The following is a 226855-nucleotide window of genomic DNA, read 5'->3' on the forward strand; positions in this document are numbered from 1 at the left end:
CCGTCATTGCATAGGCCTTGGACACGCCGTTCATCGTCAGCGTGCGCTCGTAGAGCTTGGGCTCGACTTCGACAGGTGTCGCAAACTTGAAGTCGCCATAGGTCAGATGTTCGTACATATCGTCCGTCAGAACCCAGACATGCGGGTGCTTCAGGAGGACGTCCGTCAGCGCCTTCAGCTCGTCATGCGAATAGGCGGCACCGGACGGGTTCGACGGCGAGTTGAAGATGAACCACTTCGTCTTCGCCGTGATCGCCTTGTCGAGATCGTCCGCCGTCAGCTTGAAATTGTTGGCCTGCGTCGCCTCGACGAAGACCGGCGTCCCGCCGCAGATCGAAACCATTTCCGGATAGGACACCCAGTAGGGCGCGGGAATGACAACCTCGTCGCCCGGGTTCATCGTGGCCATGAAGGCATTGAACAGGATCTGCTTGCCGCCCGTGCCGACGATCGTCTGCGCCGCGGTGTAATCGAGATTGTTTTCGCGCTTGAACTTCTTGGCGATCGCTTCGCGCAGTTCCGGAATGCCGGAGACGGGCGTGTATTTCGTCTCGCCACGGTTGATCGCGTCGATGGCGGCCTTTTTGATGTTGTCGGGCGTATCGAAATCCGGCTCACCGGCACCAAGCCCGATGACGTCCCGGCCCTTGGCCTTCAGTTCGCGCGCCTTTTGCGAGACGGCGATGGTGGCGGAGGGCTTCACACGGGAAAGAGCGTCGGTGAGAAAGGCCATGATGGGACGGTCCTGATGGTTACGACAAGGATGCTCGGCAGGAAAACGGCCCGGAGCGCTAGCTGTATGTCGAATATGGCCGGTCAATTCAAGCGGAAAGGCCGCAAGACCGGCTGGCATGACGAGGTTTGATGGATTCCATCTCGCACGCCGATGGATCGGCAGTGGCCTGCGAATCACGGCGCCGGCGCGCGTTTTCGCCACCACGAAAGCTTGCGCGGAGCCTGCGGCACCGGTTTATTTTTCCTTAATGAAAACAGTTATTTCCGCGTTATCCAAACGCCTTGTTTTTGCCATGACATTTGCCGGAGCATGCCGCAATTCGGTCGAGATGAGGCCGATATCGGAGCGCTTTTTACATTCTATCCGCTCACGCCCTTCCGCCGCCTGCCCTCGAGGTTCGTCATGTCCGTATCCGCACCACCTCCCCTGTCGTTCCTGCGTCGCGCGGGTTTCGGCCTGACGATCGCGGCCATCCTCGTTTCGGCCGGCAGTGCGATGGCCGGAAGCGCGACGGCCCGTGGGGCGGTCGAAATGAGCGGGCCGACAGGCGTCTCGCTCGAGCAGACGGGGCTCGCGCTGGAACAGACGGACGATGCCCTGTTTCCGCTCGGCAAGCCGCCGGCCTTGATCGAGGCAACGGGCTCGGCAGCCAACAGCCCGATGCTATGGCTCGACAATGCACCGCTCGGCGCGCCGGACCAGATGTCGACGGGTGCGATCCTGTCTGCTCGTCAGCTCGCCAGCCTCGGCGCCTTCGCCCTCCCCGGCCGCATTTTGCCGGCGGAACGGCACATCGCGATCGGGCTGATGCTGCTGGCCGGTGCGGCGATGGCGACGGTCAGTTTCGGCCTGTGGCGCTGGCAGGTCCGCGGCCTGTCGTGGGAAGCGTGATCGCCATGGCGTCCGAACCCGACCGCAAACAGAACCGCCTCGGCCTCTTCACGGGGCTCAACGCGTTGGAGACCATCGTGGTTGCCGCCATCGTCATCGTCGCGCTCGCCGGCATGATGCTGGTCGGCAAAGGCCTCTTCCTGCAGAGCCGCATCGTCGCCGGCCCCAACGCGGTTTTCGTCGCAGCACTGTAAGTCTCGCGCGACTGACGATCTTGTCATGCCCCCCTCTGGCTGCTAGCCGAAACGCTACCAAGCCGTGGAGGAGCAGCGGGTGACACGCATTCAGGCCAATCTTATTCTTCTTCTCGCTGGTGCTATCTGGGGCGCCGGCTTTGTGGCGCAGTCCACCGCCATGGAAACCATCGGCCCTCTCTGGTTCACGTGCCTGCGCTTTACGATTGCCGCCCTCGTGCTCGCCCCCTTCGCGGTGCGGGAGCGTCAGAAGGCGCCCGTTCCGCTGGCCGCCCGCGACCTGCGCGGGTTCGTTGCCATCGGCCTTTCCCTGTGCCTCGCCGTCCTCGCGCAGCAAATTGGCATCATGACGACCACCGTTGCCAATTCCGGTTTCCTCACCGGCCTCTATGTCGTGCTCGTTCCCATTCTCACGGTTCTCTTCCTGCGCCGGCGGCCGCACTGGATCATCTGGCCGGCAGCCGGCCTGTCGTTTCTCGGCATTTTCCTGCTTTCGGGCGGCGCGCTGTCGCAGCTGACACGCGGCGATCTCCTCACCCTCCTCGCCGCGCTCTTCTGCGCGGTCCAGGTCATTCTCATCACCGTCTTCGCGCACTCCAGCGGCCGGCCTTTCGCCCTCTCCCTGGTGCAGTTCGCGACATGCGCCGTTCTCGCCGGCGGGTTGGCGCTGGTGCTGGAGCCGCTGTCGTTCGATGCCATCAAGGCAACGATACCGGAGCTTCTCTATTCCGGCATCTTCTCGAGCGGGGTCGCCTTTACCCTGCAGGTGGTGGGACAGCGCTACACCACGGCGCCGCAGGCGGCGATCTTCCTTTCGAGTGAAGCATTGTTTGCAGCATTCTTCGGCGTGTTGCTTCTGGGCGAAACCATCGCACCCATCGGCTATCTCGGCGGACTCATCATTTTTGCCGCCATGTTGATGGTCGAGATCGTGCCTGAGCTTGGCCGCAAGCGGGCGGAGAGAACACTGTCGCATCAGTAGGTTAGCCTAGTCTTACGGCTTTTCCCGCTCCTGCCGCACGATCCGGATGCCGATGCTGCACACCCGCGATCACGACATCGAATGTCGTTCTCAGCCTAAATTTTCACCACGCCGTTCTCAAACTAAAATAGTTTCAATAGCTTGCAATCTCGGAGGTAAAAGCGAGGATTATCGGCAGGTGCGTTGAAATTAGACAAACGCAACCGCCTGACTTCTTTCAATAAACTTTCGCTTGCCAATTGAAAACAAACGCATCAAGTTTACTGTGTTCGGGCAATCTGCGAACACGGGAAGACCTTAAGAATAAGTGCGCACTGGAGACGCAAGAATTCTCCGGGTGGTCCGTGTCGGGGCGGTAGATCCGGCACGGGACATGAATGACAGGACCTTTCCTCACAGTCGAGACATGCCTGCAAATCGCCCACTTGGGCACAGTCGTAATGCTGCTCGCCGCATCCGGGCAGAGGAAAAAGGACCTGACGCATGGCCGAAACCGGCATTGTAAAATTCTTCAACACTGACAAGGGCTTTGGCTTCATCAAGCCCGATAATGGCGGCGCGGACATCTTCGTCCACATCTCCGCTGTCCAGGCCTCCGGTCTCAACGGACTGACCGAAAACCAGAAGGTCAGCTACGACACAGAGCCGGACCGCCGTGGCAAGGGCCCCAAGGCCGTCAACCTGAACGTCTCGGGCTGACCACAGCAACCCCTCCGACGACAGAGCGGAAACCTGGCGTCCGCGCCGGGTTTTCGTTGCTGCGCTCTACCGGGATAAGGCGTGGCGTGCGGTCGAGCGACAGCTTGCCGACGTGCGCGGTATGCGGCAAGCGGCGTGTTATCCCGGCCTGTCGTGGCGTCGGCCTGTTGTTCCGCACGGCCTGCATGCCGGGCGTCCGCCGGCGATGACACGCCCTTCGCGGTTGACGGACGGGACGGTGGCGCCGGGCTTTTAGAGGAAGCGTCCCCGAATGCATGTCGCCCGTAAATGTGCAGCGGTTTCGGGAAACGACATGCATCAAAACAAGCACGTAAAGCGAAGGTGCGGTATCGGCGACGTGCGCCTTGCACATCTGCAGATCCGGCGTGGCGACGGTCGGACGTCGTCTGCATCGCAGAACCGTCACCTCCCCCTTCGCCTGCGGTATGTCACCCCTGTCTGACAAAAAGGACGCCATCTCGGCCGCTGTCGCCACGAAAACGTACCGTTCACCCTGCATTCAGTTTAACTCACCTAATGTGGGTTCATCGTAAGGGGCGAGCCGTTTCGCCCCGGGAGACAGGATCAACGCTATGAAGACCTTGGTCAAAGCTGCAGTTCTTACCATCGCCTCCTTGTCTGCAGTGCTGCCGAGCATGACGCCGGCGCATGCGGACGATTGGCGGTATCGCCGTCATCACCATCGGGACAATGACGGTCTCGCTCTTGGCGCCGTTGGCCTCGCGACAGGGCTGATCGTCGGTGGCGCCATTGCCAGCCAGCCGCGTTACCGCAGTGAAGAGCGCGTCTATATCGACCCGCCTGCGGACGAATACTACGAACCGGCACCGGTTTATCGTCGCCCGCGTCCGGTCGTCGTCAACAATTACGGTTCGCTCGAGCCCTGGTCGCCGTCCTGGTACCGCTACTGCTCGAACCGCTACCGTTCGTTCGATTCGCGCACGGGCACCTTCATTGGCTATGACGGCCGCTCCTACTTCTGCAACGCCGGCTGACCAACCACGGTCGCCGTACAAGAAAAAGGCCACGCTTCTCGCGAAGCGTGGCCTTTTTCTTTGCCAGAGGATCGGGTCTCTGAGTCAGAGACCGCGCAGATACGGGTTCGTCCGGCGTTCCTCGCCGATCTGCCCGCCCGGGCCGTGACCGCAGATAAATCCGAAATCGTCGCCGAGCGGCAGGATCTTCGTCCGGATGGAATGAAGCAGTTGCTCGTGATTGCCGCCCGGCAGGTCCGTTCGGCCGATGGATCCGTGAAACAGAACGTCGCCGACATGGGCAAACCGCTGGGTCTGGTTGACGTAGACGACATGGCCGGGCGCGTGACCGGGACAGTGCAGGACGTCGAAGACATGGCTGCCGAACGAGACTGTGTCCCCATCCACCAGCCAGCGATCCGGCAGAACGTTTTCAACCTTCATGGTCAGGCCGAAGCGCTCGGCCTGCGCTTCGAGCTTCTCGAGAAGCGGGCGATCGTCTTCGTGCGGGCCGACAATCGTAAGACCGGTCGCTTCTTTCAGCTCCTTGGCGCCACCGGCATGGTCGATATGCCCATGGGTAAGCCAGATCGCCTGAAGCGCGATACCGTTCTCCCGCACCGTCTGCAGAATGACATCGACGTCTCCGCCCGGATCGACGACGACGCCTTCCTTGGTTTCGCTGTCGAAAAGGATGGTGCAGTTCTGCTGAAAATGCGTGACCGGAATGATGCCTGCCTGAAGCATGGGGACCCTCATCTGCGACCGCTCTGCCAGGAGCGGGCGAAACCTACATCTGACGCAGCGCTCGACGGAGCGTGCGACGTGATGCCGGTATAGGCGGAACGCCCGCCGAGGGAAACCGCCGATCCGGCGGCGGGGATTTCGCCGACGTCCGCCGGAACAGCGTCGCGCGCTGGCGAAGCACGGACGAGAGGGAAAAGCGTCGTGTGCCGACGCCTTGTCGCGCGGGGGTGATTAACGGACTGCGGCCATTTCCAGTGCGTCGCCGGCGCTCAGGCTCGGAAGCACAGGGTAGTTGAGCGTCGTCATCAACAGGGCGAAGACCGCAACCTTCGCAAGCACCACGGTGATCACGACCGGGCGGAGCTGTTCGGCGGTCGAGGAAACGGGAGAGAGTGTGTCGGTCTGCATGGTACGGGTCCTTGTATCTGAGCCCGGAATGCGTTTCTCCGGGAAAGGTTCCGCCGGGAGCCCCTGACGCGGGCCTATTTCGCCGCGGCCAAAACGGGCTGTTGCAAACCCGCAACAAACGCGCTTTCCTGCTGGTCGCGCGCTGCCGCAAACGGTAGAAAGAGGCAGGTATATGCGTGCGATGGCCCAGGACGGCAGGACGATACGCAACCCAGGGACACGAGATCCGCAGGACATAGGCATTGGCAGAACAGACCCCCTTGGCTGAACGAGATCTCCCCGCGGACAAGGTGTCGCCTGCACAGGCGAAAGCCTCGGCCGGCGATATCAGCGCGAAGCCGACCTCTTCCGAGCGCGCCGGGCTCGATTACGAACTGATCGAGCTCTTCTTCTTCGCGTATCGGGACTTCACCTCCGATCCCGACGTCATCCTGGAAAAGCGCGGTTTCGGGCGGGCGCATCATCGGGTTCTCCACTTCGTTGACCGTGAACCCGGAATGACCGTGGCCGACCTGCTGGAAACCCTGAAGATCACCAAGCAGAGCCTGGCCCGCGTCCTCAAGCAGCTGATCGACGGCGGCTACATCCATCAGGTTGCCGGCCCGGAAGATCGGCGCCAGCGCATGCTCTACACGACGCAGAACGGCAAAGCGCTGGCCAAGGCCTTGGCGCAGCCACAGTCGAAGCGCATCGCCGATGCTTTGGCAAAGCTCGGGCCCGAAGGACGCGACACCGTCCGCCAGTTCCTCGCCGGCATGAAGACCGGACCGGTCTAGCGTCATCGGGAGCGAGACCGGATCGGAACCGGTCCGGACGACATTCGAGACACGACAACGGCCACCTCTCCTTGAACCGGGGTGACCGGAACGACATCAGGGATCGACCACGATGACGAAACCCTTCTCTCTCCCCGACGATGCGCCGCATCTCCTGATCGTCGACGACGACCGGCGCATTCGCGACCTCCTCAATCGCTATCTGGTCGAACAGGGGTTCCGCGTGACGACAGCAGCCGATGCGGACGAGGCGCGCCGCCGTCTGACCGGCATTGATTACGACCTTCTCATCGTCGATGTCATGATGCCGGGCGAGACCGGAATTTCGCTGACCCAGAGTTTGCGCCGCCTGAAATCCGTGCCGATCATCATGCTCACGGCTTTGGCCGAAACGAATGCCCGGGTCGAAGGTCTGGAAGCGGGTGCCGACGACTACCTGCCAAAACCCTTCGATCCGCGCGAGCTCGTGCTGCGCATCAACAACATCCTGCGGCGCAACATGCCGGTGCAGGCGCCAAAGGTAGAGCAGGTCATTTTCGGGCCCTTCACCTTCTCCGTCGTCCGCCGCGAGCTGCGTCGCGGCGCCGACCATATCCGCCTGACGGATCGCGAACAGGAGATCATGATGCTGTTCTCCCAGCGCGCCGGAGAGACCATACCGCGCCACGAGCTGGTCAGCGACGATACCGAGGTCGGAGAACGCACGATCGACGTCCAGATCAACCGCCTGCGCCGAAAGATCGAGGATGATCCCTCCAACCCCGTCTGGCTGCAGACCGTTCGCGGGATCGGTTATAAGCTCGCCATCGACTAATGCATGTCGCCTGAAAGTTTCCAGCGGTTTCGAGAAACGACATGCATCAAAACAAGAACTCAGCGCGCGCCGACGGGCCGCCGAAGGCAGCGTTGGGCTGCGCCTGCACAGATGCCGCCGTTCCCGGCGACCGAAAGGACACTGATGATCGAGGCCATCCGCCAGACCAAGACGGAGCGCGGTGAGAAGCCGCGCAGTTCGCTGGCGCGCTGGCTCCGTCGGCACCTGCCCATGGGGCTCTATGCCCGCTCGCTGCTGATCGTCATCATTCCCATGGTGCTGCTGCAGTCCGTGGTCGCCTTCGTCTTCATGGAACGCCACTGGCAGCTCGTCACCCAGCGTCTGTCTGCGGCCGTGACCTCGGATATTGCGGCGGTCATCGACCTGATCAACACGATGCCGCCCACATCCTATCCGGCCATCGAGACGATCGCCCGACGCCAGCTCGGTCTCACCATATCGGTGGAAAACGGGGGCGAATTGCCGATGCCGGTCCGCCAGCCCTATTTCGACATTCTCAACCGCATTCTGTCCGACGAAATCCGTCAGGAAACCAAGCTGCCCTTCTGGCTCGACACCTCGAGCAGCGAGGACGAGGTCTACGTCCGGATCAAGCTCGATGGTGCCCGGATTCTTCGCGTCACCATGCGTCGCAACGCCGCCTATGCCTCCAACACGCATATCTTCATTGTCTGGATGGTCGGCGCGTCGCTGGTGCTTCTCCTCATCGCCATCCTGTTCCTGCGCGGCCAGATCCGACCCATCCTGCATCTCGCCCGTGCAGCCGAGAGCTTCGGCAAGGGCCAGAAGATCGATGATTTCTCGCCCCGCGGCGCCGAGGAGGTTCGCCGGGCCGGCCTTGCCTTCATCCAGATGCGCGAACGGATCGAGCGGCAGATCGAGCAGCGAACCACGATGCTGTCGGGCGTCAGCCACGACCTGCGCACCATTCTCACGCGCTTCAAGCTGCAACTGGCCATCGCCGGCGACAATCCCGATCTCCAGCCGCTCAACCAGGACGTCGAGGACATGCAGAGCATGCTCGAGGGATACCTCGCCTTCGTGCGCGGCGAGGCGGAAGAGGATGTCGGCACGCTGAAGCTGACGGATGTCATGACGCGCCTGTCGGCCGAAGCCGAACTGCACGGCAAGACGCTGACCACGCTGGTCGAAGGCGACGACGAGGTCCGCGTGCGTCCCAACGCCTTCACGCGCCTCATTCTCAATCTCGCTTCCAACGCCTACCGCTATGCCGACACGATCCATATCGAGGCAAGACACGGGCAGCGATGGCTGTCGATCACCATCGACGACAACGGTCCGGGCATTCCGGAGCGATCCCGCGAGGATGTCTTCAAGCCGTTCTTCCGGCTGGACGAAGCGCGCAATCTCGACAGCACGGGGACGGGGCTCGGCCTCGCCATCGCCCGCGACATCGCCCGAAGCCATGGCGGCAACGTGACGCTCTCCGACAGCCCGCTCGGAGGCCTCAGAGCCATCGCCCGCGTTCCCGCATGAAACCCGCGCTCATGCAGGTCGCCCGAACGTGCGCAGCGATTTCGGGAAACGACATGCAACAAAACAAGACCTTGAAGCGCGACGCGCTTTAGCGCGTCAACGTCGCCCTGACGCCGGATTCTCCCTTGCTCGCACAGGGACGCATGTCGAGAGACGCCTTCTGGAAGATGTCGATAGCGGCACCCGCCAGCTGAAGGCAGCCATCACTCGGCATCGTCACGGTCTGGCTGCCGTAGATCTCGATGAAGGATCGAGGCACGTAAATGATGCCGGAAAGAACATCGTCGACATCCCCCTGGTAGAGGTTGAGCGTGCCGCCATCGAGAAAGAACAAGACGTTCTTATAGCCGAAGGTGGGAGCATCGGCCGTCGGCGCCGTCATGTGCATGGCACCGATCCCCCGCAGACCGACGCTGCCCCCGTAAAACGCGAATGTTGTCCCGACGGCCGTCAGGCTCTGCGTCTGCATCGAGAACGAACCGCCATAGAAGAACAGCGAACTGGAGCCGACCTTCCCGTCGCGACGGGTCGTTCCGCCGATCTGTGTGCTCGCGCCGTGGAAATAGGCCGTTCCTCCGTAGAAGTTCATATTGCCCGCTCCGAAGACGGTATGCGAGCGCTCGCCCAGCGCCAGAGATCCGCCCCAGAACTCGAAAGGTCCGTCTCCGAACCGCAACATCCCCGCGACATTGGTGACCGTGCCGCCGAAGAAGATGAAGCCGCCATCGCCGAACGACAGCGTGCCCGTGCCGGCGTTCGCCATCGACCCGCCCCAGAGGTAGAACTTTCCGTTGCCGAAGGAGAGCGTCCCCGAACTGTTTATGATCGAGCCGCCGTTGACGTAGAAGGGACCGCTGCCGAACGTCAGCTTGCCGGTCCCGTTCACGATGCCGCCGCCAAACAGGAAGGGTCCGTTGCCGAAGGTCAAGCTTCCCTTGTCGCCGTTGACGACATCGCCCTCAAACGAAACCTTCATGTCCGCAAAGTGCAGGGTCGCTGCCTTGTTCTGGAGGTAACTCTTCGACGCAAGGGTGACGTCCGCGCCGGGAAGCAGATCGAAACGCGTGTCGGCGCCGTCCTCGTTGCTCATGACGCCGCCGATGGCGTAGCAGCCCGATCCGAGATGCACGCGATTGACGCCCGAAAAGACCATGTTACCGCTGATGATCGTAGGCTTCAGGCAGCCGGGGTCAGCAGAACCCGTGCCGGGGAACGTCACGTCCGAATCGGAAATGGACAATCTGCGATAGGCGCGCGACGACGGAAGCGTCACCGTCTGACGTGTATAGACCTCGTCGCTGCCGCCCGATGTCTCCGGATGGAGCGGTCGTTCCGGGATCTGCGTTCCGTATGCCCACCTCGTCATGCCGGCAAGCCGCTTGCGGATCGCCACGATGCGGTCATCCTCCGCCAGCGGATCGACGCTGGGCGTGTCGAAGCTGAAGCTCGCCAGCGGTGGCGTCAGCGTTACGCCCGGACAGATGTACATCGCCTGCCACGCTTTCGGGAGAGCGACCTCGACGGAGCGCACCTCTGCAACCGCGTTCATACAAACGGCGAACGCCCCTGCCGACGCGACCTGACAATCGGTTCCCTTCACACGGGCACTGTCGAAGATCTTGACGGGTCCGAACGTGGACCTCAGGCAGTCGCCCCCGGCTGTCGAAACTTGCGCGGACGACGATCCCCCGATCAGGACGAACGGGTCTGCCGTGAGAACCTGCCCGAAGATGAGCGGACTCTCGTGCGCGATGCGACTGGTCAGTTCGGGCGTCCCGCTCGAACCTGTCGTCACCGCCGTCCGAACCTCGCCCGCCGGATATCCATTGACGACCGCCATCTGTCGCGCGGTTGCCTCCGCCATGGCGCTCGGCGCGCCGCCGACGATCGGCGTTTTGGTGTTGACAGCGGCGAGGTTTGCAATATCGGCGGCACGTTGCGCCCGCAGCTTCTCGACATAGAGCTGGGAGCTCTCGAGCACCAGGGCGCAGATCATCAGGAACACGAGGATCGTGAACCCCGAGAGAACCGCAACCGACCCCTCGTCGTTCCGCCGGAAGGTCTTCATGGCCCTCGCCCCGCGCCGCTCGTCCACGTGCATGTCCGTCCCCTCGAGATCGTCAACTGTTCGGATAGGCCGCACGGCCGTGAAGCGTGAAGGCATAGCCGAGGAGATCGACGCTGAAGGTCAGGGAGACGTTCGTCATCACGGCGGCTCCCGCCGTGGACTGCCGGTCGATGAGAACGTCTCCCGGCGACAACCCGACCAGTCCCCTGTCATCGGCAAGGCTGATGACGAAGCATGTTTCCGCGTCGGCGGGGCACCCGGCCGGGGGCGTGTTGCAGGTGGACGCGTGCACGGCGATGCAGCGCGCGGACTCGGACGCGACGTCATTGAGCACCGCTGTGAACCAGATGGCGACGCCGAGAGCAATCGTGCCGAAGATCATGGCGAAAAACACCGGTGCGATCAGGGCGAATTCCACGGCCGTCGCGCCATCCCGCCGCACAATGAAGCCGCGCCTCATTGGACCCGAACCAGCGACGCGTCGGCGATCGCAAGGAAACCGCCGAACAGATTTGCGGACAGGAAGATCGGGGTGATGGTTCCGCTGACGCCGATCGAGACGAACTTGCCGGAGGTGAGATTGCCGCCACAGCTGCTGCTCGTCGCACCGGCCGCGGTAAAGATGGGGGGATAGCCCGCCACGCAGAATGTGGTCGATGCCTTCGCGCCCGAGGGGTCGTCATTGACGACCACGTGAACCGCGAGATCGCTGCCAAGATCGGCCAGAAGGCTGCTCGCAACGTCTGCCACATGCGTCGTGTAGGCTCCAGCCGACGCCGCGGTGAGTGCCTGCCCCGTCTGGAAGGCATAATAGGAGGCAGCCGAAATCGCCGCGTTGACCTTCAGTTTCGCATGGTAGGCAAGGCCGAGGTCGACGAGTCCCACCATGAGCAGGAGGAAAACGGGCGCAACGATCGCGAACTCGACGGCCGCAACGCCCGAGCTGTCGCGCACCAGCCGCCCGACCGGGGCCGGATCCGCGCGGAAGCGCGGCGACCGGAGCCGCAGGCCTCCCGCCGAACGACACGGTTTCACGGGGTTTCGCCAGTGTGCGGCGCCGTAACCGGAGCGTCCTCAACAGACATGAACGACACGCCGACGTCGAGCGACTTCCGCCAGGCCACGCTGCATGACCGCGTCGTGCCGTCCGAGAATGTCAGGCGAAAGCGATCCGGGATCGCCGGCACCACGTTGAACGACAGTTTCGCACCGTGATCCGAGATGTTTCTCAAGATGCAGTCAACGGTCGATCGCCCGTCGTTGAAGATGACACGGCCGAACTTGTAGGTTTTCATGCGCGGTTGACGACGAAGCTCTGTCATCCAAAACTCCCAAAAGGAACAGGAGCAGGAAGACCTTCATTCCTGCCAGGCGCCGGTCGCACGATCGTCCATGGGAAGGGGACAGCGTGGTGTAACCGGTTGTGCAGAAATGCTATCGCGAACTATTTAAGGAACACCTAAATAGAAAATATCAAAATTAGATTTTACTAAGATTATGGCTGGGGGAGTGGCGTGCCTGTCGAGACGACCCTTCGCGTGCCGACGATCAGGGTTTTTCGCAGCCACGATCAACAAGGCACGACGCGCCGCGTCCGCTCGAACGACGTCGCTTATCCTACAGAGACATGCCTCATTGTCATCAGCGGCGCGCGCTAAAGAAGTTTTCGGCCATTCGGCACCGGCTTGTCCGCTGCGGCGAGAACGATGGCGCCATCCGCGTCCTCGAAACCCAATGTCAGGACTTCGGACCGGAACGGGCCGATCTGCCGGGGCGGAAAGTTCACGACGCCGAGAACCTGTCGACCGACGAGGGTCTCGAGATCGTAGTGGACGGTGATCTGTGCGGAGGATGTCCTCCGTCCGATCTCGGGACCGAAATCGATGACGAGCTTGATCGCAGGTTTGCGTGCCTGCGGAAAAGCCGATGCCTCGACGATCGTGCCTGTGCGGATATCGACCCGTTCGAAGTCAGCGTAACTGATGGTATCGGTCATCGGAGTTTGCCCGTTTGAGACAATCTGGCTGGCCTGGCCTTCCAGCCGGGCCAAGGTCTTTTTTAATTCGCCAGGTCTTCGGCGCGTTGCCGCGCCGCGGCGACGGCAGCGGTCAGAAGCGGCTGCAGGCCATCGTCGGCCATCAGGACGGCAAGGGCTGCGGCCGTGGTGCCTCCCGGCGAGGTGACGTTCTGGCGTAGCCTGGAGGCGTCATCGGGGGACTGGTGAAGCAATTCTCCAGCCCCCGCGACGGTTTCCCGTGCGAGACGCATGGCAAGGTCCGCCCGAAGCCCGGCCTTGCGACCGGCTTCCGCCATGCATTCGACGAGATAGAAAACATAGGCAGGCCCACTGCCCGAAAGTGCGGTCACAGCATCGATATCCGCTTCGCTGTCGACCCATTCGACGGGGCCGGAAACCTTTAGAAGATCGTTGACGCGGGCACGCTGCTCGCTGTCGACCTGCCCATTGGCAAAGGCGCCGGTAATGCCGCGACCGATCATGGCCGGGGTGTTCGGCATGGCCCGTACCATGGCGGCTGTGCCGAGATGGGACTGGAGGAAGCCGAGCGTCTTGCCGGCGGCGACCGAAACGACGACCGTCTGCGGCCCGACGAGACCGGACAGCGCGGGAAGCACCGCTTCCATCACCTGCGGCTTGACGGCCAGAAACAGGACGGAGGCCGTGACGCCCTCCGGTGCGGCAGTCGCGTGACGCGCGCCATGTCCGGCAATCAGGGAGGCCATCGCGGGCGCAGGACCCGGGTCAAGCACCAGAAGGTCGGCACCCGAAATGCCGCTTTTCAGCCAGCCGGACAGCATAGCGCCGCCCATGTTGCCGGCCCCGACAAGGACGATCGGGCCCACGCCGCTCGCCGCCATCGTCAGGCCTCTCCGACCGTTTCGAACATCACGGCCTCGACCGCACGCTCCGCATCGACGCCAGACCAGACCACGAACTGGAAGGCCTGGAAATAGCTTTCGCAAGCGTCAAGCGCACTCGACAGGAGAACCTCGACCTGCCGGTTTGTCGGCTCGGCGCCGCCGGACAGCAGCAGCGACTGACGGAAGATCACGACGTCTTCCTGCCGCCACAGATCGAAATGCCCCATCAGCACCTGACCATTGATATGGGAGAGAAGCCGAATGACCTCGTTGACGCGGCTCTCGGGAACCTTGATGTCGAAGGCGCAGGCGAGATGGAGCGCTTCGAACTCCTCCATCCAGGAGAAGGAGACATGATAGTCGGACCACTTGCCTTCGACCGTCATCGCGATTTCATCTTCGCCAGAGCGCTCGAAGCTCCAGTCGTTGTTGGCCGCGACGAACTCGATCATGTCGACCGGATTGGATTGACGCTGCAGTTCCAGTTCTACGAGGCTCATGCTTCACCTTCAAAGTTCCAGCGCGGCATGCGCCGTCGCGTCTTCACGCGAAGCCCCGCAGGCCCGACAACACCGGAAACAACATGGAATGATCGACGAACGCACGACGAAGCCGAACCGATGACCCTGCCCGTATCTCGTGTGACCCGTTTCGAATCATCTTGTAAAATCAGTGTATAACGCCGGAGTCTGCAGACCAGCCCCGACCACCCAAAAAAGGCATCGCAGCTGTGGATAGAGCTTTGGAAACTGATTCAGCCTGAGTCAGTAAAGGATTCAGCGGATTGCGTTTTTTAGGGATGTCCACAGGGCCGATTTTTTTCTCGATTTCGGCGCGTGTCGACCCCTCTTCCGGCCGAAGAACGGTTCCTGCGGCAGCGGGGCGACCGGACAGACAAAAAAAGCGGGGAAGTCCTCCCCGCTTTGCCGTGTTCGTTCCGGAAACGCGCCGGGTCGATCAGTCTTTTTCGGCGAGCCGTGCCTCGAGCAGCGCAACACGCGCCAGCAGTGCATCGTTCTCTTCGCGGGCCCGGAGCGCCATCTCCCGCACCACGTCGAACTCTTCGCGCTTGACCACATCCATCGTGTTGAGGATGCGCTCGCCCTGCGTCCGGAACATTGTCTCCGCCTCGCGTCGCACGCCCTGTGCCGCACCGGCTGCATCCGTCATCAGCTTGGCAAGATCGTCGAGGATGCGGCTTCCACCTGTCGTCGTCATCATGTCCCTCCGGGATCGCGGTTGAAGCGCCGCACGGCGCCCATGACATGGAGGTAGGAGAGGCGAGACCCGGTTGCAAGGAAAAACCAGTGAATCATGAGGCTTGCCGCTCCGCCGTCGCTTGACCCCATGCATGCCGCCCGCCATGGTTCGGGGCAGCGGATGCGGCCAAGGTCGCTTCGCAGTGAACGACCCGCCGCGGGTCCTGATCCATCGTCGGGTCGCCAAGGACCGGCCGGGTAAACCGAGGCTGAAGCACGTCGTTTGGAACCCATCGCAAGCCTTCTTTCGATTCTGCCGTTTCCGGAGATCGATCCTGTCCTGATCGCCATCGGGCCGCTGCAGATCCACTGGTACGGGCTCGCCTATGTCGCGGGCATTCTGCTCGGCTGGTTCTACGCGCGCCGGATCGTTCGCAACGAGACGCTTTGGGGTGGCACGGCGCCGATCACAGAGGTCGATCTTGACGATTTCCTGCTCTGGGTCGCGGTCGGGATCGTGGGCGGCGGACGGATCGGCTACATCCTGTTTTACGACCTTCCTTCGGTCGTCGCCAATCCGCTGCGCGCCTTCGAAATCTGGAACGGCGGCATGTCGTTCCACGGCGGCCTCATCGGCACGATCCTGGCCATGCTGATCTTTGCGCGCAAGCGGTCTATTCCGATCTGGAGCCTGTTCGACGTTGTTGCGGCCGTCGTGCCGATCGGCCTGCTCTTCGGGCGTCTGGCCAACTTCATCAACGGCGAACTCTGGGGTCGCCTGTCCTCGATGCCCTGGGCGATCGTATTTCCGACCGGCGGTCCGTTTGCTCGCCATCCGAGCCAGCTTTATGAGGCCGGGCTCGAGGGCATTCTCCTGCTCACCGTGCTCGCCCTCCTGATCTACAAGCGCCATGCCCTGCGGACGCCGGGCCTCGTCGCCGGCGTCTTCATCACCGGTTACGGCCTTGCCCGCATCTTCGTGGAGTTCTTCCGCGAGCCCGATGCGCAGATCGGTTACCTCGCCGGGGGCTGGCTGACGATGGGCATGCTCCTGTCGCTGCCGATGGTCGGCCTGGGTCTCTGGGCCATTTTGCGCGCCCGCCGGGCCGGCGCAATGCAGAGAGGCCGCCTATGACGACGCCGCTCAGCGACAAGATCAAGGCGATCATCCTCGCAACAGGGCCGATCAGCGTGACCGACTACTTCGCGCTTTGTCTTGCAGATCCCGAACACGGCTACTACCGGACGCGAGAACCTTTCGGACAGGGCGGCGACTTCATCACCGCCCCCGAGATCAGCCAGCTGTTCGGCGAGCTCATCGGGATGTTCCTCTTCGAGGCCTGGCGCCGGCACGGACAGCCGGATGCCGTCGTCATCGCGGAAATCGGGCCCGGCCGCGGCACGATGATGGCGGACATCCTGCGCGTTCTCTCGCGCCTTTCGCCGGACCTCTACGAGAAAGCCAAGGTCCATCTGGTTGAGACCAGCGAGCGGCTGCAGAAGGTCCAGAGCCAGACCCTGGTTGCCCACAAGTTCAAGATCGCCTGGCACGAGAGCTTCGAGGAGATCCCCGACGGCTTCCTGCTCCTCGTCGCAAACGAGCTCTTCGACGCCATTCCCATTCGCCAGTTCGTCAAGACCGAGCAGGGCTTTCGAGAACGCATGGTCGGCCTCGATGCGAACGACAATCTCTGCTTCACCGCCGGCGTTGCCACGATTGATCCCGATCTGCTTCCGCCCGGAGACCGGATCCCCCTCGGCACGATCTTCGAGGTCGCCCCGGCCCGCGACGCCGTGATGGCCGCAATCTCGGCACGGCTGAAGCGCAGCGACGGCTCGGCCCTCATCATCGACTACGGGCATATGGCCACCAATTATGGCGATACGCTCCAGGCCGTGCGCGACCATCAGTTCGATCCTCCGCTCGCCCATCCGGGTGAAGCCGATATCACCAGCCATGTCGATTTCGAGCAGCTCGCCCGCCGTGCCGTCGCCGAGGGTCTCCGCATCAACGGGCTCACCTATCAGGGCGACTTTCTCGTCGCCATGGGCATACGCGAGCGTGCCGAGGCGCTTGCACGCGGCAAGGACATCATCGTCCAGGAGGGCGTGCGGCAGGATGCCGAGCGCCTTTCGGGCTCGGGCGAAGGCAAGATGGGCGAACTTTTCAAGGTGCTCGCCGTCAGCCATCCCGCTGTCGCGCTGGTGCCGTTCCAGGCCTGAAAACATCGACCTGGTGGTCGATCTCGAGGCTCGAGCGAAGCCGTCTTTTGGATCCCAAGGCGCCCGGGTGTTTTGCCGGTGCGATTGACAGGACGGGCGGCAAAAGGCCAACATCCCGCGCAAATCAGAGGCGAGCGGTTCGGGCATCGCCCGGCTTCCACGCAAACACCCACAGTTGAAAAGGGCGAAAGACCAATGCCGGACGACGCCTTGCCATCCCCTATCCAGAGCCCCCTCCTCGCTTCCGAACCGGCGGCAATCGCGCATGGATTCTTCACCCGCGCGGGCGGCGTCTCGCAGGGCCTCTATGCGGGTCTCAATGTCGGATTGGGATCGAAAGACGACCGTGCGCATGTGGCGGAAAATCGTTCGCGTGTCGCGGCCTGGTTCGGCCAGCCCGTCGAGCGGCTTGCCACCGTCCACCAGGTTCACTCGCCCGACGTCGTGACCATCGGGACGGACTATAACGGCTCACGCGCCGAGGCGGACGCGCTGGTCACGGCAACGCCCGGCCTCGTGCTCGGCGTTCTCTCGGCCGATTGCGGCCCGATCCTCTTCGCCGACACGCAAGCTGCCGTCATCGGTGCAGCCCATGCCGGCTGGAAAGGCGCCTTAACGGGCGTTCTGGAAAACACCGTCGCCGCCATGGTGGCGCTGGGCGCGGCGCGCGAGGACATCCGAGCCTGCCTCGGCCCCTCCATCGGGCCTGATAATTACGAGGTCGGCCCCGAATTCGTGGAACGCTTCTGCGGGCACGACGCCGCCTATCAGCGCTTCTTCACGCCCTCCGGGCGCGCAGACCACGCCATGTTCGACCTTCCTGCCTTTACGCTCGCGCGCCTGTCGGCCGCCGGCGTGAGGGCGGAAAAGCTCGGCCTCTGCACCTATGAGGACGAGGCGCGCTTCTTTTCCTACCGCCGCACCACCCATCGCGGCGAGCCGGATTACGGCCGGCAGATCTCCGCCATCAGCATCAGGGAGGCATGACATGGCCCTTCACTTCACCCAGGACGAGTATGCCGCACGCCTCGCGAGCCTCACGGCGAAGATGCGCGAAGACAAGCTCGATGCGCTGCTGCTGTTCGCCCAGGAAAGCATGTACTGGCTGACCGGCTACGATACGTTCGGCTACTGCTTCTTCCAGACGCTGGTGGTGACCTCGGACGGTTCGATGGTGCTGCTCACCCGCTCCGCCGATCTTCGACAGGCCCGTCATACCTCCAACATCGAGCGCATCGAGGTCTGGGTCGACAGGGTCAATGCCGACCCGACGATGGATCTCAAGAACCTTCTGAGCGAACTCGATCTTCTCGGCGCCCGCATCGGCATCGAATATGACACCCATGGCATGACGGGGCGCATCGCGAGACTGCTCGATCATCAGATGGCAAGCTTCGGCCAGATCGTCGATGCTTCCATGCTCGTCGGGCGGTTGCGGCTGATCAAGAGCCCCGCGGAAATCGCCCATGTGGAAAAGGCCGCGAGCCTTGCCGACGATGCCTTGGATGCCGCCCTGCCCCTCATCGGCCCCGGTGGTGACGAGGCGAAGATTCTCGCCGCCATGCAGGGTGCGGTCTTTGCGGGTGGCGGCGACTATCCGGCCAACGAATTCATCATCGGCTCCGGTGCCGATGCCCTCCTCTGCCGCTACAAGGCCGGCCGTCGCAAACTCGACGCACAAGACCAGCTAACGCTCGAATGGGCCGGTGTCAGCGCACATTATCACGCAGCGATGATGCGCACGATCGTCGTGGGGGAGCCGACCAATCGCCACCGCGAGCTCTACAGTGCCTGCCGCGAGACCATCCAGTCCATCGAGATGGTGCTTCGGCCGGGCAACACCTTCGGCACCGTCTTCGACGTGCACGCCAAGATCATGGACGAGCGCGGCCTTGCCAAGCATCGGCTGAATGCCTGCGGCTACTCGCTCGGCGCACGATTCTCGCCCTCCTGGATGGAGCAACAGATGTTCCATGCGGGCAATCCGCAGGAGATCCTGCCCAATATGTCGCTCTTCGTGCACATGATTATCATGGACAGCGACAGCGGGACCGCCATGACGCTCGGGCAGACCTACCTGACCACCGACGGCGCACCGCGGGCGCTCTCGCGCTACGGTCTCGACGTCATCGACCTGTAACGCCTCCCGCCGTTGTAGGGGTGAGAGCTCGACAACCCAAAAGCAGAGGCCGGATCAATACGGCTTCTTAGGATTATCGCCGTAATCTGCATGCCTGACGTTCGCGACCGAGGGGATCCGCCCCTCGGGTGGCGTCACAATGTGCCAGCGTATCGGCGTGCCATCCTGCAGCGGTTCCGACATGTCGAAAGGCATGCGGCTTGCTGAAGACAAGCGGCGGACGCGGCATCTCTCCAGGATGGAGGTCGACCGTGCGCATCCTCTTTGCAACGACGACGAACATCGTGCGCAGCCGCGCCAGGACATCCCTGCGCGTCCTGCCTTTCCTTTTTGCGCTGTCTGCCTGCAACAGCATCGACGCGCTGACGCCGCCGGAAAACGTCGGCGACGGCAGCTATCAGTCGTCACCTGTCAATCAGGCCGATCTCGACACCATGTCCGCGCAACAGCCGGTCGTCGGCAGCGCCCCTGCGGCTGCGACGGCCGTGCAGGAGATGCGCGTTCAACGATCCGCAAGCCTCTCCGAACCCGGCGAGCAGGCTCAGCCCGACATCACCGGCACGGCCTATGCGCGCGGCAATGAGGACTACCGCAATCCGGCCGGCTCCCTCGAGGCGCAGGCCCAGGCCCTTGTCAGCAATCCGCCGCCGCAGATCTCCGGTTCCGACAGCGCCGTCGGCTTTCCGGCAGGCGGCAATCAGGTCAGCGAGACCGAGGCCGCCGCGCGGGCGCAGACGCCCGAAGCCCCGCACGCCCGCCTCTCGGAAGAACCGCAGGCCGAACAGGCGGAACAGGTGGAAACGGCGCAAGACGATGTCCCGGCGGAGGCCGGCACCTCCCCGCAGGAAGAGGCTGCGATCGCGCCTGACACCAAGGCGGGCCCGGCCGGCAGCATCCGCTTTCTTCCCATCATGGGTGCGCCCGTGGAAGCCATTCGTCCGCTCTCCGAGCAGCTCGGTTCCGAAGCGCGCGCGCACGGTCTCGTCATCAAGACGGCGGCCGACCCCGGCAGCCAGCACATCCTCAAGGGCTATTTCTCTGCGTTCAAGGACGGACGAAAGACGACCATCGTCTATGTCTGGGACGTGCTCGATCAGGCTGGAAACCGCCTGCACCGGATCCAGGGGCAGGACAGCGTCGACACCAACGGCGCCGATCTCTGGTCGGGCGTTCCGCCGCAGACCATGCGCGACATCGCCACGAAGAGCGTCGGTCAGTACCTGACATGGCGCGACTCCTCGGCCGGTTGAGGCCGTCGAACCCTGTCTTCCGCCGCGCCGCGAAATCTTTTTCGGATAAACCGCCTCGATTCCGGCCTTCCTCTTGCATTCAGGGACAAGGCCGCTATGAAGCGCCCATCGGCATCGACGGGCACACGCCCTCCGGCGCCGCTGCGCATTGGGATGCGGGTTTACGGAATCTTGCGGATTACGGCAAACGGACCGTCCGGTTCGGGCCTATCCCGGACAGCACGACAGGCGGACCATCGATGAAGGTTTTCGCAGGCAATTCGAACCGGCTTCTGGCCGAAGCGATCTGCAACTATCTCAATCTTCCGCTCGGACGGGCGACTGTCCGGCGCTTTGCCGACCAGGAAATCTTTGTCGAGGTGCAGGAAAACGTCCGCGGCGAGGACGTCTTCCTCGTGCAGTCTACGTCCTTCCCGACGAACGACCACCTGATGGAACTGCTGATCATGATCGACGCCATGCGTCGCTCGTCGGCCCGGCGCATCACGGCCGTCATTCCATACTTCGGTTATGCCCGCCAGGACCGCAAACCCGGGCCACGCACGCCAATTTCCGCCAAGCTGGTTGCCAATCTCATCACAGAGGCCGGTGCCGACCGCGTGTTGACGCTCGACCTGCATGCCGGCCAGATCCAGGGCTTCTTCGACATTCCGACGGACAACCTCTACTCGGTTCCGATCTTGACGCGCGACGTGAAAGAGCACTATGCGCTCAGCAACGTCATGGTGGTCTCCCCCGACGTGGGGGGCGTGGTGCGCGCCCGTGCGCTCGCCAAGCGTCTCGACTGTCAGCTGGCCATCGTCGACAAGCGGCGCGAACGGGCCGGCGAATCCGAGGTCATGAACGTGATCGGCGACGTGACGGGCAAGGACTGCCTGCTGATCGACGATATCGTGGACAGCGGCGGCACGCTCTGCAACGCGGCCGAGGCGCTTCTCAAGAACGGCGCGACGAGCGTTACGGCCTATATTACCCACGGCGTGCTTTCGGGCGGCGCGGTCGCCCGTGTCACCTCGTCGAAGCTCAAGGAGCTTGTCATTACCGACAGCATCCAGCCGACGACCGCCGTGCAGTCGGCCCACAATATCCGCGTGATCTCGACGGCCAGCCTCATCGGTGAGGCCATCAACCGCACGAGCCAGGAAGAGTCCGTCTCCAGCCTCTTCGATTGAGATCGGCCCTTCGGCCGACCTTTGATGTCAGCTGTTGATGACGATCATGCCGCCGATGAGCAGCATGGCGCCGATCGCTGTTTTCAGCGTCAGCGTTTCCCCGAGGAAGATGCTGGCGAGCAGCGGCACGAAGCAGAACGTCAGGGCCATGAACGAGTAGGCCATCGTCAGCGGCACGCTCTTCAGCACGAAGATCCAGACAAGCGTGCCGACGCCGTAGACGGCAAGGGCGGCGATCATCAGCGGATTGAGCAGAAGCGACAGGATGCCGGCCACGCCGAAGTCGCCGGTCGTTCGGCTCGACAGCTTGAACAGCACCTGGCCCATCGCGATCATCAGCGGCGTCCCGGTCAGCCCCAGCCACAGGGCCGGGCTGTAGGTTCCCCCGCTCATGCCGCGGCCGCCGCGAGGCTATCCACACGCGCACCCTCTTTTTCCACCGTTTCGCAGTAGAAGATGTCGCGGCCGATGTCCTCGCAGACATGGATTGCGGGAACCGGATGGACGGCCCGCAGGAAGGAGTGGGTGTAGGGGAAGAAGTTGAAATGCGGGTTGAAGCTGTAGCGATACTCCCGCTCGCGCGGCACGACGATGATCAGGCGACGGCGCGCGATCCGGCGCAGCTCGGCGATGGCCTGCCGGTAATCGAGGACATGCTCGATGACATGCGTGCAGACGACCGTATCGAACGCGCCATCCGCAAACGGCAGGTCCTCGATGCGAGCCGCGATATATTCGACACCCGGAAGGCTCCCTGCATCGTCGACGACGAAATCCACGCCGGTCACACGGGTGAGATCGGGACGGGAAGCCTGGATATGTTTCAACAGCGCGCCGGTACCGCAGCCGACGTCGCAGACGCTATCACCCTCGATCGCACCGGCTATGCGGCGGATGCAGGCCGATGAATTGTCCGTCCCTGCATGCACGCGCGGATGCTTGCGGTAGAGCGCCTCATACTCAGCTTCCGACAGGAACGGCGCGCGGGCACGAAACTCCGCGAGGTGCACGATATGCTCGCCCCACACCAGCTTGGCGGCCGCGCGGAACAGCCGCGAATCCCGGACGACCGGCGGCAGCAGGTCTTCCAGCACGAAGCGGATGCGGTTTGTCGTCTCGCGGTTCATCGATCGCTCTCCAGGGTCTAAGCGGCGGCGCTGCGCGCAACGCTTGCTTCATGCGGCATCGGCTCGACCGCAACGGTGCCGGGTTCGGCCAGGAAGGGGCTCGACGGCAGCGCCATGTAGTGGAGCCGCAACTGCTCGGCTCTGGCGCGAGCAAGCGAATCGAGGATGAGCCCGGCGGTGAACATCATGAACGAGATCATCATCAGCGCCACCGAAAGCACCCAGGTCGGCATGCGCCGGACGAGTCCGGTCTCGAAATATTCGAGCAAAACCGGCGCCATGAAAATCAGGCTCGCAGCCATGAAGGCCCCGCTGAACGCCCCGAAGAAGGTAAAGGGCCGGGTTTCCTTCATCAGCATGGCGAACATCCACAGGATCCGCCCGCCGTCGCGGAAGGTAGAGAGCTTGGAATGAGATCCGGCAGGCCGCCGGCCGTAATCAAGCGGCAGTTCGCAGACCGGCAGCTTCAGCCGCGACGCATGCACCGACATCTCGGTCTCGATTTCGAATCCGCCGGACACGGCAGGAAAGCTCTTGGCAAAACGGCGTGAGAACACGCGGTAGCCGGAGAAGATGTCGGTAAAGTCGTTGCCGAACAGGGCCCGGTAGAGCCGGTTGAACAGCCGGTTGCCAAACGCATGCCCCTGCCGTCCCGCATCGGCTGTCACACCCCGTCTCGTGCCGACGACCATGTCGGCCCGCTCCGCGATCAGTGTCGCGATGAGCGCAGGTGCGTCGGCTGCCGCATAGGTGCCGTCGCCGTCCGCCATCACGTAGAGATCCGCATCGACATCGGCAAACATCCGGCGGACGACGTGTCCCTTTCCCTGGCGCGTTTCCCGCGTGACCAGGGCCCCGGCAAGGGTTGCCCGCAAGGCCGTCTCGTCGGTCGAATTGTTGTCGTAGACATGAATGCGCGCCGAAGGCAGCGCGGTGCGGAAGGCATGGACGACGGAGATGATCGTCGCCGCCTCATTGTAGCAGGGAAGAAGTACGGCAATCCTGAGGTCTGTCGGAAGCGTCTGCATCGATGTCATCCGTGGCGATCGCATGACAATGCCGATGAAACATTAAAGCCCGGTTGAAGAGGCCCGCCACGCCTCCGGGATCGCCGCGCGGGCCGGCCATGCCGCGCGCTCCGCGTCGCCCGGCAAAGGCTTTTTTCACCTTCCTGCCCTAGGCTGCCGGCTCCCCCGGATATTCCGGAGCTGCTTGCGAGACCGATTCCGTGATCCTTCCCCAGACCAGCTTTCGCAGTGCCCAACCAACGACGCGAGCGGCGACGACGCGTTGGCTGGCAACGCTCCGGGCATCGGGAGACAGGCCGTGGGTCGCCGTCCTCCTTGCCATCATCGTCGTCGTCGTCGCATCCGTCATCGCCGGCATCAGGGCCACCGACTATGTCGGCGGCGACAACGACGACGCGATGCGCCTTGTCGAGGTGCGCGACTTTCTCGCCGGACAGGGCTGGTTCGATATGATGCAATATCGCCTCGGCCTTGCAGGCGGCACGCTCATGCACTGGTCACGCCTCGTGGATCTGCCGATCGCCGGCCTGATCGCCGTCTTCGGTCTCGTCCTGCCGCCGGAGAGAAGCGAGGCCGCGGCTCTGTTCGTCTGGCCCATCCTGCTGATCGTCCCCGTGGTCATCGGCGTGGCCCGAGCCTGCAACAACATCGGCGGGCGGCAGACGATGCTGATCGGCCTCGGTCTCATCGTCCTCTCGCTGATCAGCAATGTGCGGTTCCAGCCGGGGGACATCGATCATCACAATGTGCAGCTCGCCCTGATCGCCCTGCTCGTAGCCGGTCTCACGGACCCTCTCGGCCGGACGGGTGGCCACGTCCTTGCCGGGATCGCAGCGGGGATCGCCATCGCCGTCGGCGTGGAAACCACGCCGCTGGTCGCCACCGCCGGAACCATCGTGGCCCTGAGGTGGGCGTGGCACGGGAGCAGAATGGAAGGGGCCGCGAAGGCCTTTGGCCTCTCGCTCGCCGTCACCGTCGCTGCGGCCTTTCTTGCGACCACGCCGCCGCATCTCTATGGGATGGTGACCTGCGACAACCTCTCCCTCGGCTTCTTCGCCATAGCGACATCCGGCGGAACCACGCTTTACCTGTCGGCGCTGACCGCCAGCAAGGGTTCTCCCCGGGTCCGCGCGCTCGCACTGGCCGTTTCGGCCGCGGCCGTCGTCATCGTCACCATGGTGGTGGCACCGCAGTGCCTGGCAAATCCCCTCGCCTCCCTCGACCCCCTGCTGAAGACCCTCTGGCTCGATCGGGTGGAGGAAGCCCAGTCGATCGTCCAGCTGTCGCAGACCATGCCGTCCTACCTCGGTTTCGGCTTTGCGGCCGGTATCCTGGCAGTCCTGACCTGCCTGATCCGGATCTGGCGAAACGACAAACGGGAGATACACGTCATCTTCCTGGCGCTCTGCCTGCCGACGCTGGCCATCAGCCTGTTTCAGATCCGCGGCACGACCTTCCTCAATTTTCTGTCGATCTTCCCGCTCGCGCTCGCCGTGTCCGATCTGCGCCATCGCGCACAGCGGGAACCAAGGAGCACCCGCGCGGAGCTCGCCTTTGCCGGGCTGATGCTGGCCTCGGTCCCGAGCGTCTGGGCCTTGGCGGCCGCCGCGATCGCGAGCATGGCCGGGACGGACGATACGGTCATGACGGGTGTCAAGACGAGCGCCTGCGTCACCCGGGAGGCGCTTCTGCCACTCGTGGGCGAGCCATCGGGCCTTGTCGCTGCGCCGTCCAACCTCGGCGCAGCCATCCTGCGCTTCACGCCGCATCATGTGCTCGCGGCACCCTATCATCGGAACACGGCCGGGATGCTGGCGGAACTGAACATCGGTCTTGCCTCGCCAACGGCGGCAGGAGATCTCCTCCGGCGCGATGGCGTCACCCTTCTTGCCTATTGCACCGAGGACGGCCAGACCGAACTCGTTGCGCAGCGCGCGCCGGACGGGCTCTATGCCACGCTCGGAAAGGGCATCGTTCCCGACTATCTCGCACCGGTTCAAACGCCGGGCGAAGCGGCGCTGAAGATCTTTCGCGTCCGTGATTGAAGCTCCGGCATCTCAGCTGCGGGTGGGGACCGCGCAGGCCTCGCCACCGGAAAAGAGCCGGGAGCGCGTGAGGAAGCGCTTCTCGCGGCCGTTGTCGAGCGAGAACATGCCACCCCGTCCGGGGACGACATCGATGATCAATTGGGTGTGTTTCCAGACCGCAAACTGGCTGCCGCTGATATAGACGGGCACGCCGCCGATCTCGCCAAGCCGAACATCGTGATCACCGACGATATAATCGTCCGCAGGATAACACATCGGCGAGGAACCATCACAGCAGCCGCCGGACTGGTGGAACAGGATGTCGGGATGATCCTGTCGGATCTCCTCGATCAGGTCGAGTGCCGCCTGTGTTGCAAGCACGCGCTTCTGCCCGTCCGGCATATCGCCGACCTCAACACCCTGCATGACAAGTCCGTCCTTCCATGAGATCCTACTAAATCTAGCGAGTGACGACTCGTGGATGAATGTGACATATTCTCACCCTGGATTTGGGAGGATCACGGTATGTCGTATCGCGCGGAGTGCTATCTGAGTTGCATCAGCCTGTCGTTGCTCATCTGGAGCGCGCTGGCCCTGGTCGCCCGGCACGGCTGAACGACGGCAGCTGCTCGGACAGCAAAGTCTCCCGGAAGGTCCGGGAGACTGTCTTTTCTCGGAGCCACATGTGTGGCGCGCATTTGTCTGGATCAGAAGAAACCGAGCGCCTTCGGGCTGTAGCTGACCAGCATGTTCTTGGTCTGCTGATAGTGATCCAGCATCATCTTGTGCGTCTCGCGACCGATGCCGGACTGCTTGTAGCCGCCGAAGGCCGCGTGGGCGGGATAGGCGTGGTAGCAGTTGGTCCAGACGCGGCCGGCCTGGATGTTGCGACCGAAGTTGTAGCAGCGGTTGGCATCGCGACTCCAGACGCCGGCGCCAAGGCCATAGAGCGTGTCGTTGGCGATCTCGAGCGCTTCCGCATCGTCCTTGAAAGTCGTGACGGAAACGACGGGGCCGAAGATTTCCTCCTGGAAAACCCGCATCTTGTTGTGCCCCTTGAGCACGGTCGGCTTGACGTAGTAGCCGCCGGCCAGATCACCGTCGAGCATGTTGCGCTCGCCGCCGATCAGGACTTCCGCACCTTCCTGCTTGCCGATGTCCATGTAGGACAGGATCTTGTCCAGTTGCTCGGACGACGCCTGCGCACCGATCATCGTGCTCATGTCGAGCGGGTTGCCCTGCTTGATGGCCGCGACGCGCTTCAGCGCCTTTTCCATGAACCGGTCGTAGATCTTTTCGCTGACCAGCGCCCGGCTGGGGCAGGTGCAGACTTCGCCCTGGTTGAGCGCGAACATGGCAAAGCCTTCAAGCGCCTTGTCGAGATAGTCGTCGTCCTCCGCCATCACGTCCGCGAAGAAGATGTTCGGCGATTTGCCGCCCAGTTCCAGCGTCACCGGGATCAGGTTCTGGCTGGCATACTGCATGATGAGCCGGCCCGTGGAGGTTTCCCCGGTAAAGGCCACCTTGTTGATGCGCGGATTGGTCGCCAGAGGCTTGCCCGCTTCGAGGCCAAAGCCGTTGACGATGTTGAGGACGCCCGGCGGCAGCAGGTCGGCGATCAGTTCGGCCCAGACGAGGATCGAGGCAGGCGTCTGCTCGGCCGGCTTGAGGATCACGCAGTTGCCGGCAGCCAGTGCCGGCGCAAGCTTCCACGCGGCCATGAGGATCGGGAAGTTCCATGGAATGATCTGCCCGACGACGCCGAGCGGTTCATGGAAATGATAGGCGATCGTGTCGCGATCGACTTCGCCGATCGTGCCTTCCTGCGCCCGCACGCAGGAGGCGAAATAGCGGAAGTGATCGATGGCGAGCGGCATGTCGGCCGCCATGGTTTCGCGCAGCGGCTTGCCGTTGTCCCAGGTCTCGGCGCGCGCCAGAAGCTCCATGTTGTCTTCCATGCGCTGCGCGATCTTCATCAGGATGTTGGCGCGTTCCGTGGTCGAGGTCCGGCCCCACTTGTCCTTGGCCGCATGGGCGGCATCCAGCGCCGCCTCGACATCAGCCGCTTCCGAGCGCGCGATCTGGCAGAGCACGCCACCGGTGACAGGTGTCGTGTTGTCGAACGTGCGGCCGCTCGCGGCGTCGCGCCAGGCGCCTCCGATGAAGTTGCCGTATTTCTGCCGGAACGGGTTCTCGACGATTTTCTGGTGCAGCATGTGGTTCTCCTCCAAAGGACAGTTCCCTCTGTCTGGCGATACCCTGCGCTGGAAAAGACCGGGACAAAAGGCGCGATGAACCGATCGAGACGACGTTTGTCTCACATCTGCGACAGGCGTGCGCTGCAACCTTCGCTGCATTGCGAAAGCAGGAGACGGTTCAGTCGATCGCGAGCTTCTTGATCTTGCGATAGAGCGTCGCGCGGCTGATTCCGAGGCTTTCGGCAGCGGCAGACACGTTGCCGCCGGCCCGCGACAAAACCCGGCGCAGTGCCGCGCGCTCCGCATCGTCAAGGTTTTCCTGCTCGCCCGCGGGACGATCGTGCAGCAGGTCGGAGGCGGGAATGCCGGCGGCGATCCGCGCATCGTCGATCCGCAGGGTCAGCCGCGCCGCCCGCGTTGCACCGAGCACGAGGTCGTCGCGATCGATTGCGAGCAGCGCCGGCGCCGTCTTGCCTTCGGCCGGCACCAGCAGGATGCGATGGCCGCGAAAGGCCCGGTGGAAAAGGTTCGCTTCGATCCGCGCGGCGGCATCCCGGACGGCCTGCGACAGGATGGACATCGCCATTTCGCCGGCATCCTCCCGGCAGGTGGAGATGTCGATCGCCGCGGTCACCCGTCCGCAATGATCGCGGATCGGCGCGGTCGCACAGGAAAGACCCGTGTTACGGCTGAGAAAATGCTGGTCGCGGAAGATGACGATCGGCCGCTCGTCCGCGATCGACGTGCCGATCCCGTTGGTGCCGACGCTTGCCTCGCTCCACACGGTGCCGGACCAGAGGCCGATGCCGCGGAAGTCCTCGTCGTCGCCGGCAGCCCCCCGGCGATCGAGCGCCACGCCGTTGCCGTCGGTCAGAAGCAGGCAGCATCCCGCCTTCCCCACGGTGGCAAACAGCCTGTCGATCTCGCCGCGCGCTTCTTCGAGCAAGGGTTCGCTTTGTTCGCGCGCGAGACGAAAGGCCTGTTCATCGAGCCGTACGGGAAGCCGTGCTTCCTCGGGCGAAAGCCCGTGCACGGTCACGCAGCGCCGCCACGAAGCGGCAACGGGCGAACTGGCTGCCGCAGACACATGATGCGCCACGGCCTGAACGTGATCCGAATGGTTCATCCGCTCTCCTCCCCGAAAGCTGACAGTATGGCACTATACCGGGATTTGCTCAAACGTCCATGGCAAGGGCGAGAGACTCCGCCGCGATCGGAAACACCGCCCGGGAAAAATCACCCCTGCCTGTGTCCTCGAAGCCTCCGGCTTGCTACAGCGGGACAAGAGTCGACCGATGACGGTCGGCGTCCCCCGCATTCCATTCGACGGACCATCATGCTGCGCGACATTTCCTTCCAGAGCCTCTTCATGGGGTTCCTCACGGCCTTTGTCGGCTTTGCCAGTTCGTTCGCCGTCATCCTGCACGGCCTGTCGGCGGTCGGCGCGACCGAAGCCGAAGCGGCGTCCGGGCTCATGGCCCTCTCGGTCTCCATGGGCGTTCTTGCCATCCTGCTGAGCGTGTGGACACGCCTTCCGATCAGCATCGCCTGGTCGACGCCGGGCGCCGCGCTCATCGCCAGTTCGGGCGCGATCGCCGGCGGTTTTCCGGCCGCAGCCGGCGGCTTCGCGCTCTGCGGCGTCATGATCGTTATCGCCGGCCTCTGGCGTCCCCTCGGCCGGCTCGTCGCCATGATCCCTGCCCCCCTGGCAAATGCCATGCTCGCGGGCGTATTGGTGTCGCTGTGCTTTGCGCCGGTCAAGGCCGTGGGCGCCGATCCTGCCCTCGGCCTGCCGATCGTGCTGGCCTGGGCCCTTGCCGGAGCGATCAATCGTCTGCTGGCCGTGCCCGCCGCCCTCCTGGCCTTCACGCTCGTCATCATCTTCGGCATCGACATCCCGCCCGGCGCACTGGACGGACTTGCTGCGACGCTCGTTCCCGAGCCGGTCTTCGTGATGCCGGTGTTCACGGTGGCGGGCCTTGTCTCCATCGCCCTGCCCCTCTTCGTCGTCACCATGGCCTCGCAGAACATTCCCGGCATCGCGGTGCTGAAAGTCCATGGTTATGCGCCGGAGCCAGGGCCGCTCTTTGCCGCAACCGGGCTCTTTTCGCTCTTTGCGGTGCCCTTCGGCGGCCATGCCGTCAACCTTGCGGCCATCACGGCGGCCATGTGCGCCGGACCGGATTCGCACGCCGATCCCGCGCGGCGCTACTGGTCGGCCATCCTCGCCGGCATCTTCTACATCGTCTTCGGACTTCTGGCGGCCACCGTGACCCTGCTCGTCGGCCTTGCCCCGCCGGTGCTCATCCAGGCCGTGGCGGGCCTCGCGCTGATCGGCGCGTTTGCGACGTCGGCCGCCGCTGCCTTCAAGGATGCCGAAAGCCGCGACGGTGCGGCCATCACCTTCCTCGTGACGGCCTCCGGCGTCAGCTTCGCCGGCATTTCCGGCGCTTTCTGGGGCATCGTCGCGGGTGGCCTCATGCTGTCTCTCGCCCATCTGAGGGCGAGACGCGCCGCCGCGCGCCGACTGTCCTGACCCGGCCTCAGGCCGCCACGGCCGGCGTCGGCGCGACGATCTCGGCAGAGGCCGGCGGATCGATCTCGGCAGACGTCATGAGGGCCGTCATGACCGCCGTCTTAATATCGGAGAGCGGCTGCGGCTTCCCGAAGAGATAGCCCTGAACCTGAAGGCAGCCCTCTCCCTGCAGAAACGTCATGTGCTCCTCCGTCTCCACCCCTTCGGCCAGCACCGGAATATCGAGGCTGCGCGCCAGGATGATCGTCGAACGGACGATCGCTTCGGCCGGCCGGCTGCGGCCGATCCCGTCGACGAAGCTCCGGTCGATCTTGATCTTGTCGAACGGAAAGTTCTGCAGCGTGGACAGCGAGGAATAGCCGGTGCCGTAGTCGTCCATGGCGATCTTCACGCCCATGGCCTTCAACTGGCGGATGATGTGCAGGGCGTGCTGCTGATCGCCGATGATGCCGGACTCCGTGATCTCGAGTTCCAGGCGCTCGGCGGCAAGCCCGGTCTGCAGCAGGATGTCGCGCACCCGGTGCGGCAGAAGCCTGTCGGCCAGCTGCGCCGAGGCGACGTTGACCGCGATGCGGACCGGCTGGGTCCAGGACGATGCCTCGCGGCAGGCGGTTTCCAGCACCCAGTCGCCCAGGGTCTGGATGAAGCCGGTGCGCTCGGCCAGGGGAATGAATTCGGCAGGTGACACCATGCCGCGCGTCGGATGCCGCCAGCGCAGCAGGACCTCGTAGCCGATGATCTCCCGGCTGAGAACGTCGTTCTGCGGCTGGTAGAAAAGCTCGAGTTCGCCGCGATCGATGGCGTGATGCAGGTCGATCGACAGGAGGCTGCGATCGCGGGTGGCGGCGTCCATGCTCGGCTTGTAGAACCGAACGACCGTCGGACCTGTCATCTTTGCGCGCTGCATCGCAAGATCCGCCTGTGCCAGAATGTCGGTCGCGGTCTGCCCCGAGCCGGGAAACAGCGCGATGCCGGCACTCGCCGTCACGCGAAAAGCCTGTCCCTCGAGGTCCATCGGCAGGTTGACGGCACTGAGGATCCGCTCGGCGAAATCCTTCGCATCGGCCTTCATGAAGAACTGATCCCGAACCGCCACGAATTCGTCGCCGCCGTTGCGGGCCAGAAATTCGCCGGGCTGCAAGACGCCGGACACGTTCTCGGCGATTTCCCGCAGGACGCGGTCGCCGACCGCCTGCCCATGCGCGTCGTTCACATCCTTGAACCGGTTGACGCCGATCGCCACCACCGCCATGCGAGCCGTATCGTCGCGCGGCTGGCGCATCGTTTCGCCGACATGCTCGTAGAGCGCGTTCCGGTTCGGCAGCCCCGTCAGCGCGTCGTGCAGCGACAGATGCCGATAGCGTTCGGCGGCCATCTGGTTGGAGTTCAGGTCGATGATGTAGGCCGACGCGCCGAGCGCCAGCATGACCCCCATGATCAGGAGGACCATGGCCGCAAGCCCGCTTTCCGAGACGCCCATGGCCGGGATCGATATCGTCGGATCCGGCACGACGGTCATGCCGGCCATCGCCGTGAAATGCAGCGAGGCGATCGCCAGGATGAGGCTGACAGCCCCGCCATACTTGCAGAAACGCGTGACCGGCCGCGCGATGCGGTTTGTGGCCACGGCCCCGAAACCCACCGAGCAGACGACGGCGGCAACGGTCAGCACCGGATCCCACGTCTTGATGCCTGCGACGAGGAAAGCGGCCATGCCGACATAATGCATCGCGACAATGCCGAGACCGACGATCCCGCCGCCCAGCTCGATGGTCGCGCCCGTCTGCCGCCCGGCGGTGACGGCAAAACCGAACAGGGTGAAGCCGACGGCGATGGCCAGAGACAGGAGACTCATGAGCGGGTCATAGGCGTGGTCGAGCGGCATGCGGTAGCTGATCATCGCGATGAAGTGCGTCGACCAGATGGTCGAGCCGCCGATGGAGCCCGACAGGAACAGCCAGTGCAGCTTCTGGACCCCTCGGGTGCGCCGCACCCGGGCGTAAAGCCGCATCGTCAGGACGGAGCCGAGAATACACATGACGAAGGCTGCCGCCAGCAGCGGGTAGGAATGGTCGAGCGCCACGCAGGAGAGGATTGTGAGCATGAAACACCTATGAGAGACAGCGCAGATGTCGCATGCGCGGTCCCATCAGGCCATTAACGCCGCCTGATGTTCTTTGCGCACGGTTACCGACCTCTGAACGGCCGGAGGCGCGCAAGCATTGCATTTCCGGGTATTCTCCGTTATGGACGCGCGTCCGCGCAGACACCCTTGGAGGCAAACGCGGATGAGGCCTCAAAACCTCGATCCGCACGGCGGCATCGCCAGCGGATGCTTCACAACAAGAAAGGTACTGCCATGAGCAACGCAACTTACGAGCTCAAGGCCGAAACGCGCGAACGGGTTGGTAAGGGGTCCTCCCGCGAACTGCGACGTAACGGTCTTATCCCTGCTGTCATCTACGGTGACAAGCAGACACCGATTTCCATCGCCCTCCCCACGAAGGAAGTCACGCAGCGCATTCACGCCGGCGGTTTCATGACCACGGTTGCCACGATCGACGTCGACGGCCAGAAGATCCAGGTTCTGCCGAAGGACTACCAGCTCGATCCGGTGCGCGACTTCACCATGCATGTCGACTTCCTGCGCGTGTCCAAGAACAGCGTCGTGACCGTCGAAGTGCCGGTTCACTTCGAAAACGAAGACAAGTCTGCTGCCATCAAGAACGGCGGCGTTCTCAACGTCGTTCGCCACACGATCGAACTGGTCGTCCCGGCGAACGCGATCCCGGACGCCATCACCGTCGACCTCAGCAGCCTGGCCAAGATCGGCGACGGCATCCACATTTCTGACATCACGCTGCCCGAGAACGCGACGCTGACGATCACCGACCGTGACTTCACGGTTGCGACAATCGCTGCTCCGGACGTTCTGACGGCGGAAGAAGAAGAAGGTGCATCGGCTGCTGACGCTGCCGGCGAAACCGAGAACGAAGGCGACGCCGAGTAATCCCGACTTCGGGGTAAGCTGACGTCACTGTTCTACGAAAGGCCCGCTTGGCCCGCGCAGGCGGGCCTTTTTGCGTCTCGCCCGGCGACTGTCGCTTCAACAACATTTAATGCTTTTGTGGTCTTGTTGCCGGAGGTTGTGCGGTGTTCCAGCATGCGGAACGATGCGCGATCGGTGCGGGGACGGGCCATGACAGACGCGAATGCCGAGGCGAAACAATGATGCACTCCGTGGAACATCGTTTCATCGCGATCGTGTGCGGCGCCATGCTGATCTTCGTCGCGCCGCTGATCGTGCTCTTCCTCTACCTCTCCTCCGGCCGCATCGAACGCGAGCAGATGGCCACGGCCGAGATCATGCTGGACGCCGGCGCCAAGGCGTTGGCCAAGCCGCTCTGGGATTTCGACGCGGAGGCCCTCAACCGCATCGCCCGCGCGCTGACGGCCGACGGCAACATCGCCTTCGTCAAGGTGACCGGCGCGCCCGGCGGTCTTTCCACCATCTATCCGGCCGTGGACGACGAAGCGGCTGGCTCACATGCGGTCCTGTCCCGCGACATCGTCTACGACGCCGAAAACGGACGGAAATCCCTCGGAACGGTCGAGCTGCACGTGCGCAACGGCGGCCTGTTCTCGCGGTTCGGCACCGACGAGCTCATCATCTTCTCCATTCTGATCGTTGCCATTGCCGTCGTCTTCCTGGCAGCCATCGTCGGAAATCGCGTCACCGTCATCCGCCCGCTCCTGCGCCTGACCGCCGCGATCGAGATGAGCCGCCTGTTTGGATCGCGCCAGCGGGTCGAATGGGAATCGGACGACGAGATGGGCGCACTCGTGCTCAAGTTCAACGAGATGCAGAGCCGTCTCGAAAACGAGCAGAACGCGCTCCGCCGCGCCCATGCGCGCTCGACCGAAATCTACAATCTGACACCGGCCATGTTGTTTTCGATCGATCTCGAAGACAGGATCGTTGCCGTCAGCAACTTCTGGCTAAGCAAGACCGGCTATGCGCGCGAAGTCGTCATCGACCGGCTGTTTTCGGAATTCATCCATCCCTCGGCGCACGAAGCCTATCGCGATCGCCGCATCGCCGCCGGACTTCAGAACACCTGCGAGGTCACGGTGCCTTTCGTCAAGGCGAACGGCGAGACCATGACCGTTCTGATCCAGGAGACCATGACGCTCGAGCATGGGCAGACGGAAGATGCCGCCCTCGCCGTCATGACCGACATCACGGCCCTGAAGCAGGCCGAAAGCCGCAACCAGATGCAGGCGATGACCGACCATCTCACCGGTCTCCTCAACCGCCAGGGCTTCGAGGCGGCCCTCAACGCCGGCATCCGCAAGGCCGACGAGCGCTCCGGAGAACTCGCCTGCGTCTTTATCGATCTCGACCGGTTCAAGTGGATCAACGACAATTTTGGCCATGCGGTCGGGGACGAGGTTTTGCGGCACGTGGTTTCCCGCGTTCGCGCCAACCTCCGGCCCGAAGACACCATGTCGCGCATCGGCGGTGATGAATTCGCGATCCTTATCAATGGCGAAAACGTCGAGATGCTCGCCAGCGACATCGGCGACAGCATTTGTGCGAGCCTCGCCGAGCCGATTGTCGTTCGCGGTACGGAGCTTTCGGTCAGTTGCAGCGTGGGGATCGCTCTTTATCCCGTCCATGCCGAGAACGCCTCGGATCTGCTTCTGAAGTCCGACATCGCCATGTATGCGCGCAAGCACGGCGGAAAGAACGGCAAGCAGATGTTCGATACCTCGATGCTCGACGCCGCCCGGGAGCGCCACGAGATCGCCCAGCATATCGAGACGGGCCTGCGGGAGGACTGGTTCGAGGCCTATCTGCAGCCAATCGTCGGCATGAGTGATGGCCGCATCGTCGGCTTCGAAGCTCTGATGCGCCTGAACCATCCGGAAAAGGGCGTCCTGTCTCCCGCCCGCATCATCGGCATCGCGGAGGAAACCGGCACGATCGGCCGTGTCGGCGAACGCATCCTGGAACGCGCCATCGGCCATCTCGCCGCGATCTCCCGCCTGGAAGGAACCGGCGAGACCTACCTCGCAGTAAACTTCTCGCCGATGCAGTTCGAGACCACCTTGCCCCACAAGCTTGCGGCACTGCTTCTGAAGAATCATATCGCGCCGAGCCGCATCGTCATCGAGATCACGGAAGCCGTGCTGATGCTCGACAGTCCTGAGGTTCATGCCGTGCTGAAGCAACTCGGCGAATTCGGCTGCCGCATCGCGCTCGACGACTTCGGCACCGGCTATTCGTCCCTGAGCTATCTCAACCGCTTCCCGGTGGATATCGTCAAGGTGGACCAGTCCTTCACCCGCTCCCTGACGGCGGAAGAGGTGGACGTCCGGCGCAAGAGCCGCATGCTGATCAAAGGCATTCGCACGATCTCCAACCAGATGGGCTATGATACGGTCGCCGAAGGCATCGAAACGCTCGAAGACTGGGAGCTCCTGAAGAAGCTCGGCATCGATTACGGCCAGGGCTATTTCTTCAGCAAGCCGATGGCGATCTGCGACATGCTGAAGATGCTGGAGAGCCACTCGGAAGCCAAGGCCACGACGGCCTGAGCGACACGTGCGGGCCTGCAGGCCTCTCGAGAGACGGACAGACGACAGGGAGCAGAAGGCCGGCATGCAGCAAACGGGACCACGGGAGGCGCGACGCGCGACGGCAGTCGGAACAGCCGCCCTGTGCGCGCTGCTTGCGGCGACGCCCGCCGCGGCGCAACCGGCCGTCGCCCCGGAGACACCGGAGACACCGAAGACATTGACGTTCCTCACGGAGGAATATCCGCCTTTCGGCTTTATGAAGGGCCAAGTGATATCCGGCTCGTCCGTCGAGCAGGTTCGTCGGATTCTGGCGGATGTCGATCTCGACTACACGCTGAATATCGTCCCTTGGGCCCGCGCTTTTGCAACGGCGCAGTCCGATCCGGCGACCTGCATTTTCTCGACAGCGCTTCTTCCCGAGCGCGCCGCGACATTCAAATGGGTGGTTCCCCTCAATGTCGATACGATGCTGCTCGTCGGTCGCACCGGCGGCACCGCCCTCCCCCGGACGATCGAGGACGCCACGGGCTTCACGGTCGCGGTGCACAAGGGCGACCTCGGCGAACGCATCGCCCTGGCGAGGGGGTTCAAGCATCTGGATTCGGCACCAAGCGTCGAGCTTTCCTTGAAGAAGCTGCTGGCAGGCCGCGTCGATCTTGCCCTGCTCACGGGCAAGACCTTCACCGAGCTGAAGGGCCAGGGCCAGCCTCTGGAGGAGATCCTCAAGGTCGAGACCACGCGATCCGGGATCGCCTGCAATCGCGCCGTCCCGGACGAAACCATCGCCGCGATGCAAAAATCGCTCGACCGGATGATCGCGGACGGGACCCAGGCCGAGATCGAACATCGCTACAGCAAACGCGACAACTGACGCCGTCGAACGCCTCACCTGCACGAACCGGCTTGACAGACACGCCCTCGACAGGTGCAGAAGCCTTCCTGCAGCATGCGCGCACGGCGATCCTGCACCCGAACCGGCAACAAACCGAGACGAGACAATGTTGATCTTTGCAGGACTGGGAAATCCGGGCCCGAAATATGCGGGCAACCGCCACAATATCGGTTTCATGGCCCTCGACGCGATCCATCGCCGCCATGCCTTTTCGCCCTGGTCGAAAAAGTTCAAGGCCGAGATTGCGGAAGGCGATCTCGGCGGCGAGCGGGTGCTTCTTCTGAAGCCGCAGACCTTCATGAATCTCTCGGGCGAAGCTGTCGGCGAGGCCATGCGCTTCTACAAGGTTCCGGTCGGCAGCGTGGTCGCGATCTATGACGAGCTTGACCTTGTTGCCGGAAAGGCGCGGCTGAAGACCGGCGGCGGCCATGGCGGGCACAATGGCATCAAGTCGATGGACGCCCATTGCGGCCGCGACTATCGCCGCCTGCGCCTCGGCATCGGCCATCCCGGCTCCAAGGAATTGGTGGAACGGCACGTCCTCGGCGATTTTTCCAAAGCCGACCGGCTCTGGCTGGAGCCGCTGCTCGACGCCCTGGCCGACAATGCCGACATGCTTGCCCGCGCCGAGGATTCGCAACTGATGAACAAGCTGGCGCTCGCCACCGGCAGCCCGCCGCCGGCGGAAGCGGCCGCAAAGCCGAAGCCGGCCGGCCAGTCGCACATCAGGGCCGCCCGCAATCATGCCCAGCCGAAAATCCTGCCGACGACCGGACCGATGGCGGACATGCTGAAGAAGATGTTCGGCAACAAGGACGACTAGGCAACCCGCATGGGAAACCCTTGGGCCCGGACGGGAAAACCCGTGGACGACGTGCTCAGTTTTCCGGCTCGGTGGTCAGCATCATGGGGAAGCCCGCCTCCTTGGCGAGATCGGTCGCCTCCTTCGCCTTCGTTTCGGCGATGTCGCGGGCGCAGACCAGGAGAACGCAGGACCCCATCTTGTGGGCCGTCAACATCATCCGGTAACCGGTCTCCTCGCTCATCCGGAACACGATCTTCAGGACCATGATGACAAAGTCGCGCGGCGTATAGTCGTCGTTCAGGAGAATGACCTTGTAGAGTTTCGGCCGATCGAGCTTCGGCTTGGTCACCGTCTTCGGCGTGGTGGTGGTACTATCGCTCATGAGCAAGCGCCTTCCGACGAAAAGGCCCGGGTGCAGGCATGCCGCTATATCACATCGGACAGGCCGCGTTTCAAGCACGGCCACACAATTTCCCGGGCTCGCCGAGCCGACGACAACCGGTTGCGGCACGCCCCTTGCCCGCGCCTCTGCCGCCCCCACCCCTTGACCCCTCTGCCGCTTTCGCCCATAGGCACCGCATTGCAAAACTACGAGAGACGGGTCGTCACGCCATGGGTTTCAAATGCGGTATCGTCGGTCTGCCGAACGTCGGCAAGTCCACGCTGTTCAACGCGCTGACGAAGACGGCGCAGGCACAGGCGGCGAACTATCCCTTCTGCACCATCGAGCCGAACACCGGTGAAGTTGCCGTGCCCGATCCGCGGATGCGCAAGCTGGCCGATATCGCCAAGTCCAAGGAACTCATTCCGACCCGCATCGCCTTCGTCGACATTGCCGGCCTCGTGCGCGGCGCGTCGAAAGGCGAAGGCCTCGGCAACCAGTTTCTCGCCAACATCCGCGAAGTCGATGCCGTGGTCCACGTGCTGCGCTGCTTCGAAGACGATGACATCACCCATGTCGAAGGCAAGATCGATCCCGTTGCCGATGCCGACACGATCGAGACCGAGCTGATGCTGGCCGATCTCGAAAGCCTCGAGCGCCGGACCGAGCAGACGCGCAAGCGGGCGAGCTCGAAGGACAAGGAATCGGTTGCGGCCCTTCCGATCATGGATGCGTCGCTGAAGCTGCTCAACGAAGGCAAGCCCGTCCGCACGCTCCTGTCCACCCTCAACGCCGAGGAGCTCCTGATCCTCAAGGGCCTCAATCTCCTGACGTCGCACCCCGTCCTGTATGTCTGCAATGTCTCCGAAGCCGATGCGGTCGAGGGCAATGCGCATACGCGTGCCGTCGAGGCGATGGCCAAGGCGCAGGGCGCGGAAACCGTGGTCATCTCGGCGGCCATCGAGTCCGAAGTGGCCCAGCTTCCCGAAGACGAGTCCCGCGAGTTCCTCGAAGCGCTGGGCCTCAGCGAAGCCGGCCTCGACCGTCTCATCCGCGCCGGTTACAAGCTGCTCGACCTCATCACCTATTTCACGGTGGGTCCGAAGGAGACCCGCGCCTGGACCATCGAGCGCGGCACCAAGGCACCGGCCGCAGCCGGCGTCATCCATTCGGACTTCGAACGCGGCTTCATTCGCGCCAACACCATCGCCTATGACGATTATATCCAGTTCGGCGGCGAAAGCGGTGCCAAGGAAGCCGGCAAGGCCCGGGACGAAGGCAAGGAATACGTCGTCCAGGACGGCGACGTCATCCACTTCCGCTTCAACACGTAAAGCTGCGGATCGGCGGGCAAAACAGCCATCGGCAAGAAGACGCACCCCCCGCATTCCGCACCGGAGATGCCGGGGGCGCTCTCTCAAGCGCGTTGCGTGAAAAGGATTCATGCAACGCGCTTTAAGGTCTTGTTTTGCTGCGTGTCGTTTCCCGAAACCGCTGCACACGTTCGGGCGAGATGCCTTAGTGGCCGGAAAACGCGACCAGCGTCCGCACCTCGACACCCAGTGCTTCGAGCTTCGCGCGTCCGCCGAGGTCGGGAAGATCGATCACGAAGCAGGCGGCAACAATATCGGCGCCCATCTGCCGCAGCAGTTTGCAGGCCCCTTCCGCCGTACCGCCGGTCGCGATCAGATCGTCGATGACGATCACCTTCTCGCCGGGCGTGATGGCGTCGCGATGCATCTCCATCTCGTCCACGCCATATTCGAGGCTATAGGCGATCCGCACCGTATCATGGGGCAACTTGCCCTTTTTGCGGATCGGCACGAAGCCGGACGACAGCTGGTGCGCCACGGCACCGCCCAGGATGAAACCGCGTGCCTCTATCCCGGCGACCTTGTCGATCTTCGTCCCGGCGTAGGGATGCACGAGCTCGTCGATCGCACGGCGGAACGCCCGCGGATTGCCGAGGAGCGTGGTGATATCGCGAAAGAGAATGCCCGGTTTCGGGTAATCCTCAATGGTGCGGATGGCGGCAGCAAGCTCGCTCTGTAGAGAAGACGTCATGAAAACGATAGGCCTCGCAAAGGTCTGTTACCCCCGAGTCTTAGCACCGGAAAAGGTCCGACCCTACAGCCTTTTTCACGCACTCGGGATTTCGCTGGAAACGGCCCGGCCTGCCGCCGAGCCGTTTCCCTGCAGGTCGTCAATCGGCAGGAGTGGGGCTTTTCTGCAGGTTTTCCTGCACCTTGCGCGCCACGGTCGGGTCGGATTGGGCCGCCGTGATGATTGTCTTGTAGTCGTTCAGCGACATGCCGGGAGAGGTCTCGACGGCCTTGATCATCTGCTGGTTGGCTTCGTTCTGCAGCTTCTGCTTCGCCGCCGCGTCGGTCGTCGTGCCGATCTTGCGGGTGTAGTCCTGCCGTACCTTGTCGACCTGGAGATAGGCGACGGCAAACGCCTTCAGTTTCTCATCCGTGATGGACGCTTGCGGCGCCGGGATTTGCGAGGCTCCCGCGGACGGCGTCTGTGGCTGCGTGGCCTGCGGCTCCGCCGCACCCTGTGCGAAAGCCGGCGACTGGACGACAAGAACGCCGAGGAGCGCGGCCGTCAGCGAGGCGACGGGCGTGGAGGCGACCCTGGTGCGGAACGTTGTCGTGGGGCGGTTGATCATTCATTGTCCTTCCGTGTTTCCGGGAAGCTGTCCGCTTCCTTTGCGTTTCTCAGCCCGCGCCCTTCTCGCCAATGCACCTGGCGAGAATGTGACGCCGAGGCGTTTTCCGGAACCATCCGTCCGTCTGGTGTGTTTGACAAAGGCTCTCTGCCGCCGCGGCGGAGAACGGGAGGAAACACAGGAGGAAGACATGCGACTGTTTGAATGTGGTGCGCTGGTCCCCGGATGTGACTGGCATACAAGGGCCGACAACGACGCGGAGATCGTGCGGCGGACGGTGGAACACCTGCGGCAGGCCCATGGTGAAAGCCTCATCCGCGAAACCATGATCGACAACATCAAGTCGCGGATCGCCGAAGAGACGAAGGCGGCCTGACGGCTCAGGGCATCGGCGCCGCAGGCGTTCGGCCTGCGGCCCATCGCAATCACGCAGGCGATATCAGCTAGTCGGCGGCCAGCTGCGCCAGGAGACTGTCCCGGCTCTCGCGAAAGCCCGAGGCAATCCAGCTCTCTTCAAGTTCCCCGAGCTTCGCCCCCATCGCAGGTCCGGGCGACATGCCGCTCGCGATCAGATCGCCACCGCTGACGGGAAAGACCGGCTTCTGCCAGGCAAGCGCACGATCGAGCAGGCGCCCGAGCCGCGCATTGGCCGCCATCGCGTCACCATCGGCTTCCACCTTTTGACGCACCGAGGCAAGCGCCAGTTTGAGCCGGAATACGACGCCGTTCCTGCCCTCACGATACAACAGCCGGTCCAGAGCCGTCTCCGCGATGGTGTCCTTGATCGCACCGGCCTTCGCAAAAGCCTGCATCACGGCGCTTTCCGCCTTGGAGAGGCGCAGGCGCGACGCCATCGCGTCCAGCCGGTCCGGATCCGGCGGGACCATGGCGGCCAGACGCAGCAGAGGATCGGCCGACCATCCGAGCGCTTGCTCGGCTGCGACGAGCCCCGGGATGGCATCGATGCCCCATTTCTCGCTTTCCGGCAGGATCTCGGTCAGAACGCCGGAGGTTCGCATCCACAGCAGCGCCCGGCCGGGATCTCTTGCGGAGAGCAGCTTCTTCAGTTCCGCCCAGATCCGTTCGGCCGACAGCGTCGAGATCTTTCCCTTCGCCTGGGCAGAGGCGCGCAGGCCGTCGGCATCCGGACGGAAGGCGCCGTACCAGGCAAAGAAGCGGAAGAAGCGGAGAATGCGCAGATAGTCTTCCGCAACTCTGTCGGCCGCGGGACCGATAAAGCGGACCATGCCCTTTTCAATATCGGCGATCCCTCCGACGAGGTCGATCACCTCGCCGGATTCGGTGGCGTAGAGCGCGTTCATCGTCAGGTCCCGCCGGGCCGCGTCCACCGCCCAGTCGGTTCCGAAGGCGACTTCGGCATGCCGGCCATCCGTGGCGACATCCCGACGCAGTGTGGTCACCTCGAACGGCACACCGTCGACAACCAGCGTTACCGTGCCATGGGCGATGCCGGTCGGCACTGCCTTGATGCCGGCTGCCTCGGCCCGCGCGGTCACGGCGTCCGGCGTCAGCGTCGTCGCCAGATCGACCTCGTCGACGTCGGCGCCCATCAGCGCATTGCGAACTGCGCCGCCCACCACGCGAACCTCGCCGCCCTCCGCATTCAGCAGCGCGAAGACGCGGCGAAGCGCCGGCGCCTGGAACCAGGGCTGGTCTGCAACGGACGGTGTGGCGACGGTCATGCGTAAAGCCTTTCGTAAAGCATCCGGACGATGCCCGCCGTGATGCCCCAGATGCGATGCCCCTCATAGGGCATGGAGTAGTAATGACGCTCGGCGCCCTTCCACAGGCCGCTGTCGACGGCGTGATTGTCGGGATTCATCAGAAACGACAAGGGCACGACAAAGGAGCCGGCAACCTCGTCCGGGTTCAGAGACAGCGTGTAACCGGGGCGCACGATGCCGAGCACCGGCGTGATGCGAAAACCTGACAGCGCCATGTAATGCGGCAACCGGGCGACCGGCTCCACGAAGTCGCGGGCAAGGCCGATCTCTTCCTCGGTTTCCCGCAGGGCCGCGTCTTCCATCGAGCCATCGCCCGGGTCGACGGATCCGCCCGGAAAGGCGATCTGACCGGAATGCTTGCGCAGCGTCGTCGTCCGCTCGGTGAAAATGACACCGGCATCCGCACCGGCATCCACCACCGGCACAAGGACGGCTGCATCCCGCAGCGGCAGCGTCTCGAGATAGGGGACGACATCGGGATTGAGCAGGATGTCGGCGTGATCCCGCCAGGCAAGATCGATCGGTCGTCCACGCTGAGACGCCGCACGGCTGCGGAAGGCCGCCGCGGAGAAGTCGGTCAGAGGTGAAGTCGCATCCGTCATGACAGCGTCATCGTCCAGCCGCGATCATTCCGCAAGCGCCGTGAGGGCTTCCAGCGTTTCCGCCGGCATCATCGGAAAGATCGCGTCACCGGAGCGGACCGCAAAGGTTCGCACGCCGTCGATCTCGAGCTCTTCGCCAAGCGCTGCAAGATCGTACATGACGGCCCGCGACACCAGCGCCTCCAGCCGTCCGCGGATATGCAGATAGGGCTTCATCTCGGCATGGTCCCCCGTGATCTCGAAGCGCAAGGGATGCTCCGGGCCGGCCTCGACGACATCGCCGACATTGGTGCGAAAGGCGAGGACGGGCGTTCCGTCGCGTGGCGTCACCGTCATCTCGACGGCGAGGAACGGCGCATCCACGACCTGGATGCCGACCTTCTCGGCGGGCGTCACCAGATAGGTCTTGCCGTCCTCGTCCTTGCGCAGAACGGTGGAAAACAGACGGACGAGCGCCGGGCGGCCGATCGGCGTTCCCATGTAAAACCAGGTGCCGTCGGGGCGGATCTCCATGTCCAGATCGCCGCAGAACGGCGGATTCCAGCGCTCCACGGGGGGCACGCCGCGGGGTGCCGCACCCTCGATGGTGACAGCCTGCCCCGCCGCCCGCGCGATCATCGCCGCGAGACCGGCTGCGTCGCTCGTGTCGTCCGTTTTCGCTGCTGCCATCGTTCCGTCCCGTTTGCCCGTGATCTTGCATTTTATCAGACTGAGCCTCACGAGATAGTGCGCCGCACATGGCTTGTCAGCCTGAAGGTGATAGCTAGTTTGAAACGAAAGACGGAACAGGCGCGGGCACGATTCGAAACTTCTGTTCGGATCAGGGTCATGGCGAGCGCCGGGCGAACGGAGAGTTGAGCGATGGGACTGATGAACACGGCGGATGCCGCGCTCGACGAAAAGGCGATCGTTGCCGCTGCTGAAAGAGCGCTGGCCGACATTGCCGTCATCCGCACGGAGGTGGGCAAGGTCATTTTCGGGCAGGAAAGCGTGGTCGAGCAGACCCTGCTTGCGGTCCTGTCCGGCGGTCATGCCCTGCTCGTCGGCGTGCCCGGGCTCGCAAAGACCAAGCTCGTCACCACGCTCGGCACGGTTCTCGGTCTCGACAGCAACCGCGTGCAGTTCACGCCCGACCTGATGCCGTCTGACATTCTCGGCTCCGAAGTCATGGACCAGGACGAAACCGGACGCCGGTCGTTCCGCTTCGTGCCGGGTCCGATCTTCACCCAGCTGCTGATGGCCGACGAGATCAACCGCGCGAGCCCGCGCACGCAATCGGCCCTGCTGCAGGCCATGCAGGAATATCACGTGACCGTTGCCGGCCAGCGCAACGACCTGCCGCGCCCGTTCCATGTGCTCGCAACCCAGAACCCGCTGGAGCAGGAAGGCACATACCCGCTGCCGGAAGCCCAGCTCGACCGCTTTCTGATGCAGGTCGATGTGGATTACCCCGAGCTCGCTGCCGAGCGGCGCATCCTGCTGGAAACCACCGGCACCCAGGAGCAGAGCGTCAAGGCCGTGCTGGATGCACCGCAGCTGATCGGCATCCAGAACCTCATCCGCCAGATGCCCGTCAGCGAAACCGTCGTCGACGCCATTCTGACGCTCGTGCGCTCCGCCCGTCCGGGCCACGGAAATGCCGATACCGACCGGCATGTCGCCTGGGGCCCCGGCCCGCGCGCCGGCCAGTCGCTGATGTTGACGGCCCGTGCCCGTGCTCTCTATGACGGTCGCCTGGCCCCCTCCGTCGACGACATCGTCGCCCTGGCCGAGCCTGTGCTTCAACACCGCATGGCGCTGACATTTGCCGCCCGCGCCGAAGGCATGTCGGTGCGCGACGTCATCGGCGGTCTCGTCAAGACTCTCAAGGCCTGACCGGATGGTGAACGCCGTCGGGCACATCGTCGATCGCACCCCCTCCGGTGAGCTTCTTTCGCGTGCGCAGAGCCGCGCCGCGCTCGTGCCGGACTGCATGGTCGAAGCCCGTCGCATCGCCAATACCGTCATTTCCGGCTGGCATGGCCGCCGGCGGCGCGGCATCGGTGAAAACTTCTGGCAATTCCGGCCCTATTCCGATGGCGAGAGCCTGTCGCGCATCGATTGGCGGCGCTCCGCCCGCGACGACCATACCTATGTCCGGGACCGGGAATGGGAAGCCGCCCACACCATCTGGCTCTGGGCCGACCTGTCGCCATCGATGATGTACAAGTCGCGCTTCGGGGCCGTGTCGAAGGAAAGCCGGGCGCTGGTCTTGATGCTGGCGCTCGCCGAGATTCTCGCCCGCTCGGGTGAGCGCATCGGTTGCCCCGGCGTGATGGAGCCCGTTTCCGCGCGCAATGCAGCCGAGCGACTGGCCACCGCACTGATCCACAGCAACCTGTCGTCCGGCCTGCCCGAAACCGGCATGATCCGCGGCTGGAGCGATCTCGTGCTGATCGGCGATTTCCTCGATCCCGCGCCTGCGATCATGGAGCGCCTCGGGCCGCTCGGGCGACGCGGCCTGCGCGGCCATGTCGTCGAGGTCGCCGATCCGGCGGAGGAAACCTTCCCCTATGCCGGACGCACCGAGTTCACCGACCCCGAGACGGGGGAAAAACTCACGGCCGGCCGGGCCGAGATCCTGGCGGACGACTATCGTCGCGCCTATCTCGCGCGCCGCGACAGCCTCGGTCAGGGTCTTCGCCACATGGGCTGGACCTTCATTCCGCACCGCACGGATCATCTGGCCTCCGAAGCCCTCGTCGCCGTGCACATGCATCTTTCGGGCATGCCCGGACGAGCCACGCACGGAGGCCAGCTATGAGCGTCCTGCCTCTGGTTTTCTCGAGCCCGCTGATGCTCGCCGCTTTGGTCGCGCTGCCCGCCATCTGGTGGCTGTTACGGCTGACGCCGCCGAAACCCGTGACCGAAGCCTTTCCGCCGCTGCGCATTCTCGCCAGTGTGTTGAAGCGCGAGGAGACGCCGTCCAAAAGCCCCTGGTGGCTGACGGCACTGCGCATGCTGATGGCCGCGTTGGTCATCCTCGCCATCGCCGATCCCGTCGTCAATCCCAAGGTGGGAACCCTGTCGGCCGCCGGCCCCCTCGCCCTGATCATCGACAATGGCTGGGCCACCGCGAACGACTGGGAGCGCCGCGTGCGCACTGCCGACGCGTTGATCACGGAGGCCGAATCCGCCGACCTGCCCGTTTCCCTCGTGCTGACGGCGGACGCCGAAAATGATGGCGTGCCGGGGACGGCGGCCGCTGCGCGAACCCGTCTCGCCGCTGCCGCCCCGCGCCCGCTGCGCCCTGACCGCATTAAGGCCGTCACGGCCCTGCGAACCGGGCTCGGCGACACCCGCCCCGGCACGCTTGCCTTCATCAGCGACGGCATCGCATCCGGTGACGACACGGTCATGCGCGATCTCGCGGGTCTGTCGCCCCAGAGTCTGCGCCGGATCGAGGGCTCTGGCAGCGATGCGATCGCGCTGACCGGTGCCGTCAACGAGGCCGACGCCATGCGCATCACCGCAACGCGCCTCGACAAAGCCGCACCCCGGACGATCGCCCTGACAGCCTTCGATACGCGCGGCCGCGCCCTTTCGAATGGCCGCATCACCTTTGCCGCCGGCGAGACGACAGCGTCCGGCACCCTGACCGCGCCGTTCGAGCTCCGCAACGATTTCGCCCGCATCGGCATCGACGGCCTCGCGACCGCCGGCAGCACCTATCTCCTGGACGACGGGTTCCGCCGCCGGCGCGTGGCGCTTCTTTCCGGCGAGGCCCGCGACCAGTCGCAGCCGCTTCTCTCACCGCTCTACTACATCAACCGTGCCTTAGCGCCCTATGCCGACCTCGTGCAGCCGACGGAAACCGATCTTGCCGTGGCGCTGCCGCAGCTCCTCGAGCAGAAGCCTTCCATGGTCATCATGGCCGACATCGGCCGCCTGCCGGAAGATACGACACCGGCCATGACGCGCTGGATCCAGAATGGCGGCACGCTGGTGCGTTTTGCCGGTCCCCGCCTTGCCGCGGCGCCGGCCGACGATCCGCTGGTGCCGGTGCGCCTCCGTCAGGGGGAACGCGCACTGGGCGGCACGCTGTCCTGGTCGGAGCCCCAGCCTCTCGCGCCCTACCCGGCCACCAGCCCCTTTGCCGGCATGCCGCGACCGCAGGGTATCACCGTCAACCGGCAGGTGCTGGCCGAACCCACGGCCGATCTCTCGCAACGCACCTGGGCGAGCCTGGCCGACGGCACGCCGCTGGTGACGGTTCGCACGCTGGGCGCCGGACGCATCGTGCTGTTCCACGTCAGCGCGGAAGCGACCTGGTCGAACCTTCCGATCTCGGGTGATTTCGTGGAGATGCTGCGCCGCGTCGTGCAACTGTCGCGCAGCGGCGGCGTGACGAGCGAAGGCGGGGCCGCCGCACAGGCAGCCCTCCCGCCCTATCGCCTGATGAATGCCGACGGCACGCTGGTGACGGAAACCCGGGGCGCGCGTCCGCTGGAAACCGTAGCCGGCAGCACGCCGGTGTCCGACAGCGAGCATCCGCCCGGTCTTTACGGTTCCGAAGAAGGCTTCGTCGCCCTCAACCTCCTGCCCCGCGACGCAACGCTCCGTCCGATCGAGAGCACCAATCTGCCGATGCCCTACACGAGCGAAGCGCTGATCGGCAGCGAGGCCTGGTCGCTGAAGCCGGCCTTGTTCACTGCCGCGCTCATTCTCCTGCTGGTGGACACGGTGGTCGTGCTCGCCATGGCCGGGACATTCGCCCGGCCGAACCGGCTGAGGACGGCACACGCCCTGCTGGCGATCGCAATGATCGGCGCGGCTGCAGTGGCGATCTCGCCGCGACCCGCGAGTGCGCAGGAGGCGCCGCAGACACCGATACAGGCCCAGGTACAGGCAGAGGCACAGGCACAGGCACCGTCCACGCAAGGGCCGTTTAACGATACGCGTCCCGGCGACACGGAGATTCTCAGCCATCTCGACAACACGCATCTGGCCTATGTCGTCACCGGCGAGAGCGAGGTGGACCGCATTTCCGAGCGCGGCCTCGCGGGCCTGACCGAATTCCTGACATATCGGACGACCTTGGAGCCGGGCGCACCCGTCGGCCTCGATATCGCCAAGGACGAGTTGTCGTTCTATTCGCTGATCTACTGGCCGATCTCCGCCAATGCCGAAATGCCGAGCGCCGCCGCGATCAGCCGGATCGATGCCTATATGCGTGCGGGCGGAACCGTGCTGTTCGACACGCGCGACCAGCTGTCCTCCCTGTCATCTGCGTCGGGCACGAGCCCGAACGCCGAACGCCTGCAGGCCATCCTGGCCGATCTGGATATCCCCCCGCTCGAGCCCGTGCCGACGGACAACGTGCTGACGAAGTCCTTCTACCTGCTCTCGTCCTTCCCCGGCCGCTATTCCGGCAGCCCGCTCTGGATCGAGGCGCAGCCGCACAATGACGGGGAACGGTCCGAACGGCCGGCCCGCTCGGGCGACGGCGTCTCGCCGATCATGATCACCGGCAACGACCTGGCCGGCGCCTGGGCGACGGACGAGAATGGTGCGCCTCTCCTGCCGACGGTTCCACCGGACGAGATGCAGCGCGAATACGCCTTCCGCTCGGGCGTCAACATCATGATGTATATGCTCACCGGCAACTACAAGGCCGATCAGGTCCATATACCGGCCCTGCTCGAACGGCTCGGCCAGTGAAGGCCGACCAGTGAAGGCCCCGCGATGACCCTCGACTTTTCGCCTCTCGTTCCGCAGACGGCCCTGATCGCCCTGTCGATTCTCGCCGCCCTTCTCGTCGGGTTGTCGCTATGGCGCGGCATGCGTGGCTCCGTGCTGCGGGCGCTGGCGCTGGCGGCCCTCTGCCTCGCGCTCGCAAATCCCGTTTTCTTCCAGGAGGAACGCGAACCGCTGTCCACGATCGTGGCCGTCGTCGTCGACCGCAGTCAAAGTCAGGATGTGGGCCAGGGCGCGGCCAATCGACGTGCGATGACGGACCGGGCGCTGACGACGCTCAAGGAGCGCCTCGCCCGCTTTCCGCAGATCGAACCGCGGATCGTCGAGGCCGCCGATGATGCCGACACGGAGACACCGTCGACGCGCCTGTTCTCCGCCCTGTCGACCGCGCTCTCGGACGTGCCCCCCGCCCGGGTCGGCGGCGCGATCTTCATCACGGACGGGCAGATCCACGACGTGCCCGACATCAATCAGCCGCTCGGTTTCGATGCGCCGATCCACGGCCTCATCACCGGCCAGCGCGACGAGTTCGACCGGCGCATCGAGGTCATCAGTGGCCCGCGCTTCGGCATTGTCGGCGAAGAACAGACCGTGACCTTCCGCGTCATCGACGATGGACGCACGCCCGCCGGCACGGCCGAGGTCACCGTCAGTCTCAACGGCCAGCAGATCGCCACGCAGCGGGCAGAGCCGGGCACGGACATTCCCTTCCGGTTCACCGTGCCGCGCGGGGGCAACAACATCCTGGAATTCGCCGTCGCGCCGCTGCCCAACGAGGTGACCGAGGCGAACAACCGCGCCGTCCACGTGCTCGACGGCATTCGCGAAAATCTTCGGGTGCTCCTCGTCTCGGGCGAGCCGCACTCGGGCGAACGTGCCTGGCGCAACCTTCTGAAGTCGGACGCCTCGGTCGATCTCGTCCATTTCACCATCCTGCGTCCGCCGGAGAAGCAGGATGGCACGCCGATCAACGAACTCTCGCTGATCGCCTTCCCGACCCGTGAACTGTTCATCGAGAAGATCAACGAATTCGATCTGATCATCTTCGACCGCTACCAGCATCGCGGCGTGCTGCCGATCATCTATTACGACAATATCGCCCAGTATGTCGAAAACGGCGGCGCCTTGCTGATCGCCGCGGGCCCGGAACATGCGGGTGCCGACTCCATCGCCACGACACCCCTGTCTGCCGTCCTGCCCGCCAGCCCGACCGGGCAGATGAACGACAAGGCCTTCTTCCCGAGACTGACCGACGAGGGCCGCAAGCATCCCGTCACCCGGGGCCTCGAAGGGGCCGACAGCGAGCCGCCCCGCTGGGGCCGCTGGTTCCGCACGGTCGATGTGGACCCGCCCGAAGGGCAGACGATCATGCAGGGGGCCGACAACAAGCCGCTCCTGGTGCTCAATCGTGTGGGCAAGGGCCGCGTCGCCATGCTGCTGTCCGACCAGGGTTGGCTCTGGGCGCGCGGTTTCGAAGGCGGCGGCCCGAGCGTGTCGCTCTATCGCCGCACGGCCCATTGGCTGATGCAGGAACCGGCGCTCGAAGAGGAAGCGCTGACGGCCCGCACGAGCGGCCGGACCCTTGAGATCACCCGCCAGACCATCGCGGGCGACCCCGGCAGCGCTCGCCTCACACTGCCTTCCGGCGGCACGCAGGAGGTCGCCCTGAGCGAACGCGAGCCTGGCCTCTATCGCGCCGACGTCCGCACCGCCGAGACGGGCCTGTTCGAGATTGCCAACGGAGACCTGACGACGCTCGTTCACGTCGGCAGCGTCGACGCCCCGGAATTCAAGGCGACCGTTTCGACGGAGGACCTGCTTGCGCCCTGGGCAGAGAAGACCAAGGGCCTGGTCCACCGCGTGGCGGATGCCGGAGGCGCCATCGATATCCCGGCCCTGTTGCCGGTGCGCGGTCAGGTCCGCGTCGCCGATCCCGATCGCATGTCGCTGCGCATGACGGACGAGACGGTGCTGAAGGGGGTCAACTCGTTGCCGCTTTTTGCGGGTTTCCTCGGTCTCGCCGCGCTGCTTCTCGTTCTCTCCAGCACCTGGTATCGCGAGGGTCGCTAGGTCTTCGGGCCGGTCCCGTCGATGAAGGCAAGGACAGCGGCGGCATAGCCCGCCGGATCCTGGTAGAGGGCCTTGTGGCCGACATCCTTGAGCAGGAGGAAGCGGGCGCCGGGGATGGTGCGGGCGATGTATTCGGAATGCGCGCGGCTGACCGCCTCGTCGTGATCTCCGAGCGCGATCATCGTCGGCACCCGGATGCTCTTCAGATCGGCCTGGGAATAGCGGGGTTCTGTCGCCCACAGTGTCTCGATGGCGGCCCGGAACGCCGGATACGCGTCCGGCGTCGACGAGAGCCGCCGGTAATCCGTCTCGTCCCGATTGCCGTCCGGTTGCTGGAGCGAAAAGGCCGGCTGCGGCAGAAGCCCGTCCGGCGAGACGTTGGCCGCCTGCGCAAACAGCTTCGTCAGGCGATCCGGATGATGGAGGGCAATGTCGAGACCGATGATACCGCCATCGCTCCAGCCGACCAGAGCCGTCCGCTCGATCTTCAGCGTATCGAGCAGCGCCACGTAGTCCTCGGCCATGAGATGGTAGGTAAAGGGCGCCTCGGTGCGGGTGGAATGGCCGTGCCCGCGGCTGTCGGCCACAATCACCTCGTGGGTTTTCGCCAGGATCGGCACCTGGAAGCCCCAGACATCGGCGCTCCCCATGCCGCCATGAATGAGCAGGATCGGCGATCCCCGACCCTTGCCATAGACCGCATAGAACATGCGGATCCCGTTGACCGCGGCAAAGCCACTCGCATCGGCTTTCGGCAACGGTGGCGGCGGGTTGAAGCGGTACCAGCGTTCATCGCCCGCCACGCCGAGATAGCCGAGCGCGAAGACAAGAAACGCGAGAACGAGACTTTTCAGACCGGACATGAACGCGCGCCTTGGCTCCGCCCGGCACGATGTCCGGGCACGCCCTAAAGCTAGACGCATTCTATTGAGGAACGCTTACGCAGAACCCGAAAATTGACGCGCCCGCCTCGTCGGGACGGCGACATCGGCACACGCCGCTGCCGCGCGTTCCCTGCGACCTCTCAGGGCCGCCAGCGGATCTCGCCCGCAAGCCGCGCGTGAACATCGGCACCGAGCGGCGCCACGAGAACCCGCGCCATGTCGACGGGGCCAGGAAAGACCAGCGCCCCACGCGCGACGGGCTGGAAGCCGAGGGGCTGATAATAAGCGGCGTCGCCGACGAGAATGACCGCATCCGATCCCTTGCGCCGGGCAGCCTCCACCGCGATGCGAACGAGCTCCCGCCCGATCCCCCGGTTCTTGTGGGAGGGACGGACCGCAAGGGGCCCGAGCAGGTGCGCCGCGACGGGACCGGCAGAGACAGGCGTCATCCGGACCGATCCGATCGTCTCGCCGTCATCGGCGCAGATGAAGGACAGCGCGCGATCGTGCGGTCCCTGCTCGCGGATGCGCGCAGCAGCACGCGCAAACCGGCCGGGGCCGAAGGCTTCCTCGTTGATCAGTTCGATGGCGGCGTCGTGAGAGGCATCTTCCGTCAGATAGACGAGGTCGTGCTTGTGCATGAACATGAGGGAACCCGATTGGCAAACGAAACATGAAGGAACGGCAGCATGCGGCGGCATGCCCGATAACATGGTCGTCAGCGTCGTCGCGGGTTTCCAGCAGAATACATGGTCACGTCTTTCCAGAAAAAGCTGGAGCGCCGATAGCAGAAAAAAAACGCATCACCAAGTGAAAACGCAGCGTTCACCGCGGCATGCCTGTGCCGAGGTTGCCGGTCTCCTATCTTGTGTGGCATCGAGAACACCGCAACAAGCGAGGGAACGGATCCATGGGCATGCTGGTCGAAGGTATCTGGCACGATGTCTGGTACGACACGGCGTCGACCAAGGGGCACTTCAAGCGCTCCGAATCGCAGTTTCGCAACTGGGTGACCGCTGATGGCGAAGCCGGGCCGACGGGTGAAGGCGGCTTCAAGGCGGAAGCCGGGCGATACCACCTCTACGTTTCGCTCGCCTGTCCCTGGGCGCACCGCACCCTGATCTTCCGCGCCTTGATGGGGCTCGAAGACATCATCTCGGTTTCCGTGGTCGATTATCTCATGCTGTCCAAGGGCTGGGAATTCAAGGATGGTCCCGGCGATACGGAGGATCACCTCTTCGGCGCCAAGACTCTATCGGAAATTTACGTGCGCGCCGATCCCCACTATTCCGGCCGCGTCACGGTTCCCGTCCTCTGGGACAAGGTTCAGAACAAGCTCGTCTCAAATGAGTCTGCCGACATCATCCGGATGTTTAACACCGCCTTTGACGGATTGACCGGTTCGACGCTCGACTTCTATCCGGCCGAACGGCGCAGCGAGATCGATACGCTGAATGCCCGCATCTACGACACCGTCAACAACGGCGTCTACAAGGCCGGTTTCGCCACCACGCAGGAAGCCTATGCAGAAAGCGTCGAGGCGCTCTTCAACACGCTCGACGATCTCGAGGAGCGGCTATCGACCCGGCGCTACCTGACCGGCGCACGGGTGACGGAGGCCGACTGGCGGTTGTTCACGACACTGGTGCGCTTCGACCCTGTCTATGTCGGCCACTTCAAATGCAACATCCGCCGTGTCGCGGACTATCCGAACCTCCAGGGATACCTGAAAGAGCTCTACCAGACACCCGGCGTCGCCGGCACCGTGGATATGCGCCACATCAAGCACCACTATTACGAGAGCCACAAGACCATCAATCCGACCGGCATCGTGCCCGAAGGGCCGCAGCTCGATCTGGAGAGCCCGCACGGGAGGGAACGGCTGGACACCCTGTAACGCCTCCGGCTTGCAGGAATGTGGCGAAAGCGTGCCGCGGCGGTTAGCTTTTCCCGGGATATGCGCTAGGTAGAACCCATGTTCAAACTTGCGCATATCTCCGACATCCATCTCGGGCCGCTGCCCAGCCTGTCCATTCGCGAACTCGCCTCCAAGCGCATCACCGGCTTCATCAACTGGCATCGCAACAGGCGCAGCCACATGGTGGGCGATACGCTGAACACGCTCATGGATGCGATCGACGGGATCGACCCGGATCATCTCGCCATCACCGGCGATCTGGTCAATCTCGCCTCTTCGCGCGAAATCGAGACGGTGACGGCCTGGCTGAAGGATGCCGGCGAGCCGCGCAACATCTCGGTCATCCCCGGCAATCACGACGCCTATGTCCCCGGCGCCTACGAAAAGGCGACGAAAGCCTGGTATCCGTTCATGCGCGGTGAAGGCGCGCCGGCGGAATGGGACGAGGATTTTCACTGCTATCCCTATATGCGCGTCCGCGGCAATGTCGCGATCATCGGATGCTCCACGGCGCTTGCAACGCCGCCGTTTGCCGCCAGCGGCTATTTCGGTCGGCGTCAGGCCCGCGAGACGGTGAACCTGTTGCGCGCCGCCGGCGAGGCCGGCCTGTTCCGCGTCGTCATGATTCACCATCCGCCCATTCGGGGGGCGACTCCGACCCACAAGCGCATGATCGGCATTCGCCGCTTCGGCGCCACGATCTCCGCCGGCGGCGCAGAGCTCGTGCTGCATGGTCACACCCACCTCAACACGGTCTATTCCCTTCGCGGGCAGAGACTGCCGGTGCCCGTCGTCGGCATTGCCTCGGCATCGCAGGGACCGGGCGGCTCCAAGCCGCCTGCCGGCTTCAACCTGTTTTCAATCTCCGGAACTCCCGGGAACTGGAAGCTTCTGCGGGAGCGTTTCGAGTTGAACGAGGTCGGCCGCGGGGTCCATCTCGCGGAAACGACGCGCTTTTTCGACTGATCCTTCCCGGACGGATATCCACGACGTCGCGATTGGCAAAAAACCGTGATAGACCATCGGCTCGTCTTGCGAAGCAGCGCCCGATGGTTTCATATCCGTCTGGTGAGATCGCGGGAGCCCGTGGTCTGGCGCCGACGAGACGCGCAGACAGGCGAGACCCCGAACAAACCTCCGCAGGTGAAAGCATGCGTCCAGCCCAGGAATCGATCGACATCAGCCGCGATCTCGTCAGTCTGCTGCCGAGACTGAGACGCTTCGCCTTGACGCTGACGCGCGACGGCCTGCAGGCGGACGATCTCGTGCAGGCCATCTGCGAACGGGCGACCGGACGTCATCCCGTCTGGAACGGCCATGGACGGCTGGACGATGCCTTGTATATCCTCGCGCGCACGCTTCAGGACGAAGCCGGTGGCCGCAAACGCGTGGCGGCGGCAGATCCGCGCGGTGGTACGGCTTCATCGGGCGGAGCCGCCGGCGGCGATGCCGTTCAGCAGATGATGATCACGATGTCCGAGGGCCTTGCCAGCGCCTTTCTGCTGGTGGCCGTCGAGCAGAGAAACTACCGGGACGCGGGCCAGATCCTCGGTCTCGCGCCGGATGTCGTTGCCCAGAAACTTGTCGCCGCCCGACTGCGGCTGGCGACGATGGCAGCCGACACGACGGAAAGAAGGGCCTGACCTTGCAGCACACGAAAAGTCCCTCCATCGAGGCGCGGCTATCAGCCTATCTCGATGGCGAAGCGGACGAGAACGAGCGTCGGGAGATCGACCAGCTTCTGGCACGGGACGCCGAGGCCCGACGCCTGCTCGAGCGCCTGAAGCAGGGAAGCGCCTTCGGCGCATCCGGCTTCGAGGCTATCCTGCATGATCCGGTTCCCCTGTCGCTTGCCCGCCGCATTCGCCAGGGCACGGATATCAACCCGAAGCAGGAGCGCGTTGTCGGCGCACCCCGGCGGCAGCGGCGCAAGCTGTGGCGCGGTGCCGTGGCGGCGTCCTGCGGCATGCTTCTCATCGGTGGGTCTACCGGCTATCTCATCGGCCGTACCGTGGACGACAATGCGCCGCAGGCGCCGATCGTCAAGGCCCGCACATGGCTCGACGACGTGACCGACGCCCACCGGGTCTATGCGCGCCAGCCGCGCCATCTGGTCGAGGTCACCGCCGAAAACGACGAGGAAATCCGCAACTGGCTGACCGCCAGCACCGGCGTTTCCTTCACCGTTCCCGATCTGACGGCGAACAAGCTCGTGTTTCAGGGCGCGCGCCTGCTGGTTGCAGCCGGTAAGCCCACGGCGCAGCTGCTGTTCAAGGACGAGGACGGAGAGGTCTATGCCGTCTGCTTCCAGCGCTCCGCGACCACCGACGACAGCGGCCGCATGACCGAGAGCATGCGCGACGACCTCGCACTGGTCTCCTGGAACGAGCCCGGGGCCGCCTATGTGGTCGTCGGACCTTCGGCCACGGCCAACTTCAAGGATCTTGCCGACGCTATCGCCGACGTGATGTAAAGGGCGCCGACGTCATGTAGAGGCCGCCGACGTCATGTAGAGGCCGCCGACGTCATGTAGAGGCCGCCGACGTCACGTAGCGGGCGCCGACGTCATGGTTCGCGTGGCGACGTCAGGATGAAGACGAAACCCCCGGACGTTGCCGGCCGAGGGTTGGTTTTTCCTTAGGATCGGGCGCAGGCGATCAGATCGCCTGCTCCTCGATCACCCGATTGGCCGCGGAGACGATCGCTTCGAGCGATGCTGTGACGATATTGGTATTGATCCCTGCCCCGAAAAGTCGCCCGCCCTGATGCTGCACCTCGACATAGGCAATGGCGGCCGCGTTCGAGCCCTGTTGCAGCGAATGCTCCGAATAATCGGCAACGGAGATGTCGACACCGAGATAGAGCGACAAGGCGTTGATGAAGCCGTCGATCGGCCCGGTGCCGCGACCCTCGATCATCTTCGTCTCGCCGCGATCGGTGATCTCGGCCTGCACGATGCGCGCCCCGCGATGCTCGCCGAGCGGCAGTGTCGTGTGATCAACGTAGCGGATGCGGGCACCCGGCTGCTCGATATAGCGCTCCAGGAAACGCGCATAGATCGCCTTCGAGGGCATCTCCCGGCCCTGCTCGTCGGTGATCCGCTGGATGTCTTCGCGGAACTCGACCTGCAGCGGCCGCGGCAGGTTGATGCCGTAATCCTCCTGCAGGATATAGGCGATGCCGCCTTTGCCCGACTGCGAATTGATCCGGATGATCGCTTCGTAGGACCGTCCGACATCGCGCGGGTCGATCGGCAGGTAGGGCACCTCCCACTGCGGCTTGTTGGCGACCTTGATGGCCTTCATGCCCTTGTTGATGGCATCCTGGTGCGAACCGGAGAACGCCGTGTAGACCAGTTCGCCCACATAGGGGTGACGCTCGGAAATCGCCATCTGGTTGGAATATTCGTAGACGTCCTTGATCCGCTCGATATCGGAGCAATCGATCTGCGGGTCCACGCCCTGCGTGAACATGTTCAAGGCCAGCGTGACGATGTCCACGTTTCCGGTTCGCTCGCCATTGCCGAACAGCGTGCCTTCCACCCGGTCCGCACCGGCCATCAAACCGAGCTCTGCAGCCGCGATACCGGTCCCGCGATCATTGTGCGGATGCAACGAGATGATGAGGTTTTCGCGATTGTCGAGGTTGCGGCACATCCATTCGATCTGGTCGGCATAGATGTTCGGGGTCGACATCTCCACCGTGGAGGGCAGGTTCAGGATCAGCTTGTTCTCGGCTGTCGGCTTGATGATCTCGGCCACGGCGTTGCAGATCTCCAGCGAGACCTCCAGTTCCGTTCCCGTAAAGCTTTCCGGCGAGTATTCGAACCGGAAGTCGCCGCCGGCCTTTGCCGCCATGTCGGCGATCATCTTGGCCGCGTCGGTCGCAATCTGCTTGATGCCGGCAACATCCTTGGCAAACACCACCCGGCGCTGCAGCTCGCTCGTCGAATTGTAGAAATGCACGATCGGCCTGTTGGCGCCTTCCAGCGCCTCGAAGGTCCGCGTGATCAGTTCCGGCCGGCACTGCACCAGGACCTGCAGGGACAGGTCCGCCGGGATCTTGCCCTCTTCGATACACCAACGGGCGAAATCGAAGTCGGTCTGCGACGCGGACGGAAACCCGATCTCGATTTCCTTGAAACCCATGTCGACCAGAAGCTGGAACATCCGCGCCTTGCGGTCATGCCCCATGGGATCGACGAGCGACTGGTTGCCGTCGCGCAGGTCGACGGAACACCAGATGGGTGGGCTCGAAATCGTCTTGGATGGCCACGTACGGTCGGTGATCGGCACCTGCGGATAGGGCTGGTACTTCTCGGCCGCCGCGGGCATGCCCTGTTTGACGGTATGGGATTTCAGGATCATTTCGGTTCTCTTCGACTTCACAGCGTCCGGCATCGGGAGAATGCGGGCCAGATCGCTGTCACGGTGAAACGTCGCGCGTGCTGCCATAACCGATCAAAGGCCGGTTGACGATGGCAATGCAGAGCCAATTCTGGAAAAGGCTTCGGAGACGTCGGATTCTAGCGGAGGCTAAGGAGCTGTGCCGGTTGGCTTGTCGGCCACCGGGCGCTCCTTAAAGAACCCGGCAACCGCGCGTAAGGCCGAGAAGAAGAAGCGAGGTGAAGGCGCGCGAGCGATCGCGAACGACGGTCCGTCCACGGGAAAACTGCTCGATGATTTTGGCGCTGTTCTTCGACATGGGACGCTCTATAGCCAAAGCTGAAAGAAACGGCAAGGGCAGGCCAAGAAAAAGGCATTTGCGCCTGTGGAATGCATATTCCGACGCGGGGCTATTCCTGTCTGGCGGCGGCACGTCGCTCGCCTGCAACGCGCAGCTTGCTGTCTGCAGCACCGAGCGCTTCGGGGCGCGATCCAGACGTTTCAGAACCGCCGACCCACCATCCCGGCACGCACGGCCGCATAACAAAAAACCCCGCCGGCAAGCGGCGGGGTCCAGAAAGGCTTCAGGAGAGACGAGGCTCAGATGTCGGCAACGTTCGTAACGATCCGCGAGACGAGACCATAGCTCTTGGCGTCTTCTGCAGAGAGCCAGTAGTCGCGATCCGTGTCCTTGGCGATCTTTTCGATCGGCTGGCCGGTTGCTTCCGAAAAGATCCGGTTCAGGCGCTCGTTCATCTTGATGATCTCGCGTGCCTGGATCTCGATGTCGGATGCCATGCCGCGCGTGCCGCCCGAGGGTTGGTGCAGCAGGAAGCGGGTGTTGGGCAGGCAGAGGCGCTGTTCCTTCGGCACCGAGACATAGATCAGGGCGCCGGCAGAGGCGACCCAGCCTGTGCCGATGATCCAGACCTTCGGCTTCACGAACTTGATCATGTCATGAATGCTGTCGCCGGACTCGACGTGACCGCCCGGAGAATTCACGAAGATGCGGATGTCTTCGTCGCTGGCCGATGAGAGCGCCACGAGCTGCGAGCAGACCTTCTGCGCCAGTTCCTGGTTGATCGGGCCATAGATGAAAATCGAGCGCGACTTGAAAAGGTTCGCCTCTGTTTCCTTGCCCAAGGGCAGTTCCGTCTTCTTGTCGTCCTCGTCTTCGTTCATCCGCTGTCTCCCGCGAGATTTCAGTGTCTACCCGCTCAGATAAGGCGACTCGACCGCGATGACAATGCAACAAACACAAGGGCCGCGGCAACAGAGACAGGCCCGCGCTACGGCATCGCCGCGCGCCATGGTTAAAAGCCGGCCTTCCCGCCGTCGCTAAGGCATTTGCCGTATGGACAGGGCGTCGCCGCCGATTAGGATGCGCCGAGAACCAGAACGGCGGCGCGCCTCCCAAGCAGATCCAATCGCCGCCCTTGATCAAGGGGACCATCATGACACGCCGCTTTCTTGCCGCCGCCGCTGCCGCCTTCGCCCTGTCCGCCGCCCCGGCCTTCGCGCATCTCGACCCGACGGCCCATGGCTCGGTGATGGCGGGTATCGTCCATCCCCTCTCGGGCCTCGATCACGTGCTGGTCATGGTCGCCGTCGGTCTCTGGGCGGCACAGCTTGGGGGCCGTGCGCGCCTCGCGGTTCCCCTGGCCTTCGTCGCCATGATGGCCATCGGCTTCGCCCTCGCGCTCTCCGGCATGCATCTCGCCTATGTCGAGCCCGCCATTCTCGCCTCCATCGTCGCCCTCGGCCTGCTGGTTGCGATGGCGGTCCGCATGCCGGCTGCGGCGGGCGCCGGGGTGGTCGGCATCTTCGCCCTCTTCCACGGCTATGCCCATGGCGGCGAGCTCGGCACCGCGACGGCGCTGGCGTTCGGTTTCGGCTTTGCGCTGTCCACCGCCGCGCTTCATACGGTCGGCATCGCGCTCGGCATGCTCGTCGGTCGCCTGGAAAAGAGCGGGGCGATCGCGCGGGGGCTGGGCGTGGTGACCGCCGCTGCAGGGGCTGCCCTCTTCATCGCGGGCTGACCGCAGCGCGCCGTCAGCCGCTCATAGCTAAAATACTTTCTCCCGGCCGCAATTCGGCCCTGAAAAGCCGGATTTGCGGACTGTAGTCGACGGCATGGCAATCCTGCCAGCATGGATCGGGCGGTACCCTGCCGTGAGACCGATCCATGAGGAACCCACAAGCTTCAACGTCATTTCGTGATGACACCATGCTTGGGAGACGACCATGTCACCGGAAGAACAATCCCTTCTCAGCGGCCTCTTCGAACGGGTCCGCTCCGCATCCACGACGCCACGCGATCGGGAGGCGGAGACCCTCATCGAGCAGGCGGTCCGTGCACAGCCTTCGGCGCCCTACTACCTCGCCCAGGCCGTCATCGTTCAGGAAAAAGGGCTGGAGGCCGCCGCACAGCGGATCGAAGCGCTGGAAGCCCAGCTTCGACGCAGCGAGGACCGGCTCCACGAACTGGAAGCCGGACGCGACCGGGAGCCGCGCGACAGCGCGGCTGGCGGGTTCCTCGGATCGCTCTTCGGCTCGTCCGAAAAGCCGCAGCGGAGAGCCGATGCCGAGCGCGGCGGCGAGGCCTACCCGGCGGATCGTCCGGTCACCGGGGGTCCGTGGGGAAGCGCGCCGCGCGCGGCGTATCCTTCATCCCCGCAGCCCTACCAACCCCCGTATCAGCCCTCCTATCAGCCGCCGCAACAAGCCTCGTCCGGCGGCGGCTTCCTGCGCGGTGCGATGGGCACGGCGGCGGGCGTCGCCGGCGGCATGCTGCTTGCCAACTCGCTCAGCGGCATCTTCGGCAATCACATGTCGTCGCTCGGCCTGGGAGGTGCCACGGAGACGGTTGCGCCGATCGAAGAGACAACGATCAACAACTATTACGGCGACGATGCGGTGACGCAGGCGTCGGACGGCGCGCCGAACACGATCGCAGAGGAAAACGACGCGGCCGATCAGGACGGCTGGCAGCAGGCTGACCTCGACACGTCGCCCAACGACGACTTCGACGCCGGCTTCGGCGGCGACGACACGATGGACGTCTGAGCGATCCTTGTCAGGGGCGCGGGAAACCGACGTCCCTGACAAGGCCAAACCGGGCAGGTCTCATCCCCGGCCGCGATAGGGCTGAACGCCCTGGTCCGGCAGCCAGACACCCTCGGGCGGGTTGCCCGTCTGCCAGAACACGTCGATCGGAATGCCGCCGCGCGGGTACCAGTAGGCGCCGATGCGAAGCCATTTCGGCGACAGGAGATCGACGAGGCGCTTGGCGATATCGAGCGTGCAATCCTCGTGGAACGCCCCGTGATTGCGGAAGGCGTGAAGGAAGAGCTTGAGCGACTTCGATTCGACGAGCCAGCCCTCGGGCACGTAGTCGATGACGATATGCGCGAAATCCGGCTGTCCCGTCATGGGGCACAGCGAGGTAAACTCGGGAGCCGTGAAGCGCACGACGAAGTTCGTCCCCGCATGGTTGCTCGGAACGCGCTCCAGGACGGCGTCGTCCGGATGGGTTGCGCCGGAGACGGCCTGCCCCAGCATGGACAGTCCGGAAACGTCGGTCGTGCTCATTCGTCTGTTCCTTCTGTTTTCCGTGCTCCGCCGGCGAGATCATGATCCTCGCGGCTCGGCGGCACCTTGACACGGATGCCGTGGGCTTTCTCGCTCTCGGGCTCGATGTGGATGGCGATCTTCGCCGAAGCGTTGACGGCGCGGATCGCATCCTCGATCCGGTCGCAGATGTCATGCGCGGCGCCGACCGCCATGTCCGCCGGCACCACCATATGGAAATCGACGAAGATGACCGAGGCCGCCTGCCGCGTCTTCAGGTCGTGTACGCCGAGGGAGCCTGCGGCATGGGCGGCGATGGCAGCGCGGATCTCCGCCTCCTCTTCGGTCGTCACGGCCCGGTCCATCAAGCCGCTGACGGAACCCGCGATGACCTTCCAGCCCTGGAACAGGATGTTGCAGGCAACGACGACGGCGAGAAGCGGGTCGAGAATGGTGTAGCCGGTGACGATCGCAAGAATGAGGCCGACCAGAACGCCGCCCGACGTGACGACATCCGACATGATGTGGTGTCCGTCCGCCGACAGGGCCGGCGAACGCAATGCCTTGCCGGCGCGCAGGAGGACCGTCGCCCAGATCGCATTGACGAGACCGGCGGCAAGGTTGATTCCCAGTCCGAGAACCGGCGCCTCGATGGGCTGCGGCGAGAGCACGGCCGGCACGGCTTCATAGACGATCAGCAGTGCGGCAACGACGATGAGGACCCCCTCGATGACGGCGGAGAAGTACTCGGCCTTGTGGTGCCCGAACGGGTGGTCGTCGTCGGCGGGCTTTGCCGCATAGCCGATGACCACAAAGGCGACGACGGCGGCAACGACGTTGACGATCGATTCCAGGCCGTCGGACAAAAGCGCCACGGACCCCGTGAACCACCATGCCGCCAGTTTCATGCCGAGCACGAGAAGCGACAGAGGAATGGTCCAGAAGGCCAGCCGCTGGGCGCGGTTGATGGTGCTCGTCGTCGTCATGGGAAAACCTCCGGTCGGCACCGCTGCCGACCCTTCAGACCGGAGACGCAGGTCAACACGCCTTGGATAAGGGCGATACGCCTTCATCGTCAGATGATGTGGGATGCCTGATCTGTGCGGATCGCCGCGCGTCCATCCTGCGGGATCACGCGCCGCAAACAGCCTTGAACATGAATGCCCGCACCCTTTCGCGGAAAAGGCGCAGGCATGCAAGACCCAAAGGGGGTGACCCGCCGAATTGTTGGCCGGACACGCGCCGCTGTCAGGCCGCCTTCACCTTCGCGCGTTTGGCGAGGTTGGCCACGACGTTCTCGATCATCCGCATCCCGGCGTCTCCGCCGAGCGTCATGATGGATTCCGGATGGAACTGCACGGCGGCGATCGGCTCCTTGGTGTGCTCGATCCCCATGATCGTGCCATCCTCGCTCTCGGCCGTGATCATGAAATCGCGCGGCAGGGTCGAGGCATCGGCGAAGATCGAGTGATAGCGCCCGACCGTCACCTCCTTGCCAAGGCCCGAGAACACGAGGCCCGGCTCCAGCACGCGTATCCGCGACGGCTTGCCGTGCATGGGCACGGCGAGTTGCCGGAGATCGCCGCCATAGGCCTCGGCCAGTGCCTGAAGCCCGAGGCAGACGCCGAAGATCGGCAGGTCTCGCGCCCGCGCCTTCTTGATCGTCGCCTTGCAATCGAAATCCTTCGGCCGGCCCGGGCCGGGCGACAGCACCACGAGGTCCGGCTTGAGCCGGTCGAGTAGCTCCTCCGCGACGGGCGAGCGGACCGTGTTGACCGTTGCGCCCGTCTGGCGGAAGTAGTTGGCAAGGGTGTGGACGAAACTGTCCTCGTGATCGACCAGCAGAATATTGACGCCGGCGCCGACAGGCGCAACGTCGCGGGCCTGCTTGCCCTTGGCGGCGGACTTTGCATCACGAATGGCGGAAATCATGGCGGAGGCCTTCAGTTCGGTTTCGGCTTCTTCCTCATGCGGATCGCTGTCGTTCAGCAGCGTCGCGCCGGCCCGCACTTCGGCGATGCCGTCCTTGATGCGAATGGTTCGCAGCGTCAGCCCGGTGTTCATGTCTCCATTGAAACCGACCATGCCGATCGCACCGCCATACCAGGCGCGCGGGCTCTTTTCATGGCTCTCGATGAAGCGCATCGCCCACAGTTTCGGCGCACCGGTCACCGTGACCGCCCAGGCATGGCTGAGAAAGCCGTCGAACGCATCCATGTCGTCCCGAAGACGGCCCTCGATATGGTCGACCGTGTGGATGAGCCGCGAATACATCTCGATCTGGCGGCGACCGATGACCTTGACCGAACCGGGCACGCAGACGCGGCTCTTGTCGTTCCGGTCCACATCCGAGCACATGGTGAGTTCGGACTCGTCCTTCTTGGAATTCAGCAGCTTCAGGATCTGCTCGCTATCGGCAATCGGATCGTCGCCGCGCTTGATCGTGCCCGAAATCGGGCAGGTCTCGATACGACGGCCGGACACGCGGACGAACATTTCCGGTGAGGCGCCGACCAGGTATTCCTGATGGCCGAGATTGATGAAGAAGGAATAGGGCGACGGGTTGATCGCCTTCAGGCGATTGGAGATCTCGGAGGGGCGGCTCTCGCAGCGCTCGTAGAATTTCTGCCCCGGAACGACCTCGAACAGGTCGCCGCGCCGGAAACTCTCCTTGGCCTTCGTGACCAGCTCGGCATATTCGCCCGGCCGATGGTCGCCATGCGGCGGAATGCTGTCCACGACCCGGAAGGGCTCCGCCGGGATGTCGCCTGCCTTGCCGAATGTCGAGCGGTCGCCGAGAGCAAAGTCATAGCGGTCGATCCAGGCCTTGGCGGCATAGTGGTCGACGACCAGGATTTCGTCAGGGAGGAACAGCACCATGTCCCGCTGGTCGTCCGGTCGCTTCAGCGTGAAGTCGATGGCATCGAACTGGAAGGCAAGGTCGTATCCAAAGGCGCCGTAAAGCCCGAGACTTGCATCTTCGGCCGAAAAGAACAGCGCGGTGACGGCGCGAAGCACCGTGAAGACGGTCGGCATCTTGGACCGCTCTTCTTCCGTGAAGACATGGTCGGGCGTGTCGATCGTCAGATCGAGCCGACGTGCCGTCAGCGACCCCAGCGTGATGTCCTTCACGCTCCTCAGATGGTCGGCGATGATCGTCAGCAGCGCCTCGCCGCGCGCGTTATGGGCTTCGATCCAGAGCGAACGGCCGAACGAGGAGATGCCAAGCGGCGGATCGACGATCGCCGTGTCCCACCGCGTATAGCGACCGGGATATTCGTAGTTGGACGAGAACACGGCGCCCCGGCGCTCGTCAAGCTGGTCGACATAGGTCGAGATCGCATCGCCATAGGACGCCTCGCGGCGGCGGCGCGTGACCGTGATTCCGCCCTGCGTGACGTAGGATTCGGCACCGTCTTCAAGCTTGGTCGTCGACATTCATTCGCTCCGTTTCGGCCCGGAAAACGAGCGCGGCCAGAATGCAAAAAAGCCGCCTCGTAACTCCGGGCGGCTTATCGTCAAAATCCATCACGCAGGACTGATCGAGGCCGCTTTAGCGAGCCCACCACCAGACAGAAAGGATGCGTGCGTTGATCATGGAAAACTGTTAGCGCGCAGTGGGGCATCTGGCAAGCGGCAAGCGCTGCAAAAGCGGGCCTGGCGTCGGTGGCATCGTGGCGAAAGCGCGACACCTGACGGCAAACGCGTCGGCCTACCCTCGCCGCCGGCCGTGCGACACCTAGTTCTGAAGGATCGGCCGAAGCGCCGCCAGAAACTGGATGGGTCCCCATGCGTCGACGTCTTCCGCTGCTTTTTCCCCTGATGCTCCTCCCGGCCGTTTTGATCCTTTCCGGCGCCGGCATGCCGCAAGCGGGCCCGGTACCCGAGACCAAGCCCGCACGTGCCGAATCGCCTGCGAAAGAGAACGACCAGACAAGCACGGACGGACAGCCGGTCGAGCCGGCGGCGACCGACCCGGTGCCAACGCCCGAAGCCAAACCCGCCCCGCCCGCCGAGACGACCACGTCCGGCGAGGTTGCCAAACCGGCTGCTCCGGACGACAAGACGGAAAAGCCGGCGGACCCCGATACGGCCACGCCGCCCAAGACACCGGCCAACGCCCCGGCCAAGGCGCCGGAAGTACCGGCATCCGGTGATGCAAAACCAAAAGACAAGCCGGCCGAGGAAAAGTCGTCCGCGGACAAACCGGCCGAGCCGAAGACCACGACGCCTGTCGCCGAACTCGTCATCACGCCGGAAGAACCGGCCGCCTATGCGCAATGCCTGACCGACCTCAAGGCGCTCGGCGTGCGTTTTTCGGAAAAGCCGCGGATCGACGACGGCAAGGGATGCGGTATCGGCAAGCCAATTTCCGTGACCGAGATCCTGCCCGGCATCAAGCTCGCGCCGGAAGCGACACTGCGCTGCGAAGCGGCTCTGGAACTGGCGCGCTGGACGAAGGAAGCGGTGTTGCCGGCGGCCCGGGTGGCGATGTCGGAGGACGGCGCGCTGAAGACGATCAATCAGGCCTCGAGCTATATCTGCCGTCTGCGCAACAATGCCTCGACCGGCAAGATCTCCGAGCATGCGCGCGGAAACGCGATCGATATCGCGTCCTTCACCTTCAAGAATGGCGAGTCCATCGCCATCCAGCCGCGGGACGAAGACGGAACCCTCTCCGGCGCCTTCCAGCGCGCGGTGACGGCCACTGGCTGCCTCTATTTCGAGACGGTGCTCGATCCGGGCAGCGACGAGGCGCACGAGAACCACCTGCATTTCGACGTGCTGCAGCGGCGCGGCAACTACCGATACTGCCGCTGACACCGCGCCTCAGCGGGCAAGAATGTCGCGCATCTCGACGAGGTTGGACCGGACCCGCAGGATGTAGAATCCCATGGTCGCCAAATGCGTCGGCATGATCCAGCCGTCCTCGCGACCATTGGAAATGATGGCCGGCTGGATGCGCAGGGCCGCGCGCAGCTGCTTCAGGCTTTCCGCCCAGATGGGCGCCAGCCCGCGCTGGGCAATGACGCCGTCGAAATCGGCGCCGGCCGCCGCCATCACGCCGTAATAGCCGTAGAGCTGGCCGTAGGCGAACCAGAACCGGTCGTCGGCCCGCGTATCGAACCAGCCGCCATTGTGATTTTCGGAGCGCTCGCGGATCATGGCCGAGGTGTTGCCGATGTCGTTGGAGATGCGGTCGATGAACTCCATCAGATTGTCGGAACGACCGTCGAAGGTCGCCTCACATTTCACGAGGCTATCGTTGAACGCCTGCAGGTCGCGTTTCGCCGAACGGTAAAAGCTCGGCGTCGGCGTCTTCGGGCCGAACGGGTCAAGGCCGAAATACCAGGCCCCCTCGTCGAACTGCATGTTGCTGCGCGCCTTCTGCAGATTCTCATTGATGCCGGAGGTGCCGCGCACGCGTCCCAGCGAATCCACCAGCTCGACGGTCGTGCGGCGAACCGCCTGGTTCACGCCACGCTGGAAGGACGCCTTGTTGTCGAGAAACGGCGTGTGGTCCCAGTCGACGCCGAAGAAGCCGACCTTGTAGAGCAGCATGGAGGAAATCCAGGCATTCTGATCGACGTTGAAATCGATGAGGTCCGAGGCGACGTCAACGATGGCCGAGCGTTCGCAGGTGGCGATCGCCGGAGCCGCTGCACCCGGCGCAAGCTTGACCGGCAGCCCGGCATCGGTCTTTCGCTCTCCGAAATTGTATCGGTTGACGTAGTCGGGATCGAAGTTGGTCCAGGTCTGCGTGGTCAGGACGAAATAGCCGTAAAGCCCCACAAACAGAACGACGATGGCGGCCACAGGGCCCTTGACGATCCAGCCGCCGCTCGACCGGAACCAGCCCGCGAAGGTTACGAAGGGAAAGAGAAGCCAGGAGACGGCAATGCCCAACCCCCGACCGATCGCTGAGAAGATGCGCTGGAAGAACGCGACGACCGGTTCGAGCATGGAGGCGTGTTCCTTATGATGATGGCCGGGACCGTGGCTTTCGCCCTGACCCAACCTGCTGCCTTCCTCACATAGGCGTCATCATCTGCCGCCACAACGGCTACCCGCACGCCTCACGGCTTATTGCGCCGCCGTACTCTTGAGATAGGCGATCACATCGGTGATATCCCGGTCGGATTTCAGCCCGGCAAAGCTCATGCGCGTTCCCGGCACCATGGCGCGGGGCGCCAGAAGATAGGTCGCAAGCCGGGCCTCGTCCCAGGCCTTGCCGTCGCTGCCGAAGGCACGCATGGCGTCCGAGTAGCTATAGCTCTCGACATGGGCGACCGGGCGACCGACGACACCCTGAAGGCTCGGCCCGACCCGGTTTTCCGGCGCGGTCGCCGTGTGGCAGGTGCCGCACTTGCGAAACACACGCTCACCAGCCGCGATATCGCCGCCGACAGGCCCCCCTGCCGTGGCGGCTCCTGCCGCCATGGAAAGACAGATCGAGAAAAAGAAGACAGGCGTGACGCGCATTGCAGGCTCCTTTGGCAGGCTCCGGTGGCAGGCTCCGTTGGCATGCTTCCGTTCAGAGAAGGGAGAACGGGTCTAGTCTTCCCGCATGCGATCGTCCCAGTGTCGGCGGCAGTAGGACACATATTTCTCGTTGCCGCCGATCTCGACCTGCGCGCCCTCGTGCACGACACGGCCCTGCCCGTCGAGACGAACCACCATCGTCGCCTTGCGACCGCAATGGCAGATGGTGCGCACCTCGCGCAGCTCGTCCGCGATCGCAAGCAGGGCCGCGGATCCCGGAAACAACTGTCCGCGAAAATCGGTGCGCAGGCCATAGGTCATCACGGGAATGCCCAGCCGATCGGCGACCCGGGCAAGCTGCCACACCTGCGCCTCGCTGAGAAATTGCGCCTCGTCGACGAAAACGCATGCGGCATCCGTCTCGGAAACGGCGTGCTTGACCGGGGCATAGAGATCGTCCGTGACGCGGAAGGTGATGGCATCCGACGTCAGACCGATGCGCGAGGACACGCGGCCCTCCCCGGCGCGATCGTCGAAGGCTGCGATCAGAACCACGGTCCGCATCCCGCGTTCTTCGTAATTGTAGGAGGATTGCAGCAGAAGCGTCGATTTTCCCGCGTTCATCGTGGCGTAGTGGAAATAGAGCTTTGCCATATCGACGATCCTTTCGGGCTTTCGGCGTGTGTCGTCCGTCTCGATGCGTTTCGCCGTCGGAACCCAGCTTGCGCGGCACGGGCGGCTTCATGCCTGAGCCAACGGGATTTGACCAGTGAGTTACCGTCATTCTTCCCTGTTGCACCTATGACTCGGAAGACGGATGGCTTATGTTCGTCATCGTAGACGCTCGACCGACAGAGGGCGGCCCGACAGCAGTCCGATCCATTGCCCGACGAAGTTCGGCCGCGATCCTGGAATGCGACTTTGCGACATTGGCTGTCGCATTAGGGGCCGCGTAAGTTCCCGAGCGAAATACACTGACCGAACTGTCGGTCCTGAGCACGCCGCCGATCCGACAGGCTTCTGACGTCATAACAGGGGAACAAAAAACCAATGACCAGAAACTTCGCCCGCCTCCTCACGCTGTCCGCAGCCGTTTCCTTGAGTGCGCTGAGCGCCGGAAGTGCGTTTGCCGCCGACCCGGCAAGCTGTGCCACCGTCCGCTTCTCGGATGTGGGCTGGACGGACATCACCGCGACGACCGCGACCGTCGCCGCCGTCGTCGAGGCTCTCGGTTATACGCCGGACATCAAGGTTCTGTCGGTCCCCGTCACCTACCAGTCGCTGAAGAACAAGGACATCGACGTTTTCCTCGGCAACTGGATGCCGGCGCAGGAAAAGGACGTGAAGCCGTATCTGGACGACAAGTCGGTCGACTCGCTCGGGGCCAACCTCGAAGGTGCGAAGTACACGCTGGCCACCAACGCCAAGGGCGCCGGTCTCGGCATCAAGGACTTCTCCGACATCGGCAAGCACAAGGACGAGCTCGACGGCAAGATCTACGGGATCGAGCCCGGCAATGATGGCAACCGGCTCGTCATGACGCTGATCGAGAAGAACGAAATGGGCATGGGCGGCATGGAGATCGTCGAGAGCTCCGAGCAGGGCATGCTGTCGCAGGTCGCGCGGGCGGAAAAGGACGGCAAGCCGGTCGTCTGGCTCGGCTGGGCGCCGCACCCGATGAACTCGACATTCGAGATGACCTACCTCACCGGTGGCGATTCCACCTTCGGCCCGAACTTCGGCGGCGCGACGGTCTACACCAACACGCGCGCCGGTTATGTTTCGGAATGCCCGAACATCGGCAAGCTGATCTCCAACGTGAAGTTCAACCTCGATATGGAAAACCATATCATGGGCAAGATTCTGAACGACAGCGAAGAGCCGGGCACCGCAGCGAAGGCGTGGCTGAAGGCCAACCCGACCGTCGTCGAACCCTGGCTCGCCGGCGTCACGACGCTGGACGGCAAGGAAGGCCTGCCTGCCGTCAAGACGGCGCTCGGTCTCTGATTGCAGGACGCTTGAAAGGCGGGGGAGACCCCGCCTTTTTCGTGCTGACATCGGGATCGGGGCCAGCGGACGCGTCCTTTAAGATGCGTTCGTGATCCGCGCTTCGCGGTCTCTGAGCTCTCCGCGATCGATGTCCTCTCATCCGTCACTCTTTCAGGAGAGGATCCCGCATGGATTTTCTGACAGGACACCGCGTGCCCATCGGCCAGGGCGCGAAAGCTTTCGTCGACTGGTTGACGACGAATTTCAGTCTGTTTTTCGACCAGCTTTCACGATTCCTGTCGAGCGTCGTCTCCGCGATCCTCTTCGTGCTGCAATATCCCCACCCTCTCGTCGTCGTCGGCCTGGTCACCGTTTTGGCCTGGTGGCTGCGCCGATCGATCGGCGTCACGCTCTTTACCGGCCTCGGCCTGCTGCTGATCATCAATCAGGGCTACTGGAAGGAGACCACGGAGACCCTGGCGCTCGTGCTCGCGGCGAGCGTGGTTTCCATGGCCATCGGCATTCCGCTCGGCATTGCGGCTGCGCGGCGCGCCTGGGTTTACGCCTTCATGCGTCCCGTGCTCGACCTCATGCAGACCATCCCGACCTTCGTCTATCTCATTCCGGCGCTCATCCTCTTTGGCCTCGGCATGGTTCCCGGACTGATCGCCACCGTCATCTTCGCAATCCCGGCCCCCATTCGCCTCACCCGGCTCGGGATCATCTCCACCCCGCCGTCTCTGACGGAGGCCGCCGTGTCCTTCGGGGCCACGCCCGGTCAGGTCCTGCGCAAGATCGAGCTTCCCTTCGCCATGCCGCAGATCATGGCGGGGCTGACGCAGACCATCATGCTGTCGCTGTCGATGGTGGTCATCTCGGCCCTTGTTGGGGCCAACGGCCTCGGCGTCCCGGTTCTGCGCGCGCTGAACACCGTCAACGTGGCAAAGGGCTTCGAAGCCGGCCTCTGCATCGTCATCCTTGCGATCATTCTTGATCGCCTCTTCCGCTCTTCGGATGAAGGAGAAGGCGCATGAGCGATGCCGTAATCTTCGACAATGTCGATATCGTCTTCGGCGATCGCCCCGAGCGGGCCCTGCAGATGGTCGACGCCGGAAAGACACGTGACGAGATCGGCAGTGCCACCGGCCTCGTTCTCGGCGTTGCCGGCGCATCGCTGACGGTGCGCGAAGGCGAGATTCTCGTCTTGATGGGTCTGTCCGGCTCGGGCAAATCGACGCTTCTGCGCGCGGTCAACGGGCTTGCGCCCGTCGTGCGCGGCAATGTCAGCGTGAAGACGGGCAGCGGCACGATCGATCCCTATCGCACCACATCGAAAGCCCTGCGCGACTTCCGCAAGCACACCGTTTCCATGGTGTTCCAACAGTTCGCGCTTCTGCCCTGGCGAACGGTCGAGGACAATGTCGGCTTTGGCCTGGAACTGGCGGGGGTTCCGGATGGCGAGCGCCGCCGCCGGGTCGGGGAGCAGCTGGAACTGGTCAACCTGACGCAGTGGGCGGGGCGAAAGGTGCAGGAACTCTCCGGCGGCATGCAGCAGCGCGTCGGCCTTGCCCGCGCCTTTGCCACCGGCGCGCCCATCCTTCTCATGGACGAGCCGTTTTCCGCGCTCGACCCGTTGATCCGTACGCGGCTGCAGGACGAGTTGCTCGAGTTTCAGCGTCGCCTGAAGAAGACCATCCTCTTTGTCAGCCATGACCTGGACGAAGCCTTCCGCATCGGCAATCGCATCGCCATTATGGAAGGCGGGCATATCATCCAGTGCGGCACGCCGCAGGAGATCGTCAAGAATCCCGCCAATCAGTATGTCGCCGATTTCGTCCAGCACATGAACCCGATCACCATGCTGACCGCAACCGATGTCATGCAGCAGGGTCTCGGGCAAAGGCCCTCGGCCCTGGGCGTCAGCGCGACGGCCGCACCCGACACGCCGCTGATCGACATCCTCGACGCCATGACCCGGCAGCCGGGCGCCATTGGCGTGGTGGAAAACGGTGCGGTCATCGGCACGATCGACGCCCAGGACGTCATCGAGGGCCTGACCCGGCATCGACAGCGTCCCTGAGGCATCCGCAGCTGCACAAGCAGGGTTTCCGCGCTAGTCTCGGCCGAATCGATGGCGCGCGCGCCGAGCCCGACGGCCTGGATGGACAGCAAGCATGGCAGAGAAACCACAGGTTCTGCGGGAGACGGACGATGCGGCACGAAAGCTTGCCCGTCTGGTCTTCCGCGAACAGCGCAGCGCAGCGATCGGCGTTCTCGAGCCGGTCAGCGACGGCTTTCCGTTCGTGAGTCGTGCCCTTCTTGGTTTCGATATTGATGCCGTACCGATCATTCTGGCGTCGCAGCTCGCGACGCATACGCAGGCGCTCCTCGCCGATGCCAGATGCTCCGTACTGGCGGGCCGAAGCGGAAAGGGCGACCCGCTTGCCCATGCGAGAATCACGGTGCAGTGCCGCGCCGAACCGATCGCCCGGACGGACCTGCGGCATGCCCGCCTCAGGGAACGTTTCCTGCGGCGCCACCCCAAGGCACAACTCTACATCGACTTTCCGGATTTTCTCTTCTTCCGCCTGAATCCGCTCCGTGCGAGCTTGAATGCCGGTTTCGGGCGGGCTTATGCCCTGACGGGCGATGACCTTCTCATCTCCTCCGCAGCTATGGAAGCAATCGCTGCCGCCGAGCATGCTCTTCTTGCCGAACTCAACAGCAACAAGGATGCCCTGTCGTATTTTCTCGGAGAGGAGCGAAGCGACGTTACTCCGGCCTGGCAAGTGACCGCGGTCGATGCCGAGGGAATCGATCTTGTGCAGGGAGACGCGTTTCGTCGGGCGGACTTTCCCCGAGAGGTTGAAAACCCCGACGACGTCCGTGCAATGTTCGTAAAACTTTACCGTTAACTCCCCAGAAGTACCCCGAAATCTCGCATAGGGCTGTTGTTCCCTTTATGCGTCATGCCTAATTGTCTCATTCTAGCCGCACCAAAATGGGTGGGGCCAAGACGTCGCATGGAGTATGGCATGGAAACAATTCCTCCCCACCAGCATGAAAAAGCCGAGGTTGCTGCGGATTTTCTCTCCGCTATGGCCAACCCGAAGCGGCTGCTGATCCTGAACGAACTGGTCAAGGGCGAGATGGCTGTCGGAGCGCTTGCCGCTCAAGTCGGTCTCAGTCAGTCCGCACTGTCGCAGCACCTGTCGAAGCTGAGGGCACAGAGCCTTGTCACGACGCGCCGCGACGCGCAGACGATCTATTACTCGTCTTCGTCCGAGTCCGTTCTGAAGGTTTTGTCGATGCTGTCGGAAATCTACGGCGCACCGGAAGCCAAGGACGAAGCTCAGCCGCGTCGGCGCTCGGCCTGATCATCGCCAAGGGCGGCGTGGACCGGCAGACGCCGCGACCTGTTGCCGCCCGCAGCGTACGGGTTGATACCAAACGATCCCCATCCCAGTCGTCTCCGGGATGGCACATTCAGCCAGATGAAAGCCAGGAATCAGGGAGGTTCCTGGCTTTTTTCGTTCGTCACGAACAACCGCGTCGCGCAGGAACGATGCCGCATGCGCCGTCGCGGGCCGCGGCCGCGCAGGCACGCGGAAGCCGGAGCAAGCCCGACGCAACACATGCGCCATGCCTTGACGCCCTCTGGCCCGCTGATAGTTTGACCATCGGATAAAAATCGCCGATCAGCTCAAACGCCAGATGGCCGTCTTGGCCATGGAGACCGTCATGTCGAACCGCCTGAACACCACACCCAACGATCTGCGCGCCTTCTGGATGCCCTTCACGTCGAACCGGCAGTTCAAGAAAGAACCGCGCATGTTCGTCTCGGCGAAAGACATGCACTACAAGACGCATGACGGACGCACCGTTCTCGACGGCACCGCCGGACTCTGGTGTGTCAATGCCGGCCACTGCCGCCCCCTGATCACCGAAGCCATCCGCGAACAGGCCGGAGAGCTCGACTATGCCCCCGCTTTCCAGCTTGGCCATCCCAAGGCCTTCGAGCTCGCAAACCGTCTGGTGGACATCGCGCCTGACGGTTTCAACCATGTGCTCTACACGAATTCCGGATCGGAATCGGTGGATACGGCCCTGAAAGTGGCGCTGGCCTATCACCGCGTGAAGGGCGATGGTGCGCGTTCGCGCCTGATCGGCCGCGAGCGCGGCTATCACGGCGTCAACTTCGGCGGAATCTCGGTCGGCGGCATCGTTTCCAACCGTAAGATGTTCGGCACTCTCCTGAGCGGCGTCGATCATATGCCGCACACGCACATGCCCGACAAGAATGCCTTCACCAAGGGCGAACCCGAGCACGGCGGCGACATTGCATCCGAACTGGAGCGCATTGTCACCCTGCATGATCCCTCGACGATCGCCGCCGTGATCGTCGAGCCCGTTGCCGGTTCGACCGGCGTCCTCGTTCCGCCGAAGGGCTACCTTCAGAAGCTGCGCGAGATCTGCACCAAGCATGGCATCCTGCTCATCTTCGACGAGGTCATCACCGGCTACGGCCGTCTCGGTACGCCCTTTGCGGCCCAGTATTTCGACGTCATGCCCGACATGATCGTGACCGCCAAGGGTCTCACCAACGGCGTCATCCCGATGGGAGCCGTGTTCGTCACCTCGCAGATCCATGACGCGTTCATGCAGGGGCCGGAGCACATGATCGAGTTCTTCCACGGATACACCTACTCCGGCAATCCGATCGCTTCGGCTGCGGCCATCGCCACGCTCGATACCTACCGTGACGAAGGGCTTCTCACCCGTGCGGCAACGCTCGCGCCCTATTGGGAGAAGGCCCTTCATTCGCTGCGCGATTGCCCGCATGTCATCGACATCCGCAACATCGGCCTCATCGGCGCGATCGAGCTTGCGCCGATCGCCGGAGAGCCGACGAAGCGCGCCTTCTCGGCCTTCCTCAAGGCCTATGAAAACGGCCTGCTGATCCGGACCACGGGGGACACGATCGCCCTTTCGCCGCCGCTCATCATCACCGAAGCGCAGATCGACGAGCTGATCGGCGGCATCCGGACGGTGCTCGAAACCGGCATCTGACATTGCCTCATCCTCGTCCCGCGGATGTCGATGGCACGGGACGAGGACGCGGGGAGAAACACCCGAACGGTGCGGGATCGCCGCGCGATCTGCAGGGCTGTGGTCGTCCTGCTCCCGCGGTGTGTCCTTTCTTTTGAGCATAGGGTCCGCGAGGCATGAGCATTCCCAAGGACCACCCCTATGATTTCGATCCCACATACGGGCTCGCGCTCGATGACCTCCGCGCCATCCGGCCACCGCCGGAGGTGCCAGGGTTCGACGCCTTCTGGCAGGCACGCTACCGGAAGGCGCTGGCGGTCGACCCGAACCCGAGCCTGACTCGGTCGGCGCAACAGCACGGCAAATGGATCGTTCACGATCTCTCCTACACTTCGACAGACGGGTTCCGGATCGGCGGATGGCTGCTTGTCCCGCATCATGGCACGGTTGAGCGCGGCCTTGTCGTCGGCCACGGGTATGGCGGATGCGACCAGCCGGATCTCGACCTTCCCGTCGAGAATACCGCCATCCTCTTCCCGTGCTTTCGCGGCCTCTCGCGCAGCAGCCGGGCACCGATCTCTCCCGATCCGGCCTGGCATGTCCTCCACGACATCGACAAGTCCGCCCGTTACATCATCGGAGGCTGCGTCGAGGACGTCTGGACCGCCGTCACAGTTCTCAATCTGCTCTTCCCCGGCACGAAAGACCGGGTCGGCTATAGCGGCGCCAGTCTCGGCGGCGGGATCGGCGCGCTCGCCATTCCGTTCGATCGTCGTATCGACAGGGGCCACCTCACCGTCCCGACCTTCGGAAACCGGCCGCTCTGGCTCGCTTTGCCCACCATCGGCAGCGCCCGTGCCGTGCAGGCCTATGGTCGCACCCATCCCGAGGTGGGCGAAACGCTTCGCCTGTTCGACGCGGCGACGGCCGCCGCGCGCATCGCGGTTCCCCTTCTCTGCGCTGTCGCCCGCTTCGACCCCGCCGTCGCGCCACCGTGTCAGTTCACGATCGCCAATGCGCTTCCGGCGGAAAATCATCATGAAACATTCATCCTCGACGCCGGACATTTCGATTATCCTGGTCAGGCTGCACAGGCGTCGGCGCTGAGAGCAAAAGTCGGGAAACTCTTCAGGACACCATGAACCGCGAATATCTGCGCTGGTACAGTCCGCGGCTCCATCGCGACATGGAGTTGCTGGTGTTCGGGCATCGCGGTGCCAAGGTCCTGATGTTTCCGACACGCGAGGGGCGCTTCTGGGAATACGAGGCGCTCGGACTGGTCGACGTGCTGGCCGACAAGGTCCGTGCCGGTCAGCTCCAGCTCTTCTGCGTCGAGGGTTTGGCCAGCGAAAGCTTTTACGCCCGCAACCTTCCTCCCGCTGACCGCCTTCGTCGCCACAGGGCCCTGGAAGAATACGTCCTGAACGAGGTGCTGCCGCTGATGGCGCAGTGGAACCCGGAGGGCGCCACGATCGTGCACGGTTGCAGCCTCGGCGCCTACCAGGCCGCCAGTCTCGTCTTCCGCCACCCGCACCTCTTCTCCAAGCTCGTGGCGTTTTCCGGCCGCTATGACCTGACGCTTCAAATCGAGAGCTTCGACGACCTGCTCGATGGCCATTATGACGACGAGGTCTATTTTCACACGCCAACGCATTTTCTGCCCGGCCTGTCGCAGACCTGGCGTCTCGATCGCCTGCGGTCCGTCGATATCGTTCTGACCATCGGCAATGCCGACCCGTTTCTCGACAACAACCGGCATCTGAGCCGGTTGCTCCACGAGATGGGCGTCCACCATCAGCTTCATGTGTGGGACGGCCGTGCCCATCGCGGGCGCTCCTGGCGCAAGATGGCGGCGCTCTACATCTGACGATGGCGGGTGAAGGGACGGCCGCGTGGGCAGCCCCCGCCGGCGGGTCTCCCTGCGTGACGTGCCCGCCATGTCGCGCGTCGCCCTTCCCCTGCGCGCACCACGCTCTATGATGCGCTTCAACGTCTCGTCCACACCTGACCCGCAGTCCTCGCCAGAACCGGAGCCCTCATGTCCGCCACTCTCACCGACCGTATCGATCAGGGCACGGGTCGCGTCGCCGCCGACATCGTCCTCAAGAACGGTCGCTTCTTCGACCTCGTGACCGGCGACTACGTCGAAGGCGATATTGCCCTGTGTGGCGACCGGATCGTCGGCACATGCGGCAGCTATCAGGGTGTCGAGGAGATCGACATATCGGGTTGCATCGTCGTTCCCGGTTTCATCGATACGCACCTGCACATCGAATCCTCCCTGGTGACGCCGCATGAATTCGACCGATGTGTCCTGCCCTACGGCGTGACGACGGCCATTTGCGATCCGCACGAGATCGCGAATGTGCTGGGCACGGACGGCATAGACTTCTTTCTGGCCAGCGCCCGCGAGACGATCATGGATATCCGGGTGCAGCTTTCGAGCTGTGTACCGGCAACGCATCTCGAGACCTCCGGCGCCAGCCTGCCGATCGAGGCGCTGCTGCCGTATCGCGACCATGAGAAGGTCATCGGCCTCGCCGAGTTCATGAACTTCCCCGGGGTCATCCACAAGGATCCCATCTGCATGGCCAAGCTCGAAGCATTCCAGGACGGCCATATAGACGGTCACGCGCCGCTGCTGCGCGGCCTTGATCTCAACGGTTATCTCTCAGCCGGCATCCGCACCGATCACGAGTGCACGACGGCCGACGAAGCCTTGGAGAAGATCCGCAAGGGAATGCATATCCTCGTCCGCGAAGGTTCGGTCTCCAAGGATCTTCATGCCCTGATGCCGATCCTGACCGAGCGGCTCTCGCCCTTCCTCGCGCTCTGCACCGACGATCGCAATCCGCTCGACATCGCAGAGGAAGGCCATCTCGACTACATGATCCGCGAAGCCATCGCCCACGGTGTCGACCCGCTCGCCGTGTATCGGGCCGCGTCGATTTCGGCTGCCCGCGCCTTCGGCCTGCGCGACCGCGGCCTCGTGGCACCCGGCTGGCGCGCCGACCTCGTGGTGGTGGACAGTCTGGAAAGTTGCAGGGCGCAGATGGTCTTCTCGGCCGGCCGGCGCGTCGACGATGCTCTCTTTGCCACGCGCCGTGCCGTCGCACCCGTCGGTCTCGACAGCGTCAAGGCCGGACACATTCACGCCGCTGCCTTCGCCGTGCCCTACACCGAAGGCGAAACCTCGGTGATCGGGGTCCTTCCCGGAAAGATCATCACCGAACATCGCCGCTTCCAGCTGCCGGCCGACGGCAACCAGACCGGCGCCGATCTCATGCGGGATATCATCAAGGTGGCCGTTATCGAGCGGCATGGCATCAATGGCAACCATGCCAACGGTTTCGTGCAGGGCTTCGGCCTGAAGAAAGGCGCCATCGCCTCGACGGTCGGTCATGACAGCCACAACATCTGCGTCGTCGGCGTCGATTCCGACGACATGGCACTCGCCGCCAACCGCCTCGGCGAGATCAAGGGCGGCTTCGTCGTGGTGCAGGACGGCCGAGTCACCGCGGAGATCGCTCTGCCCGTTGCGGGTCTCATGAGCCTTGAGCCCTATGAACGTGTCCGCGACACGCTGCATCACCTCCGACAGGCCGCCTTCGCGCTCGGCGCCACCCTGCAGGAACCCTTCCTGCAACTTGCCTTCCTGCCCCTCCCCGTCATCCCGCATCTAAAGATTTCGGACAGGGGACTGGTGGACGTCGACCGGTTCATGCTGATCGGGTGACGGCGATCCCGGCAACAACAGGCGCCGGCCCCTTGAAGCTTCCCGTGACCAACCCGGTGCTTAAAAATACCCGGATGCGCTCCCCCGCATGCGGGCAGCGGTTGCCGATCGAACCATGTTTATGTTGAAGGGCAGTCCTTCCCTGCCCCTCATGCATGTCGCCCGAACGCGCGCAGCGGTTTCGGGAAACGACCTGCTCCGTTCCTGTCGGATGATCACGGAGGGCCCCCGCCGTTCGAAACGGCGAAGACCTGATCCGGGCTATCGGCTCGGACATGGACGACGGCAAGCGTCTAGCCAGACACACGCCCGCAGAACGCATCCAGGGCCTCCAGCGCGATCTCGTCTTTCTCGATCCTCGCGGTGTCGAACCCCGGCAGAGGCAGCGTCGCGGCGATGGTCATGCCCTTCGGCAGGGTCACCGTCTGTGGGCCGCGCCGCAGATTGAAGACGAAGAGCAGCTTCTCGCCGGCCTTCTCGCGGGTGAAGATCAGGATGTCCTGGTTCGTGTCGAGGAAGGTCATGCCGCCGTCGAAAAGCTCGGGATAGGTTCGGCGGAAGGCAAGCGTCTGCCGATAATGCGCAAGAACGGAGTCCGGAGCCGCATCCTGCACGTCGACCGCCATGGCCTTGTGCACGTCCGGCACCGGCAGCCAGGGCTGCCCCGTCGAGAACCCGCCGCTCTGTCCGGCATTCTCCCACGGCATGGGCGTCCGGCATCCGTCGCGCCCCTTGAAGGCCGGCCAGAAGCGAATGCCGTAGGGGTCGCGCAATTCATGCAGCTCGAGCTCTGCCTCGGGCAGCGCCAGCTCCTCGCCCTGATAGAGGCAGATGGAACCGCGCAGCGTCGCAAGCACGGAAATGGCAAGTTTTCCGATCCGCTCCCGCTCGATCTCGTTCTGGATGAAGCGGGAGACATGGCGCTGGACGTCATGGTTGGAAAAGGCCCAGCAGACCCATCCGTCCGCGACCGAGTCCTGAAACGAGGAGACGCAGTGCTTGATGTGGCTGGCCGTGAAGTCCGGGCCGAGAAGATCGAACGTGTAGCACATATGCAGCTTGTCGCCGCCACTGACATAGGCCGCCAGCGTCTTCAGCGAACGCCCGCCGTCGCCCACTTCGCCGACCGCTGTCCGATCGTCGTATTCCTCGAGCAGCGCCCGGAAGCGCTGCAGGAAACCGATGTTTTCGGGCTGCGTCTTGTCGTAGAGATGGCTCTGCATGCCATAGGGATTGACGTCGGGCGCATCGAGCCCGGGGCCGTCGTCATTGTGGCCGAGCGGCGGATTGTCACGCAGCTCCTTGTCGTGGAAGTAATAATTGACCGTATCCAGCCGGAAGCCGTCGACGCCGCGCTCCAGCCAGAAGCGGACGGTTTCGAGGACGGCCTCCTGAACCTCGGGATTGTGAAAATTGAGGTCCGGCTGCGAGCCGAGGAAGTTGTGCAGATAGTACTGCCGGCGAACACCGTCCCACTCCCATGCCGGACCGCCGAAAATCGACAGCCAGTTGTTGGGTGCCGTCCCGTCGGGCTTCGCATCCGCCCAGACATACCAGTCTGCGCGCGCATTGGACCGGCTCGTCCGGCTTTCCTTGAACCACGGATGCTGGTCGGAGGTGTGGGAAATCACCTGGTCGATGATGATCTTGAGGCCGAGGCGGTGCGCCTCTTCCAGCATTACGTCGAAATCGGCAAGCGTCCCGAACATCGGGTCGACATCGCAATAGTCGGAGACGTCATATCCCATGTCCGCCATGGGCGAGGTGAAGAACGGCGAGAGCCAGATGGCATCCACGCCGAGGCTGGCAATGTGCGGCAGCCGCGCGGTAATGCCTGGCAGGTCCCCGATCCCATCGCCGTTCGTGTCCTGGAACGACCGCGGATAGACCTGGTAGATCACCGCGCCGCGCCACCAGTCCGGGTTGGTCTTCGGGGAAGAGGCCATGGACGATTCCTTCTGCATGATGGGGACCTTCGATCTTCTAGCGTTCGGGCCGCGACGAGGCAATGACAGGGCAACGCCTTTCGGGCCGGGTCGCCGCGTCCGGACGTTGGGCAACGTCACGCAGGACGCCCTTCCGAAACGAACACCCTGCCTTGCCATCGGCGTCCGCAGGCTTTATCGGGCAAACGCAACGAGGAGGACATCGATGGCACGGCTTCTGGCAATCGGCGAATGCATGGTGGAACTCGGCGATGCCGGCAGCGGCTTGCTCCGCAAGGGCTTTGCCGGCGACACGTTGAATGCCGCCTACTACGCCCGCACCTATCTCCCGGCCGCGTTCGACGTTGCCTATCTCAGCGCCGTCGGTACCGATCTTCTCTCCGCAGAGATGCTCGCCTTCATCGGCGACAAGGGCATCCTCACCGAGGATGTCCTTGAGATCGAGGGTGCGGCCCCTGGCCTCTACATGATCCATCTCAAAGAAGGAGAGCGGAGCTTCTCCTATTGGCGCTCGGCGTCGGCTGCGCGAAGACTTGCCGAGGACCCCGCACATCTCCGGCGCGCCATCGAAAAGGCCGACACCATCGTCTTCTCCGGCATCACGCTTGCCATCCTCTCGCCGGAAGCCCGCGAGACGCTGATCCTTGAATTGCGGCGTGCAAAGGCCGCGGGACGGCGCGTCGTCTTTGACCCGAATATCCGCCCGCGTCTCTGGGAAGACGCCGCAACACTGCGTGCCTTCGTCGAAGCGGGCGCCCGGGCATCGACCATCCTCGTGCCGAGCTTCGATGACGAGCAGGCGCATTTCGCCGACGCTGACCCCGAGGCGACGATCGCGCGATACCGGCAGTGGGGCGCAGACACGGTTCTGGTCAAGAACGGCAGCGGCGCGGCGTGCCTTTCGAACGGCACTGATGCCATCGTCCGCATCACGCCGCCGAGGGTTCAGACCGTGGTCGATACGACCAGCGCCGGCGACAGCTTCAACGGAGCGTTCTTGGCAAGGCTGCTGACCGGCGTCGCACCCGCCGAGGCCGCAGCCTTCGCCGCCCGCGTCGCTGCTGCCGTCATCGGCCACCACGGAGCGCTCGTGCCGCCCGAGCATCTGCCGCAGGCGCTCGACCTCGCGTAAAAGCTTAGGCGAGAAACGACGGGTAAACCGCGGGATCGACTCGACAAACCCGCGCTAAAGACCGCCGGAATCTAGCGGCGCTTCTTGCCTTCGAACGGATTTTCCGACGCGCGAAGATGGATGCGGATCGGCACGCCCGGCATCTGGAAATCGGCGCGCAGACCGTTCGTCAGATAGCGGATGTAGCTTTCCGGCACGGAGTCCGGACGCGTGCAGGAGATCATGAAGCCCGGCGGACGGGCTTTCACCTGCGTCATGTACTTCAGTTTCAGGCGACGCCCGGAGACGGCCGGTGGCGGATGCTGGGTCTGCTGCGCGTCGAGCCACTTGTTCAACCGCGCGGTGGAGATGCGGCGGTTCCAGACCTTGTCGGTATCGACGATCGACTGCATCAGCTTGTCGAGCCCATAGCCGGTCTGTCCGGATAGCGGAACGGCCCGGATGCCCCGCGCCTGCGGCAGCAACCGCTCGGTCTTTTCACGCAGATCGGCGAGCAGCGCCTGCGGGTCCTCGACCAGATCCCACTTGTTGAAGGCGAGCACGGCCGCGCGGCCCTCGCGGATCACGAGGTCGACCAGCTGCAGATCCTGTTTTTCGAACGGGATGGTCGCGTCGAACACGATGACGACGGACTCGGCGAAGCGGATCGAACGCAGGCTGTCGGCAACCGACAGCTTTTCGAGCTTTTCCTGCACCCGGGCCTTCTTCCGCATGCCGGCCGTGTCGAACATCTTGATCGTACGACCACGCCAGTCCCACTCCACCGAGATCGAGTCGCGCGTGATGCCGGCTTCCGGACCGGTCAACAGGCGATCCTCGCCGAGGAAGCGATTGATCAGCGTCGATTTGCCGGCATTCGGTCGCCCGATGATGGCGACGCGGAGCGGCTTCGTCTCGTCATAGGCGGGCTCCTCGTCATCCTCGCCCTCGCCCGCTGCCTTGCGCAGATCGATGTCCGTCTCGGCTTCGTCCACGACGGGCGGAAACGCCCGCTCTTCGCCGATCGCCTCGACGATCGCGTCGCGCAGATCGATCATCCCCTGTCCATGCTCGGCCGAGATGGGGCACGGGTCGCCGAGGCCGAGCGTGAAGGCATCGTAGAAGCCGCCATCCGACCCCTTGGCCTCGGACTTGTTGGCGACCAGCACGACGGGCTTGCCGCGCCGACGCAGAAGATCGGCCAGCGTCTGATCGGCCGGTGTCAGCCCGGCCTTAGCATCGACCACGAACAGGGTGATGTCCGCTTCGTCGATCGCGGCTTCCGTCTGCGCCCACATCCGACCCTGCAGCGTCTCGGGGCCGGACTGCTCGAGGCCGGCCGTGTCGATGATGGTGAACCGCAGATCGACCAGTTTCGCATCGCCGGGCCGTCGATCCCGCGTGACGCCCGGGGTGTCGTCCACCAGCGCCAGCTTCTTGCCGACGAGGCGGTTGAAGAGCGTGGACTTGCCGACATTGGGGCGGCCGACGATGGCGACGGTGAAGTTCATCTCAAAATCCTGTCGCGGCGCTCATGCCGCTGTGCCGGCCGCCGCGCAGCCCGTCATCATGACCGGCAATGCGTTGCGACCTCTCGGTTCTTTCCGCCGCTGCAAAGCAGGGCAACGGATGGCATCAAAGCCTGTCGCCCGAAAGCCTCAAGGCTTCGAGCGACGGTGAGGTATTAAAGACGGTCGCCCGAAGGTCTCAAAGGGCTCCGGGCGGCGGTACGTATGAAAGACGATCGCCCAAAAGCTTCAAGGGCTTCGGGCGACAGGAAATAGAACCACGCATCTGAAGCCTCCTGCGCAGATCGGTGATCCCGCAGTCCACCTGAAGGCTACGGCGCGGAGGCCATCACGTCCAGGACCATGCGGGCCCGGTCGGCAAGGCCGCGCGGCGCCTGGCTGTCATCGACAACCTGCTGAAACCACTCCTTGGCCTTGGTCTTGTCGCCGGCCTTGTAGGCCGCAAGACCCAGCACCTCGCGTGCGGAGTTGCGCAGGCCGTTCCCATCTACCGCCAGCTGCTCGACCTCCGCCGAAACCTGTTCGTATGTGCCGGTGTCGACCAGCAGATAGGCCGCGCGGATCCGGGCGGCATCCCGCATCGGCTGCACGATCGCCTCGTTCTTGGAAATCGCGGAAAAATCGGCGATGGCGGCGGCGGTGTCGCCCTTCTGCGCCTTCAGCGTAGCGGCCCGCATCTGCGCAAGAACGGGATAGGCGCCGTAGCCGTCGGCCTCCAGTCTGTCGAAGGCGGCAAGCGCCTCGTCGGTCTTGTTGTCCTTGGCAAGCGTCAGGGCCGCGAGGAACTCGTCGCCCGAGGCGGCGGCCGAGGTCTCATGCCAGTAATCATAGGCGACCTTGCCGATCGTGCCGATGACGATGAGAACCGCCAGCATGGCCAGGATGCCGCCGAAGCGGAGCCAGACGGCCTTGACCTGCTCGGAGCGAAGCTCGTCATTGACCTCGCGGATGAAACTGTCGTTCTGATGCGCCATTCGAGTTCCGGCGGACCGGCCTTCTCTGCCATTTCTCTCAAAGCCGCGCTTCTAGCCTATTTCGCGCATATTGTAAGGGGGCACGGCAAAATCGGGGCAAGGTGACGATGCGCATCGGGCCAGACGACCCGCACCACGTTCGGCGACTCCGGCCACGGACATCTCCGCCTTGGATGTTTGACGTCATGAGGCGGATTTATCGGCACCTTTGCGGCATGGCTCCCAAGGATCGCCGTATTCCTGCCGCATGGGGCAAGCGCGCCCCCTTTTTACACCCGACGGGGCCACGTCTTCCTTGTCTGCTGCAGGCGCGCGCCGCGTCCCGCCTGGAGCAGACGCATCACGTCAGGTTTCCGCATGCACGTTTTCCCCGCCCCCTTGGCTGCCCTCCTGATGCTGTCGCCACTGGCGCTGGCACCCACGATCGCGCGGGCGGATCCGCCGCCGTCGATGCGGGGAACCCTGCAGCCGGGACCGACGGCCGCTGCAGCTTCGAAATTCCAGCAGCTCGTCATCATCTCCTTCGACGGCGCGCATGACAACAAGCTCTGGGAGCGCAGCCTCGCCACGGGCCGGAAGGTCGGTGCGCATTTCACCTATTTTCTCTCCTGTACCTTCCTGATGACCAAGGCCGAGGGCGGCCGGTCCTACCGGGCCAGCGGCCACAAGCAGGGTGCCTCGAATGTCGGTTATGCCCAGAGCCGGGAAGAGATCGCCACCCGGGTGCGCCATATCTGGCAGGCCCACCAGGACGGCCACGACATCGGCAGCCATGGTTGCGGGCATTTCGACGGCAAGGACTGGAGCGAAAAGGACTGGAGCGACGAATTTGCGGCCTTCGATGCGGCGCTCGACAATGGCTGGAAGGCGGGCGGCATCGAAACCGAAGAACCCGACGGATGGCGCGCGATGGTCGACGGCATCAAGGGCTTCCGCGCGCCCTATCTCTCGACCAGCACCGGCCTTGTTCCGGCAGAGCGAAAAGCGGGCCTGTCCTACGATGCCAGCCTCGTCACCAAAGGTCCGGCCTGGCCGACGCGCGAAGGCGGCATGGAGCGCTTCGGTCTGCCGCTGATCCCCGAGGGCCCGAGCGGACGCCGGGTCATCGGCATGGACTACAATCTCTTCGTCCGCCACTCCATGGGCGTCGAGAACCGCAAGGACAGCGCCACCTTCGAGGCCCGCGCCCTCAAGGCCTATCGCGATGCCTTCGCCGCTGAGTACGACGGCGCCCGCATCCCCCTTCAGCTCGGCTTCCACTTCGTCGAGATGAACGGCGGCGCCTACTGGCGGGCGCTCGAAACATTCCTTGCCGAAACCTGCAGCAAACAGGACGTCGCCTGCGTCAGCTATGCGCAGGCCCTGCCGCTGATCGCGGCACGAAAAAAGGCGGATCCCTCCGCCTTTTGATGTCTCCACTGTCTTCCTCGGCGCGTTACGGCTTGTCGGCCGCCAGTTCGCCGTCGGCATCTTCGCGTGCCAGGTAGCGCTGATCGATCTCCGGCAGGGGCAGATCGTCGATGGCCGCTTCGAAGGCTTTCAGGCGCTTGTGGATGGACAGGAGTTCGATGATCGTCGTCCAGGAGTTGACGAGATACTGGAACGAATTCGACACCTGCCCGAAGGCCGTGGCGATCTGCTGGTAGATACCGTAGGTAATCTTGCCTGCGACGATGGTCGGCACGAGCATGAAGGTAACGAACAGGGCGTCGGCCTGAATATAGAAATACCGTGCGACGTTGAAGTACAGGTAGTGCCAGTACATCCGGAAGTAGTTCCGGCGGACATTGGCAAACAATTCAATGACGGTAACCGGCTGCGCACGCTCGGCGTGATCCTCACCATAGACGAGTTCCTTGCGATACGCTGCCTCGACGCGCTGGTTGCGGAAATGCAGGCCCGGCAACTTGATACCAGCAAAGGCCAACAGCAACGTGCCGAATGCCGACCAGCCAATTGCCAGCCAGAAAAGGGAGTGCGCAATCGGCCCGATGATCGGCAATTCTGTAACGTAGCTCGAAAGGGCAAACAGGATGGGCAGAAACGCGATGAGCGTCATCACAGAATTGATCAGGCTGACGCCCAACCCTTCAAGAATGTTGGCAAAACGCATCGTATCTTCTTGCACACGCTGCGAGGCGCCTTCGATGTGCCGAACTCGCTCCCACTTTGACATGTAGTAGTCGTTCATCGCCGTGCGCCACCGAAACACGTAATGGCTGACGAAAAAGTCCGTCAGGATCGATACGAACATGCTGAGAAAGACGATCTGGCAGAAGATGAGCTGCAGCGAGTAGAAATCCCACACAGTCACGCCCGGCTTGCCAGTCAGCGCATTCTGGAGGAGATCGCCAAAGGGGCGGCGCCAGTTGTTGATGGCGACATAGACCTGCACGCCGAAATAGGTACAGAACAGGATGAGCGCCGATCCCCAGATGGACCAGTCGACCCATGGATGATCCCGAGCGATATAATTCCAGACCCCACCGAAGAGAACGGTGCAGACAAAGAAGTAGGCATAGAAGAATCGATTGTCCGGCGTGAGGAAGAAACGCAGGTCGATCGGCATCTTGTCTTCAGGGATTGGAGCGAAGCCGATAGATGCACCCCAGTCGGCGAAAAAGCCGAACCAGAGGAGGACGCAGACAAGCGCCCAAACCATCATGGACGTAAAAAACAGCTTTGGCTTGGGAAAGAACGAATGAAACAAGGCGGGAACCTTCTGGCTGGCGGGCGAACCGCCCGCGGTCATGGCGGCGAACCTAGGCCAATTGGGATGGCTTCACAATCACGCCATTGAAAGGTTACGTCTTTTTAATGGGAGGCGACCGTCTCATAGCCCCGAGGCGAGACGAATCCCGCGACGCTCGACCAGGATGATACCGGCGCAGAGGATCAGAACGGCGCTTGCGATCAGCGTCGGCAGCGTAAAGCTGCCGGTGGATCCGGCGAGCCAGCCCGCGACGAGCGGACCGATGATCTGTCCGATGCCAAAGGCGGCGGTCATGATCGCGAGCGCGCGCCGCTGGCTTGCCGGCGCCAGCGCCCGGCCGATCTGGAGGCCGAAGGCGGTGATCATGATGAAGGTGGCGCCAAGCAGCAGACCGCCGGCCAGGGGCGCTGCCGGGAACGGGAGGACGACGGTCAGGACGAGGCCCGCCGCCTCGACCACAAGCCCGATGAGATAGACGCCGACGATGCCAAAGCGCGGCACCAGCTGCCGCCAGGCCGCAACCGAGACCGCAGCGCTGAGCCCTGTGACCAGCCAGCAGAGAAACTCGATCGTGTGGTCGACCGCGCCTGCCCGGGCCATGGCGACGAGGAACGTCGCCGTGATGACATAACCGAAGCCGAACAACCCGTAGGTCAGCGTCAGCGCCGCGAAAGGTCGCGTCCAGACGAGGCGCGGCTCGGCCGCCGGCGCGGTCCCGGCGGTCACCGGTCCTTCGGGCAGAAGCAGCGCCACGCAGGCGGTGCCGAGCAGGGAAAGAAAGGCGCCGGCAAACCACGCCTCCCGCCAGTTCGCAAGCGCCTCACCCTGACCGGCCGGCAGCAGCCAGACCATCAGCGACGAGGCAGCGATCCCCAGGCCGACGCCTGCAAAATGCAGCGACTGCACGGCGGTGCTGCCCGCCGCCGCACCCCGTGTCAGCACGATCTGGGAGATCATGATCATGGTGAAGGCGCTCGCCATGCCGGCCAGAAATCGGATAACGGCGAACACCACCACGGCGTTCGCCAAGCCCATGGCGCACAGCAGCAGCGTCGTGGCGACCAGCATGCCGAGCCCGATCACCCGTTCGCGTCCTTGCGCAAAGGACAGGCCGGCAAGCACGGCACCGAGCAGGTATCCGACGAAATTGGCGGCCGCGATCACCCCGGCTTCCCCCGGGCTCAGCGGGACATCGAGCATCATGCCGGGCAGGATCGGCGTATAGGAGAAACGGCCGAACCCCATGGCGACGGCCATCGCGATCGCACCGGACAAGGCCGTCGCGAGAAGCCGCACAGTCGATCTGCGCCATGTGAGCATCAGCCGGGCAGCGTGACGACGAGAGGACCGTTGCGGGTGACGACCACCGTGTGCTCGTACTGGACCGTCGGGGCGCGCGGCTCGCTGTAGAGCGTCCACGCATCGTCGCCGCCTTCGGCAAACTGACCGCCCATCGACAGGAAGGGCTCGATGGTAAAGACCATCCCGTCCTCCATCCGCCGCTTTTCGTGCTTGTCGGGCCATGTCGAGATCTCGGTCGGCTCCTCGTGCAGGGAGCGACCGACACCGTGGCTCGCAAGGTTGGAGATGAGGGTATAGCGGTTCTTGCGGGCAAAGGCGCCGATTGCATTGCCGATCGACGCCAGCGGCTTACCGGCCTTGACCTCGTTCAGCCCCACCCACATGGCGCGCTTGCCGTCACGGCACAGCCGCTCGGTTGCCCGCGAGACAGGCGGCACGGCAAAGGACGCGCCGGTGTCGGCAAAAAGCCCGCCTTTTTCGGCAGAGACGTCGATATTGACCAGATCCCCGGCTGCGATCACCCGCGCACCGGGAATGCCGTGCGCAACTTCCTCGTTGACGCTGATGCAGGTGGCGCCGGGAAAACGGTAGGACAGCTCCGGCGCCGATTGCGCACCTTCGGCCTCCAGCGCCTTCCGGCCGATCAGGTCCAGCTCGGCCGTCGTCATTCCCGGCTCGAGGGCCGCACCCATGATCTGCAGCGTGTTGGCGCAGATCCGGCCAATTTCCTTCAGACGTTCGAGATCGTCGGCATTTTCCAGGGTCATGATCGTTCATATCCGGAGGCTGGCACGGCGCAGCGCGGCACAGGGCCGCAAAGCGCGGGTGGAAAAGCGAACCTATCTACTCCGCTTCCCGCCCGCAGGGAAGGCAGGTTGCACGCGATGCGCAAGGGCTGAGGGTGCGCGGGATGCGCAAGGTTGAGGTTGCACACCGCACATGTCAAAGACGGCTCACACGGCGCTCGCCGCGCGGGCAGCATCTTCGGCGATCCCTTCGCGCACGCGCGGTGCGACCTTCGTACCGTAGAGCTCGATCCCGCGCATGATCTGATCATGCGGCATCGGGCCGATCGCCATCTGCAGGAGAAAGCGGTCGTTGCGGAAGATTCGATGGTGCCGGATGATTTTGTCCGCAACCGTTTCGGGGTCGCCGAGAAACAGATTGCCGCGCGGGCCGATCGCCTGGTTGAAGTGCTGGCGATTGGTCGGGCCCCAGCCGCGCTCGCGGCCGATCCGGTCCATCACTTCGGCCTGCGGCCCGTAGAACTGGTCGGCGGCGGACTCCGTCGTATCGGCAATGAACCCGTGCACGTTGATGCTCGTCTTCAGGCCGGCAGCCGGTTGCCCCGCCCGGCGGGCGGCTTCGCGGTAGAGATCGAACAGCGGCGCATAGCGCGCGGGCTCGCCGCCGATGATGGCGAGCGCGACCGGCAGGCCAAGCGCGCCGGCACGCGCAACCGACTGCGGCGTCCCGCCAACGGCCACCCAGAGCGGCAACGGTGCCTGCAAAGGCCGGGGATAGACACCGCGATCGTGAAGCGCGGCCCGCTTCTCGCCTTCCCAGTTCACGATTTCGCCGCTGCGCAGCGCCATCAGCAGGTCGAGCTTTTCGGAAAACAGGTCGTCGTAGTCCTCCAAGGGATAGCCGAACAGCGGAAACGATTCGATGAAGGATCCGCGGCCCGCCATGATCTCGGCGCGCCCGCCCGAGAGAAGATCGAGCGTTGCAAACTGCTGGAACACGCGAACAGGGTCGTCCGACGAAAGAACCGTTACTGCGCTGCTCAGCCGGATGCGGCGTGTCCGTGCGGCGGCGGCGGCCAGCACCACGGCCGGCGACGACACCACGTAATCTGCACGATGATGTTCCCCGAGCCCGAAGACATCGAGCCCCACCTGATCGGCAAGTTCGATTTCTTCCAGCAGGTTTTTCAGGCGACGCTCGCCCTCGCGGCCTTTGTCGGCGGCTTTGGGATCGACATCGCCGAAGGTGTAGAGACCGAGTTCCATGATATGCGGGTCCTCATGATGGGGTTTCCCCACACATAACCATCGCACGCGCCTTTTCCCACCGTCCAAGACGTAGACGCAGCGTTGCCGCCCCGTTTACAGCCATCAGCAGACATCCCGACCGCCAGCCTCGGGCATGCGGAGCATGCGTTCTGCCGAAGGCACCTTCGGCATGCGGAGCATGCGTTCTGCCAAAAGCAATTGTCAGTCGACGGTGTTTGCGCTTAGTCTTGCCCGTCAAGACAAGGGGTCCGAATGACCAGCACCACCCGAACCGCCCAGGCGCCTTCCGGCAGCATCCGTTTCCTGCTCAACGAGCGCGAGATCGACCTGACGACAGTGGCGCCAACCGCGACGCTGCTCGACTTCCTTCGGCTGGAACGTCGGCTGACCGGCACCAAGGAAGGCTGTGCCGAGGGCGATTGCGGCGCCTGCACGGTTCTTGTGGGCCGGCTGGTGGCGGGCAAGCTCGTCTACGAAGGCGTCAATGCCTGCATCCGCTTCGTCGGTTCGCTGAACGCCACGCATGTCGTTACCGTCGAGCATCTCGCTGCGCGCGACGGCACGCTGCATCCGGTCCAGCAGGCAATGGTGGATTACCATGGTTCGCAATGCGGCTTCTGCACGCCGGGCTTCGTGATGTCGCTTTACGGCCTGTGGCTGTCGAAGGACAATCCCGGGCGCGCCGATATCGAAAAGGCCCTGCAGGGCAATCTCTGTCGATGCACCGGCTACGAGCCGATCGTGCGCGCGGCCGAAGCGGTCGCCCGCGCCCGGCCGGATGCCGTTTTTGACCCCATCCTCAGGATGCGCGATCGCGTTCACACCTTTTTGTCCGAGCGACCGGAGGGCGAGACCATCGTCCTCGGCGCGCCCGAGGCCCGCATCGTGGTGCCCGGCTCGGCGCAGGCGCTGGCCGAGACGCTCGCGGAATATCCGGATGCCACCGTGGTCGCCGGCTCGACCGATGTCGGTCTCTGGGTGACGAAGCAGATGCGTCCCATCAACCCCGTCGTCTTCATCAACGGCCTGTCCGACCTGCAGGTGATCACCGAGACGCCGGAGGGAATGACCATCGGCGCCGGCGTCACGTATTCCCGCGCCTTCGCCACCCTCGCGCGTCGCCTGCCACCGCTCGGAAAGCTGCTCGATAGGCTGGGTGGCGATCAGGTGCGCAATATGGGCACCATCGGCGGCAATATCGCGAATGGATCGCCCATCGGGGATATGCCGCCGCCGCTGATCGCGCTCGACGCGACCGTGACGCTGCGTTCCGTTTCGGGCACGCGAACCCTGCTCCTGCAGGACTATTTCATCGCCTACGGCCGGCAGGACCGCCATCCCGGAGAGTTCGTGGAGAGCGTGTTCGTTCCGGCGCTCCCTGCGGACGAGCACGTCGCCGTCTACAAGATTTCCAAGCGCCGCGACGAGGACATCTCGGCTCTCTGCGCCGCCTTTCGTCTCGCCGTGTCCAGCGAAGGCCTCGTCATCTCCGCCCGTATCGCCTTCGGCGGCATGGCCGGGACGCCGAAGCGCGCCACGGCCGTCGAGGATGCCCTGATCGGCAAGCCGTGGACGGAAGAGACGGTGATCGCCGCGCGCCCGGCGTTCGACGTGGATTACCAGCCCCTGAGCGATTGGCGCGCCACAAGCGCGTATCGCGCGCTGACCGCCAAGAACCTGCTGCTCCGCTTCTACCTGGAGACCTCGGGATCGCCGTCGGAGCTGGTTCGCTTCGAGGCGGCGGAATGAGACGCAACGCGTCGGGTTGGCGGAGACCCTCGCCCTGAACCTTCCCACAACGGGGAAGAAGCTGCCGGCAGGCGGACGCGAGGCGCGCTGCAAAAGACAGAAGGCCGCAAGGCCAAGGAGACGCATCATGGACAGCTCGACCTTCGAGGAGCGCAAGATCATTCACGGCGGCATGCACAAGAGCCTGCGCCATGAAAGCGCTCACAAGCATGTGGCGGGCAGCGCCGACTATATCGACGACATGCCCGAGCCCGCGGGAACGCTGCATGCGGCTCTCGGACTGACAGACCGGGCCCATGCGGAGATCGTCGCCATGGACCTGAGCGCCGTGGAGACCTATCCGGGCGTCGTCTGCGTTTTGACCGCGCGCGACATGCCGCACGTCAACGACATCAGCCCGAGCCACCTCGATGACGAGCCGGTGCTCGCGGACGGACGTGTCGAGTTCCACGGACAGGCCGCCTTTGCGGTCATCGCCGAAACGCGCGACGCCGCCCGACGCGCCGCGCGCCTCGCCAGGATCACCTATGCCGACCTGCCCCACGTCATCGACGTCAAGGAAGCGCGGGAGGCCGGGGGCAAGCTGGTCACCAAGCCGCTGACCCTGTCGCGCGGCGATGCCGTCAACGAGATGCAGCACGCGCCCCGCCGCGTAAAGGCGGCGATGCAGATCGGCGGGCAAGAGCATTTCTATCTCGAAAGCCACATCGCGTTTGCCATTCCGGGCGAAGACGACGACATCACCGTCTGGTCCTCCACCCAGCATCCGAGCGAAATCCAGCACATGGTCGCCCATGTTCTCGGCGTGCCGTCCAATGCCGTCACCGTTCAGGTGCGCCGCATGGGCGGGGGCTTCGGCGGGAAGGAAACACAGGGCAACCAGTTCGCAGTCATCGCCGCCGTCGCCGCGAAAAAGCTCAACCGCCCGGTCAAGTTTCGGCCCGACCGCGACGAGGACATGGTCTGCACCGGCAAGCGCCATGACTTCCTCGTCGACTACGAGGTCGGCTTCGACGACGACGGCCGCATCCATGCCGTGGACGCCACCTTCGCCGCGCGTTGCGGCTATTCCTCCGACCTCTCGGGGCCGGTGACCGATCGCGCCCTGTTCCACGCGGATGGCGCCTATTTCTATCCGCATGTGCGGCTGACCTCGGAACCGCTGAAAACCAACACGGTGTCCAATACGGCCTATCGCGGTTTCGGCGGGCCGCAGGGCATTCTTGGGGCCGAACGCATCATCGAGGAGATTGCCTACGCCCTCGGCAAGGACACGCTCGACATCCGCAAACAGAATTTTTACGGCGAAAAGGGGTCCGGCCGCGATCTCACGCCCTATCACCAGCAGGTCGAGGACAATGTCATCGGCAGGCTGGTCGCGGCACTCGAGGAAAGTGCCGACTACCAGAAACGCCGCGCCGACATTCTCGCCTTCAACGCGCAAAGCCGCATCATCCGCAAGGGCATTGCGCTGACGCCGGTCAAGTTCGGCATCTCCTTCACCATGACCGCCTTCAACCAGGCCGGTGCTCTGGTCCATGTCTATCAGGACGGGTCGATCCACCTGAACCATGGCGGCACCGAAATGGGACAGGGGCTCTACACCAAGATCGCGCAGGTGCTGGCAGACAGTTTCCAGGTCGACATCGAACGGGTGAAGATCACAGCGACCACGACCGGCAAGGTACCGAACACCTCTGCCACCGCCGCCTCCTCCGGCACCGACCTCAACGGCATGGCGGCAGCCGACGCTGCCCGACAGATCAAGGAACGCCTCGTCGCCTTCGCCGCCGAGCGGTGGCAGACGACGCCGGACAAAATTTCCTTCGTACCGAACCACGTCCGCATCGGCGACGAGCGCGTGCCCTTCGCCGATCTCGTCAAGCAGGCCTATTTTGCCCGCGTCCAGCTGTCGGCTGCCGGTTTCTACAAGACGCCGAAGATCCACTGGGACCGCAACACCGGGCGCGGGACGCCCTTCTATTATTACGCCTACGGCGCCGCCGTTTCCGAAGTCTCGATCGACACGCTGACCGGCGAATACATGGTGGATCGCGTGGATGTGCTTCACGACGTCGGGCGCTCGCTCAACCCGGCGATTGACATCGGACAGATCGAAGGCGGCTTTGTGCAGGGCATGGGCTGGCTGACGACCGAAGAGCTCTGGTGGGACGCCAAGGGGCGGCTTCGCACCCATGCGCCCTCGACCTACAAGATCCCGCTTGCCTCCGATCGGCCGAAGATCTTCAACGTCAAGCTCGCGGACTGGAGCGAGAACGGCGAGGAAACCATCGGCCGCTCCAAGGCCGTGGGCGAGCCGCCTTTCAACCTGCCGATATCCGTGTTCGAGGCGATCTCCATGGCGGTCGCAAGCGTCGGCGACTACCGTCGATGCCCGCGCCTCGATGCGCCGGCCACGCCGGAACGCGTGTTGATGGCGGTCGAGCGCATGCGCGTTCCTTCATGAAATACGTCGTCGGCAGCCTGCAGGCGTTTCTCGCCCGCGAGGCGCAGATCGTTCTGATCGAAGTGGCGGAAGCGCTTGGCTCGACCCCGCGCGAGACCGGAGCCTTCATGCTGGTCTCGCCGCAGGACAGCCATGGCACCATCGGCGGCGGCCAGATGGAGCACATGGCGATCGACCATGCCCGCAACCTCATGGCCGGCATGGCGACGGATCTCCGTCTCGACATTCCTCTGGGGCCGGAGATCGGCCAATGCTGTGGCGGTCGCGTGGCGCTGTCCTTCCGGGTGCTCGATGCGGCCGCCCGCGACGACCTCGACGCGATGCTCAAAGCCCGCGTGAGCGGTTTTCCGGAAGTCTGGCTGTTCGGGGCCGGCCATGTCGGCCGGGCGCTGGCCGATGCGCTTGTGCTCCTGCCGGTGCGCATCTTCGCCGTGGAAACGCGCCGGAACGAACTCGACCTGATGTCGTCAGGCGCAAGCCCGCGGCTGACCGCGATGCCCGAGGCCCTCGTCAAGGACATTGCGCCCGGCAGTGCGGTGATCATCCTCACCCATGATCATGCATTGGATTTCCTGATCGCGCGGGAAGCGCTTTCGCGTGCCGATCTCGCCTATACCGGCATGATCGGTTCCAAGACCAAGCGTGCGACCTTCGCCAGCTGGGCGCGCGACGAAGGGCTCGATGCCGCCGCCATATCCAGGCTCGTTCTGCCCATCGGCGGCAAGACAGTAAGTGACAAACGCCCGGCCGTCATCGCCGCGATGACGGCGGCCGAGGTGCTGATAGCACTCGACGCCTACCGGCGCTCTGCCACCTCTTTCGGTTCGTAGCGCGGGTCTCGTCCATCGAGAAAGCCGAGATCGCGCTGGAGATGCGCCGGCATGCTCTCAACGTCGAGCCGCGGATAGCGTGCCGGATTAAACCGGGCGAGGACGGCCCGCGTTCGGCGCAGGACCAGACGAACGATAGTGTCTTTCGGTGTCCGCAGGGGGAGTTGCTGTGTCGTCGGCAGGCTCATGGCATCACCATTGTCTCAGGGAACGGCTTGCATCTTCCGCCTCCCCATGGTCGAAATCCAATCGAACATCCGCCTGCCGCCATCAAGAGACCTGATCCATGAAGATGTCCCGACAGTTCCCGCTCAATGCGCTCCGGGTGTTCGAGGCGGTTGCGCGGCTGTCGAGCTTCACCCGGGCCGGCGAGGAACTCGGCCTTACCCAGACCGCGGTCAGCTACCAGATCAAACTGCTCGAGGAGAACATCGGCGAACCCCTCTTCCTGCGCCGCCCCCGGCAGATTGCGCTGACGGAAACCGGCGAACGGCTTCTGCCGAAGGTCAGCCAGGGGTTCGATCTGTTGGGAGAGGCGGTCGTGGCGGCGCGACGTTCATCGAGCGAGGTCTTGCTTCTCCACTCCACGCCCACCTTCGCCCAGCAATGGTTGACGCGAAGCCTTGGCGCATTCCAGTTCCGACACCCGCAGATTGCCGTGCGGCTCATCACCGGTGCCCGCGTCGTCGATTTTCACACCGAAGCAGCTGATATCGCCATTCGCTGGGGCACGGGCGACTGGCCCGGCCTCGTCAGCCACCATCTGATGCGTCTCGATTTCGCGCCGATGCTCAGCCCTGCGCTGGCGGACGCGCATGGCGGACTTCGGGAGCCCGCCGATTTGCTGGAGCTTCCGCTCATCAGCCCCGCCGACCCGTGGTGGAAGCACTGGTTCACCGCCGCTGGCGTTCCTGACGCCAAGCTCGACACCCGCACACCGAACGATTTCGGCGTGCAGACCTTCGACGCGGCCGCCGCTATGGCCGGACAGGGCGTCGCGATCGTCAATCCCGCCCATTACGCCGACGACATCGCCGCCGGGCGCCTCCTTCTCCCTTTCGACCTCCTGTGCAACGACGGCCGGGACTACTGGCTCGCCTATGCCGAAAGCCGCCGCAACGTCCCGAAGATCCGGGCGTTCCGGGACTGGATCCTGGAAGAGTTTGCTCGCACGCAGGGAGAATGATGGCGGGCTCGGTGTTCCCACGACACCGTCTGCGTCCTTGGAGAAGGACAACGACCGTCGTTCGCGGCCTGCGGTTGATGGTGACCGGCTTTGGGTTCGTCGGACGCAGATCGACCGCATCGGATCGCGAACGCGCGTAAAATCTCGGTCATTCCGGGGGACCGACAGTCCATCCGGATGTCGCGGTGCGCGCGGGCTCATCCCCGTTGGTTTCCGGCCACATTCCTTGCGCCGGCAAATATCTTGTCGAGCACGCGCATCTTTCGGAAGCCGCCCCTTCCCTCGCCTTGAAAATTTTCGCAATGTCCCCGACGGGGGCATGAAAGGGGACCGACATGTATGAATACGCCATCGTCTGGGAATGGCTGACCTTTGCCGTGCGCTGGCTGCACGTCATCACCGCCATTGCCTGGATCGGCTCCTCCTTCTATTTCATCGCGCTCGACCTCGGGCTGGTCAAGCGACCGCACCTGCCGGTCGGGGCCTATGGCGAAGAATGGCAGGTGCACGGCGGCGGTTTCTACCACATCCAGAAATATCTCGTCGCACCCGCCATGATGCCGGAACACCTGACCTGGTTCAAATGGGAAGCGTACACGACCTGGCTCTCCGGCTTTGCGCTCCTCTGTCTGGTCTATTACGGCGGTGCCGACCTGTTTCTGGTCGATCGCCATGTGCTCGACGTTTCTTCCACGACAGCCATTCTCCTGTCGCTCGCCTCGCTCGGCATCGGCTGGCTCATCTACGACCTTCTCTGCAAATCGCCAATCGGAAAGAACACCTGGACGCTGATGGCGCTGCTCTATGTCGTGCTGGTTGCCATGGCTTGGGGCTATACGCAGGTCTTCACCGGCCGTGCGGCCTTTCTGCACCTGGGCGCCTTCACGGCGACCATCATGTCGGCCAACGTCTTCTTCATCATCATGCCCAACCAGCGCATCGTCGTGGCGGACCTGATCGCCGGTCGCACGCCGGATCCGAAATATGGCGCGATTGCCAAGCAGCGCTCGCTGCACAACAACTACCTGACGCTGCCCGTCATCTTCTTCATGCTGTCGAACCATTATCCGCTGGCCTTCGCGACGGCCTATAGCTGGATCATCGCGGCGCTGGTGTTCCTCATGGGCGTCACCATCCGCCACTGGTTCAACACCACCCACGCCCGCAAGGGTCGCCCGACGTGGACATGGCTTGTCACCGTCCTTCTCTTCATCCTCATCATGTGGCTGTCCACGGCACCGAGGCTGCCCGGTGCAGCGGAGGACACCGCCGCCATCGCACCTGCCTTTGCCCGCTTTGCCGAAAATGCGCATTTTCCCGCGGTGCGCGATACGGTTTCGACCCGCTGCTCCATGTGCCACGCGGCCGAACCGGCCTATGAAGGCCTGGCGCGCCCGCCCAAGGGCGTGATGCTCGAAAACGACGGCGAGATCGCTGCGCATGCGCGCGAGATCTACCTTCAGGCCGGCCGCAGCCATGCCATGCCACCCGGCAATCTGACCGACATGACGGCTGACGAACGCGCGCTGATCGCCGCGTGGTTCGAGAGCGCCGCAGGAACCGCGACACGATGACATCGATGCTTCTCCGAGGCCGCACCCTGACGTTTCGCCGTCGTCCCGTGTCGATGGACGATGCCGAAGCCTATCTCTATGACACCGACGGCGCTCTGCTCCTCATCGACGGCCGCATCGCGGCCAGCGGATCCTACGCGACCGTGCGCGACCAGGCGCCCGACGATGTCGTCGAGATCGATCACCGGCCCCATCTCATCCTGCCGGGCTTCATCGACACGCATGTCCACTTTCCGCAGATGCAGGTCATCGGCTCGTACGCAGCAAATCTGCTGGAATGGTTGAACACCTACACGTTTCCCGAGGAGTGCCGCTTCGTGGAGAGGGCGCATGCCGCGCGCATCGCCGTGCATTTTTTCGACGAGATGATCCGTCACGGCACGACGACGGCGGTGGCCTATTGCTCCGTCCACAAGGCTTCGGCCGATGCCTTCTTCACGGAGGCCACGGCGCGCGACATGCGCATGATCGCCGGCAAGGTGATGATGGACCGCAACGCGCCGCAAGGCCTGCTCGACACGCCGGAGGTGGGCTATGACGAGACCCGCGCGGTCATCGCCGAATGGCACGGCAAGGGCCGCAACCATGTCGCCATCACACCCCGTTTCGCCATCACCTCGACGCCCGAACAGATGTCGGCCGCGCAGGCGCTTGCCGCCGAATTCCCCGACCTGCACATCCAGACCCACCTCTCGGAAAACCGCGAGGAGATCGACTACACACTCTCGCTCTATCCCGATGCGGCAGACTATACGGACGTCTATGCCCGCTACGGGCTGATGGGCCCGAACTCCCTCTTCGGCCACGCCATCCATCTTTCGGAGCGCGAGCGGGACGCGATGAGCGAGACAGGCTCGGTGGCGGTCCATTGCCCCACCTCCAATCTCTTCCTCGGCTCCGGACTGTTTCCGCTGAAGGAACTGGCGCGGCGGCAAAAGCCGGTGCGCATTTCCGTCGCCTCCGACATCGGCGGTGGATCGAGCTATTCCATGCTGCGCACGATGGACGAGGCCTACAAGATCCAGCAATTGCTGGGCGAACGGCTGAACCCGTTCGAGAGCTACTTCTACCTGACGCGCGGCAATGCCGAAGCGCTTTCCCTGTCCGACAGGATCGGAACGCTGGAGCCGGGAACGGACGCCGATCTCATCGTGCTCGACATGACGGCGACGCCTGCGATGGCGCTGAAGGCGGAGGTCGTCGCATCGCTCGCGGACGAACTCTTCCTTCTGCAGACCATGGGCGACGACCGGGCCGTGGTCGAGACATATGTCGCGGGACGCCCAGCCAAGACCACGCTGGCGTAACTGGTAAATTTAATTGACCAGTTGCACGACGGGCGCTTAACGCTCGTCATTGCGCGTGCTAGACGAGAGCAGCCATCCCCGCGGAGCCCACCATGCCACCTCTCGAAATCGCCGATCTCAAAGCTCTTGCCAAGCGCCGCGTCCCGAAAATGTTCTTCGACTATGCCGATAGCGGTGCCTGGACGGAGGGCACCTATCGCGCCAACGAGACGGATTACCACGAGATCAAGCTGCGCCAGCGGGTGCTGGTCGACATGACCAACCGGTCGCTGGCCACCACCATGATCGGCCAGGATGTCGCGATGCCGGTGGCCCTCTCGCCCACCGGGCTCACGGGCATGCAGCACGCCGATGGCGAGATGCTGGCGGCCCAGGCGGCGGAAGAGTTCGGCGTTCCCTTCACCCTGTCGACCATGAGCATCTGCTCCATCGAGGACGTGGCCTCCGTCACGACGAAACCCTTCTGGTTCCAGCTGTACGTCATGAAGGATCGCGATTTCGTCCGCAATCTGATCGAACGCGCCAAGGCCGCCAGGTGCTCGGCGCTGGTGCTGACGCTCGATCTGCAGATCCTCGGGCAGCGCCACAAGGATCTGCGCAACGGCCTCTCCGCGCCGCCGAAGTTCACGCCCAAGCATATCTGGCAGATGGCAACGCGCCCCGGCTGGTGTCTGAAGATGCTGCAGACGCGGCGGCGCGGCTTCGGCAACATCGTCGGTCACGCCAAGAACGTCTCGGACCTGTCGTCCCTGTCCGCATGGACGGCAGAGCAGTTCGACCCGAAACTTTCCTGGGATGATGTCGCCTGGATCAAGGCGCTCTGGGGCGGACCGCTGATCCTGAAGGGCATCCTTGATCCGGAAGATGCGCGCATGGCGGCGAAAACCGGCGCGGATGCAATCATCGTCTCCAATCACGGCGGCCGTCAGCTGGACGGCGCGTCATCGTCGATCGCCATGCTGCCCCGCATCGTCGATGCCGTCGGTGGCGACATCGAGATCCATGTCGACGGCGGCATCCGCTCGGGCCAGGACATCCTGAAGGCCGTGGCGCTGGGTGCCCGCGGCACCTATATCGGCCGCCCGTTCCTCTATGGCCTCGGCGCCGGCGGCAAGACCGGCGTGCGCCTCGCGCTCGACATCCTGCGCAAGGAACTCGACATCACCATGGCCCTTTGCGGCAAACGCGACATTCTCAACGTCGACAGAGACATCCTGGATCTCGGAGCCGCTCAGCTTCCCCGGTAGGTCGAATAGCTGTAGGGCGAGAGCAGAAGCGGCACGTGATAATGGGCCGAGGGATCGGCAATTCCGAAGCGCAGCGGGATCATGTCGAGAAACGGCGGGTCCGAAAGCGCCGTGCCCAGTGACGCGAGGTAATCGCCAGCGTGAAAGACAAGTTCGTAACGTCCGCGTGCCAGCGCATCGCCTTCGAGAAGCGGTGCATCCACCCGGCCGTCGCTGTTCGTCGTGACGATCTTCAGAAGCGTGCGCGCCTCCCCTTCGATGTGGAACAGCGCAATCTGCAGGCCGGCTGCAGGCCGGCCGAGCGCGGTATCGAGAACATGCGTGGTCAGGCGGCCGGTGGCAGTCATGATGACCTCTTTTCGATGGGTGGCCGGAGCGATGCCGCCGGCCGTGCGGTGAACAGGAAGGTGGTCGTCGGACGGACGTGCCCCTAACACATATCGCCCGAAAGTTCGCGGCGGTTTCGGGAAACGACAGACATCAAAACAAGACCTTACAGCGACGACGCCGCAATGATGAAGGGCGTCTCGAAGAAGATCTCCTCGAGATTATGCTCGCTCCCCGCGCGATCGACCACGAGGAAATCGCTGACGGCACCGACCGCGACCAGCGGATGATGCCAGACGTTGCGGGCATACTGCACACCCTGGCGGCCGGAACAGGCGAAAACGCGGGGACGACCGGGCCGGCCATCCTCGTCCTCGGCGACGACCGCAAGCCACGACCGGCTGTCGAGCGGGATGAAACTCTGCGAGCCCCACGGATGCCGCTCCATCATGTCCACGGCATAGGGGAACAGCCGGGGCTGCCCGCGAAAGATGCTGAGAATGACGCGGGCGTCCTCGCCGGCCGCCTCGGCCGTACTCAGCGCATGAAACCGCTCCGTCGTTCCGCCATTGATCAGGCGCATCGTTGCCGGGTCCGCTTCGATGACACTGCCGAAGGGAGCGAAGGCCGCGGCCGTCAGCGGCTCGATCGGCAGGACCTGCCCGGTCATGTGGCCGATCCGGGCCCAGCGCCCCGTTCGGATTCGACCTTGGATTCCGAAAGAAGTGCGTCCAGCCGAAGCCGCGCGATGGTTTCGACCTCGGCCGTGGCCGTCGCGAATTCTTCCTCGGGCGTGTTGTCCAGCCGAGCCTCGAAAGCCGCGAGGATATCCTCCTTCGTCTTGCCGCGCACGGCGATGATGAAGGGGAAGCCGAACTTGTCGGTGTAGATCGCGTTGCAGGTGGTAAAGCGCGCGTGCTCCTCCGGTGTCAGACGATCGAGCCCCGCCGAGGCCTGTTCAGCCTTGCTGTCGGCCGTCAGCTCTCCGGCGATTGCCAGGCGTCCCGCCAGATCGGGATGGGCACGCAACACCTGCAGCCGTTGCTCCGGCGAGGCGGCCCGGAAGGCCTGGACCATGGCCGCATGCACGGCCGGTGCCGTCATCGGCCCGCTGCCCAAAGTGCCGAACGCCTCTTCGGCAACCCATGCGGAATGCTCGAAGATGCCGCCGAACCTCGCGACGAAGGCCGCCTTGTCCGTGCTGTCCATGGTGTTGGTCATAGGTCACCCTTAGGCTTGTGGTGCGCATGCCAGTGGCGCGCGATGTCGATTCGCCTGGCGATCCAGACCTTCTCCTTCGAAAGCACATAGTCCACGAACCGCGCCAGTGCCGCTGCCCGTCCCGGGCGGCCGACGAGGCGGCAGTGAAGGCCGATATTCATCATCTTCGGGCTGCCCTCGGCGCCTTCCTCGTAGAGCACGTCGAACGTGTCCTTGAGGTAGGTGAAGAACTGATCGCCGGAATTGAACCCCTGCGGCGTGGCAAAGCGCATGTCATTGGCATCGAGCGTGTAGGGGATAATGAGATGCGGGGTCTGTGGCGTCCTGCCCGACACCCAGTACGGCAACTCGTCCGCGTAGCTGTCCGAGGAATAAAGGAAGCCGCCGTCCTCGATGACGAGCTTCAGCGTATTGTCCGAAGGCTTGCCCTGATAGAGCCCGAGCGGATGCGATCCTGTCAGTTCCGTGTGCAGCCGCACGGCTTCCTGGATGTGGCGGCGCTCCTCCTCCTCCGTGAAATCCTTGTATTCGAGCCATCGATAGCCGTGGCTGGCAATTTCCCAATCGGCCTCCTTCATGGCGGCGACGGCGTCGGGATTGCGGGCCATGGCCAGTGTCACGCCGTAGACCGTGACAGGAACGTTGCGGCGTGTGAACAGGCGCCACAATCGCCAGAAGCCGGCGCGCGAGCCGTACTCGTAGATCGACTCCATGTTGAGATTGCGCTGGCCCGGCCAGGGCTGCGCTCCGACGATCTCCGACAGCAGCGATTCGGAGGCCTTCTCGCCATCCATGATCGTGCTCTCGCCGCCTTCCTCATAATTGACCACGAACTGAACGGCGATCCGGGCCTCACCGGGCCAGTGCACCTCCGGCGGATTTCGGCCATAGCCGACGAGATCGCGCGGTGTCGAAAAAGTCATGTCGAACCCTCTTTGTCGCCGAACGGTACCATCCGAAGCCGGAAAGTCGAGGCATAAAGATCGATATCGACAGCCGAAACCGGTCAGCCGGCAGGAGGCTCGTCAGATCCGGCGCGACCGGGCGAATGTGGCCCCTGTCTCGCGCCCCTGCCTCACGCCCCTGTCGTCAACCGGCGCATGGCCCGGGCCATCTGCACTTCGCGCGCAGGTGTCGCAGCCGAGGTCGCGGACGCGGACGGCGGGGCAAAACGCCCCGTCGGCTTGTGGGGGGAAAGCTTGCCGAGCGGATGCTGGGAATGAACGCGCAAGGGTGCGCCGGCGCCGGGTTCGATGAACAGGGCGAGGCTTGCGACTTTCACGGGCTGCGCGAGCACGGCCTCGAACTGCGTCCGCACCGGGCCTTCCATCTTTTTGCGCATGCCGGCCGTCATGGGCCCGGTCAGCATCATGTGGAACCGGTACTCCTCCATCACGAACGGATCTCCCCAGCGATGCAGGTTCGAAAACTGCGTTGCCGTCAGTTTGTCGGCATCGAGCCGCGCAATATCCTGTTCGGTGAACGGCGCCCGGAATTCGTCGAAGCTTTGGACGACCTGTGCCGCCAAATGCGTCATGGGCTCGCAGGGAACGCGCGGGCTGAGCCCGAAGGCGCCGCCGAGCCAGGAGACTTCGAGATCGGGAATTTCAAACGGGCTGATCTCACCAGCAAACCGCATCATGGCTTTCAGCAGCGCCGACTCGGTCTTGTCCTCCGCCAGATGGAAGGGTGCCTTGATCGAACCGTGAAAACCGTAGCGGCGCGGAACGGCGGTGTAGTAGGCCATGTCCTGCGCCGAGCATCCGGCGACCGAAAGTTGCTCGCAGAGGTCGCCCGAATAGACGTTGCGTCCCAGCCAGTCGGCGGCAGCCACGGAAAGCGGATCATGGATCGGCGGTGTGAAGCAGATGGCGTAGCGCATGGGAAACCTCGTTCTGTCCCTGCGCTACGTGATTTGCATGACAGGCTGACGAAGCCGGCCTGTTTCCCCGCGCAAAAGCCGCGGAACCCGCTCCCCTGCCCAGACGTTCACCAACGGACAGACCCAGAAAAGGAGACGGAACGTGACCGATCACAACCCCAATCTGAACGACGTCAGCCCCCGCATGCAGGGCGGCAGCTCAAAACTGCAGGATGCAAGCATCGTCGAAACCCAGGATCTGATCGCAAGCGACAAGGTTGAGGGAACACGCGTCTACGGCGCGGACGGCGAGCGGATCGGTTCGATCGAGCGCCTGATCATCGGGAAACGATCCGGCCAGGTTGCCTATGCCGTCCTGGGCTTTGGCGGCTTCCTCGGCATCGGCGAGGATCATTATCCGATTCCGTGGGCAAAGCTCAGCTACGACGAGGACCTCGGCGGCTACCGGACCGAACTGACCCGCGAGCAGGTCGAGAAGGCACCCAAATACCGCAGCGACGACGAATACGCCTGGAACAGGGAGAACGGGCGGCAGGTCTTCGACTATTACGGCGTGCCCCCCTACTGGATGTAGGCGCGATCTCCCTGCCACGGCGAAGGAAAAGGGTGCACCTCCTCGGATCGGCGCCCTTTTCATCCTGGCCATCAGCGTCGGATCGATGACCCCTGATCATGATGCGCTCATCATCCCCGGCCAGTCGAGGCTTAGGTGCGCAACGGCGCCGTCAGGTGGTGTTCGCAGCGGAATGATGCGGGTAGCGCGACGGCGCCCGCATCATCCGCCGAGCGGCCGCAGATGCCCTCCACCACGGCGTGCGCCAGGAGATGGGCAATGCCGAAACTGATCTTGAAGCCGCCGGTCATCAGATGCAGGCGCGGATGGTCGGGATGCGGGCCTGCCATCGGATCGCGTCCAACGGCACGCGGGCGAAGCCCCGCCCAGCGCTCGAGGACCGGCGCCCCCGCCAGCGCGGGAACCAGTCTTTCCGCCTTTGCAAGGAGTTCGTCGAGCCGGTGGTCGGTCGAGAGCGGATCGGCAAAGTCCATTTCACTCGTGCTGCCGATCGCCACGCCGCCGGCATCATGTGCGATGACATAGACTCCGTCCGAATAAAGGATTGGAAGGGCCGGATCGAGATCGACCCCGAGCCGCGCCGCCTGCCCCTTGACGCCTTTGCCGCTCGGCGGCCGCGGGCCGCCGCCTGCCGCTTGCGGCAGAGCATCGATCATCCGGAAACTGTCGACGCCTGCGGCCAGCACGATATGCTCGGCGTCGACGACGCTTCCGTCGAACAAGACTACCTGCCCGCGCTGCGGATCCATGCTGCGCACGGCGCACTGCTCCTGGATCGTCACGCCACGAAACGGCCTGAGCGTTGCAACCAGAAGCCGCAGCAGACCCCGCGGTGAAACCCGCGCCGCAAGCCCGTCGAAAACAGCCCCTTCAACGACGACATCGGGAGAGAACAGGCCTTCCGGTGTGGTATCGAGAACCTTCCACGCAAACGCGGCATGCAAAGCGGCAGGCCCCGTCCGCCAGTTGGCGTCGGCATCGGCAACCTGCCCGAGCGCGATACCTCGCAGATGTGGCTTTGCCAGTGGAATGAGACGGCCCGTGCGCCTGTAGCCTGCAGACAGGCCCGTCTCCGCCTCCATCCTGCGGATCTCGCTCTCCAGCGAAACCAGCGCGTCGAACTGGAACTGCTTCTTGGCGTTCCAGCGATCCGGCGTGTGCGGCATCAAGGCGCCGAGCAGGCCGCCGCTTGCGCCTGCCCCGATCGCGGCGCGCTCCACCACCAGCACGTCAAGCCCGGCACGCGCGGCATGAAGCGCCGTCCAGAGGCCCATGATGCCCCCGCCGATGACGACCAGATCCGTCTTCCTGTCCGCCATCGATTGACCTTGCTCGCCGGGCTGATTATCGCATGTCCATGACCGCGCGCCACACGACCACGCCTGCCGATCTCGAAACGCCCAGCCATCAGACCCTCGACTGGCACAGCGGCGATATGCCGTATTCCGTGGAGTTTGACGATCATTTTTATTGTCGCACGGACGGTCGTCTCGAATGTGGCCATGTCTTTCTGCACGGCAACGATCTGCCCGGACGTTGGCAGAACGCGCCAAATTTTTCGATCGGCGAACTCGGTTTCGGCACCGGGCTCAATTTCTGCGAGACGTGGCGCCAATGGAACCTGGCTACGAAACCCGCCGGCGCGCGTCTTGCCTTTACCTCCTTCGAGCGTTTTCCGATGACCGCGGCAGACATCGCCCGCGCCCTCTCCGCATGGCCCGAAATCCGGGACGAGCGCGAGGCACTGATCGCCGCATGGCCGCAGACGCTGGCCGGCACGATCCGCCTCGATCTCTCGGGCGACGTCACGCTCACCATCGTCTGCGGCCCTGCGCTGGAGACGGTCAGCGCCGCACCCACGCTGTTCGACGCCTGGTACCTTGATGGCTTTGCGCCTTCGCGCAATCCAGACATGTGGTCCGCGGAGCTGATGGCGGCCGTCCACGCCCACACGGCCGACGGCGGGACCTTCGCCACTTACGCCGCAGCCGGTTTCGTGCGACGCAATCTGCAGGCCGCAGGCTTCCAGGTGGAGCGCCGTCAGGGCTTTGCCGGCAAGCGGGAAATGCTGCGCGGTGTTCGGCCCGACCCGAGCACCGACACGCCCTGAAAACCGGCGCATATCTCGCACCTGCGAAAAGACAGCTTGACTTTTCGGCCGCAAACAACGACATGAGGGCCAGCGTCACCTTCCGGCCGCCGCGTGAGCGAGCCAAGCGGATTCTGTCAATCCGTCGTGAAGGCTAAGCGCACCTATGAGACCGTGCCAGATTCGGCACCCGCAGCGCAGACAGCTTTTTCAACCCACCAAGATCCCATTTCACGCGGGGTTCTTGAAACCAGATGACCCGGAACCGCAGGACGCGGTGTTCCGGCCCCTGTCGTTTGGCGCCCCGAAAGGCATGATTTTGACCGATTTTACTTCCCTTGGCCTCTCTGAGCAGATGGTAGCGAACCTCACACTGGAAGGTTTCACCAAGCCGACGCCGATTCAGGCCGAAGCCATTCCGCTCGTCATGGCAGGCCATGACCTCATCGGCCTTGCACAGACCGGCACCGGCAAGACCGCCGCCTTTGGTCTTCCGATGATCGAACGCATGCTGGCCGACGGCAAGCGTGCCGACCCGCGCAACGTGCGCGCCCTGATCCTTGCTCCGACGCGCGAACTGGTGAACCAGATCGCTGCCAACCTGAAGGTCTTCGTCAAGAAGAGCCCGCTGCGCATCGGCCTCGTCGTCGGCGGCGCTTCCATCAACAAGCAGACCCAGCAGCTGGAACGCGGCGTCGAAATTCTCGTCGCCACCCCCGGCCGCCTCCTCGATCTTCTTAACCGCAAGGCCGTGACGCTGACGACGGCGCGCTATCTCGTGCTCGACGAAGCGGACCAGATGCTGGACCTCGGCTTCATCCATGACCTGCGCAAGATCTCCAAGCTCGTCCCGAAGAACCGCCAGACCCTGCTGTTCTCGGCCACCATGCCGAAGGCGATCGCCGATCTGGCTGGCGACTATCTGACCGATCCGAAGCGCGTCGAAGTCGCAACGGCCGGCAAGGCCGCCGACAAGATCGAGCAGTTCGTGCACTTCGTGAGCGGCAAGGACGGCAAGGTTACGCTTCTCAAGCAGTCGCTGACCGCAAACCCCGATGGCCGCGCCATCGTCTTCTCGCGCACCAAGCATGGGGCCGAAAAGCTGATGAAGCACCTGGAGTCGGTCGGCTACTCCGCAGCCTCCATTCACGGCAACAAGAGCCAGGGCCAGCGCGAGCGCGCCCTCAAGGCCTTCCGTGACGGCGAGATCAAGGTTCTGGTTGCCACCGACGTCGCTGCGCGTGGCATCGATATTCCGGGTATCACGCACGTCTACAACTACGATCTCCCCGAGGTCGCCGAAGCCTATGTTCACCGCATCGGCCGTACCGCCCGTGCTGGCCGCGACGGCATCGCCATCGCGTTCTGCGCGCCCGACGAGGCTCGCCTGCTGCGTGACATCGAAAAGCTGATGGGCATGAGCATCACCGTCGCGAGCGGCGAAGCACCTGCGAACATTTCGCGCGCCCCCGCACCCCGCAATGCGCGTGGCAATGGCGGCCGCGGCAGCAACAATGAAGGTCGCAACGGCCAGGGCCGCGGCGAAGGCCGTGGAGGCCAGGGTCGCGGCGAAAACCGCGGCGGCGAGAACAACCGTCCGGCCCGCGTGGCACAGGCGCCGAGCCCCTTTGCGGGCGACGACCTCCTGGCCGGTGACGAAGGGTCGCAGCGCCGCGAGCACCGCAAGGGCCAGGGCCCGGCCGCACAGGCCGCCCACCAGGCAGCACTTGCCAAGCGGAACGGCAACCGCAATGGCCGTCCGGGCGGTGCACCGCGCGCCAATCGCGGTCCCCGCCCTGCTGCCGGCAGCCCGGGGGCTCAGGCCGCCCAGCGCCGCGAAGGTTCGCGCCGCGAAGAAGCGTAAGACAGTCTGAATTCCAAGACGAGAAAACGGCGGGACGCGAGTCCCGCCGTTTTCGTTTGGGACGCGTGCATGGCGCGAAGCAGTCCGCCCAATGAATAAGCAGGTGCGACGGCACCGGGCGCGAACTCCGCCTCATGGCCCTGCAGCCGCCTTGCCATTCCGCCTGAAAAAGCCATCTTCTCTTTGGAGGGGACAGCCGGAACGAGTGAAAATTTCTTTCCGGCGGAAACGAGCATGCTTCTTGCATTGCCGAAGCGCTTGTAATCAAATGGCTTAAAAAGGGGACCAAGCCGTTGGCATTCGATGAAATGATGAATGCGGACAACACTCCGCGACCGCCTTACGCAACTTACAACGAATGGTATGCCAACCAGGACCGAGCCCGCCTGATCGCCAAGTCGAAAGAGGCCGAGAACATTTTCCGCAAGACCGGCATCACCTTTGCCGTCTACGGCCATGCGGACAGCGCCGAAAAACTCATTCCCTTCGATCTCATCCCGCGCATCATCTCCGCGCGGGAATGGCGCCGCCTCGCGCAGGGCATCGAGCAGCGCGTGCTCGCGCTCAATGCGTTCCTGGACGATATCTATCACAAGCAGGAGATCATCAAGGCGGGACGAATCCCGCGTGAACTGATCGAGAAAAACGATGCCTTCCTGCCGCAGATGGTCGGCATGCGACCACCGGGCGGCGTCTACACCCACATCGTCGGCACCGACATCGTACGCACAGGCGAGGATCAGTTCTACGTTCTCGAGGACAATGCCCGGACACCCTCCGGCGTGAGCTACATGCTCGAGAACCGCGAGACGATGATGCAGATGTTCCCGGAGCTGTTCTATCAGAACCGCGTCCAGCCGGTGGAGAACTACCCCTATCTGCTGCGCCATTCTCTGGCGGCCGTGGCCCCTCCGGGATGCGAGGGCAAGCCGCGCGTGGCCGTTCTCACACCCGGTATCTACAATTCCGCCTATTACGAGCATGCCTTCCTGGCCGACATGATGGGTGTCGAACTCGTGGAGGGCTCCGACCTGCGCGTCATCGACGGCAAGGTCCGCATGCGCACGACGCGCGGCTACGAGGCCATCGACGTCCTCTACCGGCGTGTCGACGACGACTATCTCGATCCGCTGACGTTCAAGCCGGAGTCGGCGCTCGGCATTCCCGGCATCATGGATGTCTACCGTGCGGGCAACATCACCATCGCCAACGCGCCGGGCACCGGCATTTGCGACGACAAGGCGATCTACTCCTACATGCCGGAGATCGTCGAGTTCTACACCGGCCGCAAGGCGCTGCTGGAGAACGTGCCGACATGGCGCTGCTCCGAGGCGTCGAGCCTGCAATATGTGCTCGACAATCTCGCCGACCTGGTCGTCAAGGAAGTTCACGGCTCCGGCGGCTACGGCATGCTCGTCGGCCCGACGGCCTCCAAGAAGGAACGGGCACTGTTTGCCGAAAAACTCAAGGCGCGCCCGAGCAACTACATTGCCCAGCCGACCCTTTCCCTCTCGACCGTCCCGATCATGGTCAACAAGGGCATTGCACCGCGCCATGTCGACCTGCGTCCCTATGTGCTCGTATCCGACAAGGTACAGATCATTCCCGGCGGTTTGACCCGCGTGGCTCTGAAGGCCGGCTCCCTGGTGGTGAATTCCAGCCAGGGCGGCGGCACGAAGGACACCTGGGTACTGGAGGACTGATCGGCATGCTCGGAAGAACAGCAAACGGCCTATACTGGATGTTCCGCTATATCGAGCGGGCCGAAAACAGCGCCCGCCTTGTCGACGCCGGACTGCGCATGTCCCTGACCCGCTCGCATCTCGGTGAAGACAACTGGGAAAGCGTGCTGCAGAGCTCGGGTGTGATGGACATCTACGAGCAACGCTACGAGAGCGCAACCAGCGCTGATGCCGTCGATTTCCTGCTGCGCGAAACCACCAATCCGTCGAGCGTGCTCTCCTGCATCGAGACCGCCCGCAGCAATGCACGCATGGTGCGCACGGCGCTCACGCGCGAGACGTGGGAAGCGGTTAACGAGTGTTACCTCGACCTGAAGTCCATGCTCGCCCGAAGGGTCAAAGCTGCGGACCTGCCGGAGGTGATCGATGCGATCAAGCGCAAGACCGGCTTGATCCGCGGTGCCTTCCACGGCACGATGCTGCGCAACGACCTCTTCAACTTCTCCCGCATCGGCACCTTCATCGAGCGCGCGGACAATACGGCCCGTATTCTCGATGTAAAATACTACGTCCTTCTGCCGGCCGTGTCGCAGGTCGGCACCGCCATCGACAATGTCCAGTGGGAATCGATCCTGCGCTCGGTGTCCGCGCATCGCAGCTATGGTTGGGTCTACGAGGCCGAGTACAAGGCCGCCAACATCGCGGACTTTCTCATTCTGAACGGTCGCATGCCGCGCTCGCTCGCCTATTGCTACGAAAAGATCAACAGCAATCTCTTTTATCTCGAACGGGAGTATGGTGAGCGGCACAGCGCGCACGATACGTCCGAGATCACGCTGAAATCGCTGCGCAACTGCTCGATCAAGGATGTGATGGACCAGGGCCTTCACGAATATATCGAGACGTTCATCACCCAGAACAACCGTCTGAGCCAAGAAATCTCCGACGGCTACAGGTTCTATTGAGCAAGGACAGAGCAGGCGCATGCGACTGAAGATCACGCACACGACCGAATACAGCTATGCGGAGCCGGTGAGCTATTCGCTGCAGCGGCTCCGTCTCACGCCCTTCTCCCAGCCGGGACAGACCGTGCTGAACTGGGAGACCTCGGTCGAAGGCGCGAAGGTGGAGGTCGGCTACGAGGATCATTTCGCCAACCGCGTCACCCTTGTCAGCGTCATGGGCGATCAGATCCGCATGCGCATCGTCGCGAGCGGCGAGGTCGAGACGCAGGACCGCGCCGGCGTGTTCGGGCCGCATCAGTCCTATATTCCGCTCTGGCTCTTCCAGCGCGACACGCCGCTGACCAAGCGGACGAAGCAGATTCGCGATCTCGCCAAGTCGCAGAGCGGTGATGGCGTTCTGGCGCAGATGCACAATCTGATGGGCGCGATCCACCAGGCGGTGACCTTCGAACCGGGATCGACGGGAACGGACACTTCGGCGGACGAAGCGCTGACCCGCGGCATCGGCGTCTGCCAGGATCATGCGCATATCTTCCTCGCCTGCGCCCGCGCGCTCGGCCTGCCGGCCCGCTACGTCTCCGGATATCTGATGATGGACGACCGGATCGAGCAGACGGCGACGCATGCCTGGGCCGAAGCCCATCTTCCCGGCCTCGGCTGGGTCGGTTTCGACGCCGCCAACGACGTCTGCCCCGACGACCGCTATGTCCGCATCGCCACCGGTCTCGACTATCGCGACGCCGCCCCGATCTCCGGACTGGTCCACGGCGCCGCGAACGAAACGCTGACGGTGGCGCTGACGGTCGAACAACAAGGGCAAAGCCAAAGCCAGAGCCAGAGCTGAGCCAAGCAAGGCTCGAAAATGCCCACGCCCGATGCCATGCAACGGCAGCCGTAACGCCGGACGGAACGTCACGCGCGCATTGAGAACCGGCAGCGGAACAGCCGCCCCCTTACCGCCAGCCTGCTGACCGGGCCGACCGGATCGCGTCTACAGCACCCCGACGGTCACCACCTCCGCAGCCGCGACCACCAGCCGGTTGCGTAGCGGCAATCCGAACCCTGCAGCCTCCATTTCGAACACATCGCCCGGCTCGGTGCGCACACCATCACCGAAGGAGAGCGTCGCCGTGCCGAACATGTGCACGTGGACATCGCCGGGCGCACGGAAGAGGCCGTATTTGAAGTGGTGGTATTCGAGATTGGCGAAGCTGTGAGACATGTTGGCCTCGCCCGACAGAAACGGCTTCTCCCAGAGGATGGCGCCATTGCGCAGGATGCGCGAGGTGCCGCGGATATCGGGCGGGGCGTTGCCGATCCGGATCTCCGGGCCGAAACTGGCCGGCCGGAGTTTCGAATGCGCGAGGAAGAGATAGTTGACGCGCTCGGTCACATGGTCTGAAAATTCGTTGGCGACGGCAAAGCCGAGGCGGAAAGGCTGGCCGTTGTCGGCGATGACGTAGATGCCGGCCATCTCCGGCTCCTCGCCCCCGTCCGAGGCGAAGGCCGGAGAAGCGAGATCGCCCCCGGGTGCTGCAAGCTGCAGGCCGTTGCCCTTGTAGAACCATTCCGGCTGAACCCCGGTTTCTCCCGGCTTCGGCTTGCCGCCTTCAAGACCCATGCGGAACATCTTCATCGAATCCGTCATTGCAGCCTCGTCCTTGGCCGAGGCATGCATCGCGTCGCGGGTCGCGGCCGAGCCGAGATGGGTGAGGCCCGTCCCGGTCAGGTGGAGATGCGCCGGATCGGGATGGGTGATCGGCGGCAGGAAGCGTCCTTCTGCAGAGGCTGCCTGCAGGTCGACGACACCGCTCACACCGCGCGTCGTGACCACATCGGCCAGCATGCGCCCGGAATTGGCAGCCTCGAGCGCCAGCTCGTAAAGGCTCGACGCGCCGCGGACGGCACGCCCCGGCTCCCCCTCCTCGCGCATGACGACCGTGATCGAACCGTCGTCATTGCGGATCTGCGACATCAGCATGGTGTGTTTCCCTTCCTCGAATGCAAACGCCGCCATCTGAGCGTGTCAGACGGCGGCGTGATCGTGAACGACGTGAGCGGACCCTCTCGGGAAACGATCAGCCCTTGTTCTTGTTGTAGACGTCGAAGAACACGGCGGCGAGCAGGACCAGGCCCTTGACGAGCTGCTGGTAGTCGATGCCGAGACCCATGATCGACATGCCGTTGTTCATGACGCCCATGATGAACGCGCCGATGACCGCGCCGGTGATCTTGCCGACGCCGCCGGAAGCGGATGCGCCGCCGATGAAGCAGGCTGCGATGACGTCGAGTTCGAACCCGACGCCAGCCTTCGGTGTTGCCGAGTTCAGGCGGGCTGCGATGATCATCCCGGCGAGGGCCGCGAGAACACCCATGTTGACGAAGGTCAGGAAGGTCAGGCGCTCGGTATTGATGCCCGAAAGCTTGGCGGCCTTCTCGTTACCGCCCATGGCGTAGATGCGACGGCCGATGGTCGAGCGCGTGGTGATGAAGGTGTAGAGCGCGATCAGGAGCGCCATGACGATCAGGACGTTCGGGAAACCGCGATAGGTCGACAGCTGAAAGCCGAGAAAGATCGCGACGACGCCGATGATGGCCATCTGGATGGCGAAGAACACGAAGGGTTCGTTTTCCGTGCCATGCTTGTCGTTCGTGCGACGCTCTTTCAGGCCGAAATACACCGCGAGACCCACGAGCACGATGACGGCGACCAACGCGAAGAGATTGGTGACGACAGCCGGGTTCGGATTGGCAAACCAGAGTAGATCCGGAACGAAGCCGGTGGAGAGAACCTGGAACTCCTTGGGGAACGGGCCGATCGGACGGTTCTGCAGGATCAGGTAGGTCAGGCCGCGGAAGACGAGCATGCCGGCCAGCGTCACGATGAAGGACGGGATCTTCTGGTAGGCGACCCAATAGCCCTGCGCTGCACCGACGAGACCGCCGAGAACGAGGCAGAGCGGCACAACGATGGAGAAGTGAATGCCCCACCGCACGAGCATGATGGCGGACAGGCCGCCGGTGAAGGCGACGATGGACCCGACCGAAAGGTCGATATGGCCGGCGACAATGATCAGCAGCATCCCCAGCGCCATGATGACGATGAAAGAGTTCTGCAGGATCAGGTTGGTGATGTTGACGGGGCGGAACAGAACGCCGCCCGTGACGAACTGAAAGAACAGCATGATCACGACGAGTGCGACCAGAAGGCCGTATTCGCGGATATTGGCCTTCAGATAGGCGCCGACGGACGGCTTTGCTGCTGGTGCGCTGGTTTCAAGGACCATTATTGCTTCTCCCCGGAGCGCATGATGGCTCGCATGATGGATTCCTGGCTTGCTTCACCCTTGGGGAGTTCCGCGACGAGGCGACCTTCGTTCATGACGTAGATCCGGTCGCAGGTTCCCAAGAGCTCGGGCATCTCCGACGAGATCATGAGAATGCCTTTGCCCTCGGCAGCCAGCTGGTTGATGATGGAATAGATTTCGTATTTCGCACCGACGTCGATGCCACGTGTCGGCTCGTCGAGGATGAGGATTTCCGGATTGGTGAACAGCCACTTGGACAGGACGACCTTCTGCTGGTTGCCGCCCGAGAGGTTGACCGCTTCCTGGTAGATCGAGTGCGACCGGATGCGCAGACGCTTGCGGTAGTCGGTGGCCACCTCGCGCTCGCGATGCCCGTCGATCACGCCGCCATTGGCCACGGCCGGCAGGTTGGCGAGCGTCGTGTTGTGCATGATATTGTTGTTGAGCACGAGGCCGAGATGCTTGCGGTCCTCGGTCACATAGGCGAGCCCGGCTTCGATCGCCTTCTGGATCGTGCTGACATCGACCGGCTTGCCGTGCATCATTACGTCGCCGGTGATCTTGTGACCCCAGGAGCGGCCGAAGATGCTCATGGCTGTCTCGGTGCGCCCTGCCCCCATCAGCCCGGCGATGCCGACGACCTCGCCGGCGCGAACCGTGAAGTTCACGTCATGCAGGAACTGCCGGTCGCGGTGATGCTGGTGGTAGACATTCCAGTTCTTCACTTCCAGCAGCGTGTTGCCGATCTTTGGCTCGCGCGGCGGGTAGCGATCGTCCATGTCGCGCCCGACCATGCCTTTGATGATCCGGTCTTCACCGATATCTTCGTTGTGGCAGTCGAGCGTTTCGACCGTACCGCCGTCGCGCAGGATCGTGATCTTGTCGGCGACCGTCTTGATCTCGTTCAGCTTGTGCGAAATGATGATCGAGGTCATGCCCTGCTTGCGGAATTCCATCAGGAGATGGAGGAGGGCCGCCGAATCCGTTTCGTTGAGCGACGCCGTCGGCTCGTCGAGGATCAAGAGGCGCACCTTCTTCGAAAGCGCCTTGGCGATTTCCACCAGCTGCTGCTTGCCCACGCCGATATCGGTGATCAGGGTCGCGGGCGACTCCTTCAGGCCGACCTTGGCAAGAAGCTCGCGGGTCCGGGCGAAGGTTTCCTTCCAGTCGATGACGCCCTTGGACGCCACCTCGTTGCCGAGGAAGATGTTTTCCCCGATCGAGAGCAGCGGAACGAGCGCCAGTTCCTGGTGAATGATGATGATGCCGAGGTGTTCGCTGTCGGAAATGTCCTTGAACTGCCGAACCGAGCCGTCGAAAACAATGTCTCCGTCGTAGCTCCCGGCAGGATAGACGCCGCTCAGAACCTTCATAAGGGTCGATTTGCCAGCACCGTTCTCACCCACGAGCGCGTGGATTTCGCCCTCACGAACCTTGAGATTGACGTTGTCGAGCGCTTTCACGCCGGGAAACGTCTTGGTGATGCCCCGCATTTCGAGAATGTAATTGTCCATGTCAGGCGTTCCAGTGGCCGTCCGTCGTGCGATGAGGTGGGACCGGCCGAGGTCAAGCTCCTCATATGCCAAAAGGGTCCGCGACTGGTATCGCGGACCCCATGATAGCGTGATCGCTTAGTTGTCGATCTGCTCGGCCGTGTAGTAGCCGGCGCCGACCAGAACGTCCTTGACGTTGGTCTTGTCGACAGCAACCGGCTTCAGCAGGTAGGCCGGAACGACCTTGACACCGTTGTCGTAGGTCTTGGTGTCGTTGATCTGGGGCTCCTTGCCGCTGATCACGGCATCGACCATGCCAACGGTAACCTTGGCCAGTTCACGCGTGTCCTTGAAGATCGTCGAGTACTGTTCGCCAGCCATGATCGACTTGACCGAAGGCAGCTCGGCATCCTGGCCGGTGACGATCGGCATCGGCATGTCGCCCGAGCCGTAGCCAACGCCCTTCAGGGCCGAGATGATGCCGATCGAGAGACCGTCATAGGGGGAGAGAACGCCGTCGACCTTGGCGTCGGTGTAGGTCGAGGACAGCAGGTTTTCCATGCGGGCCTGTGCAACGGCACCGTCCCAACGCAGCGTGCCGACCTGTTCCATGCCCATCTGGCCGGACTTGATGACGATCTTCTTGGCGTCGATCAGCGGCTGGAGAACCGACATTGCGCCGTCGTAGAAGAAGAAGGCGTTGTTGTCGTCCGGCGAACCGCCGAACAGCTCAACGTTCTTCGGCTCGGTTGCGCTGTCGAGCTTGAGGCCGTTGACGAGCGTCGTTGCCTGGAGAACACCAACCTGGAAGTTGTCGAACGTCGCGTAGTAGTCGACGTTGCCGCTGTCGCGGATCAGGCGGTCATAGGCAATGACCTTCACGCCGGCTTCGTGCGCCTTGGCAAGAATGTCGGAGAGCGTCGTGCCGTCGATGGCGCCGATGACGAGAACCTTGGCACCCTTGGTGACCATGTTTTCGATCTGGGCGAGCTGGTTCGGAATGTCGTCGTCAGCAAACTGCAGGTCGGCGGTGTAGCCGGCTTCCTTGAACAGCTTTTCCATGGTCTCGCCGTCCGAGATCCAGCGCGTCGACGTCTTCGTCGGCATGGAAATGCCAACCGTGCCCTTGTCCTGCGCGAACGCCGGGAATGCGAAGGACGCGACGCCGATGGCGGCAGCGGCCAGAAGTGATGTAACCAGTTTCATACGGTCTCTCCCTGGAGTGTTGACCGCGCCGGCCTGGAACCGTCGCGATATGTGCAGCGCTAGACGCACCCGAGCTTTTTATCCCGGGTCGGGAGGGAAAATGGATGAAGAAATCCCCCCGGCTTAACCTCCGCAAGCGCCGGCGCACATGGCGGCAAACTGGAATCAAACTCCATAACTGTCAAATACAATATTCGATCAGTCCCATATTTAATTTGGTATAAATAATGAAAAGAATGTGATTTTTATCCACCCGGGGAGCCGGGAGAGTCACGTCACATGGAAGATACGGAAAATCAAGGGCTTGTACCTGTCGGCGCATCTGCGCGCAATGTTTTCAAGTCCGGTCTGAAGCTTGTGCACCTGCATCTGATCCTGGCGATCGAGGACAGGGGCCAGATCAGCGGCGCTGCCGACGCTCTCGGGATCTCGCAACCGGCCGCGTCGCGCATGCTCGGCGATATCGAATCGATCTTGCGTGCGCCGCTTTGCGAGCGTGTGGCGCGCGGTGTGGAACTGACCCCCTACGGCAAGGCGCTCGCCCGGCGTGCACGCACCATTTTCCTCGAGCTGCGAGAAACTGCCCGCGAAATCGGCGAGCTGAAGACGGGCCGCGGCGGGTCGGTCTCCCTGGGATCGGTGACCGGCCCTGCCCTGCATCTCGCCGTGCCGGCCATGCATCAGGTGACGACGGCCTATCCCGGCATCGAGATCAGCATCCAGATCGAGAACAGCAACGTTCTCATTCGCGAACTCATGGCTGCCCGGCACGACTTCGTCATCGGCAGGATCCCCGACGATATCGATCCGCGAAAGTTCGACCTTGTGGAGATCGGATCGGAGGATGTGTGCCTGATCGTCCGCGAAGGACATCCCCTCCTCGAAAGGCCGGTCATCGTGCACGAGGATCTGCCAGGCTATGATTGGGTCTTCCAGCCGGCGGGCACGCTGCTGCGCCGTGCCGTCGAGGACAGCTTTCTGGCAAGCGGCGTACCGCTCCCGAGCACGACCATCAACACGTCCTCGATCATCCTCACGCTCTCCATCGTTCGCAACACCAATGCGATCGCGCCGGTCGCGAAGGACGTGGCCGAACTGGTGGCCGGCCGGGGCAGTTCCATCGGCGAGATCCGCGTCCTGCCGATCGATTTCGCCATCACCATCCGTCCCTACAGCCTCATCACGCCGCGCGGCCGCGAGCTTCCGCCCAGCGCAAAGCTGCTGCACGACCTGATCCTGCAGGAAGCGAAGGCCTGACAGACCGCACTGGACGCGCGTGGACAGGCCAGCGCAACCTTCTCGTGCTTGGCTGGCGGCATGAGGACAGCCGTGCCCTGCGGCAACCAAAGCCTTTCCGGAAACGGCCATGTTCGGCAAATCGCTCTTCCAGTCCGTGCTCGAACGGCTCGACGCGGAAAACCCGCCCGACGCCCTCGCCACGCCACGGCATGCAGGCATCAGCGGCATCCCTGCGGGCCTTGCGTTCGATACCGAGCCGACGACGGCCGGAGATGCCGTGCGGCAGGCCTATGCCGATATGGTGGAGGTTCAGCACCCTGCTCCGATGCCGTCGCCCCAGCCCCAGATCCAAAAATCCAAGAGCCCTCCGCCACAACCAAGACAGCGACCCGCATATCTCGACCGGCTGTCGCCGGCCGACGTGGCCGAGGATCTGGACATCTCGAGCGTCGATACGCTGGCGACGCTCGCCGAGAAACGCCGCGCCTTTGCCACCCGCAATCATCCCGATCGCCATGCGCCGGAAGACCTGCAGGCGGCGACCACGCGCATGACGATCGCCAACATGTTGGTGGACGAGGCCATGCGCCGCACGAAGCGCGGACGGCCGATGGGCACGCCGGCGCGCCGGCCGCGATAAAAGCGTCTGGACGTCCGACGATCAGGCGGACGGTTCGTCGCGGGCCGATCTCTCTGACGTAGCCGACAGAGGCTTCTCCGCGTCTGTCGCCGTCTCCTGTGCGACCACCTCGGTCGTCGCCTTCGGCTTGAAGAACACGATCAGCGTTGCCGAGGTGTAGGCCGTCACCGCCAGAAAGATCATGCCCCAGGTCGTGGCGCCGTTCCAGAACTCGACGGCGGTCCAGAGCGCGCAGCTTCCCACGATCAGCAACCGCCTCCAGAGAGGGCGGTAGAAAGGGTGATCCGGATCGATGAACTTCTGCATGCAGCCTCTTGGAGCGGTCGCGCGCGCTGAAGGTGGGTGGGGTTGGCGCAGCCTGCCCACAGCACATGCGCAAAAAACCTTCAAAGCGCAAGACCGCCCGCTTGACGCGCCCAAGGTCGACGGAATAAAAATTCCAAACGGCGGGAGAGATCAACCTTTCGTTCCGGTGACGGCGTCGGCCCGCGGGGACGTCTGGCAAGACCGCGACATTGCCGATACCGTCCCGTCTCGACATCCTGCGGCCTGCCACGGGCGGATCGCCTGGCGCTTGTGCGGAGTGAGCGTAACATTCCGCGTCCCCCGGCTTTCGGGCCGCTCTATCGAAAGTGGTAACATGACTGTGAGATTTGGTCTCCTCGGTGCCGGCCGTATCGGCAAGGTCCATGCGAAGGCCGTGAGCGCCGACGCGCATGCGCGCCTCGTCGCCGTTGCCGACGCCTTTCCTGCGGCCGCCCAGGCCATTGCCGATGGCTATGGCTGCGAGGTCCGCACGATCGAGGCGATCGAAGCTGCGGACGATATCGATGCCGTCGTCATCTGCACCCCCACCGACACCCATGCCGACCTGATCGAGCGTTTTGCCCGCGCCGGCAAGGCGATCTTCTGCGAGAAGCCGATCGATCTCGACGTCGGCCGCGTTCGCGACTGCCTGAAGACAGTCGCAGCCACCGGCGGCAAGCTGATGGTCGGCTTCAATCGCCGGTTCGACCCGCACTTCATGGCCGTGCGCCAGGCGATCGAGGACGGCCGCATCGGCGATGTGGAAATGGTCACGATCACCTCGCGCGATCCCGGCGCGCCGCCCGTGGACTACATCAAACGCTCGGGCGGCATCTTCCGCGACATGACGATCCACGACTTCGACATGGCCCGCTTTCTGCTCGGCGAAGAGCCGACCATCGTCACGGCCCACGCCGCCGTGCTGGTCGATCCAGAAATCGGCACGGCCGGCGATTACGACAGCGTGTCGGTGATCCTGGAAACCGCGACCGGGAAGCAGGCGATGATCTCCAATTCGCGCCGCGCGACTTATGGCTATGACCAGCGGATCGAAGTGCACGGCTCCAAGGGCGTCGTCTCTGCCGAAAACCAGCGCGCCGTCTCGATCGAGATCGCCAATGGCGACGGCTACACCCGTCCGCCGCTGCACGACTTCTTCATGACGCGCTACACCCAGGCCTATGCCAACGAGATCGCTAGCTTCATCTCGGCCATCGAGACCGGCAAGGCGATCACGCCGTCGGGTGCCGACGGTCTCGCGGCACTGGCGCTGGCCGAAGCCGCGATGAGGTCCGTCAAGGAAAAGCGCCAGGTCGCCGTCGAGATCTGAACGTCGACGTTCCTGCCGACGGGATAACCGTCAATAGGTTTTCGGCAGGGCGTCCAGTTCCGCTAGGAACGTCTGGGCGCTCTGCCGGGTCTCCGCCTTCTGCTTCGGGCTCATGCGGCCCCACGCGGCATAGACCGGCCCCAGCCGGTGATTGCCCTTCAGCTTGTCCTCGTTTCTCGCCAGAAAATCCCAGTAGAGCGCATTGAACGGACACGCGTCCTTTCCGGTCTTCTTGCGCACGTCGTAGGCGCAGCCTTCGCAATAGTCCGACATGCGGTTGATATAGTTGCCGCCGGCAGCATAGGGTTTCGAGCCGAGGAAACCGCCATCGGCAAACTGGCTCATGCCGATGACGTTCGGCAGTTCCACCCACTCATAGGCATCGGCATACACCTCCAGGTACCACTGGTGGATCTCGAGCGGTCGCACGCCGGCGAGCATCGCGAAGTTTCCGGTGATCATCAGCCGCTGGATATGGTGGGCATAGGCATTGTCGCGGGTCTCCGAGATCACCTGCCGCAGGCAGGCCATCCGCGTCTCGGCCGTCCAGTAGAAATCCGGAAGGGCACGATCCGCCTCCAGAAAATTCATCTCCCGGTAATGCGGCATCTTCAGCCAGTAGACGCCGCGGATATATTCGCGCCAGCCGATGATCTGGCGCACGAAGCCTTCGACCGCATTCAGCGGCGCATGGCCTGCAAGATAGACTGCCTCCGCCCGACGACAGAGATCGAGCGGATCGAGCAGGCCGGCATTGAGGTAGAACGACAGCAGCGAATGGCTGAGAACGGGATCTCCGGACAGCATCGCATCCTGCCGCTCCCCGAATCTCGGCAGGTGATCGACCATGAACCGATCGCGCAGCGTCTCCGCCTGACGACGGGTCACCGCGAAGTCGAACCCCTCGAGCCGTCCGAAATGCGCCGCAAAACGCCGACCCACCAGATCCAGCACCTCCTGCGTGATCGCATCCGGCTCGAAACCCTTTCGCGGCTGAGAAAACAGATCGAGCGTCGCGGGCTTGCGGTTGTCGGCGTCGAAGTTCCAGCGCCCGCCCGCCGGTGCATCCCCCTCCATCAGGAGGCCGGTCTTGACGCGCATCTCCCGGTAGAAGGTTTCCATCCGCAGCTGTCGGCGCCCACCGGCAAAGGCCGCAAATGCGGCTCGGGAGCAGAGAAATCTCCGATCGTCGAGGATCTCGACCGGAAGATTGAACGCCCGCTGCCAGCCCGTCATCATGTCGAGGACCCGGAACTCGCCCGGCTCGGTGACCCGGACGCTGTCCGGCCGCAACGCCGACACCGCACGCCCGACCTCTCCGGTGAACGAACCGGTGTTGCCCTCGTCCTCCAGACGGACATAGCGCACCGTCAATCCCTTCGCCCGGAGCTCCTCTGCGAAGTGGCGCATGGCCGAAAACAGGAATGCGATCTTCTTGGGATGATGCCGCACATACTGCGCCTCCTCCATGATCTCGCACATCAGCACCACGTCGTCTTCGGATGCGTCTGCAAGGCTCGTCATGTCCGGCGAGAGCTGGTCTCCGAGAAGGACGATGAGATGGCGGACCTTCTCCGCATTCATCGGCGCCATGGCATGCTCCCGCAAAGCAAGACGCCCCCCGCCTGCCCCCGTCCCGCGCCGACGAGCGCCGCTACCACAGGATTGCCGTCCCGTCATAAGCGAGGAACTGCCCGGTCTGCGCGGGTGAAAGATCGGACAGAACCGCGAGAAGCGCGGCGGCCGCCTCTGCCGGCGACATCTTGTCCGCGTGCTTGCCATGGGTGGAGGTCAGCCCGGTGTCCACGGTACCAGGATGCAGGGCAACGACGACACTCTGGGGCGCGGTTCGCGCGATCTCGATCGCGGCGGTGCGCACGATCTGGTTGAGTGCGGCCTTTGCCGAACGATAGGAAATCCAGCCGCCGAGCCTGTTGTCGCCGATGGACCCGACACGCGCGGACAGGGTTGCAAACAGGCAACGCCGATCCCGCGGCAGCAAGGGCGCAAAATGCTTGATCAGCAGCGCCGGCCCGATCGCATTGACCGCAAACTGCCGCGCCATCACCGCCGGGTCGATGGCCCGGATCGTCTTCTCCGGACCGTGTCCGTCGATTTCGAGCGCGCCCGTCGCATCAAAGACGAGGTCGACCGTTCCCATCGCGTCGCCGATGCGCCGGGCCGCAGCCGCGACCGACGCCTCGTCCGTCACATCCATCCCGTCATCCCGCCGCGAGAGCCCGACCGCCGCGCTGCATTGCGGATCCGCATCGAGGGCAGACAGGACAGCAGAGCCGATCCCGCCGCTCGCCCCGAGAACCACCGCCCGGTATCCTGCCTCAAATCCCCGCATCCGCCCTCTCCGCCCCGACGCCCGGCCGATCATCCGATCAGCCCCAACCGGTCCACCCCGTGAAACCGCGATCTCTACGCCCCGAACGCCAGACCGGATCTCTCTTGTGCTTCACGCCGGACGCTGCGGATTTTCCACCAATCCCTCTCTTGCCCATTGATGCCGGCCCGAACCTGGGCTATGAACCCCTCATCCACCCGGCAAGCGCCGGTTGCTGCACCCGTAGCTCAGCTGGATAGAGTGTTGGATTCCGATTCCAAAGGTCACAGGTTCGAATCCTGTCGGGTGCGCCATTTAATCTCCCTAAAGCATTAATTTTATTACTTCTTTCAGATTATTAGCTCACACTTTTCCTCATTTCTTCCCCCAATCGATACTGGAATGTGAAGCACTCACCAGCACGCTTTTGGATATCTCTGGCGCGTCTCGCAGTTTGCCCAGCGAGCCCACGGATTTCTAGGACCTGCAGCGTTTCGCCTTCCGCGCTGTTAACGCTGCCCCAGGAAGACGGTAGAGCGTTCGGATGAAACGGGAACGAAGGTGGCACGTGCTGAGAGCGCGGCGGCTCAGCAGGCTTCTTGACCTTTTAACGTTCGGGGTTAGCGGCAGCTTGGTTTCTTCGGCTTGATGTCGGCGGCCGCAGGAGCAACGATTGCGTCGCTCTTCGGCGCCGTCTTCACGCCTTTTTTCGTGACCAGCCGGGGCTTGCTCTTCGACGATGGGCATATCAGCGATAAAGCTCGCTGCGAGTGTTTTTCAGCGTCTTCAACTTACTCTCTATGTTTTGCCCTTCTCCATCGCCGCCCCTCACGGGGTGGTTGCGTTCGTGTAAGTTTACGAATCCTTAAAGTTAGCGCCCTAAAAATGGAGTCGGCCCTGGAGAGAAGCTTTTACGTTTTCATGCTCCGGGCTGTCGTGCCGTATCCTCCTTTTTATGGTCAATCCCCGATGTCGTCAGATCACCCCTACGATCGGCCACTTGAGCTGAAAGAGCTGGAGACGCTCATGGCCGTGCGCGACATCTGGTGCCAGGGCCAGGGCATTGCGGAAACGGACGGCGCCTATCTTCAGGTCCTGATGGATCTCATCGACGGCTATCAGTCGGGGATCCGGGAGGCCGACCAGATGTTCGTCCGGCTCCAGCTTCTGGCCATCGGCACCGGCAGGCCATGACGCACGGCCCTGGCCCGACGTGCCGGGCCGGATGCGTGCGCCGAGATGCAGACCCGGCGACCGACAGTCCCGGTCGCCCGCTCTCCTGCCCCAATCGCCGATAGCTGATCGCCGATGTTCGCGCTATCGGGTCGCATCGGGCGCGGGCATCAGAAATCCTCCCATGTCTCCTGAAGCGCCGTTGCGCCGACGGCACCGCGCGTGTTGGCACGGACCGCTGCACGGGCGGCTTTGGCATGCCACACCGGTAGCGGCGCGGCGTGGTGAGGTTTCCCCCGTTCGTCGACCTTGAACTGCCGGATCAGGGCGAACAGGGCATCCGCCTCGCCCGCAAGCGCGTGGCTGGCAGCCGTCGACTCTTCGACCAGCGCGGCGTTGCGCTGCGTTCCCTGATCCATGGTGTTGACCGCCGTGTTGATCTCCGCAAGCCCGGTCGCCTGCTCCCGCGAGCCCTCGACGATGGCGGAGACGTTCATGTTGATCTCGTGAACCTGCCCGACAATGACCTCCAGCGCCTTGCCGGTCTGGCCGACGAGCACCACGCCCGTCTTGACCTGCTCGCTCGATGTGTTGATGAGCGACTTGATTTCCTTGGCAGCCTTGGCGGAGCGCTGGGCGAGCTCGCGAACCTCCTGGGCGACGACGGCAAATCCCTTGCCGGCTTCCCCAGCCCGCGCCGCCTCGACGCCGGCGTTCAGCGCCAACAGGTTCGTCTGGAAGGCAATGTCGTCGATGACCCCGATGATATTCGAGATCTCGCGCGACGAACTCTCGATCTGCCCCATGGCAACGATCGCCGTCTTCACCACCTCCCCCGACTGCTCCGCGTTGGCCCGCGTATCCGCCACCAGCTTGCCCGCCTCGGCCGCTCTGCGGCTGGAGTCGGCGACCGTCTGCGTGATCTCTTCGAGAGCGGCTGCCGTCTCCTCGACGGAGGCCGCCTGCTGCTCCGTGCGCTTGGCGAGATCGTCGGCGGCCGACCGCATCTCGTTCGCGCCGGAGGCGATGGCTTCCGCATTGGCCCCGACGGAGGCCATGGCCGACTTCAGACGGCCGGCCGCACTGTTAAAATCGGACCGCAGCTGATCGAGCGAAACGATGAAGGCCGTATCGATCGTATGGCAGAGATCACCGGACGCGAGCAGTTGCAGTCCCTTGGCCAGCCGCTGGACGTTCTCGACGCGCCCGGTAATGTCGGTGGCAAATTTGACGACCTTGAAGACGTGGCCGTCCTCGGCGAAGATCGGATTGTAGGACGCCTGGATATAGACCTCCCTGCCCCCCTTACCGATCCGCTTGAACTCCTCGGCGACGAATTCGCCGGCCCGAAGCCGGTCCCAGAAGGCGCGGTAATCGGCGCTGCCGGCATAGGTGGCATCGCAGAACATGGCATGGTGACGCCCCTGGATCTCAGGCAGCGTGTAGCCGAGCGTCGTCAGGAAATTTTCGTTCGCGGTGATGACGTTGCCTTGCGGCGTGAATTCGATGACGGCCTGGGCGCGCGAGACCGCCGCAAGCTTGCTGGCATCCTCCACGGCTTTCAGCCGGATTGCCGTGATGTCGGTCGCGAACTTGACCACCTTGTAGGGCTTGGAACCGCGGAAAACCGGATTGTAGGAGGCCTCGATCCAGACATCCCGCCCACCCTTTGCGATCCGCTTGTACTGGCGCTGATCGAAATCGCCGGCCCTCAGCGAGGCCCAGAAGGCGCTGTAGGCTGGCGATGCGGCCTCTGCGGGATCAACGAACATGCGGTGGTTCTTGCCGATGATTTCGGGCAGGGTATAGCCGAGGGTCTTACAGAAGTTTGCATTCGCATCCAGAATCGTGCCCATCATATCGAATTCGATAATTGCCTGCGATCTGTTCATAGCCGCCATTGTCGCAGCCGCGTTCTGACGTCTGGAAAATGAAAATCTCATGCCGAAGTCCTTTGCATCTGAGGATCACGTCGATCTTCGAGCCGCCGCCGGACCGGATGAAAAAGCCACCACGACAATCCGGCATGTCTCGGGACGGGCAAAGCTCCGCCCTCGAAAAGCCTGGATGAGATAGAATGATCGATCCACTGCAGCCTGAAGTGCAGTCACCGACAACATCAGATCGTGCATGCGCCTAAATTAGGATAAAATACATAAAAGTCTCTTAATGTAGGTAAGATTTGAATGTATTTTGGCCTAAATGCGCAAGATGACGCCATCGCTTTTCGGCGCCTGCCGGGTGTGGGAACCGGATGCCGTCACTGCGCGATGGGACCCGTCCCGGACGCGGGTCGGCGTGATGGTCAGGCGATCAGACGCCGGCGCAAGGCCTCGACGATCGCCTGCGTCCGATTGGTTGCGCCGAGCTTCTTGACGGACGACTTGATGTAGCTGTTGACCGTGTCGTTCTGGAATCCGGTCTCGACGGCGATCGCCTCGCTCGTCAGGCCTCGGCTGGCGGCTTCCAGGCATGTGAGCTCACCTTTGGTCAACCCGATCTGATCGGCGGCGAAGCGGTCCATCAGCGGTTTCGTGACCGCGGTATGGATCAGCTCCGAAACGAGCGCCAGAAACCGGATTTCCGCCGCCGTGAAAGGCGTCGACCGCGTGTAGCAGATCGCGCCATAGACCACGTCATTGCGGAAGATGGGAACCAGCGTCCGATTGTGGACGCCGAAGGTCCGCTGGAGATAGAGCAGGCGTTGCGGCGGCTCGTGGCGTGCGTAGACGTCCTGCTCGACGACCACCGTTCGCGCGTTCCGGCTGGCCTGTATGAACGGATCGCTGCAGCGAAGATTGTCCGCGACATAGGTTTCCAACAGGGCCGGCGGAAGATCCGTGTCGATGGAGAAGCCGGCCCCGAACCGGTAGTGGTCCACGTCGAGGCCGCTGATGACGATGTAATCGAATGGCACAGCCAGCCGGAACCTGTCGACAAGGTCGTTCCGGCCGAAGAACCGATGCTTGGGCACGGATCTCAGGTCGGCATAATCGTCGAGCGCGTTCGGCTCGATAATCGACAGTGGGCTTACAGGCATTTGCCTCTCGCAACTCCAGGATAAACACACTTTTGGTGGTAGAATATGAACAAAACCTTAACCGCATTCGCTGTCATCGTCCATCGCGGCGTTTCCGTCCTGCGCCGCCGGCGGTCTGGGCCGGCTCTGGCGAGACGGCAGGAGAAAAACGGGAGGGAAAAAGGTTTCCTTGAACGACAAAACCGGCCGAACATGTTCGGCCGGTTCTGGTCTGCTCTCGCGGATAGCGGTCAGGCAGCGTAACGCTGATGGGCGTGTGAAGAGTTGCCAGCCAGCGTGAAGTGGGAGATGAGTTCGCGCAGACGTGCGCTTTCTGTGGCCAGCGTGCTGCCGGCGGCACTGGTCTCTTCGACCATGGCCGCGTTCTGCTGCGTCACCTGGTCCATCTGGTTGACGGCGATGTTGACTTCGGCAAGGCCGGTCGACTGTTCGCGCGCCGAGGTGGCGATGGCTTCCATGTGGCCGTTGATCTCGACGACATGCGCCTCGATGGTCTTCAGCACCTCGCCCGTATCGCGAACCAGCTTCACGCCGTTCTCGACTTCGGCCGTCGAATTCCGGATCAGATCCTTGATTTCCTTGGCGGCCTTGGCCGATCGCTGCGCCAGTTCGCGCACTTCCTGTGCGACCACCGCAAAACCGCGACCTGCCTCCCCTGCCCGGGCCGCTTCCACGCCGGCATTGAGCGCCAGCAGGTTCGTCTGGAACGCGATCTCGTCGATCACGCCGATGATCGAGGAGATCTGGCTGGACGAATGCTCGATGCGGCCCATGGCCGTGACGGCTTCGGCCACGACTTCGCCCGAACGCGACGCACTCTTGTTGGCGTGCACGGCAACTTCGCGCGCCTCGTTGGTGCGCATGGAGGACTGGCCGACATTCGCCGTGATCTCGTCGAGCGCCGCTGCGGTTTCCTCCAGCGAGGCGGCTTGCTGCTCGGTGCGACGCGACAGGTCGTTGGCGCTTTCGCTGACTTCGCGGGCCCCGTTGTCGATCTGGTCGGCAGCAACGGCAACGGCTGCCAGCGTTTCGTTGAGCTGGGACACCGCCGCATTCAGATCGTGGCGCAGGGCTTCGAAATCGGGTGCGAAGGGAACATCGAGCCGGAAGGAGAGATCGCCGGCCGCCAGACGCCGCAGACCGTCTGCAAGGCTGGAGGTCGCCTGATCGAGCCGGGCCTGGGCGGCACGTTCGGCGTCCGCTGCGAGACGCTCACGGTCGGCCTCCGCCGCACGGCGCAGGGTTTCTGCCTGGCTCTGCAGATCCTTGTTCGAAACGGCCGCGGCACGGAAGACCTCGACGGCGCCCGCCATCTGGCCGATTTCGTCGGTGCGCTGCGAATACGGAATGGCGCTGTCGGTATCGCCTTTCGCCAGACCGGTCATCGCCGTGGTGATCGAGCGGATAGGACTTGCAATGCCCCGCAGCACGTAAAGCGTGGACACGATCAGGAGCGTCGAGACGACACCGATGAGGATGAAGGTGATCATCCGCGCTTCGGCAGACGTGTCATGCATCCGCTTCGTTGCGTCGGTGACCTGCGCCGTGTTCTCGGCAATCAGTTCGTCGAGGCCGGTCTGGGCGGGAACGATGATCTCCCCCATCGACTCCAGCATGTTGTTGGCCTGCTGGTAATTGCCGACCTTGGCCAGCGTGATCATGTTGTCGCCAGCCTTGCCGTAGGCGTCCAGGCTGTCGGTCACCTTTTTCAAGAGCGCCCGCTCGATGTCGGAGCCGACATAGGGCGTGTAGACCTCGACGGAATGGGCGATGCGGAGCCGCGCCTCGCCGAGCAGCGTCTCGGCCTTCTTCGTTGCTTCCGGCGTCAGAGCTGCAAGATACTGGAAGTAGCCCAGCCGCATGGACACGAGTTCGATGCGAATATCCTTGACGGCGGAAACGGCAGGAAAGACTTCCGTCACGACATTGTCGGAAATCGTGCGCGTCTTGGACAGCGACTGCAGCGTGACGGCGGAGAACACCGCCGTGAGGGCGGCAATAGCGGCAAAGATCGCGATAAGCGATGTGCGAATAGATGGCCTCGTCACGAAACACCTGTGCTGAACAAGCGCCTCCGCCCCGCCATCATGACGCGGGAAGCGCAACGGAACCGCCCCACATCGCGGCCATTCCATGTTATCGGACGAAAGCATTAAGGTCACGTAAACAATGAATTACTAATATAATGCAATCAGGCGGTTGCATCCGTTTGTTGCTGTGTTGGTCCCGGTAGAACAAGCCGCGAGGGCAGCAGAGACCCCGACCCGGAACTGTCCTGCGGCCAGAGCCCCTAACCCCGCGCGTCGGCAAACCACCGCAGGTCTGATGGCTGAAGATCGCGACAAGCAATCACCAAGATATTCATACTTTCTAAGCAATTAATGTCTAATTCTTAAATCAGGCAGCGGCATGTGGCGGCCATGCCTGATCTACGGGTCGGGCCGTCAATCATTGGAGATATGAATGTTGAGCTTTCCTTCCGGGGCAAATGCTAAAGCTATTCTTGAAGCCATGAGCAAATCCCAGGCCATCATCGAATTCAAGCTCGACGGCACCATTCTGACGGCAAACGAGAACTTCTGCCAGCTGGTCGGCTATGCACATGCCGAACTTGTCGGCAAGCATCACAGCCTGTTCATCAGCCCCGACGAAGCCTCCGGCAACGCCTACCACGCCTTCTGGGCAAAGCTGGCACGCGGCGAGAACGAGCGCGGCCAGTACCGCCGTCTCGGAAAAGGCGGCAAGGAAGTCTGGCTCGAGGCGTCCTACAATCCCGTCTTCCGCCGTGGAAAACCCGTCAAGGTCGTCAAGTTCGCCGTCGATATCTCCGAGCAACGATTGAAGAGCGCGGAAGACGCCGGACGGCTGGAGGCCCTGTCTCACGTACAGGCGGTCATCGAATTCACCGTGACGGGCGACATCATCACCGCCAACGAAAATTTCCTGAAGACGCTCGGCTACCAGCTGTCGGAAATCCAGGGCAAACATCACGCGATGTTCTGCGAACCGGCCTTTACGGCAAGCGACGCCTATCGGCAGTTTTGGGCGCAGCTTGGAGACGGCAAGCCCCGGAGCGGCGAATTCCTGCGCCTCGGCAAAGGCGGCAAGAAGATCTATATCCAGGCGTCCTACAATCCGATCTTCGACCTGAACGGCAAGCTGCACAAGATCGTGAAATACGCAACCGATGTCACCGCGCGTGTCGAGAATGTCGATCGACTGGGGGTCTCGCTGCAGCATCTGTCGGAGGGAGACCTGACGAAGGCGATCGAAACGCCCTTCCTGCCGGAACTGGATCGGCTGCGGACCGACTTCAATGGCGCCTGCACCAAGTTGCGCACGACCATGGCATCGATCGCGGGAAATGCGGCTGCCATCGCCGCGGCCTCTCAGGAGATCCAGTCGGCGTCGAACGACCTGTCGCGTCGCACCGAACAACAGGCGGCGTCCGTCGAGGAAACGGCAGCCGCGCTCGAGGAGATCACGACCACCGTCAGCGATTCCAGCCAGCGCGCCGAGGAAGCCGGCGACCTTGTCCGTCGGACGAAAGAGAGCGCGGAGCATTCGGGTCACGTCGTCGAGGAAGCCGTCCGTGCCATGGGCAAGATCGAGCAATCGGCCGGCGAGATCGGCAGCATCATCGGGGTGATCGACGAGATCGCCTTTCAGACCAATCTGCTGGCGCTGAATGCTGGCGTCGAGGCGGCCCGCGCCGGGGATGCCGGCAAGGGCTTTGCCGTCGTGGCGCAAGAAGTGCGCGAACTGGCCCAGCGCTCGGCAAAGGCGGCACGGGAAATCAAGAGCCTGATCGCCACATCGAACGGCCACGTGCAGAACGGCGTGGCCCTCATCGGCGAAACCGGCAAAGCTCTGAAACAGATCGTGGACGAGGTGGTTCACGTCGATACGAATGTCATCGCGATCGTCGAAGCATCGCGTGAACAGGCCGTCGGTCTCAAGGAGATCAACACGGCGGTCAATGCCATGGACCAGGGAACGCAACAGAATGCCGCGATGGTCGAGCAGACCACGGCTGCAGCGCACGGGCTTGCCCGGGAAGCACAGCAACTCTTCCAGCAACTCTCGCATTTCAACATCGGATCCGCGACGCCGGACCGCCGTGCCCATCCCGCACCGGCCGTGTCATCGCCGACCACGAAGCCCGTCACGCTCGTTCCGCATGCCAAGCCCGTCAGAAGCGCGCCTGCCCCGGCATTTGACGGCAACGCCGCCCTCAAGACGGAGAGCTGGGAGGAATTCTGATCCGCGCCCATCCCCGGCCAAAGCACCATTTCCGCCGCAACCGGAATGTGTCCTCGCACCGCCGAGCAAACCTCCTGAAAACGCAGATCGGGGCCGAACGATCATCCCAAAAATAGGGTAAGCCGTTGCGGAATCGATATTTCCGCTTCATCACGTGCTTGCATCCGCACCCAACCTTTGGTTAAGTGAGGTTTAAGCTCTTACACGCCGGGACCGCTCATGCCAGCCTGGATCTTTTCGTGCGAATTCTCTTTCCTCGGATGGGCGGCGCGTCGCCCGGAGGAAGTCTCTCGTTTCGCTCCGACATTGCGCATCATTGCTCTTTTCCTGGCGTTTGTTCTTTCCCTGGCCCTCTGGGCCCTGATCATCGCCGGTATCCTGTGGCTGCTGCCCTGAGGGACAACCTGCGAGCAGAGTTCGCATCGTGCGGCGAAAGACGCATTGGCAGCACGCCACGGGACATGGCATGACGGGCACTGGAAGGCGCTGGACGGACGCTGGACGGACGGGGCGCCAACGGACCGGAGAACGACATGACCGACACATTCAGGGCCATGATGATCGACACCGTCGATGGTCGCCCGCAGGCTGACATCCGCGAGATCTCCCAGGCCGACCTGCCCGATCACGATGTTCTCGTCGAGATTGCCTATTCCACGCTCAACTACAAGGATGGTCTGGCGATCACCGGCAAGGGCAGGATCGCACGGCGAACGCCCATGGTCGCCGGCATCGATCTGTCGGGCACGGTGGTCTCTTCGCGCGCGCCGCAATGGAAGCCCGGCGATCAGGTGATCCTCAATGGCTGGGGCCTGTCAGAGACCGAGTGGGGCGCGTTCACCCGCTTCCAGCGCGTCAAGCCGGAGTGGCTCATTCCCCTGCCCGCCGCATTTTCCTTGCAGCAGGCGATGGCCATCGGCACCGCCGGCTATACCGCGGCCCTGTGCGTCGATGCTCTGGAGAAATGGGGCACGATAACCCCCGGTGGCGGCGATGTTCTGGTCACCGGTGCCGCGGGCGGCGTGGGTTCTGTTGCGGTCTCGCTTCTCGCCGCACGCGGATACCGGGTCGTTGCCTCGACGGGCCGCCCCGAAACAGCAGACTACCTGACATCGCTCGGCGCCCACGACATCATCGACCGGGCCGCGCTTGCCGAAAAGGCAGGCCCGCTCCAGAAGGAGCGCTGGGCCGGAGGGGTCGACTCCGTCGGATCGACCACGCTCGTCAATGCTCTCGCCCAGACCGTTCGCGGCGGCGCCATCGCTGCCTGCGGCCTTGCCGGTGGCGCGGATCTGCCGGGCACGGTCATGCCGCATATCCTGCGGGCGGTCACGCTCATCGGGGTCGACTCGGTCTATGCGAGCCGCGATCAGCGCCTCGCCGCCTGGGATCGGCTTTCCCGCGATCTCGACCCCGCCCGGCTTGACAGCATGACGACGGTTGCGCCCATGTCCGATCTCCCGGCGCTTGCCGAGGCCATCGTCGCAGGCCGCATTCGCGGACGCGTGGTCATCGACGTCAGCGCCTGAGGCGCGCATCGACCCTTGCGCTATCTCTGCTTCAGGCGGAGGTGCGGACGAACCCTTTGCTCGCAACCATGAGGTTGCGGGTATACTCCGCGTCGATCCGGCCCGCGACCAGATCCGCCGCACTCAGCCGCTCCACAACCTTGCCGCTGCGCATGACGGCGAGCTGGTCGCACATGTGCGTCACGACACCGAGATCGTGGCTGACCATCAGGAAGGTGAGCCCGCGGTCGCGCTGGATCTGCTCCAGAAGATTGAGCACCTCGGCCTGCACCGAAGCGTCGAGCGCCGATGTCGGCTCGTCGAGGAGCAGGATGGACGGCTCGACGATCAGCGCCCGGGCGATCGCCACGCGCTGCCGCTGCCCGCCGGAAAGCTGGTGCGAGTAGCGGAACCGGAAGCCGGTCCCCAGGCCCACCTCGTCCAGCGCACGGGCAATCCGCGCTTCGGCATCGGACAGGCCGTGGATCGCGAGCGGCTCCTGCAGCAGGCGATCGATCGTCTGGCGCGGGTGCAGCGAGCCGTAGGGATCCTGGAACACCATCTGGACGTCCCGATAGAACGCCTTGTCGCGCCGGCGCGGCGCCAACGTGCGGCCATTGACCTCCAGCCGACCGGAGGCAACCGGTGCAAGGCCGGCGATCGCGCGCAAGAGCGTGGATTTGCCGGATCCGGACTCGCCGACGAGACCGTAGGATTTTCCCCTGTCGACCGCGATGCTGACGCCGTCGAGCGCCTTGAAATCCTCATAGATGACGGTGACGTCATGCGCAGATACGGCAGTGCTCATCGGGCCCACTCCGGCTTGCGGTCGAGGACGGGCAGCGGATGCCGGTCGCCGCCAATTTCCGGCATGCAGGACAGCAGCCCCTGCGTATAGGGGTGGCGCGCATTGCGCAGGTCGGCCGCAGCGATCTCCTCCACGATACGGCCTGCATACATGACGATCACCCGGTCACAGAAAGAGGAGACGAGCCGCAGGTCGTGGCTGATGAAGATCAGGCCCATGCCCCGCTCGGCCACCAGCCGGTCGAGAATGGCGAGCACCTCGAGCTGCACCGTGACGTCGAGCGCCGAGGTCGGCTCGTCGGCAATCAGCAGTTCCGGCTCGGCGATCAGCATCATCGCGATCATGGCCCGCTGCCCCATGCCGCCGGATACCTCATGTGGATGCAGGTCGAAGACGCGGGCCGCATCCCGGATCTGCACGGCCTCGAGCATGGCGATCGCGCGCGCCTTCGCCTCGGAGGCGCTGATCTTGCGATGGGTCCGCAGCGTTTCCACGATCTGGCGGCCGATGGTCATCACCGGGTTCAGCGAATATTTCGGGTCCTGCAGGATCATCGCCACGCGGTTTCCGCGCAGTTCCCGCCGCTCACGCGGCGACGCCTCCAGCAGATCGATCCCGTCGAAGGAGAGCGTTTTCGCCGTGATCCGTGCCTGCGGTGGCGTCAGCCCCATGATGGCACGGCCGGTCTGGGATTTTCCCGAGCCGCTCTCGCCGACGATCCCCAGGCGCTCGCGGCCAAGCGAGAACGACACGCCGCGCACGGCCTCCACCAGGCCGGCACGCGTGGGAAAGCTGACGCGCAGGTCGTCGACGGTCAACAGCGGGCTCATTGTCCGGCCTCGCGCGGGTCGAGCGCGTCGCGCAATCCATCGCCCAGAAGGTTGAAAGCGAGGCTGACGAGCAGGATCGCGATGCCCGGCATGGTGGCGACCCACCACTGATCGAGAATGAATCGTCGGCCGGACGCGATCATCGCGCCCCATTCCGGCAGCGGCGGCTGGGCGCCGAGACCGAGAAAGCCGAGGCCGGCCGCCGTGAGAATGACCCCCGCCATGTCGAGCGTGATGCGCACGATCAGCGATGACAGGCACATGGGCATCACGTGCAGAAGCACGATGCGCAGCGGCGACGCGCCCATTAGCCGGACCGCAGCGATGTAATCCGCATTGCGCACGGTCATGGTTTCCGCCCGGGCGATGCGCGCATAGGGCGGCCAGGACGTGACGGCGATGGCAAGAACCGCGTTTTCGATTCCCGGCCCGAGCGCGGCGACGAGCGCAAGCGCGAGGACAAGTTTCGGGAAGGCAAGGAAGATGTCCGTGATCCGCATCAGCACGGCGTCGATCCAGCCGCCCGCATAGCCGGCGACGGCCCCGACGATAAGGCCGATCGGCGCGGCGATGACGGCCACGAGAATGATGACGAACAGCGTCAGACGAGAGCCGTGCAGCAGCCGCGACAGGATATCGCGCCCCTGCTCGTCCGTGCCGAGCAGGTAGCCCGGCGAGCCCGGCGGAAGCAGACGCGCGCCTGCAAGATCGCCCGTGACCGGCGAGTGCGGCGACAGAACGCCGGCGAAGATCGCCATGAGAATGAGAACAACGAGAATGCCGAGGCCGAGCAGCGCCAGCCGGTTGGCCGAAAACCGTCGCCAGGTCATGTAAGCCCGGCCAAGCCGCGCCTGCATCCGCGATTGCGGCCGATCGGACAGAAGCCAGTCGCGCCGGCTGAGGGGGGCGGAAGGTACAGCCGTCATCGCGCGCGTGTCCTCGGGTCGAGCGTCCGATAAAGGATATCGGACAGGATGTTGATGGCGATGAAGATCGAGCCGATCACGATGGTGCCGCCGAGCACGGCGTTCATGTCGGCATTCTGCAGGGAATTGGTAATATAGAGCCCGATGCCCGGCCAGGCGAACACGGTCTCGGTCAGCACGGAGCCCTCCAGCAGGCTTGCATAGGACAGCGCGATCACCGTCACCAGGGGTACGGCCGCGTTGCGCAGCGCATGAAACCAGATGATCCGCGTCTCCGAGAGCCCCTTCGCCCGTGCCGCAACGACATATTCCTGCGACAGTTCGTTCAGCATGAAGTTGCGCGTCATGCGGCTGATGTAGGCGAGCGAGACATAACCAAGCAGGCTTGCCGGCAGGATGATGTGGCGGAAAACGTCGCGGAAGACGTCCCACTGCCCCTGCCAGAGCGAGTCCAGCAGAAAAAGCCCCGTCGTCGGCGTAAACGTGTACTCGTAGACGACATCGATGCGCCCGGGAAAGGCGACCCACCGAAGCTGCGCGTAGAACAGGAGCAGCGACAGGAGCGCCAGCCAGAAGATGGGCACGGAATAGCCGATCAGACCGACGATCCGCACCGCCTGGTCGACCAGGCTGCCGCGCTTGACGGCAGCGAGAACGCCGAGCGGCACGCCGATAAGGCTCCCGATCAGCGTTCCCAGGGTTGCCAGCTCGAACGTTGCCGGCAGGACCCGGCGGATATCGGTCATGACGGGATTGGTGGTAAGCACCGACGTCCCGAAATTGCCCTGCAGCGCATCACCGAGATACCGGAAAAACTGCTGGTAGAGCGGCAGGTTCAGCCCCATCTCCTCGCGCACCCGCTCGACCACGTGAGCCGGGGCCCGATCGCCGAGAACGGCAAGCACCGGGTCGATCGGAATGACCCGGCCGATGAAGAACGTGACCGCGAGAAGGCCGAGATAGGTGGTGACGATGACCACGAGGAAGCGAGCGACGATGGCCGCCCGCCCCCGCGCCCGGGCGCCTCGCGAGCGCCCGGCCACCATCTGCGACGTTTCGGGAAGAGTCATGCGGACGGCCTATTCCTTGGTGACGCCACCGAGGAACGTGGTGTCGAAGCTCGGCCCGAGCTTGAAGTTCTGCACGTTCTTGCGCGCGCCGGCCACTTCGATCTGCTGGTAGATCACCACAAACGGGCCGCGCTCGAGAACGGCCTTCTGCAGGCCCTTGTAGATGTCGGCGCGCTTGGTCGGATCCTTTTCCAGGAGAGCGGCCTTGGTCTGCTCCGTCAGGTCCGGAACGTCCCAGGCATTGCGCCAGGCCAGCGTCTTGTTCTTGCCCTCGTCGGAATTGTCGTAGTTGATCGTGAAGGTTTCCGCGTTCGAATTCGGATCGAAGTAATCCTGTCCCCAGACACCGATATAGATGTCGTGGGTGCGGGCGCGGAATTTTGTGAGCGTCTGCTTGCCGTCACCCGGGATGATATCGATCTTGATGCCCGCCTGCGCAGCCGTCTGCTGGATCGACTCCGCGATACCCGTGGTCGGCTGGTTGCTGCGCACATCCATGGTCACGGTAAAGCCGTCGGGCAAGCCAGCCTTCGCCAGCAGTTCCTTGGCCTTTGCGACGTCGAACGTGAAGGGTTTCTCATCCAGTTCGCCAAGGACCCCCTTCGGCAGGAAGGTCTGGTGCACCTCGCCCACGCCCTTGATCAGGGTGGAACCGATGGCGTTGTAGTCGACCAGATACTTGAAGGCCTCGATCACTTCGGGCTTGGCAAGGTTGGGATTCTTCTGGTTCAGGCTGAAATAGAACACCGTGCCCTTCGGCGCGCTGGTCTGGACGATGTCCTCCTTGCCGGCCGTGGATTCCAGGTCGTTCGGTTCGAGGTTGCGGGCGATGTCGATATCGCCGTTTTCCAGCGCCAGTCGCTGACCCGAGCTCTCCTTGAGGTGGCGATAGATGACGCGGGCCAGCTTGGGCTTCTCGCCGAAATACGTGTCGTTGCGCTCCAGCACGACGACCTCGTTGGCACGCCATTCCCGCAGCTTGAACGGACCGGAGCCCGCGAAATTGGTCTTCAGCCAGGCATTGCCGAAATCGTTGTCATACTTGTTTTCAGCCGTCTTCTCGACAGGCGCGACATGCTCCATCACGAGCTTCTTGTCGACGATCGAGCCCACGGTGGCCGTCAGGCAGTTCAGCACGAAGCTCGGTGCGTAAGGCTTGTCGACCGTCAGCGTGAAGGTGGTCGGATCGACGGCCTTGGCCTTCTCGGTCACGTTGTCGCCGTTCAGGCCGAACTGCGTCAGGATGAAGGCCGGGCTCTTGTCCATCTTGATGACGCGCTCGATCGACCAGGCCACGTCTTCGGCGGTGATCGGGTTCCCGGAGGCAAAGGTCATGCCGGGCTTCAGCTTGAACGTAAAGGTAAGACCGTCGTCGGACACCGTCCAGCTTTCGGCCAGGTCCCCCTTGACCTTGGAGGTGTCGGCCAGATCGAGCCGGACGAGAAGGCTATAGGTGTTGGCGGTGATTTCCGCCGTCGAGATTTCGAACGCCTCGCCCGGATCCATGGAGATGATGTCGTCGATTGCCCAGGCCTGGACCAGCGTATCCGCCGGCGTTGCGGCATAGGCCGGCGCCGCTGCCGCCATGATCAGGGCGATCGCCGCCCCTGCCGTCAACCGTCGCATCGTCGTGCCGAAAGAATGCATCATCGCTCTGTTCCCTTTTCTTCTGGCCTTTGCGGCCGTTGATCGTCAGCCTTGGTCGGTCTCGTGCCAGACCTTGGCAAGAACCCGCAGCCAGTTTTCCCGGCACATCTTGGTAAGATCGTCCTCACCATAACCGGCGCTCCGCAGAGCGGCAATCAGGTTCTGGTTTCCACTGGCATCCGCGATTTCGGCCGGAATGGTCGCACCATCGAAGTCCGATCCGAGCGCGACGCAGTCGATCCCCATGCGGTCGACCATGTAATCGATATGGCGCACCATGTCGGACAGCGGCGTGGCCGCGTTTTCCTGCCCGTCCGGGCGCAGCATGGTCGTCGCGTAGTTGACGCCGGCCAGCCCGCCGCTTTCACGGATCGCATCCATCTGCCGGTCGGTCAGGTTGCGGGCGACAGGCGTCAGGGCATGGGCGTTGGAATGGCTGGCGATCAGCGGCGCCGAACTCGTCTTGGCCACATCCCAGAAACCCTTTTCGGTAATATGGGCGAGATCGATCGCGATCCCGAGCCGGTCGCAGGCCCGGACCAGCGCGAAACCGGCATCCGTCAGCCCCGGCCCCGTGTCCGGATCCATCGGATAGGCGAAGGGCACGCCGTGGGCAAAAATGTTGTGACGGCTCCAGACAGGGCCGAGCGATCGCAGACCGGCGGCGTAGAAGGTTTCGAGCGCGGCGAGATCGGCGTCGATCGCCTCGCATCCTTCCATGTGCAGGACAGCCGCGAAAATGCCGTCCGCCATCGCCTTGCGGATGTCCGCCGTCGTGCGGCAGAGCCGCCAGGCCTTCGCCTGATCGAGACGCAACGCAATGGCCGCAAACTGCAGGGCAATCTCCAGCGAGGGCCCACGCTCCAAAGGCGCCGACATCGGTGTCACATAATGCCCCTCGGCATCCGGCTGCTTCAGGACGAGGTCGCCCGAGGGAATATAGATGGCGCAGAGCCCACCCGCGAGCCCTCCCTTGGCAGCACGCGGGGCGTCGATGTGCCCGGACGTCGTGCCATCCCGGAATTCCGCAACGGGATCATGCCCGGCCCGTGCATGGCTCCAGAGCCGCAAGAGCACGTCGTTATGCCCGTCGAAAACTGCCTGCATGACCAAAAGACCTTCCAAAACATGACAGTAGCCGGGACATTAGGCGGCAAATATCTGTCGGCAAAATGCATGCTAGACAATGGCAGATGGGCTGGCAACACTGCGCATGCAAACAAATTGGGCAGTGCACAACGCTGAGCGACCGTGTCATTCCGGTGACGGTATCTGCGCAATTACCGATTTGCGGAGAAACGGTTTTCCGTCGCTCGGGAAATCTGCCAAGTCTCGGACGAACAGATGAAGGTTTCCGTCATGATGACAGAGCAGCGGACAGGATGTCCGGTACCGTCCGCCCCCCGCGGCCCAAGCGCGGCGCGCCGATCCTTGCGGATCGCGGCCTGTCTTGCTCTCGCACTCGGGCTTTCGGCCTGCGCAGGCCGCCCCGTCGGCGTCCTCATCCCCTCCGGCACGGCGCCGGGCGCCACGCAAGTCGACATGCTCGTTGCGACCACGCGTGCGCCCTCTGAGCAGGCCGGCGTTCTCTACGGCGGCGAGCGTGGGACCGAGCTGACGGCGGCCGAGATCGTCGTGTCCATTCCGCCCGACAAGAACCGCAAGATCGGCCAGGTCCAGTGGCCGAAGCGCCTGCCGGCCAATCCTGCGAAGGAATTTTCGACCGTCTCGGTAACGCCGCTCGCCGAGCGCGCCGAGGTGGAGACCTGGACGCGCGATTCGCTGCCCAAGAGCCGCCGCGTGCTCATCTTCGTCCACGGTTTCAACAACCGGTACGAGGACGCGGTCTATCGCTTCGCGCAGATCGTCCATGACAGCCGCGCCGACGTGGCGCCGATCATCTTCACCTGGCCGTCGCGCGCCAGCATCTTCGACTACAACTACGACAAGGAAAGCACCAACTACTCCCGCGACGCGCTGGAAGACTTGCTGCGCCGGACCGCCAAGGACCCGCGCGTGTCCGACGTCACGGTGATGGCGCACTCGATGGGCTCGTGGGTCACGGTCGAGGCCCTGCGCCAGATGGCGATCCGAGACGGCCGCGTGGCGCCGAAGATCAACAACGTGATCCTTGCTTCACCGGATCTCGACGTCGACGTTTTCGGAAAGCAGTGGGAGGCGATGGGGCCGGACAAGCCGAAGTTCACCCTGTTCGTCTCGCGCGACGATCGCGCGCTTTCGATCTCGCGGCGGATTTCCGGCAATGTCGAACGGCTCGGCCAGATCGATCCGACGCAGGAGCCCTATCGCACCAACCTGGAAAAGGCCGGCATCACCGTCCTCGACCTGACAGCCCTGCAAACCGGCGATCGCCTCAACCATGGCAAGTTCGCCGAAAGCCCGGAAGTGGTAAAACTGCTCGGCAACCGGCTGATCGCCGGCCAGACCGTGACCGACAGCGATGTCGGCCTCGGCGAACGCGTCGGTGCCGTCGCGCTCGGCACCGCGCAGACCGTCGGCAGCGCTGCCAGCATCGCGGTGAGCACCCCGATCCTCATCTTCGACCCGAAGACCCGCGAAAACTATCGCGGCCAAGTGGATCGTCTCGGACGCTCGGTCGGCAACACGCTGGAGACGGCAACGGGGCAGTGATGTGCGGCTGGCCGTTTCGGGATGCGGAGTTCGCCGTCCGGCGGCCTCAGGTGCCTGAAACCGCCATCTCCCGGCGTTCCCGCTCCGTCTCCAAAGCGAGGTCCAGCACCTTCTGCAGGTCGGCGGCATGGCGGAAGCCGGGCTCCGCCGTCTTGCCGATCTTGATGGCGTCGATGAAGCGCTGATAGTTGGTGAACACGGTGCCGGGGTCGATGGTCTGCCAGACGCCTTTCTCCACGTCGGCGCCAAGGCAGGCGCGCAGCGTCGACCCATCCGGCATGTGCACCACCTCCAACGCGCCCTTGTCGCCATGCACCCGAAGGCGCAATTCGTTGAGGTGGCCGACGGCCCAGCGGCTGGCATGGATGACGCCCATGGCCCCGTTCGTAAATTCGGCGGTCATCGTGAAGCTGTCATTCGCATCGAGATCATACTCGCCGATCCGGTTTCCCGGCGCCTTGTCGAAGGTCTTCAGCCGCGCGAACACATGGTCGATCTCGGTGGCCGCGCCATAGCCGACAAAATCGAGAATATGGATGCCGACATCGCCGAGCACGCCGTTCGAGCCGTGCTTGGTCGACAGCCGCCACAACCACTGCGACTCGGTCGCCCAGTCGCCCCAGGCCTTCGACACCAGCCAGCTCTGCAGATACGAGGCCTCGATATGGCGCACCTGTCCGATCTCTCCGGAGATCACCAGCTGCCGCGCCTTCTGCACGGCGGCGACGTTGCGATAGGTGAGGTTCACCATCGTCACCAGACCGGATTTTTCGGCAGCCGTCGCCATCTCGTCCGCCTTGGCAAAATCTTCCGCGAGCGGCTTTTCGCAGAGCACGTGCTTGCCGGCCGCCAGCAGTTGCAGCGTCGTCGCATGGTGCACCCTGTCCGGCGTCACATTGGCGACGGCATCGAAAGCGCCCCAGGCGATGGCCTCGTCTAGCGAGGTGAAGGTCGTGGGGATGTCGTGGCGAAGCGCAAACGAGCGCACGCGGGCAAGATCCACGTCGACAGCGGCCACCAGTACGGCGTCCGCGATCGTCGCGAAATTCATCGCATGGGTGTTCGCCATCCCACCCGTGCCGAGAATGAGGATACGGATGGGGGCCATCACTTGTATCCCTCTTCCCCGGCCTTGTGCAGGCGCGGACCGCGCTCGGTGATCGGCTCGAGCGCCTGCTCGACGGGAACGTTCGGCGCATCATGGATCGACGTCAGCGCCCCTTGCGGGTTGTAAGCCCAGCGCACCGCGTTCTTCAGCACCGTTTTCACATTCTCATCGTAATAGGTCGGATAGGTCTCGTGACCCGGACGGAAATAGAAGATGTTGCCGGCTCCACGACGCCAGGTGAGGCCAGAGCGGAACACTTCGCCGCCGGCAAACCACGAGATGAACACCGTCTCCAGCGGCTCCGGCACCGAAAACTGCTCGCCATACATTTCTTCATTCTCGAGCACGAAATGGTCGTCGAGCCCTTCGGCGATCGGGTGACGCGGATTGACGACCCAGACGCGTTCGCGCTCGCCCGCCTCGCGCCATTTCAGCGCACAGGGTGTGCCCATCAAGCGCTTGAACGGCTTTGCAAAATGCCCGGAGTGAAGGACGATCAACCCCATGCCTTCCCAGACACGCCTGGCCACACGCTCGACGATCTCGTCCGCGACCTCGCCATGCGCCTTGTGGCCCCACCAGAGAAGCACGTCGGTCGCGGCAAGGCGTTGTTCGGAAAGGCCATGCTCCGGCTCCTGCAGCGTTGCGGTCGTCGCCTCGATGTTCGGATGCTCGTTGAGGGCGGCGGCGATGGCCGTGTGCATCCCGTTCGGGTAGACGCTGCCGACGATCGCATTCGTCTGCTCATGGATATTCTCGCCCCAGACGACGGCACGGATGGACATGATGATCTCCTGGAAAAATTCTGAAACGACCCCGAAGCCAGCAAGGCCCGACGGCTGAAAAGGTTCCGCGAACGCCGATTGGCCGCGATCCAAAGCGCTTGCAGGACCAGCGATAAACCGGAAGTCGACCAAGGGCAAGACAGGGAGCGTGCCGCGGGCGACCCTTGCCGATGCTTCGTTCAGTGAACGACCGATTTCGAAAAAACGTTGATGACGATGACGCCCGAGATGATCAGTCCAAGCCCGAGCACGGCCGGCAGGTCCAGTCTCTGCCCGAAGGCAACGACGCCGACGAGGGAAATGAGGACGATCCCGAGGCCGCTCCAGATCGCATAGGCAATGCCGACCGGAATGGCGCGCAGTGTGTAGGACAGACAAAAGAACGCAACGGCATAGCAGCCGATCATGACCAGCGTCGGCCCAAGCTTGGAGAAGTGCTGGGCCGCCTGCATGGCCGAGGTGCCGAGCACTTCAAAGACGATGGCAACCACCAGCAGGGCGTACAGCATCAAGGGGTTCACGGCAGCCTCCGCGCATCGGGAAGAAACGATCTTCGGTCCGGCCGGAGCCCGGGTCAAGGGCCGATCGCGACGACGCCGCCACGGCGCAGGCGAGCCTGATTCACCGTCTGCGTTGACGCCGGCGAGCAATTGAATCCGCTAAGGAATCTTCTCTTGCCTGCCAATCGGGTTTAAGAGCTTCACCGGAGCCGTGAAGATGTGCCTCCCCTACCAACCCGCCAGAGTGCCCGCCATGGACGACGCCCGCAGCACCACCCTCTACGACGCGATCGGCGGCGACACCACCGTCCGACTGCTGACGCGCCGTTTCTATGAGATCATGGACAGTGCGCCCGAAGCCGCCGCCTGCCGGGCGGTCCATCCGCCGTCGCTCGCCGGCAGCGAGGCAAAGCTCTATGACTATCTGACGGGATGGCTCGGCGGGCCTCCGCTCTACACCGACAAGCATGGCCACCCGATGCTGCGCCGCCGCCATTTCGGCGCATCCATCGGTGCACAGGAGGTCGAAGGCTGGCTCTTCTGTTTCAACACGGCGCTGGATGAAACGGTCGTTCACCCGGAGCTTCGCCGGATCATCCTGGAGCCCGTGACGCGGCTCGCCCATCACATGCAGAACCAGGAAGGTTAGCCATGGCCGATCGCACCCAATCCCTGTTTCTGGCGGCGTCGGGCCTTCTCGGCCTTTGCGGCGTCGCTCTGGCGGCTGCGGCCTCGCATGGCGGCGATCCCCGGCTCCTCGGCGGGGCCTCGGCCATGTGTCTTGCCCATGCCCCAGCACTTCTCGCGCTGTCGGGTTCCGCCCGTCACATCCGGCTCGGGGCGGCGGCCGGGACGAGCATGGCCGTGGGCACCGCGATCTTTGCAGGCGATCTCGCGCTGCGCCATATCACCGACCACGGGCTCTTCCCCATGTCGGCGCCTCTCGGCGGTGTGATCATGATGGCCGGATGGGCCTTGCTCGTCGTCGGCGCGCTCCTGCCGAAAAAGTCCTGACCCCAAGGGCTTTGCCAACCGACGACAATCTCCTGATGTGTCAGTCCCTTGGCGACATTTGCGGAATCAACCAGGCAGCGACTTCAAGCGCCGTCTACAACAGCAAAGCCTTCAAAGACCGGCGGACCGAGATACAGCGCGCGATTGTCGCCGGCATTGCGATGGGCTGCGCGAAAATTCTCGGATCTGGTCCAGGCGACGAAATCCTCGTGGCTGTTCCAGCTCGAGGACGAGACGAACAGGGTATAACCTTCGTCCGTATGGGTCTGGCCGCGCAACAGCTGAAACGTCTTGAAGCCCGGATTCTCGGCGAGACTCGAGTCTCTGTTCTTCCAGATCGCCTCGAAAGCCTCTTCATGGCCGAGTGCAATCCGGAACCGGTTCATGGCAACATACATCGCTTCACATCTCCTTCGATCGGCGCTTCGGGGCAATCCCTTGGTCCCTTTGCGGAACGAGAGAGATAACGGCGCGCTCGCCGCACGCAAGTCCCGCGTGGCAGGAACGCGCCCGCCGCGGCAGAAGCGGCACGACCTTCGCATCCGGCCCCGGTGCTGCGCACAGGCTCCGCAACGTATCGAGCGACGCCGTCGGGTGAAGCCCCAGAGGTGAAAAACGCATCGGGTTTGGCATCGGCCGCTGCTTCAGTTTGTCTGCGACCGCGCGGCCTTCAGATCGTGCAGGGCACGTTCGAGGCTGGACTTGCTGCCGTTGCGCAAGGGCACGAAGGCCTTGCCGAACTTCTTGCACCCGGTCTTCACGCGCAGGCAGGCATCGTGGCTGATGCAATCGATCGGGCAGAAAACGCAGTCGACGGAGGGCAGCACGTTGTCGATCCGAGAAACCGCCTCGCGCAGGCCGCCATCATGATGGATCAGTTCCGCCCCGAAATTGCTGGCGATCTGGCGAAGGTGGGCCACCTGACAATCCCGTCCGCCGACATAAAGAAAACTGCGGACGTCCAGCGCCTGCGCCTCCCCGCGTGCCTCCGGTCCCGCGGGCGCGGCAGGCGTTGGTCCGGCGCCACGCTTCTGCTTGGTCCGCTGTTGCTGACGCTTGTCGCCCATGGGGAATCTCCGGGTTTCCTCTGCCGGCACGTCGTGCGCGGCTCCTTCTGCCCGGACCCTAATAAACTTGATAAACCGAGTAAAGATAAAACATGATCAATTTTGTCATATTTTAAACGGTGGTGGGAACCCGTGGCGAACGGGGTCGCGCACTCACCGGGTAAAGGTGATGGGAATGGTGAAGAGCCATGAGGAGCGCCCGGACTCTTCCGGGATTTTCGGAGACCGCATCCGCCGGGCTGCATCCAGGGCTGCCTTGTCCAACACCGGCGAACCGCTGCTTCGGGTGACCTTCGGACCGCTTACGCTGCCATTGGCGGCCACGAGGAACTGCACCTGGACCACGCCTTTCACACCCTTGCTCTCGGCACGCGAAGGATACCGGACGGCCCGCTGGAGGGCGCTGCGGACCTTGCCTTCGAAGTTCGAGAACGATGCGTTCCCCGCCGCACGCGCTTGCGCGCCCTTGCCCGAACTGGCCGCGGACGCAACCTCCGAGCCGTCGACCCGACCCTTGGTGCTGCGGGTCTCTGCCTGGCCGTCCTTGCCCGCCTTGATCGGCTGCGGCTTTTTCTTCGGCGTTTCGAGGTCCGCCTTCTTTTCCTTTTCGGGCGTCGCCTTGCGAGCCGACGGCGTCTTGGCTGCCTCGGGCGGAGTCTCGGGCCGCGTCTGGGGAACGACGGTCGCTACCGGCGGCAGCGCGGCCACCACGTCGGGTTCCGCGGTCGTGACCGGCGGCAGGGAGTCTGCGGGTAAAAGAACATCGGCGTCTGACGGCAGGGTCTCCGGCACCGGTTCGGACACCGTTTCCGCAGGCGTCGTCGGCGCCACCGCCTCCGTCCTCACCTCCGTCATGGGCTCCGTCATGGGCTCCGCCGTCTCGGGCTGAAGCGGTGCGACGTCCTCCGGCGGTGTTTCCACCGGCGTGATCGTATCGGTGATGACGCCCGACTCGACGGTGTCTTCGAACGCATTTCCAAGAAGCGCGATCTCCATCTCCGCCCCGCCCTGCGTGGCGGCGAGCGGCGGCGGCGCGGCATCCGGCAGGAAGGCGATCGCGGCACCGGCATGGGCTGCGACCGAGAGGGAAAGAGCCAGGGCCCATTTCACGGCTTTCTTCATCCTACGTTCCTGTCCTTTCAGGCCTGTCTGCCGTATCCGCTCAGCCCTTCAGTCCCACGGGTGACTTCGAGCCTGTCCGGAGGCCCTGCATGCAGGCGCCCTTGTCGATGCCTTCGCCTGCGCAGACGGGCGCATCGTTGATCAGGAGGCTGTCCAGCGCATCGCATTTCGTCCCCGCGAGATCGAATTGCCGGACCTTCGTCTTTCCTGCCGGAAGATCGCGAAAATCGAGAACCGCCATCCGCTCGACACGCCCCTTCTGGTCGAACAGCACGAATTCGAACGACACCTTGGACAGAGGCTGAGCCAGATCATTGCCCGCCACGAAGGTGAGTTTGCAGCCGCGCTCGGAGGCCGCGACATCATTGAGTTCCACCGACAATCCGGCAGCGGGCGCGGCGACCGCTGCCTGGGGGTTCTGCGCTGCCGCCGGAAAGGCTGGCGTCGTCAGCAGGAGAGCCGACAACGCGAGAGGGGCAAGGGCGGCGACGTGCGCAAGCGGGCGACGGATCATGATGCAGGACTCCGGAACGATGGTCTGGCCAGCGTGGCCTCCGCGACGGAAGCATGCCGGCATATTGCGTCCATATTAAAAGATGAGTTATAAAGTCAAGATAGAAGGCCGACGAACGATCCTTGGACACCGGGTCCTCGTCTGACCGAATCCGCCGCGAACCAGCCCAGCACCCGCTCCAGAACCCGCCCCAGAACCAGCCCTAGAACCAGGCAGCCAAACATGACCGAACCGACCTCCCCTTCTCCCGCAGAGATCCGCACCTACAGGGCCGAGCACCCGAAGATGCGCGAGCGCGACATTGCCGCGCAGCTCGGCATTTCCGAAGCGGCACTCGTGGCGGCCGAATGCGGGCTGACCGTCGTCCGGATCGACCCGGACGCCAACCGGCTCCTGGAGTTTGCCCCGCAGCTCGGGGAGGTCATGGCGCTGACGCGCAATGAGAGCGCGGTCCACGAAAAGATCGGGGTGTTCGAAACGCCGAAGACCGCGCGGGCGGCCTCCATCGTGCTCGGTGAGGACATCGACCTGCGCGTGTTTCCCGGCGCTTGGGCGCATGCATTCGCCGTCACGAAGACGGATGGCGACGATATCCGCCGCAGCCTGCAGTATTTCGACCGGCAGGGCATGGCCGTCCACAAGGTTCACCTGCGCCCTGCCTCCGATCTCGATGCCTATCGCCGTCTCGTCCGGGACTTCGCACACGAGGATCAGTCGCAGGTCTTCACGGCCGAAGCGCCCGCGGCCGTTGCTGCCGTGGAGGACCATGCGGTCGATACCGACGGCCTTCGCGACGGATGGAGCCGGATGACCGACACGCACCAGTTCCATGGCCTCCTGCGGAAACTGAAGATCGAACGACGCGCCGCCCTGCACGCAATCGGCGACGACTACGCCTGGCGCCTCGACGCCAGCGCCGTCGAGGCGATGATGCGTCGCTCGGCAGCCATCGCCCTGCCCCTGATGTGCTTCGTCGGCAATCAGGGCATCATCCAGATCCATTCCGGCCCGGTCGAGGCGATCGGGACCATGGGTCCCTGGCTCAACGTCATGGATCCGACCTTTCATCTGCATCTGCGCACCGATCAACTCGCCGAGATCTGGGCCGTCCGAAAGCCGACGGCCGATGGGCATGTGACGTCGCTCGAAGCGCTGGACGCGCGTGGCGAGATGGTCATCCAGTTCTTCGGCAAGCGCAAGGAAGGCGTCGCCGAGCGCGAGGACTGGCGCGCGATCATCGAAGCCCTGCCGCGTCTCGATCTGACCGTTGCTGCCTGAGGAGCCGAGCGATGACCTTGCGATCCGAACGCGGCCGAAGCGCCACTCTTTTCCGTCTGGTTCTCGCCGCATCGCTCACGATCGGCGGAGCGGCCTTCGGGCAGGACGCCGGTTCGATCGACACGTCCCGTCTCGTGTCCGTCGGCGGCGACGTGACGGAGATCATCTACGCGCTCGGCGAGGAGGGACGGTTGGTCGGACGTGATTCCACCAGCCTCTACCCAGCGGCAGCGCTCAAGGTTCCGGATGTCGGCTATATGCGCCAGCTTTCGCCGGAGGGCATCATGGCCACCAACCCGACCGCCATCCTTGCCGTCGAGGGCAGCGGTCCGCCGGAAACGCTCACCCTGCTCAAGAATGCGGCGATCCCGATGGAAACCGTACCGGAACGCTATGACGGTGCCGGCATCGTCGAAAAGATCATCCGCGTCGGCGCGCTGCTCGGGGTCGATGAGAAGGCCGGCGCGCTGGCCGCGCGGGTCAGGGCGGATCTCGATGCCGCTTTGGCCGATGCCGAAACCCGACCGGAAACGGAGCAAAAGCGCGTGCTCTTCATCCTCAGCATGCAGGGTGGAAAGATCATGGCAGCGGGCAAGGGCACGGCGGCAGATGCCATCGTGCGGATGTCCGGCGCCATCAATGCCACGGCGACGTTTCAGGGATACAAGCCCGTCACCGACGAGGCGGTGATCGCGGCGAAGCCGGATGTGGTGCTGATGATGACGCGGGGCGGCTCGCATGGCGCCTCGGACGAAGAACTTTTCAGGCACCCTGCCCTTGCCCTCACGCCCGCAGCCGAAACCGGAAGCGTCATCCGCATGGACGGCCTGCATCTCCTCGGCTTCGGCCCGCGCACGGCAAGTGCGGTGCGGGACCTGAACGGCGCCATCTACGGAGACGCGCATGCAGCCCGGTAATACGGCGGCAGGCGAGACCCTGCATCCCATGCCCTCTGCGTCACCGCGACGGCGCAGCCCCTCGCCCCTCGCCGCGATCCGGGCAGACCGGGATGCCGGCGATCGCTCCGGCCTGGCGCGCCTGCTGATCCTGTTTCTCGCGGCGGTGACCCTTTTCGCCTTCGGCGCGTCGGTCATGACCGGTGCTGCCGATGCCTCTGTCGGCAATCTCCTGCGCTGGCTCACGGGCACGGAAACCACGGACGCCGCGCTCAGCCTGCGCGATCGCATCATCATTCTCGACATCCGCCTGCCCCGGGCCGTGCTCGGCCTTCTGGTCGGCGCGGCGCTCGCCGTCTCCGGCGCCGTGATGCAGGGCCTGTTCCGCAACCCGCTGGCCGATCCCGGCCTCGTCGGCGTCTCCGCCGGCGCGGGCCTCGGTGCGGTCGTGACGATTGTTCTCGGCACCTCCGTGTTCTCGGGACTGTTCACGCTGGTCGGGATCTACGCCCTGCCGGTCGCCGCCTTTTTCGGCGCTCTGATCACGACCTTCCTGCTTTATCGGATCGCCACCCGCGGCGGACAGACGTCGGTCGCCACCATGCTGCTTGCCGGCGTGGCCCTCGCCGCTCTCGCCGGCGCGGTGACGGGCGTGCTCATCTTCCTTGCCGACGACAAACAGTTGCGCGACCTAACGTTCTGGGGGCTCGGCTCGCTCGCCGGCGCCAGCTGGACGAAGATCGCAGCCGCCGCGCCCATCATCCTCGCGTCGCTGGCCGTCGTTCCGTTTCTCGCCCGCGGCCTCAACGCGCTGACACTGGGCGAAGCCGCGGCCTTTCATATGGGGGTTCCGGTGCAACGCCTGAAAACGGTCGCCGTCGTCACTGTCGCCGCCTCGACAGGTGCGGCCGTTGCCGTCAGCGGTGGTATCGGCTTCGTCGGCATCGTCGTGCCACATGTCCTGCGCCTCCTCATCGGCCCGGACAATCGCTATCTCCTGCCGGCCTCCGCCCTTCTTGGCGGCACCCTGCTGATTGCCGCCGACATGGTGGCCCGCACCGTCGTGCCGCCGGCGGAACTGCCGATCGGCATCATCACCGCCTTCGCCGGCGCACCCTTTTTCCTGTGGATCCTCTTGCGTGGTCGCGCGCAGATGGGCTTGTGAACGCGATGATCGAAGCACTCGACGTGACCGTCCGGATGGGCAGCAAGACGGTTCTCCATAACGTCAGCCTCACGGCCCAAGCGGGCGAGATGACCGCCATCGTCGGACCCAATGGCTCCGGCAAGACGACGACGCTGAAGGCGATCGCCGGCGAGCTTGCCTGCGATGGCCGGGTGCTGATCGGCGGCGACGACATCGGCAGCCTGCAACCCTGGCAGCTGGCCACCCGGCGCGCGGTTCTCCCGCAGGCGAGCGTCATCGCCTTCCCCTTCACGGTGCGCGAGATCGTCCGCATGGGCCTCACCGTCGGCGCATCCTCGTCCCGCGGGACGGCGGCGCGGGCCGGGCACGGCTCTGCAGACCGCATTGCCGAGGAAGCGCTGGAGGCGGTCGACCTCGGCGGATTTGCCGGGCGGCTCTACCAGGAGCTTTCGGGCGGCGAGCAGCAGCGGGTCCAGCTCGCCCGCGCGCTGAGCCAGATCTGGGAGCCGGTGCGCGATGGATGCCCGGCCTTCCTTCTCCTCGACGAGCCTGTCTCGAGCCTCGACATCCGCCACCAGCTGACCGTCATGCGCCTGGCTGCCGATTATTGCCGGCGCGGCGGCGGTGTCGTCGCCGTCATGCACGATCTCAACCTGACGGCCATGTTCGCCGATCACGTGGTGATGATGAAAGAGGGGCGCGTCGTGGCGGCGGGCGCGCCGCGGGCGGTCATGACGGACGAGATGATGGAAACCGTCTTCGGCTGCGCGATGCGGGTCAGCGCCGTGCCGCCATCCGGCATGCCGTTTGTCCTGCCGCAAACGACCATGTCCTAGCCGCTCTCCCGCGCCGCGTTCCCATGCTGCAGCGGGCCGCTGGCGCCTGCACCGGGAACAAATCGATGCCATCCGCGTTTGCGCTGCACACGGTCGGAGTGTCCCGGCCACCTGTTCCAGCCAACCCGTCTGGGCCAACGTCGTGAACCCGCGGCATCAAGGAGTAAAGCATGTCACTCGGTCTGTTTTCCAGCTCGTCCAGCCGCAAGCGTCATCATCTGATGGGTAGCGCCATCGAAGATCAGCTGAGCGATCTGCGCAGCGACATCGCGTCGCTTGCAAACCTCGTTTCCAAGCGCGGCAGCAAGGCCGGCAACCTCCTGTCGTCGCGCGCAAGCGATGTGCGCGGCCAGGCCGAAACCGGCCTCGCCGACATGGTGGACGGTGCGGAACAGCTCCTGTCGGATCTTCGTCATCGCTATGCGTCGACGGAGCGCCAGGTTCGTCACACCGTGCGCGAACACCCTCTCGCGACCGTCGGCGCCATTGCAGCGCTTGGTATCGCCTTCATCGCGCTGTCGCGCCGTTAAGCCACCCTTGCGGGTTTGAATGCCGTCCCTGAGGAAAGGGGCGGCTTTTTTCGAGGATTTGAGGGAGAATTTGCATGGGGACTTTGGCGGCCTTACTGTCAGGCGTTGTACTCAGCGACATTTCAACGATTGTCGCACGGACAAAGCGAAATGCGATCTTTATGTCGATCGCGGGCGTCTTTTTCCTGACCGCCTATGTTTTCCTGCTCGTCGCGGGCACCATCGCGCTGTCAAATGCCTATGGCATGATCCCGGCGACTCTCATCATGGGCGGCGTGTTCATTGCCATCGCGGTCGTTCTCTTCATCATCATGTCGGCCATGGCGTCTGCCGAGAAGCGCCGCGCTGCGGAACGTCGCCGCCAGTCGCAGTTGAAGACCAATGTCGCCATGACGACGGCCCTGACCGTCTTTCGCCGCAAGCCGCTTGTGGCTGCCGGCGTCGCGATGGCGGTCGGCGCTCTTCTCGGGGTCACGCGCGGCCGCAGCGACGACTGAGCACGAGACCGCAACATGTCGCGTTTCAAAAGGCCTTTCGGGGCCTTTTTTCGTGTCTGCAGCTGAAAAACCGAAAGCGCGTTGCGTGAAAAAGCACTCACGCAACGCGCGTTAAGGTCTTGTCTTGATGCATGTCGTTTCCCGAAACCGCTGCACACGTTCGGGCGACATGCGTTAGAGCGGCAACCGCACAAGCGCCGTGACACCGGCTGCGAGATATTCCACCTTCACGGAGCTGCCCATCACCTTGTCGAGGCTCCGCTCGATCAGGATCGAACCGAAGCCGCGCCGGCCCGGTTCCTTGACCGGCGGTCCGCCGACCTCCGTCCAGGTCAGATTGAGGACGCGCCCGATCTCCTCCTGATGCCCTCGCGCCGTGATGACGATGCGCCCTCGGGGCACGGAGAGCGCTCCGTATTTGTAGGCATTGGTTGCCAGCTCGTGGAGAACCAGGCCGAGCCCGACAGCCTGGTCGGGTCCGAGCAGGATCTCGTCCTTGTGAATTTCGATCTGTGCCTCGTAATCGCGCACATGCGGCGAGAGCTGCTTCTTCAGCAGAGCCGACAGCCGGATCTCGCCCCATTCATGGTCCGAGAGCAGGCCATGGGCTTCCGAGATTGCCTGCAGACGTCCGGCAAAGGCCGTCATGAACTCCTGCGGATCACTGGTCTGCCGCAGGGTCTGCCGGGCCAGGGACTGCAGCATGGCGAGCGTGTTCTTGACCCGGTGGTTCAGTTCGCGCAGCAAGAGGCGCGTGCGTTGCGTGGTGGATTGCTCGGCGGTTACGTCGATATTGACGCCGAGGAAGCTTCTGGGCTTGCCCGAGGCATCGCGCTCGTGCACCCGCCCCCGCCCGAGCACCCATCGCCCCGTGGTCTCGACCCGGAACGTGCTTGCATATTCCGCATCTTCCGTCATCGCGGCCCGCAGGCTGTCCAGCATGCCGGGACGATCTTCCGGGTGAATGAAGCTGATGATGTCGCGTGGACTCATGGTGGTCGCGGTCACGCCGAACATGCGCGACATCGCGGCGTTGCAGGTCACCTGCCCGGTCTCCGCATCCCAGAGCCAACTGCCGACATTGGCAGCCTCAAGCGCCTGGGCATGACGCTTCTCGTCCCGCGAGAGCACTTCGGCCCGCGCGGCCCGGACGCGCGCGTCCTCCTTGAAGCTCATCAGGCGCGAAGCGATGCGGGCGAGCCGCTGCAATTGCCGCGTCAGCGCCTCCGGCACGTCGAGGCGCGCCACGCGGTCGATGACGCAGACCATGCCCACTGCATGGCCGTCGACCAGCAAGGGCGCTCCCGCATAGAAGCGGATGCCGTCCACAACGCAGGGCTGGGCGGCAAAACGGGGATCCTTTGCGGCATCGCGCACGACGAAGGGTGCCAGAGGCTGCGTGGCCACCGCATGCGCACCGAAACAGGTAAAGGCATCGACGTCGGAAAGATCGGTGCCGACACGCGCCACCACCCATTCGCGCCGGTCGTCGATCAGGGTCAGCAGCGCCACCGGCGCCTCGAAGATGCCGGCCGCAACCTCGACGATCTCCTGGAATTCCGCAGACATTCCGGGGCGGCCGGGCTCAAGCGACCGCAAGGCGGCGAGCCTCTGTTTGTCCATGATGACCGCGGGGACATCTGGCAGCAAATCCGGTCTGGTGTCAGTCATCAGCACTCGCCTGCGGCATCGCCCGGATCGGATGAGCGGCCCAAGGGATGAATCGTTTCGACCGGAATCTGCATGATCCTGCGCATGACGGCAATGGCGAAAGGCACAGGGTCAACAATCGGCGCATGTCCTTTTGCGCCGATTGTGCAATCACAATGCCCCTGCGTCAGGAGACGAAGGCGCGCGATGTCAGCGGCGCCGAGGTCGCATCGGGGCCGTATTCGTTCTCGCCCGTCACCTGCAGAATATCGGACAGCCGCTGCCGGGCGCGGTTAACCCGGCTCTTGATGGTGCCGAGCGCGCAGCCGCAGATTTCCGCCGCTTCCTCGTAGGAAAAACCCGAGGCGCCGACGAGAATGATCGCTTCCCGCTGGTCCGGCGGCAACATGTTCAGCGCGCGCTTGAAATCCTGCAGATCGAGCGACCCGTATTGCGAGGGATGCTGGGCGAGCGATTCCGTGAAGAAGCCGTCGCTGTCCTGCACCTCGCGACCGCGCTTGCGCATCTGGCTGTACAGCTCGTTGCGTAGGATCGTGAAAAGCCACGCCTTCATGTTGGTGCCCATCTCGAAGTGATCCTGCTTTGCCCAGGCCTTCATGATGGTGTCCTGCACCAGATCGTCCGCCCGGTCGTGGCGACCGATCAGCGACATTGCGAAAGCGCGCAGGCTCGGCAGGGCCGCCAGCATCTCGCGCTTGAAACTGGGTTCTTCAGCCGTCATTTTGGTGCTCATTTCGCAACGTCCGGAACGTGGCGACGCTCGACGGCGTCCAGCTGTTCGAGGAGATCGAGGAAACGATCGGGAATGGCTTCCTCCTGGACGGAGACATAGAGAGCGCGCAGCTTCGTGGCGATCTGCGCATGTGGATGATCGGCCCGGACCGGCTCGCCGGCTCCAGAACTTGCCCCAGTTTTGTCGGTCATGAAAACGAAGTACCTCGCGTGGTGATCGGAGCCTAAATGCGCGGCACAAAAATTTGTTCCCGCGACGGAACCTTTTTTTTGGATCAACGTTCCCATAACTGTCATGGCCATAACCTCGGCCGGATTGAGGGAGTTTTTGTATGTCACTGTCTACCCGGATCGCTCCGTTCCTGCCCTACCTGCGCCGGTATTCCCGCGCACTGACTGGGTCCCAGACATCGGGCGATGCCTATGTCGCCGCCGTTTTGGAGGCGCTGATCTCGGATATGTCGATCTTCCCCGAAGCAAGCAGCGACCGTGTCGCCCTCTTCCAGCTGTATACGAAGCTGTTCGGATCGTCCTCCGTCCTCATTCCCGAGCCGGTCTCGCCCTTCGCCTGGGAGAAGCGGGCCTCCATCAATCTGGCGTCGGTCTCTCCACTTGCCCGCCAGGCCTTCCTTCTCGTGTCCGTCGAGGGTTTCCGCACCAGTGAAGCGGCCGAGGTTCTGGGAACGTCGGAAAGCGGCATGGCGCAGTTGATCGAGCGCGCATCCGAAGAAATTTCGCGTCAGGTCGCCACCGATATCATGATCATCGAGGACGAGCCGCTGATCGCGATCGACATCGAGCAGATGGTCGAAAGCCTCGGTCATCGGGTGACGGGCATCGCCCGCACGCGTGACGAGGCCGTGGCGCTCTTCAATGCGACACAGCCGAGCATGGTTCTTGCCGACATCCAGCTTGCCGACGGCAGCTCGGGCATCGACGCCGTGAACGAAATCCTGCGCACGTCGGCCGTACCGGTCATCTTCATCACGGCTTTCCCGGAACGTCTGCTGACCGGCGAGCGTCCCGAGCCGACCTTCCTCGTGACGAAGCCCTTCAATCCGGACATGGTCAAGGCGCTGATCAGCCAGGCGCTGTTCTTCAACGAATCGACCAAGGCTGCGGCCTGATCCGATCCTGCCACTCCCTCGCATGAACTCTTCGAGCCGCGCTCTCCGGGCGCGGCTTCTCTCATCGGATAACGATGGATCGGCCATCTTCGCATCATCGTCACGGATGATGGAACGGACCCGGCCTTGTCTCGTTAACGCGTCAGCCGCCCCGTATTGTAGTGAATGAAGAGGCATCCCCGCGTGACCAGCGCAAGCAGTTCAACATCTCCAGGCGGCATGACCAGAGCCGTCCACGCTGGAGAGAGTATCGGACTGCTGGACCGCGTCGTCAGGAAAACCGGCGCCGGGTACATTTTCCAGTCAGGCTCTCTCGATGTTCTGCTGTCCGGCAATCTGCCCAACAGGCTGAGCGGTCTTCTGCAGGAAAACGGCGACCGGGATGTCCTCGGCGAGGACGACGGCAAGCGGCTGCTTGCGTTGAAAAAAGCGGTCTTCGAAACCGCGGAAGCCGACTGCATGGAGGTCGAGCTCCCCTCCTCGGCCGGCCTGATGACCTTTCGCATCGACTTGGAACGCTTCACGGCACAGGACACCGACGGCATCCTGTCCGTCATCACCGATATCTCCGAGACCCGGCATCGGGAGCGCGTGCTGAAGACGCTCCTGCGCGAGCTGAGCCACCGCTCGAAGAACCTGCTTGCCATCATCCAGGGTATCGCCACGCAGACGGCGCGTCAGGCGCTGTCGCTCGACAGTTTCCTGGTGAAGTTCCGGGGGCGGATCCAGTCGCTGGCCTATTCCCAGGATCTCGTGACGGATTCCAGCTGGCGGGGCGCCTTCCTCTTTGCGCTCGCCGCAAAGCAGTTTGCTGCCTACTGGTCGGAACCCCGGATGCCGATCGTGGCGACCGGTATCGATGCGCACCTGTCGCCGAATGCCGCGCTCCATATCGGTCTCGCGCTGCACGAACTGATCGTCAACTCGGCGTCCCACGGGGCCATCGCCGCCGGCATGAATTCGTTGACGCTCGATTGTTTCGAAACCGTCTTCGACGACAAGCCGGCGCTGGAGCTCGCCTGGATCGAACATCTGCCCGACGCAGACGACGCGCATGACCATGACGAGCCCAGTTTTGCCCGGACCGTGCTGGAGCGCGTCGTGCCGATCGCGATCGCGGGGAAAGCCGTCTACATCACCCGGGCCGACCGCATCGAATATCACCTGACCATCCCGGCCCACGAATACGAGATTCTCGCGCCCATCGAGGGTTGACGGAGAGATCTGACATCCTCAGCCGATGAGCATCAAAACGCCGTCCGGCCGTCATGGCATCACGATGTCATTCGGTCGTCTTGGTGGGCATATCGCGATGATGAGGATCTGAAAAAGAAACAGCCAGTGCCGGGGGGAGGCACTGGCTGTATTCGACAACTCACCGAGGGGGCATGTGAGTTGGAAGCCGGATATTCTTGGGTGGTCCTCATTGGGGGCGATGGGAACCATGGTCCGGACATCCGATAAACACGCAGTCCAAAGTTTGGTTCCGCCCCTCGCATCTTTTTTCGATTTTTTTTTCCGCATCGCGAAAACGCAACGGAGCAAGCGAGCCTTGAAGGGTATCAGTCCGCCTCGAGCTCGGCGCGGTGGCGGTACAGGCTCAGGAATTTCTCGTAGTCGCGGTCGTAGACGGCCATCATATCCGGGTCCGGCTGACGTTCGAAGCCGCCGGGACTCATAGCCGCTCCGGCGGCGGCGAGATCCCCGTGAAGGCCGCCTGCTACGGACGCGATCATGGCGGTTCCCAGAAGCACGGCATCCGTCGTCTCCGGAACAACGACGCGGCATCCTGTGGCGTCGCTGTAGAGATCCATGAGCAAGGGATTGCGGACATGGCCCCCTGTCACATGGAGCGTATCCACGTGATATCCGGCTTCCTTCATCATCGCGAGGATATGCCGAACGCCGAGCGCGATCGCAACGCAGGTGCGCCAGTAGAGCCGGCAAAGCGCATCGAACGAGCTGTCGAGCGTCAGGCCCGAGACCACCCCGCGCGCATGCGGATCGGCAAAGGGCGAACGGTTGCCGTGAAAGTCGGGCAGAACATGCAGCCGCGCGGCGAAGTCCTTGCCTGCGGCCGCCCGCAGTTCCTGAATGCGCAGGACGATCCGGGCATGGGTTTCCATGTCCGGCTCTCCGCCGGCGCTGTGACTGCGCACCACGTGATCGAGCAGAGCGCCTGTCGCTGACTGCCCGCCCTCGATCAGCCATTGTTCCGGAAAGGCCGCTTCAAAATAGGGGCCCCACATGCCAAATCCGGGCCGCATCTCGCGTGAGAAGGCCACGATGCAGCTCGACGTTCCCGCAATCAGCGCCAGTTGACGCTCGAGGACGTCGGGCTGCCCGGCAAACCGGCCGAGAACGCCGATAGCGCCGGCATAGGCATCGATCACCCCCGTCGCCACCTGGCAGGCCTCGTGCAGGCCAAGGTCTGCAGCAGCCTCGGCGGTCAACAGGCCGAGTGCGGAGCCGACGGGCGCGGGCGTGCCGTCGAGACGGCCGCGCTCCAGAAGGTCACCCAGCCCGATCGCTTCGAGAAAATCCCGCTGCCAGCCGTCCGCATGGCCCAGATAGTTCCATTTTGCGCTCAGCGTGCAGCGCGACCGAACCGTGCTGCCCGTCGCCCGCCACGACATGAAATCGGCAAGGTCGAAGAGGTAGCCGATCCGCTCCCATTGCTCCGGCAGGGTCTGCTTCAACCAGAGGAGCTTGGGCATCTGCATTTCCGGCGACATGACGCGGCCGGAATGCACAAGAACGGGATGCCGCGTCGCGGTACAGGCATCCGCCTGCGCCAGGGCGCGATGGTCGAGCCAGACGATCGTGTCCCAGCGCGGATCGCCCTTGCGATTGACGGAAAGCGGTGCACCATCCTGGTCCCGCACGACGAGCGAGCATGTCGCGTCGAAACCGATGGCGGCGATCGCCTCGGCGGGAACCCCCGCCTTGGCGCGCGCCGTCTTCACCGCGATGCAGACGGCCGACCAGATGTTTTCGGAGTCATGTTCGGCATGGTTTTCTTCCGGCCGGTTCATGAGAATCGGGTAATCCGCGCGCGCGAGCAGCGAGCCGGCAGCATCGAAGATCCCGGCGCGCGCGCTGCCGGTCCCGATATCGACCGCGACGATCAGGTCGCCCATGCCGCGTCCGTTATGTCACGCGTCCGAAGCGGTGCAGCAGGCGTCGGACCGTGTTCCGGCGCCCGCCATGGGCGCGCCGGTCTCAAAGGCTCCGAACGTGAAGCGATCCGATCCGTCAGCCTGGGTATCCATCCCGTTTTTGTTCTTGCGCCACAAGATGGAGGAGTTCGCGCATGTCGTCAAACACGGCATTCGGCGCGAGCTCGCGAATGGCGCCGAGGTGTCGCTCGGTACGGGCGTGCGATGCGCCGGTAAAGGCAAAGACGCGCATGCCGGCCGCCTTCGCCGCGACGATACCGGCGGGGCTGTCCTCAATGACGATGCAGTTTTCGGGCGCGACATCCATCGCCTCCGCCGCATGCAGGAAGAGATCCGGTGCCGGCTTTCCATTCGTCACCATCGTCGCGCTGAAGATATGCGGCTCCAGCCGGTCGATCAGCCCGGTAATGGTAAGGGACAGGCGGATCCGCTCCATCTGGCTCGACGACGCGACGCAGCGCCGCACGTCGAGCGCATCCAGCACACCGGAGATCCCGGCGATCGGCTGCAACTCGGCTTCGAACCGTTGATAGAGGTCGCGGCGCATCTCTTCGAGAAATGCCTCATCGACCTGAAGCCCGAAATCGTCATGCAGGATCTTCGTCATCGTCATCAGACTCTTGCCGAGGAACCGCTCGGTCGCCTCCTCGGCATCCATCTCGACGCCGGCCGTGCGCAGCACCCGCACCAGCACGTCGATCGACAAGGGCTCGCTGTCGACCAGCACGCCGTCGCAATCGAAGATGACAAGTTCGGGTGCGGCCATGATGATCTTACTCCGTCAGTTTTCCGTCGAGATACAGTTGCAGCGTCTGGCGCGTGCCCTGTTCCCATAGCGTCTTCAGGCCATGTGCGAAACGCTTGCGGAAGATGTCAGACTGCGCCACGTCTCCGAAAATGTCGGAAAGCGCCAGAAACGCCATCGGATCGTCCTTCGCCTTGACGGCCGCCGCGTGCAGACGGTCGGCGCTCGCGTCATTGAACGTGATCTTGGCGCCGCTGTCGGTCGTCCCGGCGAAGTAGCGGCACCAGAGAGCCGAGACCAGTGCCAGTCCGACGACATCGAGGCCTTGGCGCAAGCGATCTGCCGTCGAGGGAAGGATGAACTTCGGCTGGCGGTTCGACCCGTCCTGCGCCAGACGGGGAATGGTGTCGCCGATCTTCGGGTTGAAAAGGCGCGTCTCCACCTGCTTGTAGTAGGCCTTGAGATCCGTATCCGGCACGGGGGGAACGATCGGGATGATCTCGTCGTGCTCGAGTTTCTCGAGAAACGCCTGGATGATCGGCTCTTCCATGGCGTCATGCACGAAATGGATGTCGAGCAGCGCCGCGGGATAGGCAATGGCGGCGTGGCCGCCATTCAGGATGCGGATCTTCATCAACTCATAGGGTGCGACGTCGGGAACGAACTGGACCCCAACCGTTTCGAGGGCGGGCCGGCCGGCCGGAAAATGGTCCTCCAGCACCCACTGCTTGAATTCCTCGCAAAACACCGGCCAGGCATCGTCGATGCCATACTGGTCGGCAGCAATACCGATCTCGCGCGGGCCGGTCGCGGGCGTAATCCGGTCGACCATGCCGTTCGGAAAGGCCACGTTGGCGTCGATCCAGTCGGCAAGCGCCGCGTCCGACAGGCGGGCGAGACCCGACACTGCGGCATGGGTGACTTCGCCATTGCCCGGAATATTGTCGCAGGACATCACCGTGAAGGGAACGAGCCCTTTCTCCCGACGCGCCTTGAGACCGGCGATGATGAGACCGAACACGGTCTTCGGTGCGTCCGGATTTTCCGCATCGGCAACGATCGCAGGATGTTTCGGGTTGAAGTGGCCGGAAGCCGGATCGATGAAGTAGCCCCCTTCGGTGATCGTCAGCGAGACGATGCGGATCGCCGGATCGGCAAGACGGGCGATGGTCCCGGCCGGATTTCCCGGCGCGAGATAATCGATCATCGGGCCGGTCACGCGAGCGGCCGACCGGTTGTTGTCCTGCTCGACCACGGTGGTGAGGAAATCCTGTCCGGCCAGCTTCTCGCGCATGGCGGCGTCCGACGGCAGCACGCCGGCCCCGACGATTGCCCAGTCGTGATCGCGGCCCGTGTTGAACAGGTCGTCAAGGTAGACGGCCTGATGGGCGCGATGGAAATTGCCGACCCCGAAGTGAACGATTCCGGCCGTCAGCGCAGAGCGCTCGAAAGCGGGGACGGTCGCTGTCGCCTTGATGGCGTCCAGGTTTGCAAGCGAGAGCTTGGTGGTCATGATGTTACCCTTTCGGAAAGCGGCTTGGAGGTCGAGCGGGCATCAGCCTCAGCTCATCCAGTTTCCGCCGTCGACATTGTAGGTCTGGGAGACGATGTAGTCGCTGTCCGACGAGGCGAGGAAGACGGCCATGCCGGTGAGGTCCTGTGCCGTGCCCATGCGACCGAACGGCACTTCCGCGCCGACAAGCTTCTTCTTCTCGCCGAGCGGCCGGTTCTCGTATTTCGCAAACATCGCGTCCACGCCGTCCCAGTGCTCGCCGTCCACGACGCCGGGGGCGATCGCGTTGACGTTGATGCCGTGTGGAATGAGGTTGAGCCCTGCGGACTGGGTCAGGCTGATGACGGCCGCCTTCGTTGCGCAGTAGACCGCAACCAGCGCTTCGCCCCGCCGACCGGCCTGGCTTGCCATGTTGATGATCTTGCCGCCGTGCCCCTGCGCGATCATCTGCTTGGCAGCCGCCTGCAGTGTGAACAGCGTGCCGGACACATTGATGGCAAACAGCCGGTCATAGCTTTCGCGGGTGATCTCGACGATCGGCGCCAGGTCGAACAGGGCCGCATTGTTGACGAGGATGTCGAGCCGGCCGGCATGCGCGACGACGGTCGCAATCGCCGCGTCGATCGATGCTTGTTGCGTCACGTCCATTTCGACCGGATAGGCCTTGGGTCCGAGTTCGGACGCGGTCTCGGTCGCCCGCGCAAGGTTGATGTCGGCGATCGCCACCGTCGCGCCCTCGGCGATGTAGGCTTCCGCGAACGCGCGACCGATCCCTCGAGCCGATCCTGTGATCAGCGCGCTTTTTCCTTCAAGACGTTTCATCGGATCGCCATGCCCTTCTCATTGAACTTGTGAATGCGCGCCTCGTCGGGCGTCAGATAGACCGTGTCACCGTGCTGGACGGGGACGTCGCCCGCGATGCGCGCCGTCACCTGGCCGATGCCGTCGACCAGAATATGCAGGAACGTGTCGGCACCAAGATGTTCGGCGACACTGACCCGGCCGGTCCATGTCCCGCTCTCGCGCGAGAGCTTCAGATGCTCGGGGCGCACGCCGATCGTGTGGGCGCCGTAGCCGCTCGCAAAGGCACCGGTCGCGAAATTCATGCGCGGCGAACCGATGAAGCCGGCAACGAAGAGGTTGTTCGGCTTGTGGTAGAGATCGAGCGGCGAGCCCACCTGCTCGATGTTGCCGGCGTTCAGCACCACGATCTTGTCGGCCATGGTCATGGCCTCCACTTGGTCGTGGGTGACGTAGATCATCGTGGTCTTCAGCTGGTTGTGCAGCTCGCTGATTTCGAGCCGCATCGTGCCGCGCAGCGCCGCATCGAGGTTGGACAGCGGCTCGTCGAACAGGAAGGCCGAGGGTTCGCGAACGATGGCGCGACCGATGGCGACGCGCTGGCGCTGGCCACCCGAAAGCTGCCCCGGCCGACGATCGAGATAGTTGGTGAGGTTCAGGACGCGCGCGGCTTCCGTCACCTTCTTCTCGACGGCGCCCTCGTCCATCTTCGCCATCTTCAACGGGAAGGCGATGTTGTTGCGCACCGTCATGTGCGGATAGAGCGCATAGGACTGGAAGACCATGGCGAGGCCACGCTTGGCAGGCGCCTCGTTGGTGACGTCGCGTCCGTCGATCTCGATGTGCCCGGAGGTCGCATCCTCGAGCCCCGCGATGATCCTGAGCAGCGTGGACTTGCCGCAGCCGGACGGCCCGACGAAGACCACGAACTCGCCGTCCTTGATTTCGAGATCGATGCCCGGAATGACCGTCGTGGCCGCGAAACTCTTCGAGACGTTCTTCAGACGTATATTGCCCATGGTGTGCGCTCCCGCTCGTCTTGTCGTTATCGTGTTTTTCGAACTTACTTCACGGCGCCGAAGGTCAGGCCGCGCACCAGTTGCTTCTGGCTGAACCAGCCCATGATCAGGATCGGCGCGATGGCAAGCGTCGACGCTGCCGAAAGCTTCGCCCAGAACAGGCCTTGCGGGCTGGAGAACGAGGCGATGAAGGCCGTCAGAGGTGCTGCGTTGGTGGTGGTGAGTCGGATTGTCCAGAACGCTTCGTTCCAGGCGAGGATGATGTTGAGAAGCATGGTGGAGGCAATGCCCGGCACCGCCATCGGCGTCAGCACGTAGGCGATCTCGCCCCAGAGCGACGCTCCGTCCATGCGGGCGGCTTCGAGGATTTCGCCCGGGATTTCCCGGAAGTAGGTGTAGAGCATCCAGACGACGATCGGCAGGTTGATCATGGTCAGCATGATGGTCAGGCCGAAGCGGCTGTCGAGCAGGCCGAAATCGCGGAACAGAAGGTAGATCGGCACCATGACGGCGGCGGCCGGCATCATCTTGGTGGAGAGCATCCACATCAGGACGTCCTTGGTGCGCGGCGTTGGCGAGAACGCCATCGCCCAGGCGGCCGGCACCGAGATCAGCAGCGCCAGCAGCGTCGAACCGACCGAAATGATGACCGAATTCATGAAGAACTTGAAGTAGTTGCTCTGCGCCTGCACGGCGGCATAGCTCTCGACCGTGCCCGAGGGAATGAGGTTGAAGCCCTGGATCGCTTCCGTCTCGGATTTGAACGAGGTGATGATCGTGTAGAGGATCGGAAAGAAGATCACCAGGGCCACGATCCAGGCGAGCACGGTGAAGAAGACGGTCCTGCGGGTCGAAACGGCGCGTGCCATGAGAGTGTTCCCTACTTGTCGAGGTTCTTGCCGACGGCGCGCATCAGGAAGAAGGCGACGATGTTGGCGAGGATGACGGCGATGATGCCCCCGGCGGAAGCACCGCCGACGTCGTAGCCGAGAAGGGCCGTGCGGTAGATCAGGAACGGCAGGTTGGTCGAGGCGTAGCCCGGGCCGCCATTGGTGGTGACCAGGATTTCCGCATAGACGCCCAGCAGGAAGATCGTCTGGATCAGGATGACCACCGTGATCGAGCGGGCGAGATGCGGGACGGTCAGGTAGATGAACCGGTTGACAAAATTCGCCCCGTCCATCTCGGCCGCTTCCTTCTGCTCGCCGTCGAGCGACTGCAGGGCGGTGAGGAGAATGAGCGTCGCGAAGGGCAGCCACTGCCAGGCCACGATGATGATGATGGAGAACAGCGGATACTGACCGAACCAGTCGACCGGCTGAAGGCCGAAGAATCGGGAAATATCGGCGAACACCCCGTATTGCGGGTGCATGATCATGTTCTTCCAGACCAGCGCCGCGACCGGCGGCATGACGAAGAACGGGGAAATGACGAGGATGCGCACGATCCCCTGCCCCCAGACCGGCTGGTCGAGCATCAGCGCGATCGCGATCCCGCCGATAACCGTGATCGCAAGGACGCCGACGACGATGATCAGCGTGTTGAAGATCGACTGGAAGAAAGCAGGATCGGAATAGAAGAACTGATAGTTGAACAGTCCAGCGAAGCTGACATTGGCCGGGTTCAGGAGGTTGTAGTTCTGGAACGAGAACCAGAGCGTCATCGCCAGCGGCACGATCATCCAGATCAGCAGCAGGCCGACGGACGGCGCCATCATGATCCGGGCAAGGCCTCGGGTGTTCTGCGTTGCCATGGTTGGACCCTCCCTCTGGTACTGCCGGCTCTACCCTCCGCAACGACGGAAGGGGCGGCATTTTGTTGTGTGGGTTGTTTTTTCGTCTGGGGCGGCGTGCGGGTCGAACCCGTGCCCGCCTGCCGGCACCTTCCCCGCTTTGGCGGGGCGAAGCAACACGCAGCACCTGCGTCATTCGGAAGACTGAAAGCCCGGCAGGTTGCCTCTCCCCGCGAACGGGGAGAGGCAAGGCCCGGCATATCCCCTCTCCCCGCAGACGGGAAGAGGGCGAGGGTGAGGAGCGATCTTACCCGTCGAGGGTGGAAAACGCCCCGCGCATGACGTGGGCTTACTTGATGTAGCCGCCGCGCGTCATTTCGCGTGTCGCTGCCGTCTGGGCCTGAGCGAGGGCATCATCGACGGACATCTGGCCGGCAAGAGCTGCCGAGAACAGCTGGCCGACGGTCGTTCCAAGGCTCTGGAACTCGGGGATGGCCACGAACTGGACGCCGACATAGGGAACCGGCTTCGTCGACGGGTTCTTCGGGTCGGCGGCGTTGATGCTGTCAAGCGTCATCTTGGCGAACGGGGCGGCCTTCTGGTACTCCGCATTCTGGTAGAGCGAGGTGCGCGTGCCCGGAGGAACGTTGGCCCAGCCTTCCTTCTGCGCGACGAGGTCGAGGTAGTGTTTGCTGGTTGCCCAGGACACGAACTTCTCGGCCGCTGCAGCCTTCTGGGTACCAGCCGGGATGGCGAGGTTCCAGGCCCAGAGCCAGTTGCCGCGCTTGCCGAGACCGGTGTCCGGCGCCAGAGCGAAGCCGACCTTGTCGGCAACCGTCGAGTCCTTCGGGTTGGTCACGAAGGATGCCGCCACCGTGGCGTCGATCCACATGCCGCACTTGCCCTGCTGGAAGAGCGCCAGGTTTTCGTTGAAGCCGTTGGAGGATGCACCCTGCGGGCCGGCATCGTTCATCAGCTTGACGTACATGTCGAGCGTGTTCTTCCACTCGGGCTGGTCGAACTGCGGCTTCCAGTTCTCGTCGAACCAGCGTGCGCCGAAGGCGTTGGACGTCGCCGTGAGGAACGCCATGTTCTCGCCCCAGCCGGCCTTGCCGCGAAGGCAGATGCCGTTGATACCGTTGGCACGATCGGTCATCTTGCGGGCTGCTTCGTTGATGAAGTCCCACGTCGGCGCGTCGGGCATCTTCAGCCCGGCCTTCTCGATCAGGTCCTTGCGGTACATGACCATGGAGCTTTCGCCGTAGAACGGGGCAGCGTACAGCTTGCCATCGGCCGTCAGGCCCGAGCGGATGGCCGGCAGCAGGTCGTCGACGTCGTAGTCGGCGCCCAGGTTGTCGAGCGGCAGAAGCCAGTTCTGCTTGGCCCAGATCGGAACTTCATAGGTGCCGATCGTTAGGACGTCGTACTGGCCGCCCTTTGTCGCGATGTCGGTGGTAACGCGCTCACGCAGGACGTTTTCTTCCAGAGTCACCCATTCGAGCTGGATGTCGGGATTGGCCTTGGTGAAGTCGTCGGTCAGTGTCTGCATCCGGACCATGTCGCCATTGTTCACCGTTGCAATGGTGAGGGTCTCGGCCTGGGCCAGACCGCCGGAAACGGCAGCAATGACGAATGCTGAGCATGCGCCCAGCAGAGATGTCTTCAAATTCATGATCTTCCTCCCAGAAGAGTAATGAGCATTTGCCTCGCTCACGGGCAATTACTCATTTTCAGGGTGGATTTGTCAATCGCATTCGTTGCTGCATCGCCGAACACAAAGCTAAGTCATCGCAACGACTGACAATTTTTTGACATATTTGCTCAATCAGCGAGCAGAAATTCGGCCGTGTCCTCGTCCGTGATGACGCCGTTGATGAGTCCGCCCCGCAAGGCCGCCCGCAAGGCGACGTGCTTGCGGCGGCCCTTGGCCATGCCGATCAGGGTCGTTGCATCGCGGGACGGCAAGGGAACGCTCGCCACTCGTTTATTGATTTCGCCCGAGATGAGCTGTCCGTCGCCATCAAACATCCAGCCGCAGATTTCACCGGCGGCGCCCTGCTCCACGAGCCGCGCCATCTCGTCATGGGCCAGAAACCCGTCCTGGCAGAGCGGCGCGTCGGTGCCCACCTCGCCGATGCCGACGAAGGCGATATCGGCCTGCGTGCCGAGGCTGAGCGCCGACTGCACGAGGATCTGCTTGTGCAGCACTTCCCGCTCCTCGGCCGACGACACGATGACCGGCAGGGGCATGGGAAAATGCCGCGCCTTGACGGCATCGGCCATGGAAAAGATGACGTTGTAATAGGCGGCCGAACCATCGACGCCGATATTGCCTGTCAGCGAGACGATGCGATGCTGCGGACAATCCATGGCCGGCAGCTGGTCGATGGCGGCCTTCAGCGTCCGCCCGGTCCCGATCGCCATGATGATCGGGTCGCTCGACTTCAGCCAGCGCTCGATCTCGGCCGCCCCTGCCTCGGCAATGCCGACCGTGGTGGATGACGACGTCGGGTCACTCGGCACCACCTCCGCCTGCCGCAGGCCATAGCGTTCCTTCAGCCGCAGGCCGAGTTCCATGCAGGCGGCGATCGGGTGATCGAGGCGCACCTTGATCAGGCGCTCCGCCATGGCAAGCGACACGAGCCGCTGCGCCGACTGCCGCGAGATCCCCATCTGTCCGGCAATCTCGTCCTGCGTCCGGCCCGCGACATAGTAGAGCCAGCCGGCGCGTGCCGCGTCGTCGAGCCGTGCATTCGCTTCCGGTCTGCGTGCCATTCCATGCCTCTCCCAAGGTCCAGCGGGAAGACGAAGTGCTGACACCTTTTGCCGGGGCCTGTCAATTGACCCCGGGACGGGGAAAACACCGGAAACCCGCTCTGAAATTTTACCGTTTGATCAAGAAATTTTCCATGTTAGCCTTCGCTGATCGTGCGGTTGCCATCGGGAGGAAAACATGGGAACGACGGACTCCGGAATGATCGGCGGGCGACTGACGCCCGGCCAGTACGAAGCGAACTTCGCGGATCTGCATCCGCGCCTCGACGAGCACGAGGCGCTCGTCGCAGCGGATCGCTGCTATTTCTGCTATGATGCGCCGTGCATGACGGCCTGCCCGACATCCATCGACATCCCCCTTTTCATCCGCCAGATCGCGACGGGCAATCCGATCGGCTCGGCCAACACCATCTTCGACCAGAACATTCTCGGCGGCATGTGCGCCCGGGTCTGTCCCACCGAAACGCTCTGCGAGGAAGCCTGCGTCCGCATGGAGGCCGAGGGCCGTCCGGTCGCGATCGGCCGGCTGCAGCGCTATGCCACCGACATTGCCATGGCGGAAGAGCGCCAGTTCTACACGCGTGCACCCTCGACCGGAAAGACCGTGGCCGTCGTCGGCGCCGGGCCGGCGGGCCTTGCCTGCGCCCATCGTCTCGCCGTCAACGGCCACGATGTCATCGTCTATGACGCGCGCGAAAAAGCCGGAGGGTTGAACGAATACGGGATCGCCACCTACAAGGCGACGGACGATTTTGCGCAGAAGGAGGTGGATTACATCCTCGCCATCGGCGGCATCGAGATTCGCAACCGCCAGCAGCTCGGCCGCGACATCAAGCTGGCGGATCTGCTTGCCCGCCATGATGCCGTCTTCCTCGGCATGGGCCTCACCGGCGTCAATGCGCTGCGCACGGACGGCGAAGCGGCCGAAGGTGTCGAGGATGCGATCGATTTCATCGCGGCCCTGCGGCAATCGCCGGGAAAGACCGACATCCCCGTTGGCCGCCGCGTCGTGGTGATCGGCGGCGGCATGACCGCGATCGACGCCGCGGTCCAGGCAAAGCTGCTCGGCGCGGAAGAAGTGACCATCTGCTACCGGCGCGGACGCGAACACATGAACGCCTCGGCCTATGAGCAGGATCTCGCAACGTCGCGCGGCGTCACCATCCGTCACTGGCTGCAGCCCAAACGCATCCTCGTCGGCGACGACGGCAAGGTCGCGGGCATCGAACTCGACTACACCGAAGAGAGGGAGGGTCGCCTGGCCACGACCGGCGAGACCGGCGTGCTGGTCGCCGATCATATCCTGAAGGCGATCGGGCAGACGCTCGAACCCGCGGCGCTTGGCGTCGTCGCGCTTCAGTCCGGCCGTATTCTCGTGGATTCGGACGGACGCACGTCGCTCGACCGTGTGTGGGCCGGCGGCGACTGTCGTCTCGGCGGCGAAGACCTTACCGTGTCGGCCGTCGCCCAGGGGCGCGATGCCGCAGAACAGATCCACCGCACGCTGATGGCCGAACGCCATCCGTCCGCTGCCGTCGCTTGAGGGAGATGAACCATGGCTGATCTGCGCAACACTTTCGTCGGCATCAAATCCCCCAACCCGTTTTGGCTCGCCTCGGCACCACCGACCGACAAGGCCTACAACGTCGAGCGTGCCTTCAAGGCCGGCTGGGGCGGTGTGGTCTGGAAGACGCTCGGTGAGGACGGCCCGCCGGTCGTGAACGTCAACGGTCCGCGCTACGGCGCCATCTGGGGCGCCGACCGCCGGCTCCTCGGCCTGAACAATATCGAGCTGATCACCGATCGGGATCTCTATACCAACCTGCGGGAGATGAAGCAGGTCAAGATGAACTGGCCGGACCGTGCGCTGATCGCGTCCATCATGGTTCCCTGCGAGGAGGAAAGCTGGAAGGCGATCCTGCCGCTGGTCGAGGAGACGGGGGCCGACGGCATCGAGCTCAATTTCGGCTGTCCGCACGGCATGTCGGAGCGCGGCATGGGCGCCGCCGTCGGCCAGGTGCCGGCCTATATCGAAATGGTGGTGCGCTGGTGCAAGCAGTATACCCGCATGCCGGTCATCACCAAGCTGACGCCGAACATCACCGACATCCGCCATCCCGCCCGCGCCGCCAAAGCCGGCGGCACCGACGCCGTGTCGCTGATCAACACCATCAACTCGATCACCTCGGTCAATCTCGACACCTTCGCCCCGGAACCCTCGATCGACGGCAAGGGCAGCCATGGCGGTTATTGCGGCCCGGCGGTCAAGCCGATCGCGCTCAACATGGTGGCCGAGATCGCGCGTGATCCTGAAACGCAGGGCATGCCCATCTCCGGCATCGGAGGCATTACCACCTGGCGCGATGCGGCCGAATTCCTTGTGCTCGGCGCCGGCAACGTCCAGGTCTGCACCGCGGCCATGACCTACGGCTTCAAGATCGTGCAGGAGATGATCACCGGGCTCTCGACCTGGATGGATTCCAAGGGTCACCGGACGCTCGACGACATCACCGGCCGCGCCGTTCCGAACGTGTCGGACTGGCAGTATCTGAACCTCAACTATGTCGCAAAGGCCAGGATCGACCAGGATGCCTGCATCAAATGCGGCCGCTGCCACATCGCGTGCGAGGACACGTCTCACCAGGCGATCACCCAGTATGTCGATGGCGTCAGGCACTTCGAGGTGATGGAAGACGAATGCGTCGGCTGCAATCTCTGCGTCAACGTCTGCCCCGTCCAGGACTGCATCACCATGGTCGCCCTGCCCCCGGGCACGCTCGACGAGCGGACCGGCAAGGTGGTCGAGCCCACCTATGCGAACTGGACCACCCACCCGAACAATCCGATGTCGCGCCAGGCGGCGGAGTAATATCGCGCCTCGCCGCGCGGCGATCGATCGTCGCGCGGCAAGACGGATCGGGCGTTCAGGCGTCAAAAGGTGACGACGACTTTGCCGAAGGGACCACGCTCCAGATGCGCGAATGCCGCCTGTACCGCATCGAAGCCATAACGCCCGTCGATCACCGGCTTCAGACCGGTGACGTCGATGGCCCTGACGAAATCCTCGAGAGCCCGGCGATGACCGACGAAGATGCCCTGCACCAGCGGTGATTTCAGCATCAGCGGTCCGGCTGGCCCCGAAAGGTCAAAGCCTTCGAAAACGCCGATGACCGAGACCCGGCCACCGACGGCCTGGCCGCCGAGCTTCCGCTTGCGATGGGCTGACGCCCTCACCTCTTGCGCTGCGGGTCGTTCGGGCAGCGCGTCACAATTCCTGCGTTGCCCCGCGTTCCAAACTGGCCGATAAGCATCGGGTGATCAACCGAACGAACCGGAGCCTGCTTGAAACGCGATCGTTCGAAGCTGCGCAAGCGCCTGCATATCTGGACCGGCGTCTGTCTGGGCCTGTTCCTGCTCACGCATTTTCTCAACCACGCGCTCGGCCTCGTCTCGATCGACGCGATGGAGCGCGGCCGTGATCTCTTCAACCAGGTCTGGCGCAGTCGGCCGGGAACGGTTGCTCTTTACGGGTCGCTCGCCGTTCATTTCGTGCTCGCGCTCGATGGGCTGCGGCGGCGGCAGACCCTGCGCATGCCGCTGCGGGAGGCCTTGAAGATCGGCCTCGGCCTGGCTTTGCCCTTCCTGCTGGTCAGCCATGTCACCGTCACCCGAATCGACTGGATGCTGTCGGGATATTCCGCCGACTACCGCGATATCTTGCCGCGGATCTGGTCGCGGACCGAAAACACCATCTGGCAATCCGTCGCCCTCGTGATCGCATGGGCCCATGGCTGTCTCGGGTTCTGGTTCTGGATGCGCGGCCGTGACTGGTATCCCCGCGCGGCGCTGGTGCTCTATACGCTCGCGCTGCTGGTTCCGGTCCTCTCGCTGCTGGGCTTTGCGGTCGCCGCCCGCGCCGTCGGCCCGGCCATGCCGTCGAACGCGTGGTTCATGTCGGGCCGGACCGATCCGGCGCTTCTGGCCGACATTCGCCAGGGGATCTTTCTCGTTCTCGTGGCCTCCATCGGCATCACCCTGCTCTGGCGGTCCTTCCCGATTCGCGGACGGGTGCGCATCCGCTATCCCGATGGACGGGTCCTCTCGGTCGCGCGCGGCTTTTCCGTGCTCGAAGCGAGTCGTTCGGCCGGCATCCCTCACCTTTCCGTCTGCGGGGGGCGTGGCCGCTGTTCGACCTGCCGGGTGCGGGTGACCGAAGGACTGGAAGGATTGCCGCCGCCGAGCGAAGGCGAGCGCCAGACCCTGATCCGCATTCGCGCCGGCGAAAACGTCCGTCTCGGCTGCCAGCTTCGGCCGAACCACGACGTCGCCATCGCGCCTGTGCTGGGCGCCGAGAATGTCGGTGTGCGCCCGCAGATCGGCGAGGACGTGGCGGCGGGCCGCGAACGTCGCATCGCGGTGCTGTTCTGCGATCTGCGCGATTTCACGCTGCTCACCCAGCAGCATCTGCCCTTCGACACCGTGTTTCTGCTCAACCGCTATTTCGAGACGATCGGCGAGGCCGTCGAAGGTGCCGGCGGCGTGATCGACAAGTTCATCGGTGACGGCGTGCTGGCCATCTTCGGCCTGACCGGCCGGATCGAGGACGCCTGCGCCAATGCGCTCGAGGCAACGGCCCGTATCTCCCGCGGCATCGAGACGCTCAATCGAAACTTCACGAGCGAACTCGACAAGCCGCTTCGCATCGCCATGGGCATGCATGCCGGGCCGGCCATCATCGGCCATATCGGCTACGGCCGCGCCTCCTCGCTGACGGCCGTCGGCGACACGATCAACGCAGCGAGCCGGCTCGAGGGCTTTGCCAAGGAGTATGACGCGCAGCTGGCCGTCTCCGCCGACGTCATCCGTTACGCCGGCTTGACGCTGGACGATCGCGAGAGCCACGACATCGCCATTCGCGGGCGCAAGGGCACGCTGGAGACGCTGATCGTGGAAAACGCCGAGGAGATCGGCATCCTGCTTGCCGCCACCCGTGAGAAAAAGGACGCCGTCGCGAAAGCCGCGCGAACCGGCGCCTGATCCGGCGTCGACACGGAAAGCCCGGATGCTTCAGCTTCCAGCAGTGCCCGCCGGCGGCCCGCCCACAGCGAGACCGTTGACGAACAGGTGTTCCAGAAAACGGGCTGCATCCTCGAAGCGCCCCTCGCCGGCCCTGTTGGGCCCGAGAACCGCCCGCACCTGCACGTCGAAATCGGCATAATGCTGCGTTGTCGCCCAGATGGCGAAGATCAGGTGATACGGGTCGCATTTGGCAATCTTGCCGGCCTTTGCCCAGGCGCGAATGACCATCGCCTTCTCGTCGACAAGCGATTTCAGCGGCCCCATCAGCGCATCTTCGATGCGCGGTGCACCCTGCAGAACCTCGTTGGCGAAAAGGCGGCTTTCGCGCGGAAAGTCCCGCGCCATTTCGAGCTTGCGTCGGATATAGCTGCGGATCTCGGAAACCGGATTTCCCGCGGCATCGAACTCGCGCAGAGGATCGAGCCAGCTGTCGAGGACGCGCTCGATCAGCGCCCGGTGCATCGCCTCTTTCGTGCGGAAATAATAGAGCAGGTTGGGCTTCGACATGCCCGCGACCTCGGCGATCTGGTCGATGGTGCTGCCGCGGAAGCCGTTGGTCGCAAAGACGTCCAGCGCCGCTTCCAGGATCAGCTCTTCCTTTTCCTCCTGGATCCGCGTGCGCCGCTGCGTCCTGGCGGCTCTCGGCGCTGCCCTTGGAATTGCCATCACGGGTCCCCTTTCGCCGGCCGCAGCGGCCGCCATTCCATCTCGTCGCGCAGGCAACTTTTCTTTTTTTGTTTTTCCGTCTTGAGTGCTGCAACGGAAGTTGTAATGTTTACCAACCGGTTAAATTATCAGTCACTTCAATGACAAACGCAACGACTGATACGAGGGCGCACAAAAAGAATGCCCCGTTTGACCGGTGGGAACAAGACAGTCGAACGTCTGGCAGACGAGCGCGCCTTTGCGCCTTGCCGCGTCCGAACGGAGAGGGAAAGCCATGGCCGCACCGGGCGAAAATATGCGCATCGACGCTGAGCGTCTCTGGGACAGTCTCATGCGCATGGCGGACATCGGACCAGGCATCGCCGGCGGCAACAATCGCCAGACGCTGACCGATGCCGATGCCGAAGGCCGAAGCCTGTTTGAAACCTGGTGCAAGGAGGCCGGCCTGACCATGGGGCTGGACCGCATGGGCACCATGTTTGCCACCCGGCCGGGCACGGACCCGGATGCTCTGCCGGTCTATGTCGGATCGCACCTCGACACCCAGCCGACCGGCGGGAAATACGATGGCGTCCTCGGCGTGCTCGCGGGGCTCGAAGTCGTGCGGACCCTCAACGACCTCGGCTTGAAGACGAAACACCCGATCGTCGTCACCAACTGGGCAAACGAGGAAGGCGCGCGCTTTGCGCCCGCCATGCTTGCCTCCGGCGTCTTTGCAGGCGTCCACACGCTCGACTACGCCTACAGCCGCAAGGATCCGGACGGAAAGACCTATGGTGACGAGCTGGCCCGCATCGGATGGCGCGGCGAGGAAGAGGTCGGCGCGCGCAAGATGCACGCCTATTTCGAATATCACATCGAGCAGGGCCCGATCCTCGAGGCGGAAAACAAGGCGATTGGCGTCGTGACCCACTGCCAGGGTCTCTGGTGGCTCGAATTCACGCTGACGGGACGCGAGGCCCACACCGGCTCGACGCCGATGGGCCTGCGTGTCAACGCCGGCCTTGCCATGTCGCGCATCGTCGAGATGGTGCAGAAGGTCGCGATGGGCGAGCAGCCGGGCGCTGTCGGCGGCGTCGGCCAGGTCTTCTTCTCGCCCAATTCCCGCAATGTCCTGCCCGGCAAGGTCGTCTTTACCGTCGACATCCGCACGCCCGACCAGGCCAAGCTCGACCGGATGCGCGCCCGCATCGAGGCGGAGGCCGCCATGATCTGTGCCGATCTCGGCGTCGGCTGCTCGGTGGAGGCGGTCGGCCATTTCGACCCGGTCACCTTCGATCCGACGCTGGTCTCGACCGTTCGCACGGCCGCCGAAAAGCTCGGGCTCAGCCACATGGACATCATCTCCGGTGCCGGTCACGATGCCTGCTGGGCAGCCCGCGTCGCTCCCGCCACCATGATCATGTGCCCCTGCGTCGGCGGGCTCAGCCACAACGAGGCGGAAGAAATTTCGAAGGATTGGGCGAGCGCCGGTTGCGACGTCCTGTTTCACGCCGTGGTAGAGACGGCCGGGATTGTGGAGTAGGATCGGCACGCCAAGATGAGGAGAGCCGTCATGGGTCGCCCGAGGGAATTGTCGCTGGAAGAACGGGAACGCCGGCTAGGACGGGGTTATCGCCCGAGCGCGGTATCGGCACCGGATCCCGCCAGTCCGTCGCACCTCGAAGATGCGCTCGGTCCGGCAGCCAAATCGGTCATGACGGATGAGCGGCCCGGTATCGGCGGATTCTACGATGGCACGGCCTTTGAAGTTGGGAATCGTCCGTGAGGGTGCAGCGTGGGACGTCATCCTTGCCGTGTTTCCGGGAATATTCGGAAAACCCCGGCCCGCCGTCAGTCTTCACGCGAATGCGGACATCGAAGCTCACCCCACCCTCCGACACGACGACCCACCGCAACAAGATGGCGATGCGCATGATGCTCGGCCCCCGTCCAGGCTTTGACATGTCGCAGGTCGAAGCCGCCTTGATCAACATTACAGGCTTGCGACAGGCGAGCATCCCGCAGCCACACTAAGGAAGCCGGAGGAGGAACACCCATGACCACCATCATCAAGAACGGCACCATCGTCACGGCCGACCTGACCTACGCCGCGGACATCCGCATCGAGAACGGCGTGATCGCCGAGATCGGACCCAACCTGACCGGCGGCGATGTGCTCGACGCGACGGGCTGCTACGTCATGCCCGGCGGCATCGACCCCCATACCCATCTCGAAATGCCGTTCATGGGCACCTATTCCGCCGACGATTTCGAGAGCGGCACCCGCGCGGCACTGGCCGGGGGAACGACGATGGTGGTGGATTTCGCGCTGCCGAATCCGGGCCAGTCGCTGCTCGACGCGCTCGACATGTGGCACAACAAGACCTCGCGGGCGGCCTGCGACTATTCCTTCCACATGGCGATCACCTGGTGGGGTGCGCAGGTATTTGAGGAGATGGAGGCGATCGTCCGCGACAAAGGCATCAACACCTTCAAGCATTTCATGGCCTACAAGGGTGCGCTGATGGTGGACGACGACGAAATGTTCGCGTCCTTCCAGCGCTGTGCAGAGCTTGGCGCGCTCCCGCTCGTCCATGCCGAGAATGGCGACGTCGTGGCGCAGATGCAGGCCAAGCTCATGGCCGAAGGCAACGACGGGCCGGAGGCGCATGCCTATTCCCGCCCGCCCGAGGTCGAGGGCGAGGCGACGAACCGCGCGATCATGATCGCCGACATGGCGGGCTGTCCGGTCTATATCGTCCACACCTCCTGCGAGCAAAGCCACGAAGCCATCCGCCGCGCCCGGCAGAAGGGCATGCGGGTCTATGGCGAGCCCCTCATTCAGCACCTGACGCTCGACGAAAGCGAATATGCCAACGGTGACTGGGACCATGCCGCCCGCCGCGTGATGTCGCCGCCATTCCGCAGCAAGCAGCACCAGGACAGCCTCTGGGCCGGCCTTTCGTCCGGGTCGCTGCAATGCGTGGCGACGGATCACTGCGCCTTCACCACCGAACAGAAGCGCTCCGGCCTTGGCGATTTCCGCAAGATTCCGAACGGGACCGGCGGGCTGGAAGATCGCATGCCGATGCTCTGGACGCATGGCGTGGCGACAGGCCGCATCACCATGAACGAGTTCGTTGCGGTGACGTCGACCAACATCGCGAAGATCCTCAACATCTACCCGAAGAAAGGCGCGATCCTCGTCGGCGCCGATGCCGACCTCGTCGTCTGGGATCCGAAACGGACGAAGGTCATTTCCGCCAAGACCCAGCAGTCGGCGATCGACTACAACGTCTTCGAGGGCAAGACCGTGACCGGCCTGCCTCGCTACACGCTGACGCGCGGCATGGTCGCGATCGAGGAGGATACGGTGAAAACACGCGAGGGCCATGGCGCTTTCGTCCGCCGGCCCCCGGTCACGCCGGTGTCCAAGGCCTTGTCGACCTGGAAGGAAATCACGGCGCCGCGCAAGGTGACGCGGACCGGCATCCCGGCGAGTGGCGTCTGATGCGCATGCTCGCGCTCATTGCCGCCTGCGGCTGCGTGTCGGGCGTGAGCGTCGCTGCGCCCAGCTTTCTCGACGGCGCCTATGGTGATGCGGAAGGCTGCGCCTATGTCCTGACGAGCGAGTCGAGCGGCGCGGATGTGTTCTTTCTCCTCAACGACGAAGGCATCACCACGGCCACGGCCTACTGCCAGTTCGAGGGAACGGCGAAGAAGACGCCATCCGGCTTCAGCGTCCGCACCCAGTGCGATGCCGAAGGCGAGGTCGGCCCGAAGGAAACCGTCGCGCTCGACCGCGGCGCGAAGGGCTATACGATCCGTTTCAAGGACGGCACCACATGGGGACCGCTTTCGCAATGCCGCAGATGACACCCGATGCCCTTTCCCCGACAGGCCCCGATGCCGACAGCCGGCCGGCCGATGGCCGATCCGTCGTCTCGGCTCGAGGTCTCGGCCTGACCTTCAAGACCGACGACGGGCCGGTCACCGCCCTGACCGGGGTCGATCTCGACGTCCGCAAGGGCGATTTCGTCTCCTTCATCGGCCCGTCCGGCTGCGGCAAGACCACATTCCTGCGCGTCATCGCGGATCTCGAGACGCCCACCGCCGGCACAATCACGGTCAACGGCACGACGCCCGAGGATGCGCGGAAGAACCGGTCCTATGGATACGTCTTCCAGGCCGCAGCCCTCTATCCCTGGCGTACGATCGAGCAAAACATCGCGCTTCCGCTGGAGATCATGGGCTATGGCGACGCCGAGAAACGCGCGCGGATCGAGCGCACGCTGGCTCTCGTCAACCTGTCGGGTTTCGGCAAGAAGTTTCCCTGGCAGCTCTCCGGCGGCATGCAGCAGCGCGCCTCCATCGCCCGCGCGCTCGCCTTCGATGCGGACCTCTTGCTGATGGATGAACCGTTCGGAGCACTGGACGAAATCGTGCGCGACCACCTGAACGAGCAGCTTCTCGAGCTCTGGGCCCGCACCGAAAAGACCATCTGCTTCGTCACCCACTCCATCCCCGAGGCCGTCTACCTCTCCACCAAGATCGTCGTGATGAGCCCGCGTCCGGGCCGGATCACCGACGTGATCGAGTCGACCCTGCCACGGGAGCGGCCGCTGGATATCCGCGAAACGCCCGAATTCCTGGAAATCGCCAGCCGTGTCCGGGACGGTCTGCGGGCGGGACACAGCTATGACGAGTAGCGACCGGATGCCGCGGACGAACAGCCGCCCGTCGCGCGCCGGAGAGAGCACCCCATGACGACGCGCGAAAAGATCATTCCCGTCCTCACCATTCTCGCCGTGCTCCTCCTCGTCTGGTACGCCGCCGCCGTTTTCCTCAATGCGCCGTTCGAACGCGACACGGCCGGCCGGGCCGGAACAAGCGTGACCTTCGCGGAGATCGTACCGCGGACGATGGCGCAGGCGCGGCCGGTTCTGCCGGCGCCGCATCAGGTGATCGCCGAACTCTGGGACACGACGATCAACAAGCCGGTGACCTCCAAGCGCAGCCTCGTCTATCACGCCTGGATCACGCTCTCCGCCACGCTGGTCGGCTTCGGTCTCGGCACCCTGCTCGGCATCGCCCTGGCGGTCGGCATCGTGCACAACAGGGCCATGGACCGCTCGTTGATGCCCTGGATCATCGCCAGCCAGACCATCCCGATTCTCGCGATCGCCCCGATGATCATCGTCGTGCTCAACGCCATCGGCATTTCCGGTCTGCTGCCGAAAGCGCTGATCTCGACCTATCTCTCGTTCTTCCCGATCGCGGTCGGCATGGTGAAGGGTCTGCGCAGTCCGGAACAGATCCAGCTCGACCTGATGCGCACCTACAATGCCAGCCCCGCGCAACTCTTCTGGAAGCTGCGCTGGCCGGCGTCCATGCCATATCTGTTCGCCTCGCTGAAAGTGGCCGTCGCCATCTCGCTGGTGGGCGCCATTGTCGGCGAACTGCCGACGGGTGCCGTCGCCGGGCTCGGCGCGCGCCTTCTGGCCGGCTCCTATTACGGGCAGACCGTCCAGATCTGGTCGGCCCTGTTCATGGCGGCGGGCCTTGCCGCGATCCTCGTTCTTCTCGTCGGTGCCGCGCACGCCGCTGTGCTTCGCCGCATGGGAGCCCGCCCATGAACGCCATTCTTCCCGCCGTGCTCTTCTGGCTTGCCGCCTGGGCACTCAACGAATGGCTGGTGCGCCGGAAACCAGCCTCGAAGGCCTCGGCGCGCGCCATCCGCCTTGCCGTGCCGATCCTTTTCGGCATCAGCCTCCTCGTCCTCTGGGAGGGCCTCGTGCGCGGCTTCGCCGTGCCGGCCGTCCTCTTGCCGCCGCCATCCATGATCTGGACGCGGCTGATCTCGTCCCTGCCCACGCTCTGGGCCGACTTCCGGCAGACCTTCCTCAAATCCGTGCTCACCGGCTATGTCGCCGGTTGCGGTCTCGGCTTCCTGGTCGCCATCGCCATCGATCGCTCGCCCTTCCTGCAGAAAGGGCTTCTGCCCCTCGGAAACTTCGTGTCCGCCCTCCCCGTCGTGGGCGTCGCCCCGATCATGGTCATGTGGTTCGGCTTCGACTGGCCGTCCAAGGTGGCGGTCGTCGTCATCATGACGTTCTTCCCCATGCTGGTGAACACGGTGACAGGGCTTGCCGCGGCCAGCAGCATGGAAAAGGATCTGATGCAGACCTATGCGGCTTCCTGGTTCCAGACGCTGATCAAGCTCCGGCTGCCGGCCGCCTGGCCTTTCATTTTCAATGCGTTGAAGATCAACTCGACGCTGGCCCTGATCGGTGCCATCGTCGCGGAATTCTTCGGCACCCCGATCGTCGGCATGGGCTTTCGCATCTCCACCGAGGTGGGGCGCATGAATGTCGACATGGTCTGGGCGGAGATCGCCGTGGCGGCGCTGGCCGGCTCGGTGTTCTATGGTGTGGTGGCGCTGGTGGAACGCGTCGTCACGTTCTGGCATCCGTCCGTCCGCGGTGGGCGGGCGTAAAAAGAAGACGAACGATAACAAAGGGAACGAACATGAAACGGACAATCGCATCGCTTCTCCTGTCCAGTGCTCTCTCGCTGGCCGCCTTCGACGCCATGGCAGCGGACAAGGTCACGCTGCAGCTGAAATGGGTCACGCAGGCACAGTTTGCCGGCTATTACGTCGCCAAGGACAAGGGCTTCTACGAGGAGGAAGGTCTTGACGTCGAGATCAAGCCGGGCGGTCCGGATATCGCGCCTCCGCAGGTCATCGCCGGCGGTGGAGCCGATGTCGTGGTCGACTGGATGCCCTCGGCCCTCGCCACCCGCGAAAAGGGTGTCGCCCTCGTCAATATCGCCCAGCCGTTCAAGCGGTCCGGCATGATGCTGACCTGCCTCAAGGAAAGCGGCGTGACGAGCCCCGCCGACTTCAAGGGCAAGACGCTCGGCGTCTGGTTCTTCGGCAACGAATATCCGTTCCTGTCCTGGATGAGCCAGCTCGGCCTCAAGACCGATGGCGGGCCGGATGGCGTGACCGTCCTCAAGCAGGGTTTCAACGTCGATCCGCTGATCCAGAAGCAGGCCGCCTGCATCTCCACCATGACCTATAACGAATACGGCCAGGTTCTCGACGCCGGCATCAAGCCGGAGGATCTGGTGACGTTCAAATACGAGGATCAGGGCGTAGCGACGCTCGAAGACGGCCTCTACGTGCTTGAAGACAAGCTCAAGGACCAGGCGTTCAAGGACAAGATGGTCAAGTTCGTGCGCGCCTCGATGAAGGGCTGGAAATACGCCGAAGAGAACGTCGACGAGGCCGCCGGCATCGTGCTGGAAAACGACGCGACCGGCGCCCAGACCGAAGAGCACCAGAAGCGCATGATGGGCGAGATTGCCAAGCTGACCGCCGGCTCCAACGGCGCGCTGGACGAGGCCGACTACACCCGCACGGTCGCATCGCTGATGAAGGGCGGCTCCGACCCCGTCATCACCAAGGAGCCCACCGGCGCCTGGACGCACGAGATCACCGACGCAGCGCTGAAGTAGCCAGCAAGCCGATCGGCATTTGACATTCGACAGCGCGCGGCTCCGGCCGCGCGTTTCGCGTTTCGGTTCCTGCCGGAGCCAGTTGCCGGGCCCGTCTGCCTGAAAAATGCCTGATCCCGACGCCATAGACAATCAGACCTCTGCAGACCAAAGGGCTCCGGGGTTTCAGACGTCATTGTGCCGATGATTCTCCGAGCACGAAACCTCGGACAATGCTATAGAGGACGCCGGGTAGGCTGCCGCGGGGGCGTGGCGCCAGCCTTGCGATGATGGGGCAGACAAGACGGCGTTGGTCGTCTTTCAGCATAATTCAGTGATGAGGACGCGCCGATGGCGGGTGAACGTAGCTTGGCAAGTGGCATGCATGCGGACAGGCCCGCTTCGGAACGAACGCCGTTTCCAGCCGTCCTGACGGCTCTCCTGCTGGCATGGTTGCCCGTTTCGGCATCGGCAGCCCAGGCCGAGGCTCAAGCCCAGGTCCAGAGCCAGACCCAGGAAACGGCAACGCCTGAGGCGGACAATTCGGACGCCAAGCCTGCGGCCAGCTACCCGTCCATCGTCGTCACCAAGGCCGAGACGCGCAAGGTCATCGACCGGGTCATTGCGACCGGGACCATTCAGGCGGTCGAGGAAACCTTCGTGCAGCCGCTCGTCGAAGGCCTGTCGATCCGCAGCCTTGCGGTGGATATCGGCGACAAGGTCGAGGCCGACGCAACGATGGCGACGTTGAACGAGGACGCGCTCCTGCTCACGCGCGGCCAGAACGAGGCCAGCCTCGCCAAGGCGCAGGCGTCGCTCGCCCAGTATCAAGCCCAGCTCGTCGAAGCGCAAGCCAATGCGAAAGAGGCCGTCCGCGTTTCCGAGCGCAACGCCCGGCTCCTGACATCGGGTTCGGTTTCCACCGCCCTTGCCGACCAGACGGAGGCCGCCGCGGCGGCCGCGCTGGCGCGCGTCACCTCTGCCGAACAGCTGATCGCCGTTGCGCAGTCCGACATCAAGGTCGTCGAAGCGCAGATCGCAGACGTGGACCTCCGCCTGGCGCGCACCACCATCAAGGCGCCGGTCGCCGGCACGGTCTCCGCCCGGACAGCCAAAGTCGGCGCCATCGCCGCCGGCTCCGGACAGCCGCTTTTCACCATCATCCGCGACGGCGCCGTGGAGATGCGCGCCGACGTCTCGGAAAGCGATCTCCTGAAGCTCGCCGTCGGCCAGAAGGCCAAGCTGAAGCTTGCCGATAGCCGCGTCACGCTCGACGGCACGATCCGGTTGATATCGCCGACCGTCGACGCCGATACCCGCCTCGGCACCGTCTTCATCAGCATCCCCGAGTCCGAAAAGGCGCGCATCGGCATGTATGCCAATGCCGACATCACGGTGGAGGAAAAGCAGGCCCTGGCCCTTCCCCTCACGGCCGTGACCAGCGGCAAGAGCGAAACGGTCGTGCGCAAGGTGCGCGACGGCGTGGTCGAGATGGCCCGGATCGAGACGGGCATTCAGGACGGTCGCTACATCGAGGTCGTCTCGGGCCTCGAGGAAGGCGACGAGGTCGTGGCGAAGGCCGGTGCCTATGTTCGCGATGGCGACAGGATCACGCCGGTCAGGCTGACAGACACCACTGGCAAGACGGCCACCAACTGAGGATCGACCCGCCATGAATTTTTCGGCCTGGGCCATTCGCAATCCGATCGCACCGATCCTCACCTTCGTGCTGTTGATGTTTCTCGGCTATCAGTCGTTCAACGCGCTGCCGATCACACGCTTCCCCAACATCGATGTGCCCATCGTTTCCATCGCCGTCGCGCAGAGCGGCGCTGCGCCGGCCGAGCTGGAAACGCAGGTCACCAAGGAGATCGAGGACGCCGTCGCCGGCATTGCCGGGGTCAAGCACGTCACCTCGACCATTACCGACGGCATTTCCACGACCGCCGTCGAGTTCGAGATCGAGATCCCGACGAACCAGGCGGTGCAGGACACCAAGGATGCGATCGACCGGATCCGCGGCGACCTTCCGGCGGGAATCGAGGAGCCGATCGTCGCCAAGATCGATGTCGAGGGTCAGGCGATCCAGACCTTTGCCGTCTCTGCTCCGGACATGACGCTGGAAGAGATCAGCTGGTTCGTGGACGATACGATCAAGCGCGCCTTGCAGGGCCAGACCGGCATCGGCCGGATCGACCGCTACGGCGGCGCCGATCGCGAAGTGCGCGTCGAACTCAGCGACAGCCGCCTCAATTCCTATGGGATCACGGCGACCGACGTGAACGCGCAGCTGCGCAAGATGAACACCGACCTCGGTTCCGGCCGCGGGCAGATCGGCGGCAGCGAACAGGCGATCCGTACGCTCGGTGACGCCCGCTCCGTCTCGGCGCTGGCCGATACGATGATCGCTATGCCGAACGGACGCTTCGTGCGCCTTTCGGAACTCGGCACCGTCACGGACACCTATGAAGAACCGAAAAGTTTCTCGCGCTTCGACGGCACGCCCGTCGTCACCTTCGCCGTGTTCCGCTCCAAGGGCGCAAGCGAGGTCACCGTCGCCGAAACCGTTGCAAAGTCGCTGGACGCCGTCCGGGCCGCCAATCCCGGCGTTTCGATCCAGCTGATCAACGACAGCGTGTACTTCACCTACGGCAATTACGAAGCGGCCCTGCACACGCTGATCGAAGGCGCCCTGCTGGCCGTGGCCGTCGTTCTCCTGTTCCTGCGGAACTGGCGCGCAACGCTGATTTCCGCGCTGGCCCTGCCCCTGTCGGCCATTCCGACCTTCTGGGTCATGGACCTGCTCGGCTTCTCGCTCAACCTCGTCTCGTTCCTGGCCCTGACGCTGGCAACCGGCATTCTCGTGGATGACGCGATCGTCGAGATCGAAAACATCGCCCGGCACATCAAGATGGGCAAATCGCCCTATCGGGCGTCGATCGAGGCGGCGGACGAGATCGGTCTTGCGGTCATCGCCACCACCTTCACGATCATCGCGGTCTTCGTGCCGGTGTCCTTCATGCCGGGCATCCCCGGCCAGTACTTCATCCAGTTCGGCCTGACCGTCGCGGTTTCCGTGTTCTTCTCGCTCATGGTGGCGCGACTGATCACGCCGGTCATGGCAGCCTATCTCATGCGCTCCGGCGATGGCGACGGGCATGGCGAAGCGCGCGACGGCGTCATCATGCGCGGCTACAGCTGGCTGGTCTCGACCACCACGCGGCGCTGGTACATGCGCTATCTGACGCTCGCCGTCGCGATTGCCTTCCTCGTCGGCTCGGTACAGCTGCTGCTGACCGTTCCCGGCAGCTTCCTGCCGCCGGAAGATGCGTCGCGCATCGTGCTCTCCGTCGAACTGCCGCCGGATGCCATGCTGGAGGATACCGACCGGACGACCGCAGAAATCTACGACCGGATCAAGGGTTTCGCGGGCGTCGACGGCATCTTCGTGCTGGGCGGGGCATCGCCGAAGGGCGACCTCGAGCTGCGTCGCGCGACGATCACGGTCCTTCTCAAGAAGCTCGACCATTCGCTCGTCAACAAGCTGGTCAACAATCTCCTGGGCCGGCTTCCGGTGGTGGGCCAGTACATGCCCAAGCTGCCGCCGACAGGCCGCGTCATTCCCCAGTCCCAGATCGAGTCCCAGATTTTTGCCGCCATTCACACCATTCCGGATGTGCGCGTGCTGAAGCTGAACGACCGCGGCGAGCGCGACCTGGCATTCAACCTTCTGTCCAATGACGAAGCGTCCCTTAGCGATGCCGTCGGCCTGCTGCAGGCCAGGCTTCGCAACGAGCCGACGCTCGCCAATGTGAGCCCCGACGGTGCGTTGCCGCGCCCGGAACTGCAGCTGCGTCCGCTGACGGAACGCATGTCGCGGCTCGGCATCACCACGTCCCAGCTCTCCGATGTCCTGCGGGTTGCGACCATCGGCGACATCGACGCGGCGCTGACGAAGATCTCGCTCGACGACCGGCAGATCCCCATTCGCGTGCAGCTCGACACCGGCGTCCGCACGGATCTGGCCGCCATCCGCAACATCCGGATCCAGACGGCATCCGGCGCACTGGTGCCCATCTCGAGCGTGGCCGATATCGCCTATTCGGAAGGCCCGAGTTCCATCAAGCGCTATGACCGCTTCCGCGTCGTCACGATCGGCGCGGACCTGCCGGTCGGCGTTGCGCTCAACACGGCCTCGGATCGCTTCAAACAGGCCGCGAGCGAGGTCAACCTGCCGAAGGGCGTCCGCTTCCTGGAAAGCGGCGACGCCGAGGTCCAGGCCGAAATGCAGTCCGGCTTCGTCCATGCCATGCTGCTCGGCCTGCTCCTCGTGCTCGTGGTGCTGATCCTCCTGTTCAAGGATGTGATCCAGCCCTTCACGATCCTGTTCTCGTTGCCGCTCGCCATCGGCGGCGTCGCACTGGGCCTCATCGTCACCAACAATGCGCTCTCCATGCCCGTCCTCATCGGCATCCTCATGCTGATGGGCATTGTCACCAAGAACGCCATCCTCCTGGTCGATTTCGCCATCGAGATGAAGCGTCAGGGCATGGAACGGGTGGATGCCATGGTGGAGGCGGGGCGCAAGCGGGCCCGGCCGATCATCATGACGTCCATCGCCATGTCCGCGGGCATGCTGCCGTCCGCGCTCGGGGTCGGCGAAGGCGGATCGTTCCGCGCGCCGATGGCCATCGCCGTCATCGGCGGGATCATCGTCTCCACGGTCCTGTCGCTGGTGGTCGTGCCGTCGTTCTTCCTGATCATGGACGACCTGTCGCGCCTGCTTGGCTGGGCCTTCGGCGGTCTCGTCGGCCGCAAGGAGGCCGAGACCATCCCGCTCGAAAATACGGCACTGACGGAAAAGCTCGCGGAACAGGCCGAAACGATCGAAACGCTGCAGGAGCGCCTCGATCGCCTGGAAAGCCGCGCCACGCCGGGCACGCTGCGTGCCGTCGGAGGCACCGTCGTGACGCACCCGGCTCTCGCTGCGGAGTAGACGGCGGGCTCGGTGCCGCACCCGCCCTTGCCGACCGCTTCCCCGCCCGGGCCCCTTGCCCGCAGGTGGGGGCGCGGATGTGCGTCGGTTCTCGACAGGTCTCCTACAGCCCGCCTTCGACCCGCAGAAATTCCACGATCCGCTCCACGCCCTCGCCGCGCTTCATGTCGGAAAACACGAACGGGCGGGATTGGCGCATGCGGTCAGCGTCGCGCTGCATGACGTCGAGGTCGGCCCCGACATAAGGCGCGAGATCCTTCTTGTTGATGACGAGAAGATCAGAGCGCGTGATGCCCGGACCGCCTTTGCGGGGAATCTCCTCGCCCTGGCAGACGGAGATGACGTAGAGCGTGATGTCGGCGAGATCGGGCGAGAAGGTCGCCGCGAGATTGTCGCCGCCGGACTCGATGAACACGACGTCAAGGTCCGGGATGCGGCGATTGAGGTCGGCAATGGCCTGCAGGTTGATCGTCGCATCCTCCCGGATGGCGGTGTGCGGGCAACCGCCTGTCTCGACGCCGACGATCCTGTCGGATGGCAGCGCCTGCATGCGCACCAGCGCTTCGGCATCTTCCTGCGTGTAGATGTCGTTGGTGACCACGGCGACAGACCATCTGTCGCGCATGGCCTTGCACAGCTTGTCCGTCAGAGCCGTCTTGCCCGAGCCGACCGGGCCGCCGATGCCGACGCGCAGGGGACCATGGGTGGATGCCATCAGAGTGTCCTTTCAAATGCGCCCCTCGGGGCAACGTCTTTCACGCCTTACGACCGGAAGAGGCGAGATGCCAGCGTCTCGTGGCGAAGGCCTGCGACGTCTGCCAGAAAGCCGGCAGAGCCGAGATCCTCAAGCGAGCTTGCGGCCGCGCGTGCCGCTGTCGCCGCCACGTCGGCTTCCAGCCCCGCCAGCATGGCCACGCCGGCGCGCTGGCCAAGCACGCCGCACCGGATCGCCACGGAGATCTGGTTGGAGAGGGCCGCATGCAGATAGGCCGCAATCGCCGGCGCGAGCCCTGTGCCATGAAGGCCGGCAAGGGTGCCGAGGGCAACCGGATAGGCGACGCGCTCCGGCAGCGAAACCTCGATCCCGGCCGGCCAGGCGGACGCTGCGGCGAGAAAGGCCTCTCCCTGCAGCAGGGTCTCCATCTGGCGCTCCCGGCTTCCCGCCATGGCCTCTGCAAGAGCGGCGACAGCGTGGAGTGCATCGACCTTTCCGGCCGCGCGATAGCTTTCCGCGAGCAGCACGGCATCGTTCCAGGTCGTTCCCTGCGCAAGCGCGCCGGACAGCCAATCCTCGAGCGACGTCGGATCCGCAACGCTTCCATCGGCCACGGCCTGCTCGAGCCCGCTCGAATAGGAGAAGGCCCCGACGGGAAACGCCGGCGACAGCCATGCCATCAGCCTGAGAAGCGCCTGCGTGCTCCCGGTGTTCGTCTCTGTGTCAGGACGGTCCGCCCGCGTCGCCTGGCAAAGCCTATCCGTCATGGGAATGCTCGTGCCCCTTCCCGCCATGGCCGTGATCATGGTGTTGATCCGGACCATGATCATGCCCGTGCCCGCTGTGATAGGCGCCGCGCATCGGCTGGAAGGGCGCCGTCACCTCCTGAACGTCGGCACCGAGCCCGATCAGCATGGAGCGGATGACGGGATCGCGCAGGATGACGATGCGGTCCTCGCGGATCTCGGCCTGGAGATGACGGTTGCCCAGATGCCAGGCGAGCTCGATCAGGTGAAGACGGTCGCGCGGCTTGATCTCGTACAGTGCCTCCTCCACGGCGGCAATCAGGATATAGCCGCCGCCGTCCAGCACCAGCGCATCGCCATCGGCGAGCATCACGGCCTGCTTCAGGTCCAGCATGACGACGTCGTCATCCGGCAGATGCAGGAGCTTGCGTCGCAGATGCCGCTGGTCGTGCGGCAGGCGCAACAGGGCAACGGGTGTGATATCGGCCGGAGCCGGAGAAACGATGGCGGTGGAGCGATACGGCATGACGTCCTCGATCAATTAAAATGCTGGAGAGAAAAGGCGAGCGATACCGGCAGCGGGTTCCAGACCCCCGTGCGAAGCCCCGCCGCGCGCAAGACACGCGCCGTCCAGGTGTTGCAGCCGGCCAACGCCGTGAACCAGCCGGTCGCCTCGAAGAAACGATCGGTCTGCCCATAGCGCACATCCGGCACCGGCACGACCTGCCCATGCAGCCGTTCGAAGTCGGCCGCGATCGTCTCGAGCAGCCGCTGATAGGCGACAGGCCCGATGTCGTAACCCTGCACCGTGGGCGTCGGCTCGTCCAGCGCACCGAGCACGTCCACATGCAACACCGCCCGATCGAGCGTCAGTCCGCGCAGAAGGGGAAGCGGTCTCAGGTCCGCCCAGGTCGGCGTCTGAAGATAGAAGGCGCGCCCGCCCCGACCGAACACCATCCACCGTGCCGCGGGATCATCGACCGGTACGCCGTTCTCGCGAAGAAACGAGAACCGCTCGAGGCTTTCCGTATCCACGGGAATAGCGATATCGGTGTGGATCGAGTTGGAGAGAACCAGGATCCGCCGCGTCCCCTCTCCGCCGTCGCCTGATGGCGCAAACAAGGGTTGCGGCAGGATCGCGCCGAACCCTGCGGCCAGCGCGAGGAGAAGCGTGAGGAGCGCGAGACCGATCCCCAGTCTTCGCACGGCCGGGCGCAGCCGCCTCATACGGTGCATATCGGCCGGCGTCCGCCGAGCCTGCCATCGAGCGTCAGGACCGCGCGCACCGGTCTAGAACAGGAAATAGCGCTGCGCCATCGGCAGCACTGTTGCGGGCTCGCAGGTCAGCAACTCGCCATCCGCCCGCACCTCGTAGGTTTCCGGATCGACCTCGATCATCGGCGTCAGGCTGTTGTGGATCATCGAGGCCTTGCCGATCCCGCCGCGTGTGTTTTTCACCGCCATTAGCGTCTTTGCCACGCCGAGCTTGGCTGCGAGACCGGCATCGAGCGAAGCCTGCGACACGAAGGTAACGGACGAATTGGTTCGCGCCTTGCCATAGGCGCCGAACATCGGCCGGTAGTGCACCGGCTGCGGCGTCGGAATGGAGGCGTTCGGATCGCCCATCGGCGCTGCCGCGATCACGCCGCCGAGCAGGACCATGTCCGGCTTGACCCCGAAGAAGGCCGGACTCCACATCACGAGATCCGCCCGCTTGCCGACCTCCACCGATCCGATCGCGTGGCTGAGACCATGTGCGATGGCCGGGTTGATGGTGTATTTCGCGATGTAACGCTTCACCCGCATGTTGTCGTTGTCGCCGGTCTCGCCCGGCAGGCGGCCGCGCTGCCGCTTCATCTTGTCGGCGGTCTGCCAGGTACGGATCGCGACCTCGCCGACGCGGCCCATCGCCTGGCTGTCGGACGAGATGATCGAGAAGGCGCCGATATCGTGAAGAATGTCCTCCGCCGCGATCGTCTCCTTGCGGATCCGGCTTTCGGCAAAGGCGATGTCCTCGGGGATCGACGGCGACAGGTGATGGCAGACCATCAGCATGTCCAGATGCTCGGCCAGCGTATTGATCGTGTAGGGCCGCGTCGGGTTGGTGGAGGACGGGATGACGTTCGGCTGACCGCAGATCTTGATGATGTCGGGCGCATGCCCGCCTCCGGCCCCTTCGGTATGGAAGGCGTGGATAGTGCGGCCCTTCAACGCGGCGATGGAGTCCTCGACGAAGCCGCTTTCGTTCAGCGTGTCCGTGTGGATCATCACCTGCACGTCGTACTCGTCGGCGACCGACAGGCAGCAGTCGATGGCAGCAGGCGTTGTGCCCCAGTCTTCGTGCAGCTTCAGCGAGGTCGCGCCACCCAGCACCATCTCGACCAGCGCGCCCGGCAGGGATGCATTGCCCTTGCCGGCAAAGGCGAGGTTCATGGGGAAGGCATCGGCGGCCTCGATCATGCGCGCCAGATGCCAGGGGCCGGGCGTGCATGTCGTGGCGAGCGTGCCGTGCGCCGGCCCCGTGCCGCCGCCGAGCATCGTCGTGAGGCCCGACATGAGCGCTTCTTCAATCTGCTGCGGGCAGATGAAGTGGATATGGCTGTCCATGCCTCCGGCCGTGATGATCTTGCCTTCGGCGGCGATCGCCTCCGTGCCGGGTCCGACGATGATGTCGACATTCGGCTGGGTATCCGGGTTGCCCGCCTTGCCGATCGCGACGATCAACCCATCCTTCAGCCCGATATCGGCTTTGACGATGCCCCAGTGATCGACAATCAGCGCATTGGTGATGACGGTATCCACCGCGCCATCGGCCCGCGTCACCTGGCTCTGGCCCATGCCATCCCGGATGACCTTGCCGCCGCCGAACTTCACCTCGTCGCCATAGGTGGTGAAATCCTTCTCCACCTCGATGAAAAGCTCCGTATCCGCCAGCCGGACCCGGTCACCGGTCGTCGGGCCGAACATGTTGGCATAGGCGGCGCGGGACATCTTGTAGGACATGGGACTACCTCGAAAGCTCGGAAAAAAGGGATGACCGGCCAGCAGCGCGATCGAATATAACGGGCGAAAGGCCGCCAGTGCGACGGTTGCTCTCGCCGCCCGGATGGTCCGGAGTGCCGCCGGGATGATGCGCATGGGGCGACGGGGATGCGATCATGGCCTTGGTGATCGTGCCCGTTTTCATCCTGAGAGCTTCGCCCATGCCGCTCTCCTAACGCCCGACCGCGAAAGACACGGCCGGTGCCGCATCCAGCCGTCGAAGCCGGCCCTCGGCGATCCAGCGATCGACCAGTTGCCGCTCGGCGGCGAACGGGTGCCCCTCCCATCCGACATGGGTGAAGCCGGCAAGCGTGATATCGGCGTCGGGATGTGCGCCGAGCACATCGGCGATAACGACAAGGCCGCTGCTCGGCACGACGTAGCGTGTGGGCGAGAAACCGGAGAGCATCGACTCCACGAACCGCTGCGTCTGCGCATCGAGCACCCGGAACGTCTTCCCGGATGCCTGTGCGAAGGCTTCGAAGGCAGCCGTCTCGTCGTCGCAGAAATCGTCGAGTTCGGGATGCGTGGTCGCAAGGGGTGTCCGCAGGGTTTCGAAAAGCGCGGGATCGCGGACGCACCAGAGCTGTTTCGCCGCGACAACGGCGGGATGCGCCGCCCAAGCCGTCGGCACGAGGCTCGCCGGTACCTGCAAAGCCGGCTGTCCGAGCATCATCTTTGCCGGGCGACCTGTGTTGCAGACGGCAACGACATCCGTGCGCTGTCCCGCGCGGTAGGAGCGGCAGTCATTGAAGCGGATGACGCAGTCGGCAGACGCAATCTCGGGGGCAGTGCCGTCCGGCACCGGCCCATTGCCGACAATCACGATGCGCGCCCCGGTCTTCACGATCGTCCCCCGCCTCCCTGTTCCAAGCTTGCCTGTTCCATGTTGCCCTGTTCCATGCTCCCGTGTTCCGTGCTTAAGGCCTTTCGGCTCCGCGGATCCCGAGCGCCGGCCGTCTTCCTGCCGAACGGTCGGCAGATCCTCTGGCCGCAAGGGACCGCCTGCCCGATATCCGCCGGCCCGCGCGGCTCGTGGGTGCGGCGATCATTGCTCGGCCAATGCCGCATCCAGTTCTTCCGTCCGCTTGGTGGTCAGCTCCGCGAGACAGCCGGCCACCAGCATGGGCTCCATCGTCCCGCCCCGCGCCTCGAAGCCTGCCAGCGCGCACTGTCCGTCGCGATAGGCGATCCAGGCACGCTGCGCCGTCTTCAGCGCATCGACCGCGCCGACCATGTCGTCGCCGAGATCGGCAAGATCCTTGTCCGCCGCCTGAGCACGCGCCAGCGTCTTGCGATAGGCCGCGTTCAACGCCGCATCGGCCGTATCGTAATCCATCTGCGCGCACAGCGTCATGTCGCTCTGGGTCGTTGCATTGTTGCAATCGGGCTCGTCGGCGCCGGCCGCAGCGGCGGGCGTGGCTGCGAGAAACAGTCCCGAAACCAGGGCAGCGCCCGAAAAGACCATCAGCCTTGCCATCTCAGAGCGCACCCATGATCTTCTGGCGGAAACCATAGACCTCCCGCTTGCCGGCAAAGGGGATGAGCGTCACGTCGCGCGTCTGCCCCGGCTCGAACCGGACCGCCGTACCAGCCGGAATGTCGAGCCGCCGGCCATGGGCGGCCGCACGATCGAAGGTGAGGCCGGCATTGGTCTCGGCGAAGTGATAGTGGCTGCCGACCTGCACCGGACGGTCGCCGGTGTTCGACACCTCGATCGTCACCGTCTCCAGCCCGACATTCAGTTCGATCTCGCCCTCTGCCGCAAGGATTTCACCGGGGATCATTCTGTCTCTCCTCAAGGTCTCGATAGGCAGGCTGCATGGCATTCATGGCATTCATGGCATTCGGGGCACTCACGGCAGTCACGACGGTCCGACGATGCGGGTTCGCGGGCGTCATGCCGCCATGCCGCACCCGCCGGCCTTCACCACGCGATCGGTGGAAGCGGGGTTCTTCATCAGCTTCTCGGCAGGACGAATGGGGCGGCGAACGAGTTCGCCGGTGCAGTTCGGGCAGCGTCCGCCGAGGACGCCGCCGGCGCAGGTCGCGCAGAAGGTGCATTCGAAGCTGCAGATCATGGCGTCGCGGCTGTCGGCCGGCAGGTCCGTATCGCAGCATTCGCAATTGGGTCGAAGCGCCAGCATGGAAACCTCAGCGAATGGGTTCGTGAACGGTGACAAGCTTCGTGCCATCCGGGAATGTCGCCTCGATCTGGATGTCATGGATCATTTCGGGGATCCCCTCCATCACCTGCGCGCGGGTGATGACATGGGCGCCGGCCTCCATGAGGTCGGGCACGGAACGCCCGTCCCGTGCGCCCTCGACCACGAAATCCGTGATCAGCGCGATGGCTTCGGGATGGTTGAGCTTGACGCCACGCTCCAGCCGGCGACGCGCCACCATGGCCGCCATCGAGATCAGCAGCTTGTCTTTTTCCCGCGGAGTAAGGTTCATGCGACGCGACCCACCATCTTCTTCGACATTCTCTACAGGCTCCAGACTTTCGGCACAGATCCGCTCTTGCGCAAGTGCGAAATCATCGGCACGAGGATTTTTCGCAAGGTGAAACCGTCCTTCGCCACGATCCGCGCCACCAGTTTTTCCTGCCCGCCCACCACGACGTGGCTGACCCCGCCCGATCCTGTTTCGGCAGCGCTCTGCAGGCGTTCGCGCATCGCCTTGATGTGCTGCTCGCAGCCATCCGTGGTCAACAGCAGCGTTGCAAAGGCGACGTGGCCGCCCAGCGAGAAGGCACGACGGGTCAGCGCGTCGACATCGCCTGACAAGCGCATGTTTTCGGCATGCAGCAAGGTGCCACCTTTCACGATGCGCCAACGGTCGAGAAACAGGCCGTTGCGCATGCGTTCGCCCATTGCGGTCCGCCCGAGCAACACAGCCTCGACAGCCAGAAATTCGGCATCTGCGGCAAGGTCGACATCGAGCGAGCGCGTCATCGAGGCGCGATCGAACAGGATCGTTTCCTGGGGCAGCCAATGGATGCGGGAGCCTGCCCCCGCCCGGATGGTCGTCGTCACCGAGGTCGTACCCGCGCTGGCCTTGTAGATCTTTTCGCAGGCCTGCGTCGTCAGCGTCAGATCGGTGCCCGCGCCCGCGGCAAAGCGCCAGTCCATCTCGTCGCCGCCTGTCAACCCGCCGGAGCTGTTGATCAGAACCGCTTCCATGCTGCCATCGAACATCGTGGGAAGGCGCAGCTTGGCGCAGCCCTCCTGATAGAACTCCTCCAGCCGCGTGCGTCCGCCGGCCGATTTCGCCACCAGCCGTCCGCGTCCGAAGGCGCGCTGAGGCCGGGTCGCGGCGGTTTCGCAAAGCGTTTCAGGCATGCGCTGTCGTTCGGGCAATGGCTGCTGGTTGCGGGCGAGCACGGTCAAACCGTAAGGTGCCGTCGGGCATCCGGCGTGTCGAGCGTTTCGGCCGGGCCTTCATGCACAATCTCTCCGCGATCCATGATGTAGACATGGTCTGCAAGCTCACGGCAAAAGTCAAGGTATTGTTCCACAAGCAGAATTGCCATGCCCGTGGAATCCCGCAGATACTGGATTGCCCGCCCGATATCCTTGATGATCGATGGCTGGATGCCCTCCGTCGGCTCGTCCAGCACAAGGATCTTCGGACGCGTGACGAGAGCCCGGCCGATGGCCAGTTGCTGCTGCTGCCCGCCGGACAGATCCCCGCCGCGACGACCGAGCATCGATTTCAGGATCGGAAACAGCTGGAAGATCTCGTCCGGGACGAACCGGTCCTTGCGGGCGACGGGCGCGAAACCCGACTCCAGATTCTCCTTGACCGTCAGCAGGGGGAAAACCTCCCGCCCCTGCGGCACGAAGCCGACACCCAGGCGTGCGCGATTGTAGGGCGCCATGCCGTTCATGACGGTCTCGTTGAACGTCACCTTGCCCGCGCTTGTCGCATGCTGGCCCGTGACGGCGCGCAGAAGGCTGGTCTTGCCGACGCCGTTGCGGCCGAGCACACAGGTGATCTTGCCCATCGGCGCCGTGATGGAGACGCCGCGCAGGGCCTGTGCCGCACCATAGTGAAGGTTGATGTTGTCGACGGTCAGCATGAGACACCTCGTGGCATGGGTGGGAACGACGCATCGGGGTTTTCAACGGGTCGCGCCGCGCAACGCGTCCTCTCTTCCGCAAGACCGGTGAAGAGAGGCGGCCAAGCACCCGTCCGCAAGCGGCGACGAACGAGCGCACCACCGTCGGCAGCCGTCCGGACTGCGACCATCGAGACGTTTTCAGACATGGACATCACCGTCCCAGATAGTTTTCGATGACCTTCGGGTCGCTCGACACGAAGTCGATCGAACCCTCGGCGAGCACCGATCCCTCGGCAAGGCAGGTGACCTTCACCCCGAGGTCGCGGATGAAGCCCATGTCATGCTCGACGACAACGACCGAGCGGGTTTTGGCGATCTCCTTCAAAAGGATCGCGGTTTCCGCGGTCTCGGCGTCGGTCATGCCGGCGACGGGTTCGTCCACCAGCAGCAGCTTCGGCTCCTGCGCGAGCAGCATGCCGATTTCCAGCCATTGCTTCTGGCCGTGCGACAGGCTGCCGGCCAGATGGTCCTTGCGGGTGGTCATGCGCACGGTCTCCAGAATCTCCTCGATGCGCGCCTTGTCGCCCGGCGTCAGCGTGTAGAACAGGGTGGCGAACACGCCGCGTTTGCGGTTGAGCGCGAGCTCGATATTGTCCCAGACCGTCTGGCTCTCGAACACGGTCGGCTTCTGAAATTTTCGGCCGATGCCGAGCTGCGCGATATCGGCCTCGTCTTTCTTGGTCAGGTCGACCTTGCCGTCGAAATAGACGGTGCCGCTGTCCGGCCGCGTCTTGCCGGTGATGATGTCCATCATCGTCGTCTTGCCGGCACCGTTCGGGCCGATGATCGCCCGCAATTCGCCGGGCGCGACCACGAAGGAGAGTGCGTTCAGCGCCTTGAAGCCATCGAAGGAGACGGAGACGCCATCGAGGTAAAGGAGGCTGGTGGTGATCTTCTGGTCCATCGCACTCACTCCGCGGCCTGAGGTTGGGCATCGACCGGCTCGCGGGCCGGAACCGTCCGACCCTTTTCGGCCTCGGCAGCGGCCTTGTGGTCGCGACGAGAGGCAAAACCCTGCTGAAGGGTGCCGACGATCCCCTTGGGCAGGAACAGCGTGGTGGCCACGAAGAGCGCCCCGAGCGCAAACAGCCAGAATTCGGGAAAGGCGGCCGTGAAGATCGATTTTCCGAAGTTGACGAGCACCGCCCCGATGATCGGCCCGATCAGCGTTCCGCGTCCGCCGACCGCCGTCCAGATGACGACCTCGATCGAATTGGCGGGGGCAAATTCCCCCGGATTGATGATACCGACCTGCGGCACGTAAAGGGCGCCGGCAATGCCCGCGAGCATGGCAGAGAACGTGAAGATGAAGAGCTTCATGTTCTCGACGCGATAGCCGAGAAAGCGTGTCCGGCTTTCCGCATCCCGCACCCCGATCAGCACCTTGCCGTACTTGGACTGCACGATGGCCGAGGAGAGAAGCAGCGCGAGGGCGAGAACCACGCCGGTCAGGGCAAAGAGCGTCGCCCGGGTCTCCGGCGCCTGGATGTTGAAGCCGATGATGTCCTTGAAATCGGTCAGGCCGTTATTGCCGCCGAACCCCATTTCGTTGCGGAAGAAGGCAAGAAGCAGCGCATAGGTCATCGCCTGAGTGATGATCGAGAGATAGACGCCGGTGACGCGCGAGCGGAAGGCGAACCAGCCGAACACGAAGGCCAGCACACCCGGCACCAGAACGACCATAAGCGCCGCAAAGCCGAAATGGTCAAAGCCCGTCCAGTGCCAGGGCAGCGCCTTCCAGTTCAAAAACACCATGAAGTCGGGCAGAACAGGATTGGCGTAGACGCCTCGCGCGCCGATCTGGCGCATCAGATACATGCCCATCGCATAGCCGCCGAGGGCGAAGAAAGCGCCGTGGCCGAGCGAGAGGATGCCGCAATAGCCCCAGACGAGATCGAGCGCGAGGGCAAGCAGCGCGTAGCAGAGATATTTTCCGAACAGCGGCACGACATGGGACGGCACATGCAGGACATTGCCGGGATCGAGCAGGAGGTTGGAGGCGGGAACCGCGATGGCGATGACGAGGATCAGGGCGGCGAGTGCCAGCACCTTCTTCTCATGCGCATGGATGAGCCGGGTCGTGAACATTATTCGATCGACCTTCCCTTGAGCGCGAACAGGCCGCGCGGCCGCCGCTGGATGAAGAGGATGATAAGGACGAGAATGAGGATCTTGCCGAGCACCGCCCCGGCATAGGGCTCGAGGAACTTGTTGGCGATCCCGAGCGTCATGGCGCCGACGAAGGTGCCCCAGAGATTGCCGACCCCGCCGAAGACCACGACCATGAAGCTGTCGATGATGTAGTTCTGCCCGAGATTGGGCGAGACGTTGTCGATCTGGCTGAGCGCCACGCCCGCGATACCGGCGATGCCGGAACCGAGGCCGAAGGTCATGGCATCCACCATCGGCGTCCGGATGCCCATGGACGAGGCCATGCGCCGGTTCTGCGTCACCGCCCGCATCTGCAGGCCGAGCCGTGACCGCTTGAGCAGCGTCAGCAGGGCCAGGAAGACGGCGAGCGAGAACGCGATGATCCACATGCGGTTCCAGGTGATCGCGAGGCCACCGAGGTCGAAGGTGCCCGACATCCAGCTTGGATTGTCCACCTGCCGGTTGGTCGGCCCGAAGATGGAGCGGATGGTCTGCTGCAGGATCAGCGACAGACCCCAGGTGGCGAGCAGCGTCTCGAGCGGACGACCGTAGAGAAAGCGGATGATGCCGCGCTCGATGGCGACGCCCACCAGGCCCGTGAAGAGAAAGGCGATCGGCACGGCGAAGGCGAGCGAAAAGGTGGAAAGACCGGGCGCCAGCGACGCGACGGTCTGCTGCACGACATAGGTCGTATAGGCCCCGAGCATCACCATCTCGCCATGCGCCATGTTGATGACGCCCATGACGCCGAAGGTGATGGCAAGGCCGATGGCGGCGAGCAGGAGAACGGAGCCGAGCGACAGGCCGTACCAGACGTTCTGGACGACGTCCCAAACCGCAAGGCTGCTGGCGATGCCGTCGATGCGGCCCTGAATGACCGGCACGAGCTCGGGCGGCGCGGTGGCGAGCGCAGCCGTCAGGATGTTCAGCGCGCCACGGTCGCCGCGCGCCGCGACATTCTCGATCGCCGCCTTCTTGTCCTGTGCGCTCGCGTCCGTTTTCAGGATCAGCACGGCCCGGGCAGACTCCATTGCCGCCTTGACCTCGGCATCGGCTTCCTTTGCCAGCGCACCGTCGAGCAGCGCGAGATTTTCCGTGTCGCCGCTGGCGAGCAGCGCCTGGGCGGCGGACAGGCGGGCATTGCGATCAGGGCTGAGCAGGGTCAGCTGGCTCATGGCGTCGCCGATCGCCCCGCGCAGCATGTTGTTCAGCCGGATCTTCTGCAGGCTGCCGGCGGCCACGCCCTCGACAGGCGCACCGGTCACCGGATCGGACACGACGCCGCCCTCGACGAGATAGACCGCGCCGCCCGTCTTCGGCGCAAACAGGGCGCCGGCGCTCAGCTTGTCGAGGATCTCGGGCACCTTGGGATCGCCCGTCGCAGCCAACTGCTTGACCGCCTCCACCTTCTGCGGGAAGGCCGTCGCGCCGAGACCATCGACCAGCGGTTTCAGGCCATCCTGCGCCAGTGCGCCGGCCGCAGAGACAAGGCAGACGCCGAGCAGGAAAACCATGGTCCGAACCGTGCGCGATATCAGCTGCATGTGTGTTCAAAGCCCCTTCACGCGGCAGAGCGGTGGCAAGCCTCCCCCATCTGCCCAAGAATGTCGCAAGCGCTGCCCATGGGCTGCAGCCTGCAGGTCCGACGTCGGTGGAAAAGCCCTCCAACCGCCGTGTCCGGTCGTTTCGATGCAGGTTCCGTGCCATGCACGAATGCGGGAAGACGATCGACGTGTCTCCCCGAGAAAGATCCCCGCCCGGCGCAAAGCCGGACGGAAAGGGTGTTTGCGAAAAGGCGTGGTCGCCGTGCGATCAGGAGCCCTTGCCGCCGCACTTGCCCGTTGCAACGTTGAAGTTGCCGCAGGACATGGGCTTGCGCCAATCGGAGATCAGATCCTTGCTGTCCGGCAGGTAGTCCGACCACTCGTCGCCGACGACCTGGGGGGTCTGCTGGACGATTTCGAACTGGCCGTCGCCCTGGATTTCGCCGATCAGCACCGGCTTGGTGATGTGATGGTTCGGCATGACGGTGGCGTATCCGCCCGACAGATTGGGAACGGAGGTGCCGATGATCGTGTCGAGAACGGCATCCGTATCGGTCGTGCCCGCAGCCTCGACGGCCTTTACCCAGGCATTGAAGCCGATATAGGCCGCTTCCATCGGGTCGTTCGTCACGCGCTTGTCGTTCTTGGTATAGGCGTGCCACTCCTTGATGAACTCGGCATTGGCGGGCGCGTCGACGGACTGAAAGTAGTTCCAGGCGGCGAGATGGCCGACGAGCGGCTTGGTGTCGAGGCCGGCGAGTTCCTCTTCACCGACCGAAAAGGCGACGACGGGAATATCCGTGGCCTTGATGCCCTGGTTGCCGAGCTCCTTGTAGAAGGGAACGTTGGCGTCGCCATTGATGGTGGAGACGACGGCGGTCTTCTTGCCGGCCGAGCCGAATTCCTTGATCTTGGCGACTTCCGTCTGCCAGTCCGAGAAGCCGAACGGCGTGTAGTTGACGATGATGTCTTCCTTGGCCACGCCCTTGGAGAGCAAGTAGGCCTCGAGGATCTTGTTGGTCGTGCGCGGGTAGACGTAGTCGGTGCCTTCGAGCACGAAGCGCTCGACGCCTTCGTTGGCCATCAGGTAGTCGACGGCCGGGATAGCCTGCTGGTTCGGCGCGGCACCGGTGTAGAAGATGTTGCGCGAGGACTCTTCGCCTTCGTACTGGACAGGGTAGAAGAGGATCGAGTTCAGCTCTTCGAACACGGGCAGAACCGACTTGCGCGACGAGGACGTCCAGCAGCCGAACACGGCGGCGACCTTGTCGACGGAGATCAGCTCACGGGCCTTTTCGGCAAACAGCGGCCAGTCGGATGCCGGATCGACGACAACGGCTTCGAGCTTCTTGCCGAGCACGCCGCCCTTCTTGTTCTGCTCGTCGATGAGCATCAGCATGGCGTCTTTCAGCGTCGTCTCGGAAATGGCCATCGTGCCGGACAGCGAGTGCAGGACGCCGACCTTGATCGTGTCGTCAGCCGCGTTGACGGCGGAGAACGCCGTGGTTGCCAGGGCGCCTGCCAGAAATGCGCTTAAGGTATGGGATTTGAATGACATCGGAGAACCCCTCTCGTTCTTTGGCGCCGTTTCCTAAGGGAGTGTTAACGGGTCGCAACGGGACTATCCGACACGCCTTGTGCAATGCACATACGTCAATTGACGTAGGCGGGAACGGCCGAGAACGCGTGTGTTTCCGCGCGAAACATGCCGTCCGTCTGGACAGGCGCCCGCCTTGTCTTCAAGATCGTTTCATCCGCGCGAACCCGCGTCGTCGCGTCCCGACAAGGATGATGCATCGCACCATGACCAACCCAAAATGACAGCCCGGCAGCGTATCATCCCGGTCCGGCGCGAGTACAATCGCTGGGTCGCAGACCAGACCCTGGAAGACTATGCTCTGCGCTTCACCGCCAAGAGCGCGCGCAGGTTTTCGGCGAGCCGCATTTCGCAGACGGCCATCGGCGCGATCTCGTTTCTCGCGCTGGAGGCAATCGGCGGCACGATCACCCTCTCCTACGGGACGACCAACGCCTTTTTCGCCATTCTCGCGGCCGCAATCGCGATGCTCCTCATCGGCATGCCGATCAGCCGCTACGCCATCCGCCACGGGGTCGATATCGACCTGCTCACGCGCGGGGCGAGCTTCGGTTACATCGGCTCCACCATCACCTCGCTGATCTATGCCAGCTTCACCTTCATGCTGTTTGCCATCGAGGCATCCATCATGACGGGCGCGTTGAACCTCGCCTTCGGCATTCCGCTGTGGATCGGCTATATCATCAGCGCCGTCGTGGTCATCCCGCTCGTCATCTACGGGGTTCAGCTGATCTCCCGTTTCCAGCTGGTCACGCAGCCCTTCTGGATCGTCCTCAACATCCTGCCCTTCGTCTTCATCGCCTTTTCGGACTGGGAGAAATTCGACCTCTGGCGCGCCTTTGCCGGCATCGCCCATTCGAATGCGCAGGTGGGCGGTGCCGCTCCGTTCGATCTCGTCGAATTCGGCGCCGCCTCCGCCGTCATCCTCGCGCTCATGCCCCAGATCGGCGAGCAGGTGGATTTTCTGCGCTTTCTCCCGCCGGAAGGCATGAAGAAGTGGCGGCATCGCCTTGCCGTCTTTCTCGCCGGCCCCGGATGGGTGGTGGTGGGTGTGCCGAAGCTTCTCGCCGGATCGTTCCTGGCCGTGCTGACGCTTTCGACCGGCGTGCCCGCCGGACAGGCGGCAGACCCCTCGCACATGTACCTCACGGCCTTCGGCTATATGATCCCCAACGACACGGCGGCCCTCGTCCTCATGGCCGCGTTCGTCGTGGTCTCCCAGCTCAAGATCAACGTGATGAACGCCTATGCCGGCTCGCTTGCCTGGTCGAACTTCTTTTCCCGCCTGACGCACAGCCATCCCGGACGTGTCGTCTGGCTGGTGTTCAATGTCGCCATTGCCCTCCTTCTCATGGAGTTCGGCATCTACAAGCTGCTCGAGGCCACGCTCGGCGTCTTCTCCATCATCGCCATGTCCTGGCTCTCGACCCTGTCGGCCGATCTCTTCATCAACAAGCCGCTCGGCCTTTCGCCGCCGGGCATCGAGTTCAAGCGGGCGCATCTCTACGACATCAATCCGGTCGGCCTCGGCGCCATGTTCGTTGCTGCCGGCGTGGCGCTTGCCGCGCATTTCGGCCTCTTCGGCACGGTCATGGCATCGCTCTCGACCTATGTCACCCTCATCGCCTTCCTCGTGTCCCCCGCCCTCGCCTATGCGACGCGCGGGCGATACTACCTCGCCCGCAAGCCGCGCGCCCACTGGAAGAGCCTGAGCACCATCACCTGCTCCATCTGCCAGCATCCGTTCGAGCCGGAAGACATGGCGTATTGCCCGGCCTATGCCGCACCGATCTGCTCGCTGTGCTGCTCGCTCGACAGCCGCTGCCACGATGTCTGCAAGCCGCATGCGCGCGTGAACGCGCAAGCGGCGGTCGTCGCGCGCAGGCTTCTGCCCGAACACGTCGTCACTGCGCTTTCGAGCCGTCTCGGCCGCTATGCCACGGCGGTCGTCATCGCCGTTTCCGCCATTGGCGCGATCCTTGCGATGATCGCCTACCAGACGGGCTCTGCCTCGCCGATCGCCGCCGAGGTCATCAACCGCACCGTCGGCATCGTGTTCTTCGTGTTCACCGTCGTCACCGGCGTCGTCTGCTGGTTCTATGTGCTCGCGCACGACAGCCGTCTGGTCGCGGAGGAGGAATCCTCGCGCCAGAACACGCTGCTGCTCAAGGAAATCGCCGCCCACAAGAAGACCGACGCGGCCCTGCAATACGCCAAGGAGACGGCCGAGGCCGCAAACCGCGCCAAGAGCCGGTATGTCGTCGGTCTCAGCCACGAGCTGCGCACCCCGCTCAACGCCGTCATGGGCTATGCCCAGATCCTCGAGCGCGACGAGACGATCCCGGCCCCCCGTCAGGCTGCCATCCGCGTCATCAAGCGCAGCGCCGACCACCTCTCCGGACTGATCGACGGCTTGCTCGACATTTCCCGCATCGAGGCCGGCCGTCTGCAGGTGTTCTCCAACGAGATCAACATTCAGGATTTCCTCGATCAGATCGTCGACATGTTCCGTCCGCAGGCCCAGGCCAAGGGGCTTGCCTTCGAACATGTGCGATCGCCCGGACTGCCGACGCATGTGCGCACCGACGAGAAGCGTCTGCGACAGATCCTCGTCAACCTGCTCTCGAACGCCATCAAGTTCACCGATCGTGGCGTCATAGGGTTCGAGGTCGCCTATCGAAGCCAGGTGGCGACCTTCACCGTGACCGATACGGGCCGGGGCATTTCGGAGGCCGACCGGCCGCGCATCTTCGAGCCGTTCCAGCGCGGCGAAGCCGAGACGATCCGCCCGATGCCGGGCCTCGGGCTCGGGCTGACCATCACCCGCCTCCTGACCGAGACGCTGGGCGGCGAGATCCTGGTGACGAGCGAGCGCGACAAGGGATCGACGTTTCGCGTTCGGCTGATGCTCTCGGCCATCGCCCACCCGGCTCCCGTTCCTCCTCCGTCGCGCGCGGTCACCGGCTATGCCGGGCCGCGTCGCACGATCGTCGTGGTGGACGACAACGAGGACCATCGCGAATTGATGCGCGAGGTGCTGATCCCGCTCGACTTCGTGGTCCTGACCGCGATCGGCGGCGCCGAATGCCTGACGCTGATCGAGGGAATCAAGCCCGACCTGTTCCTTGTGGATATCTCCATGCCCGGCATGAGCGGGTGGCAGCTTGTCTCGCGCCTGCGCGCACATGGACAGGCGGCCCCCATCATCATGCTGTCTGCCAATATCGGCGACGGCAGCCTGGCCAGCCAGCATACCGGGCACAATGACACGCTTGCCAAACCGTTCGACATCCGGCAGCTGAAGGACAAGATCGCCATTCATCTCGGGCTGACATGGACGCATGACGACCCAGCGGCGCAGGCGGACACACCCGTGCCGCATACGGTCGTCGCGCCGGACGCATCCGACATCGAAGAGCTGATCCGGCTCGGTGAGATCGGCTATATCCGGGGGATCGAGGCCAAACTCGCGGAGCTCGCGCGTGACCCTGCCCATCAGGCCTTCGCAGAGGCGGCACGTGCCTATGTCCAGGCTTTCGACATGGCCGGCTATGCCACCTTTCTCGAAACCGCGGCGGTGCGCACCGATCCGTCGCCGCAAGGAGAGCGCCGGTGAGTGAGACGCCCCACCCCCGCGATATCGTCCTGATCGTGGACGACAGCCCGGAGACCCTCGGCTTCCTGACCGACGCGCTGGAGCAGTCCGGCTTTTCCGTGCTGATCGCCACGTCCGGGCCGGCGGCGCTGAAGGTCGTCGACAAGATCACGCCGGATATCGTGCTCATGGATGCCATCATGCCGGATATGGACGGCTTCGATACCTGCCGGCGGCTGAAGGCGCTGGCCGACATCGCGCCGGTGCCGGTGATCTTCATGACCGGGCTGACGGAAACGGAGCATATCGTCCATGCGCTCGAATCCGGCGGGGTGGACTACCTGTCCAAGCCGATCAACATCGATGAGCTGCGCGCGCGCATCCGAGTCCATCTCGGCAATGCCCGCTCGGCGCAAAGCGCCCGCGTCGCACTGGATGCGGCCGGCCGCCACCTCTTGGCCGTGCGTGGCGACGGCGCGCTGCACTGGTCGACACCCCAGGCGACGCGGCTGGTTGCCACGGCCATTGGCTCGGAGGATGGCCTGGCCTCGGTCTCGGACCGCATCGCCCACTTCCTGCGCGACCGGACCGGCGCCAAGGACGCCCCGCTGGTCGTCGAAAACGCCGGGGTGCCGGTCCTGCACCTCGCGTTCCTCGGCGTGATCGGCAGCGACGAATATCTGTTTCGTCTAACCGCCGCCAGCCAGACCACGGACGAGGAAGCGCTGCGCCGTCACTTCTCCCTGACGGTGCGGGAAGCGGAGGTGCTCGTCTGGATCGCCAAAGGCAAGTCCAATCGGGATATTGCCGAAATCCTCGGCCTGTCCGCGCGCACCGTCAACAAGCATCTCGAGCAGATCTATGTGAAACTCGGCGTCGAGAACCGCGCATCGGCTGCGGTGAAGGCGACGAATGCCCTGAGCCGGACGTGACCTGCCGGACGTGACCCGCCGGACGTGACCCGCCGGCCTGATCTGCCAGACTGATCTACCAGACGGGGGCCCTGCACATAGGAAAAAAGCCCGGCTTGCGCCGGGCTTTTCTCGTTTTTGGAGAATACGGCCGAAGCCATGAACCGTGATTACTGCGGGAAGTAGCTGTACTTGCCGTCCGGGCCCTTCTTCCACTCGTACATGATGTAGCCGGGAAGCTTCGGGTCGCCCTTTTCGTCGAAGGACATGTCGCCGAGAACGGTCTTGAACGGACCCTTTTCCTTCATCGCGGTCGCGACGGTTTCCGCGTCGGTGGAGTTTGCGGCCTTGGCAGCAGCTGCAATGGTCTGCAGGGCGGCGTAGGAGTAGAGCGTGTAGGCTTCCGGGTTGAAGCCGGCGGCCTTGAACTTCTCGACCAGTTCCTTGTTCTCCGGGCGGAGCGTCGGATCGGGGCCGAAGGTGTTGAGCGTACCGGCGACCGCGTCGCCTGCGATCGAGGCCAGTTCGTTGGAGACGATACCGTCACCGGACACGAGCGTTGCCTTGAGGCCCTGGTCAGCCGACTGGCGGATGATCAGGCCGGCTTCCGTGTGGAGACCGCCCCAGTAGATGATCGAGACGCCGGCTTCCTTCATCTTGGCGATGAGAGCCGAGAAGTCCTTGTCGCCGGTGTTGACGCCTTCGTACATGACTTCCGTCATGCCGGCAGCGTTCATCGCCTTCTTGGTTTCGTCGGCAAGGCCCTGGCCGTAAGGCGTCTTGTCATGGATGACGGCGACCTTGGCGTCCTTGAACTTTTCGACGAGGTAGGCGCCGGCGACGCCGCCCTGCTGGTCGTCACGGCCGCAGGTGCGGAACGTGTTCCAGAGGCCGCGCTCGGTGAAGACCGGGTTGGTGGCAGCCGGGGTGATCTCGAGGATGCCGTTTTCGGCGTAGACTTCAGAAGCCGGAATGGAAACGCCCGAGTTGAAGTGACCGATGACATACTTCACGCCGTCGGCGACGAACTTGTTGGCAACGGAGATGCCCTGCTTCGGGTCGGAAACGTCGTCGCCGAGAACGATCTTGATCTGCTCGCCGTTGATGCCGCCGGCTGCGTTGATGTCAGCGGCTGCCTGCTCGGCACCCTTCTGGAGCTGCGCGCCGAATGCGGCGTTCGGGCCGGTCAGCGGACCGGCAACAGCGATCGTGATGTCCGCCCAGGCCTGGCCGCTGAACGCGACCATCGCCGTCAGCGCAACAGCCGACAAAAGTGACTTCTTCATCCTGTAACTCCCAATTTTCAAGCGGGTCTGTTGCCATAGCCAACGCAGTTCCCACTCTGACTGCGCCGGTGTTCGTTGCGGCCGAGGCGATGCGCCCGCGGCTGTTCCCTTTTTATTTGTTCTTCCACGAGAAGGGCGACGCCTTTTCGTAAAGCCAGTAGTAGCTGTTGACCATCTGGCGCGTCCGATAGAAACGGAAGCCAGCGGTAGAAAACAGCAAAAGAATGATCGTGTCCACAAGGTAGTAGTGGAGGCTGAACATGGTGCCGTTGAACAGTGCGTGATGCACGAAACGGATGCCGACGCCGAGCAGCGCCGTGTAGATCAGGACGGTCGCATAGGTCTGCCAGCCGTCCGCGACGCTCTTTCCCGTGCGCCAGGCCGCCCAGCCGCCGAGCACGCATGTGATCAGCATGAACTGAAGGATCGAAGGCTCTTCGTGAAGAATGCCCTGCATGTCAGAAACTCCCGGTGGAAGGGATGAAGGAACCGGCGCTCAATGGTGCCCGCCTTCGAGATAGGCGGCGCGCACTTCAGGATTGGCCAGCAGCTCGCGGCCACCGCCGCTCATCGTCACCTGTCCGTTGACCATGACATAGCCGCGATGCGACAGCTTGAGGGCGGCGAAGGCGTTCTGCTCGACGAGGAACACCGTCAGGCCTTCCGTCTCGTTCAGCTTCTTGATCGCCTCGAAGATGCCCTTGACGATCAGCGGCGCCAGCCCGAGCGACGGTTCGTCGAGAAGAAGAAGCTTCGGACGCGCCATCAATGCGCGGCCGATGGACAGCATCTGCTGTTCGCCGCCCGACAGCGTGCCGCCGCGCTGCGACTGCCGCTCCTTCAGACGCGGGAACAGCGTGAAGATCTTCTCGATGTCCTCGTTGAAATATTTCAGATTGTCGAGGCTCGCGCCCATCTGCAGGTTTTCATAGACCGTCATGCGCGGGAAGATGCGCCGCCCTTCGGGCGACTGCGCGATCCGCAACCGTGCGATCTCGTGTGTCGGCATGCGGGTGATGTCCTGACCGTCGAAGATCACCGATCCCGTGCGCGCCTGGGGGCTGCCGCAGATCGTCATCATCAGCGTGGACTTGCCGGCGCCGTTCGCGCCGATCATGCAGACGATCTCGCCCGGCTCCACGACGACATCGACACCGCCCAGCGCCCGGATGTTTCCGTAATAGGTCTCGACGCCCTTGACGTGAAGAAGCGGGCTCATGGGCGCTCTCCCGTGCTGCCGGTCTCGTGACCGACCGTTGCCGCAACCTCTTCCACTTCCGCAATCACCTCGTCGACCTCATCATCCTCGACACCGAGATAGGCCGCGATGACCTTCGGGTCGTTCTGTACGAATTGCGGATTGCCGTCCGAGATCTTCTGCCCGTATTCCAGCACCACGACGTGGTCCGAGATCTCCATGACCACCGACATGTCATGCTCGATCAGAAGGATCGAGGTGCCTGTGTCGGTGCGGATATCGCGCAGCAGCGTGTTGAGCGCCAGCGATTCCCGTGGGTTGAGGCCCGCCGCGGGTTCGTCGAGGCAGAGAAGCTCCGGTCCGGTGCACATCGCCCGGGCGATTTCCAGCCGGCGCTGCGCGCCATAGGGAAGATCGCCGGCCGGGTCGTCGGCGCGGTCGGTCAGCGACGCCTTGTCGAGCCAGTATTTGGCAAGCTCGATGCTGGCGAGAGACGCCTTCTTGTAGGCGGGAAACCCGAAGAGACCGAGAACCGTGTAGCCCGAGGCGCGCATCAGCGCGTTGTGCTGGGCAACGAGCAGGTTTTCGAGCACCGTCAGGCCCGAGAACAGGCGGATGTTCTGAAACGTCCGCGCGACCTTTGCCCGCTTGGTGATCTCGAAATCCGGCAGGCGCTCCAGCAGGAACTCCTTGCCGCTCTTCTGGCGCATCGTGATCATGCCCATGGTCGGCTTGTAGAAGCCGGTGATGCAGTTGAACACGGTCGTCTTGCCGGCCCCGTTCGGGCCGATGAGGGCGGTGATCTCGCCGCGGGTGGCTTCGAACGAGAAGTCGTTGATGGCCATCAGGCCGCCGAAGCGCATGGAGAGATGTTCGACCTTCAGGATTGGATCCTTAGACATTGTCGTCGCCGTTCCCGTAACCATCAGCCGTGCCCTTCCTTGGTAAAGCTTCCCGACACGTTCTTTCTGGTGTGGAGGAAGGCCGACGGCGCACGCGAACCGACGAAGCCCCGCGGCTTGAACAACATCACGACCACCATGGCGAGACCGAAGATCAGCATGCGGTAGAGTTCCGGCGTGAATTCGGGGCCGAAGACGACCTTGAGGAAGCTCATCTCGCGCAGCAGTTCCGTACCCCCGACCATGACGACCGCCGCAATGGCGATGCCGGTCAGCGACCCCATACCGCCGAGAACGACGATGGCGAGGATGACGGCGGACTCGATGAACACGAAGCTTTCTGGCGACACGAAGCCCTGACGTGCCGCGAAGAACGAGCCTGCAAACCCGCCGAACATCGCGCCGGTTGCAAACGCCGTCAGCTTGGTGGTGACCGTGTTTATGCCGAGCGAGCGGCAGGCGATCTCGTCTTCCCGCAGCGCTTCCCAGGCGCGGCCGATCGGCATGCGCCGCAGGCGGATCGTGACATAGGCCGTCAGCATGCAGAGCAGCAGGATCACGTAGAACAGGAAGATCTTGTAATATGCAGACGACATCGGCAGACCGAATGCCTTGGCGAAGTTCGACGGCGAGCCGACGTCGAACGACCAGATGCCAAAGACCGATGCCTTGGCGATACCCGAGATCCCAAAGGTCCCCTTGGTCACTTCCGTCCAGTTGATCAGCACCAGGCGGATGATTTCACCGAAGGCGAGCGTCACGATGGCGAGATAGTCGCCGCGCAGACGCAGAACCGGGAAACCGAGGACGATGCCCCAGAGAGCCGCAAAGATGCCGGCGAGCGGCAGCAGGACCCAGAAGGACAGCCCGAAATGGGTGGACAGGAGCGCGTAGGAATAGGCGCCCACGGCGTAGAACGCGACATAGCCGAGGTCGAGAAGTCCCGCGAGACCGACCACGATGTTGAGCCCCCAGGCCAGCATGACGTAGATCAGGATCTGGATGCCGAAATTGTCGACCAGGAGCAGCGAGCCCTGAACGCCGCGCAACATCACGGAAACCGGCGGGTAGATCAGCAGGGCGACGAGCGCGATCTTGAGGAAATGGCGATGGAAGAAGCCCTTGTCCTCGGAAACGTCGAGAACGCCGCTCTTGGCCTTTTCCAGTTTGCGCTTGTCCAGCGCCGGCCGGATGAAGGCGACGTTGACGAAGCGACCGACGGCGGCGACCAGCACGAACACCGCCAGCAGGCCCCAGCGCATGCGCCAGACGAGCTCGTTGTTGATGTTCTGGTAGGTCTCCACGCCGACAAAGAGGCAGAAGAGCCCGAGAGAGACGAGGCCGGCGTAGAAGGCTTCCTTGAAGGCGCGCGCCATCACGCTCTGCTCGGCATGCGGCTCGGACGCGGGCTTCGGGGATACGGGAGAGGAAATGTTCGCCATGGACTTATACCTTCTCCACTTCGGGCCGGCCGAGAATGCCGGTCGGCTTGAAAATCAGAACGACCGCGAGGATGACGAAGGTTGCGACGTCCTTGTAGGCGATGGAGAAGTAGGCCGACCACAGGCTTTCGATGAGGCCGATGAGGATACCGCCGAGGACGGCGCCCGGCAGAGAGCCGATACCGCCGAGGACGGCCGCCGTGAAGGCCTTGACGCCCGGAATGAAGCCATCGGTGAAGACCGAAACACCGTAATACATCAGATACATCGTACCCGCGACGGCAGCGAGAGCGGCCCCCATGATGAAGGTGATGGAAATCGTGCGGTCGACGTCGATCCCGAGCAGCGCCGCCATCTTGCGGTCCTGTTCGGTGGCGCGCTGGGCGCGGCCGAGCGGCGTCTTGTTGACGATATACCAGAAGATGGTGAGCAGGATGGCGGTGACGACGATGATCACGATCTGCTTCAGCGAGATCGAAATGCCGAGCACCTCAAAATTGGAGTTGACCAGCGGCGGGATCGGCTTGTTGCGCGGCCCCTGCACCACCTGGATGAAGTTGGACAGCGCGATCGACATGCCGATCGCGGTGATCAGCGGCGCAAGCCGGAACGACCCGCGCAACGGCCGGTAGGCGATCCGCTCGATCGTCCAGTTCCAGAGGCCTGCCAGGAGCATGGCCACGATCATCATCACGAGCAGGGCAAGGACGACGGGGATGCCGGCAAAGAGCGTCGTGAGGATCAGGAAGACGATGAGGGCGGCAAAGCTGCCCAGCATGAAGATATCGCCATGGGCGAAGTTAATCATGCCGATAATGCCGTAGACCATCGTGTAGCCGATGGCGATCATGCCGTAGATAGATCCGAGAGTCAGCCCGTTGACGAGCTGCTGGATGAAGTACACCATCTATTTTCCCCTGGACCAGATCCCTTGTCGGGTCCGGCCTCGTGTTCTGCAGTCCGTTGAGGACCCGACGTTTGCGGGGATTCCATACTGTTTTCGTTCGAAAAGAAAAGCACAAAAAGAAGGCACCCAACAGATTCTTTTCCAACAGGAAAAAATCTGGCGGTTTCGTCGGCAATCAGCTGAGTTGAATGCAGTAAACGCTTACATTTTAAGCAAATCAGGGCTTTGCGCTGGCGCCCATGCCCTGCAACGCACGGCAACCATCCGTCTGTAATCTCTTGCGAAACGCGTCCGGCACACCGCGTGGCCCCGGCCTGCCCCACTCCGGGGTCCGGGTCCCGGCACCACGGAATGTAACGATCGTTTACAGGGATTTGCCTGACGAATGAGGCAAATCCCTGTATGGTTGTGGAGAAAGGCGGTGGGCGCGGACATCCCGGCCATCGTAGACGGGAAAGGAGCGCGGCAGGCGCGATGTTGGACGTGTTGGAGAAGGCAGCGGTCGAAGCCGGGCGGGCGGTCATCGACGTCTACAATATCGGCGCGGAGGTTCGCTACAAGGAGGACGCCTCCCCCGTCACCGATGCCGACGAAAGTGCGGAGCGCATCATCCTGCGACATCTCAAGGGAGCATTCCCCGACATTCCCGTGGTTGCCGAGGAAGCCGCATCGGCAGGTCTCGTTCCCGATATCGACGGGCGCGCCTTCTTCCTCGTCGATCCGCTGGACGGCACCAAGGAATTCGTCGGACGCAATCACGATTTCACGGTCAACATCGCCTTGATCGAGGCGGGGGCGCCGACGTTCGGCGTCGTCTACGCGCCGGCCCTCGGCATTCTCTATGCGGCAGAGCGCAACAGGGCCCGCAAGTCCGTCGTCTCCGGGCAGACGGAGATCGGCACGCCCACCATCATCGGCTGCCGCCAGCGCGGCGACAGGATCGTGGCGCTGGCCAGCCGCTCGCACAACAGCGCAGAAACCATTGCCTATCTCGCGGAACATGGCGTCACCGATTACGAGTCGGTCGGCTCCTCCTTGAAGTTCTGCCTGCTCGCCGAAGGGCTGGCCGACATCTATCCCCGCCTCAGCCGCACGATGGAGTGGGACACGGCGGCAGGAGATGCCGTCTTGCGCGCGGCGGGTGGGGAAACCCTGACCATGGACGGCAACCCTCTCTTCTATGGCAAGCGCAACCAGCGATCCGACGTGGATTTCGCAAATCCCTATTTCGTTTCCCGCGGCCGCGGCTGACACGCGTCGGCATGGGGTGGTGCCAGAGCGGCGGGGCTGCATCGCAAACGACGGGCAGGCCGGGGAGAAGAAACGGAAAAAACCCTTGCAAACCAACGCCAGGACCTTGCGATCCTCCCCGCGGGCAGACTGCCGCGCACACTGACGGCACCCCGACAGGAGATGCCGATGAGCGAGACGACCCCCAACCTCGAAATGCCCTACATCCTGCCATCGCAGGCCCAGAAGCACGTCACGCACAATGAGGCGCTGCAGCGGCTGGATGCGCTGACGCAGCTGGTCATCGTCGCGACCCTGTCGCAACCTCCGGCCGACCCCAACCCAGGCGCCTGCTACGAGGTCGCGGCGGACCCGGCCGGCCCTTGGTTCGGAAAGGCCGGCACGATCGCTCTCTGGGATGACGGGGCCTGGACCTTCCTCACCCCTCGACCGGGCTGGCGCGCGACCTTGGCGCAAGATCACCGCCTCCATATCCACGACGGCACGCGCTTTCGCCCTTACGATGCGCTTTCCGGCCTGGAGAGGCTCGGCGTCAACGCCACGGCCGACGAGGTCAATCGCCTTGCCGTTTCGGGAGATGCCACGCTGCTCAGCCATGCCGGCCATGGCCATCAGCTCAAGATCAACAAGGCGACACCGGCCGATGTCGCGAGCCTGCTTTTCCAGAGCGGCTGGTCCGGCCGGGCGGAAATGGGCTTGAGCGGTGCAGACACGTTTGCCCTCAAGACCAGCGCCGACGGTGCGCTCTGGCAGGAGGCGTTGCGCGTAGATGCCGCCGGTCGCGTGCATCTGCCGCAAAGACCGATCGCCCGTGCGACCACGGCGGCCGGCACGTCAACGCCCGTCGAGGGCAGTGAAAGCGGATTTTCGTCCCTGCCGCTCTCGCAAGGCGGCTTCGCGCTCGGCGCCCCGGTCGCAGGCGGCGGCCAGAGCCTCGTGGTCCCGGCAACCGGTCTCTATTTCGTGACGCTCAAGGCGGAGATCCAGCCGACGGGCACGTTCTCGCTCGCTTTGCAGTCCGGCACGCAGACCCTTGCGACGCTTCGGGAATTTTCCGGCGCATCCGCCCGACATGCCGGCACCGTCAGTGCGCTTGCCGCCCTGACGGCCGGCGACGCCTTGCGGCTTGTTTATGCCGGCAGCGCCACGGTCACCTATGGCAGCGACCGGACGGAGGTGCTTATCGCGATGCTTTAGAGGCCGCTTCGGTGGACGGCGTCAACGCGTCGTCTGCCCCCGATACGGAGGCAAGCAGCTGGCTCATCGAGATCTCGTTGAACGGCTTGGTAATGCGCGGTCGGTCACGATGGCTGCCGGGAAACATCGCGCTCTCGCCATAGCCGCTGACGAAGCCGAACGGCGTATCGCGGGCGATCAGGATATTGGCGAAATCGAAGCTCGTCTCGTTGCCGAGATTGACGTCGAGCAGGGCAAAATCAAAAACATGGTCCTGCACCAGCTGCGTTGCCTGCGCGACGTTCGTCGCGATATCGACCGTCTCAACGCCGAGGGTCCGCAGGATATCCTCGGCCTCCATCGCGATGATGAAATTGTCTTCCAGCACGAGGACGCGTTTGATTGACGAAAGTGTTTCCAAACGCTGCACCAAGATCCATTCGTTGAGAGGCAGTTCGGGCGACAGGAGCCGTTCGGCTCGCTCGACCCACAAATATGATTCGACGTCCTCAAATTCAACACTAGAGCCAACAGGCGGCCCTCACATTTAAATAAGACATATCGTGAACCCGCCACGTGGCGACGTCCGGCCGTCGTGTCGCGGTCGAGACGACGTCCGAGGTGTCCACGCTCCTTCAGGAACGGAACGCCGCCTGGAAGTGTTTTCGAAAGTCCTCACGCTCGACGGGAACTTTTAACACTTGTGGCGCATTCTTGTCATCGGGAGCAAGAGGGAGGATATCATGACAGCCAGCGAAATTGAAAGACTGGAGCAGGCCGCGCGAAGCGTGTTCGGTCACGATGACGGCGAAGCGATCATTGTCGAGGAAAAGCAAGGCTTTATCGACCGGATCTGCGCCTATGTCACAAAACGCCTCGCCATGCGCGCACCCATGCTCCCCGGCGCCTGAAGGCGCGCCTCGGAACTCTGTCAGATGAACGGACGCCGGATGACCTCGAGGCCATCCCAGTCGGCCACGCGCATAAGGCCTTCAGCATCCAGCACGTCGCAGCCGCGATCCGCCCAGCGGATGAGATTGCGTTCCGCGAGCTTCTTCAGCGTCTTGTTCGTGTGAACGATCGAGAGACCCAAGGTGTCGGCCACATGCTGTTGCGTCAGCGGGATCGACACACGCTCTCCCTTGAAAAGATTAGACGCATTGGCTCGCTGCGAGAGGAACGACAGCAGGTAGGCTGCACGCTCTAGCGCTGTGCGCCGCCCGATGCTCAAGAGGTGCTCGTCGAGGATCCGCTCTTCCTGGGACGCGATCCAGGTCACGTCGAAGGCAAGGTCGGGATGGTTGCGATAGACCTGACCGAGCCTTTCGCGCTCGAACACGCACAGTGTCAGCGCCGATAGCGCCTCCACCGAATGCTTCATTTCGCCCATCAGGCTGCCCTGCAGGCCGACGAGATCGCCGGGCATGATGTAGTTGAGGATCTGCCGGCGGCCGTCCCCCATCATCTTGTAGCGGAAACCCCAGCCCGACAGCACGGTGAAGAGATGGGCGCTGTGGTTGCCCTCGACCAGAACGGTGGTTCCGGCATCGACCGAAAGTTCGCCCGTCTTGAAATGCGAAACGAAGGCGAGTTCCTCGGGCTGAAATTCGCGAAAGGTCGGCAGATGACGCAGGGGGCATTGGTCGCACGGCGTCTGCCGGCTATTGCGCGTTCTCGGGGGATACATTGGGACTCGAAGAGAGAGACGAATGGGATGACGAAGAAGAGGTCTGGCTCGGCAGGCGGTCTGGCGCTGAAGGAACAGGAAAAGGCGGGCAGAAGCAAGAGGATGGACTTGCGCCTCCTCCTTACCTACTTTCGTGGGCGACACTATTAAATTTGCTAACCGCGCCCCTCTTAAATCAGGGCAGATTTCGGACCCAACATGACACATGCCGCCCTCACCGCCAATGCCGTCGCCGTCGTCACCGGAGGCGCCTCCGGCATCGGCCTTGCCGCCGCGCACCGCTTTGCGTCCCTCGGCATGAAGGTGGTGGTGGCCGATCGCAAGGGTGAGCGCCTGGCGGACGCCGCGCGTACCGTCGCCGCGGTCTCCCCGCATGGGACCGACGGCGTTCTCGCCTGCGCGACGGACGTCTCGGAACTCGAGGCGCTGGAGACCCTGCAGGAAGAGGTGATCGCGCGATTCGGCAAGGTCCACGTACTGATGAACAATGCCGGCATCCAGCCCGGAAGCGCACTGTTCGGCCCGCTTGAAAACTGGGAACGCGTGATGGCCGTCAATCTCGGGGGCGTCATCAACGGGACGCGCGTGTTCGGCCCGGCCATGATCGCGCATGGCGAACCCGGCCTCATCATCAACACCGGGTCCAAGCAGGGCATCACCACCCCACCCGGAGATCCCGCCTACAACGTTGCGAAGGCCGGCGTCAAAGCCTTCACAGAAGCCCTGGAACACGAGCTGCGCACGACGCCGGACTGCCGCATCGCTGCGCATCTGCTCATCCCCGGCTTCGTCTATACCGGGCTGACCGCAAACGGCCGGACCGAGAAGCCGGACGCGGCCTGGACGCCCGAGCAGACGGTCGATTTCATGATGGACAGTCTCGCGCGCCACGACTTCTACATTCTCTGCCCGGACAACGACGTCAGCCGCGAACTCGACGAAAAGCGCATCCTCTGGGCGGCCGGCGACATTGTCGAAAACCGGCCGCCGCTGTCCCGCTGGCATCCCGACCATGCCGAGGCCTTCCGCACCTATCTGACCAAGGAGCGTCCGCGGCAGTAGGAGAGACCACCATGACAGCGAACCCCCGCGACTTCGACCGCGTTGCGCCGAACGGCACCAGCGGCCTTCACCACGTCACACTCATTACCCGGAAGGTGCAGGCAAACGTCGATTTCTATGTCGGATTTCTCGGTCTGCGCCTCGTCAAGCGGACCGCCGGCTTTGAAGACGCAGCACAGCTGCACCTCTTTTACGGCGACAGGACGGGGACGCCCGGCTCGCTGGTGTCGTTCCTTGTCTGGGAAGACGGTGGCCCCGGCAGGGTCGGCGAAGGCCAGCCGAGCGAAATCGCCTTTGCCATCGCACCCGGGTCGATCGGCTTCTGGCTGCAGCGTGCGCTGCGCTACCTGGTGCCGGTCTCGGGCCCGGCCCCGGAATTCGGCGAGCCCGTTCTGCGCCTGAAGGATCCCGACGGCGTCATCGTCAAGCTGGTGGGGACGACGGCAGTGCCCGGCCGAAACCCGGCCGCGACCGACGGCATTCCGCCCGAAGACGCCATCCGTGCGCTGCGCGGCGCCACCATCCTCACGAGCCGGGCTGCGGAGACGTCGTCCTTCCTGCAGCGCCATACCGGTTTTCGGTCCAGCGAGAAGAGCGAGACGATCGAACGCCTGCGCTCGGACGCGGGCGACGTGATCGATGTGCGCGACGCCAGCGGCTTCTGGACATCCGCACCCGGCACCGGCACCATCGACCATATTGCGGTACGCGCGCCCTCCCGCGCGGCCGTGGAGGCGCTGCGGGAGAGGCTCGGCGAGGAGAATGCCGGCCCGACCCCGGCACATGACCGGACCTATTTCTTCTCGCTCTATGTTCGGGAACCCGGCGGCAGCCTGATCGAGGTCGCGACCGATAGCCCGGGCATGACGATCGACGAAGACGAGGCGACCCTGGGAACCCGGCTGTTCGTGCCGGGTCACTTTCGGGATATCGCAGGAGAGACCGCGACCCTTGAGGACATGACCGTTCTTCTCCCGCAGTTCGGCCTTCCGGGCGAGGAACGTTTTGCAGCGCGCGACCTGCCGTTCATCCATCGTCTTCATCAGGCAGACGCAGCGGATGGCAGCACGCTGTTTCTGCTGCACGGCAGCGGTGCGAACGAGCTGAGCCTGCTGCCGCTTGCCCGCAGGGCAGCGCCGCATGCCCTGCTGGTCGCCCTGCGCGGGCGCAGCCTCGAGGAAGGTGCGCCGCGCTTCTACCGGCGCCTTGGCGCAGCGACGTTCGATCAGGCCGATATTGCGAGCGAGGCCGAAGCCCTTGCGGCCTTTGTCGAAGGTGCGGCGTCCGGCTACGGCATCGATCTCGAGCGCGCAGCGTTTCTCGGCTATTCCAACGGCGCGAACCTGATTGCCGCCAGCCTGTTCCTGCAGCCGGGGCTCATCCGCCGGGCCATCCTGCTGCGCAGCATGATGCCGCTCGACACCGTTCCGGAGGCAGACCTGTCCGGCACCGAGGTTCTCGTGGTCTCCGGCGCCGACGACAGCTTTGACGCCTACCGACCCGCCCAGGTGAAAGCCCTCACGGAGGCCGGCGCGGAGACGACCGTGGTCACGCTCGCTGCCGGCCATGAACTCTCGCCGGAAGACGCCAGTACCGTCGCCCGCTGGTTGGACGCGCGTCCCGCACGGTCTTGACCGTGAGAGACACGCCTAAGGCTATTTGCGGAAGTCGATCTTCACGCGGGCGACAGGCAGGATCGTCTTCCACACGACGGCTGTGTTCGTCATGGTCTTGCCGTCACGCGCAAATGTCAGCGTGTCGAAGAAGCGGTAGAGATCCTGCTTCGGGCCGGGATCGAGATCGACAAGATAGTTGAACCGCACGACGTTGCCGTCGACCCGCACCGTCGTGCCGCCGATGACGTCTTCGCGGGTGCCGCTGTAAGTCGTCGGACCGGTGCGCACGAAACGCCAGGTCTTCCGCTCCTTGGCGCCGTCCGCATAGCGGATGTCCTCGCGCAGGGTCAGTCCGGTCTTGGTAACGGTGCCGCGCAGCGCGATGTCGAGGTCTCGCCGGGTACCATTGATGGCCCGGAACGTGCCGGCGGCGTGGGTCTGCCCCCGAAAGAAGCGCTCCATCACCGTCTCGCGCATCGGGCTCGCCGTCTGGGCGAAGGCCCCGCCCGAGGCGGTTAGGAGGGTGGCGGCAAGGGTGGTCGCGAAAACGGTTGATGCGATCTTCATGATCATCTCCATTCAGTTCTGAAGACGATACGGATCTCAGGGCGGATCGGTTTCTCCGACGCGTGCAAAACATCGGGACGGCACGACAGTGTGAAGCCCTTGGCCTTGGCTTCGGGGGCGGCTTCTGGAATTGTGCGGCAAATCGCCCCACACACACCCGGATCCGCTTCCGGCGCAAATCAGCCACCATTTTCCCTGAACGCTCCGTGCCCAATAGATTCCGATGCTGATCCAGACGACCTCCCGGCCGGCGGACCATCATCACACACAGGAACGAACCCATGCCGACATTCAACCCGCTGGTCGCCCGGCTGTCGCCGCCGCCCGTCCCCTCGGTCGCCGCCTGGGCCAGAGACTATGATGGCGGGCACGGCCCGCTGATCGACCTCAGTCAGGCCGTGCCCGGCTATCCGCCGCAGGCCGACATGCTGACATGGCTCGGCGAGGCCGCGTCGTCCCGGGAAGCGGCAGGCTACGGTCCGATCGAAGGGGAAGCCTCTCTGCGCGCAGCCTATGCGACGCATGTCGCCGAACTCTACGGTGCACCGCTTGCGGCCCGGCACGTCCAGATCACCGCCGGCTGCAACCAGGCCTTCGCCGCGGCCGTGATCGCGCTCGTCCAGGCCGGAGACACCGTCCTGATGACCAACCCCTATTACTTCAACCACGAAACGACGCTGTCGATGCTCGGCATCAACGTCGATCTCGTGCCCTGCGACGCGGCCGATCGCTTCGTCCCGGATATCGAGACGATCGAGGCTTCTCTGCATCCGCGCGTCCGGGCGCTGGCCCTGGTCTCGCCAAACAACCCGACGGGCGCCGTCTATCCCGCTGATCGGCTTGCCGACATTTATGATCTCTGCCGCCGGAAGGGGATCTGGCTGATCCTCGACGAGACCTATCGCGACTTTCTGGACGATACGACCAAGCCGCCGCACGAGATCTTTTCACGGGAGGGCTGGCAGAGCCATTTCGTCAGCCTCTACAGCTTCTCGAAATCCTACTGTATCCCGGGCCACCGGATCGGCGCCATCACCGGCGGCGTGCAGATGATCCAGCAGATCGCAAAGGTCATGGACAACCTGCAGATCTGCGCGCCCCGCGTCGGCCAGATGGCTCTGGTCAAGGCCATCCCCTCCCTTGCCACCTGGCGCGACGAGAACCGACGCGAGATCGGTCGTCGCCGTGCGGCAATGCAGGCGGTGATGGCGGGCCTGCAGGGCTGGAAACTCGAATCGATCGGCGCCTACTTCGCCTATGTCCGCCACCCCTACCCCGACATCAGCGCGGAATTCGTTGCGGCCAAGCTTGCAGCCCTAGCCGGCGTCGTCTGCCTTCCCGGCGATTATTTCGGCGAGATCCAGGAGGGTTTCCTGCGGTTCGCCTTCGCCAACGCCGATGTCGAGACGATCGGCCTCCTGCGTCGGCGTCTTGAGGATTTCAAACTGCCAGGAATCTGACGCTCCGAAACCAAGTTGTCCGCAAAAGAAAAACCGGACTGCGGCTGCAGTCCGGTTTTTTTCAAATGGCACGACAAAAGCGAGGCTCTCAGATGGCCCCGCAGACGCAGGCTGCGATGAACGCGAAGGCCGCAACCAGCGTCAGCGTGCGCAGCACCGCATGAAGGCTGGGCAGATGTGCCGTCGAAGCGGCATCGGAATATCGGGCGTGGGGTACGTGCAGGATCTGTTTCGACGTTCGCATCATATCCTCCAGAACTAGCGAGCCGTTTCACATTCGCAAAATCGACCGTGGTCGGCTCTGCGTCTACATTCTTGAATTTCCACCGATTTCATAGACAATTTATTCCAAGCTCCCGGTCGTTTGCGAAATTTCGTACTTTCCGGGATCCCTCGCCATGAAAACGTCGATCCGCATCCATGGTTCCGCCGCGTCTTCATCCTTTCTTCATGCACGATCCGAACGCATTACAGGCAGTGCGGGATCGTTGACGTTCCCGCGTTTTTTCCTGCATCTCTGTTGCGGACAGAGCGAGCAGGCATGGCGATAGGCTCATGAAAACAGATGACTTTCGGCCGGTCTTGCCTATATTGCCCGAAGGCGCGTGGAGCGACCGAACCCGATCCGAGATGCGCCATGCAGAGTTCTTCCCCGCCAGATGCTACCCGAGACGCCAGCCTCGACGCCGTCGCTGCGCGCTCCGGTGCCGCCAGCCGCTGGTCGATCGTCGCTGCCTCGCAAAACGAGACCGCACGCCTTCTGGAAAGCCGCGATTGGAGCCAGACACCGCTTGGTCCGCGCGACCGCTGGCCCACATCCGTGACCAGCCTTGTCCGGGTCATCCTCGCCTCGCCGGTCGCGATGACGCTTCTTCTCGGACCCGAAGGCATCATGATCTACAATGCCGGCTATGCCACCATAGCGGCCGGACGCCATCCCGGCTGCTTCGGCATGTCGGCCCTGACGGCATGGCCCGAGATCGCCGATTTCAACCGCACCATCATCGATGGCGTCCTGAGGGGGGCCTGCTTCTCCTACGCGGACATGGAGATGACGGTGAACCGGAACGGTGCCGAGGAGCGCGTCTGGTTCGACCTGGACTATAGCCCCGTCTTTGACGACGACGGCGACATCATCGGCGCGCTCGCCGTCGTGGTGGAAACGACGAAGGTGGTCGAGGCGGAGCTGGCGCTGTCGCGCAACCGCGAAAAGCTTTCGCTGGCCTTGCAGGCATCCGGTGTGGTGGGCATCTGGGACTGGGACGTCGTCGCCGATCGCGTCTATGCCGACGACAAGTTCGCGTCCCTCTACGGCGTCGATCCCGCGGCCGCGGCGACGGATGGCGTACCGATCTCCGGCTTCACCGCGGCTATCCATCCCGACGACGCCGAGCGCGTGGCAGAGGTTCTCGGTGCCGTCATGACGAGCGGCGAGAAACTGTCGATCGAATACAGGCTTGTCCAGTCGGATGGGTCGGTGCGGTGGGTTCTGGCCGAGGGGCAGCCGCTGATCAAAGACGGGATCTGCGTCCGGTTTCCCGGCATCGCCGTCGACATCACCTCGCAGAAGGAAGTGGCCGAAGCCTATGCGCAATCGGAGGCAGGCTTTCGCACCCTTGCCAACACGATGCCGCAGATGGTGTGGGCGACACGCCCGGACGGGTTTCACGATTACTACAATGCCCGCTGGTACGAATTCACCGGCGTGCCATCGGGCTCGACCGACGGCGCCGGCTGGAGCGGCATCTTTCACCCGGACGATCAGGACCGCGCCTGGTCGCTCTGGCGCCAGAGCCTGGAGACCGGCGAACCCTACCAGATCGAATACCGGCTTCGTCATCACAGCGGAGCCTATCGCTGGGTTTTGGGGCGCGCGCTGCCGATCCGCGATGCCGACGGCCGGATCACCCGCTGGTACGGCACCTGCACCGACATCCACGACGCCAAGATGGCGCAGGCGGAACGCGAGGTGGTGGCGCACGAACTGAGCCACCGGATCAAGAACATCTTCTCGGTGCTCAGCGGCATCATCAGCCTGTCCGCGCGCTCCGAACCGCAGGCCCGCGGCTTTGCCGAGCTTCTGCGCAAGCGCATCGACGCCATGGGCCGCGCCCATGATTTCGTCCGGCCGCACAGCGAGAGGTCGCGTCTGACCATGCCGGACACGACCCTGTTCAACCTTCTGACGCGGCTGTTGGAACCCTATTGGGGCGAGTCCGGAACCGGCGCGATCCAGCTCTCGGGCGACGACACGGTGATCGCCGATAGCGCGGCCACGCCCCTCGCGCTTCTCCTGCACGAGCTCGGCACGAATTCGGCAAAGTATGGCGCCCTGTCCACGACCGACGGGCGGGTCGAGATCACGGGGCGGATCGACGGCGAGACCTATCACCTGACCTGGAAGGAAAAGCTTGAAGACATCGTCATAACCGAGCCGGAGAGGGATGGATTCGGCTCGCGCCTGATGACGATCAGCACGGAAGGCCAGCTCGAAGGCCAGCTCGAACGCTTTTGGGAAGCGGACGGGTTGCGCCTCGAGGCTGCCATACCCTTGAGGGCATTGACGCGCAGCGGGCATGTCGGCCGCCGTTCGTAGCGCCGCCGCTCGTCCCGAAAGACCGATGTTCAGAGAACATTTTTGCGAGCCGGGGCTGCGTTTACGCGAACACCCGCAGCCGAGCAGGCGCGGACGCCGGACGCGCTTCGCGCAGTGCGACCGTATAGCGGACAGCTGCCTTTAATTCGTCCTCGGCGACAGGCTTCGGCAGAACGCCGACGGCGCCCGGAAACGGGTCGCCGACCTGAGATGGATTGGCCGTCATGAACAGCACGGTCATGCCGTGGCGCTCGGCCAGCAGGCGACCGATGTCGCAACCGGTCGCACCGTCGCGCAGGTTGAGGTCCACAAGTGCGATATCGGCAAGAGGCGCGAGCTTGATTGCCGATGCGGTATCGGCGGCAATTCCAACGGGCCGGTGGCCCAGTTCTTCGACCACGTACTCGATTTCGGTCGCGACGAAAATCTCGTCTTCGACCACCATGATATTGCAACTCATACCGACACTTCCACCTCAGAGACCGAAACGACCCGTTCCGCATATCACACCGGAAAACCGGGTGTGACCGCCCCTGGAACAGGACCGTGACACCCGCTAATGCGGAAAGACGCGAAAAGTTCCCGCTGGAAAAACCCGATCTTCCCAGGCATTGCCGATGGCGCAAAAAAGCCCAAAGAGGCCTTTTTTTCGCAAGGCTCCTATGGTGTAACCCGCGCAACGCGATCGACCGGGAAAGGTGGCGCATGCCCCTCGTCAACGACATGCCGGTCTTCCGACGCTGGAAGCGCCGTCTTCGCAAGCTGCGCAACCGCATCGCGCGCCGGGCGTTCGCGACACGTTACGGGCGGGAGCTGCTGATCCAGTGCGTCAGCCCGCGCGTGCTCACCATGACGGCCGACTGTGGCGACCATGTCATGACCTTCTCGCCGCACGACTATATCGGCCGAAAGATCTATCGGAAGGGCCAGTTCGAGCGCGATCACGTCGTCCGTCTTCTTGCCGCTCTCGCGGAGCGCGAAATTGCGCTGACGGGCGCCCTCCTCGAGATCGGCGGCAATATCGGCACGCAGACGCTCTACTTCGCGCTCGGCAGTGCCGTCCCGCATATTGTGACGATCGAGGCGGATCCGCGAAACTACGCGCTGCTCCGCCAGAACATCGACCAGAATGGGCTTCGGGAGCGGATCACCGCCATTGCCTGCGCCGCGGGCGAGACGACGGGCACGATCGACTTTTTCCAGCATCCCGACAATCACGGCAAGAGCAGCACCACGCGGCAAAGCCCGCGCGACCGACAGATCACCGTGCCCGTGCGCCCGGTGATGGACATTCTGTCCGACGCGGGTATCGCAGCCGGGGACGTGTCGCTGATCTTCATGGACATCGAGGGTTACGAGCCCGTCGCAGCGCGTTCGATGATCCCGCTCCTCGAACGCCGGACGCCGTTCTATCTCGAGTTCTCGCCGGTCTTCTACGGCCGCAGCGAGGCGCTGGCCTTCGCACGGTGGCTCGGCGCGTTCTATTCGCGCTGCATCGTCTTCACCGAAACCGGCATGACCGAGATGGCGCTGGCCGACATTCCGCTTGACGAGGATCAGTTCGACCTGCTGCTCCTGCCCGACGCGCTCTAACGCATGTCGCCCGAACGTGTGCAGCGGTTTCGGGAAACGACATGCATCAAAACATGACCTAAAGCCGGCGATAGAGGTAGTAGCGTTTCGGATCGATCCCCGCCGGTACCGAAAGGGGCGCAAGGTCCGCATGCTCCAGCGGCAGGCCGCTGGCGACGATCCCGCCGGAGGCCAGGGCCTCGGCCAGTCTCGGCGGCAGCCAGCGCTTCGTCTCGGCGTCCACATCGGGATAGGCGGTTCCAATATCGGCGTGTGCGAAGGCTGCACCAAGGCCGGCCACGGTCTTCAACGTCTCCGCGATTTCGCCGAGCACCAGGTCGCCCTCCGCGGGCGTCGACGCCGGGTGCGATCCCACGGCGCGATCGAAGGCGATGATCCGGCGGCCGGGGAAGATCTCGCGGATATGATCGTAGGTGCGACCGTTTCCGAGCCCGATCTCGAGCACGGGCCCTGTCCCCGGGAGCGCCATGTCATCGCGGATATGGTTGAGGATGGCGCGCTGCGCCAGCAGGCGGGCGATGAAACTGTCGAGACGACTCATGCAGGCGGTTTCCGGTGATGAGAGGGCTCTCTATAGGACCTCGGCCATGCCGCAGGCAACAGATGACCCGCTTCGCAGGGAGCCGGAGGGCAACCCACGCAAAAGTCATCCCGTGCGGCCCTTTCGCAAGGGTCCGGTTGTGCTACCTTCCCGACATGGCACAGGTGCAGAGCGACCGCTTCTTTTCCACACTCCCCGTCTTCACGGCGTTCGAGGGCGTGGCGGACGCGCGCAACTATCGCCCGCTCCCCATCGACTGGTGGATCGCCAGCGCCGATATCGTCGATTCCACCGGAGCCATCGAGGCCGGCCGCTACAAGGCCGTGAACATGGCCGGCGCCAGCGTCATCTCGTCGGTTCTGAATGCCGTCGGCCATTTCGAGCTTCCCTTCGTCTTCGGCGGTGACGGCGCGCTTGTGGCGCTGCCGCCCTCGGCCCTGGTGGCGGCCACATCCGCGCTCGCTTCGGTGCAGCTCTACACGCGCGAGGAACTCGACCTCGACCTGCGGGCGGCGCTTATTCCCGTCTCCGATATTCGCGCCGCCGGGTTCGATGTCCGGGTTGCGCGGTTCCAGGTCAGCCCGGACGTATCCTATGCCATGTTTGCCGGTGGCGGCGGTGCATGGGCGGAAAACGAGATGAAGGCCGGACGCTATCTGGTCGCTCCGGCACCGGCCGGCGCCCGCCCGGACCTTACCGGCCTGTCCTGTCGCTGGAACCCGATTGCCTCGCGTCATGGCGCCATCGTCTCGATCATCGCGGTGCCCTGTCCCGGCACGGACACCGCGCCCTTCACGCGGCTCGTGGCGGATATCGTCGCGCTCGCCGCGGGCGAGGAGCGCGAGGGGCATCCGGTGCCGGCGGACGGTCCGACCATCGGTCTCTCCCGCGAGGGACTGGAAACGGAGGTGCGGACGGTGGGCGTGCAGAGCCGTCTGCGCAAGCGCGGCCGTGTTCTCCTCGAGGCGGCCCTGACCTACGGGCTGGCGCGGCTCGGGCTGACGCTCGGCCGGTTCGATCCAAAGATCTATCGCCAGGATGTCGCCAGCAATTCGGATTTCCGCAAGTTCGACGACGGCCTGAAGATGACGATCGACATCGACGCCGGACGGCTCGCCAGCATCGAGGCGCGGCTGGCGCGCGCCGCGTCGGACGGCGTCTGCCGCTACGGTCTGCATCGACAGGACGAAGCGCTGATGACCTGCATCGTGCCCACGGCGCTCAGCCGCGACCATATGCATTTCATCGATGGCGCCAATGGCGGCTATGCCATGGCGGCCAGCCATCTCAAGGCACCGATGCAGCTGGCGCCATCGGCCTGAGGATCAGGCTTTCACGATCCGTTGGCCGGAGATGCCCCGGCGCGCAAAGACGTTGCGCGTATCGATGACCAGCGGCGCCTGTTGCGCGACGAGCGCATAGTCGACGTCGTCGTGATCCGTGGCCACCAGCACGGCGTCGAACTGGCCAAGCTCGCTGAGAGGCACCGAGCGCCGGCCCTTCAGTGCCAGATATTCGCGTGTCTTCGGAATTTCGTCCACATGCGGATCATGGAAGGATGCACGGCCGCCGCGTTCCTCGATCAGCTCGATCAGCTTGAGCGACGGGCTCTCGCGGATATCCGGCACGTTCTTCTTATAGGCCAGACCGAGCACCAGGACGCGCGACCGGCTGAGCGCCTTGCCGAGATGAATATCCAGCGCTTCGGCGAGACGCCCGACGATGTGCTTCGGCATGGCCGAATTGATCTCGCCTGCGAGTTCGATGAACCGGGTCGGCATCTCGTATTCGCGAGACTTCCAGGTCAGATAGAAGGGATCGATCGGGATGCAGTGCCCGCCAAGGCCTGGCCCGGGATAAAACGGCATGTACCCGAACGGCTTGGTCTTCGCTGCGTCGATCACCTCCCAGATGTCGATGCCCATGGCCTCGAAGACGGTCTTCAGCTCGTTGACCAGCGCGATGTTCACGGCGCGGAAGATGTTCTCCGTCAGCTTCACAGCTTCGGCCGTCGCCGTGGTCGACACCGGCACGACACGTTCCACCACGGCCGCATAGAAGGCCTCCATCGCCTCTGCCGCCAGCTGGCCGTCACCGGCGACGATCTTCGGGATGCTGGTGGTCGAGAAGTCCCGATTGCCGGGATCCTCGCGCTCCGGCGAGAAGCCGAGGAACACCTCGGCACCGATATCGAGCCCGGTGGCCGCCAGGATCGGTCGCACGACATCCGTCGTCGTGCCGGGATACGTCGTGGATTCCAGCACGACGAGCTGCCCCGGGCGCAGCCGCCGCGCGATCTCCTGGCAGGTCTTGATGATATAGGTCAGGTCGGGATCGCGGTGGCGCGTGAGCGGCGTCGGCACGCAGATGATGATCACGTCGCAGGCCGCGAGACCGTCGAAATCGACCGTCGCGGAAAACCGGCCCGCCTCCCGCTCTTCGGCGAGCACGGCGTCGCTGACCGCCTCGATGTAGGACCGGCCCGCCTCGATGGCGACGATCTTGCCGGGATCGATGTCGAACCCGGTGACCGTGAACCCCTTGCGCGCAATGGCGATCGCAAGCGGCAGTCCGACATATCCGAGACCGATGACGCCCGCACGAGCCGTACGGCCGGCGATCCGCGACAGGAGATCCGCGTGGGAAGACGTGCTCATCGGTAGCCTTGCGGTTGGGACGTGCCTCGCACGCCGGAGCTTGGCAGATGCGGACTTGGGGTGGCTCTGTCAAGACCGGACGCGGCGTCCCCGCGTGCTGCGCCCCTGTCGGGGAGGCATTCCCCCGGCCCCTGCCAACTTTTCTCGCCGCCGTTCTGGTTTCCGTCCATCCGCGTGATTATATTTTGTCGAAGCGCTCGTGACGTGCCGGGGGGTATTGTCCGCAGTGATCGTTTGCACGAG

214 protein-coding genes, 1 tRNA gene and 1 pseudogene (1 of these 216 only partly in view) are annotated in these 226855 nt (G+C 63.9%); 101 read left to right on the top strand and 115 right to left on the bottom strand.

Annotated features, from left to right (window positions below):
* A protein-coding gene (locus ASG25_RS16035) for a pyridoxal phosphate-dependent aminotransferase (protein ID WP_062476080.1) crosses the window boundary here: on the bottom strand, nt 1-733 show its 5' portion. Its footprint begins 470 nt before the window's first position; only the first 733 of its 1203 coding nucleotides appear in the window; the start codon lies at nt 731-733; the stop codon falls past the left edge of the window.
* 405 nt (nt 734-1138) lie between these two features.
* On the opposite strand from ASG25_RS16035, the gene ASG25_RS16040 reads away from it, so the two are divergent.
* The 5 genes from ASG25_RS16040 (at nt 1139) to ASG25_RS16060 (ending at nt 4518) form a co-directional block, all read left to right on the top strand.
* On the top strand, nt 1139-1627 hold the full coding sequence (locus ASG25_RS16040; protein WP_156379783.1) for a hypothetical protein: 489 nt from the start codon (nt 1139-1141) through the stop codon (nt 1625-1627).
* 5 nt (nt 1628-1632) lie between these two features.
* The gene (locus tag ASG25_RS16045) at nt 1633-1821 is read left to right on the top strand and encodes a hypothetical protein (RefSeq protein WP_062476086.1); all 189 of its coding nucleotides are present in this window, start codon (nt 1633-1635) and stop codon (nt 1819-1821) included.
* Between the two features lie 79 nt (nt 1822-1900).
* Nucleotides 1901-2803 (top strand): DMT family transporter, encoded by a 903-nt coding sequence (locus ASG25_RS16050; protein WP_062477037.1) that lies wholly within the window; start codon nt 1901-1903, stop codon nt 2801-2803.
* A 483-nt stretch (nt 2804-3286) separates the two neighbouring features.
* Nucleotides 3287-3502 (top strand): cold-shock protein, encoded by a 216-nt coding sequence (locus tag ASG25_RS16055; protein ID WP_062476090.1) that lies wholly within the window; start codon nt 3287-3289, stop codon nt 3500-3502.
* 593 nt (nt 3503-4095) lie between these two features.
* Nucleotides 4096-4518, top strand: coding sequence for a BA14K family protein (locus tag ASG25_RS16060; RefSeq protein ID WP_062476093.1), 423 nt, complete (start codon nt 4096-4098; stop codon nt 4516-4518).
* Between the two features lie 84 nt (nt 4519-4602).
* On the opposite strand, the gene ASG25_RS16065 is transcribed toward ASG25_RS16060, so the two are convergent.
* Together ASG25_RS16065 and ASG25_RS22825 are read right to left on the bottom strand one after the other, a co-directional pair.
* Nucleotides 4603-5244: an MBL fold metallo-hydrolase gene (locus tag ASG25_RS16065; RefSeq protein WP_062476096.1), complete on the bottom strand. Its 642-nt coding sequence runs from the start codon at nt 5242-5244 to the stop codon at nt 4603-4605.
* 231 nt (nt 5245-5475) lie between these two features.
* Nucleotides 5476-5652 (bottom strand): hypothetical protein, encoded by a 177-nt coding sequence (locus ASG25_RS22825; RefSeq protein ID WP_156379784.1) that lies wholly within the window; start codon nt 5650-5652, stop codon nt 5476-5478.
* A 326-nt stretch (nt 5653-5978) separates the two neighbouring features.
* Here ASG25_RS22825 and ASG25_RS16070 point away from each other — a divergent pair, with 326 nt between their 5' ends.
* The 3 genes from ASG25_RS16070 (at nt 5979) to ASG25_RS16080 (ending at nt 8760) form a co-directional block, all read left to right on the top strand.
* The gene (locus tag ASG25_RS16070; RefSeq protein WP_062477040.1) at nt 5979-6428 is read left to right on the top strand and encodes a MarR family transcriptional regulator; all 450 of its coding nucleotides are present in this window, start codon (nt 5979-5981) and stop codon (nt 6426-6428) included.
* 112 nt (nt 6429-6540) lie between these two features.
* Nucleotides 6541-7242: a response regulator transcription factor gene (locus tag ASG25_RS16075; RefSeq protein WP_062476100.1), complete on the top strand. Its 702-nt coding sequence runs from the start codon at nt 6541-6543 to the stop codon at nt 7240-7242.
* A 144-nt stretch (nt 7243-7386) separates the two neighbouring features.
* Entirely contained in the window at nt 7387-8760 is a 1374-nt protein-coding gene (locus tag ASG25_RS16080) for an ATP-binding protein (protein WP_062476103.1), read from the top strand.
* 88 nt (nt 8761-8848) lie between these two features.
* Here ASG25_RS16080 and ASG25_RS16085 read toward each other — a convergent pair whose 3' ends face one another.
* From ASG25_RS16085 to ASG25_RS16120, 8 genes are all read right to left on the bottom strand, one after another.
* Nucleotides 8849-10828, bottom strand: a complete 1980-nt coding sequence (locus ASG25_RS16085; RefSeq protein ID WP_062476106.1) for a flp pilus-assembly TadE/G-like family protein — start codon at nt 10826-10828, stop codon at nt 8849-8851.
* A gap of 52 nt (nt 10829-10880) precedes the next feature.
* Nucleotides 10881-11246: a TadE/TadG family type IV pilus assembly protein gene (locus tag ASG25_RS16090; RefSeq protein WP_162242202.1), complete on the bottom strand. Its 366-nt coding sequence runs from the start codon at nt 11244-11246 to the stop codon at nt 10881-10883.
* A gap of 38 nt (nt 11247-11284) precedes the next feature.
* Nucleotides 11285-11863, bottom strand: a complete 579-nt coding sequence (locus tag ASG25_RS16095; protein WP_062476112.1) for a TadE/TadG family type IV pilus assembly protein — start codon at nt 11861-11863, stop codon at nt 11285-11287.
* Nucleotides 11860-12150 (bottom strand): PilZ domain-containing protein, encoded by a 291-nt coding sequence (locus tag ASG25_RS16100; protein WP_082480276.1) that lies wholly within the window; start codon nt 12148-12150, stop codon nt 11860-11862. The genes ASG25_RS16095 and ASG25_RS16100 overlap by 4 nt, the downstream gene beginning before the upstream one ends.
* Before the next feature lie 332 nt (nt 12151-12482).
* A complete protein-coding gene (locus ASG25_RS16105) occupies nt 12483-12824 on the bottom strand; it encodes a tRNA-binding protein (RefSeq protein ID WP_062476117.1) in 342 nt (113 codons plus the stop codon).
* A gap of 62 nt (nt 12825-12886) precedes the next feature.
* On the bottom strand, nt 12887-13705 hold the full coding sequence (gene proC / locus ASG25_RS16110) for a pyrroline-5-carboxylate reductase (protein ID WP_062476120.1): 819 nt from the start codon (nt 13703-13705) through the stop codon (nt 12887-12889).
* Between the two features lie 2 nt (nt 13706-13707).
* Nucleotides 13708-14208, bottom strand: coding sequence for a YbjN domain-containing protein (locus ASG25_RS16115; protein ID WP_062476123.1), 501 nt, complete (start codon nt 14206-14208; stop codon nt 13708-13710).
* A 457-nt stretch (nt 14209-14665) separates the two neighbouring features.
* Nucleotides 14666-14926 carry an accessory factor UbiK family protein gene (locus ASG25_RS16120; protein ID WP_156379808.1) on the bottom strand — a complete coding sequence of 87 codons (261 nt, stop codon included), beginning with the start codon at nt 14924-14926 and terminating at the stop codon, nt 14666-14668.
* Between the two features lie 264 nt (nt 14927-15190).
* On the opposite strand from ASG25_RS16120, the gene lgt reads away from it, so the two are divergent.
* From lgt to ASG25_RS16150, 6 genes are all read left to right on the top strand, one after another.
* On the top strand, nt 15191-16042 hold the full coding sequence (gene lgt, locus ASG25_RS16125; RefSeq protein ID WP_062476129.1) for a prolipoprotein diacylglyceryl transferase: 852 nt from the start codon (nt 15191-15193) through the stop codon (nt 16040-16042).
* Nucleotides 16039-17130, top strand: coding sequence for a class I SAM-dependent methyltransferase (locus ASG25_RS16130; RefSeq protein WP_062476132.1), 1092 nt, complete (start codon nt 16039-16041; stop codon nt 17128-17130). The genes lgt and ASG25_RS16130 overlap by 4 nt, the downstream gene beginning before the upstream one ends.
* A 195-nt stretch (nt 17131-17325) precedes the next feature.
* The gene (gene pgeF, locus ASG25_RS16135) at nt 17326-18117 is read left to right on the top strand and encodes a peptidoglycan editing factor PgeF (protein ID WP_062476135.1); all 792 of its coding nucleotides are present in this window, start codon (nt 17326-17328) and stop codon (nt 18115-18117) included.
* Between the two features lies 1 nt (nt 18118).
* Complete coding sequence (locus ASG25_RS16140) at nt 18119-19270, top strand: Xaa-Pro peptidase family protein (RefSeq protein WP_062476137.1); 1152 nt, start codon at nt 18119-18121, stop codon at nt 19268-19270.
* 308 nt (nt 19271-19578) lie between these two features.
* Nucleotides 19579-20520, top strand: a complete 942-nt coding sequence (locus ASG25_RS16145; RefSeq protein ID WP_082480338.1) for a hypothetical protein — start codon at nt 19579-19581, stop codon at nt 20518-20520.
* A 239-nt stretch (nt 20521-20759) separates the two neighbouring features.
* Nucleotides 20760-21692, top strand: coding sequence for a ribose-phosphate pyrophosphokinase (locus ASG25_RS16150; protein WP_062476144.1), 933 nt, complete (start codon nt 20760-20762; stop codon nt 21690-21692).
* 27 nt (nt 21693-21719) lie between these two features.
* On the opposite strand, the gene ASG25_RS16155 is transcribed toward ASG25_RS16150, so the two are convergent.
* From ASG25_RS16155 to ASG25_RS16165, 3 genes are read right to left on the bottom strand one after another with little or no spacing between them, the layout of a single operon-like run.
* Entirely contained in the window at nt 21720-22085 is a 366-nt protein-coding gene (locus ASG25_RS16155; RefSeq protein ID WP_062476146.1) for a transporter, read from the bottom strand.
* On the bottom strand, nt 22082-22819 hold the full coding sequence (locus tag ASG25_RS16160) for a class I SAM-dependent methyltransferase (protein ID WP_062476149.1): 738 nt from the start codon (nt 22817-22819) through the stop codon (nt 22082-22084). The genes ASG25_RS16155 and ASG25_RS16160 overlap by 4 nt, the downstream gene beginning before the upstream one ends.
* Nucleotides 22820-22836: 17 nt before the next feature.
* Complete coding sequence (locus ASG25_RS16165; protein ID WP_062476152.1) at nt 22837-23847, bottom strand: glycosyltransferase; 1011 nt, start codon at nt 23845-23847, stop codon at nt 22837-22839.
* 200 nt (nt 23848-24047) lie between these two features.
* Here ASG25_RS16165 and ASG25_RS16170 point away from each other — a divergent pair, with 200 nt between their 5' ends.
* The gene (locus tag ASG25_RS16170; protein WP_082480279.1) at nt 24048-25892 is read left to right on the top strand and encodes a hypothetical protein; all 1845 of its coding nucleotides are present in this window, start codon (nt 24048-24050) and stop codon (nt 25890-25892) included.
* Nucleotides 25893-25904: 12 nt separating this feature from the next.
* Here the strand turns inward: ASG25_RS16170 and ASG25_RS16175 are convergent, their stop codons facing one another.
* The 3 genes from ASG25_RS16175 to ASG25_RS16185 form a co-directional block, all read right to left on the bottom strand.
* Nucleotides 25905-26276: a DUF779 domain-containing protein gene (locus tag ASG25_RS16175; RefSeq protein ID WP_062477048.1), complete on the bottom strand. Its 372-nt coding sequence runs from the start codon at nt 26274-26276 to the stop codon at nt 25905-25907.
* A gap of 305 nt (nt 26277-26581) precedes the next feature.
* A complete protein-coding gene (gene adh / locus ASG25_RS16180; protein ID WP_062476155.1) occupies nt 26582-28090 on the bottom strand; it encodes an aldehyde dehydrogenase in 1509 nt (502 codons plus the stop codon).
* Nucleotides 28091-28250: 160 nt separating this feature from the next.
* The gene (locus ASG25_RS16185; RefSeq protein ID WP_062476158.1) at nt 28251-29198 is read right to left on the bottom strand and encodes a helix-turn-helix domain-containing protein; all 948 of its coding nucleotides are present in this window, start codon (nt 29196-29198) and stop codon (nt 28251-28253) included.
* 210 nt (nt 29199-29408) lie between these two features.
* Between ASG25_RS16185 and ASG25_RS16190 the strand changes: the two genes are divergently transcribed.
* Nucleotides 29409-30608, top strand: coding sequence for a benzoate/H(+) symporter BenE family transporter (locus tag ASG25_RS16190; RefSeq protein WP_062476161.1), 1200 nt, complete (start codon nt 29409-29411; stop codon nt 30606-30608).
* 7 nt (nt 30609-30615) lie between these two features.
* Here the strand turns inward: ASG25_RS16190 and ASG25_RS16195 are convergent, their stop codons facing one another.
* Nucleotides 30616-32712 (bottom strand): bifunctional diguanylate cyclase/phosphodiesterase, encoded by a 2097-nt coding sequence (locus ASG25_RS16195; protein ID WP_062476164.1) that lies wholly within the window; start codon nt 32710-32712, stop codon nt 30616-30618.
* A gap of 255 nt (nt 32713-32967) precedes the next feature.
* Here ASG25_RS16195 and ASG25_RS16200 point away from each other — a divergent pair, with 255 nt between their 5' ends.
* The 4 genes from ASG25_RS16200 (at nt 32968) to pth (ending at nt 37906) form a co-directional block, all read left to right on the top strand.
* The gene (locus ASG25_RS16200; protein WP_062476167.1) at nt 32968-33618 is read left to right on the top strand and encodes a 50S ribosomal protein L25/general stress protein Ctc; all 651 of its coding nucleotides are present in this window, start codon (nt 32968-32970) and stop codon (nt 33616-33618) included.
* 221 nt (nt 33619-33839) lie between these two features.
* Nucleotides 33840-36209 carry an EAL domain-containing protein gene (locus tag ASG25_RS16205; RefSeq protein ID WP_347360109.1) on the top strand — a complete coding sequence of 790 codons (2370 nt, stop codon included), beginning with the start codon at nt 33840-33842 and terminating at the stop codon, nt 36207-36209.
* 64 nt (nt 36210-36273) lie between these two features.
* Complete coding sequence (locus ASG25_RS16210) at nt 36274-37062, top strand: transporter substrate-binding domain-containing protein (RefSeq protein ID WP_062476173.1); 789 nt, start codon at nt 36274-36276, stop codon at nt 37060-37062.
* A 127-nt stretch (nt 37063-37189) separates the two neighbouring features.
* Nucleotides 37190-37906, top strand: coding sequence for an aminoacyl-tRNA hydrolase (pth, locus tag ASG25_RS16215; protein ID WP_062476176.1), 717 nt, complete (start codon nt 37190-37192; stop codon nt 37904-37906).
* A 55-nt stretch (nt 37907-37961) separates the two neighbouring features.
* On the opposite strand, the gene clpS is transcribed toward pth, so the two are convergent.
* On the bottom strand, nt 37962-38270 hold the full coding sequence (gene clpS / locus ASG25_RS16220) for an ATP-dependent Clp protease adapter ClpS (RefSeq protein WP_062476179.1): 309 nt from the start codon (nt 38268-38270) through the stop codon (nt 37962-37964).
* A 230-nt stretch (nt 38271-38500) separates the two neighbouring features.
* Here clpS and ychF point away from each other — a divergent pair, with 230 nt between their 5' ends.
* Nucleotides 38501-39604: a redox-regulated ATPase YchF gene (ychF, locus tag ASG25_RS16225; protein ID WP_062476182.1), complete on the top strand. Its 1104-nt coding sequence runs from the start codon at nt 38501-38503 to the stop codon at nt 39602-39604.
* Between the two features lie 184 nt (nt 39605-39788).
* Here the strand turns inward: ychF and ASG25_RS16230 are convergent, their stop codons facing one another.
* Nucleotides 39789-40334, bottom strand: a complete 546-nt coding sequence (locus ASG25_RS16230; RefSeq protein ID WP_062476185.1) for an adenine phosphoribosyltransferase — start codon at nt 40332-40334, stop codon at nt 39789-39791.
* Between the two features lie 139 nt (nt 40335-40473).
* On the bottom strand, nt 40474-40941 hold the full coding sequence (locus tag ASG25_RS16235) for a DUF4168 domain-containing protein (protein ID WP_062476188.1): 468 nt from the start codon (nt 40939-40941) through the stop codon (nt 40474-40476).
* A 190-nt stretch (nt 40942-41131) separates the two neighbouring features.
* Between ASG25_RS16235 and ASG25_RS16240 the strand changes: the two genes are divergently transcribed.
* The gene (locus ASG25_RS16240) at nt 41132-41317 is read left to right on the top strand and encodes a DUF1059 domain-containing protein (RefSeq protein ID WP_062476192.1); all 186 of its coding nucleotides are present in this window, start codon (nt 41132-41134) and stop codon (nt 41315-41317) included.
* A 67-nt stretch (nt 41318-41384) separates the two neighbouring features.
* Here ASG25_RS16240 and ASG25_RS16245 read toward each other — a convergent pair whose 3' ends face one another.
* From ASG25_RS16245 to ASG25_RS16255, 3 genes are read right to left on the bottom strand one after another with little or no spacing between them, the layout of a single operon-like run.
* The gene (locus tag ASG25_RS16245; RefSeq protein WP_062476194.1) at nt 41385-42644 is read right to left on the bottom strand and encodes a CCA tRNA nucleotidyltransferase; all 1260 of its coding nucleotides are present in this window, start codon (nt 42642-42644) and stop codon (nt 41385-41387) included.
* Entirely contained in the window at nt 42641-43288 is a 648-nt protein-coding gene (locus ASG25_RS16250; protein ID WP_062476197.1) for a CoA pyrophosphatase, read from the bottom strand. The genes ASG25_RS16245 and ASG25_RS16250 overlap by 4 nt, the downstream gene beginning before the upstream one ends.
* Before the next feature lie 24 nt (nt 43289-43312).
* Nucleotides 43313-43957 carry a DUF1285 domain-containing protein gene (locus tag ASG25_RS16255; protein WP_062476200.1) on the bottom strand — a complete coding sequence of 215 codons (645 nt, stop codon included), beginning with the start codon at nt 43955-43957 and terminating at the stop codon, nt 43313-43315.
* 192 nt (nt 43958-44149) lie between these two features.
* Here ASG25_RS16255 and ASG25_RS16260 point away from each other — a divergent pair, with 192 nt between their 5' ends.
* The 4 genes from ASG25_RS16260 to ASG25_RS16275 are packed head-to-tail and all read left to right on the top strand — an operon-like array spanning nt 44150 to nt 51094.
* Nucleotides 44150-45163, top strand: coding sequence for a MoxR family ATPase (locus ASG25_RS16260; protein ID WP_062476203.1), 1014 nt, complete (start codon nt 44150-44152; stop codon nt 45161-45163).
* Between the two features lie 4 nt (nt 45164-45167).
* On the top strand, nt 45168-46091 hold the full coding sequence (locus tag ASG25_RS16265) for a DUF58 domain-containing protein (RefSeq protein WP_162242203.1): 924 nt from the start codon (nt 45168-45170) through the stop codon (nt 46089-46091).
* A complete protein-coding gene (locus ASG25_RS16270; protein WP_062476206.1) occupies nt 46088-48988 on the top strand; it encodes a DUF4159 domain-containing protein in 2901 nt (966 codons plus the stop codon). The genes ASG25_RS16265 and ASG25_RS16270 overlap by 4 nt, the downstream gene beginning before the upstream one ends.
* 24 nt (nt 48989-49012) lie before the next feature.
* The gene (locus ASG25_RS16275) at nt 49013-51094 is read left to right on the top strand and encodes a hypothetical protein (RefSeq protein ID WP_062476210.1); all 2082 of its coding nucleotides are present in this window, start codon (nt 49013-49015) and stop codon (nt 51092-51094) included.
* Here the strand turns inward: ASG25_RS16275 and ASG25_RS16280 are convergent.
* The gene (locus ASG25_RS16280; RefSeq protein WP_062476212.1) at nt 51091-51957 is read right to left on the bottom strand and encodes an alpha/beta fold hydrolase; all 867 of its coding nucleotides are present in this window, start codon (nt 51955-51957) and stop codon (nt 51091-51093) included. The two genes, ASG25_RS16275 and ASG25_RS16280, sit on opposite strands and share 4 nt — an antisense overlap.
* Nucleotides 51958-52118: 161 nt before the next feature.
* Nucleotides 52119-52619 carry an N-acetyltransferase gene (locus tag ASG25_RS16285; RefSeq protein WP_062477054.1) on the bottom strand — a complete coding sequence of 167 codons (501 nt, stop codon included), beginning with the start codon at nt 52617-52619 and terminating at the stop codon, nt 52119-52121.
* A gap of 269 nt (nt 52620-52888) precedes the next feature.
* Here ASG25_RS16285 and ASG25_RS16290 point away from each other — a divergent pair, with 269 nt between their 5' ends.
* The 4 genes from ASG25_RS16290 (at nt 52889) to ASG25_RS16305 (ending at nt 56369) form a co-directional block, all read left to right on the top strand.
* A complete protein-coding gene (locus ASG25_RS16290; protein ID WP_062476215.1) occupies nt 52889-53875 on the top strand; it encodes a glutathione S-transferase family protein in 987 nt (328 codons plus the stop codon).
* 78 nt (nt 53876-53953) lie between these two features.
* Nucleotides 53954-54862 carry a metallophosphoesterase gene (locus tag ASG25_RS16295; protein WP_062476220.1) on the top strand — a complete coding sequence of 303 codons (909 nt, stop codon included), beginning with the start codon at nt 53954-53956 and terminating at the stop codon, nt 54860-54862.
* Between the two features lie 185 nt (nt 54863-55047).
* Nucleotides 55048-55539 (top strand): sigma factor, encoded by a 492-nt coding sequence (locus ASG25_RS16300; RefSeq protein ID WP_062476223.1) that lies wholly within the window; start codon nt 55048-55050, stop codon nt 55537-55539.
* Nucleotides 55540-55541: 2 nt separating this feature from the next.
* Nucleotides 55542-56369 carry an anti-sigma factor gene (locus ASG25_RS16305; protein ID WP_062476225.1) on the top strand — a complete coding sequence of 276 codons (828 nt, stop codon included), beginning with the start codon at nt 55542-55544 and terminating at the stop codon, nt 56367-56369.
* Nucleotides 56370-56553: 184 nt separating this feature from the next.
* On the opposite strand, the gene leuA is transcribed toward ASG25_RS16305, so the two are convergent.
* The 3 genes from leuA to ASG25_RS16315 all read right to left on the bottom strand — a co-directional run bounded on the left by leuA (nt 56554) and on the right by ASG25_RS16315 (nt 59463).
* Complete coding sequence (gene leuA, locus ASG25_RS16310; RefSeq protein ID WP_062477057.1) at nt 56554-58263, bottom strand: 2-isopropylmalate synthase; 1710 nt, start codon at nt 58261-58263, stop codon at nt 56554-56556.
* Between the two features lie 211 nt (nt 58264-58474).
* Complete coding sequence (locus ASG25_RS23615) at nt 58475-58600, bottom strand: hypothetical protein (protein WP_274533663.1); 126 nt, start codon at nt 58598-58600, stop codon at nt 58475-58477.
* A gap of 281 nt (nt 58601-58881) precedes the next feature.
* On the bottom strand, nt 58882-59463 hold the full coding sequence (locus ASG25_RS16315) for an ATP-dependent Clp protease proteolytic subunit (protein ID WP_062476226.1): 582 nt from the start codon (nt 59461-59463) through the stop codon (nt 58882-58884).
* 272 nt (nt 59464-59735) lie between these two features.
* Between ASG25_RS16315 and ASG25_RS16320 the strand changes: the two genes are divergently transcribed.
* Complete coding sequence (locus ASG25_RS16320; protein WP_062477061.1) at nt 59736-60320, top strand: HupE/UreJ family protein; 585 nt, start codon at nt 59736-59738, stop codon at nt 60318-60320.
* 205 nt (nt 60321-60525) lie between these two features.
* Nucleotides 60526-61347 (top strand): DUF2076 domain-containing protein, encoded by an 822-nt coding sequence (locus ASG25_RS16325; RefSeq protein WP_062476227.1) that lies wholly within the window; start codon nt 60526-60528, stop codon nt 61345-61347.
* 60 nt (nt 61348-61407) lie between these two features.
* Here the strand turns inward: ASG25_RS16325 and queF are convergent, their stop codons facing one another.
* The 3 genes from queF to ASG25_RS16340 all read right to left on the bottom strand — a co-directional run bounded on the left by queF (nt 61408) and on the right by ASG25_RS16340 (nt 65289).
* Nucleotides 61408-61872, bottom strand: a complete 465-nt coding sequence (queF, locus tag ASG25_RS16330; protein ID WP_062476228.1) for a preQ(1) synthase — start codon at nt 61870-61872, stop codon at nt 61408-61410.
* Complete coding sequence (locus tag ASG25_RS16335) at nt 61869-62837, bottom strand: cation diffusion facilitator family transporter (protein ID WP_062476231.1); 969 nt, start codon at nt 62835-62837, stop codon at nt 61869-61871. Before ASG25_RS16335 ends, queF begins: the two co-directional genes overlap by 4 nt.
* 262 nt (nt 62838-63099) lie before the next feature.
* Nucleotides 63100-65289, bottom strand: a complete 2190-nt coding sequence (locus ASG25_RS16340; RefSeq protein WP_062476235.1) for an anthranilate synthase — start codon at nt 65287-65289, stop codon at nt 63100-63102.
* 351 nt (nt 65290-65640) lie between these two features.
* On the opposite strand from ASG25_RS16340, the gene ASG25_RS23620 reads away from it, so the two are divergent.
* Nucleotides 65641-66672, top strand: coding sequence for an extensin family protein (locus tag ASG25_RS23620; protein WP_062476239.1), 1032 nt, complete (start codon nt 65641-65643; stop codon nt 66670-66672).
* A 9-nt stretch (nt 66673-66681) separates the two neighbouring features.
* On the opposite strand, the gene ASG25_RS16350 is transcribed toward ASG25_RS23620, so the two are convergent.
* The 3 genes from ASG25_RS16350 to ASG25_RS16360 all read right to left on the bottom strand — a co-directional run bounded on the left by ASG25_RS16350 (nt 66682) and on the right by ASG25_RS16360 (nt 68988).
* Nucleotides 66682-67815: a DUF2333 family protein gene (locus ASG25_RS16350; RefSeq protein ID WP_062476242.1), complete on the bottom strand. Its 1134-nt coding sequence runs from the start codon at nt 67813-67815 to the stop codon at nt 66682-66684.
* Between the two features lie 120 nt (nt 67816-67935).
* Nucleotides 67936-68334, bottom strand: coding sequence for a cytochrome c family protein (locus ASG25_RS16355; protein ID WP_062476245.1), 399 nt, complete (start codon nt 68332-68334; stop codon nt 67936-67938).
* 72 nt (nt 68335-68406) lie between these two features.
* Nucleotides 68407-68988, bottom strand: coding sequence for a thymidine kinase (locus tag ASG25_RS16360; protein WP_062476247.1), 582 nt, complete (start codon nt 68986-68988; stop codon nt 68407-68409).
* 396 nt (nt 68989-69384) lie between these two features.
* Between ASG25_RS16360 and ASG25_RS16365 the strand changes: the two genes are divergently transcribed.
* The 9 genes from ASG25_RS16365 to ade all read left to right on the top strand — a co-directional run bounded on the left by ASG25_RS16365 (nt 69385) and on the right by ade (nt 79108).
* Nucleotides 69385-70341, top strand: coding sequence for a choline ABC transporter substrate-binding protein (locus ASG25_RS16365; RefSeq protein WP_062476250.1), 957 nt, complete (start codon nt 69385-69387; stop codon nt 70339-70341).
* Between the two features lie 170 nt (nt 70342-70511).
* On the top strand, nt 70512-71357 hold the full coding sequence (choW, locus tag ASG25_RS16370; protein WP_062476253.1) for a choline ABC transporter permease subunit: 846 nt from the start codon (nt 70512-70514) through the stop codon (nt 71355-71357).
* Nucleotides 71354-72403 carry a choline ABC transporter ATP-binding protein gene (choV, locus tag ASG25_RS16375; RefSeq protein WP_062476255.1) on the top strand — a complete coding sequence of 350 codons (1050 nt, stop codon included), beginning with the start codon at nt 71354-71356 and terminating at the stop codon, nt 72401-72403. The genes choW and choV overlap by 4 nt, the downstream gene beginning before the upstream one ends.
* A 94-nt stretch (nt 72404-72497) precedes the next feature.
* Entirely contained in the window at nt 72498-73238 is a 741-nt protein-coding gene (locus ASG25_RS16380) for a HugZ family protein (protein WP_062476258.1), read from the top strand.
* A gap of 120 nt (nt 73239-73358) precedes the next feature.
* Nucleotides 73359-73700 (top strand): metalloregulator ArsR/SmtB family transcription factor, encoded by a 342-nt coding sequence (locus ASG25_RS16385; RefSeq protein ID WP_062476261.1) that lies wholly within the window; start codon nt 73359-73361, stop codon nt 73698-73700.
* A 364-nt stretch (nt 73701-74064) separates the two neighbouring features.
* Nucleotides 74065-75393 (top strand): aspartate aminotransferase family protein, encoded by a 1329-nt coding sequence (locus tag ASG25_RS16390; protein WP_062477064.1) that lies wholly within the window; start codon nt 74065-74067, stop codon nt 75391-75393.
* Between the two features lie 155 nt (nt 75394-75548).
* Nucleotides 75549-76514, top strand: a complete 966-nt coding sequence (locus ASG25_RS16395) for an acetylxylan esterase (RefSeq protein ID WP_062476263.1) — start codon at nt 75549-75551, stop codon at nt 76512-76514.
* Nucleotides 76511-77239 (top strand): alpha/beta hydrolase-fold protein, encoded by a 729-nt coding sequence (locus ASG25_RS16400; protein ID WP_062476266.1) that lies wholly within the window; start codon nt 76511-76513, stop codon nt 77237-77239. Before ASG25_RS16395 ends, ASG25_RS16400 begins: the two co-directional genes overlap by 4 nt.
* Before the next feature lie 171 nt (nt 77240-77410).
* On the top strand, nt 77411-79108 hold the full coding sequence (ade, locus tag ASG25_RS16405; RefSeq protein WP_062476269.1) for an adenine deaminase: 1698 nt from the start codon (nt 77411-77413) through the stop codon (nt 79106-79108).
* A gap of 293 nt (nt 79109-79401) precedes the next feature.
* On the opposite strand, the gene ASG25_RS16410 is transcribed toward ade, so the two are convergent.
* Nucleotides 79402-81054 carry an alpha-glucosidase gene (locus ASG25_RS16410; RefSeq protein WP_062477066.1) on the bottom strand — a complete coding sequence of 551 codons (1653 nt, stop codon included), beginning with the start codon at nt 81052-81054 and terminating at the stop codon, nt 79402-79404.
* Between the two features lie 205 nt (nt 81055-81259).
* On the opposite strand from ASG25_RS16410, the gene ASG25_RS16415 reads away from it, so the two are divergent.
* Nucleotides 81260-82186 (top strand): sugar kinase, encoded by a 927-nt coding sequence (locus ASG25_RS16415; RefSeq protein WP_062476272.1) that lies wholly within the window; start codon nt 81260-81262, stop codon nt 82184-82186.
* A gap of 71 nt (nt 82187-82257) precedes the next feature.
* Here ASG25_RS16415 and der read toward each other — a convergent pair whose 3' ends face one another.
* Both der and ASG25_RS16425 read right to left on the bottom strand, forming a co-directional pair.
* Nucleotides 82258-83676 carry a ribosome biogenesis GTPase Der gene (gene der / locus ASG25_RS16420; protein WP_062476275.1) on the bottom strand — a complete coding sequence of 473 codons (1419 nt, stop codon included), beginning with the start codon at nt 83674-83676 and terminating at the stop codon, nt 82258-82260.
* Nucleotides 83677-84005: 329 nt separating this feature from the next.
* Nucleotides 84006-84668: a tetratricopeptide repeat protein gene (locus ASG25_RS16425; protein WP_062476278.1), complete on the bottom strand. Its 663-nt coding sequence runs from the start codon at nt 84666-84668 to the stop codon at nt 84006-84008.
* 450 nt (nt 84669-85118) lie between these two features.
* Here ASG25_RS16425 and ASG25_RS16430 point away from each other — a divergent pair, with 450 nt between their 5' ends.
* Nucleotides 85119-86078: a polysaccharide deacetylase gene (locus tag ASG25_RS16430; RefSeq protein ID WP_244479442.1), complete on the top strand. Its 960-nt coding sequence runs from the start codon at nt 85119-85121 to the stop codon at nt 86076-86078.
* Between the two features lie 25 nt (nt 86079-86103).
* Here ASG25_RS16430 and sbmA read toward each other — a convergent pair whose 3' ends face one another.
* From sbmA to ASG25_RS16450, 4 genes are all read right to left on the bottom strand, one after another.
* Nucleotides 86104-87378 carry a peptide antibiotic transporter SbmA gene (sbmA, locus tag ASG25_RS16435; RefSeq protein WP_062477072.1) on the bottom strand — a complete coding sequence of 425 codons (1275 nt, stop codon included), beginning with the start codon at nt 87376-87378 and terminating at the stop codon, nt 86104-86106.
* A gap of 123 nt (nt 87379-87501) precedes the next feature.
* Nucleotides 87502-88701 (bottom strand): YbfB/YjiJ family MFS transporter, encoded by a 1200-nt coding sequence (locus ASG25_RS16440; protein ID WP_244479431.1) that lies wholly within the window; start codon nt 88699-88701, stop codon nt 87502-87504.
* A complete protein-coding gene (map, locus tag ASG25_RS16445; RefSeq protein ID WP_062476284.1) occupies nt 88701-89450 on the bottom strand; it encodes a type I methionyl aminopeptidase in 750 nt (249 codons plus the stop codon). Before map ends, ASG25_RS16440 begins: the two co-directional genes overlap by 1 nt.
* 186 nt (nt 89451-89636) lie before the next feature.
* On the bottom strand, nt 89637-90695 hold the full coding sequence (locus ASG25_RS16450) for an LLM class flavin-dependent oxidoreductase (protein WP_062476287.1): 1059 nt from the start codon (nt 90693-90695) through the stop codon (nt 89637-89639).
* 255 nt (nt 90696-90950) lie between these two features.
* Between ASG25_RS16450 and xdhA the strand changes: the two genes are divergently transcribed.
* From xdhA to xdhC, 3 genes are all read left to right on the top strand, one after another.
* Nucleotides 90951-92447 (top strand): xanthine dehydrogenase small subunit, encoded by a 1497-nt coding sequence (gene xdhA / locus ASG25_RS16455; protein WP_062476291.1) that lies wholly within the window; start codon nt 90951-90953, stop codon nt 92445-92447.
* Nucleotides 92448-92574: 127 nt separating this feature from the next.
* Nucleotides 92575-94914, top strand: a complete 2340-nt coding sequence (xdhB, locus tag ASG25_RS16460; protein ID WP_062476294.1) for a xanthine dehydrogenase molybdopterin binding subunit — start codon at nt 92575-92577, stop codon at nt 94912-94914.
* A complete protein-coding gene (gene xdhC / locus ASG25_RS16465; protein ID WP_062476297.1) occupies nt 94911-95744 on the top strand; it encodes a xanthine dehydrogenase accessory protein XdhC in 834 nt (277 codons plus the stop codon). The genes xdhB and xdhC overlap by 4 nt, the downstream gene beginning before the upstream one ends.
* Here the strand turns inward: xdhC and ASG25_RS22345 are convergent.
* Nucleotides 95711-95932: a hypothetical protein gene (locus tag ASG25_RS22345; RefSeq protein ID WP_082475833.1), complete on the bottom strand. Its 222-nt coding sequence runs from the start codon at nt 95930-95932 to the stop codon at nt 95711-95713. The two genes, xdhC and ASG25_RS22345, sit on opposite strands and share 34 nt — an antisense overlap.
* A 98-nt stretch (nt 95933-96030) precedes the next feature.
* Here ASG25_RS22345 and ASG25_RS16470 point away from each other — a divergent pair, with 98 nt between their 5' ends.
* The 4 genes from ASG25_RS16470 to ASG25_RS16485 all read left to right on the top strand — a co-directional run bounded on the left by ASG25_RS16470 (nt 96031) and on the right by ASG25_RS16485 (nt 101058).
* On the top strand, nt 96031-96930 hold the full coding sequence (locus ASG25_RS16470) for a LysR substrate-binding domain-containing protein (RefSeq protein WP_062476300.1): 900 nt from the start codon (nt 96031-96033) through the stop codon (nt 96928-96930).
* A 335-nt stretch (nt 96931-97265) separates the two neighbouring features.
* Complete coding sequence (locus ASG25_RS16475) at nt 97266-98504, top strand: urate hydroxylase PuuD (RefSeq protein WP_062476303.1); 1239 nt, start codon at nt 97266-97268, stop codon at nt 98502-98504.
* Nucleotides 98501-99811: a guanine deaminase gene (gene guaD / locus ASG25_RS16480; protein ID WP_062476306.1), complete on the top strand. Its 1311-nt coding sequence runs from the start codon at nt 98501-98503 to the stop codon at nt 99809-99811. The genes ASG25_RS16475 and guaD overlap by 4 nt, the downstream gene beginning before the upstream one ends.
* A 92-nt stretch (nt 99812-99903) precedes the next feature.
* Nucleotides 99904-101058, top strand: a complete 1155-nt coding sequence (locus ASG25_RS16485) for an alpha-hydroxy acid oxidase (protein ID WP_062476309.1) — start codon at nt 99904-99906, stop codon at nt 101056-101058.
* Here the strand turns inward: ASG25_RS16485 and uraH are convergent.
* The 5 genes from uraH to ASG25_RS16510 form a co-directional block, all read right to left on the bottom strand.
* Complete coding sequence (gene uraH / locus ASG25_RS16490) at nt 101043-101405, bottom strand: hydroxyisourate hydrolase (RefSeq protein ID WP_062476312.1); 363 nt, start codon at nt 101403-101405, stop codon at nt 101043-101045. The two genes, ASG25_RS16485 and uraH, sit on opposite strands and share 16 nt — an antisense overlap.
* Nucleotides 101406-101551: 146 nt before the next feature.
* Entirely contained in the window at nt 101552-102055 is a 504-nt protein-coding gene (locus ASG25_RS16495) for an ureidoglycolate lyase (RefSeq protein WP_062476314.1), read from the bottom strand.
* A complete protein-coding gene (uraD, locus tag ASG25_RS16500) occupies nt 102052-102606 on the bottom strand; it encodes a 2-oxo-4-hydroxy-4-carboxy-5-ureidoimidazoline decarboxylase (protein ID WP_244479432.1) in 555 nt (184 codons plus the stop codon). The genes ASG25_RS16495 and uraD overlap by 4 nt, the downstream gene beginning before the upstream one ends.
* Nucleotides 102603-103529 (bottom strand): allantoinase PuuE, encoded by a 927-nt coding sequence (puuE, locus tag ASG25_RS16505; protein WP_062476320.1) that lies wholly within the window; start codon nt 103527-103529, stop codon nt 102603-102605. Before puuE ends, uraD begins: the two co-directional genes overlap by 4 nt.
* Nucleotides 103530-103681: 152 nt before the next feature.
* Nucleotides 103682-104488 carry a DUF1045 domain-containing protein gene (locus ASG25_RS16510; protein WP_062476322.1) on the bottom strand — a complete coding sequence of 269 codons (807 nt, stop codon included), beginning with the start codon at nt 104486-104488 and terminating at the stop codon, nt 103682-103684.
* A gap of 184 nt (nt 104489-104672) precedes the next feature.
* Between ASG25_RS16510 and ASG25_RS16515 the strand changes: the two genes are divergently transcribed.
* Nucleotides 104673-105062 (top strand): PRC-barrel domain-containing protein, encoded by a 390-nt coding sequence (locus tag ASG25_RS16515; RefSeq protein ID WP_062477075.1) that lies wholly within the window; start codon nt 104673-104675, stop codon nt 105060-105062.
* Nucleotides 105063-105193: 131 nt separating this feature from the next.
* Here the strand turns inward: ASG25_RS16515 and ASG25_RS16520 are convergent, their stop codons facing one another.
* Complete coding sequence (locus ASG25_RS16520) at nt 105194-106381, bottom strand: FAD-binding oxidoreductase (protein WP_062476325.1); 1188 nt, start codon at nt 106379-106381, stop codon at nt 105194-105196.
* A gap of 38 nt (nt 106382-106419) precedes the next feature.
* Here ASG25_RS16520 and mnmD point away from each other — a divergent pair, with 38 nt between their 5' ends.
* The 5 genes from mnmD (at nt 106420) to ASG25_RS16545 (ending at nt 112506) form a co-directional block, all read left to right on the top strand.
* Nucleotides 106420-107172 (top strand): tRNA (5-methylaminomethyl-2-thiouridine)(34)-methyltransferase MnmD, encoded by a 753-nt coding sequence (gene mnmD, locus ASG25_RS16525; RefSeq protein ID WP_062477078.1) that lies wholly within the window; start codon nt 106420-106422, stop codon nt 107170-107172.
* A gap of 298 nt (nt 107173-107470) precedes the next feature.
* On the top strand, nt 107471-109015 hold the full coding sequence (locus ASG25_RS16530) for a DEAD/DEAH box helicase (RefSeq protein ID WP_062477081.1): 1545 nt from the start codon (nt 107471-107473) through the stop codon (nt 109013-109015).
* A 308-nt stretch (nt 109016-109323) separates the two neighbouring features.
* On the top strand, nt 109324-110718 hold the full coding sequence (locus ASG25_RS16535) for a circularly permuted type 2 ATP-grasp protein (RefSeq protein WP_082475868.1): 1395 nt from the start codon (nt 109324-109326) through the stop codon (nt 110716-110718).
* A gap of 5 nt (nt 110719-110723) precedes the next feature.
* Nucleotides 110724-111662, top strand: a complete 939-nt coding sequence (locus ASG25_RS16540) for an alpha-E domain-containing protein (protein WP_062476333.1) — start codon at nt 110724-110726, stop codon at nt 111660-111662.
* A 19-nt stretch (nt 111663-111681) separates the two neighbouring features.
* Complete coding sequence (locus tag ASG25_RS16545; protein ID WP_062476338.1) at nt 111682-112506, top strand: transglutaminase family protein; 825 nt, start codon at nt 111682-111684, stop codon at nt 112504-112506.
* A gap of 147 nt (nt 112507-112653) precedes the next feature.
* Here ASG25_RS16545 and araD1 read toward each other — a convergent pair whose 3' ends face one another.
* The 4 genes from araD1 to chvE all read right to left on the bottom strand — a co-directional run bounded on the left by araD1 (nt 112654) and on the right by chvE (nt 117669).
* Nucleotides 112654-113643: an AraD1 family protein gene (araD1, locus tag ASG25_RS16550; protein WP_062477084.1), complete on the bottom strand. Its 990-nt coding sequence runs from the start codon at nt 113641-113643 to the stop codon at nt 112654-112656.
* 97 nt (nt 113644-113740) lie between these two features.
* Nucleotides 113741-114949: a multiple monosaccharide ABC transporter permease gene (gene mmsB, locus ASG25_RS16555; RefSeq protein ID WP_062476341.1), complete on the bottom strand. Its 1209-nt coding sequence runs from the start codon at nt 114947-114949 to the stop codon at nt 113741-113743.
* Nucleotides 114949-116484, bottom strand: coding sequence for a multiple monosaccharide ABC transporter ATP-binding protein (gene mmsA, locus ASG25_RS16560; protein WP_062476345.1), 1536 nt, complete (start codon nt 116482-116484; stop codon nt 114949-114951). The genes mmsB and mmsA overlap by 1 nt, the downstream gene beginning before the upstream one ends.
* A 117-nt stretch (nt 116485-116601) precedes the next feature.
* A complete protein-coding gene (gene chvE / locus ASG25_RS16565) occupies nt 116602-117669 on the bottom strand; it encodes a multiple monosaccharide ABC transporter substrate-binding protein (RefSeq protein WP_062476349.1) in 1068 nt (355 codons plus the stop codon).
* Between the two features lie 279 nt (nt 117670-117948).
* Here chvE and ASG25_RS16570 point away from each other — a divergent pair, with 279 nt between their 5' ends.
* Both ASG25_RS16570 and ASG25_RS16575 read left to right on the top strand, forming a co-directional pair.
* Complete coding sequence (locus ASG25_RS16570) at nt 117949-118926, top strand: LysR family transcriptional regulator (protein ID WP_062476352.1); 978 nt, start codon at nt 117949-117951, stop codon at nt 118924-118926.
* Between the two features lie 109 nt (nt 118927-119035).
* Nucleotides 119036-119548 carry a hypothetical protein gene (locus ASG25_RS16575; protein ID WP_062476355.1) on the top strand — a complete coding sequence of 171 codons (513 nt, stop codon included), beginning with the start codon at nt 119036-119038 and terminating at the stop codon, nt 119546-119548.
* A 21-nt stretch (nt 119549-119569) separates the two neighbouring features.
* Here the strand turns inward: ASG25_RS16575 and ASG25_RS16580 are convergent, their stop codons facing one another.
* Entirely contained in the window at nt 119570-119854 is a 285-nt protein-coding gene (locus ASG25_RS16580; RefSeq protein ID WP_062476358.1) for a hypothetical protein, read from the bottom strand.
* A 334-nt stretch (nt 119855-120188) separates the two neighbouring features.
* Here ASG25_RS16580 and iolG point away from each other — a divergent pair, with 334 nt between their 5' ends.
* A complete protein-coding gene (gene iolG / locus ASG25_RS16585) occupies nt 120189-121184 on the top strand; it encodes an inositol 2-dehydrogenase (protein ID WP_062476361.1) in 996 nt (331 codons plus the stop codon).
* Between the two features lie 30 nt (nt 121185-121214).
* Here the strand turns inward: iolG and ASG25_RS16590 are convergent, their stop codons facing one another.
* On the bottom strand, nt 121215-122768 hold the full coding sequence (locus ASG25_RS16590; RefSeq protein ID WP_062477088.1) for a cryptochrome/photolyase family protein: 1554 nt from the start codon (nt 122766-122768) through the stop codon (nt 121215-121217).
* A 70-nt stretch (nt 122769-122838) separates the two neighbouring features.
* The gene (locus ASG25_RS16595; RefSeq protein ID WP_062476364.1) at nt 122839-123537 is read right to left on the bottom strand and encodes an SDR family oxidoreductase; all 699 of its coding nucleotides are present in this window, start codon (nt 123535-123537) and stop codon (nt 122839-122841) included.
* Between the two features lie 216 nt (nt 123538-123753).
* On the opposite strand from ASG25_RS16595, the gene ASG25_RS16600 reads away from it, so the two are divergent.
* Together ASG25_RS16600 and ASG25_RS22830 are read left to right on the top strand one after the other, a co-directional pair.
* Nucleotides 123754-123830, top strand: a tRNA-Arg gene (locus ASG25_RS16600).
* 655 nt (nt 123831-124485) lie between these two features.
* Nucleotides 124486-124710 carry a hypothetical protein gene (locus tag ASG25_RS22830; RefSeq protein WP_156379787.1) on the top strand — a complete coding sequence of 75 codons (225 nt, stop codon included), beginning with the start codon at nt 124486-124488 and terminating at the stop codon, nt 124708-124710.
* A 149-nt stretch (nt 124711-124859) separates the two neighbouring features.
* On the opposite strand, the gene ASG25_RS16605 is transcribed toward ASG25_RS22830, so the two are convergent.
* From ASG25_RS16605 to ASG25_RS16615, 3 genes are all read right to left on the bottom strand, one after another.
* Nucleotides 124860-126590 carry a PAS domain-containing methyl-accepting chemotaxis protein gene (locus ASG25_RS16605; protein WP_156379811.1) on the bottom strand — a complete coding sequence of 577 codons (1731 nt, stop codon included), beginning with the start codon at nt 126588-126590 and terminating at the stop codon, nt 124860-124862.
* 404 nt (nt 126591-126994) lie between these two features.
* Entirely contained in the window at nt 126995-127729 is a 735-nt protein-coding gene (locus ASG25_RS16610) for a LuxR C-terminal-related transcriptional regulator (protein ID WP_062476370.1), read from the bottom strand.
* Between the two features lie 230 nt (nt 127730-127959).
* Entirely contained in the window at nt 127960-129777 is a 1818-nt protein-coding gene (locus ASG25_RS16615) for a methyl-accepting chemotaxis protein (RefSeq protein WP_062476373.1), read from the bottom strand.
* A gap of 415 nt (nt 129778-130192) precedes the next feature.
* On the opposite strand from ASG25_RS16615, the gene ASG25_RS16620 reads away from it, so the two are divergent.
* The 3 genes from ASG25_RS16620 (at nt 130193) to ASG25_RS16625 (ending at nt 133521) form a co-directional block, all read left to right on the top strand.
* Entirely contained in the window at nt 130193-131992 is a 1800-nt protein-coding gene (locus ASG25_RS16620) for a PAS domain-containing methyl-accepting chemotaxis protein (protein WP_062476376.1), read from the top strand.
* Nucleotides 131993-132211: 219 nt separating this feature from the next.
* A complete protein-coding gene (locus ASG25_RS22835; protein WP_156379788.1) occupies nt 132212-132388 on the top strand; it encodes a hypothetical protein in 177 nt (58 codons plus the stop codon).
* A 137-nt stretch (nt 132389-132525) separates the two neighbouring features.
* Nucleotides 132526-133521, top strand: a complete 996-nt coding sequence (locus tag ASG25_RS16625; protein ID WP_062476379.1) for an MDR family oxidoreductase — start codon at nt 132526-132528, stop codon at nt 133519-133521.
* 31 nt (nt 133522-133552) lie between these two features.
* On the opposite strand, the gene ASG25_RS16630 is transcribed toward ASG25_RS16625, so the two are convergent.
* The 6 genes from ASG25_RS16630 to ASG25_RS16655 are packed head-to-tail and all read right to left on the bottom strand — an operon-like array spanning nt 133553 to nt 139888.
* Nucleotides 133553-134308: an ABC transporter ATP-binding protein gene (locus tag ASG25_RS16630; protein WP_062476381.1), complete on the bottom strand. Its 756-nt coding sequence runs from the start codon at nt 134306-134308 to the stop codon at nt 133553-133555.
* Complete coding sequence (locus tag ASG25_RS16635) at nt 134305-135138, bottom strand: ABC transporter ATP-binding protein (RefSeq protein ID WP_062476384.1); 834 nt, start codon at nt 135136-135138, stop codon at nt 134305-134307. Before ASG25_RS16635 ends, ASG25_RS16630 begins: the two co-directional genes overlap by 4 nt.
* The gene (locus tag ASG25_RS16640) at nt 135135-136064 is read right to left on the bottom strand and encodes an ABC transporter permease (protein WP_062476389.1); all 930 of its coding nucleotides are present in this window, start codon (nt 136062-136064) and stop codon (nt 135135-135137) included. Before ASG25_RS16640 ends, ASG25_RS16635 begins: the two co-directional genes overlap by 4 nt.
* Nucleotides 136061-137134 (bottom strand): ABC transporter permease, encoded by a 1074-nt coding sequence (locus tag ASG25_RS16645; protein ID WP_062476394.1) that lies wholly within the window; start codon nt 137132-137134, stop codon nt 136061-136063. Before ASG25_RS16645 ends, ASG25_RS16640 begins: the two co-directional genes overlap by 4 nt.
* A 9-nt stretch (nt 137135-137143) precedes the next feature.
* On the bottom strand, nt 137144-138784 hold the full coding sequence (locus tag ASG25_RS16650; protein ID WP_062476397.1) for an ABC transporter substrate-binding protein: 1641 nt from the start codon (nt 138782-138784) through the stop codon (nt 137144-137146).
* A 42-nt stretch (nt 138785-138826) separates the two neighbouring features.
* Complete coding sequence (locus ASG25_RS16655) at nt 138827-139888, bottom strand: dipeptidase (RefSeq protein ID WP_062476400.1); 1062 nt, start codon at nt 139886-139888, stop codon at nt 138827-138829.
* A 237-nt stretch (nt 139889-140125) separates the two neighbouring features.
* Between ASG25_RS16655 and ASG25_RS16660 the strand changes: the two genes are divergently transcribed.
* The gene (locus ASG25_RS16660) at nt 140126-141433 is read left to right on the top strand and encodes an alpha/beta hydrolase (RefSeq protein ID WP_244475304.1); all 1308 of its coding nucleotides are present in this window, start codon (nt 140126-140128) and stop codon (nt 141431-141433) included.
* Nucleotides 141434-141479: 46 nt separating this feature from the next.
* Here the strand turns inward: ASG25_RS16660 and ASG25_RS16665 are convergent, their stop codons facing one another.
* The 3 genes from ASG25_RS16665 to ASG25_RS16675 form a co-directional block, all read right to left on the bottom strand.
* Entirely contained in the window at nt 141480-142532 is a 1053-nt protein-coding gene (locus ASG25_RS16665; RefSeq protein ID WP_062477094.1) for a Gfo/Idh/MocA family oxidoreductase, read from the bottom strand.
* 8 nt (nt 142533-142540) lie between these two features.
* Entirely contained in the window at nt 142541-143326 is a 786-nt protein-coding gene (locus ASG25_RS16670) for a ThuA domain-containing protein (RefSeq protein ID WP_062477096.1), read from the bottom strand.
* A gap of 179 nt (nt 143327-143505) precedes the next feature.
* Nucleotides 143506-143847, bottom strand: coding sequence for an SMR family transporter (locus ASG25_RS16675; RefSeq protein ID WP_062476403.1), 342 nt, complete (start codon nt 143845-143847; stop codon nt 143506-143508).
* A 232-nt stretch (nt 143848-144079) separates the two neighbouring features.
* Here ASG25_RS16675 and ASG25_RS16680 point away from each other — a divergent pair, with 232 nt between their 5' ends.
* Both ASG25_RS16680 and ASG25_RS16685 read left to right on the top strand, forming a co-directional pair.
* Nucleotides 144080-144475: a globin gene (locus ASG25_RS16680; protein ID WP_062476406.1), complete on the top strand. Its 396-nt coding sequence runs from the start codon at nt 144080-144082 to the stop codon at nt 144473-144475.
* 2 nt (nt 144476-144477) lie between these two features.
* Nucleotides 144478-144840, top strand: coding sequence for a DUF423 domain-containing protein (locus tag ASG25_RS16685; RefSeq protein WP_062476408.1), 363 nt, complete (start codon nt 144478-144480; stop codon nt 144838-144840).
* An 83-nt stretch (nt 144841-144923) separates the two neighbouring features.
* Here ASG25_RS16685 and ASG25_RS16690 read toward each other — a convergent pair whose 3' ends face one another.
* The 4 genes from ASG25_RS16690 to ASG25_RS16705 all read right to left on the bottom strand — a co-directional run bounded on the left by ASG25_RS16690 (nt 144924) and on the right by ASG25_RS16705 (nt 147543).
* Nucleotides 144924-145238, bottom strand: coding sequence for an antibiotic biosynthesis monooxygenase (locus ASG25_RS16690; RefSeq protein WP_062476411.1), 315 nt, complete (start codon nt 145236-145238; stop codon nt 144924-144926).
* Between the two features lie 246 nt (nt 145239-145484).
* Complete coding sequence (locus ASG25_RS16695; protein WP_062476413.1) at nt 145485-145907, bottom strand: DUF2325 domain-containing protein; 423 nt, start codon at nt 145905-145907, stop codon at nt 145485-145487.
* A gap of 153 nt (nt 145908-146060) precedes the next feature.
* Nucleotides 146061-147029: an energy transducer TonB gene (locus ASG25_RS16700; RefSeq protein WP_062476416.1), complete on the bottom strand. Its 969-nt coding sequence runs from the start codon at nt 147027-147029 to the stop codon at nt 146061-146063.
* 40 nt (nt 147030-147069) lie between these two features.
* Nucleotides 147070-147543 (bottom strand): hypothetical protein, encoded by a 474-nt coding sequence (locus ASG25_RS16705; protein WP_156379790.1) that lies wholly within the window; start codon nt 147541-147543, stop codon nt 147070-147072.
* Nucleotides 147544-147765: 222 nt separating this feature from the next.
* On the opposite strand from ASG25_RS16705, the gene ASG25_RS16710 reads away from it, so the two are divergent.
* The 6 genes from ASG25_RS16710 to ASG25_RS16735 all read left to right on the top strand — a co-directional run bounded on the left by ASG25_RS16710 (nt 147766) and on the right by ASG25_RS16735 (nt 152727).
* Complete coding sequence (locus ASG25_RS16710; RefSeq protein WP_062476419.1) at nt 147766-148821, top strand: hemin-degrading factor; 1056 nt, start codon at nt 147766-147768, stop codon at nt 148819-148821.
* Nucleotides 148822-148832: 11 nt separating this feature from the next.
* A complete protein-coding gene (locus ASG25_RS16715) occupies nt 148833-149738 on the top strand; it encodes an ABC transporter substrate-binding protein (RefSeq protein ID WP_082480282.1) in 906 nt (301 codons plus the stop codon).
* Nucleotides 149725-150882, top strand: a complete 1158-nt coding sequence (locus ASG25_RS16720; RefSeq protein WP_244479433.1) for an iron ABC transporter permease — start codon at nt 149725-149727, stop codon at nt 150880-150882. Before ASG25_RS16715 ends, ASG25_RS16720 begins: the two co-directional genes overlap by 14 nt.
* 5 nt (nt 150883-150887) lie before the next feature.
* Complete coding sequence (locus tag ASG25_RS16725) at nt 150888-151700, top strand: heme ABC transporter ATP-binding protein (protein WP_062476422.1); 813 nt, start codon at nt 150888-150890, stop codon at nt 151698-151700.
* Nucleotides 151701-151870: 170 nt separating this feature from the next.
* Entirely contained in the window at nt 151871-152230 is a 360-nt protein-coding gene (locus tag ASG25_RS16730) for a hypothetical protein (RefSeq protein WP_062476425.1), read from the top strand.
* Between the two features lie 161 nt (nt 152231-152391).
* Nucleotides 152392-152727 carry a hypothetical protein gene (locus ASG25_RS16735; protein WP_062476428.1) on the top strand — a complete coding sequence of 112 codons (336 nt, stop codon included), beginning with the start codon at nt 152392-152394 and terminating at the stop codon, nt 152725-152727.
* Nucleotides 152728-152901: 174 nt separating this feature from the next.
* On the opposite strand, the gene ASG25_RS16740 is transcribed toward ASG25_RS16735, so the two are convergent.
* The 3 genes from ASG25_RS16740 to ASG25_RS16750 all read right to left on the bottom strand — a co-directional run bounded on the left by ASG25_RS16740 (nt 152902) and on the right by ASG25_RS16750 (nt 155322).
* Nucleotides 152902-154398: an HWE histidine kinase domain-containing protein gene (locus tag ASG25_RS16740; RefSeq protein WP_062476431.1), complete on the bottom strand. Its 1497-nt coding sequence runs from the start codon at nt 154396-154398 to the stop codon at nt 152902-152904.
* 166 nt (nt 154399-154564) lie between these two features.
* Nucleotides 154565-155119, bottom strand: coding sequence for an RNA polymerase sigma factor (locus tag ASG25_RS16745; RefSeq protein ID WP_062477108.1), 555 nt, complete (start codon nt 155117-155119; stop codon nt 154565-154567).
* Nucleotides 155120-155127: 8 nt separating this feature from the next.
* The gene (locus tag ASG25_RS16750; protein ID WP_062476434.1) at nt 155128-155322 is read right to left on the bottom strand and encodes a NepR family anti-sigma factor; all 195 of its coding nucleotides are present in this window, start codon (nt 155320-155322) and stop codon (nt 155128-155130) included.
* A 140-nt stretch (nt 155323-155462) separates the two neighbouring features.
* On the opposite strand from ASG25_RS16750, the gene ASG25_RS16755 reads away from it, so the two are divergent.
* On the top strand, nt 155463-156257 hold the full coding sequence (locus ASG25_RS16755) for a response regulator (RefSeq protein WP_062476437.1): 795 nt from the start codon (nt 155463-155465) through the stop codon (nt 156255-156257).
* Between the two features lie 219 nt (nt 156258-156476).
* Nucleotides 156477-157472, top strand: coding sequence for a sensor histidine kinase (locus ASG25_RS16760; protein WP_062476440.1), 996 nt, complete (start codon nt 156477-156479; stop codon nt 157470-157472).
* Between the two features lie 347 nt (nt 157473-157819).
* Here ASG25_RS16760 and ASG25_RS16765 read toward each other — a convergent pair whose 3' ends face one another.
* From ASG25_RS16765 to ASG25_RS16805, 9 genes are all read right to left on the bottom strand, one after another.
* Entirely contained in the window at nt 157820-159397 is a 1578-nt protein-coding gene (locus ASG25_RS16765) for an FGGY-family carbohydrate kinase (RefSeq protein WP_062476443.1), read from the bottom strand.
* 115 nt (nt 159398-159512) lie between these two features.
* Nucleotides 159513-160202 (bottom strand): HAD family hydrolase, encoded by a 690-nt coding sequence (locus ASG25_RS16770; RefSeq protein WP_062476445.1) that lies wholly within the window; start codon nt 160200-160202, stop codon nt 159513-159515.
* A 7-nt stretch (nt 160203-160209) separates the two neighbouring features.
* The gene (locus tag ASG25_RS16775; protein WP_062476447.1) at nt 160210-161694 is read right to left on the bottom strand and encodes a mannitol dehydrogenase family protein; all 1485 of its coding nucleotides are present in this window, start codon (nt 161692-161694) and stop codon (nt 160210-160212) included.
* A gap of 48 nt (nt 161695-161742) precedes the next feature.
* Nucleotides 161743-162516, bottom strand: a complete 774-nt coding sequence (locus ASG25_RS16780) for an L-iditol 2-dehydrogenase (RefSeq protein ID WP_062476449.1) — start codon at nt 162514-162516, stop codon at nt 161743-161745.
* Nucleotides 162513-163514, bottom strand: a complete 1002-nt coding sequence (locus tag ASG25_RS16785; protein ID WP_062476452.1) for an ABC transporter ATP-binding protein — start codon at nt 163512-163514, stop codon at nt 162513-162515. The genes ASG25_RS16780 and ASG25_RS16785 overlap by 4 nt, the downstream gene beginning before the upstream one ends.
* Nucleotides 163515-163558: 44 nt before the next feature.
* Nucleotides 163559-164383, bottom strand: a complete 825-nt coding sequence (locus ASG25_RS16790; RefSeq protein WP_062476454.1) for a carbohydrate ABC transporter permease — start codon at nt 164381-164383, stop codon at nt 163559-163561.
* An 11-nt stretch (nt 164384-164394) separates the two neighbouring features.
* A complete protein-coding gene (locus ASG25_RS16795; RefSeq protein WP_062476457.1) occupies nt 164395-165267 on the bottom strand; it encodes a sugar ABC transporter permease in 873 nt (290 codons plus the stop codon).
* Nucleotides 165268-165595: 328 nt separating this feature from the next.
* Nucleotides 165596-166918, bottom strand: coding sequence for a sugar ABC transporter substrate-binding protein (locus ASG25_RS16800; RefSeq protein WP_062476460.1), 1323 nt, complete (start codon nt 166916-166918; stop codon nt 165596-165598).
* A 149-nt stretch (nt 166919-167067) separates the two neighbouring features.
* Complete coding sequence (locus ASG25_RS16805) at nt 167068-168021, bottom strand: sugar-binding transcriptional regulator (RefSeq protein WP_062476464.1); 954 nt, start codon at nt 168019-168021, stop codon at nt 167068-167070.
* 178 nt (nt 168022-168199) lie between these two features.
* Between ASG25_RS16805 and ASG25_RS16810 the strand changes: the two genes are divergently transcribed.
* Complete coding sequence (locus ASG25_RS16810; protein WP_062476467.1) at nt 168200-169564, top strand: NAD(P)-dependent oxidoreductase; 1365 nt, start codon at nt 168200-168202, stop codon at nt 169562-169564.
* A gap of 12 nt (nt 169565-169576) precedes the next feature.
* Entirely contained in the window at nt 169577-170890 is a 1314-nt protein-coding gene (gene preA / locus ASG25_RS16815; RefSeq protein WP_062476473.1) for an NAD-dependent dihydropyrimidine dehydrogenase subunit PreA, read from the top strand.
* A 62-nt stretch (nt 170891-170952) separates the two neighbouring features.
* On the opposite strand, the pseudogene ASG25_RS16820 reads toward preA, so the two are convergent.
* Nucleotides 170953-171213: pseudogene (locus tag ASG25_RS16820) on the bottom strand (zinc-binding dehydrogenase); the annotation flags it as partial.
* A gap of 150 nt (nt 171214-171363) precedes the next feature.
* Between ASG25_RS16820 and ASG25_RS16825 the strand changes: the two are divergent.
* Nucleotides 171364-173058 (top strand): adenylate/guanylate cyclase domain-containing protein, encoded by a 1695-nt coding sequence (locus ASG25_RS16825; RefSeq protein WP_062476478.1) that lies wholly within the window; start codon nt 171364-171366, stop codon nt 173056-173058.
* A 30-nt stretch (nt 173059-173088) separates the two neighbouring features.
* On the opposite strand, the gene ASG25_RS16830 is transcribed toward ASG25_RS16825, so the two are convergent.
* Nucleotides 173089-173766: a TetR family transcriptional regulator C-terminal domain-containing protein gene (locus tag ASG25_RS16830; protein WP_062477112.1), complete on the bottom strand. Its 678-nt coding sequence runs from the start codon at nt 173764-173766 to the stop codon at nt 173089-173091.
* Between the two features lie 274 nt (nt 173767-174040).
* Between ASG25_RS16830 and ASG25_RS16835 the strand changes: the two genes are divergently transcribed.
* The 10 genes from ASG25_RS16835 (at nt 174041) to ASG25_RS16880 (ending at nt 186244) form a co-directional block, all read left to right on the top strand.
* Entirely contained in the window at nt 174041-175291 is a 1251-nt protein-coding gene (locus tag ASG25_RS16835; protein WP_062476480.1) for a Zn-dependent hydrolase, read from the top strand.
* 30 nt (nt 175292-175321) lie between these two features.
* Nucleotides 175322-175534 carry a hypothetical protein gene (locus ASG25_RS23255; RefSeq protein WP_062476483.1) on the top strand — a complete coding sequence of 71 codons (213 nt, stop codon included), beginning with the start codon at nt 175322-175324 and terminating at the stop codon, nt 175532-175534.
* A 270-nt stretch (nt 175535-175804) separates the two neighbouring features.
* The gene (hydA, locus tag ASG25_RS16845) at nt 175805-177259 is read left to right on the top strand and encodes a dihydropyrimidinase (RefSeq protein WP_062476486.1); all 1455 of its coding nucleotides are present in this window, start codon (nt 175805-175807) and stop codon (nt 177257-177259) included.
* Complete coding sequence (locus ASG25_RS16850) at nt 177259-177624, top strand: hypothetical protein (RefSeq protein ID WP_062476489.1); 366 nt, start codon at nt 177259-177261, stop codon at nt 177622-177624. The genes hydA and ASG25_RS16850 overlap by 1 nt, the downstream gene beginning before the upstream one ends.
* Complete coding sequence (locus tag ASG25_RS16855) at nt 177621-178457, top strand: ABC transporter ATP-binding protein (RefSeq protein WP_244479443.1); 837 nt, start codon at nt 177621-177623, stop codon at nt 178455-178457. The genes ASG25_RS16850 and ASG25_RS16855 overlap by 4 nt, the downstream gene beginning before the upstream one ends.
* Nucleotides 178458-178511: 54 nt before the next feature.
* Nucleotides 178512-179384: an ABC transporter permease gene (locus tag ASG25_RS16860; RefSeq protein WP_062476492.1), complete on the top strand. Its 873-nt coding sequence runs from the start codon at nt 178512-178514 to the stop codon at nt 179382-179384.
* A complete protein-coding gene (locus ASG25_RS16865; protein WP_062476495.1) occupies nt 179381-180244 on the top strand; it encodes an ABC transporter permease in 864 nt (287 codons plus the stop codon). Before ASG25_RS16860 ends, ASG25_RS16865 begins: the two co-directional genes overlap by 4 nt.
* A 32-nt stretch (nt 180245-180276) precedes the next feature.
* On the top strand, nt 180277-181269 hold the full coding sequence (locus ASG25_RS16870) for an ABC transporter substrate-binding protein (protein WP_062476498.1): 993 nt from the start codon (nt 180277-180279) through the stop codon (nt 181267-181269).
* Nucleotides 181270-181599: 330 nt separating this feature from the next.
* On the top strand, nt 181600-182907 hold the full coding sequence (locus ASG25_RS16875) for an efflux RND transporter periplasmic adaptor subunit (protein WP_244479434.1): 1308 nt from the start codon (nt 181600-181602) through the stop codon (nt 182905-182907).
* A gap of 13 nt (nt 182908-182920) precedes the next feature.
* Nucleotides 182921-186244 (top strand): efflux RND transporter permease subunit, encoded by a 3324-nt coding sequence (locus ASG25_RS16880; protein WP_062476504.1) that lies wholly within the window; start codon nt 182921-182923, stop codon nt 186242-186244.
* Nucleotides 186245-186347: 103 nt separating this feature from the next.
* Here the strand turns inward: ASG25_RS16880 and ureG are convergent, their stop codons facing one another.
* The 16 genes from ureG to urtA form a co-directional block, all read right to left on the bottom strand.
* Complete coding sequence (gene ureG, locus ASG25_RS16885; protein WP_062476508.1) at nt 186348-186959, bottom strand: urease accessory protein UreG; 612 nt, start codon at nt 186957-186959, stop codon at nt 186348-186350.
* Between the two features lie 47 nt (nt 186960-187006).
* Nucleotides 187007-187639 (bottom strand): urease accessory UreF family protein, encoded by a 633-nt coding sequence (locus ASG25_RS16890; RefSeq protein ID WP_062477118.1) that lies wholly within the window; start codon nt 187637-187639, stop codon nt 187007-187009.
* A 76-nt stretch (nt 187640-187715) separates the two neighbouring features.
* Nucleotides 187716-188231: an urease accessory protein UreE gene (ureE, locus tag ASG25_RS16895; protein WP_062476511.1), complete on the bottom strand. Its 516-nt coding sequence runs from the start codon at nt 188229-188231 to the stop codon at nt 187716-187718.
* Nucleotides 188232-188242: 11 nt separating this feature from the next.
* Complete coding sequence (locus ASG25_RS16900; protein ID WP_062476514.1) at nt 188243-188941, bottom strand: TIGR02117 family protein; 699 nt, start codon at nt 188939-188941, stop codon at nt 188243-188245.
* 54 nt (nt 188942-188995) lie between these two features.
* Nucleotides 188996-190708: an urease subunit alpha gene (gene ureC, locus ASG25_RS16905; RefSeq protein WP_062476517.1), complete on the bottom strand. Its 1713-nt coding sequence runs from the start codon at nt 190706-190708 to the stop codon at nt 188996-188998.
* 211 nt (nt 190709-190919) lie between these two features.
* Nucleotides 190920-191573 carry a hypothetical protein gene (locus ASG25_RS16915; RefSeq protein WP_062477122.1) on the bottom strand — a complete coding sequence of 218 codons (654 nt, stop codon included), beginning with the start codon at nt 191571-191573 and terminating at the stop codon, nt 190920-190922.
* A gap of 222 nt (nt 191574-191795) precedes the next feature.
* Complete coding sequence (locus ASG25_RS16920; RefSeq protein WP_156379815.1) at nt 191796-192227, bottom strand: lysozyme inhibitor LprI family protein; 432 nt, start codon at nt 192225-192227, stop codon at nt 191796-191798.
* Nucleotide 192228: 1 nt separating this feature from the next.
* Nucleotides 192229-192534 carry an urease subunit beta gene (locus ASG25_RS16925; RefSeq protein WP_062476527.1) on the bottom strand — a complete coding sequence of 102 codons (306 nt, stop codon included), beginning with the start codon at nt 192532-192534 and terminating at the stop codon, nt 192229-192231.
* 111 nt (nt 192535-192645) lie between these two features.
* On the bottom strand, nt 192646-192894 hold the full coding sequence (locus ASG25_RS16930) for a DUF1272 domain-containing protein (protein WP_062476530.1): 249 nt from the start codon (nt 192892-192894) through the stop codon (nt 192646-192648).
* A 7-nt stretch (nt 192895-192901) separates the two neighbouring features.
* Nucleotides 192902-193204 carry an urease subunit gamma gene (locus ASG25_RS16935; RefSeq protein ID WP_037099076.1) on the bottom strand — a complete coding sequence of 101 codons (303 nt, stop codon included), beginning with the start codon at nt 193202-193204 and terminating at the stop codon, nt 192902-192904.
* 32 nt (nt 193205-193236) lie between these two features.
* The gene (locus tag ASG25_RS16940; protein WP_062476533.1) at nt 193237-194091 is read right to left on the bottom strand and encodes an urease accessory protein UreD; all 855 of its coding nucleotides are present in this window, start codon (nt 194089-194091) and stop codon (nt 193237-193239) included.
* 44 nt (nt 194092-194135) lie between these two features.
* The gene (gene urtE, locus ASG25_RS16945; RefSeq protein WP_062476536.1) at nt 194136-194831 is read right to left on the bottom strand and encodes an urea ABC transporter ATP-binding subunit UrtE; all 696 of its coding nucleotides are present in this window, start codon (nt 194829-194831) and stop codon (nt 194136-194138) included.
* Between the two features lie 193 nt (nt 194832-195024).
* Nucleotides 195025-195777, bottom strand: a complete 753-nt coding sequence (gene urtD, locus ASG25_RS16950; RefSeq protein ID WP_062476539.1) for an urea ABC transporter ATP-binding protein UrtD — start codon at nt 195775-195777, stop codon at nt 195025-195027.
* Nucleotides 195778-195782: 5 nt separating this feature from the next.
* Nucleotides 195783-196961, bottom strand: a complete 1179-nt coding sequence (urtC, locus tag ASG25_RS16955) for an urea ABC transporter permease subunit UrtC (RefSeq protein ID WP_062476542.1) — start codon at nt 196959-196961, stop codon at nt 195783-195785.
* The gene (gene urtB / locus ASG25_RS16960; RefSeq protein ID WP_062477124.1) at nt 196961-198559 is read right to left on the bottom strand and encodes an urea ABC transporter permease subunit UrtB; all 1599 of its coding nucleotides are present in this window, start codon (nt 198557-198559) and stop codon (nt 196961-196963) included. Before urtB ends, urtC begins: the two co-directional genes overlap by 1 nt.
* 277 nt (nt 198560-198836) lie before the next feature.
* Nucleotides 198837-200126: an urea ABC transporter substrate-binding protein gene (urtA, locus tag ASG25_RS16965; RefSeq protein ID WP_062476545.1), complete on the bottom strand. Its 1290-nt coding sequence runs from the start codon at nt 200124-200126 to the stop codon at nt 198837-198839.
* Nucleotides 200127-200385: 259 nt separating this feature from the next.
* On the opposite strand from urtA, the gene ASG25_RS16970 reads away from it, so the two are divergent.
* Nucleotides 200386-203781 (top strand): ATP-binding protein, encoded by a 3396-nt coding sequence (locus ASG25_RS16970; RefSeq protein ID WP_062476548.1) that lies wholly within the window; start codon nt 200386-200388, stop codon nt 203779-203781.
* Complete coding sequence (locus ASG25_RS16975; protein ID WP_062476551.1) at nt 203778-204692, top strand: DNA-binding response regulator; 915 nt, start codon at nt 203778-203780, stop codon at nt 204690-204692. Before ASG25_RS16970 ends, ASG25_RS16975 begins: the two co-directional genes overlap by 4 nt.
* Nucleotides 204693-204841: 149 nt before the next feature.
* On the opposite strand, the gene ASG25_RS16980 is transcribed toward ASG25_RS16975, so the two are convergent.
* The 6 genes from ASG25_RS16980 to ASG25_RS17005 all read right to left on the bottom strand — a co-directional run bounded on the left by ASG25_RS16980 (nt 204842) and on the right by ASG25_RS17005 (nt 210406).
* The gene (locus ASG25_RS16980; protein ID WP_062476553.1) at nt 204842-205957 is read right to left on the bottom strand and encodes a branched-chain amino acid ABC transporter substrate-binding protein; all 1116 of its coding nucleotides are present in this window, start codon (nt 205955-205957) and stop codon (nt 204842-204844) included.
* A gap of 112 nt (nt 205958-206069) precedes the next feature.
* Entirely contained in the window at nt 206070-206414 is a 345-nt protein-coding gene (locus ASG25_RS16985; RefSeq protein ID WP_062476556.1) for a DUF6867 family protein, read from the bottom strand.
* 39 nt (nt 206415-206453) lie between these two features.
* A complete protein-coding gene (locus ASG25_RS16990) occupies nt 206454-207176 on the bottom strand; it encodes an ABC transporter ATP-binding protein (protein ID WP_062476560.1) in 723 nt (240 codons plus the stop codon).
* Nucleotides 207173-208081 (bottom strand): ABC transporter ATP-binding protein, encoded by a 909-nt coding sequence (locus ASG25_RS16995; protein WP_062476563.1) that lies wholly within the window; start codon nt 208079-208081, stop codon nt 207173-207175. The genes ASG25_RS16990 and ASG25_RS16995 overlap by 4 nt, the downstream gene beginning before the upstream one ends.
* Nucleotides 208081-209433 (bottom strand): high-affinity branched-chain amino acid ABC transporter permease LivM, encoded by a 1353-nt coding sequence (gene livM / locus ASG25_RS17000; RefSeq protein ID WP_244475322.1) that lies wholly within the window; start codon nt 209431-209433, stop codon nt 208081-208083. Before livM ends, ASG25_RS16995 begins: the two co-directional genes overlap by 1 nt.
* A gap of 70 nt (nt 209434-209503) precedes the next feature.
* A complete protein-coding gene (locus ASG25_RS17005) occupies nt 209504-210406 on the bottom strand; it encodes a branched-chain amino acid ABC transporter permease (protein ID WP_062476569.1) in 903 nt (300 codons plus the stop codon).
* On the opposite strand from ASG25_RS17005, the gene ASG25_RS22840 reads away from it, so the two are divergent.
* The 3 genes from ASG25_RS22840 to ASG25_RS17015 all read left to right on the top strand — a co-directional run bounded on the left by ASG25_RS22840 (nt 210393) and on the right by ASG25_RS17015 (nt 212854).
* Nucleotides 210393-210680: a hypothetical protein gene (locus ASG25_RS22840; protein ID WP_156379793.1), complete on the top strand. Its 288-nt coding sequence runs from the start codon at nt 210393-210395 to the stop codon at nt 210678-210680. The two genes, ASG25_RS17005 and ASG25_RS22840, sit on opposite strands and share 14 nt — an antisense overlap.
* Before the next feature lie 200 nt (nt 210681-210880).
* A complete protein-coding gene (gene cysQ, locus ASG25_RS17010) occupies nt 210881-211657 on the top strand; it encodes a 3'(2'),5'-bisphosphate nucleotidase CysQ (protein ID WP_062476572.1) in 777 nt (258 codons plus the stop codon).
* A 168-nt stretch (nt 211658-211825) separates the two neighbouring features.
* Entirely contained in the window at nt 211826-212854 is a 1029-nt protein-coding gene (locus ASG25_RS17015; RefSeq protein ID WP_062476575.1) for a DUF2793 domain-containing protein, read from the top strand.
* Here ASG25_RS17015 and ASG25_RS17020 read toward each other — a convergent pair.
* A complete protein-coding gene (locus tag ASG25_RS17020) occupies nt 212838-213263 on the bottom strand; it encodes a response regulator (RefSeq protein WP_274533666.1) in 426 nt (141 codons plus the stop codon). The two genes, ASG25_RS17015 and ASG25_RS17020, sit on opposite strands and share 17 nt — an antisense overlap.
* A 313-nt stretch (nt 213264-213576) precedes the next feature.
* Here ASG25_RS17020 and ASG25_RS17025 point away from each other — a divergent pair, with 313 nt between their 5' ends.
* A complete protein-coding gene (locus ASG25_RS17025) occupies nt 213577-213744 on the top strand; it encodes a hypothetical protein (protein ID WP_156379794.1) in 168 nt (55 codons plus the stop codon).
* A gap of 20 nt (nt 213745-213764) precedes the next feature.
* Here the strand turns inward: ASG25_RS17025 and ASG25_RS17030 are convergent, their stop codons facing one another.
* The gene (locus ASG25_RS17030; RefSeq protein ID WP_062476582.1) at nt 213765-214520 is read right to left on the bottom strand and encodes a Crp/Fnr family transcriptional regulator; all 756 of its coding nucleotides are present in this window, start codon (nt 214518-214520) and stop codon (nt 213765-213767) included.
* 198 nt (nt 214521-214718) lie between these two features.
* Here ASG25_RS17030 and ASG25_RS17035 point away from each other — a divergent pair, with 198 nt between their 5' ends.
* Together ASG25_RS17035 and ASG25_RS17040 are read left to right on the top strand one after the other, a co-directional pair.
* Complete coding sequence (locus ASG25_RS17035; protein WP_062476585.1) at nt 214719-215582, top strand: SDR family NAD(P)-dependent oxidoreductase; 864 nt, start codon at nt 214719-214721, stop codon at nt 215580-215582.
* Nucleotides 215583-215593: 11 nt separating this feature from the next.
* Nucleotides 215594-217216, top strand: a complete 1623-nt coding sequence (locus ASG25_RS17040; protein WP_062476588.1) for a VOC family protein — start codon at nt 215594-215596, stop codon at nt 217214-217216.
* Nucleotides 217217-217237: 21 nt separating this feature from the next.
* Here the strand turns inward: ASG25_RS17040 and ASG25_RS17045 are convergent, their stop codons facing one another.
* The gene (locus tag ASG25_RS17045) at nt 217238-217765 is read right to left on the bottom strand and encodes a DUF3833 family protein (protein WP_062477131.1); all 528 of its coding nucleotides are present in this window, start codon (nt 217763-217765) and stop codon (nt 217238-217240) included.
* A 281-nt stretch (nt 217766-218046) separates the two neighbouring features.
* On the opposite strand from ASG25_RS17045, the gene ASG25_RS17050 reads away from it, so the two are divergent.
* Nucleotides 218047-219225, top strand: a complete 1179-nt coding sequence (locus ASG25_RS17050; RefSeq protein WP_062476591.1) for an aminotransferase — start codon at nt 218047-218049, stop codon at nt 219223-219225.
* Nucleotides 219226-219313: 88 nt separating this feature from the next.
* Here the strand turns inward: ASG25_RS17050 and ASG25_RS22845 are convergent, their stop codons facing one another.
* The gene (locus ASG25_RS22845) at nt 219314-219472 is read right to left on the bottom strand and encodes a hypothetical protein (protein ID WP_156466904.1); all 159 of its coding nucleotides are present in this window, start codon (nt 219470-219472) and stop codon (nt 219314-219316) included.
* 390 nt (nt 219473-219862) lie between these two features.
* On the opposite strand from ASG25_RS22845, the gene ASG25_RS17055 reads away from it, so the two are divergent.
* Entirely contained in the window at nt 219863-221821 is a 1959-nt protein-coding gene (locus ASG25_RS17055) for a PAS domain-containing protein (protein WP_062476595.1), read from the top strand.
* Nucleotides 221822-221882: 61 nt separating this feature from the next.
* Here ASG25_RS17055 and ASG25_RS17060 read toward each other — a convergent pair whose 3' ends face one another.
* Complete coding sequence (locus ASG25_RS17060; RefSeq protein WP_062476598.1) at nt 221883-222281, bottom strand: response regulator; 399 nt, start codon at nt 222279-222281, stop codon at nt 221883-221885.
* A gap of 245 nt (nt 222282-222526) precedes the next feature.
* On the opposite strand from ASG25_RS17060, the gene ASG25_RS17065 reads away from it, so the two are divergent.
* Nucleotides 222527-223414 carry an FkbM family methyltransferase gene (locus tag ASG25_RS17065; RefSeq protein ID WP_156379796.1) on the top strand — a complete coding sequence of 296 codons (888 nt, stop codon included), beginning with the start codon at nt 222527-222529 and terminating at the stop codon, nt 223412-223414.
* 58 nt (nt 223415-223472) lie between these two features.
* On the opposite strand, the gene ASG25_RS17070 is transcribed toward ASG25_RS17065, so the two are convergent.
* Nucleotides 223473-223955 (bottom strand): class I SAM-dependent methyltransferase, encoded by a 483-nt coding sequence (locus ASG25_RS17070; RefSeq protein ID WP_062476601.1) that lies wholly within the window; start codon nt 223953-223955, stop codon nt 223473-223475.
* Nucleotides 223956-224110: 155 nt separating this feature from the next.
* Here ASG25_RS17070 and ASG25_RS17075 point away from each other — a divergent pair, with 155 nt between their 5' ends.
* Nucleotides 224111-225277 (top strand): DUF3095 domain-containing protein, encoded by a 1167-nt coding sequence (locus tag ASG25_RS17075; RefSeq protein ID WP_062476604.1) that lies wholly within the window; start codon nt 224111-224113, stop codon nt 225275-225277.
* A gap of 3 nt (nt 225278-225280) precedes the next feature.
* Here the strand turns inward: ASG25_RS17075 and ASG25_RS17080 are convergent, their stop codons facing one another.
* Complete coding sequence (locus ASG25_RS17080) at nt 225281-226612, bottom strand: nucleotide sugar dehydrogenase (RefSeq protein ID WP_062476607.1); 1332 nt, start codon at nt 226610-226612, stop codon at nt 225281-225283.
* Between the last annotated feature and the right edge of the window lie 243 nt (nt 226613-226855).

Origin of the sequence: Rhizobium sp. Leaf384 (assembly GCF_001424065.1) — a bacterium.
In the GTDB taxonomy this organism is placed as follows: domain Bacteria; phylum Pseudomonadota; class Alphaproteobacteria; order Rhizobiales; family Rhizobiaceae; genus Ferranicluibacter.

Excerpts from the sequence above, each read along its gene's own strand:
- ASG25_RS16740 (WP_062476431.1), bottom strand. The coding sequence starts at position 154,398 with ATGACTGACACCAGACCGGATTTGCTGCCAGATGTCCCCGCGGTCATC.
- ASG25_RS16850 (WP_062476489.1), top strand. The coding sequence starts at position 177,259 with ATGCGCATGCTCGCGCTCATTGCCGCCTGCGGCTGCGTGTCGGGCGTG.
- ASG25_RS16775 (WP_062476447.1), bottom strand. The coding sequence starts at position 161,694 with ATGACCACCAAGCTCTCGCTTGCAAACCTGGACGCCATCAAGGCGACA.
- ASG25_RS16655 (WP_062476400.1), bottom strand. The coding sequence starts at position 139,888 with ATGCAGGCAGTTTTCGACGGGCATAACGACGTGCTCTTGCGGCTCTGG.
- ASG25_RS16805 (WP_062476464.1), bottom strand. The coding sequence starts at position 168,021 with ATGGCACGCAGACCGGAAGCGAATGCACGGCTCGACGACGCGGCACGC.
- leuA (WP_062477057.1), bottom strand. The coding sequence starts at position 58,263 with ATGATCCTGAAATCCCATACCGTCAAACAGGGCATGCCCGCGGCGGCC.
- ASG25_RS16735 (WP_062476428.1), top strand. The coding sequence starts at position 152,392 with ATGTCGATCGCGGGCGTCTTTTTCCTGACCGCCTATGTTTTCCTGCTC.
- ASG25_RS17005 (WP_062476569.1), bottom strand. The coding sequence starts at position 210,406 with ATGGTGTACTTCATCCAGCAGCTCGTCAACGGGCTGACTCTCGGATCT.
- ASG25_RS16515 (WP_062477075.1), top strand. The coding sequence starts at position 104,673 with ATGCAGGGCGGCAGCTCAAAACTGCAGGATGCAAGCATCGTCGAAACC.
- ASG25_RS17060 (WP_062476598.1), bottom strand. The coding sequence starts at position 222,281 with ATGAGTTGCAATATCATGGTGGTCGAAGACGAGATTTTCGTCGCGACC.
- ASG25_RS16900 (WP_062476514.1), bottom strand. The coding sequence starts at position 188,941 with ATGCACCGTATGAGGCGGCTGCGCCCGGCCGTGCGAAGACTGGGGATC.
- urtC (WP_062476542.1), bottom strand. The coding sequence starts at position 196,961 with ATGTTCACGACCCGGCTCATCCATGCGCATGAGAAGAAGGTGCTGGCA.
- hydA (WP_062476486.1), top strand. The coding sequence starts at position 175,805 with ATGACCACCATCATCAAGAACGGCACCATCGTCACGGCCGACCTGACC.
- ASG25_RS16185 (WP_062476158.1), bottom strand. The coding sequence starts at position 29,198 with ATGAACCATTCGGATCACGTTCAGGCCGTGGCGCATCATGTGTCTGCG.
- mmsB (WP_062476341.1), bottom strand. The coding sequence starts at position 114,949 with ATGGTCCTTGAAACCAGCGCACCAGCAGCAAAGCCGTCCGTCGGCGCC.
- mnmD (WP_062477078.1), top strand. The coding sequence starts at position 106,420 with ATGACCGCGCGCCACACGACCACGCCTGCCGATCTCGAAACGCCCAGC.
- ASG25_RS16670 (WP_062477096.1), bottom strand. The coding sequence starts at position 143,326 with ATGTCCATCCGTGCCGTCGTCTGGGGCGAGAATATCCATGAGCAGACG.
- ASG25_RS16685 (WP_062476408.1), top strand. The coding sequence starts at position 144,478 with ATGGCCGATCGCACCCAATCCCTGTTTCTGGCGGCGTCGGGCCTTCTC.
- ASG25_RS16595 (WP_062476364.1), bottom strand. The coding sequence starts at position 123,537 with ATGCGGGGATTTGAGGCAGGATACCGGGCGGTGGTTCTCGGGGCGAGC.
- ASG25_RS16640 (WP_062476389.1), bottom strand. The coding sequence starts at position 136,064 with ATGACGGCTGTACCTTCCGCCCCCCTCAGCCGGCGCGACTGGCTTCTG.
- livM (WP_244475322.1), bottom strand. The coding sequence starts at position 209,433 with ATGGCGCGCGCCTTCAAGGAAGCCTTCTACGCCGGCCTCGTCTCTCTC.
- ASG25_RS22830 (WP_156379787.1), top strand. The coding sequence starts at position 124,486 with ATGTCGTCAGATCACCCCTACGATCGGCCACTTGAGCTGAAAGAGCTG.
- pgeF (WP_062476135.1), top strand. The coding sequence starts at position 17,326 with ATGCCGGACGACGCCTTGCCATCCCCTATCCAGAGCCCCCTCCTCGCT.
- uraH (WP_062476312.1), bottom strand. The coding sequence starts at position 101,405 with ATGACTGCCACCGGCCGCCTGACCACGCATGTTCTCGATACCGCGCTC.
- ASG25_RS16725 (WP_062476422.1), top strand. The coding sequence starts at position 150,888 with ATGATCGAAGCACTCGACGTGACCGTCCGGATGGGCAGCAAGACGGTT.
- ASG25_RS16520 (WP_062476325.1), bottom strand. The coding sequence starts at position 106,381 with ATGGCGGACAGGAAGACGGATCTGGTCGTCATCGGCGGGGGCATCATG.
- ASG25_RS16535 (WP_082475868.1), top strand. The coding sequence starts at position 109,324 with ATGATGAATGCGGACAACACTCCGCGACCGCCTTACGCAACTTACAAC.
- ASG25_RS16510 (WP_062476322.1), bottom strand. The coding sequence starts at position 104,488 with ATGCGCTACGCCATCTGCTTCACACCGCCGATCCATGATCCGCTTTCC.
- ASG25_RS16835 (WP_062476480.1), top strand. The coding sequence starts at position 174,041 with ATGGCCGCACCGGGCGAAAATATGCGCATCGACGCTGAGCGTCTCTGG.
- ASG25_RS16970 (WP_062476548.1), top strand. The coding sequence starts at position 200,386 with ATGACAGCCCGGCAGCGTATCATCCCGGTCCGGCGCGAGTACAATCGC.
- clpS (WP_062476179.1), bottom strand. The coding sequence starts at position 38,270 with ATGAGCGATAGTACCACCACCACGCCGAAGACGGTGACCAAGCCGAAG.
- ASG25_RS16980 (WP_062476553.1), bottom strand. The coding sequence starts at position 205,957 with ATGAAGAAGTCACTTTTGTCGGCTGTTGCGCTGACGGCGATGGTCGCG.
- ASG25_RS16470 (WP_062476300.1), top strand. The coding sequence starts at position 96,031 with ATGAAGATGTCCCGACAGTTCCCGCTCAATGCGCTCCGGGTGTTCGAG.
- ASG25_RS17065 (WP_156379796.1), top strand. The coding sequence starts at position 222,527 with ATGCCCCTCGTCAACGACATGCCGGTCTTCCGACGCTGGAAGCGCCGT.
- ASG25_RS16175 (WP_062477048.1), bottom strand. The coding sequence starts at position 26,276 with ATGCCGGACGGGCAGAAGCGCGTGCTTGCAACACAGGCGGCACTCGAC.
- chvE (WP_062476349.1), bottom strand. The coding sequence starts at position 117,669 with ATGAAACTGGTTACATCACTTCTGGCCGCTGCCGCCATCGGCGTCGCG.
- ASG25_RS16995 (WP_062476563.1), bottom strand. The coding sequence starts at position 208,081 with ATGGTTACGGGAACGGCGACGACAATGTCTAAGGATCCAATCCTGAAG.
- preA (WP_062476473.1), top strand. The coding sequence starts at position 169,577 with ATGGCTGATCTGCGCAACACTTTCGTCGGCATCAAATCCCCCAACCCG.
- ASG25_RS16350 (WP_062476242.1), bottom strand. The coding sequence starts at position 67,815 with ATGCTCGAACCGGTCGTCGCGTTCTTCCAGCGCATCTTCTCAGCGATC.
- ASG25_RS16140 (WP_062476137.1), top strand. The coding sequence starts at position 18,119 with ATGGCCCTTCACTTCACCCAGGACGAGTATGCCGCACGCCTCGCGAGC.
- ASG25_RS17015 (WP_062476575.1), top strand. The coding sequence starts at position 211,826 with ATGAGCGAGACGACCCCCAACCTCGAAATGCCCTACATCCTGCCATCG.
- ureG (WP_062476508.1), bottom strand. The coding sequence starts at position 186,959 with ATGGCATCCACCCATGGTCCCCTGCGCGTCGGCATCGGCGGCCCGGTC.
- ASG25_RS16610 (WP_062476370.1), bottom strand. The coding sequence starts at position 127,729 with ATGCCTGTAAGCCCACTGTCGATTATCGAGCCGAACGCGCTCGACGAT.
- ASG25_RS16380 (WP_062476258.1), top strand. The coding sequence starts at position 72,498 with ATGGCAGAGAAACCACAGGTTCTGCGGGAGACGGACGATGCGGCACGA.
- ASG25_RS16785 (WP_062476452.1), bottom strand. The coding sequence starts at position 163,514 with ATGGGCAATATACGTCTGAAGAACGTCTCGAAGAGTTTCGCGGCCACG.
- ASG25_RS16360 (WP_062476247.1), bottom strand. The coding sequence starts at position 68,988 with ATGGCAAAGCTCTATTTCCACTACGCCACGATGAACGCGGGAAAATCG.
- ASG25_RS16230 (WP_062476185.1), bottom strand. The coding sequence starts at position 40,334 with ATGACGTCTTCTCTACAGAGCGAGCTTGCTGCCGCCATCCGCACCATT.
- ASG25_RS16750 (WP_062476434.1), bottom strand. The coding sequence starts at position 155,322 with ATGACCGACAAAACTGGGGCAAGTTCTGGAGCCGGCGAGCCGGTCCGG.
- ASG25_RS16390 (WP_062477064.1), top strand. The coding sequence starts at position 74,065 with ATGTCGAACCGCCTGAACACCACACCCAACGATCTGCGCGCCTTCTGG.
- ASG25_RS16700 (WP_062476416.1), bottom strand. The coding sequence starts at position 147,029 with ATGAAGAAAGCCGTGAAATGGGCCCTGGCTCTTTCCCTCTCGGTCGCA.
- pth (WP_062476176.1), top strand. The coding sequence starts at position 37,190 with ATGTTGATCTTTGCAGGACTGGGAAATCCGGGCCCGAAATATGCGGGC.
- ASG25_RS16290 (WP_062476215.1), top strand. The coding sequence starts at position 52,889 with ATGGGCATGCTGGTCGAAGGTATCTGGCACGATGTCTGGTACGACACG.
- proC (WP_062476120.1), bottom strand. The coding sequence starts at position 13,705 with ATGGCGGCGAGCGGCGTGGGCCCGATCGTCCTTGTCGGGGCCGGCAAC.
- ASG25_RS23615 (WP_274533663.1), bottom strand. The coding sequence starts at position 58,600 with ATGTCGAAGAACAGCGCCAAAATCATCGAGCAGTTTTCCCGTGGACGG.
- ASG25_RS16280 (WP_062476212.1), bottom strand. The coding sequence starts at position 51,957 with ATGTCCGGTCTGAAAAGTCTCGTTCTCGCGTTTCTTGTCTTCGCGCTC.
- ASG25_RS16255 (WP_062476200.1), bottom strand. The coding sequence starts at position 43,957 with ATGGCAGCAGCGAAAACGGACGACACGAGCGACGCAGCCGGTCTCGCG.
- ASG25_RS16695 (WP_062476413.1), bottom strand. The coding sequence starts at position 145,907 with ATGGGCGACAAGCGTCAGCAACAGCGGACCAAGCAGAAGCGTGGCGCC.
- ASG25_RS17070 (WP_062476601.1), bottom strand. The coding sequence starts at position 223,955 with ATGAGTCGTCTCGACAGTTTCATCGCCCGCCTGCTGGCGCAGCGCGCC.
- ASG25_RS16715 (WP_082480282.1), top strand. The coding sequence starts at position 148,833 with ATGACCTTGCGATCCGAACGCGGCCGAAGCGCCACTCTTTTCCGTCTG.
- ASG25_RS22825 (WP_156379784.1), bottom strand. The coding sequence starts at position 5,652 with ATGCAGACCGACACACTCTCTCCCGTTTCCTCGACCGCCGAACAGCTC.
- ASG25_RS16650 (WP_062476397.1), bottom strand. The coding sequence starts at position 138,784 with ATGATGCATTCTTTCGGCACGACGATGCGACGGTTGACGGCAGGGGCG.
- urtE (WP_062476536.1), bottom strand. The coding sequence starts at position 194,831 with ATGCTGACCGTCGACAACATCAACCTTCACTATGGTGCGGCACAGGCC.
- urtD (WP_062476539.1), bottom strand. The coding sequence starts at position 195,777 with ATGGACCAGAAGATCACCACCAGCCTCCTTTACCTCGATGGCGTCTCC.
- ASG25_RS16620 (WP_062476376.1), top strand. The coding sequence starts at position 130,193 with ATGTTGAGCTTTCCTTCCGGGGCAAATGCTAAAGCTATTCTTGAAGCC.
- ASG25_RS16755 (WP_062476437.1), top strand. The coding sequence starts at position 155,463 with ATGTCACTGTCTACCCGGATCGCTCCGTTCCTGCCCTACCTGCGCCGG.
- ASG25_RS16790 (WP_062476454.1), bottom strand. The coding sequence starts at position 164,383 with ATGGCACGCGCCGTTTCGACCCGCAGGACCGTCTTCTTCACCGTGCTC.
- ASG25_RS16195 (WP_062476164.1), bottom strand. The coding sequence starts at position 32,712 with ATGCTCACAATCCTCTCCTGCGTGGCGCTCGACCATTCCTACCCGCTG.
- ASG25_RS16315 (WP_062476226.1), bottom strand. The coding sequence starts at position 59,463 with ATGAACGAAGACGAGGACGACAAGAAGACGGAACTGCCCTTGGGCAAG.
- ureC (WP_062476517.1), bottom strand. The coding sequence starts at position 190,708 with ATGTCCTACAAGATGTCCCGCGCCGCCTATGCCAACATGTTCGGCCCG.
- ASG25_RS17025 (WP_156379794.1), top strand. The coding sequence starts at position 213,577 with ATGACAGCCAGCGAAATTGAAAGACTGGAGCAGGCCGCGCGAAGCGTG.
- ASG25_RS16450 (WP_062476287.1), bottom strand. The coding sequence starts at position 90,695 with ATGGAACTCGGTCTCTACACCTTCGGCGATGTCGATCCCAAAGCCGCC.
- ASG25_RS16590 (WP_062477088.1), bottom strand. The coding sequence starts at position 122,768 with ATGAATGCGGAGAAGGTCCGCCATCTCATCGTCCTTCTCGGAGACCAG.
- ASG25_RS16395 (WP_062476263.1), top strand. The coding sequence starts at position 75,549 with ATGAGCATTCCCAAGGACCACCCCTATGATTTCGATCCCACATACGGG.
- ASG25_RS16930 (WP_062476530.1), bottom strand. The coding sequence starts at position 192,894 with ATGCTGGCGCTTCGACCCAATTGCGAATGCTGCGATACGGACCTGCCG.
- ASG25_RS16190 (WP_062476161.1), top strand. The coding sequence starts at position 29,409 with ATGCTGCGCGACATTTCCTTCCAGAGCCTCTTCATGGGGTTCCTCACG.
- ASG25_RS17045 (WP_062477131.1), bottom strand. The coding sequence starts at position 217,765 with ATGAAGATCGCATCAACCGTTTTCGCGACCACCCTTGCCGCCACCCTC.
- queF (WP_062476228.1), bottom strand. The coding sequence starts at position 61,872 with ATGAGCACGACCGACGTTTCCGGACTGTCCATGCTGGGGCAGGCCGTC.
- araD1 (WP_062477084.1), bottom strand. The coding sequence starts at position 113,643 with ATGCTGATGTCGCAGATCCGCAATGACGACGGTTCGATCACGGTCGTC.
- ASG25_RS16270 (WP_062476206.1), top strand. The coding sequence starts at position 46,088 with ATGAGCGTCCTGCCTCTGGTTTTCTCGAGCCCGCTGATGCTCGCCGCT.
- ASG25_RS16150 (WP_062476144.1), top strand. The coding sequence starts at position 20,760 with ATGAAGGTTTTCGCAGGCAATTCGAACCGGCTTCTGGCCGAAGCGATC.
- ASG25_RS16430 (WP_244479442.1), top strand. The coding sequence starts at position 85,119 with ATGCGGGGAACCCTGCAGCCGGGACCGACGGCCGCTGCAGCTTCGAAA.
- ASG25_RS16275 (WP_062476210.1), top strand. The coding sequence starts at position 49,013 with ATGACCCTCGACTTTTCGCCTCTCGTTCCGCAGACGGCCCTGATCGCC.
- ASG25_RS16325 (WP_062476227.1), top strand. The coding sequence starts at position 60,526 with ATGTCACCGGAAGAACAATCCCTTCTCAGCGGCCTCTTCGAACGGGTC.
- ASG25_RS16545 (WP_062476338.1), top strand. The coding sequence starts at position 111,682 with ATGCGACTGAAGATCACGCACACGACCGAATACAGCTATGCGGAGCCG.
- ASG25_RS16155 (WP_062476146.1), bottom strand. The coding sequence starts at position 22,085 with ATGAGCGGGGGAACCTACAGCCCGGCCCTGTGGCTGGGGCTGACCGGG.
- ASG25_RS16440 (WP_244479431.1), bottom strand. The coding sequence starts at position 88,701 with ATGCTCACATGGCGCAGATCGACTGTGCGGCTTCTCGCGACGGCCTTG.
- ASG25_RS16245 (WP_062476194.1), bottom strand. The coding sequence starts at position 42,644 with ATGACCGTCGCCACACCGTCCGTTGCAGACCAGCCCTGGTTCCAGGCG.
- ASG25_RS17055 (WP_062476595.1), top strand. The coding sequence starts at position 219,863 with ATGCAGAGTTCTTCCCCGCCAGATGCTACCCGAGACGCCAGCCTCGAC.
- ASG25_RS16365 (WP_062476250.1), top strand. The coding sequence starts at position 69,385 with ATGACCAGAAACTTCGCCCGCCTCCTCACGCTGTCCGCAGCCGTTTCC.
- ASG25_RS16765 (WP_062476443.1), bottom strand. The coding sequence starts at position 159,397 with ATGGGCGACCTGATCGTCGCGGTCGATATCGGGACCGGCAGCGCGCGC.
- ASG25_RS16235 (WP_062476188.1), bottom strand. The coding sequence starts at position 40,941 with ATGATCAACCGCCCCACGACAACGTTCCGCACCAGGGTCGCCTCCACG.
- ASG25_RS16660 (WP_244475304.1), top strand. The coding sequence starts at position 140,126 with ATGAAGGTTTCCGTCATGATGACAGAGCAGCGGACAGGATGTCCGGTA.
- ASG25_RS16795 (WP_062476457.1), bottom strand. The coding sequence starts at position 165,267 with ATGGCAACGCAGAACACCCGAGGCCTTGCCCGGATCATGATGGCGCCG.
- ASG25_RS16265 (WP_162242203.1), top strand. The coding sequence starts at position 45,168 with ATGGTGAACGCCGTCGGGCACATCGTCGATCGCACCCCCTCCGGTGAG.
- ASG25_RS16400 (WP_062476266.1), top strand. The coding sequence starts at position 76,511 with ATGAACCGCGAATATCTGCGCTGGTACAGTCCGCGGCTCCATCGCGAC.
- ASG25_RS22835 (WP_156379788.1), top strand. The coding sequence starts at position 132,212 with ATGCCAGCCTGGATCTTTTCGTGCGAATTCTCTTTCCTCGGATGGGCG.
- ASG25_RS16040 (WP_156379783.1), top strand. The coding sequence starts at position 1,139 with ATGTCCGTATCCGCACCACCTCCCCTGTCGTTCCTGCGTCGCGCGGGT.
- ASG25_RS16115 (WP_062476123.1), bottom strand. The coding sequence starts at position 14,208 with ATGAGCCTCGTAGAACTGGAACTGCAGCGTCAATCCAATCCGGTCGAC.
- ASG25_RS22845 (WP_156466904.1), bottom strand. The coding sequence starts at position 219,472 with ATGATGCGAACGTCGAAACAGATCCTGCACGTACCCCACGCCCGATAT.
- ASG25_RS16540 (WP_062476333.1), top strand. The coding sequence starts at position 110,724 with ATGCTCGGAAGAACAGCAAACGGCCTATACTGGATGTTCCGCTATATC.
- ASG25_RS16485 (WP_062476309.1), top strand. The coding sequence starts at position 99,904 with ATGCCACCTCTCGAAATCGCCGATCTCAAAGCTCTTGCCAAGCGCCGC.
- xdhC (WP_062476297.1), top strand. The coding sequence starts at position 94,911 with ATGAAATACGTCGTCGGCAGCCTGCAGGCGTTTCTCGCCCGCGAGGCG.
- ASG25_RS16760 (WP_062476440.1), top strand. The coding sequence starts at position 156,477 with ATGACCAGAGCCGTCCACGCTGGAGAGAGTATCGGACTGCTGGACCGC.
- ASG25_RS16635 (WP_062476384.1), bottom strand. The coding sequence starts at position 135,138 with ATGAGCCCGCTGTTGACCGTCGACGACCTGCGCGTCAGCTTTCCCACG.
- ASG25_RS16645 (WP_062476394.1), bottom strand. The coding sequence starts at position 137,134 with ATGACTCTTCCCGAAACGTCGCAGATGGTGGCCGGGCGCTCGCGAGGC.
- ASG25_RS16680 (WP_062476406.1), top strand. The coding sequence starts at position 144,080 with ATGGACGACGCCCGCAGCACCACCCTCTACGACGCGATCGGCGGCGAC.
- ASG25_RS16925 (WP_062476527.1), bottom strand. The coding sequence starts at position 192,534 with ATGATCCCCGGTGAAATCCTTGCGGCAGAGGGCGAGATCGAACTGAAT.
- ASG25_RS17035 (WP_062476585.1), top strand. The coding sequence starts at position 214,719 with ATGACACATGCCGCCCTCACCGCCAATGCCGTCGCCGTCGTCACCGGA.
- ASG25_RS16860 (WP_062476492.1), top strand. The coding sequence starts at position 178,512 with ATGACGACGCGCGAAAAGATCATTCCCGTCCTCACCATTCTCGCCGTG.
- ASG25_RS16340 (WP_062476235.1), bottom strand. The coding sequence starts at position 65,289 with ATGTCGACGACCAAGCTTGAAGACGGTGCCGAATCCTACGTCACGCAG.
- ASG25_RS16410 (WP_062477066.1), bottom strand. The coding sequence starts at position 81,054 with ATGGCCTCTTCCCCGAAGACCAACCCGGACTGGTGGCGCGGCGCGGTG.
- cysQ (WP_062476572.1), top strand. The coding sequence starts at position 210,881 with ATGTTGGACGTGTTGGAGAAGGCAGCGGTCGAAGCCGGGCGGGCGGTC.
- ASG25_RS16855 (WP_244479443.1), top strand. The coding sequence starts at position 177,621 with ATGACACCCGATGCCCTTTCCCCGACAGGCCCCGATGCCGACAGCCGG.
- ASG25_RS16335 (WP_062476231.1), bottom strand. The coding sequence starts at position 62,837 with ATGACGACGACGAGCACCATCAACCGCGCCCAGCGGCTGGCCTTCTGG.
- ASG25_RS16570 (WP_062476352.1), top strand. The coding sequence starts at position 117,949 with ATGGAAGATACGGAAAATCAAGGGCTTGTACCTGTCGGCGCATCTGCG.
- ASG25_RS16475 (WP_062476303.1), top strand. The coding sequence starts at position 97,266 with ATGTATGAATACGCCATCGTCTGGGAATGGCTGACCTTTGCCGTGCGC.
- puuE (WP_062476320.1), bottom strand. The coding sequence starts at position 103,529 with ATGACTTTTTCGACACCGCGCGATCTCGTCGGCTATGGCCGAAATCCG.
- ASG25_RS16990 (WP_062476560.1), bottom strand. The coding sequence starts at position 207,176 with ATGAGCCCGCTTCTTCACGTCAAGGGCGTCGAGACCTATTACGGAAAC.
- der (WP_062476275.1), bottom strand. The coding sequence starts at position 83,676 with ATGAACTTCACCGTCGCCATCGTCGGCCGCCCCAATGTCGGCAAGTCC.
- adh (WP_062476155.1), bottom strand. The coding sequence starts at position 28,090 with ATGCTGCACCAGAAAATCGTCGAGAACCCGTTCCGGCAGAAATACGGC.
- guaD (WP_062476306.1), top strand. The coding sequence starts at position 98,501 with ATGACATCGATGCTTCTCCGAGGCCGCACCCTGACGTTTCGCCGTCGT.
- ASG25_RS16720 (WP_244479433.1), top strand. The coding sequence starts at position 149,725 with ATGCAGCCCGGTAATACGGCGGCAGGCGAGACCCTGCATCCCATGCCC.
- ASG25_RS16425 (WP_062476278.1), bottom strand. The coding sequence starts at position 84,668 with ATGGCGCATCAGAACGACAGTTTCATCCGCGAGGTCAATGACGAGCTT.
- ASG25_RS16165 (WP_062476152.1), bottom strand. The coding sequence starts at position 23,847 with ATGCAGACGCTTCCGACAGACCTCAGGATTGCCGTACTTCTTCCCTGC.
- ASG25_RS23620 (WP_062476239.1), top strand. The coding sequence starts at position 65,641 with ATGCGTCGACGTCTTCCGCTGCTTTTTCCCCTGATGCTCCTCCCGGCC.
- urtA (WP_062476545.1), bottom strand. The coding sequence starts at position 200,126 with ATGTCATTCAAATCCCATACCTTAAGCGCATTTCTGGCAGGCGCCCTG.
- ASG25_RS17040 (WP_062476588.1), top strand. The coding sequence starts at position 215,594 with ATGACAGCGAACCCCCGCGACTTCGACCGCGTTGCGCCGAACGGCACC.
- ASG25_RS16295 (WP_062476220.1), top strand. The coding sequence starts at position 53,954 with ATGTTCAAACTTGCGCATATCTCCGACATCCATCTCGGGCCGCTGCCC.
- ASG25_RS16060 (WP_062476093.1), top strand. The coding sequence starts at position 4,096 with ATGAAGACCTTGGTCAAAGCTGCAGTTCTTACCATCGCCTCCTTGTCT.
- ASG25_RS16690 (WP_062476411.1), bottom strand. The coding sequence starts at position 145,238 with ATGTATGTTGCCATGAACCGGTTCCGGATTGCACTCGGCCATGAAGAG.
- ASG25_RS17080 (WP_062476607.1), bottom strand. The coding sequence starts at position 226,612 with ATGAGCACGTCTTCCCACGCGGATCTCCTGTCGCGGATCGCCGGCCGT.
- ASG25_RS16985 (WP_062476556.1), bottom strand. The coding sequence starts at position 206,414 with ATGCAGGGCATTCTTCACGAAGAGCCTTCGATCCTTCAGTTCATGCTG.
- ASG25_RS16385 (WP_062476261.1), top strand. The coding sequence starts at position 73,359 with ATGGAAACAATTCCTCCCCACCAGCATGAAAAAGCCGAGGTTGCTGCG.
- ASG25_RS16935 (WP_037099076.1), bottom strand. The coding sequence starts at position 193,204 with ATGAACCTTACTCCGCGGGAAAAAGACAAGCTGCTGATCTCGATGGCG.
- ASG25_RS16250 (WP_062476197.1), bottom strand. The coding sequence starts at position 43,288 with ATGACGGATGCGACTTCACCTCTGACCGACTTCTCCGCGGCGGCCTTC.
- ASG25_RS16260 (WP_062476203.1), top strand. The coding sequence starts at position 44,150 with ATGGGACTGATGAACACGGCGGATGCCGCGCTCGACGAAAAGGCGATC.
- ASG25_RS16870 (WP_062476498.1), top strand. The coding sequence starts at position 180,277 with ATGAAACGGACAATCGCATCGCTTCTCCTGTCCAGTGCTCTCTCGCTG.
- ASG25_RS16770 (WP_062476445.1), bottom strand. The coding sequence starts at position 160,202 with ATGGCCGCACCCGAACTTGTCATCTTCGATTGCGACGGCGTGCTGGTC.
- ASG25_RS17050 (WP_062476591.1), top strand. The coding sequence starts at position 218,047 with ATGCCGACATTCAACCCGCTGGTCGCCCGGCTGTCGCCGCCGCCCGTC.
- ASG25_RS16865 (WP_062476495.1), top strand. The coding sequence starts at position 179,381 with ATGAACGCCATTCTTCCCGCCGTGCTCTTCTGGCTTGCCGCCTGGGCA.
- ASG25_RS16080 (WP_062476103.1), top strand. The coding sequence starts at position 7,387 with ATGATCGAGGCCATCCGCCAGACCAAGACGGAGCGCGGTGAGAAGCCG.
- ASG25_RS16495 (WP_062476314.1), bottom strand. The coding sequence starts at position 102,055 with ATGACCGGGCAGGTCCTGCCGATCGAGCCGCTGACGGCCGCGGCCTTC.
- ASG25_RS16890 (WP_062477118.1), bottom strand. The coding sequence starts at position 187,639 with ATGGCATGGCTGTCGCCGGCGTTTCCCGTCGGGGCCTTCTCCTATTCG.
- ASG25_RS16745 (WP_062477108.1), bottom strand. The coding sequence starts at position 155,119 with ATGACGGCTGAAGAACCCAGTTTCAAGCGCGAGATGCTGGCGGCCCTG.
- ASG25_RS16120 (WP_156379808.1), bottom strand. The coding sequence starts at position 14,926 with ATGACGACGACAGGTGGAAGCCGCATCCTCGACGATCTTGCCAAGCTG.
- ASG25_RS16940 (WP_062476533.1), bottom strand. The coding sequence starts at position 194,091 with ATGCCTGAAACGCTTTGCGAAACCGCCGCGACCCGGCCTCAGCGCGCC.
- ASG25_RS16055 (WP_062476090.1), top strand. The coding sequence starts at position 3,287 with ATGGCCGAAACCGGCATTGTAAAATTCTTCAACACTGACAAGGGCTTT.
- ASG25_RS23255 (WP_062476483.1), top strand. The coding sequence starts at position 175,322 with ATGGGTCGCCCGAGGGAATTGTCGCTGGAAGAACGGGAACGCCGGCTA.
- ASG25_RS16780 (WP_062476449.1), bottom strand. The coding sequence starts at position 162,516 with ATGAAACGTCTTGAAGGAAAAAGCGCGCTGATCACAGGATCGGCTCGA.
- map (WP_062476284.1), bottom strand. The coding sequence starts at position 89,450 with ATGACCCTGGAAAATGCCGACGATCTCGAACGTCTGAAGGAAATTGGC.
- ASG25_RS16355 (WP_062476245.1), bottom strand. The coding sequence starts at position 68,334 with ATGCGCGTCACGCCTGTCTTCTTTTTCTCGATCTGTCTTTCCATGGCG.
- ASG25_RS16320 (WP_062477061.1), top strand. The coding sequence starts at position 59,736 with ATGACACGCCGCTTTCTTGCCGCCGCCGCTGCCGCCTTCGCCCTGTCC.
- ASG25_RS16285 (WP_062477054.1), bottom strand. The coding sequence starts at position 52,619 with ATGCACAAGCACGACCTCGTCTATCTGACGGAAGATGCCTCTCACGAC.
- ASG25_RS16415 (WP_062476272.1), top strand. The coding sequence starts at position 81,260 with ATGGCACGGCTTCTGGCAATCGGCGAATGCATGGTGGAACTCGGCGAT.
- ASG25_RS16130 (WP_062476132.1), top strand. The coding sequence starts at position 16,039 with ATGACGACGCCGCTCAGCGACAAGATCAAGGCGATCATCCTCGCAACA.
- ASG25_RS16105 (WP_062476117.1), bottom strand. The coding sequence starts at position 12,824 with ATGACCGATACCATCAGTTACGCTGACTTCGAACGGGTCGATATCCGC.
- ASG25_RS16830 (WP_062477112.1), bottom strand. The coding sequence starts at position 173,766 with ATGGCAATTCCAAGGGCAGCGCCGAGAGCCGCCAGGACGCAGCGGCGC.
- ureE (WP_062476511.1), bottom strand. The coding sequence starts at position 188,231 with ATGCCGTATCGCTCCACCGCCATCGTTTCTCCGGCTCCGGCCGATATC.
- ASG25_RS16605 (WP_156379811.1), bottom strand. The coding sequence starts at position 126,590 with ATGGCGGCTATGAACAGATCGCAGGCAATTATCGAATTCGATATGATG.
- ade (WP_062476269.1), top strand. The coding sequence starts at position 77,411 with ATGTCCGCCACTCTCACCGACCGTATCGATCAGGGCACGGGTCGCGTC.
- ASG25_RS16710 (WP_062476419.1), top strand. The coding sequence starts at position 147,766 with ATGACCGAACCGACCTCCCCTTCTCCCGCAGAGATCCGCACCTACAGG.
- ASG25_RS16240 (WP_062476192.1), top strand. The coding sequence starts at position 41,132 with ATGCGACTGTTTGAATGTGGTGCGCTGGTCCCCGGATGTGACTGGCAT.
- mmsA (WP_062476345.1), bottom strand. The coding sequence starts at position 116,484 with ATGGACAATTACATTCTCGAAATGCGGGGCATCACCAAGACGTTTCCC.
- ASG25_RS16630 (WP_062476381.1), bottom strand. The coding sequence starts at position 134,308 with ATGAGCACTGCCGTATCTGCGCATGACGTCACCGTCATCTATGAGGAT.
- ASG25_RS22840 (WP_156379793.1), top strand. The coding sequence starts at position 210,393 with ATGAAGTACACCATCTATTTTCCCCTGGACCAGATCCCTTGTCGGGTC.
- choV (WP_062476255.1), top strand. The coding sequence starts at position 71,354 with ATGAGCGATGCCGTAATCTTCGACAATGTCGATATCGTCTTCGGCGAT.
- ASG25_RS16210 (WP_062476173.1), top strand. The coding sequence starts at position 36,274 with ATGCAGCAAACGGGACCACGGGAGGCGCGACGCGCGACGGCAGTCGGA.
- ASG25_RS17075 (WP_062476604.1), top strand. The coding sequence starts at position 224,111 with ATGGCACAGGTGCAGAGCGACCGCTTCTTTTCCACACTCCCCGTCTTC.
- ASG25_RS16205 (WP_347360109.1), top strand. The coding sequence starts at position 33,840 with ATGCACTCCGTGGAACATCGTTTCATCGCGATCGTGTGCGGCGCCATG.
- iolG (WP_062476361.1), top strand. The coding sequence starts at position 120,189 with ATGACTGTGAGATTTGGTCTCCTCGGTGCCGGCCGTATCGGCAAGGTC.
- ASG25_RS16920 (WP_156379815.1), bottom strand. The coding sequence starts at position 192,227 with ATGGCAAGGCTGATGGTCTTTTCGGGCGCTGCCCTGGTTTCGGGACTG.
- choW (WP_062476253.1), top strand. The coding sequence starts at position 70,512 with ATGGATTTTCTGACAGGACACCGCGTGCCCATCGGCCAGGGCGCGAAA.
- ychF (WP_062476182.1), top strand. The coding sequence starts at position 38,501 with ATGGGTTTCAAATGCGGTATCGTCGGTCTGCCGAACGTCGGCAAGTCC.
- xdhB (WP_062476294.1), top strand. The coding sequence starts at position 92,575 with ATGGACAGCTCGACCTTCGAGGAGCGCAAGATCATTCACGGCGGCATG.
- ASG25_RS16730 (WP_062476425.1), top strand. The coding sequence starts at position 151,871 with ATGTCACTCGGTCTGTTTTCCAGCTCGTCCAGCCGCAAGCGTCATCAT.
- ASG25_RS16085 (WP_062476106.1), bottom strand. The coding sequence starts at position 10,828 with ATGAAGACCTTCCGGCGGAACGACGAGGGGTCGGTTGCGGTTCTCTCG.
- ASG25_RS16160 (WP_062476149.1), bottom strand. The coding sequence starts at position 22,819 with ATGAACCGCGAGACGACAAACCGCATCCGCTTCGTGCTGGAAGACCTG.
- ASG25_RS16580 (WP_062476358.1), bottom strand. The coding sequence starts at position 119,854 with ATGCAGAAGTTCATCGATCCGGATCACCCTTTCTACCGCCCTCTCTGG.
- ASG25_RS16300 (WP_062476223.1), top strand. The coding sequence starts at position 55,048 with ATGCGTCCAGCCCAGGAATCGATCGACATCAGCCGCGATCTCGTCAGT.
- ASG25_RS16875 (WP_244479434.1), top strand. The coding sequence starts at position 181,600 with ATGGCGGGTGAACGTAGCTTGGCAAGTGGCATGCATGCGGACAGGCCC.
- ASG25_RS16075 (WP_062476100.1), top strand. The coding sequence starts at position 6,541 with ATGACGAAACCCTTCTCTCTCCCCGACGATGCGCCGCATCTCCTGATC.
- ASG25_RS17030 (WP_062476582.1), bottom strand. The coding sequence starts at position 214,520 with ATGTATCCCCCGAGAACGCGCAATAGCCGGCAGACGCCGTGCGACCAA.
- xdhA (WP_062476291.1), top strand. The coding sequence starts at position 90,951 with ATGACCAGCACCACCCGAACCGCCCAGGCGCCTTCCGGCAGCATCCGT.
- ASG25_RS16045 (WP_062476086.1), top strand. The coding sequence starts at position 1,633 with ATGGCGTCCGAACCCGACCGCAAACAGAACCGCCTCGGCCTCTTCACG.
- ASG25_RS16705 (WP_156379790.1), bottom strand. The coding sequence starts at position 147,543 with ATGATCCGTCGCCCGCTTGCGCACGTCGCCGCCCTTGCCCCTCTCGCG.
- ASG25_RS16800 (WP_062476460.1), bottom strand. The coding sequence starts at position 166,918 with ATGAATTTGAAGACATCTCTGCTGGGCGCATGCTCAGCATTCGTCATT.
- ASG25_RS16100 (WP_082480276.1), bottom strand. The coding sequence starts at position 12,150 with ATGACAGAGCTTCGTCGTCAACCGCGCATGAAAACCTACAAGTTCGGC.
- ASG25_RS16810 (WP_062476467.1), top strand. The coding sequence starts at position 168,200 with ATGGGAACGACGGACTCCGGAATGATCGGCGGGCGACTGACGCCCGGC.
- ASG25_RS16625 (WP_062476379.1), top strand. The coding sequence starts at position 132,526 with ATGACCGACACATTCAGGGCCATGATGATCGACACCGTCGATGGTCGC.
- ASG25_RS22345 (WP_082475833.1), bottom strand. The coding sequence starts at position 95,932 with ATGAGCCTGCCGACGACACAGCAACTCCCCCTGCGGACACCGAAAGAC.
- uraD (WP_244479432.1), bottom strand. The coding sequence starts at position 102,606 with ATGACCAACACCATGGACAGCACGGACAAGGCGGCCTTCGTCGCGAGG.
- ASG25_RS16200 (WP_062476167.1), top strand. The coding sequence starts at position 32,968 with ATGAGCAACGCAACTTACGAGCTCAAGGCCGAAACGCGCGAACGGGTT.
- ASG25_RS16880 (WP_062476504.1), top strand. The coding sequence starts at position 182,921 with ATGAATTTTTCGGCCTGGGCCATTCGCAATCCGATCGCACCGATCCTC.
- ASG25_RS16575 (WP_062476355.1), top strand. The coding sequence starts at position 119,036 with ATGTTCGGCAAATCGCTCTTCCAGTCCGTGCTCGAACGGCTCGACGCG.
- ASG25_RS16065 (WP_062476096.1), bottom strand. The coding sequence starts at position 5,244 with ATGCTTCAGGCAGGCATCATTCCGGTCACGCATTTTCAGCAGAACTGC.